This is a genomic window from Microbispora cellulosiformans (assembly GCF_008728085.1).
Taxonomy (GTDB): Bacteria; Actinomycetota; Actinomycetes; order Streptosporangiales; family Streptosporangiaceae; genus Microbispora; species Microbispora amethystogenes.
Genome location: NZ_VYTZ01000006.1, coordinates 460,418 through 635,266, shown reverse-complemented (window position 1 = coordinate 635,266; position 174,849 = coordinate 460,418). Strand labels below are relative to the sequence as shown.

The following is a 174,849-nucleotide window of genomic DNA, read 5'->3' as shown; positions in this document are numbered from 1 at the left end:
GGCAACCTCCAACTCCTCACCCACCCCCAACCCTGGCCCGACCACGCACGCCCCCGCCGCGCCGCCGTCTCCGCCTTCGGCGTCAGCGGCACCAACGCCCACGTCATCATCGAACAAGCACCCGACCAGGCCGAGCTCGAGTCACCCCAGGCCCGTCCGTCGCCGGCCGTGGGGTGGGTGGTCTCGGCGCGATCGCCCGAGGCGCTGCGTGCCCAGGCCGCCCGGCTGGCCGATCACCTGGACCGTCACCCCGGCCTGGGCGCGGCCGACGTCGCGCACTCCCTGGCCACCACCCGCGCCCGATTCGACCACCGCGCCGTCATCACCGGCACCGACCGAAACGAACTGCTGCAGCGCACCCGCGCCCTCGCCGACGGCACATCCGCCGGCGGGATCGTGACCGGGATCGCCCGGCCCGCAAAGGTCGCCTTCGTGTTCACCGGGCAAGGCAGCCAGCGCCCCGGCATGGGACGCGATCTGCACGCCGCCCACCCCGCCTTCGCCGCCGCGTTCGACGAGGCCATCGACGCACTGGATGAGCATCTTGCCGGGCACACACCGGTGCCGCTGCGCGAGGTCCTGCTCGGCGACGCCGACCCGGCGCTGCTCGACCAGACCCTCTATACCCAGCCCGCGCTGTTCGCCCTGCAGACCGCCCTCACCCACCTGTTCGGCGGCTGGGGCATCACCCCCCACGCGGTGGCCGGGCACTCCATCGGCGCCATCGCCGCCGCCCACGCCGCCGGCATCCTCACCCTGCCCGACGCCGCCGCCCTGGTCGCCGCACGAGCCCGCCTCATGCACACCGCCCCACCCGGCGGCGCCATGACCGCCATCAACGCCACCGAAGCACAGGTCGCCCCCCACCTCGATGCTTACGCGGGCAGGGTCACCATCGCCGCGACCAACACCCCCACCTCCACCGTCATCAGCGGCGACCACGACGCCGTCACCGCAATCACCGAACACTTCCGCGCGCAAGGCACCAAGGTCCGGGCCCTGACCGTCAGCCACGCCTTCCACTCCCCCCACATGGACCCGATCCTCGACGACTTCCAGAAGGCGATCGACGGCCTCCCCCACACGCCCCCCGCCATCGCCTTCGTCTCCGACCTCACCGGCACCGTCACCGCGCCCGACGGACCCGCCTACTGGGCAGCGCACCTACGCAACCCCGTCCGCTTCGCCGACGCCACCCGGACCCTGCACGACCAGGGCACCACCACCTACCTCGAAATCGGCCCCGACGGCATCCTCACCGGCCTCATCCGCGACACCCTCGACAGCGAAGAGGGCATCATCGCCGTCCCCGCACTCCGCCGGGACCGGCCCGAACCCCACACCGCCCTCACCGCGGCCGCCCACGCCCACACCCACGGCACCCCCGTCGACTGGACCGCAATCAACAGCCCCGCCACCACCGTCGACCTGCCCACCTACGCCTTCCAGCACGAACACCTCTGGCTCACCCCACCACCCCGCCAGACCGACCCCGCGAACCTCGGCCTCACCACCACCGCCCACCCCCTGCTCGGCGCCGCCCTCACCCTCGCCCACGACAACACCACCGTGTACAGCGGCACTCTCTCCCTGGCCACCCACCCCTGGCTCGCCGACCACACCGTCTTCGACACCCCCATCCTCCCGGGGACGGCGTACCTCGATCTCGCCCTCCACGCCGCCGACCACACCGGCCACACCACCATCGACGAACTCGTCCTCCACGCCCCACTCGCCCTGCGATCGGGCCGCAAGGTCCGGGTGCAGGTGATCGTGAACGGCACGGACACCGACGGGAACGCGACGCTCGACGTGTACTCGCGCGACGAGGGAGAGCACGGTGAGTGGACCCGCCACGCAACCGCCGTACTGGTCAGAGACGACACCGAACCCGGCTTCGACCTCACCGCCTGGCCTCCGGCGGACGCCGTCCCGATCGAGGTGGAGAGCGTCTACGACGCCCTGACCCTGGGGGGCCTGCCGTACGGCCCGGCGTTCCGGGGGCTACGCGCCGCCTGGCGGCGCGGCGGCGAACTCTTCGCCGAGGTGACGCTCCCGCAGGAGGCGGCGGACGGCGACGTCACGGGATACGGCGTGCACCCGGCGCTGTTCGACGCGGCCGTGCACCTGCCGGCCTGGGCCGGCCTGGCGGAGGTCCCCGAGGGACACAACCGGCTGCCGTTCGCCTGGAGCGGGGTGCGGCTGCACGCCACCGGTGCCACCGACCTGCGGGTACGCGTCACACTCGGCGACGCCGGATCGCTCTCACTGCAGGCCGCCGACCCCACCGGCGCACCGGTCGCCACGATCGACACCCTCACCGCCCGCCTCGTCTCCAGCGAACAACTCAACACCTCCCCAGCCGCCCCCGACAACGGCCTCTTCCGGGTCGAGTGGTCACCCCTCGAACTCCAGCCATCACCACGCGAAGCCTGGGCCGTCCTCGGCGACCGCGACCTCCACGACACCCTCCGCAAGACCGTCACCACCTCCTACTACGACGACCTGACCGCCCTCACCGACGCCATCGACGCCGCCGAACCCGCCCCCGACGTGATCGTCCTCCCGATCCACCGGGAACAGGCCATCTGGGACGACAACGCCGCCAGCGGCTCAACCAGAAGCAACAGCACCGACTCCGCAGAGCCGGAGCAGGCCACCCACGCCACCGGCAGCAACAGCAGGACGGGCGAGAACCTGGCGGCGGCGGCGCACGCGGTGGCCGAAACCACCCTGGCCGCCCTGCAGACCTTCCTGGCCGACGACCGCCTCAGCGGCACCCGGCTGCTCGTCCTCACCCACAACGCCGTCGCCACGAGCAGCCAGGAATCCATCGACCTTGTCACCGCACCCCTCTGGGGCCTGATCCGCTCCGCCCAGACCGAACACCCCGGCCGCATCCACCTCATCGACCACCACCACGGCCCGGATCACGACACCGCCGGCCTTCTCCCCCAAGCCGCCGCCACCGCCCGCCACCACGACGAACCCCACACCGCCCTCCGCGACGCCACCCTGCTCACCCCCCGCCTGATCGCACACGACACGCAACACAAAGCTGAAGAGGTTCAGCCGCGCGGGTGGGACCCCGACGGGACCGTCCTGATCACCGGCGGCCTCACCGGCATCGGCGCCCTGCTCGCCCGCCACCTCGCCACCACCCACGGCATCGGCCACCTCCACCTCACCGGCCGGCGCGGCCACCACACCCCCGGCGCCGACACCCTCATCCGCGACCTCACCACCGCAGGCGCCCACATCACCGTCACCGCCGCCGACATCACCGACCCCCACGCCGTCGAAGCCCTCATCGCGTCCATCCCCGCGGACCACCCGCTCACCGCCGTCATCCACGCCGCCGGCATCACCCACGACACCCCCCTCCACGCCCTCACCCCCAACCACCACCTGCACCCCGTCCTCGCCCCCAAAATCGACGGCTCCACCTACCTGCACCACCACACCCGCCACCACAACCTCGCCGCCTTCATCCTGTTCTCCTCCATCAGCGGCCTACTCGGCGGAGCCGCCCAAGCCAACTACGCCGCCGCCAACACCTTCCACGACGCCCTCGCCCACCACCGCCACACCCAAGGCCTCCCCGCCACCAGCCTCGCCTGGGGACTGTGGGCCCACACCAGCACCCTCACCGCCGATCTCACCTCGGTGGACCAGGCGCGGATCAGGCGGACCGGGCTCCGGCCGCTGACCGCGGACCAGGCCCTCGCCCTCTTCGACGCCGTCGCGTTCGGAGACACAGGCCTGCCCCTGGTCGTGCCGACCGGTCTCGCATCCACCGCGGAGGCGCCGCCACCCCTCCTGCGGGGAGTCGTCCGGCAGACCCGCCGAGCCGCGCGCGCCGCGTCGTCAGCGGGCTCCACGCCCGCCGCCGGGTTCACCGGGCTGACCCCCGAGCAGCGGAGCGCGGCCCTGCTCGACCTGGTCCGCACCGAAGTCGCCACCGTCCTCAGCCACCCCCACCCCCACACCATCCCCCCCGACCGCCCCCTCATCGAACTCGGCCTCGACTCCCTCACCGCCGTCGAACTCCGCAACCGCCTCACCACCACAACCACCCTCCGACTCCCCGCCACCCTCACCTTCGACCACCCCACCCCCCAGGGCATCGCGGCGTACCTCGACCGTGAACTGCCCGGCTCGGGCGAGAGCCCCTCCGGCACCTCCCGCCGTACGGGAACGGCTCCCGCGGGAGGGCTCGCCGCGCTGCACCGCCGCATGCACGAGACGGGCAAGCACGACGAGGCGGCGGGGCTGCTGGTCGCGGCGTCGCACGTACGCGAGCACTTCGCCGCGCCGGACCGGGAGCGGTACGCGCTGCCCCCGGTCAGGCTCGCGACCGGGCCCGGCCGGGTCTCGGTGGTCTGCTTCCCCGCGCTCAGCGCGATCTCCGGACCGCACGAGTACTCCCGGTTCGGGCAGGCGTTCCGCGACGACCGGAACGTGTACGTCGTGCCGTCGCCGGGGTTCACCGACGGGGAGGACGACCTGCTGCCCGACTCACTGGAGACGCTGATCCAGATGAACGTCGAGGGCCTGCGCCGCTGCGTGGCCGACGACGAGCCGTTCGTCGTCGTCGGCCGCTCCATGGGCGGCGCCGTGGCGCACGCCGTGACCCTCGCGCTGGAGGAGCAGGGCCTGCGGCCGGCCGGGCTGGCGCTGATCGACAGCTACCCGATCGACGCCTCCGCCCAGGAGGGCATGGAGTGGTGGCAGGGCGCCATGATCGGCGGCATGCTCGACCGCATCGACCGCTTCGACATGACGCTGCACGACACCAGGCTGACGACGATGGGCGCCTACAACCGGTTGTTCATCGGCTGGGGGCCGAAGCCCCTGGACACGCCGATCCTGCTGCTCCGGGCCGTGGAGCCGCTGCGCGGCACCACCGTCGACCCGGCCGACCCCGCGCGCTGGCAGGCGTACTGGCCGGTGTCACACGAGACGGCCGACATCCCCGGCGACCACTTCACCACGCTGGAGGAGCACGCGGGCACGACCGCGGAGGCCATCCGCACCTGGATCGGCACACTCCACCTCGAGGAGCCCGCGGGGTGAGCCGTCCTCCGGCCGCCGTGACAGGTCAGATCAAGCGGAGGCGCTCCCGTCCGCGCCGGCGGCCCTTCCCGCGCGGGGCAGGACACGCTGGACGGCTTCGCGGGAGCCGGCGACCCGCAGGCCCTGCTTCTCGGCGTCATCGAGGGGGACGCTGCCGCTGAAGAGGGCGAGGATGCGCGGTGGCGGGCCGGTGATCGTCGCGTCGGCGGCTGGGTCGGCTCCCAGGCGGAGCGAGACCTGGCCGGCGTCGACGTCGATCACCGCCGTCTCGTCCCCGGCGCGGATCTGGATCGAGGACGCGGGCTGGTCGGGTTCGTTGTCGGTGAGGAACATCCGCACGGGCAGGCGGAGCCATTGCCCGCGAAAGGCGTCCTCGGGCCGGTGGTCGCGCATCAGGGGCACGCCCCAGCGGCCGAGCGCGTCGATCACCGACGCCAGATCGGCACCGCGATCGGTGAGCCGGAACAAGGTGGTGGCGACCGGAGGCGGGGCGTCCTCGCGGTTCACGAGGCCGGCGCTCTCCATCTCACGCAGACGGTCCGCGAGCAGGTTGGTGGCGATTCCCGGCAATCCGGAGCGCAGGTCGGTGTAGCGGGACGGACCACGGGCCAGAAGCTCGCGCACGATCAGCAGCGTCCACCGATCGCCGACGACGTCGAGAGCTTTGGCCACGGAGCAGTACTGACCATAGGAACGCACGACCACAACTTACCAGCCGAGATTGAGCGAATCACGCGCTCGCTTGACTTTCTCGTCTATGCGCTTTAGAAGTACGTCTATGCCTAATCTCGACAGGCGGGCGGCAACCGCGGACGCGGTTCCGTCCTCAGGCCCGCCCCCCTTCACCCCGCCTCCGGGCGCCGGTCACCCACGTGCCGTCTTCGCCGTGCTGGCGCTGGCGGTGTTCGTCTCCACGCTCGACGTGTTCATCGTCAACATCGCCGTTCCGGCGATCCAGGCCGACTTCACGAACTCCACCGTGGCCGACGTGTCCTGGGTCCTGAACGCCTACGCGATCGTCTTCGCCGCTCTCCTCGTGCCCGCCGGCAAACTCGGCGACGTCGTCGGCCGGCGCCGGATCTTCACGGCCGGTCTGATCGCGTTCGGCCTTGGTTCGGCCCTGTGCGCGGCCGCACCGTCCCTCGGGTTCCTCATCGCCGCCCGCATCCTGCAGGGAGCCGGAGCCGCCGCGGTCACCCCGGCCTCACTCGGCCTTCTGCTGCCCTCCATCCCGCCGCAACGCCGGGCGGCCGCGATCGGCGCCTGGTCCGCCCTGGGAGCGGTCGGCGCCGCCTCCGGCCCGTCGCTGGGCGGGCTCCTCACCCAGGTCAGCTGGCACTGGATCTTCATCGTCAACGTTCCCCTGACCGCGATCGTGCTCGCCGGCGCATACCGCGTGCTGCCCGAGATCCGCGACCCCGCCCGGCCGCCGCTGCCCGACGGCCTCGGCACCCTCGTCCTGATCGCCGCCGTCTCCCTCGCCAATCTCGGCCTCGTCCAGGGGCACTCGCGGAACTGGGACGGACGGGTGATCGGCTGCTTCGCCGCCGCCGTGGTGCTCGCGGTCGTGTTCGCGGCGCGCTCCCGGCGTCACCGCGCCCCGGTCCTGGAGCTGAGCATCGTGCGCGTACCGGCGTTCGCGCTGTCCAGCCTGTCGGCGGCCCTGTTCTCGGCCGCGTTCTCGGCGATGCTGCTCGCCAACGTGCTCTTCCTCACCGGGACCTGGCACTACTCGATCCTGCGGGCCGGGCTGGCCCTGACTCCCGGACCCGTCGCGGCCGCGGTGTGCGCGCCGTTCGCCGGCAGGCTCGCGCAGCGCGTCGGGCCCGGGCTCGTCGGCGGTGCGGGCGCCCTGTTGTTCGGAACCGGATCGGTGATGTGGGTCGCGTTCATCGGAGCGGAGCCCGCCTACTGGTCCCTGTTCTTCCCCGCCATGCTCATCGGCGGTAGCGGAGTGGGCCTCGCCCTGCCCGCGTTCACGATCGCCGCCACCTCCACCCTCGCGCCACAGACGCTGGCCACCGGAATCGGCGCGCAGACCATGTTCCGTCAGATCGGCTCAGCCCTCGGCGTCGCCGCCTTCGTCGCCGTCTTCGGCACCCCCACCGCGTCCGCCGTGATCGGCGCCCACGACGACGTCCGATGGTTCATGATCGCCACGGCGGCCGGCGCCGCCCTCGCCCTCGCCCTCATCCGCCACCGACGGCCCGGCGCGACCGCCGCGCCGGATTCAGCCGGCCCGCACCCGGCGCGCTGACAACACCACAGGAGAAGTGACATGAACGACGAGATCGCGGCGCTCTCCCAGGTGGCCACGTGGCCGAACGCCGACCGGCGCACCAGGATCGTGCTGGCGAACCAGTTAACGGCCGCCGGGCTCGACACGGAAGGGTACGAGTTCTTCTCGGACCTGTCGTCCCGGACACCGGGCGACGGGCTCCTGCTGGCACTCGCCGGCGCCTTCCAGTCCCGTCTGGACGGCCAGGCCGAGGCGGCGATCGCCAAGCTCGACACCGCCACCTCCCTGGACCTCGGGTTGCCCCACTACTACCGCGGAATCTCCCTGGCCGGCCTGCCCGGATGCGCGGGCCGCGCGGAGACCGTGGTCGCGGACCTGGAGTTCGTCCTCATGGTCAAGGACCAGTTCCCGCCGGGCTTCATGCGGCCCGTCCACGCCGCGCTGTCACGCGCGTACGACCTGCTCGGCCGCACCGAGGAGGCTGCACGGGCACGCGGCCGCGCCGGTCACCCGATCACCGACCACCTGATCACCGACCACTGGGCGAGTCCCGAAGACGGGTTCCGATTCGTCCCCCGGCGCATGGTCGAACACGCACCGGGCGTCCACGTGGCGCAGGGCTACGACTTCGCCGATATCGGCTTCGTCGTCACCGGCACCGGGGTGGTCGCCGTCGACGCCGGGAGCACACCCGAGCACGCGTCCGCGGCCCTCCGCGAATTCCGCAAGATCACCGACCTGCCTCTCACACACGTGATCCTCACACATGCCCACTGGGACCATGTCGGCGGACTCGACGCCTTCACGGCCGGCGGCGCCGAGGTGATCGCCCAAGCGAACTTCCCCCACGAACTCGCGCTCCAGAACTCCGGCCCGCCGCCGCTCGGCTACTACCTCCCGCGCGGGCACGACCGCCGCTCCCAGGTCGAGCCCGATCGGCTCGTGCAGGACGTGGAGAAGCTGACGATCGGCGGCGTGGACTTCACCCTCATCCCGATTCCGGGCGGAGAGACCGAGGACGGGCTGGTCATTCACCTCCCGAGCCTGGAAGTGGCCTTCACCGGCGACATGTGCATGCCCTATCTCGGCGCGCCGACCCTCGCGGAAGGCTCCCCGCAGGGCCTGTTCCGAGCCATGCGGGAGGTCATGGACCTGCGACCGCGCAAGCTCATCCACGGGCATCCCGCGCTGACCGAGAACTACACGATCGAGGCGTTCCCCGGACTGCTGGCGGCACTGCGCGACCTGGAGCGGGTCATCACGGCCGGAATCTCGGACGGTCTGACGCTCGCCGAGATCCTCCGGCTCAACCACCTGCCGGAAAGCCTCAAGGACCATCCCGTCTCGGTCATGCCCTATCTGGTCACCCGCGACAACTTCATCCAGCGCGTGCACCGCCAGCAGACCGGATACTGGCACCGGAGCGGTGAGGGCGTCGAGCGCTTCACGTCCGCCGAACTGTCGGCCGCGCTGGATCTGCTGAGCGGCAGGAGCGCCGCCACCTTCGCCACGGCAGGACTCGAGCTCGCACGGCGCGGTGAGCACCCGCTGGCCCTGCACATCGTCGACCTCGGCCTGGTCAGCCACCCTGGCGCTCCCGAGCTCGTCGGCCTGCGGCAGAGCCTGCTGCAGTCGATGGTCGCGCGGAACCAGCTGCTCAACCCCTTCAAGTTCATGCACTACGCCTCACTCGCCGGCCTCGAACTGGAACCGGCCGACTGATCCCGGCGCCCGGGGCGCCGGGCGTGAAAGTTTCGGCTGCCCAGGCCGGGGCGGACGGCCGGGGACGAGGTCACCGGGGGTGGACGGGCCGGTGCGGCGGGCCGGACGTTGCCTCCGTCCCCGGACCGCGCCTATGGTCCAGGACGCCCGAAGCCGAAGATCGACGCTCCGCCCTCCACGGCCACGCGACGCCGGCGCTTCGCCCGGTTCCGCGCCGCGGCTCCTCACGGGCCCGGCCGGTGGGGCGGCGCCGATCGCGGCCCCGCCCGTCCCGTCCACCGAGGTGAGGCACCCATGAGACGCATGCGCGCGTGGTTCACGGCGCTCGGCACGGCCGTCCTGACGATCGCCGGGCTGGTCATGCCCGCTCCGGTCTTCGCCGCCCCCGCGACGCTTCGCCCCGGCGTCCTGTGGTACGACACGGCGGGCAACCGGCTGCAGGCGCGCGGCGCCGGCCTGTTCAAGGTCGGTTCGACGTACTACATGGTCGGCGAGGACAAGAGCGCGGGCGCGACGTTCACGGCGGTCGCCTGCTACTCCTCGACCGACCTGGCCACCTGGACCCGGCAGGGCAACGCGCTGAGCCGGCAGAGCAGCGGCGACCTCGCCGCCGGGCGCATCGTGGAACGGCCGAAGGTGATCTACAACTCGTCGACCGGCCTGTACGTGATGTGGGTGCACATCGACAACTCCTCCTACAGCGACGCGCGGGCCGGGGTGGCCACCAGCCCGACGCCGTGCGGGCCGTACACCTATCGCGGCTCCTCGCGCCCGCTCGGGTTCGAGAGCCGGGACCTGGGCCTGTTCAAGGACGACGACGGCACGGCGTACCTGCTCACCGAGGACCGTGCCCACGGCCTGCGCATCGACCGGCTGTCCGCCGACTACACCCAGGCGGTGAGCACGATGGCGGTGCTCGCCGACCTGGAGTCGCCGGCGATGGTCAAGGTGAACGGGCGGTACTTCCTGTTCGCCTCGCATCTGACGGGCTGGTCCACCAACGACAACGCGTACGCCACCGCGACCTCCCTGTCCGGGCCGTGGAGCGGCTTCACCACGTTCGCCCCCAACGGCAGCCGCACGTTCGACTCCCAGACCTCCTCCGTCGTGCCGGTGTCGGGGTCGTCGGGCACCACATACGTGTACGTCGGCGACCGGTGGAACCCCAACGACCTCAACAGCTCGACGCCCGTCTGGCTGCCGCTCACGATCAGCGGCTCCACCGCCTCGATGAGCGCGTTCTACGACTCCTGGACCATCGACACGGCCACGGGCACCTGGGCGGCCACGCAGACTCCGCCACAGCAGAGCTTCACGCTGGTCGGCGCCCAGTCGGGGCGCTGCCTCGACGTCGCCGGCGGCGCCGCGAACAACGGCTCCACCATCCAGATCTACGACTGCAACGGCGGCGCGGGCCAGAAGTGGTCCCTGACCTCCTCCGGGGAACTCCGCACGTTCGGCGGGACGAAGTGCCTCGACGTGTTCGACCAGCGGACCACCGCGGGCGCCCCCGTGGGCATCTGGGACTGCAACGGCGGAGCCAACCAGAGGTGGACGGTCAACTCCGCCGGCACGGTCGTCGGCGTCCAGTCGGGCCTGTGCCTGGACGTGAACGGCAATCAGACGGCCAACGGCACCAAGGTGCAGCTGTGGACGTGCAACGGCGGCGCCAACCAGCGGTGGACCCGCACCTGAGCCCCTGCACCTGAGCTCCCTGAGAATTCGCGCCTGAGCCCGGAGCCGGAGACCCGCCCGGGCCGGGACGCGGGCGGGCGCCTCACGGCGGGATCGCCTCGATCGCGGATCTCAGGCGGCGCAGCGCGGGCCCGAGGTCGTCCAGGGGCGGCGTGGCCAGCGCCAGCCGGATCGCGGGCGGACGCCACGCTCCGGTGGCGAACGCGTCGGCGGTCGACACGAGGATCCCCTCCTCCGCGAGCACGGCCGCCACGTGGTCGGGACGCTGGTGCGGCTCCAGGCCGAGCCAGACGATGTACGACCCCGGGTGGGCGACGACGTCCATGCCGCCGAGCGCCGTCCGGGCGATTTCCTGCCGGGCGGCGGCGTCCCGCCGGCGGGCCTCCTCCAACCGGGCGACCGTGCCGTCCGCGATCCAGCCGGTGGCGAGCGCGGTGACGATCCCCGGCGCGCTCCACGCGGCCGAGCGCAGGCTCCTGGTGACGGCCCCGGCGAGATGTCCGGGCACCACGGCGAAGCCGAACCGGAGCCCGGCCGCCACGTTCTTCGACAGGCCGGCGACGTAGCAGGTGCGTTCGGGGGCGAGCGCCCGTAGCGAAGGGGGCGGCGCGGCGTCGAGGAACGCGTACGTGCCGTCCTCGACGATCAGGCAGCCGGCGGCGCGGGCGATCTCGACGACGCGGGCGCGGGCCTCCCGGTCGAGGACCCAGCCGAGCGGGTTGTGCAGGGTCGGCATGGCGTAGATCGCGCGGACGGGCCGCGTGCGGCACAGCCGGTCGAGCGCGGCGAGGTCGGGGCCCGCCGGGGTCACGGGCACGGGCGCGAGGTCGAGGCCGTGCGCCGCGGCGAGGAGCCTGATGCCGGGATAGCTCAGCGCGTCGACGGCCAGCACGTCGCCGGGCCTGGTGAGCGCGCGCAGCACGGCGTCGAGCGCCTGCTGGGTCCCGCCCGTCAGCAGCACGTCGTCCGGCGCGGCGTCGATCCCGCGGCCGAGCAGGTAGGTGGCCACGACCGCGCGGTCGTGGCGGCGTCCGCCCGCGGGGTGCTGGCGGAGCAGTGACTCGACGTCTCCCGACGCGGCGAGGGTCCGCAGGGCCATACGCAGCGCGCCTGCCTGGTCCGGGTCCAGCGGCTGGTTGAACGACAGGTCGGCGACCCGCGGCACCGGCAGGGCGCGCGACGGTTCCGGCCCGTCGTAGCCGGACCGGTGCCGGACGAACGTGCCGCGCCCCGGCTCACCCACGACCAGCCCCATCGCCGCCAGTTCGGCGTAGACCCGGGTGGCCGTGCCCAGCGCGATCCGCCGTTCGCGCGCGAGATCGCGGTGCGCCGGGAGCCGGGCTCCCGGCGGGAGCGCGCCGGAGCGGATCGCCGCCGCGAACTCGTCGGCGATCCCCTTGTAGGACGGTGGTCGCATGCCGGGTGAGCCCTGTATCTGGGACGATTTCTGGATCGTCCCAGGTTACGGTTCCTAGGCTCGGTGCGACCACCTCCCCCGCGTACGGAGCGAACGGAGCCCCGGCCATGACCATCCACGTGGAGCGGAACGACCACCTGGCGACGATCACGATCGACCGGGAGCCCAAGCTCAACGCGCTCGACTATCCGGCCGTCGACGCGCTGCTCGCCGCGCTCGACCGCCTCGACGCCGACGACGCGGTCCGCGCGGTCGTGCTGACCGGCGCCGGCCGCAGGGCGTTCAGCGCGGGCGCGGACATCCCCTCCCTCGCGGCCAGCGTCGCGGGCGGGACCGAGCGCGCCCTGCGTGAGATCGTCCGCCGTGGTCACGCGCTGACCCGGCGGATCGAGGAGTTCCCCAAACCCGTGATCGTCGCGGTCAACGGGCTCGCCTACGGCGCGGGTTGCGAGATCGTCGAGGCCGCCCCGCTCGCGCTCGCCGCCGATCACGCGACGTTCGCCAAGCCGGAGATCACCCTCGGTTTCCCCCCGCCGTTCGGCGGCTCCCAGCGGCTGCCGCGCCACGTGGGCCGCAAGCGCGGCCTGGAGATGATCCTGACCGGCGACCCGATCCCCGCCGCCAGGGCCGCCGAGATCGGCCTGGTCAACGCCGTCGTGCCCGCCGCCGACCTGCTCGGCGCCGCGCGGGACCTGGCCGGCCGGATCACCCGGCACGCGCCGACGGCCGTCGCGGCCTGCCTCCGGTCGGTCACCCGGGGGATCAACCTGCCCATCGACGAGGGACTGGCGGTCGAGGCGGCCTGCTTCGCCGCCACCGTGCCCACCGACGGCGTGCGGGACGGCCTGCGCCGGTTCCTCGACCGCTCCGGCCGCGCCTGACGGCCGGCTCGCCAGCCGCCCAAGCCGGCGGAGGGACGCGGCCGGCGTTCTACCCCCACAGCGCCACCTCTCCGCACCCCCTCGCCGCCCGCCTTTCCCGCGCCTCTCCCCGGACTCCTGCCCGAGTGCCTCAGGCGCTTAGCTGCTGCAGGATGCCCAGGCGGTCGGGGAGCACCTCGTACTCAACGATCCTGCCGTCGCGGAACCGGATCGTGCTGATGCTCTGGCCGCTGAAGCGGCGCCCGCTCGGCGGCGCGCCGAACACCTCGCCGCGCTGCACGCCCTCGATGGTCCAGTAGACGACGACGCGGTCACCTTCGGCGACGGTGTCCGTCACGGTCGCGGTCACCCCCTCGACCGCCGACCGCAGCCAGGTGATGTGCTGGACGAACCCGGCCCGCCCGAGGTTGCCCCCGGCGGGCACCGCGCCGTCCGTCGCCTCGTCGGCGACGATCTCGTCGAGGACGTCGAGCCGTCCCTGCGAGACGACCTCCTCGTAGAAGCGCCTGGCCACCGTACGGTTGATCTCGGTGGCGGTGGTCTCGGTAGTGCTCACCGGCGGTCTCCTTCTCTTGGCGATGCTTCTTGTCGGTGCGTACAGGTCACGGGCGTGCGGGTCACGGGCGTGCGGGTCACGGGCGTACGGGCGGCAGCGGGAGGACGCCGAGGCTCGCGTCGAGACCGCCGTCGACGACCAGGGCGGTCCCGGTGACGTACGACGCGGCGGGCGAGGTCAGGAACCAGACAGCCTCGGCCTGCTCGCGGGGCTCGGCGAACCGCTGGAGCGGAATGCGGCGCTCGATCTCGGCGGCGAGCACGGGGTCGCGGCGGACACCCGCGTTGATCCGCGTCCAGGTCAGCCCGGGGGCGAGGGCGTTGACCCGGATGCCGTCGGGCGCGTGGTCGATGGCCGCGGCGCGGACGAGGTTGATCAGCGCGCCCTTCGACGCGTTGTACGCCCAGTTGCCGGGGTCGGCGCGCAGCCCGGCCACGGACGCGGTCACCACGACCGCCCCGCCCCCGGCGGCGCGCAGCGCGGGCACGGCGGTCCTGATGCCCAGGATCGGCCCGCGGAGGTTGACGGCGAAGATCCGTTCGGCGGCCTCCACCGCTCCCGGGGACTCCCACGGCCGGGTGCCGCCGATGCCGGCGTTGAGCACGACCGCGTCGAGCCGGCCGAACTCGCGGACCGCCAGCTCCACCGCGGCGCGGTTGGACTCCTCCCGCGACACGTCACCGGCGAGCGTCAGCACGCCGTCGAGCGCGGCGAGCTCCTTGAGCGCGTATTCGTCGTGGTCCACGGCGAGCACGGCGACGCCGCGCTCCGCGTACAGCTCGGCGGTCGCCCGGCCGATGCCCGACCCCGCGCCCGTCACGAGGACGGCGCGCGGGCCGGATCCGGGCGAGGAGGCGGCTGACGAGCTGGGTGAGGTCATGGATGGCCCTCCAGGGTGACGGTGACGGATGGGCGTTCTCCCGCCGTGCGTCCCCGGTCGATCCGCGGGACGGCGGCGAGCAGTTCTGCGGTGTAGGCGGCGCGCGGGGCGCGGAAGACGTCGGCGACGGCGCCGGTCTCGACCAGCCTGCCGTCCTTCATCACCGCCACGCGGTCGCAGACCTGGCGGACGACGCCCAGGTCGTGCGAGATGAACAGCAGCGCCACCCCGGCCTCGCGCCGCAGCCGGGCGAGCAGGGCCAGGATCTGCGCCTGCACGGTGACGTCGAGGGCGGACACCGGCTCGTCGCAGACGATCACCTCGGGGCCCGGGGCGAGCGCGCGGGCGATCGCGACCCGCTGGCGCTGGCCGCCGCTCAGCCGGGCGGGCAGGCGGTCGAGCAGGGCCGGGTCGAGCCCGACCTGGCCGAGCAGCGCGGCGGCCCGCTCGCGCCTGCGGCGGCGCGGCATCCTTCCGGGCACCGCCTCGCCGACGACCCGCTCGACCGTGAAGCGCGGGTCGAACGAGCTCAGCGGGTCCTGGTCGACGAGCTGGATCCGGGAGCGCCGCGAGCGCCGGTCACGCTCGCGCAGCCCGCTCCACGGCTCGCCGTCGAGCAGCACGGTCCCCGCGTCGGGGACGATCTCGGCCAGCACGATCCGCGCCGTCGTGCTCTTGCCCGACCCCGACTCGCCGACCAGGCCGAGCGCCTCCCCCGCGCGCAGGTCGAACGACACGTCGCCGACCGCCGTACGCCGTGATCCGTCCGGGGAGCGGTAGCGCTTGGTGATCCCCCGCACCGAGACGACGGCGTGGTCCTTCACCCGGACCGGCGCCACCGGCGTTTCGAAGGCGGCGGCGGACCGCTCCCGCCCGGGGTGGAAGCAACGGACCATGCGGTCCTCCCCGTCCGGCCCGCCCTCCCCGTACGACACCGGGGGCGGCGGCTCGGAGCGGCAGCGGTCGTCGGCGAGCGCGCAGCGCGGGGCGTACGGGCAGCCGGTGGCCGCGGCGGGCCCGGTCCGGACGACCGGCAGCCCACGCGCCATGCCGCCCGAGCCGCCTCGGGCATCCGAGGCATCCGAGGCGTCCGGGCCGTGCGGCGCCTCCGGCGCGTCCGTGGCATCGGGGGCGTCCGGGGCGGGCACGGCGGCGAGCAGGTCGGCGGTGTAGGGGTGGGCGGGAGACGACAGCAGGGCCGCCGCCGGCCCCCGCTCCACGACCTCGCCCGCGAACATGACGGCGACCTGGTCGGCGAGGCGGGCGACGACCGCGAGGTCGTGGCTGATGAGCAGCAGCGCCGTGCCCCGCCGCCGCCGCTCCTCCAGCAGGCCGAGCACCTGCGCCTGCACGGTGACGTCGAGTGCCGTGGTGGGCTCGTCCGCGACCAGCAGGGCGGGCCCGGCGGCGATGGCCGAGGCGATCAGCGCCCGCTGCCGCAGCCCGCCGGACAGCTCGTGCGGATACTGCAGGAACCTCACGTGCGGGTCGGGCACCCCGGCCTCGGTGAGCAGCCGGATCACCTGGTCGTCGAGGTCGTCGCGGCGCGCCAGGCCGTGCACCTCCAGGGCCTCCGCCACCTCCAGGCCGACCCGGCGCAGCGGGTCGAGCGAGGTCAGCGCGTCCTGCAGGACGTAGCCGATGCGGCGGCCGCGCAGCCGCCGCCACTGGCCGCCGCCCAGCGTGCGCAGGTCGCGCCCCTCGAAGGCCAGCGTCCGCGCGCTCACCCGGGCGCCCGCGCCGGCGAGGCCGAGCAGTGCCCGGGCCGTGACGCTCTTGCCCGATCCCGACTCGCCCACCACCGCGAGACACTCCCCCGCACGCAGGGACAGGTCGACGTCCCGTACGGCCCGTACGACGCCGTGCCGGGTGGGGAAGGCGACCGAGAGCCCTGCCACCTCCAGCAGGGGCGCGGAGGGGTGGTCGCCGCTCATCGGGCCTCCCGTCCTTCGTAGCGGGCCTGCAGGGCGCGCCCGGCGACGGTGGCGGCCATCACGGTCAGCGTGATGGCCGCTCCCGGGAACAGGGCGAGGGTCCAGCTCACGTCGAGGTAGTCGCGGGACTGCGCGAGCATCGCGCCCCACTCGGGTGCCGGGGGCTGCGGGCCGAGCCCGAGGAAGCTCAGCGACGCCCCGGCGATGAGCGCGGTGCCGACGTTGACCGTGGCCAGGACCAGCAGGGGCGCGACGACGTTCGGCGCGATGTGCCGCAGCAGGATCCGCGCCGGGGCCAGCCCGAGGCCGACCGCCGCCCGCACGTACGGCGAGCCGCGCACGACGAGCGCCTGCGCGCGTACGACCCGGGCGAACCCCGGCGCGAGGGCGACGGTGATGGCCAGGGCGGCGTTGCGGGTGCCGGGCCCGAGGACGGCCACGACGAGCAGCGCCATCAGGACGGCCGGGAACGACAGCAGCACGTCGGCCAGCCGCATGGCCGCCTCGCCTGCGACGCGGCCGCCCAGCGCGGCGAGCAGCCCCCAGGCGGCGCCCGCGACTCCGGCGAGCAGGGTGGAGCCCACGCCGACGAGGAGCGACGGCCGCGCGCCGAAGACCAGCCGGGCGAGCACGTCGCGGCCGAGCTGGTCGGTGCCGAGCGGGTGCCCCGCCGTCGGCCCGCGCAGCGCGAGCGCCGGGTTCACCTGGTCGGGCGCGTGGGCGAGGAGGCCGGGGAAGGCCGCGGCGAGGCAGACGAGCGCGAAGAACGCGACGGCCAGCGCGACGCCCGGCCGGGGCAGCCCCGCCCTCGGCAGCCTCGCTCTGGGCAGGCCGGCCCGCGCCGGCTCGTACGGCCCGCCGGTCACGGCATCCGGGACCGCGCTCACGCCGCCGCCCCGATCCGCGGGTCGGCGAGCCCGTAGAGCAGGTCGACGGCGATGTTGATCAGAGAGAAGACGAGCGCGGAGAGCACCACCACCCCCGTCACGACCGGGAAGTCCCGGCCGCGCACCGCCGCCACCACGACGTGGCCGAGGCCCTGACGGGCGAAGACCGTCTCCACGACCACGGTCCCGGCGAGCAGTTCCCCGAGCACCCAGCCGGAGAGCGTCAGCACCGGCAGGGCGGCGTGGCGCAGCGCGTGGCGCACGCGGATGCGGTGCTCGGTCGCGCCGCGCGCCCGCGCGGTCAGCGCGAACGGCTGGTCGAGGGCGCGTTCCAGCCCATCCCTGGTGACCTGGGCCAGCATCCCGGCGATGGGCAGCGCGAGCGCGGCGCACGGCAGCACCAGCGCGGCCGGGCCGCCGTCGCCGATCACGGGGAACCAGCCCAGATGGAAGGAGAAGGCGGCCAGCAGCAGGATGCCGATCCAGAAGTTCGGCGTCGAGATCGAGCAGAACTCCACGGCCCGCGACAGCGCCCGCAGGCGCGGCCGGCCGGCGGTGAGCGTGGCGAGTGTCACCGCGAGGCCGAAGCCGAGGACGGCCGCCCCCGCCGCGAGTGCCAGGGTGGCGCCGATCTGCTCGCCGATCACCCGGCTCACCGGCCGGCCGAGCTGGTAGGAGCCGCCGAGGTCGGCACGCAGGAGCCGGCCGAGGAACCGGGCGTACTGCACGACGATCGGCTCGCCCAGGCCGTACTCGTCGCGGATGGCGTCGAGCACCTGAGGTGTGGCGTTGGCCTGGACCCCGCCCGCGATGACGCGGGCGGGGTCGCCGGGCACCAGCCGCATCCCGGCGAAGGCGAACGTGGCGGCGCCCCACAGCACGAACAGGGTCAGCGCCAGCCTGCGGGTCAGCCGGCGGGCGAGCGGCGGCACGGGATCAGGCCCCCAGCCACACGCCGTGGAAGACCGGATAGGTCTGGGCGTCGAAGGTGACGCCGCGCGCCTTGGCGGAGAAGGCGGTGAGCTGCACCGGCGTGTAGAGCGGCAGCACGTACGCCTGCCGGAGCACCTCGTGCTGGACGGCGGCGTAGTCCTTGGTGGCGGTGGCCGGATCGGACGTCTCCGCCGCCTCCTCCACCCACGTGTCGATCCGCGGCGAGTCCACCAGCGCGACGTTGCCGCCGGCCTTGGCGTACGTGTTGCCCGAGGCGAACGCGAAGCGCAGCACGTCGGGCGTGGGCCGGGCGAAGCTGACGTCGACGAGGTCGTATTCGCCGCCGATGAGGTATTTGCTCACGAACGCGCCGGTGTCCACGGCCGGTCGCTCGATCTTGATGCCGGCGAGTTTGGCCTGGGCCTGGATGCCCTCGGCGAGCACGTCGCGCTGCTCCTTGTTGCCCTCCGCCCAGTAGGGCCAGGTGAGGGCGAGGGTCCTGCCGTCCTTGACGCGGTAGCCGTCGGAGCCCTTCTTCCAGCCCGCCTCGTCGAGCAGCCGTTCCGCCGCGGCGAGGTCGTAGGAGGCCAGTTCGCTCTCGGCCGTCGCGTCGTAGGCCGCCGTCGTGCGGCTCAGCGGGTTGCGCGCGACGGGGAACTGGCCGAAGTAGATGTTCTTCACCAGTTCATCGACGTTCACCGCGGCCGACAGGGCGCGCCGCACGCGCACGTCCTTCAGCGGCCCGCGGGTCTGGTTCAGATAGAGGTTGTAGTTCAGGCCCGGCGTCTCCTGCGCGGTGAAGTCGAATCCGCCGAGCGACCGCAGTTTTCCGGCGTCGACCGGCGGGACCCCCGCGATCGCCTGGACCTGCCCGCTGGTGAGCGCGCCGTACCGGGTGGCGTCCTCGGGGACGGACTCGAACACGAGGCCGTCGAGGTAGGCCGCCCCCTGGTGGGACGCGCCGGCGGGCGGCGAGGCGTACGCGGCGTTCCTGCGCAGCGTGACCCGCTTGTCCTTATCCCAGGAGACGTACGAGAAGGGGCCGGTGCCGACCGGGCGGTAGTCCGCCACCGGCCTGGCCAGCGCCGCCGGGCTCTGGATGCCGAGGTACGGCACCGACAGGGCCTGCAGGAACGGGGTGAACGGCCGCTTCAGCGTCACCTCGACGACGTGGTCGTCCACCACCCGCGACTTCTCGTACGGCGCGATCAGCGAGGCGGCGTAGGCCGACTTGGTCGCCGGGTCCACCACGTGGTCGAGCGTCGCCTTCACCGCCTCGGCGGTGAACGGCGTGCCGTCGTGGAAGGTGACGCCGTCCCTGAGGGTGAACGTGTAGGTCCGTCCGTCGCCGGACACGGCCCACTTCGTGGCGAGCCAGGGCCCGAAGGCGGCGGGACCGGTCTGCACGACCAGGGAGTCGAAGACGTTGCGGTCGATCAGGCCGGTCACCGCGGTGGCCGCCACCGCCGGGTCGAGCGACACCTGCGTACCGGCGAGCGCGTAGGTGAGGGTGCCGCCGGCCACCGGGCCGGCCGCACCGGTCCGCCCGGCGGACTGCTCGTCCCGTCCTCCGGTCGTGACGACCAGGACCAGGACGACGGCCGCGGCCGCGACCAGGGCGGCCGCCACGACCGCCGGACGCCTGGACCGCAGACTGCCCCGCCGCCCGGCCGGTTGGTCGTCCACTTGGGTGGCGGTGTCGTCGCTCACTGACATCGGTGACGCCTTTTCTGTCGCGATGGAAAAAGACGAGAGCGGGGCACGCGGGCACGCCGAAATAGCCGGAGCCCGGCGGAGCCGGCGGATCGATTGGCGAATTTCCGTCCCGCGGACCAGGAGAATTCAGGACATCGACGGAATCACACCATGACAAAACGCGACGGTCAACTTATTGCGCCATTGTCGCGGACCCATTCGCGATACCGATCGGAATCAATTCGAATTCCCTATCGCAACCTGCGCGGCGAGCGCGCCGGGGAATTCCGTTACCGAGGAGAAGAATTCACGCAGGGCCGCGCAGGCGCTCGACTCGATCGCCGGATCGAGCCCCCGCCTGCTCAGCAGGCGCAGCCCGACCGGGTCCTGCGCGGGCAGCGGAGTGATCTCCTCCAGGCCCTTCGGCACGCCGAACGCGGTGGGCAGCAGGGCGATGCCGAGCCGGGCGCGGGCCGCGGCCAGCACGCCCTCCAGGTTGACCGCCTCGGTGGTGATCCGCACCGGCCAGCCGAGCCCCTCCAGCACGCTCACGGCCTGCCGCCGCAGGGCGCACGGCTCCTGGAAGGCCACCAGCGGCACCGGCCGGTCCGGCGGCGGGAGATACCAGCCCGGTGCGGCGAGCCAGCGCAGCGGCAGCGTGGCGACCTGCCTGCCGCCGACGTCGGGCACGACGCCGAGGATGAGCGCCATGTCCAGCGTCCCCTTCTGGGTCGCCTCGGCCAGAGGGGTGCTGCGGTCGAGCCGGAAGACGACGTCCCGCGTGGGAAGCGCCGCCATCAGGGCGCCGAGGAGATCGGGCAGCGTCTGGTAGCCCGCGTGCTCGACGGCGCCGACGGTCAGCTCCGCCGACCGCTCGGCTCCCAGCCGGCAGAGGGCCTCGTCGTGGACGGCGAGCAGCCGCCGCGCCTCCACGAGCAGCGTCTCGCCCGCCATGGTGAAGCGGGTGGACCTGCCGGTCTTCTCCACCAGCGGTTGCCCGACGACGCGTTCCAGCGATCGGACGTGCTGGCTCACGGTCGGCTGACTGGTCCGCAGCGCGGACGCGGCCCGGCCGAAGCCACCGCAGTCGGCGATGGCCACGAACGTTCGCAGTTGCACGAGATCGAGCAGTGCTCCCATACCCGCGATAATAACCCCTATTACCTACATGAATAAGGGTTCATCGGGGGTAGGGTTACGCCACCATCGGACGGCGGCCGCGGCGACCTCGGGCGGGACCCGGTGCCCGCCGCGGAACTCCTCGTACGTCACGTCGTATCCGCCGTCCCGAAGCTCGGGGACGAGCCGCCTGCTGCAGCGGTCGATCGGCAGCACCCGATCCGAGGTGCCGTGCGAGACGAAGACGCGGGGCCGCCCGTGCCGGATCATCGGCGCCATGAAGCCGGGAGAGAACGCCAGCACGGCGTGGAACAGATCGCCGTTGGCCAGCCCCAGCGACAGCGCGTAGGAGGCGCCGTCGGAGAACCCGGCGACGGCCACGCCGCCAAGCTCGACGGCCACGCGGGCGAACGCCTCCTCCAGAGTCGCGTCGATCCTCGACACGTCCGCGCCGTACCCGCCGACGATCACGTCCCAGGTGGCCGAGACGGCCTGCGGCGCGAGCAGAGGCACCCCGAAACGGGCGGCCTCGGGGGCCAGCCACTCCAGCGCCTGCTCCGCCGTGCCGCCCGCGCCATGCAGCACCACGGCGAGCGGGGCCGGCCCGGCTCCGAGGCCGGGCGGCACGTGCAGCAGGGCGCGGCCGTCGAGGCGGTGGGTCCCGGGCTCGGGAGGCGACGCCGCCCGCGGCACGGCCACGGGACGGGCGGACAGCCGGCCGTGCCGCACGCCCTCCTCGGGCTCCGCGTGGGGACGGCTCCGCTCCGGCGTGGTCATCGGCCTCACCTCCCGCTCACCGGTGTACCCCCGGTCGCGGTGATCACCTCCACGATCGCCGTGCCACGGGGCCAGGTCGCGCGCGGCGGCCGGCACCCGCGCGAAGCGGACGGACGACCGGCTGGAATAGTACCCACCTGCACGCCCTCACCCGCACCACCACCTGCACGACCACCGCTCCGCCACCTGCACGACCACCGCTCCGCCACCTGCACGACCACCGCGAACGGACGGCCTCACGTGACCGATGCCCGCTTCTGCCTCTTCGATCTCGACGGGACGCTGACCGACCCCGAGACCGGCATCGTCGCCTCGCTGCGGCACGCCCTGTCGGCCGTCGGGTTCCCCGAGGTGGACCACGGACGGCTCCGCGACCTGATCGGTCCTCCCCTCCAGGACGGCCTCTCGATGCTCGGCGTGCCGGAGGAGCGTCTCGACGACGCGGTCCAGGCATACCGGGAGCGCTTCGCCGAGACCGGGATGTACGAGAACGAGGTCATCGCGGGCGTCCCCGCCGTACTGGAGGCCCTCGTCGCCGAGGGCTGGACCCTGGCGGTGGCGACGTCGAAACCGGCCGTCTTCGCGGCGAAGATCATCGCCCACTTCGGCCTGGACGGCTTCTTCGCGTACGTCGCCGGGGCGACGCTCGACGGGTCGCGGCGGCACAAGGCGGACGTCGTCCGCCACGCGCTCGACATCCTCGGCGCCCCTCCGGACGCGGCCGTCATGGTCGGCGACCGCGTGGAGGACGTCGCCGGAGCCGCCGCGTGCGGCGTACGGACCGTCGCCGTGACATGGGGGTTCGGCGACCCGGCGGAGTTCACCGGCCCGGAGGTCATCGCCGTCGTGGAGACGCCCGGGCAGCTTCTCGAAGCGCTGACGCGTACGGCGCCCACCCCTCCGGCGGGCTGAACGCCACCGCCGCGTGCCTCTATCGTGTACGGCGTGACCACACAGGTGATCGTTCTCAACGGCGGATCCAGCGCGGGCAAGTCCGAGATCGCCCGGCACCTGCAGGACGTCCTGCCGCGGCCGTGGCTCACCTTCGGGGTCGACTCGTTGATCGAGGCGATGCCCCGAGCCATGCGGTCGTCGGACTCGGGAGTCGAGTTCGCCCCCGACGGCGGGGTGAGCGTCGGGCCCGACTTCATGGCGCTGCAGACGGCGTGGATGAAGGGGATCGCCACGATGGCCCATGCCGGGGCGGGGGTGATCGTCGACGACGTCTTCCTCGGCGGAGCGGCGACGCAGCAGCGGTGGCGGAGTGTCCTCGACGGCCTGGACGTCCTGTGGGTCGGCGTCCGGTGCGACGCCGCGACCGCCGCCGAGCGCGAGAGGGCCCGGGGAGACCGGGTCCCGGGAATGGCCCTCACGCAGGCGGCGATCGTCCACGAAGGCGTGGTCTACGACCTGGAAGTGGACACCACCCACACCGAGTCCCTGGTCTGCGCGAAGACCATCGCCGCCCGCGTGAGGCAGGCCGGCTGACCCGTCCGGGCGCCGCCGTCCCCTGGGAGGGGCCCTGAGTCAGTGCGGCGGCTCCTCCGGGGCGCCGGTTCGCCGGTTGTGGTGATCCAGCACCGTCGACAGCAGCTCGGTCAGCCGCTGCCGCTCCTCGGGTGACAGCGGAGCCAGCAGCTCGTCCTGGCATTCGGCCAGCCGCTTCTCCAGCCGCCGCAACTGCCGCCTGCCCTCCGGGGTCAGCGTGATGATGTTGCGCCGCCGGTCGGAGGGATCCGGGGCGCGCTCGACCAGGTCGCGATCGGCGAGCTCGTTGAGCGTCGCGACCATGTCGCTGAGGTGGATGCCGCTCCGGCGGCCCAGCGCGGCCTGACTTGCCGGGCCGAGCTCCTCCAGCGTCGCCAGCACGCGGTAGTGGTAGCCGCGGGCGCCGACGGACGAGAACCCCTCGCCCACCAGGCGCTGCGCGTGACCGGCGGCCTGGCCGAGCAGCCAGCTGGGCAGGCCCTCCCATCGGGCGGGCTTCTCCTCCGTCTCCATGCGACGAGTCTAACCGTTTGGCACACTAACGATTACCTGTTATCGTTCGTACGACAAACGTTAGTTCCCCTAACGTTAAGCAGCCTAACGATCCCTGGAGCCGAGACCATGATCGAGCCGTTCCGCATCGACATTCCCCAGGCAGACCTCGACGACCTGGCCGACCGGCTCGCCCGCACCCGGTGGCCCGACGAGATCGCCGGCGCCGGGTGGGACTACGGCTTCCCGCTGGCGCGGCTCAAGGAGCTCGCCGAACACTGGCGGACCGGGTACGACTGGCGCGAGCACGAGGCGGAGCTCAACAAGCTCCCTCACTTCACCACCGAGATCGAGGGCCAGAACATCCACTTCGTCCACGTCCGCTCCGCGAAGCCGGACGCGCCGGCGTTGATCCTCACCCACGGCTGGCCCGGCTCGTTCCTGGAGTTCCTCGACGTCATCGAGCCGCTCTCGCGCGATTTCCATCTGGTGATCCCGTCCATCCCCGGATACGGCTTCTCCGGGCCGACCCACGAGCGCGGCTGGGACGTCGTCCGAGTCGCCCGGGCCTGGGCCGAGCTGATGCGCCGTCTCGGGTACGAGCGCTACGGCGCGCAGGGCGGCGACTTCGGCGCCGGCATCTCCCTGGCGCTCGGCGCGGTGGCGCCCGAGCGGGTCGCCGGGGTGCACGTCAACTACCTGCCGACCCGGCCGGTGCCGGACGCCGGGCTGGAGCTGTCCGAAGCGGACGAGGCCCGGCTCGACAAGATCAGGCGGCTGATGGCGAACCGTCCGCCGTACCAGGCCCTGCAGGCCCTCACCCCCCAGACCATCGGCTACGCGCTGACCGACTCGCCGGTCGGCCAGCTGGTCTGGATCGCCGAGCGCTTCGCGCAGTGGACCGACCCCCGCTCGCCCGTCGGCGACGACCGGATGCTCACCGACGTCTCGCTGTACTGGCTGACCGCCACCGCGGCCTCCTCGGCGCGGCTGCACCACGAGACCGCGCGGGGGATGGGGCCGTGCCCGGTGCCGGTCGGCGTGGCGGTGTTCGCGCACGACATCACGCAGCCCGTACGGCCGCTGGCCGAGCGGCTGTACGACATCAGGCACTGGTCGGAGTTCGAGCGCGGCGGCCACTTCGCCGCGCTGGAGGTGCCGGAGCTCCTCGCCGGGGACATCCGGGAGTTCTTCCTCACCCACATCCGGTAGGGCGATCAGTCGACGTCGACCCAGTCGAGCGTCCGCTGGACGGCCTTGCGCCATCCGGCGTAGCCGCGCTCGCGCCGCTCGTCGCTCCAGGTCGGCTCCCAGCGGCGGTCCTCGTGCCAGTTGCGCCGGAGGTCGCCGGTGGACTTCCAGAAGCCGACGGCGAGCCCGGCGGCGTACGCCGCGCCGAGGGCGGTGGTCTCGGCGACGACCGGCCGGGAGACCGGTACGCCCAGGATGTCGGCCTGGAGCTGCATGCACAGCTCGTTGGCCGTCACCCCGCCGTCCACCCGCAGCACGTCGAGGACGACGCCGGAGTCCTGCTCCATCGCGGTGACGACGTCCCTGGTCTGGTAGCAGATCGCTTCAAGGGTGGCGCGGGCCAGGTGGGCGTTGGTGTTGTAGCGGGACAGGCCGACGATCGCGCCCCGGGCGTCGGAGCGCCAGTACGGCGCGAACAGGCCGGAGAACGCGGGCACGAAGTAGACGCCGCCGTTGTCCTCGACCTGCCGGGCGAGGGCCTCGCTCTGCGCCGCGCCGGAGATGATGCCGAGCTGGTCGCGCAGCCACTGCACGGCGGAGCCGGTGACCGCGATCGACCCCTCCAGGGCGTACACCGGCTTGGCCGAGCCGAACTGGTAGCAGACCGTGGTGAGCAGGCCGTGCCCGGAGCGGACGAGCTCCGTGCCCGTGTTGAGCAGCAGGAAGTTGCCGGTGCCGTAGGTGTTCTTGGCCATGCCGGGCTCGAAGCACACCTGGCCGACGGTGGCGGCCTGCTGGTCGCCGAGGTCGCCGGCGAGCGGCACCTCGCCGCCGAGCGGGCCGCCCGCGCGGGTCACGCCGTACAGGCCGGGGTTGGAGGACGGCCGGATCTCGGGGAGCATCCGCCGGGGCACGCCGAAGAACGACAGCAGCTCGTCGTCCCAGTCGAGCGTCTCCAGGTCCATCAGCATCGTGCGGCTCGCGTTGGTGGGATCGGTCACGTGGACGCCGCCGTCCACGCCGCCGGTCAGGTTCCACAGCAGCCAGGTGTCGGTGGTGCCGAAGACCGCGTCGCCGCGCTCGGCGGCCTCGCGGACGCCCGGGACGTTCTCCAGGATCCACTGGATCTTGCCGCCGGAGAAGTAGGTGGCGGGCGGCAGCCCGGCCTTTCGCCGGATCACCTCGCCCTTGCCCTCCCGTTCCAGCGCCGCGGCGATGCGGTCGGTGCGGGTGTCCTGCCAGACGATGGCGTTGTAGTGGGGGCGGCCGGTGCGCCGGTCCCAGACGACGGTCGTCTCGCGCTGGTTGGTGACACCGAGCGCCGCGAGGTCGGACGCCCGCAGGCCCGCCGTCCGCATGGCCGTCTCGGCGACCGCGCGGGTGCGCTCCCAGATCTCGGTCGGGTTGTGCTCGACCCAGCCCGCCTGCGGCAGGATCTGCTGGTGCTCCAGCTGGTGGCGGGCCACCTCGGTGCCGGAACGATCGAAGATCATGAAGCGGGTGCTGGTCGTCCCCTGGTCGACCGCGCCGACGTAGTCAGCCATGTCAGCGCCGGGCCTCAGGCGGTCGGGCCGATTTCCGGCTCGGCCTCGGGCATCGCCGACTCGTCACCGGTCGGCGGCGGCGTCTCGGCGGCCGGCGTCTCGATGTCGGTCCTGTCGCCGATCAGCTTCTCCAGCCCTCCGTCGTCCGGCTCCGGCGTCAGCGGCTCCGGTGAGGTGCCTCTCGCGTCCCGCGCTCCGGATCTTTCGGCAACCACGTCCGCGTCTCCTCCCACGTGCCCTCTCCGCTGTCCGCGCCGATCGCGCATGACCGCTCACCTGCCCCCGTTGTACGGTCCTCATTCACCTTCTCACAGACCCGTACGGAGCGTGCGTGCGCGACGGTCGCGGGGGCCCGCCCGTGCCGGAGCGTCACCTTTTCGCAAAATTCCCAAATCGAACGGCTCGGGACCGGATGAGGGGCAGCATCGAAGGTAGGGAGTGAAGGACCCCTGGGGGTGAGCGGAATGGAGCAGGGCATCCCCCCTCCTACCCAGAAACACGATCTGCTGGGCGCGCTGGCGAACATGCTGGAAGAAAGCCACCTGACGGCCTTCGAAGGCATTCCGGCGCTCATCGACGCCCACAAACACCTGGCAGGCTTCGCCGGGATCTCCGTCTACCTGTGCGACCTGCAGCAGAACGTGCTGCGCAGGCTCCGGGGGCCGGGCGAGGAGGAGCCCCAGCCGGAGGAGCTGAAGATCGACACCACGCTCGCCGGCCGCGCCCTGCAGGAGGTGCGCACGCTGCGGAGCGAGAACCCGGTCCAGTGGTGGGTCCCGATGCTGGACGGCACCGAGCGCCTGGGCGTCCTGCACATGAAGCCCGACGCCGAGGACGACGATCTCGGCGCCCGGATGCGGCACATGGCCTCCCTCATCGCCCTGATCGTCGTGAGCAAGCGCTCGTTCAGCGACGATCACGCGCGGCTCGTGCGGAGCCGGCCGATGCACGTGGCGGCCGAGATGCAGTGGAACCTGATGCCGCCGCTCACCTTCGCCACGCCGGCGGTGACGATCGGCGCGGTCCTCGAACCGGCGTACGAGATCGGCGGGGACGCGTTCGACTACTCCACCTCCGGCAACGTGGCGCACGTCGCGGTCTTCGACGCGATGGGACACGACGTGTCGGCCGGGCTGACCGCCAACCTGGCCGTCGCGGCCTGCCGCAACAACCGGCGGCAGGGCCTCGGCCTGGCACGGACCAGCGAGGCGATCGAGCGGATCCTGATCGACGAGTTCGGCCGGGGCGACCGCTTCGTCACCGGGATCATCGGCAACCTCGACCTGGACACCGGCCTGTTCAGCTGGGTCAACCGCGGCCACCACGCGCCGGTGCTGATCCGCGGGGGCCGGTGGATCTCCACCCTGAAGTGCCCGCCCGCCCACCCGATGGGCCTCGATCTCGGCCTTCCCGTCACGCTCTGCCGGGAACAACTCGAGCCCGGCGACCGGCTGCTGCTCTACACCGACGGCATCACCGAGATGCGCAGCCCCGACAGCGGCGAGTTCGGCCTGGGCCGGTTCGTCGAGTTCATGATCAAACAGAACGCCGCTGGGCTGCCGGTGCCCGAGACCCTGCGGCGGCTGATCCGCACCGTCATGGACCACCACGACCACCGGCTGCAGGACGACGCCACCGTGCTGCTCGTCGAGTGGCACGGCGCGGCCCACGAGAGGCTCAATCCCTGAGCCACCGCTCCCCCATTGCGGCCGAAACATGACGGCGCGGGAGATCCGAGCTGGCCAGGGGGTGGACTCTCAGGGAATTCCCCGGATCCATGGGTAATCTCGCAGGCCATGACATGGCAGCGGAGGATCAACGGCGCACTCGTCAAGTTCACCGGAGTCCAGCTCACCCGTGCCCGGCCCACCGCGACGCCGTCTTCGGAGGGGCAGGCACCGGCCCCCGCGGCGGAGGAGCTGGTGCGCCCGCCGGCCGACCCGCAGGCGGACCGGCTGCTGGTGGCGCCGGTGTTCGTCATGTCTCCCGTACGGTCGGGCTCCACGCTGCTGCGGTCGATGCTGAACGCCCATCCCGAGCTGCACGCCCCGCACGAGCTGCACGTCAGGAGGCTGACGGTGGGGTTCGGCACGGCGCTCTCCCGCAAGGCCATGGAGGCCCTCGGCCACAACCAGGCCGACCTCGAGCACATGCTGTGGGACCGGGTGCTCCACCGCGAACTGGTCCGCAGCGGCAAGCGGACGATCGTGGACAAGACCCCGGCCAACGCCTTCGCCCACGCCCGGATCGCCGCCTGCTGGCCCGACGCCCGGTACATCTTCCTGCTGCGTCATCCCGCCTCCATCGCGGCCTCCTGGTACGAGGCCGACCCCGTCAAGCGCACCCGCGAGGAGGCCGCGTCCGACGCGCTGCGCTACATGAAGGCGGTGCAGCGGGCCAGGAAGGCGCTCTCCGGCCTGACCGTCCGGTACGAGGACCTCACCGCCGAGCCGGAGAAGACGACCCGCGCGATCTGCGACTTCCTCGGCGTCCCCTGGGAGCCCGGCATGCTCGCGTACGGCGAGCAGGAGGTCGTGCGGAAGGGCCTCGGCGACTGGAGCGACAAGATCCGGTCGGGCCGGGTCCAGCCCGGACGCGACCTGCCGGACCCGGACGAGATACCCGACCTGCTGAAACCCATCTGCCGGAGCTGGGGCTACCTGCCGAAGGAGGAGGGCCGGTGAAGATCCGCTACATGCTGCTGCACGCCTACGGCATGGGCGGCACGATCCGCACCGTGGTCAACCAGGCGAACGCGATGGCCGCGCTCGGCCACGAGGTGGAGATCGTGAGCGTGGTGCGGCGCCGGGACGAGCCGCAGTTCCGGCTCGACCCGTCCGTCACCCTCCGCACGCTGGTGGACCAGCGGGCGGGCGTGCGGACCGACTCCCTCGGCCGCCGCGTCTGGCGGCGACTGCGCGGCAAGATCGTGCCGTTCGGCGAGTACGCCGCCGCCTACTTCACCGAGCGCGTGGAGAAGGCCGCCATCGACTACGTCGCGTCGGTCGAGGACGGCGTCCTCGTCACCACCCGCCCGGCGCTGAACCTCATCTCCGCCCGCCGCGCCAACCCCGGCGTCGTACGGGTGGCGCAGGAGCACATGAACCTCGGCAGCTACCCCGAGACGCTGCGGGCGGAGATCGCGCGCTACTACGGCGCGTTCGACGCGATCGCGGTGCTGACGGACAGCGACCGGCGCGACTACGAGGCGGTGCTGCCCGGCACGAGGATCGTACGGATCCCCAACGCGGTCCACTCGGTGAACCAGACGCCGTCCCGGCAGGAGCACCCGGTGATCGTCGCCGCCGGCCGCCTGGTCAAGCAGAAGGGCTTCGACCTGCTGCTCCCGGCGTTCGCCCAGGTGGCCAGGGAGCATCCGGAGTGGCGGCTGCGGATCTTCGGCACGGGCCCGAAGAAGGCGCAGCTCCGCGCGCTGATCGGCGAGCACGGCCTGTCCGCCCACGTGACGCTGATGGGCCGCACCAACCGCCTCGACGACGAGCTCGCCAGGTCCTCCGTCTACGTGCTGAGCAGCCGGTTCGAGGGACTGCCGATGGTCATGATCGAGGCGATGACCCACGCCCTGCCGATCGTGGCCTTCGACTGCCCCACCGGCCCCCGCGACGTGCTGACCGACGGCGAGGACGGCCTCCTCGTGCCGGCCGAGGACGTGGCCGCCCTCGCCGCGGCCCTCGACCGGCTGGTCGCCGACCGCGACCTGCGCCTGCGCATGGGCTCCGCCGCCGCGGCCACCGCCCGGGCGTACGCCCCGGAGAACGTCATGCCCCTGTGGGACGACCTGTTCACCGAACTCCTCCACACCAGGACGGCCCCCCGCCTCGCCGGGTGACGACCGGAGGAATAGGTCCGGGATCGAGCGGGCGTACTCGGCCACTACTCGTCTGTCGGCGATAACCGGTTGCCCGCGCCGGCCGGGACTGATGGATGATGTATCGCAGCGGCTGGGCCGCGAAGCCGGGTCGGACCCGCGTGCTCGCCATACAGATCAGCCGGGACGGGTTCGAGTGGGCACTCGCCCATTCATCTCCCAGCCACCCCGGCCCCGGCGAGGACCAGAGGGCGTGGGCCACCCGCCTTCGTGAGAGTCCCGTCCGGATCCAGTGGGACCCCGAGCGCGACGCCCGGCTGAACCCGCTGCCGTACCGGTCGATCCAGATCGGCCTGTCCGGGGAGGCCGTGGACCGCTACGTCGACGAGTGGACCGCGTCCATCACCGACATCACCGCCGCCCTCGGCGCGCTCCGTGCCGGTAGGGCCGCGCCGCCCGCCGAGCGGCCCTACCCGCTGCCGTCCGGGCTCGCCGGCGTCATCGGGCCTCGCCGGACGCCGTCCGGGCCGGCCGTCGCTGATCACTCAGGTGGGCGGCCCGGCGTGGCGGCGCCGGTGTCAGGTTAGCCGGCCGACGTGGGCGAGGGCCTGCTTGAGCAGCACGCCCTGGCCGCCGGTCATCTCCTGCTGCACGACCGGGGAGGCCGCCTCCTCGGGCGTGAACCACTCCAGGTCGAGCGCGTCCTGCCGGGGACGGCAGTCGCCGCGCACCGGGACGATGTACGCCAGCGAGACCGCGTGCTGGCGCGGGTCGTGGAACGGCGTGACCCCGGGAGTGGGGAAGTACTCGGCCACCGTGAACGGCGCCGGGGAGACCGGCACGCTCGGCAGCGCCACCGGCCCGAGGTCCTTCTCCAGGTGACGCAGGAGCGCGTCGCGGATGCGCTCGTGGTAGTACACCCGGCCGGAGACCAGCGCCCGGCTCACGGTTCCGTCGGGGCCGATCCGCAGCAGCAGGCCGACACGGGTGACGATGCCCGTGTCGTCCACGCGCACGGGCACGGCGTCCACGTACAGGATCGGCATGCGGCCCCGTACGGACTCGATGTCCTCGGGGGCGAGCCAGCCTGGCGTCGTTTCGGTCATTTCGGTCACGGGACGATCGTACTTGCCCAGGCGAGGGATGGTTCCCCACATCGGCGACCTCATGGCCGCGGGACGCGAACCGATCTTGTCGGTGTGCTCTCCCACGGTGCCGATCATGACGAACCCCTGGGACGCGGTCCGTTCCGGAACAGAAGCCGGCGACGCCCCCGCCGTCGCGGCGGCCGTGCTGGACCTCGACGACGACACGCGCCGCGAGGTGGCGCGGGAGCTGCCCGGATACCTTCCCGCCGCCCGGTAGGCCGCAGCGAGTGAGGAGAGGAGACGAGAGCAGGCGCGCCAGGCTCGGTGGGAGGAGTTGTACGAGCGGGCGGCGCGGACGGGGCGATCGGTCCACGAGTTCGCCGAGGCCTGCACAGTGGACGGACCGAGCGTTCGGAACCGCTGGATCGAGCCCGCACGGGTCGCCGGCGCCGCGGTTCTCCCCGGCGCCGCGGCCGTCGCCACGTGGCTGAACAGACGCGACTTCGACCGCGGCTGGGAGCCCGCGGACACCGACGACGTCCCGCTCATCGCCGCGGTCGTGGCGGCCCGGCCGCCGGAATGGCGCAGAGATCTCGCCGTACGGCTGGCGCGGCGGTTGCGCGGCGCCCGCCCCCGGCCCGACCGGCGGGAGCGAACTCGTCCGTCAAGCGCGCCGATTGCACGGACAGCTTTCCGGCAGCGCCTTTACAAAGTAGATTCGCGGGGCGGGTGCGAGCCGTGGTCCGCTTCGTGCGGGGAGCCGAGCGGGCGGGCGAGAGCGGGGTGGGGTTCGCGCCGCTCCAGCCAGTGGGTGGCCGACAGGGTCGCACGTTCGATCATGTCGGCTGTGGCGCGGAAGTCGACGGGCAGCACCTCGACCGGGCAGAGCGGCGGCAGCACGTGGAGGCGGGTCCGTCGCCTGTTCTGCCTGATCGAGGCGCTGATGCGCTGCTCGCTGAGCAGGTTGTAGCCGTGCAGGGCCATGGCGATCGCCGTCGACGGCGCGGCCGGCAGGTGGCAGGTGAATCCGGGCGCCAGCAGGTACGCCTCGTCGACGCCCGCGTCCACCGCGTAGTCGAGGGTGGTCAGGTCGGCGACGCCGCCGTCCATGAGGACCCGGTCGCCGATCGTCACGGTGGGATACAGGGCCGGGATCGCGGTGCTGGCCAGCAACGCCGACAGCGCGGGCCCCCGCGACAGGACCACCGGCCGGCCCGTCCGGACGTCCGCGGTGAGCACCGACAGCGGCGTCCGCGTCTCCTCCAGGGCGCGGATCGGCAGGATGCGTTCGAGGAACCGCCGCAGGGCGGAGTTGTCGAACAGGTAGTTGCGGCGGCCCAGCACGGCCGCGGCCAGCGTGGCCGGATTGAGCGGGAAGGTGTAGTTGAGCACGCCCAGTGCCTGCAGGGCTCCCCGCAGGGGATGGAAGGGCAGGTTGCCTGCCAGCGTGCGGAGCACGTCGGGCCCGCTCACCGGGTACACGTCGTGGCCGCTCACCGACAGCCACAGCCGGGCCAGTTCCTCCACCCCTTCGGCGTCGGGGCGGGATGCGTAGTAGGCGCCGTTGAGTGCCCCGATCGAGGCGCCCACCACCATGTCGGCGCGGATGCCGTGAGCGGTGAGCGCGCGGAGCATGCCGACCTGCGCGGCTCCCAGGCTGCCGCCGCCCCACAGGATGAACGCCGTCGTCATCGGCCGCTTCCCCACGCTCCCCCGGCCCGGTCTCCCTTCCTACCCGTACGTCCTCGTTTCACCCGCTATAGGCAGAGACCCTGGACCTCCGCGAATCCCTCCACCCGTGTGCTTTTCTCGGAACCCTCACGGCATGAAGTGGAACGGGGTATTTCCCCTTAGGATCGTGTTTATCCTGCCGGAGGCGACAGTCGAAAGGCAGGAATCTCCCCCATGGCCTATGCCGATCAGATCTCTCCCATCCTCCGCGCGACGTTCGAACTTCTGCGGGAGGCCGGACGGCCTCTGCCGCCAGGAGAAGTGCGCGAAGAAGTGGAGGAAAGAGTGCCCATCGGCCCGGAACTCCGCGCTCCGAACGCGCACGGCCAGGCGCGCTGGTGGGCGCAACTGGGATTCCGCACGGGAGAGGCCGCCTCGCTCGGCTGGATGACCAAACGGAACGGCTGGGCGATCACGGAAGCCGGCGTCCGCGCGCTCCAGGAATTCCCCGGCACCGAGTTCTACCGCGAACTGGCGCGCCAGTACCGCGCGAGGAGACTGCCGCCACAGGGCCGCGTTTACCGCGACCCCCGCTGGAATGTCGTTCTGGAAGCCCTGAAACGACTGGAGCCGGGCACCTGGACCACCTATGGCGACCTGGCGGCCCTCGTCGGCATGTCGGCGCAGGCGGTCGGGGGTTTCATGGCCGAGAGCACCGACGCCGACCATGCCCACCGGGTCCTCCAGTCAGGCGGACGGGTCTCCCCGCAATTCCGCTGGTCGGACCCGGAACGGACCGACGACCCGCGCCAGGTGCTCGAAGGGGAGGGCCTGACCTTCGACCAGGCCGGCCGAGCCGACCCCGGCCGGCACGTCACCGCCGAGCGGCTCCGCACGAGGCTCGCCCAGACCGGCGTCGTCCTGCCGGGAACGGAGGCTCCCCCGCCCGGACCTCCGCACGACCCGACTCCGGCCGCGTTCGAGCAGTTCCAGCAGAACCTCGAGTACGCCCGGCAACTGGTCGACGGCGGCCGCAATCTGGAGCGGCTCGCGGTCGGCTCCTTCGACGTCACCGACCTCTACCGCGCCGCCTGGTCCCAGGCCGTGGCGGCCCTCGACCACTGGGTCACGCGGGAGATCGTGGATCGGGCGATGGGCCTCGCGCTGACCCCGGCACTGCCCCGGCCTCGCAAGTTCAACAGCCTGAGCATCCCCGTCGAACTGTTCGAGAAGGTTCACCATCACGACGAGCCTCTCGGGGAGACCTTCCGTGCGCACCTGGAGCGGCATTTCTCCTTCATGACCTTCCAGAACCCAGACAAGATCAAGGAAGGGTTCGCGCACGTCAGCGAGGTGAACCTCTGGGTCAGAGTCGCCGAGGTCCTGACCGCCCAGGACACCAGGAACCCGATCACCGCGGACGGCGTCCGCACCAGGCTCCGGGAGATCGCCTGGCGCCGGAACAACATCGCCCACACCGCCGACCACGACCCGGGCCGGCCCGGGCAGAAGACCCCGATCACCGCGGACGAGGCGGAGGCGACCATCGAATGGCTCGAGACGATGGCCATCGCCATCCAGCTGGCCCTCGGCGACTCCCTTCCGGAAGCGAGCCCCGATGCGATCCGGACCACCCCCTCGGCCGCCGAAGCAGGACAAGCTGATCGTTCTCGGGGAAAACGCACCTGGGACGAGCCCAGCTTCCTCCAGGCCGTCGAGCAGTACTGCCCCGCCGACGTACGCGACACACTGCTGGCCGTCTACCGTCACGCCGAGAGCCACCCGTCCTTCCACGAGTACTACTTCGGCGAAGGCGAGTATCCCTCGGTCACCGCCTGGTTCAATCTCGGCTCCGACAAGGCCTCCGTGTGGAGCGTCTACACCAGCCCGGCCAAGTCCGTCCTGGCCGTCAACTTCGGTTCCGTACGCAATCACGGCGCATCACGGGAGCGCATGGCGCGGCTCGCCGAAAGGCTGGCCATTCTTCCGGGGGCGGCCCGTCTTCGCGACCAACTCGAATCCGCCGACTATGGAAAGTACCCGTCGTTGCAGCCGAGCGCCCTCGCGCGCCCGGAGGCGCGGGAGATCGTCATCGCGGCCCTGAACGAGTTCCTGGCCGGCGGAATCCTCCTCTGACGCCGCCGGCTGACGAGCCCGGCTTCTCGCCACCCCATGGCAAGCTGTTCGCACGCCCAGCCACAGACGTGACCAGGGGAGCGGCCTTGCAGCGACATCAGGGCTCGGTGCCCGCCCTGCCCCCGCCGTACACCATCCGCCGGGCCGGCCCTGACGACGCCGGTACCGTCCTGGCCCTGCTCAACGCCTCCGCCGCCTGGATACACGAGCGTGATCAGGGCGACGGCTGGCCCAAAGCCGGGTTCGGCCTGGACCGCGTCACCCCCGGCATCACCAGTGGCGCGATCCGGCTGGTCGAACACTCCGGCCGCTGGCCGCAGGCCACCTTGGCCGTCGACCAGTGCCCCGACCCCGAGTTCGGCGCGGCCGGCCTCGACCCCGTCGAGGACAAAGCCCTGATCCTGCACAGGCTCGCCATCGTACGCCCCCACCCGCACCAGCCGCCCGGCTGGGACGTCCCCACGCCGCCACCGGGCACGCTGGGCCGGATGCTGATCGAGTGGACCGTCCGCCAGGCCCGCCGCCAGGGCTTCCCGTGGGTGTGGCTCAACGTCGCCCGCGAGGCGATCCCGCTGCAGGCGTACTACGCCCGGTGCGGGTTCGAGCACATCGCGACCGTCGCACTGCCCGGCCGCCGGTCCGGCTCACTGTGGCGCCGCCCCACCACAGCACACTGACCCGCGCGGAAGTGCCGGGACCCGGACGCCACCGTCCCAGCCGGATGGATGACGGCCAGGGTGGAATCAGCGGACGGGGAGGCCGGTGACGGCGCGGCCGATGATGAGGCGCTGGATCTCGCTGGTGCCCTCGAAGATGGTGTAGATCTTGGCGTCGCGGTGGAAGCGCTCGACCGGGTGCTCGCGGGTGTAGCCGGCCCCGCCGAGGATCTGGATCGCCTGCTCGGTCACCCAGACGGCGGTCTCGCTCGCGACCAGCTTGCTCATCGACCCCTCGGCCTGCTCGAACGGCCTGCCCTGGCGGGCCATCCAGGCGGCCCGCCAGGTCATCAGGCGGGCGACGTCCACCCGGGTGGCCATGTCGGCGAGCAGGAACGCGATGGCCTGGTTCTCGCCGATCCTCCGGCCGAACTGCTCGCGCTCCCGCGCGTAGTCGCGGGCGTACTCGAAGGCGGCGCGGGCGATGCCCACGGCCATGGCGGCGACCGTGGGACGGGTGGTCTCGAACGTGCGCATCGCGGCCTGCCCGCCGGCCCGCGCTCCGGCGCGCACCCGGGCCAGCCGCTCGTCCAGCTTCTCCTTGCCGCCGAGCAGGCACCGGCCGGGCACCCGTACGTCCTCCAGGACCACCTCGGCCGTGTGTGAGGCGCGGATGCCGTGCTTCCTGAACTTCTGGCCCTGCGACAGGCCCGGCGTGCCGGGCGGGACCACGAAGGACGCCTGTCCCCGGGTGCCCAGCGACGGGTCGACCGTGGCCACGATGATGTGGACGGCGGCGATGCCGCCGTTGGTCGCCCAGGTCTTCACGCCGTTCAGGACCCACTCGTCCGTTGCCTCGTCGTAGACGGCCCGCGTCCTGATCGCGCCGACGTCGCTGCCCGCGTCCGGCTCGGAGGAGCAGAACGCGCCGAGCCTGACGTCGTCGGGGGTGCCGAACATCTCGGGCAGCCACTCCCCCATCTGCTCGGGGGTGCCGTTGGAGGCGAGGGCCGCTGCGGCCAGGCCGGTGCCGACGATGGACAGGCCGATCCCGGCGTCACCCCAGAACAGCTCCTCGAACGCCACCGGCAGGCCGAGCCCCGACTCCTCGAACCACTGCTGGGCGAAGAAGTCCAGCGAGTACAGCCCGATCTTGGCGGCCTCCTGGATCACCGGCCAGGGCGTCTCCTCACGCTCGTCCCATTCCGCCCCGGCGGGCCGTATGACGTCCCGGGCGAACTCGTGGACCCAGTCGCGCACCTCGCGGACGTCGCCGCTCAACTCCGGGCAGAAGGTCATCGGGGCCTCTCCTCTCCACAGTGTTACCAACGGTAACACCACCGAGGGAGCGTCGCTCAGCGCAGGCGCGACGCGTACTGCGGGACCGTCGCCATCGGCGGACGCTCGGCCACCGCGACGTCCCGCGTGACCGCGCGGTGCCCGGCGTGGCCGCGCTCGAACTGCACCAGCCGAGACGACGGCTCGCGTAGCGGAATGATCCGATCCTGGCGCTCCAGCCGGGCCCACGCGGTGTGCATGATCTGCCCGGCCATCCCGCCGAGCGCCTCTGTGGACTGGTGCGAGTGGATCCGGCGGCCCAGGTCGACCTGGGCGAGCGCGTCGAGCCCCACCTGGTCGAGCAGGTCGATGAGGAGGCCCAGCTCCACGCCGTACCCGGTGACGAACGGCACCCGCTCCAGGACCGCGCGGCGGCCGGCGTACTCGCCCGCGAGCGGCTGCACGAACCCCGCGAGCAGCGGCCAGTGCAGGTTGAGCAGCGGCCGGGCGACCAGCTCGGTGACCCTGCCTCCCGCGTTCGGCTCCGCCGCCCCGAGCAGCGGCCGGTCGTAGCACGCCTTGACGTACGCGACCGAGGGGTCGGCCAGCAGCGGCCCGAGCAGGCCGGTCACGAACGAGGTCCGGAACTCACGCAGATCGGCGTCGACGAACACCACCAGGTCGCCGGTGGTCACGGCGAGGGACTTCCACAGCACCTCGCCCTTCCCGTCGAAGCGCGGGTCGTGCAGTTCGGGGAGGATCTCGTCCTGCGCGAAGACCTTCGCGCCGGCGCGTAACGCCCGCACCGCCGTCCCGTCCGCCGACCGGGAGTCGATCACCACCAGCTCGTCCACCAGCGGGACGGCCTCCACCAGGTCACGGCGGACCGCGGCGACGATCTCCCCGACCGTCTCCGCCTCGTTCCTGGCGGGCAGCACCACCGAGATCCTGCTGTCCCCCTTGGCGGACAGCAGGGCGCGGACCGGCCAGTCCGCCGCCGACGAGGTACGCCGGGCCAGCCAGGCCTCCACCTCAGGCAGCACGCGCCCTCCCTCACCACCGCATCCGACAAGGCTCACCTTATGCCGCGGCCGGACGACGCGATCAGGACGAGCCCCCCTCCCAGCGCCAGCACCGCCGCCACGCCGCACATGAGGGCGGCGAAGCCGTACGGCGCGGCGGCCGAGGCGGCGACCGGGCCGAGGCTCGCCCCGGTGAACAGGAAGAACGTGAACAGGGAGACGGCGGTGGCCCGAGCAGGACCGGCGAGCAGACCCACGGTCTCGATCACGGCGGGGGCGGTGACGCCGATCGCGAAGGCGAAGGCGGCCAGCAGCACCGCCAGCCCCGCGACGCCGGGGGCGGTCACCCCGACCACGAATGCGATCACGGCGGCGGCGCCGAGCATCACCGCCGCCCGGCGCGCCGGGGAGAACCGGGTGAGGTACGGCGTCACGAACGGGATCACGGCGATCGCCGGGAGCGCGGTGGCCCGCAGCGCCAGCAGCGCGGAGGGGTCGCCGGCGATGCCCGCCGGGCCTTCCAGCTGCAACGCGGTGTAGAGGGCGACGAACGCGCCGAGCACCGTCAGCGTGGCGGCGTACATCAGCACCAGGCGCGGGTCGCGCAGCAGGATCGGCACGGCGGCGTAAGGATTGCCTCCGGCCCCGCGGGAGGCGTCGGGCAGCATCACCCGCCGCAGCACCACGGTCATGACGGCGAACGCGGCGCCGCCGAGCAGGAAGACCGGCCGCCATCCGAGCAGGTCGGCGAGGGCCTTGCCGGCGAGCTGGGCCACCACGGCCGAGGCGAACAGCGCGCTGACCACGGAGGTCATCGTCACGGCCCGGCGTCGGGGCTCGACGCGCTCGGCGATGTACGCGAACGCGGTGGGGGCGAAGACGGCGGTGGTGACGCCCTCGATCACCCGCAGGGCGAGCGCCGCCCCCGGCCCGGGGCTCAGCGCGACCGATGCCGTGGTCACCGCCGTGGCCGCCATGCCCCAGGTCATCACGCGGCGCCTGCCGTACAGGTCGGACAGCGGGCCGAACAGCAGGAAACCGCCCGCGTAGCCGAGGCCGAACGCGCTGACGAGCCAGGTCAGGACGGCGGCGGGGGCGCCCCACTCGGCCGACATCCGGCCCAGCAGGGGGATCACGACGTAAAGGTGCCCGGTGGCGAGGAGCCCGGCCGGTACGAACGCCGCCACAGTGCGGCGCGGCGGCGCGTAGGTCGCGTCGGCGGCAGCGGGTGGGCGGAGGGCGGACGTCGATGTGCTCATGGCCGGGAAGGTAGCCAACCAACCGGTTGGATGTCAACCAACCAGTTGGTGGCCGGATCGGTATGCTGGGCGCGTCAGCTCCCTAGAAGCGTCACCTCCCGAACCGTCAGTCCCCGCTCGCTCGTGAACACGGAGGAAGGCCGATGCCGCCCCGCAAAGACGTCAAGGACCCCACCGCCGCCACCAAGGCCGCCCTGCTGGAGGCCGCGCGCGCGGAGTTCGCGGCGTACGGCGTGGCCGGCGCCCGGGTGGACCGCATCGCCGATCGGGCGGGGGTCAACAAGGAGCGGATCTACGGTCACTTCGGCAGCAAGGAGAAGCTGTTCGACACCGTCGTCGCGGCGGCGCTGGACGAGGCGACCGAGGCCGTCGCGATGCCCGGCGACGACCCCGCCGACTACGTGAGCAGGCTGTTCGACTACTACGCCGCCCACCCCGACGTCGTACGGCTGATGATGTGGGAGGCGCTGCACTACCGGAGTGAGGACGCCCTGCTCCCCGGCCAGGAGCGCCGGGTGGACAAGTGCCACTCGAAGACCGTCTCACTGGCCGCGGGGCTCGGCCGGGAGCCCGACGCGGCGATGGCCCGCACCCTGTTCACGCTCATCGGCATGGCCATGTGGCCGAGCGCCATGCCACAGCTCGCGCGGATCACGGCCGGTGAGGACGCGACGACCTCCGAGGGCCGCGAGGCGCTGCGCGGGCACCTGATGGAGTTCGTCCGCGCCGCCGTCCGGGACTGACCCCGGCGGGTCGGCATCGAGGGCTCTCGCTACCGCTCCCGCGGGGCCTGCCTGCCGATGATCTCCAGCAGCGCCGCGTGCGTCTCCCGGTCGGCCGCCACGACGAGCCCGCCTGCCCCGGTGTGCGGCGGCTGACCGTGCAAACCGGTCACCACACACCCGGCGGCCCGGCACAACGCGATCCCCGCGGCGAAGTGCACGCTGTCGCGCAGGTGGCCGTCGGTGACGTACGCGGCCCTCCGGCCGGCCGCGACCCACGCCACCGCCAGCGTGGTGGAGACGACCCGCGGGCGGAATCGATCGGCGAACCCGGCGTCGGCGAGCAGCCGGACCGCCCGGAAGCCCGGCGCGTTCGGGAACGGCGGATCGAGGTTGACGTCCACCAGCCGGGTGCCGGACGAGGGCGCTAGCCGCTGGTCCACGCCGTCGCGGCGGGCGTAGGCGTCGACGCCGTCCGTCCAGAACACCTCGCCGGCGAACGGGTCCGCCGAAGCCGCCGCCGTCACCTCGGAGCCCACGCGCAGGGCGACGTTCACCGCGACCAGCATGCTCCGGGCGGCGTAGTTCAGCGTGCCGCAGAGGGGATCGACCAGCCAGACGCGCTCCGCGCCGTGCGGGCCCGTGCGTCCGCTCTCCTCGCCGATCACGGCGTCGTACGGCCGGGCGCCGCGCAGGACGTCGAGGATCGCCTTCTCCGCCTCGACGTCCGCCGCCGTCGCGAAGTCGTCCCCGCCCTTGTCGAAACGCGTCAGCGACGTCCCGTACATGGCGCGCACGACGGTCGCTCCCGCCCGCGCCGCTGTGAGGGCCAGCTCTCCGTCCGTGGTCATCTGTGTGGCGTACGGGCTCAGGTCTGGGTGGCGTGGCGTTCGAGGAAGGCGTACACGTCGGCCTCGTCGACGCCGGGGAACGACCCCGGCGGCAGGGCGGCCAGCACGTGGGAGTTGGCGCGAGCCGAGGGCCAGGCGTACCCCTCCCAGCGCTGCGCCAGCTCGGCGGGCGGGCGGCGGCAGCACTCGCCGGCCGGGCAGTTCGACCTGGTCCGGTGGGTGGTCTCCCGGCCGCGGAACCAGCGCGACTCCCGGTACGGCACGCCGAGCGTGATGGCGAAGTCCTTCTCCTGCGACGGGTCGACGTGGGCGACGCAGAAGTACGTGCCGGTGGGCGAGTCGGAGTACTGGTAGTACAGCGAGAACCGGTCGGGCGAGTGGAACACCTGGCGGCCCGACCACTGCTGGCACAGCCGCTGGCCCTCGATCGCCCCCTGCTCGTCGGCGGGAAAGACGATGCCGTCGTTCTCGTACGCCTTGTAGATGATCCCTCCGGCGTCGTTGCGCACGAAGTGGCAGACGAGGTCGAGATGGCGGGTGGCGAGGTTGGTGAACCGGTGGGCGGCCATCTCGTAGGACACCGCGAAGACGTCGCGCAGGTCCTCGACCGACAGGGCGCGGTCCTGCCTGGCCTCGCGCAGGTACGGCACGGCCGCCGTCTCGGGGACGAGGACGGCGGCGGCGAAGTAGTTGGCCTCCACCCGCTGGCGCAGGAAGTCGGCGAAGTCGCGCGGCCGGTGGTGCTGGAGCGCGATGTGCCCGAGCGTCTGCAGCAGCACGGTCCGGGGCGTGTGCATGCCGAGCTGCTGGCGTTTGACGTAGATGCGACGGTTGCGCAGGTCGGTGACCGAACGGGCCGACCTCGGCAGGTCGGGCGCGGAGTGCACGGTGAACCCGAAGTGGGACACCAACGCCTGCACGGTGCTCTCCGACAACGCGCCGGTGCGGTAGCCCACGGCCGTCAGCGCGTCGGCGGCGGCCTTCTCGATCTCCTCGAAGTAGTTGCCCAGCTCCCGCTGCATGCGCCGTAGTTCGGCGTTGGCCGCCCGCGCCTCCTCCGGCGTCGCCGTGCCCTTCGCCTCCCTGGCCCGCAGCTCCTCGTACAGGCCGAGGATGTGCTCCAGCACGTCGTTGGGCACCCGCGCGGAGACCTTGAGCCGGCTCAGTCCGAGGCTCGCGTACAGCGGGTCGCGCTGGGCCTCCTCCAGGGCGATCTCCAGCTGTGCCCGCCGGTTCGGCGCCTGCCTGCGCAGCAGTTCCTCCACCGGTACGCCGAGCGCGGCGGCGAGCGACTTCAGCAGGGACAGCTTCGGCTCGCGCCTGCCGTTCTCCAGCAGGGACAACTGGCTGGGCGCGCGGCCGACGCGGTCGCCGAGCTCGGAGAGCGTCAGGCCGCGCTGCTTGCGCAGGTGCCTGAGCCGCTGGCCGAAGGCCAGCAGATCGAGCTCCTGCGTCAAAGACAGCGGTTCTTCGCCCAGGACGGAGGTCATGCTCAGATCCTACGCGAAAAATCCGCGATTTTTCCATGGCTGGGCGATCTTGAGTGGGCGGATTGGTCTAGTCCATACGGAAAACTTGACGCTTCTTCGCATAGAAATACTCATCAGTTTCATCATAGAGAGAAAAATTCTCGCTCTTTCCGCACGAGCCGCCTTGCCTGGTCTCTTGATATCGACACAAACTCGGAAGCAAGCCCCAGGTGACGACGAAGTACGCAACAAGGGAGTGAACGGGATGTCCGATCGGCTCACCGCAGCCGCCCAGCGGCTACAGCACGAATGGGACACCGACCCGCGATGGCGGGACGTCCGGCGGACCTACTCCGCCGAGGACGTCGTCCGCCTGCGCGGCTCGGTGCGGGAGGAGCACACGCTGGCCCGGCTCGGCGCGGAGCGCCTGTGGCGCCTGCTCCACAGCGAGGAGTACGTCCACGCGCTCGGCGCGCTGACCGGCAACCAGGCGGTCCAGCAGGTGAGGGCGGGTCTCAAGGCCGTCTACCTGTCGGGCTGGCAGGTGGCGGCCGACGCGAACCTGAGCGGTCACACCTACCCCGACCAGAGCCTCTACCCGGCCAACTCGGTCCCCGCCGTGGTCCGCCGGATCAACAACGCGCTGCTGCGGGCCGACCAGATCTCCTGGGCGGAGGGCGAGGAGAACGCACCGCACTGGCTCGCGCCCATCGTGGCCGACGCCGAGGCCGGGTTCGGCGGCGTGCTCAACGCGTTCGAGCTGATGAAGGCCATGATCGAGGCGGGCGCCGCGGGCGTGCACTGGGAGGACCAGCTCGCCTCCGAGAAGAAGTGCGGCCACCTCGGCGGGAAGGTGCTCGTCCCGACCGGCCAGCATGTCAAGACCCTCAACGCGGCCCGTCTCGCGGCCGACGTGGCGGGCGTCCCCACTCTGGTCATCGCGCGGACCGACGCCCAGGCCGCGACGCTCCTGACCAGCGACGTGGACCCCCGCGACCACGCCTTCACGACCGGCGACCGCACGGCCGAGGGCTACTACCGGGTCCGCAACGGGGTCGACGCCTGCGTCGCCCGCGGCCTCGCCTACGCGCCGTACGCCGACCTGCTGTGGATGGAGACCTCCACCCCGGACCTCGACGTGGCGCGCGAGTTCGCCGAGGCGATCAAGCGGGAGCACCCCGACCAGATGCTGGCCTACAACTGCTCGCCGTCGTTCAACTGGCGCGCGCACCTGGACGACGCGACGATCGCCAAGTTCCAGCGCGAGCTGGGGCACATGGGGTACAAGTTCCAGTTCATCACCCTGGCCGGCTTCCACTCGCTGAACTACTCGATGTTCGACCTCGCCCGCGGCTACGCCGACGAGGGCATGACGGCGTACGTGGGGCTGCAGGAGGCGGAGTTCGCCGCCGAGCGCCGCGGCTACACCGCCACCCGCCACCAGCGGGAGGTCGGCACCGGCTACTTCGACCTGGTCAGCACGGCCATCGCGCCGGACTCCTCCACCACGGCCCTGAAGGGCTCCACGGAGGAGGCGCAGTTCGCCGCGACCCGCTGAGCCGACCCCGGCGGGCGCACCGGGCCGTGACCGGCCCACAGCCGGGGCCCGCCGTGGACTCCGCGCTCACCTCCCGTACGAGCACTCTCGCGAGGGCCCGTACGGGCGGGAGCAGGAGCCGCGGCGGGCCCGACCCCACAGCCTGCCCCCAGCCAAGCCCGCCCCACAGCCGGCGCCCACGACGGCGCTGACGACGGGGCCCGCCCACCCGGCTCAGCGCGGCGCGCGGGCGTACCAGCGGCCGTCCAGGGAGTCGATGCGCAGCCGCCGTCCGAAGCACTCGGACAGACGGGCCTCGGTGAGCACCTCCCCGACCGGACCGGCGGCCAGGATCCGGGCGTCCCGCATCAGCAACGCGTGCGTCGTGGTGGCGGGCACCTCCTCCAGGTGGTGGGTGACCATCACCGTGGTGAGGCCCTGACGGGCCCGCGCCAGGTCCTCCAGCGCCTCGATCAGGTCCTCCCTGGCCGGCAGGTCGAGGCCCGCGAAGGGCTCGTCCAGCAGCAGGATCGCGGGGTCGGCCATCAGCGCCCGGGCGACGCGCACGCGGGCCCGCTCCCCCTGGGAGCACACCCGGAACCTCCGGTCGGCGAGGTCCTTGCAGCCGAGGTCGGCCAGCAGGCGGTGGGCCCGCTCGCGCTCCTCGTCGCCGTACCGGTCCCACAGCGGCGCGCTCGTCCCCGTGTGCCCGGTGAGGACGACGGTGAGCGCCGTCGCGCCCTCCTCCTCCAGCAGCGCCTCGTCCACCAGCCGCTGGCTGGCAGCGACGAGGCCGATGCTGCGCCGCAGCTCCCGCAGGTCGGTGCGGCCGAGCCGCCGCCCGAGCACCGTCGCCGTCCCGGAGGTCGGGTGCCGTACGGCCGCGACCACCGAGAGCATCGTGGTCTTCCCCGCGCCGTTGGGCCCGAGGATCACCCAGTGCTGGCCGTGCTCCACCCGCCAGTCGGCCCCGGCCACCAGGGTCCGGCCGACCACGCGGACGGTCACGTCGTCGAGTTCGAGAGCTGCGTCCATGACCCCAAAGCATGGGGCATGGACGCGCCTGCTCACGACGCCGTCCCAGGAAGTGGACGGCCTCAGGGCCAGGACGGCGCGGGGGTGGCGACGACCCCCGGCGGCTGACCTGCCTGTGGTTGACCTGCCTGTGGTTGACCTGCCTGTGGTTGACCTGCCTGTGGTTGACCTGGCTGTGGTTGACCTGGCTGTGGTTGACCTGCCTGTGGCTGGCTCTCCGACGGCGGGCCCGAACTCGGCTGGGGCGACTCCCCGTCGCCCCACTGCGGCTCGGTGGTGATCTCCGGCGACGGCGGCGGAGAGCTGGGCTGTTCCGGCGGAGAGGGCCGCCCGGGATCACACTCCCCGTGCCGTCCCGGCGCGCAGTGCCCCTCCGGCGGGGGACGCACGCCCCCGCCGTCCGGCGGCGGAGAGGGCACCGCGGTGGCCCGTTGCTCGTCCGGGGTCGCCGCCGCGGGCGGCGGCATCGTGCGCGTGGCCGTCACCGTCGCCCTCGGCTGACGGGCGCTGACGGGCCGCACCGGCGGCCGGGAGGTGCTGAGCACGTCCGGCGACGGCGTGGCGCCGTCCCCGGGGATCACCACCGGCTGCGCGGGCGGCGGATCCGCCGTGCGGTCCATGCGGGCCGCGCCGGTGCCCGCCGCGACCACCGTCACCGCGGCGATCGTGACGGTCGCGAGCGCGGCGAACCCCGCGTGGGACGCCTGCGCCCCCGACCGTGCCTTCTCCTGAGCTCTCGATCGAGCCGCCCGCCGCCGCGCCGCCCTGCCGGGCGGCGGCCCCTCCACCCGCCCCTCCGACCAGCCGTCCTGGGTGCCGACGGCTGCCCCTCCGCGGGTGTCCGCCGGGTAGGCCACGGGCTGCCAGATCTCCTCAAGCACCGCGGCGACCGCCCGCCGCGGATCGGCGGTCGTGTGGACGCCGCCCGCCGCGAGCAGGGAGGCCAGCAGCCGGGCGGCGTCCGGGCGTTCGGCGGGGTCCCGCCGCAGCGCCGCCGCCACGTCGTCCCGCAGCGGCCCCGGCACCGGCGAGATCCGCGGCTCCTCCACCAGGATGCGCCGGGTGAGCGTCTCGGGGTCGCCCGCGCCGAACGGATGCAGCCCGGTCGCCGCGAACGCGACCAGGCACCCCCAGGAGAAGACGTCCGACGCGGGGATCGCGGGACGGCCCCGCAGCCGTTCCGGCGCCACCCACCCCGGGCTGCCCATGATCTGCCCGGCCTGCGTGTGCGACATCGCCACGTCGAGGTCGCGGGCGATGCCGAAGTCGATGACGAACGGCCCGCGCGGGGACAGCAGCACGTTGCCGGGCTTGAGGTCCCGGTGCACCAGCCCCGCCTCGTGGGTCGCCGCCAGCGCGGCGGCCGCGCCGAGGGCCACGCCGTACGCGAGGTCGGGGGTGAGCGGACCGTACGCCGCGACGACCTGGGAGAGCGCGGGGCCGGGGACGTACTCGGTGACGATGTAGGGCCGGTCGCCGTCGAGGCCGTCCTCGACGAAGGCGGCGGTGCAGAACGGCGCCACCCTCCGGGAGAACTCGGCCTCCTCGGCGAATCGGGCCCGCAGCGTCGGGTCCGACAGGTGGACCGGGTGCGGCGTCTTCAGCGCGACGTATCCGCCGCCCGGATGTTCCGCGAGGTAGACCACGCCCATGCCGCCAGCGCCGAGCCGGCCGAGGAGCAGGTAGGCCCCGATGATCACCGGGTCGCCCACGGTCAGCGGGCGCACCCCGGGAGGCATCCCGTTCCGGGGGCCTGTTCCGCCACGTGCCATACGGAAGCTCCCTCTCTCGCGGAAGTGCCGCACAGCCACTGTGGCCGTTTGGAACGGGCCATGCGGTCAACTGACCACAAGCGGCATGAGAGGTAAGACCAATGGCACCCTGGAGTAAGGCGCAAGCAAAGCCCCAGGTCACGGAGGTCCCATTCGTCACAGAAGCGGTCAGTCAGGGCTCCTCGGAGGCCATCGCGGGGACACAGACCGCCACCGGCTCGGGTGTGATCCCGGGCGGCCACAGAACAACGCGCGCAGCCCGTCGCGCACACCAGCCGCACAGGTGACGGTGAGTAGCCGACCCGGCAGTGGATCGCCGATGAGGCCCGGCACGCGGCTGCGCGTATCCCACCGAGCGCGTCTTCGCGGCCAAGCCCCGCCCGGCCGACCAGATTCTCGCCTGGCTGGACGGACCGACATCCTGCCGGGGGACTCATCACATCTCGGCACAGGCGCCCTGTGTCGTACCCCGGTCGTACGCTACATGGCGATGGGTACACGAGGTGTAGAAGGCGCTTACCAGGGCGCGCTCCGGGCGTTCCAGAATCCGATGCTCGCCCTGCTCCACCAGACGCACGCGCCGTTCGTCGTGACGGTGTTGGCGATGGTCTTCACCGCGGAGCGGCCGAGGGTGGCGGTGGCGGACGCGCACGCGGAGATCAACGACGCTCTTGACCAGTTGCGGGCCGCGGGCTACGGCGACGAGGACAACCAGCCGCTGCCCGCCGGGAACGCACGGGACCTGTGCAGGCAGTGGGTGCAGGCCGGCTGGTTGGTGCGGCAGGTGTCCGACGACGACGTCGAGGTGTACCGGCTGTCCGCGTACGGCGTCGGTGCGCTCGAGGTCGCCGGGCGGGTCGGCGGAGTGCGGACCAGGGTGTCGGAGTCCCGGGTCAGGACGCTGCTGGACGCGATCGAGCGGCTCGCGCAGGACGCCGACCCGGACGTGATGGCCCGGATAACGCGACTCCACGAGGAGATCCAGCATCGCCAGAAGGAGCTGACCCGGCTCGAACAGGGTGGCGTCGTCGAGACCGTCGAGGACGAGCAGCTGCTTGAGGCGGCCGAGAACGTGCTGCACCTGGCGCGGGAACTGCCCGCGGACTTCGCCCGTGTCGCGGAGTCGATCAAAGCCATCCAGCGCGACGTCGTCGCGGAGTTGCGGCACGACGTGCGGCCGACCGGTGAGGTGCTTCGCGAGTACCTGGCCCGCGGTCAGCGGATCCTGGACGCGACACCGGAAGGCCGTGCGTTCGCGGGGGCGTTGCGCCTGATCGGCGACCCGGCGCAGATCGACGACCTGTGGAGCCGGCTGCGCACGGTGCTGCGGCACCGGTTCACAGACCTGCTGCCGGAGCAGCAACGGCGAGAGCTCACCGAGATCTCGCGCCGGATCGAGCAGGGTGTCAAGGAGGTGCTGACCGCGCAGCGGCAGGCATCCCATGTGATCACCACACAGGTACGCAACCACGATCCGCTGCGGGATCGGCAGGTGGACGAACTCCTGAGGGACGTGATGTCCGGTCTCCACAAATGGGTTCCCGGTTCACGACGCGGCGAGGCCGTCGAGCCGCTCCGCCGCCTGCCGGTCGCCGACGTCGGGCACCTGCGGCAGCGGATGAGCGACCTGCGGCCACCACAGCCGCCCGCGCCGCTGCGGGAATGGGACGAGGGTGAGGACATGCCGGCCGCGGACACCCGGGCATGGGGCGGCCCACGGTACGCCGAGTTGCGCGCGCACCTGGCGGCGTTCGCGGGCGCCGCGGAGAGCGTGGACGTCGTGGCCGCGTTCCGCGCGGCGGCCGAGGACATCCGGCGTCCGGTCGACCTGCTCGGCCTGCTGGAGATCGCCCATGACGCCGGGATGACCGAGACGGCCGAGGTCGCGGTGGTCGACACGGTCCGGCCCGACCGGACCCGGCGACGGTTCGCTCTTGGCGGTGTGGTGGCGGCGAACCCGGCGAGCGCGGACAGGAGCGGTGGCGATGAGTGAGCCGGACGGCGCCGACGACGGCTGGTCGGCGGACACGCAGGCCGGGTTCATCGAACCGATCTCGATGGAGGACGATCCGGCCGAGTTGTTCGCCGGCGACGCGGGCACCCTGGACGCGGACGTGCGGCGGGTGCTGGTCCAGCTGTTGCGGCGCAAGTTCCTGCTGGCGGAGAAGAACTCCGCGCAGTGGCGCACGCTGCTGGAGAACCAGCAGATCATCGAGTCGCGGATGCACGACCTGTTCGTCCGGCTCGTGGTCGACCACGACCGGGGTGTCGCCTACAAGCAGCAGGTGCGCTCGGTGGAGCTGGACGTGCCGATCCTGCTCAAGGACGACCCCTACACCCGGGCCGAGACCCTGGTGCTGGTGCACCTGCGGACCGTCTTCCAACGGGAACGCGGCACGGGTGAGGCGTCCGCACGGGTGGACATCGAGGAGCTGGAGCAGACCGTGCTGACCTACTTCGATCCGAAGGACCACAATGTGGCCCGCGGCCAGCAGGAGGTCCGCACCGCGGTGCAACGACTGGTCACCGAAGGTCTGCTCACGGAGGATTCCGCGGGCCGGTACCGGATCACCCCGATGGTGGAGGTCGTGCTGAGCACCGCGAAGCTCGCCGAACTGGAGCAGTGGTTGCGCGAACGGAACGAGGCCACGGCGTGAGCATGATCGACACGTTGTTCGGGTTGATCCCGGCGGCGTCGCGGGGTCAGCAGTGGGTGGCGCGCGACCTGCAACTGGTCAACTGGGGCGGCTACGACGGATATCACCACCTGCGGCTCGCACCCGGCGCCACCCTGCTCAGCGGAGGTTCCGGATCCGGCAAGTCGACGCTGATGGACTCCTACATCGCGTTGCTCATGCCGCACACGACTCCCTTCAACGGGGCGTCCAACGGCGGTGTCGTCGGCAGGCCACGGGGGAAGGACCAGCGCAACATCCTCTCCTACGCGCGCGGCAAGCTCGACGAGTCCCGGAGCGACGGCGAGACCAAGTCGAGGGTGCTTCGGGGAGACGGCCGCGACACCTGGTCCGCCATCGCGATGACGTGGGCCGACCGCACCGGCGCCGTCTTCACCGCGCTCCGCGCCTGGTACGTCCCGTCAGCCGCCCGCAGCCTCGACGAAGTCGTCCCGGTGCGCGCCACCTGTGACGACTCGTACGATCTGCGCACGCTGGAAGGCCCGGCGAACAAGAAACTCGCCCGTGCCGAGGTCGAGGCGACCGGCTTGAAATGGTGCGAGACCGACCGTGATTTCACCGCGCGTCTCCACACCGCGCTCGGCATCGGCGCCGCGGGCGACGGGCACAAGGCGGTCGCGCTGCTGGGCCGGATCCAGGCCGGTCAGCAGATCACCACCGTCGACGCCCTGTACAAGACGATGGTCCTTGAGGAGCCGTCCACGCTGGCCACGGCGGACGCGGTGGTACAGCAGTTCGACGAGCTGTCCGGCACCCGGACCAGGATGATCACCGCACGCCAGCAGGTGAAGGCGCTGACCCCGATCCGCGAGCACCGGCGCACCATCGACGAGGCACTGGACCGGTCGCGCCTGATCGACGAGGTCGGATCGTTCACCGACACGTCGTCCCCTGCCGCGTTGTGGCGTCATGAACGCCGGCTCGACCTGCTGCGCGCCGCCGAGAAGGACCTGGCCAATCGGCGCCGCCGGGCCGAGGAGGAACTGTCGGAGACCACCGCCCTGGTCAAAACGACCGAAATACAGCGTGATGGGGTGGCTGACACGCTTCGTGCGTCCGGTGGTGACCGTCTGGACACCGCGCTCCGTGAGATCCGCGGCGTGGAGCAGCGGCTGGCCGATGTCGAACGCTCGCGGGAGCGGCTGGACCGGGCCCTCGCCACGATCGGCGCCGGCGTGTCGAACGGCGATGACTTCGCCGCACTGGTCGAGACGGCGCATCGGTCGTTGGCCGACGCCGACGCCAGGAGGGCCGTCCAGAACGAGTTCGCCGAGGCGATGGCGGAGAAGAAGGAAGCCGACCGCGAGCTGGCCGGGTTGCTCGCCGAGCACAAGGCGGTCAAGAACCGGCGGGGCAACATCCCGACCGAGCTGCATGAGGCGCGCGCGGCGCTGGCCGAGGCGGCCGGGCTCAGCCCGGACGACGTGCCGTTCGTCGGCGAGCTGATCGAGGTGCGGACGGAGTTCGAGCCGTGGCGCGAGGCGTTCAACCTGGCGCTCGGCGGGTTCGCCACGCGGATGCTGATCGACATCGGCCGGCTGAACTCGTTCCGCGAGGCGATCAACGCGGTGCCGGCCGCACGGCGTATCCATTTCGAAGGGGTGCGTACCGGCCTGCGCGACGAGGTGGGACTGGACGACAGAACGCTCCCCGGCCGGCTCGACTACCGGCCGTCGCCGTTCACCTCCTGGCTCAAGAGCGAGTTGGCCCGTCGGTTCGACTTCGTCTGCGTCGAGACACCCCGGCTGCTGGGGCAGCACCCCAAGGCACTCACGATCACCGGCCAGACGTCGGAAAGGGGTCGGGGCGCGCACGGCGGCCACGGCCGCGCCAACCTGCTCGGTTTCACCAACAGCAGGTTGCTTGCCGACCTTGAGAACCGGATGAGCCTTGCGCGGGAACGCCGTGACGATGCTGTCGCCTGGGTGGCGAAGGCGGAGGAGGGCCTCAACTCGGTCGAAACCAGACGCATGACCTACCAGACCCTGACCGAGTTGTCCTGGGACCAGGTGGACGTCGACTCCGTCACGGCGGAACGTGACCGCTGGAACCGTGTCGTCGAGGAGGTCCGCGCAGGCAACCCGAGGATCGACCAGTTGCAGGGCCAGCTGGACGAGCTCAAGGAGCGGGTCAGGGAACTGACCGAACGCGTCGGCCGGCAGAAGGACAACGTGAGGACACTCGGTGGGTCCTGGCAGGAGACCGTCGACGAGGTGGACCGCGCACAGCAGGCACTCGACACGGCCGCGGAGACAGGCGCCGATGTCAGTCAGGAGCATCGGGCCTACCTGGAGGCGCTGTTCGGCAGCGACCCGGACGGCACCGCCCCGGCGGGGGTGCTCGCGGCGTTCGACGCGGCGGTGAAACGGGCCACCGAGCGGCTCCGCGCCGACCGGCAGGCCGCGGCGGAGACGATCGGCAGGTCGAAGAAGGCGCTGCTCGACACGTTCTCGACGTTCGTCGAGCGCTGGCCGAACCCGAACCTCGGCATCGACGCGGACAACTCGTACCGCGACTTCGATCGCCTGCTCACCGACCTGGAGACCAGCGGGCTGCACGAACTGGAGATCGAGTGGCGGGACAGTCTGCTCAAACTGTCCGGCAACGACCTGACCGGCCTGGACAGCGAGCTCGCCGCCGCTGTCCGGGAGATCCGCGACCGGATCGACCCGGTCAACCGCATCCTCGCCGAACTGCCGTTCGCCGACGACAGGCACCGGCTGCGCATCGACCCGCAGGAGAGCCACTCCACGGTGCGTGCCCGGTTCCGCAAGGAACTGCGCGAAGTACGCGCCTTCATCGACCAGGCGGCGACGGACGAGGACCGGGAACGCGCCTATCACCGGATGGCCAAGGTGATCGACCGCATCCGACGCGCCGCGCCCGACTTCGCCGACCTCGTCGACGTGCGCAACCATGTTCGGATCAGTGCCGAGAAACGCGATCTCGAGGGTGGACACGTCGCCGTGTACGACCACATCGGCGAGAAGTCCGGCGGCGAATCGCAGGAGCTGGTCGCGTTCATCGTCGGGGCCGCACTGCGGTACCAACTGGGCGACGCGGGCGCCGACCGCCCCCGCTACGCCCCCGTCTTCCTCGACGAGGCGCTCATCAAGGCGGACGCGCACTTCACCGGCCGGGCCATCGGCGCGTGGCGTGGTCTCGGCTTCCAGCTCATCATCGGCGCCCCCAACGACAAGCACAGCGCGATCGAGCCGCATGTGGACGCGGAGTACCTGATTCTCAAGAACTCCCAAGGCCGGTCCTGGGCGAAACCTCTGGTCGGTGTTCCGGACGCATGAGCGTACTCGTCACCCCGAAGGACGCCGTCGTGGCCGTCCGCCGCAAGATCGACCAGAAATGGGCGGAAGCCGTGTGCGCCGGCCTCGGTGTCGGGGACCGGGTCGTGTTCTCCGTTCCGCTCCGCCCCGGCGTGTCGACGGGCAAGGCCGTCGAGCGGCTCGGGCACGCCGCCTGGCACGAGTGGCACATGCAGTGGCGCGAGTTCGCCGGCCGGCTCCCCACCGGTGTGGAACTCGTCCGCAAGGCGGTCACCATCCGAGGAGTCGCCGGCGACTTCCCCGCCACGCTCATCGCGGACCTGGACGGCGCCGTCTCGCTCATGGCCGGCACCCGTACCGGTGCCGAACCTCTGGCCGTGGACATCGACCGTGCCCGTGCGCTCGCGTCGGCGCTGCGGTCCGCCGGAGCGATCCTCACCCCGGCCACGCTCCGGGCCGTCTGCCGTCTTCCGGCCGTCGACATGGAGGTTCTGGTCAGCGCCGTGACCTGGCTACGCCGGCACCCCGACGCCGGCACGTGGACCCTGCGGCAACTCCCGGTCCCCGGCATGCACACCAAATGGCTCGACACCCACGGCGCACTACTGCGCGACGTCGCCGGACGCGATGTACGAGGGGAAGTCCGGCCCCGGCTGACCGTCATGCACCTGACCTACGTCGACCCTGACCACACTGCGTCCGGCCGCCGCAGGCACGACGCCTGGACCACCGGTGACGTGCACGACATCGCCTACCGCCCACGCGTGGTCCTCGTGGTCGAGAACCGCGACTCCCGCCTCTGGTTCCCGCCGGTCAAGGACACGATCGTGGTCGAGGGCGGCGGCAAGGCCGCAGCTTCCCTGCTCGCGAACGTGCCGTGGATCCGCGCGGCGGACCATGTCGTCTACTGGGGCGACATCGACGCGGACGGCTACGCGATCCTCGACCGGTTCCGCGCCACACTGGCCGAGCCCACCCCCGACGGCGCGCCGCCGAGGCCCGTCACCTCCATCCTCATGGACGCCACCGACCTGCACCACTACTCCGAACACGGCGTCAACCACGACAAGGCAGGCCGCCCCATCAAGCCGTCACCGGCGAACCTCCCGCACCTCACCGAAGCCGAGAGCATCGCGTACAACACCATCGCAACCGCAGGCTCCACCCCGTTCCGCCGGATCGAACAGGAAGCCATCCCTCTCACCCACGCCGCCAACCGACTGCTACAGATCCTGGAAAGCCAGGAACCGGCCATCGAGCAGTTCGACTAGCGCGGCCCGGGTGGCAGTCAGTTCGGGCAGGCGTCGTGGCAGCCGCCGAAGCGCCGCATGTCCGGGCGGGTGAAGCGGGTCTCCCGGGTCCCCCGCGTCGCCTCGGTCATCGCCTGCTTCCAGATCAGGCCGGGAACCGACGTACCGTCCACCTGCCGATAGCGGTGGCCGCCCATGGTGACGTCGACCAGGGGGTACCGGGTAGCGCCGCGAGGGTCGCCGAGGCTGACGGCCAAGGCCAGGTCGGGGGTGTAACCGGCGTACCAGGCGGAGCGGTGCATGTCGCCCTCGCCGGGCATGCCCGCCGCCTCGCGGCCGATGCCCTTGAGCGTGCTCTTCACCAGGACATCCGACAGCACTTCGGTGACCGCGTCGGCGACCGCCGCGTCCAGGACCTGCCGGCACCGCGGCGGGAAGGAGCGCGTGGTGCCCGAGCCGTCACGGATCTCCGTGATCACCATCGGCTCGCAGAAGCGGCCACGAGCGGCGAGGCTTGCGTAGGAGTTGGCCACCGAGACGGGATCGGCCTCGGTGGTACCCAGCGTGAACGGCTCTATCTCCCGGAGCGGTTTTCCGTCGGATCAGCACCTGCGTGGCGAGCTGTGGATCGTCGCGATCGACGTACGCGTCGACGGCCTGCTGGGCCGCCCGCTGGAGCCGCTGGTCGATCGTCGTACGAATCGTCAGGCCGTCGCGGGTGAGCAGCCGCGGATCCTCGGCGAGAAGCCGCTCGCTGACGTACCGGCAGAGGTAGGGGTGCGCGCTGCCCACGCAGTCGCCGGCGAACTCCTCGATGACGGCGCCCTCGGCATCGAGCAGCACGCTCTTCGGGGTCGGCACGCTCTTCGGGGTCACGGGTGAGGCCGCCGCCGTGACGCTGGAACCTGAGGCGACGGGCTCCCGGCCACTGTCCTCCGAGCTTCGTAACAACAGGAGGACCGCGGCGAACGCGCCCACCGCGGCGACGCACAGGAAAACCAGGAATGCCTTCATCGTTGCCCTTCGGCGCGCCTCACCCGATGTACTGATCATCGGGGGAGGGGCACGGCTCGGACAACCGGGAATGACTACGACGGCCTTCCGGACGTCAACGGCACGCGTACCTGTACGACCACTGGGGCCCCTGATCCCTGGCCCGTCAGGCGGCCTCGGCGGCGGTGGTGGCGCGGTGGTCGCGGACGGCGCCGAGGAAGCGGGAGACGTGCTCGAAGAACAGGCGGCCTTCGGGGAGGACGTCGGCGAGGAGGGGGAAGATGTGCGGCATGCGGGTCCACTCCTCGTAGGTCACCTGCACGCCGTTCTCCCTGGCGCTGAGGGCGACGCGGCGGGCCTCGTCGCGCAGGACCTCGGTGGAGCCAGTGACGATCATCAGCGGGGGGATGCCGGTGTAGTCGCCGTACACGGGGGACACGAGGGGGTCGTGGCAGTCGAGGCCGTCGGTCCAGCGGCGGGCCAGCCAGTCGACGCGGCTCGCGGGGAGCATGGGGTCGGACCATACGTTGACGCGGCGGCGGCTCTCGCTGAGGTCGGTCCAGGGGGAGACGCACACACCGGCGGCGGGCAGGGGCATGTCCCGGTCGCGCAGGGCCAGCAGAGTCGCGAGGGTGAGGTGGCCCCCGGCGGAGTCTCCGGCCAGCAGGATGTCCTTGGCGGCGTACCCGAGGTCGAGCAGGGACTCGTACGCCTCGAGCGCGTCGGCCAGCGACTCGGCGAGGGAGTGGACGGGCCCCTGGCGGTAGTCGAGGGAGAAGACCGGGCTGCCCGCGGCGGCCGACAGCCGCCAGGTGATCGGGCGGTGGGTGGCCGGGGAGCAGACGAAGTAGGCTCCGCCGTGGAAGTAGAGCACCACCTTCCGCTCGTCCAGGTACGGCCCGCCGTGCACCCACTCTCCGGTGCACGAGCCGAAGCCGTCCGGGGTGACGGACACATGGCCGGGCAGAATGCCGGGAACGCGCTCACCCAGGCACATCAGCCGGCTGGCCACCGCCATCCCCGGGTTGTTGCGGACCAGCAGGGCCGAGATCGGTTTCATGGTGCCACGGAGGACGCCGTTGATCGCGGCCGCCTGCCAACTGACCGGATATTCCGGACGAACATCAACATTAAGCTCATGTGTCATGCAAGCCCCCTAAAAGGGATATTCCCAGTTAGGTAATCTGTTCTACCGGTCGGTAAGTTTCATCCTCCTTACGACGATGTTACGACACGGTAACACCCGCAGGTCATGGGTTTCCCATGTAAAGATCACAAAAGGCTCCGCTGCCCCACGCTCAGGCCCTCAATCGCCGGGCTTCACGCGTGCCGGGTAAAGCCTTCCCAAAATCACGGCCCGGCCCAGGGGGTGATCCGTCAAGGAACTCCCCCGCGATCAGTAGCCGAGGGTCTCCTCGTACTCCTCCTCGTCGTCCCGTTCGGGGCGGGACCAGCGGGACGGCATGAGCACCGGGAGGAACAACGCGATGCCGAGCAGGGCGTACACGCCGGTCGAGAGAAGGGTGAGCGCGCCCCGGCCGGCCTGCAGCAGCTCCGCGTGCACGGAGGGCCCGGTGGGCACCAGGCTCGCGGCGCGTGAGACGTCGAGGAGATAGACCACGGTCCACGCCAGCAGCGCCATCGACGGGACGAACGTCGACAGCGGCGACACCCGGGTGACCAGCACGAGCCCGAGCAGCAGGCCCACGACGACCATCACGCCCAGGGCGATCAGCATCCGGGTGTCCCTCACCGGGTCCACGTTCTGCACGGCCCCTCGCACCGCCTCCTGAGACGCCCATCCACCACCGACGAGAAGAGCCGCCGCGACGACAACGCCCAGGAGCAGCCCGAAGAAGTGCCGCATGAACACCACCTTGGGTGAGAGGTCCGCGGCAACACTAGCGACAAAGACCGGTGAAGGTCACCACTTGTGATCCACTTACTCCGCCGATCCACCGATCCGCCGGACTCGTGCTCGTCCCGTCGCCGTGACTCCGGTCAGGCGGTGACGTCCTTGCTCGTGAAGCGCGCCCAGGCGATCGAGCCGAACACCAGGACGTAGGCGGCGAACGCCAGCAGCCCCTGGCCCATCCGGTCGACGTCGACCGGCGCCCGCAGAGCGCCGTCGAAGGCGGTCCACCACGTGGTGAGCAGGTACGGCCGTACGGCCGCGAGCTGCGGGATCGCGCTCAGGACCTGGCTGACCACCACCAGGACGACGCTCGCAGCGACCGCGCCGATCGGCGCCTCGGTGAGGGTGGAGACCGCGAGCGCGACGGCGCCGAGTGCCGCCATCCCGGCGGCGGCGTACAGGACGACGATCCCGATGCGCAGCAGGGCGGCGGACGCCGGGACCGTCGTACCCGACAGCAGCGTCACCGGCCCGGCCGGGAACAACGCCAGCCCCACCGCCAGCGCCGACAGCGCCACCACCGCGCACGCCGCGAGGCAGAAGAGCACCACGTTGGCGTACTTGAGCGCGAGCAGCCTGGCCCGGCCTACTGGGGCGACGAGCAGGTAACGCAGCGTGCCCTGCGCGGCCTCGCCCGCCACGGCGTCACCCGCCACGACCGCCACCGTGAGCGGCAGCACGATCGGCGTCATGACGGCGAACGCGGCGAACGTCAGCATCAGCCCGTTGCCCGCGATCTCGCCGATGATCGAGCCTCCCGTGTCGCCCGACGCGAGGCGTACCGCCACGCCGACCAGCACCGGCACGACCGCGAGCACACCGAGCATCGCGAGGTTGCGCGGCCGGCGGAACGTCAGCCCGGCCTCGGAGGCCAGCAGCCGCGCCACCTGCCGCACGGACGACGGTGGCGGCGCGGCCCCCGATTCCGGCGCGCCGCCCAACTCATCGCCCTGCCCGCCGTCCAACGCCGTCCCCGGCCCATCGTCCAACGCTGTTCCGGGCCTGGTGCCCGGCCCATCGTCCAACGCCGTTCCGGGCTTGGCGCCCGGCGCGCCGTCCAACGCCGTTCCCGGCCTGGTGCCCGGCGCGCCGTCCGGCGTACGGGACGTGGCCTCGCCGGGCGGCGTCCGCTCCTCCGCCGGCCGGGCCTCCGGCGCGGCCGCGCCCGTCTCATGCCTCGACATCGAACCCCTCCCCCGTCAGCCCGACGAAGATTTCCTCCAGCGTGGGACGGACCACCCCGAACCCCCGCACCGCCACGCCCTCTCCGACCAGCAGCGCGCAGATCCGCTCGGGCGGCTGCTCCCCGGCGTGCGCCGTGACCTCGCCGTCCCCGGGTCGAACGCCGTCCAGCCCGGCGCGCGACAGCGCGGCCGCCGCCGCGGCGACGTCCGGGGTCTCCACGCGCAGGCGCGGGGCCGCGCCCGCCTCGCGCAGGGCGGCGACCGGGCCCTGCGCGACGAGCCTCCCGGCCCGCATGACTCCCACGTGGCCGCACATCTGCTCGACCTCCCCCAGCAGGTGGGAGGAGACGAAGACCGTCGTGCCGTCCCCCGCGATCTCCTTGATCAGCGCGCGGACCTCGCGGGTGCCCTGCGGGTCGAGACCGTTGGTCGGCTCGTCGAGCACCAGCAGCTCCCGCGGCCCGAGCAACGCGGCGGCGATGGCCAGGCGCTGGCGCATCCCGAGGGAGTAGGCGCGGTAGCGCTTGCCGGCCGCCGCCGTCAGCCCGACCCGGTCCAGCGCGGCGCCGATCCTGGCCCGCGCCGTACGGGGGTCCGCGCCGGGGTCGGCCGCGTCGAAGCGGCGCAGGTTCGCCTCTCCGGACAGGTACGGGTAGAAGGCCGGGCCCTCGACCAGCGCGCCGACCCTCGGCAGGGTACGGGCCAGGCCGCCGGGCATGGGTGCCCCGAGCAACGACCAGGAGCCGGAGGTCGGGGTCACCAGGCCGAGCAGCATGCGGATCGTCGTCGTCTTGCCCGAGCCGTTGGGACCGAGGAAACCGTAGACCGATCCGCGTGGCACGGCGAGGCCGACGCCGTCGACGGCGAGCTGACCGCCCCGGAAGCGTTTGGTGAGGCCGGTGGTGACGACGGCGTGCGCGCCGCCCTCCGGAGAGGGCGGGGGCGCCGCCGCGTCCTGCCGCGGCGCCCCCGCGCGCGTGCCCACCGTCACCGGGCCGCCCGGTAGAGGGCCTCCGGCGTCACCGCGCCGGCCAGGAGGCGGCCGTCGTCGGTGAGCAGGATCGACACGACTTTGGTGCGCAGCAGCCGGCCGCTGCCCCACTCCCCGCTCACCGGCGTCGCCGCGGAGCGGACGCCGCCGAGCAGCGCCGCCACGTCGGGCCCGTCGCCCTTCCGCTCGTTCTGCTTCCCCTCGTCCTGCTTCCCCTCGGCGGCGGCGGGCAGAGGCGCGACGAGCACCCTGTCCCAGCCCGAGCCGACGACGCGCGTCCCGTCGTGGGCGCCGTCAGGTGCGCCCGGGGCCGTCTCGGGACGGCGGTCCGCACCGGGGACGTCCACCCCCTGCTCGACCTTCGCCCCCGGCGGCGGGGTGAAGGCGAAGTTCTCCGGGGCGGGGCTGGTGAAGGACAGCGTCTCGAAGCCGACCTCGAACGCCGGCTCGGCGGCCCCCTTGGCGTACACCTGGACGCGCAGCGGCATCAGCCTCTCACCGTCGAGGGCCACCCGGACGTCCCTGATCAGCGAATCGGACGACTTCGGGGTCAGCACCAGCTGGTAGGCCCCCCGCCCGGCGACCGTGACGTCGTCGCCGACGCTGATCGCGGTGTCGGTCCCGGCCGCCTTGAGCACCTCCCGCGCGGCCTGCTCCGGCGTCGCCGGCATCGAGGCGGGGCCGGACGGCAACGGGAAGGGGGTGGCCGTCCCGCCGGGGGCCGCCGGGGCGGTGAGGCGGGTCGCCTTGTTGGCGGCGCTGTCCCAGAACCACACCTTGTCGCCGTCGGCGATGAGGTCGGTCTCGCTCATCTCCCCCGGCAGCATGAGGCGGAACCGATTCTCCCCCGCGTACCAGATCTTGAGCTGGTGCGACCCGGACAACAGGGACACCGGCGTGGCCCCGGACGGCCCCGGCCCGGACAGGCCGGGCAGCGTGGGCAGGCCGAGCGACGCGGTCTCGACGATCGTGCCGGACATCTGCGGCATCGGGCCGTGCTGCCAGGTGCGCGCCACGTCGGCCAGCAACTGCTCCGCCGTCTTGTCGGGCAGGGACGGCTCGCCGCCCACCGCCGCGATCACCGGACCGGCCCCCACGGCCGCGGCCACCACGGCCACCGCCGCCACCGGAATGCCCCACCTCACGACGCGGACTCTCTTCGCCATCTCACATCTCCCACTATGGGCGGAAAACCTGACAACCCGAGACTGCCTGAGGGCCCCTGAGCCGACGCTGAGACCGGCTGAGAGCCTTCTCAGGGGCCGTCCGACCCCAGAGGGCAAAAGGGTCCACTATGGGGCAATGCGGGTTCTGGTGGTGGAGGACGAGCGGCGGATGGCGGTGGCGCTGCGTCGCGGGCTGCAGGCGGAGGGATTCGCCGTCGACCTGGCGCACGACGGGAACGAGGGCCTGCACCTCGCCCGCGCCGGCGACTACGACGTGGTGGTGCTCGACATCATGCTGCCCGGCATGTCCGGCTACAACGTGTGCAAGCAGCTGCGCGCCGAGGAGAACTGGGTGCCGATCCTCATGCTGTCGGCCAAGGACGGCGAGTACGACATGGCCGACGGGCTCGACCTCGGCGCCGACGACTATCTCACCAAGCCGTTCTCCTACGTGGTGCTGGTCGCCCGGATCCGGGCGCTGCTGCGCCGCGGCGGGGGGCGCAGGCCCGCGGTGCTGCGCGCGGGCGACCTGTCACTCGACCCGGCGGTCCGGCTGGTCACCCGGGGCGACACCCCGGTCGAGCTGACGCCCCGGGAGTTCGCCCTGCTGGAATACCTGATGCGGCGGCCGGGCGAGGTGGTGTCGAAGCCGGAGATCCTGGAGCACGTGTGGGACACCTACGACACCGATCCGAACGTGGTCGAGGTGTACGTCGGCTATCTCCGCCGGAAGATCGACGCGCCCTTCGGCCGCACCGCCCTCCAGACGGTGCGCGGGGCCGGATACCGGCTCTCCGGCGACGGCGGCTGACCGTGCCCGATCCATCCGCGCACCCGCACCCGCTCGCACCCGGCCCGTTCGCCGCGGCGACGCCGGTCGCCGCCGCCCAGCCGGGGGAACGGGAGCCCGCGCGACCCGGGGAATCCGAGCTGGCGCGACCCGGGGAACCCCGGCGGACGGGCGGGCCGGTCGCGTGGTGGCGGCGGCGGAGCCTGCGGTTCCGGCTCACCGCCACCGCGACCGCCGTGCTGGCGCTCGCCCTCGCCGTGTCGGCGTACGTGTTCGTCATGGTGCTCGGCGAGTCCCTGATCCGGAACATCGACGACCAGGTCTACCAGCGGGGCCGCGAGATCGTCGCGCTGTCCGACGCCGGCCGGCTGCCCGACCCGGTGACCTCGGTGAACAACACGATCGTCCAGGTGCTCGGCCCGGACGGGCGGATCGTCGACGCCACCTCGGACACCGACCGCCTGGTCCCGCTGCTGCCGGCGCGGGCGCGGGAGTCGGCCGTGCGCACCGGCGCCCCCCAGTTCGTGAACGGCCGGCCCTACGCGCTGCCGGGACCGCTGCGGGTGCGGGTGCTCAGCGCGGACCACGGCGTCACGGTGATCGTGGCGCGGTCGTTCACCGAGGTGGAGAGCAGTCTGGTGACCACCGGGCACGTGCTGCTGGCCGGGATGCCGCTCCTGCTCGCGCTGCTCGCGGCGGCCTCGTGGCTGGTCATCGGGCGCACGCTACGGCCGATCACGTCGCTGCGGCGGGGCGCCGCCGCGGTGGGCGGCACGGCGCGCTCGCGGCGGCTGCCGGTGCCCGAGGCGCGTGACGAGGTGCACGCGCTCGCCACGACCCTCAACGACATGCTCGGCCGGCTGGAGGAGGCGGAAGCCCGTCAGCGGGCGCTGGTCTCCGACGCCGCGCACGAGCTGCGCAGCCCGCTCGCGAGCATCCGGCTGCAGCTGGAGGTGGCGCTCAGCCATCCGGAGGGGCAGGACTGGAACGAGACGGCGGAGGGCGTGCTGGAGGAGACCCTCCGGCTGTCCCGGCTCGCCGAGGACCTGCTCGCCCTGGCCCGGCTCGACGAGGGCCGGCTGAGCCGGCGGGAGCCCGTCGACCTCGGCGACCTGGCCCGCCGCACCGCCGAGCGGTACGACCTCGGCCTCGACCTGGGCTCCGGCGATGGCTCCGGCGATGGCTCGGACCTCGCGCCCGGCCCGCCGCCCGTGGTGCTCGGCGACGCGCTGGACCTGCGTCGGGTGCTCACCAACCTGGTCGACAACGCGCTGCGCCACGCGGCCTCGGCGGTCCGGATCGGCGTACGGACCGGAGGAGCCGCGGGAGCGGGCGTCGCCGAACTGACCGTCACCGACGACGGGCCGGGCATCCCGCCCGAGGACCGGGAGCGGGTGTTCGACCGGTTCACCCGGCTCGACGACGCGCGCAGCCGCGACGACGGCGGCGCGGGGCTCGGTCTCGCGATCGTGCGCACCACGGTCGAGGCCCACGGCGGTACGGTCCACCTGGAGGACGCCTCCCCCGGACTGCGTGCCGTCGTGCGGCTCCCCCTGGCACGTTGAGACCCGCCCGTGTTGCCCGCCCGATAGGAGACCGATGCTTCCCGACCACGGCAGGCCCGCCGCCGAACTGCTCGCCGAACTGACCGCGCTCAGGGCCGCCGACCTGCCGGTCCGCGGCGGCAAGGTGACGGCCTACGTCTACGACACCGGCCTGCCGGAGGTGCACGAGGCGGCGCACCTGGCGTACGCGGAGATGCTCGAGGTCAACATGCTCGACCCGACGGCCTTCCCCAGCATGGTCACGCTGGAGCGGCGGGTGGTCGGGGCGGTCGCCGAGATGCTCGGACGGCCCGGCGCGCCCGGGATCTTCACCAGCGGCGGCACCGAGTCGATCATGCTGGCGGTGAAGGCGGCCCGCGACGCCCGCCCCGGCGCCACCCGGGTCGTGCTGCCCGTGACGGCCCACCCCGCGTTCCACAAGGCCGCGCACTACCTCGGCATGGAGGTCGTGCCGGTGCCGGTGGACCCGATCACCTACCGCGCCTCCGTGCCGGCGTTCGAGGACGCGCTGGACGAGCGCACGGCGCTGGCCGTGGTCTCGGCGCCGTCCTATCCCCAGGGCGTGGTCGATCCCGTCGGCGAGATCGCCGCGCTGGCCGCCTCGCGCGGCGTGCTGTGCCACGTGGACGCCTGCGTCGGCGGATGGCTGCTGCCGTGGCTGCGCGAGGCGGGGGCCGAGATCCCGCCCTTCGACCTGGCCGTGCCCGGCGTCACCTCGATCTCCTGCGACCTGCACAAGTTCGGGTACGCGCCGAAGGGGGCGTCGGTGCTGCTCTTCCGCGACGCGGAGCTGCGCCGCCGGGCCTACTTCGCCTCGGCGGCCTGGCCCGGATACACGATCGTCAACGCGACCGTGCAGAGCTCACGCTCCGCCGGGCCGCTCGGCGGGGCCTGGGCCACCCTGGAGGCCCTCGGCCGGGAGGGCTACCGGGAGCTGGGCCGCCGGACGCTGGAGGCGACCCGGCGGCTGGCGGAGGGCGTGCGGAAGATCCCCGGCCTGCGGGTGCTGGGCGAGCCGGAGGCCGCGCTGGTCGCGATCGCCGGGTCGCCGGAGGTGGACGTGTTCGTGCTCGCCGACGAGGCGCGCACGCGCGGCTGGTTCCTCCAGCCGCAGCTGTCGTACGCCGGCATCCCGGCCAACATCCACATCACGGTCACCGGCGTGACGCTGGCGGGGGTCGACGCGATGCTGGACGTGATCGAGGAGGCGGCCGCGGCGGCGCGGCGGCGCGGGCCCGCCGAGGTGCCCGAGGGCCTGCCCGAGCTCATCGCGTCCCTCGATCTCGACGCGCTGGACGACGCGACGTTCGCCGAGCTGGCCGCGTCGGCGGGGATCACCCTAGGCCTGCCGGACGGGACCGGCCCCGCGGCACAGCCCGGAGCGGCACCCGGGAAAGCGCCGGAGAAGGCGCCCGAGATGGCGGTCGTGAACGCGATTCTCGACGCGTTGCCGGCGGCGACCCGTGAGGCGATCCTGCTCCGCTTCCTGTCCGTGACCTACTCCCCGCCCGTGTGAGCCGATCGGCTCAGGACGGAGGCGCTCAGGACGGGGCGGCTCAGGAGCGGGCGGCGGCGAGGCGGCGGACCACGGCGAGAGCCGTACGCGCGCTCGCCGCGTCGTGGACGCGGAAGACCCGCGCGCCCTGCAGCGCGGACACCGCGAGCGTGGCCAGCGTGCCGGCGTGCCGTTCCCCGACCGGGAGACCGCCCAGCGCCTCGCCCACGAAGTCCTTGTTGGAGACGGCGACGAGCACCGGCCAGCCCGTGGCGGTCATCTCGCCGAGCCGCCTGCCGACCTCCAGCGAGTGCCAGGTGTTCTTGCCGAAGTCGTGCGCGGGGTCGATGAGGATCGCGTCGCGGCGGACCCCCGCCGCGACCGCCCGCTCCGCGAGCGCCGTCGTGTAGGCGATCACGTCGGCCACCACGTCGCCGTACGCGATGCGGTGCGGCCGGGTGCGCGGCTCCACCCGCCCGGCGTGCGCGCACACCAGGCCGACGCCGTACGCCGCCGCGACCTCCGCGAGGCCGGGGTCCACGCCGCCCCAGGTGTCGTTGAGCAGGTCCGCGCCCGCCTCCGCGACGACCTTGGCGACCTCCGACCGCCAGGTGTCGACGCTGATGATCACTTCGGGGTGCCGCTCGCGTACCGCCGCGACGACGTCGGCCACCCGGCGGATCTCCTCGGCCGGGTCGACGTCCGTGCCGGGACCCGCCTTGACGCCGCCGATGTCCACGATGTCCGCCCCGTCCGCGATGAGGCGGGAGGCGGCGTCCACGGCGGCGGAGAAGGCGTAGGTCGATCCCCTGTCGTAGAACGAGTCGGGGGTCCTGTTGACCACGGCCATCACCGCGAAGTCGCCGGGACCGAAGGCACGGCCGCGCAGGCGCAGTACGGATGGCGGGCCGGGCACCACGGCGGGTTTCGGCGAGTTCGGCATCGCCGTCACCCTACTAAACCGGCCCTCCGGCTTCCGCGCCGACGGCGGGCCGGCGCCGGGCCCCACCTTCTCTGTTCGGGAAAGGTGGAACGATCCAAACAAAGGAGAAGGCGCGGTCACGCCGCCGAGCCGCCCTCCGCGAGGGCGAGGAAGTCCTGCGCCATCGCGGGCAGCCGCCGCCGCGCGTGCACCACAGCGATGATCTTACGCAACGACGGGTCGAGCGAGCGGACCACCAGCCCGGCCCTGGCCGCCTGCTCGGCCATGCCCCGGTACCACAGCAACGAGGCCCGGCCCTCACGTACGGCGCGGAGCCAGCCGCGACGCTCGTCGGACTCGACGGCCGGGATCGGGCGCACCCCGTGGGTGGCGAAGATCTGGTCGAACTCCCTGCGGCGCGGGCTGCCAGGGGCGGGCAGCACCAGCCGCATGCCGTTCAACCGCGTCACCGGGAGGGGATCGGGCAGGTCGAGGCCGGGCGGGGAGATCAGCACGATCTCCTGGCGTTCCAGGGGATGGCTCACCAGGTCGGTGGGCACCGGGAGATCGGTCAGGCCGAGGTCGGCGCGCTGTTCGCGGACCGCGCTGACCACCGCCTCCCGGCCCTCGCACCGCACGATCTGCACCCTTATCCCAGGGTGCTCGGCGGCGTACGCGGGCAGCAGGCGCCCGGCGAGGCCGGGCTCCAGGCTCGGAGTGGACGCGATCCGTAACTCGGCCCCGGAGGAGTGGCCCTGGGTCGCGAGCGCCTCGATCTCGGCCACCGCGTCGAGGGCCTCACGAGCCAGCTTCACGACCCGGCGGCCCTGGGCCGTCACGACGACCCCGCGGCCGGAGCGCGCGAAAAGCGTCATTCCGAGTTCACGTTCCAGGTCGCGAATCGCGCGCGACAGAGCGGGCTGCGCGATATAGAGCGAGCGGGCGGCATCGGTCATGGTGCGGTGCTCCGCAGTGGCGACCACGTAACGGAGCTGCTGCAGATTCATGCCAAAAACGCTAGGGCAGACGAGCCCGGCGATTCCGGAACATCGCAGAGATCACGTCGGCCGATTACGGATTGTGCCCGGTATCTGCTACATCCGTGATGGATGAGAAACGAGTATCCTTCTGCCCCAAATCCACGAAGGGGGCAAAGTCGTGGCGCAGCAGTACCCTCCCCAGCAGCCGCCCGGGGGGTCTTCTCCCTATTCAGGGCCACCTTCGGGCCCACCTTTCGGGTCACAACCGGAGGAATCAGCTGGTTGGACGCCCGGACCGGAATCCGGGGCACAAATCGGCGGGGCCTATCCTCCCGGGGGTTGGACCGGGCCAACCGGAACGGGCGATTGGGACGGTCCGCAGCACCCCGGCATTCCCCATCCGGAAGGCGGACAGCGCGACGGCATTCCCCATCCGCAGAGCGGACCGCATCAGGGGGTCGCCTATCCACCCGGCGCCTATCCCCCGCCCGGCCCGTACGGCGGCCACCCACAGGCCGGCGGCCCGCCCCGGGGCGTCGCCTATCCCGCGGCCTCGCAGCCCCCGGCCCCCGGCACATTTCCTCCGAACGGCTCTTTCCCGGCGCCTCCGCAGAACCCGGCCGCGCACGCTTACGGCCAGGGCCCGGCCGCGCATGCCTATGGCCAGGATCGGCAGGACCCGGCCGCGTATGCCTATGGCCAGGATCGGCAGGGGCCGGGAGCGTACGCCTACGGTCAGGGTGAGCAGCCCTACGGGAACCCACCCCGAACGCCGTCCTATCCACAGCCCTCGACAGCGCCACCGCCACCGCCACAGGGCGCGGGCCACCATTTCGAGGGCCCGCCACAGGGATTCCAGCCAGAGGGATTACCGCCCCAGGGACAGCCCTCCTATCCGGCGCCCCAGGACTACCCCGCTCCCCAGGGCACGCCGTTCCAGGGATCACCGCAAGCAGCGGCGTTCCCGGCGGCACCGCCGCAGCAGCGGCCGTTCCAGGCCACGCCGCCCCAACAGGCACCCTTCCAGGGGGCCCCACCGCCCCAAGGAGCACCGTTCCCGGCGGCTCCGCCCCAGCAGGCACCCTTCCAAGCGGCGCCGCCGCAAGGAGCGCCAGCCCAGGGGCCACCGCCACCCCAGCAGGCCTCTTTCCAGACGGCACCGCCTCAAGGAGCACAAGGAGCGCCTTTCCAGGGGGCGCCTTTCCAGGGGGCTCCGCAGCACGCGCCCTTCCCGGCGGCTCCGCCTCAGCAGGCGCCGCCGCCTCCGCCGGGACCGCGGTGGGCGCCACAGCCTCCGCCGCCCCCGCGCGGGCCCGCCGCTCCCTACCCGCCGCCCGCGTGGCGTCCGCCCCGGCGCAGGTCGTCCGGCGGAGCGGTGATCGTCGCGCTGATGGGCATGCTCGCGCTCGTGTTCGTGCTGGTCGTGGTCATGAGCGCGATGGCGCGGGTCGCGCGCACCGAGGACCCGGTCTCTCCGGTCGCGCTGCCGACCTACAGCCTTCCCCCGCTCCCGTCGCGGGAGCCCCGCGAGGACGACACCGCGGCGCCGTCCAGGCCCTCCTCGAAGCCGACGTCCCAGGCGACGAGGCGTCCGACGACGCCGACGCTGAACCGTACGGCCAAGAGCAACAGCCTCTACCGCGCCGGTTCGCCGACCAGGACGAACTGCCCGGCCGGGAATGCCAGTATCTACAACCACGCCCAGTTCAAGGCCCTGATCCTGAAGACGGGAAGGTGCATGGGCGACGCCTGGGCGCCGGCGCTCACCCGGGCGGGGATCCCCTGGACTCCCCCGCATTACATGATCGCCGCCCGGAAGGGCAGGGGCGCCTGCGGCGACTACCCCTCGCCGGGCAGCAACGTGCCCTACTACTGCCCCAGCAACAGCACCATCTACGCGTCCACCTCGGCGATGGCCCGGGAGTACGGCCCGCTCGGCTCCTGGAACGGGATCATCATCAGCATGATGGCCCACGAGTACGGACATCACCTCCAGAACGTGTCGGGCATCTCCGACTCCTGGTGGCAGCAGACGATCAACTCGAGCTCCCGCAGCGGCAAGATGGCGCTCAGCCGGCGGCACGAACTGCAGGCCACCTGCTTCGGCGGCATGTTCATGCGGTCGGTCGCCGCCAGCTATCCCATCGACGGCACCCGGCGGAACACGCTCCTGTGGGCCTACAGCCACCTGGGCGACCCGCCGGGAGGGCCGCGGGACCACGGGAACACACGCAGCAACGCCGCCTGGTTCCGCCAGGGCTACACCCGGCCGATGGCCTACCAGTGCAACACCTGGGTAGTCGGCTCCTCGTCCGTCTCCTGACGGACGGCCCCGACTCCTCTCCCCAGGTTTACGTCTACCTTGTCCGGATATGGTGATTAGAATCCCTAGCCAAGCCACGGAGGAAAGAGCGGTGAGCCATGCGCGGCGGGGGTCCCGCTGACGCGGCCGGGGGTTCCCGGAAGCGTCGGCGCGAAAGTCAGCGTGGCGGGAGCGGGGAGCGCGACGAAAACCCCGGCCCGCCTCGATCACGCGGCGGAACCCCCGGTTCGCCGCGACCCCACGAGGACTCCCCCGGGGCCTCACGCGGAGGCTCTCCCGGCTCCCCCCGCCCGCGCGAACACTCGTCGCGCGAAGAGTCTCCCAGCTCCTCACGCGCGAGCGAAGGCCCTCCCCGCTCCTCGCGCGAAGGCTCCTCGCCGCTGAGTGAGGGCTCGCCCGGCTCCTCGCCGGCCCGCGACGAGGCCCCTCGCGGTTCCTCCCCGGACGACACCCACGGGGATCGTCACGACGACACCATCCCGAGACGCCGGAACGACGCTTTCCGCGCACCCCAGCCAGACCCCCGGGCAGCCGAGCCGGAATCCCAGGACGAGACGGTCCCAGGGCCCCGGAAGGACGCCCCGGGAAGCCCCCAAGCCCTCCCAACTCCCCAAGGCTCCGGAACTCACCAAGGCCCCGGGGCCCCTGGAGCCCCCAAAGCCCCCGGAGCTTTTGGCGCCCCCGGCGGTTCCCACCCGGCTCCGCGACCGAGGCCGCGGGGTCGTGGGCCGCGCTACGGGCCGCCGCTGACCCCTGTCTCCCTCATCGGCTGGACCGCGCTGTCGGCCTTGGTACCCGGCGCGGCCCACCTGCGGGCGGGCCACCGCCGGACCGGGATCGCCCTGCTCGTGACGTTCGGCGCCGCCCTGGTCGCGCTGGTGGTCGTGGGCCTGCGGCTGATGGGGAACGCGGGCGCGGTGGTGCGCCCCAGCACGCTCACGGCCATCATGGTGGGCGCGGCCGTCTGCGCGCTCGCCTGGTTCGCGCTGGTGGTCCTGTCCTTCGTGGCGCTCCGCCCACAGCGGCTGTCGCAGACCGGGCAGGTGGTGGCGGGGATCGTCGCCGGCGTGCTGTGCGTGTCGGTGATGGCGCCGTTCGCGGTCACCGCGGGCTACATCAGGACCGCGAGCCAGACCCTCGACGCGGTGATGGCCCCGGTCGAGGGCACGACCCCCTCCCCCATCCGGGCCGAGGACCCCTGGGACGGCCGCAAGCGCGTCAACTTCCTGCTGGTCGGCGGGGACGCGGCGGGCAACCGCGTCGGGGTGCGCACCGACTCGATGACCGTGGCGAGCGTGAACATCGCGACCGGCAACACCGTCCTGTTCAGCCTGCCGCGCAACCTGCAGTACGTCCGCTTCCCCGCCACCAGTCCCCTGCACAAGGTGTTCCCCAACGGCTTCAACGACGAAGGCCAGGGCCTGCTCAACTCGGTCTGGTACTACGCCGACAACAACCCGCAGGTCATGGGGGGCAAGAACAAGGGCTCGCAGGCGCTGAAGGACGCCATCGGCTACACGCTCGGCCTGCACATCGACTACTACGCCATGGTCGACATGTTCGGCTTCGCGGCCATGATCGACGCCCTGGGCGGCCTCGACATCCGGGTCGAGCGGGACATCAAGTGGGGCGGCCACTTCGGCACGGCCGGCACCATCAAGGCCGGCTACCGGAGGCTGAGCGGCGAGGAGGTGCTCTGGTACGGCCGTTCCCGGGTCGACAGCGACGACTTCTCCCGGATGTCCCGCCAGCGGTGCGTCATCGGCGCGCTCGCCCAGCAGGCGACCCCGTCCAAGGTCCTCGCGAACTTCACCAGGATCGCCACGGCGGCCCGCCACATGTTCCGCACCGACATCCCCCGCGACCTGCTGGAGCACCTCGTGCCGCTCGGCATGAAGGTGCGCAGCGCCAAGATCACGAGTCTCCAGTTCGTGCCGCCGCTCATCTACACCGGCAACCCGGACTGGGACAAGATCAGGGAACTCACGAAGAAGGCGATCCGCGAGTCCATGGCCGACCAGGCGCCCATCGCGGCGACGGCCTCCCCCATGGGCACGGCCGGCACGGCCTCCGCGTCCGCCTCGGGTTCGCCCGGCGCATCCTCCTCCTCCACCCCCTCGTCCACCCCGTCGCCGTCCCGTACGCCGCTCCTGGCCGACGCGGGCGGCAGGAAGACCCCCACCCCCAACGACAAGGCCGCCAAGAGCCTGGCGGAGCTGTGCGGCTTCTGACCGCGCGCCGCTGAGGATTTCCCGCGAAGCCGTGGACGGCGCCGCTGGCATGCAGCAGGGTTGTCACGTAACGTATCCACCCCGTCACACGAAGTGGACCCGTCGTGCGCGTACTCATCCAGTTGCGTCCGTCCCCCGATCTGGTCGCCGCCGTCGCCGACCCGTCGGTCCCGTCCTCGGCCTCCGACGTGGCCGACGATCTGCCCGGGATCGTCATCGACCACGCGTACGCCCCGGTGGCCGTGCCCCGTCCGATGCCCGCGGTCCCCGGCGGCGACCCGCTCTCGCTCAACCAGCCGCTGGTCTTCTCCATGGCGCCGCAGGACGCGTCCGTCGTGGTGCGCGGGGAGATCGCCGACGACGAGCTGACCAGCAGGATCGCGCTGCTGCCGGCGACCCGCCGCGACGTGGTCGCCGTGTACGCCGACCCGGCCATCGAGACCACGCTCACCTGCGCCGGCGACCCTCCCGTGGGCGACTGGCACGACGTCGAGCGGCTGCTGCGCCTGCCCGATCTCGCGGCCGAGGGCCTGGACGGCTCCGGCGTCCCCCTCGCGGTCATCGACACGGGCATCAACGCGGCGTACGTCTCGGCGGCCCGCGGCCGGGAGGTCACCGTCGACCACGAGCGCAGCTGGAACCCCAAGAGCGTGTCAGGGACACCGGGGGCTTTCTCCGTCGACCACGGCTCGATGTGCGCCTTCGACGCGCTCATCGCCGCGCCGAACGCGTCCCTGGTGGACGTGCCCGTGCTGCTGTCGCGGCGGCAGGGCGGGTCGACGCTCGACGGCCTGCTGTCCGACGCGATCGCCGCGTACGCGCACCTGCGCGAGGTCCTCGACGCCCAGCCGGCCGAGTCCCGGGCGCTCGTCGTGACGAACAGCTGGGGGTCGTTCTCGCCGCGCTGGGACTTCCCGCCCGGCCACCCCGGCAACTATTCCGACAATCCCGCCCATCCGTTCAACCTGATCGTGGGCAGCCTGGCCGAGGCGGGGGCGGACATCCTGTTCGCCGCGGGCAACTGCGGCACGCAGTGCCGCGACAGCAGGTGCGCCTACCCGGACCGGCCCATCGTGGGGGCCAACTCCCACCCGCGCGCCCTGTCGATCGGGGGGATCGACACCGCCGGGTCGCGCGTCGGCTACTCCTCCCAGGGCCCCGGGCGGCTGGCCGCGCGCAAGCCGGACCTCTGCGCCTACACCCACTTCACCGGTTCGGGCGCGCTCGGCGACACCGAGCCCGACTCCGGCACCTCGGCGGCGTGTCCCGTCGCGGCGGGGCTCGTCGCCGCCGTCCGCACCCGATGGCCGTCGACCACGCTCTCGCCGGCCCAGCTCAGGACCCTGCTGCGGCGGACGGCCGACGACCGCAGTGCCGTAGGGTATGACCACGACTACGGGTATGGCGTGGTCGACGCCGCCGGCGTCATCGCCGCGCTGCGCCGCCGGGCGGCCAAGGCCGCCTGAAAGCCACTCGGGCGGCGAAGGTCGCCTGACAGCCGCTCGGGCGGTAAGGCCGCCTGAGAGCCGCCTGACGGCCGGGCCGGGCGGCGTCGTACACGACAGGGGAGGGCGGACCCGTGGCCGATGTGCTCATCACCGTGCGACTGCCCGCACCCGCGACCCTGGAGTCGGCCATGCGCCATCTCGACCTCGCCGAGGACGAGGTCGACACCGCGTACGGCCTTGTGCCGATCGACCCCCGCAGGAACCTGTACGTCCTGCGGGTGACGGAGAGCGCGGGACGGCGGGTGGGCGACACCGGCGCCGGACCGCGCGGCGGGGAGCATCCACGAGCGGACGGCGGGCCGTACTCCGACCCGCCGATCGAGCCGTACGGCCCGCCGCGATGACCGGCGCCGTCTGGATCGTGTCGGGACCGCCGGGGGCGGGCAAGTCGACGGTCTGCGACCTGTTGCTGGCCCGCCTCGACCCCGTCCCGGCGCTGCTCGACAAGGACACGATGTACGGCGGCTTCGTCGAGGCGACCCTCGCCGCGTGCGGCAGGCCGCCGGGCGAGCGCGAGGGGCCGTGGTACGACGAGCACGTCAAGCGGTTCGAATACGACGGCATGACGGCGACCGCCCGGGAGATCCGCTCCCACGGCTGCCCGGTCATGCTGGGCGGCCCGTTCACCTCACAGGTGCACGACGCGACGCGCTGGCACGCGTGGGTGGAGGCCCTGGGCGGCCCGGAGGTGCGCCTCCTCTGGGTCCGCTCCGACGGCCCCACGCTGCGCGAGCGACTGGTGCGCCGGGGCCTCGCCAGGGACGGGCAGAAGCTGGAGCGGTTCGCCGACTACCTGCGCGCGATCAGGGTCGACGAACCGCCCGCCGTGCCGTACGACGAGATCGACAACCGCCTCGGCGCGCCCCCGCTGGAGGACCAGGTCGACCGGCTCCTCGCGAGTACGCAGGCGGCGTCCTCGCGCGCGCTACCCCGACAGTGGTGATCGCTCCGGGACGGCCTGGAACGCCTGGATCATGAGCCGGGCGAAGCGCCGGGAGGCCGCGACCCGGGCGGCCGCCGACGTGGCGTGAATGCCCCGGTGGGCCAGGAGCATGAGGATCAGGTCGTCCAGGACGAAGTCGGAGCGCAGACTGCCGGTGTCCTTGGCGCGGCGGGCGAGTTCGGCGAGCGCGCTCAGCGTGTGCTGACGGCTCGCCGCGAGATCCACCTCGCCGGGATGGGCCGACATGAAGGCGTCGGTGAAGCCCCGGTTGCGCGCGTGCAGGTCGCAGATCCTCTCGATCATCACGCGGAAGCCGCGCCACGGGTCCGGATCGGCACGCCCCTCCTCGACGATGGCGTGGCACACGCTCATCTCGTCTGTGAACGCTTCGACGACCAGCGTCTGCTTCGTCGGAAAACGGCGATACAGGGTGGCGGGGCCGACACCGGCGCGCCGGGCGATCTCCCGCATCGGGACGTCCAGACCTTCGGCGGCGAACAGCTCACGGGCCGCGCCGAGGATGCGCTCACGGTTGTCCAGGGCGTCGGACCGCAGGATGTGAGGCGGAGGGTCGGTCACCGCTCTCACTTTAGCCAACCGGACGGCGGCGTCCGTTACGGTCCGGGAGCACGGACGCCTCGCGCGTCGTCGAGTAGGCCCAGCGTCGGGCCGGTCCCAGAAGGTGGAGATGACAGTGTTGGCAGTCGAGATCCGGGAGTTCGGAAGTCCGGAAGGCCTGGCGCTCATCGACCGGACCGCCCCGGCGCCCGCCGCCGGGCAGGTGCTGATCGCCACGGAGGCGATCGGCGTCGGCGGCGTCGACGCCGTGATCCGGCGCGGCACTCTCGCCGCCTACGGCTTCGCGAAGGGCCACATTCCCGGCAGTGAGGTGGCGGGCACCGTGATCGCCGTGGGCGAAGACGTCGAGAACTCATGGATCGGTCAGCGGGTGTGGGCGTTCACCGGGCTGGGCGGCGGCTACGCCGAGCAGGCGATCGCTCCGGTCGACGAGATCGTCCCCCTCCCCGCCGGCCTGTCCGCCGTCGACGGGGTGGCGCTCGGGAGCTCCGGTGTGGTGGCCCACTTCGGCCTCTCCCATGCCCGCTTCGCGCCCGGCGAGTCGGTGCTGGTGCGTGGCGCGGCCGGCAGCATCGGAATCATGACGGTCCAGCTCGCGGCGCGGGGCGGCGCCGGCGCGGTGGCGGTCACGACCTCGTCGGTCGAGCGCGGCGAGCGCCTGCGCGCGCTCGGCGCGACCCACGTGCTGGACCGCTCAGGCGACGGAGGCGCGTACGCGCCCACCGGCTACGACGTCGTCATCGACGTCGTAGCCGGCCCGGACCTGCCCTCCTTCCTCGACAAGCTCAACCCGAACGGCCGCATGGTCGTCGTCGGCGTCGTCGGAGGGCAGCCGCCGGCGGACTTCGGCACGACGATGATGGCGGCGTTCCGGAAGTCGACGTCCTTCGCCACCTTCAGCGCCGACACCGTGGCCGCGCCCGACCGGCACGCCGTACGGGCCGGGCAGTTCGCCGCCGCGAGCCGCGGCGAGCTGCACACGGTGGTGCACGAGGTGCTGCCGCTGGAACAAGCCGTGTCGGCGCACTACAAGATGGACGCCGGCGAGGTGTTCGGCAGGATCGTCCTCACCCCGTAGTCCTCGCGCCCTAGTCCTCACCCCCGGCGTCCTCGCGCCTCGGGTCAGACGACCTCGTGGCCGTACGCGGCGGCGAAGGGCTCCAGGTCGGGGACGCCGTAGACCGCGCACATCGACGCGAAGACCTCGGCCTTGTCCTCGCCATACCGCCGGACATGGGCCGCGTAGGCGCCGGCGGTGACGAATCTCGGCGGGTCGGTCTTGCTGTGGAACTTGTCGGCGAACATCACGAGCTCTTCCTCGGCCGACCCCGCGAGGTAGTCGCGGGGCGGCAGCGGCAGCCCCTGTCGCAGCACGTCCTCCCGGCTGATCCCCACACCGGTGTGATGGGAGCAGAACCGGCACAGGCTCTCGGGCAGTCCCTCCCCGCGGAGCAGTTCGTGCCCGAGGATCCCGTGGCGGACGTAACCCGCGTGGTCGAGCCGTCCGTCCTCGTCGTAGAGCCGGTAGACGCCGATGTCGTGCAGGAGGCTCCCGGCCCGCACCAGCTCGGCATCGACGTCGAGCCCGGCGCGGTCGGCCAGTCGCAGGGCGATCGCGCAGACGATCTCGCAGTGCGTGTGGACGAGCTCGAACGCCTCCTCCGAGGGCGCGTGTCTCTCGTGCAGCGCACGGATCTCCGCGTCCGTCGGAAGCCGCATGCGCGGATTCTAACCTCGGCGCGCCACCGCTGGAGGCCCGGTCGGGCACGCTTTCTGCCGCTACAGAGCCCATGGAAAGGGTCGGTCGTTTCCATGATTACTTCCCACCCGGATTGGCAATCCACCGGTCGGAATGGGACGGCGAATTCGGCAAGCGGCTCGACCCGATTACTTGGAGCGGCAGGTCGCCGATCCTCTTGGCGGCGAGCAGAGCGTACGAGAGAATGTGTGAGTGTGTTGTAGTGAATGACCGGGCATTCCGGATGAGCGGTCATGTTCACGAGATGACCACATCGTAAATAATCTTGCTGCCTGAGTCGCCGTCTGTCACCGACGTCAGGGGGAGTCCGGGCTGTATGACCCTTTCATCAGGTGGTTCCCGGCCGTCACCGAGCCCGGCATCAGCTCCTGCTCCCCCGCCGGCGTCACCTCAGCCCTCTCCCCGTGCTTCGGCTCCTGTCCCGTCGCCCAGTCCCGAAGCGATACCCACGCAGCCGCCGGCCACGCCCACCTCGTCTGCGCGGGCCGTCGCTCCCGGCCGGCCGGAACCCACGCCACCACCCGAGGGCTGGGTCAACCGCGGAGGGGGCTTCGCCGGGATCGACCCCGCCGCGATGGACGACTTCGAGCGCGGACTCGGCCGGACGCAGGACTCCATCGGTCGCACCGAGCCGAGGATCCGCGGCATGTTGCAACGGCTCGACCTGGACACCTCCCGTCTGGGCGCCCTGCGTGAGGCGCAGGGGTGGATCGAGACCACCCGCCCCGACCTGCGGCTCCGCAGCGAGACGATCCGCGCCGAGCACGGCGAGTGGGCGGCCCCCGCCGTTCTCCCGGCCGGCCTGGCCGCCTTCGACGAGAAGCTGTACGGCGAAGCCGGCCGGGATCCCGATGTGTACGCGGCCGTTGGCAAGCTCGTCGAGGCGGCCAGGAACCGCGAGGTCGACGCGGAGACCGTGGCGGCGCTGGAGAAGCGCACGGGGGATTCGGCCTTCGCCCTGGCGCTGATGACCACACTGGGCGCCACGCGGCTTCGCGATCTCCTGGTGAAAACCGTCGAGCACTCCGATGACGCGACCATGCAGCGGTTGCAGAAGGCCCTCGGCAAGACCCTTGGTACCGCGAGCCCACACCTGGGGCCGGCCTATCGGGACGAGCTCACCGGGACGCTCGACAAGGCCATCGTCGACTGGCGTCCGGCCTACGCCCTAGCGCTGGCACTCAAGCACGGCACCTTCACCTCCGCCTTCCTTGTGGCGGTGGCCAGGCAGATCGACAAGCACGTGGCGGCGATGTCCGGCGAACCCGCCATCAGAAAGACCCTCATGGAGGCCCTCGCCCGTGATCCTGTAGCGGCTCAGGACTTCTTCCTGGGTGATCCCAAGGCGCTGGAACGCTACCTGAGGTGGCCGTACATGCCGGACGGCGGCGCGGCGCTGGGCCGGGCGCTGGAGGCCGCCACCCTCACCTTCCGCGACCATGACGGCTCAACGGAACACCCTTCGCGCGGATACCTCTCCGCCCTGCTGGCCTCCCGGCTCGTCCACCTGGAAGCCGAGCGCATCTCCAAGGGCCTCCCTCCCGCCGTTCCCACCACCACCACCGCCAAAATCCTCGGCGACTACATCCTCGACGTGAACCGCGTCGCCTTCGACACCGGCGACAGCAAAGTGCCCGGCGTCGCGTTCACCGATGACCCGAGCATTCCTGGACCGTTTCGCTGGGGCGCACGCATCGACAGGGAGGAACTCCATGATGTGATGCTGGAAGCATTCAACGACCCTCAGGCATTCGGCGCAGTCGTGGCAGCCCAAACCGCGTTCGCCAAGACGATTCTCGATCACGGTGCCGCCGAGATGGCCCGCAGGGACAGTGACGCGACACTGTTGACAGCCGCCAAATGGATCGGGGCGGGATTCGGGTTGATCACCGACGCGGGAGGGCTGGCCAAGATCGCGGAGGGCAAGAGCCTCGACGAAGCGCAGGAGAGAAACATGGAGATTCTCACCGCCATCGCCAACACCGGTCTCGCGATACCGCAGGCAGGAGCCTGGCCGATCATTTCCGGCATCGCCGGGGCCTGGACGGGCCGAATCGAGGACAGCGCTCAAGGAGACTCTGCGGACCGAGCCACAACCGACGCCAACCAGACGGTGCTGAAAACTCAGGAACTCCTGCGCGATCTCACTGTGCAGGCGATGCTCAAGCATGAGCTTTTCGGCTCCGTCGACCCGCCCGCGCCCCATCATCCCTGGGCTTCACTCAAGGATCTGAAGAAGGGTCAAGATCCTCGCGACAGCCCACGCAACTTCCTCAAGGATGGCCACACCATCATGACAAGGGACGAGATGAGCGACAAAGCACCCCACGGTGATGGCCCCGGAGATCAGCGACTTGATGCGTACAAACGATGGCTTCGCGATGTGAACCTTGTAGGGAAGCGCGGGGACGACCTGCTTGGCCGCGTGAACACCAACTTCACCCAGGCCTTCCTCGAATACAAATGATCAGGTTGAGACGAACCGCCGGAGTAGCAGGACTGGTCTGCGCATTGGCTCTGATCAGCGGCTGCCAGCACGAAGAGGTCAAACCCGACCGAACGCCGATGCCGACGGTCGCCGCCCCACCCTATGCCTGTGACTACATCCCGCTCAAAGCCGTCGAGCTGATGACGGGAGAACGCGATCCGCTGGTGCGCGGGTACATCGACCTCGACCGGCCGGACGCCGGCGATGGAGACTGTGCCGTCTACCAACGAGGCGGCGATCGCGTGAAGGTATTGCAAGTACTCCTGGTGCCGATGGGGACGGAAGATCGTGTGAAGGATCAGCTGGAGAACGGCGCTTCCCCCTTGCCCGCGATCGTGCCCGGAGCCATCGGTTACTACGGGGACAACTCGTCGGCCGAGCAGAATTCGGCTCATGCGATGCTCGTGCGGGGCAATGCGGAAATCCTCATCAAACTGGAGAAGGGCGCCGAGGGGCGCGACAACGCAGCCGATGTGGTGGCGTTGATGAAGCTGATCGCGCCGAAGCTGATCACCTCGACCGGCACGCCCGCCCCAACCCCGTCCGCCGGAAAGGGCTGACTGGCATGGCCGAACTCGTGCCCAATCCGCTGTATGTGGCTCTCCGGGAAACGCTGCGTACCGCGGAGCCGATGCTCACGGAGGTCACGAACGACTTCGAAAGGCAGTACCGCGCCTTCCACTCCGGGCGCGTGTGGACGGGGCCGGTCGCGCAGCGGTTCGAGGAACAGCTGACCCTCCATCACACCCGTGTCCGCGCCTGCGCCGACGCCGTACTGTCCGACCTGCGGCGCGCTCTGGCCAACACCCCGTCCGAGGTCACCACCGAACAGGCCAGGGACATCAGGGCCAGGTACGGCCTCTCCTGAACCAGAAGGATCCGCCGTCATCCATGGATTCGGCGCCGTCCCTCGCCCGGCAGACCCGCGCCGCGACGAGCATCAGGCGTCGGAGCCGCGGCCGGGTCCCGTCAGGAGGGGACGCGGTCGGTGATGGCCTGACGCAGGCCCTGGATCTCGGCGCGGAGGGCGGCCATCTCGGCCAGCACCTCGCCGTCCTCCCGGCGCTCGGCTCTGCGCTCCTCGTGGCTCTCCTCCTCCATCGCGCTGACCACGACCGCGATGAAGAGGTTGAGCACGACGAACGTGCAGATCAGCACGAACACCACGAAGTAGATCCAGGCGGAGGGGTGGGTGTCCATGACCTCGCGGTTGATGTCCGACCAGCCGTCCCCGGTCATGACCTGGAACAGGGTGAACAGCGAGGTCGGCAGGTCGCCGAAGTATTCGGGGGCGGAGGCGCCGTACAGCTTGGTGCCCATCACGGCGGCGACGTACAGCACGAGGCCGAGCAGGACCACGATCGAGGTCATCCCGGGGATCGCGGTGAGCAGCGCGGAGACCACCCGCCGCAGTGACGGCACCACCGAGATCAGCCGCAGCGCCCGCAGCACGCGCAGGGCCCGCAGCACCGACAGCCCGCCCGCGGTGGGGAGGAACGAGATGCCGATGATCAGTGTGTCGAAGACGTTCCAGGGGTCGCGGAGGAAGCGCCACCGGTAGACGTACGCCTTGGCGAGGATCTCCGCGACGAAGACGTAGAGCGCGGCGTGGTCGGCGACGTGCAGGAGCGTGCCGTAGCGGGCGACGGCCACGGCCGAGGTCTCGACGCCCAGCGTGGCCGCGTTGAGCAGGATCACCACGGTGATCACCTGCTGGAACCGCGGCGACTCGACCACACGGCGGACACGTTCACGCACGAAGGACTCCTGGGGGAGGGAAGATCGGCACAGAGCCTAGTGCCACCGGCCGACATCTCCGTTTCCGCGCGGCACGGCTGGGCTGGGACGCTTTCGCGGTGGTCTCCCGGTGCCGGTGCGCGGCGCGCGGGAGTGCGCGATGATCACGTCAACCCCTGCCGGCGCGTGCCAAACCGACGGAGAGGACGGAGACGGATGACCCGTCGCGGAGCCCTGCTGCTGGCGGCCATGCTGCCCCTTGGCGCGTGCGCCGCCCCGGCGACCGACGCGGCCCCTCACGGGCCTGCCCCCGGCCCGGCGCGGACGGCCACGGAACCGGTCAACGGCACCCTGGATCTGTCGCCGCTCCGTCAGAGCGGAATGGACTACGACCCGGTGCCTTCTCCCGAAGCTCTCGCCGCGCGACGACCGATCGTCGCGGCGGGCAGAGTGGACGGCTGGCAGCAGGGCCCGGCACTCGACAGCTACCCCGACGGCCCGCTCGACTATCGCGTGCTCATGCGGGTGCGGATCACCACCGCTCTGAAGGGGGTCAGGTCGGCCGCGTCCATCCGCGACGGCGTCGTCTTCATCGAGTTCGACCAGGGCGCCGTCATCCGCGACGATGCGCTTCCACCCGAGCAGTGGAGGCTGGAGAAGTCCGTGGCGGACTTCGAGAGGGCGATCCCGACAGGAACGCGGGTGCTGGTGTTCCCCCGGGAACGCCCGGCGTACGAGCAGACCGTCCACGCGCCCGGCGATCCGCTTCCGCCGGGCGCGAAGATCATGAGTATTCCTCCTCAGGGGCTCGTCCTCGAAGACCCCGGCCTGGTGCGGCTGGGATCCGAGAGGACTCTCGTCGGCGGGCGGGAGCCGCTACGGGGAGGCAGCACGGCCGCCTGGCTCGAACCGAGGACCATGGACGAGATGATCGAACGACTCAGGCGCGCCGGCTTCTCCGAGTGACGATTCCGGGGAGCGGGCTCCGGACCAGGCCGGCCGAGACATGGTCGTCGGGGGCGAAGCCGCTGACCGGCCTCCCGGAGCGTCACCTCCACCGGGTCGCGGTCCAGACGGTGTCATCCGCGTGGCGCGACGCGCCACACGGTGTCGCCCGCGTCGTCGGCGACCAGCAGGCCCCCGGCCTTGTCGAGGATGACCCCGACAGGGCGGCCGTACGTCATGCTGCCGCCGGGGTCGGGCTTGAAGCCGGTGAGGAAGTCCCGCGGCTTGCCGCTGGGCATGCCGTGGGCGAACGGCACGTAGACGACCTTGTAGCCGACGGGATCACCCCGGTTCCACGACCCGTGCTCGCTGATGAACGCGCCGCCCCGATAGGCCGGGGGAAACGCGGTGCCCGTGGAGAAGGCCAGCCCCAGGGGGGCTGTGTGGGCGCCCAGCGAGTAGTCCGGGCGCAGCGCCCTGGCCACCAGGTCCGGGCGCGCGGGCGTCACCCGGTCGTCGACGTGGTGGCCCCAGTAGCTCCACGGCCAGCCGTAGAAGTCGCCGTCGCGGACCCTCGTCAGGTAGTCGGGGGACACGTCGTCGCCGAGGACGTCGCGTTCGTTGACGACCGCCCAGAGCGTGCCGGTGGCCGGTTCGAGGCCGAGGCCGTTGGGGTTCCTGATCCCCGACGCGTAGACGCGTGCGCCGCCTCCATCGGGATCGACCTGGAGCACGGCGGCGCGGCCGCGCTCGGCCTCCAGACCGTGTTCGCCCGCGTTGCTCCCGGAGCCGACGGTGACGTACAGCGTGGAGCCGTCGGCGGCGGCGAACAGGTTGCGGGTCCAGTGGTTGTTGTAGCCTCCGGCCGGCAGATCGAGGATCTTCCGTCCCGGGGCGGTGATCCGGGTCTCGCCGATCCGGTACGGGAAACGCCACACGCCGTCCGTGTTGGCGACGTAGAACGCGACCTCGGTGCCCGGCCGGGCGTCCGGTCCGACCGAGTACGGCGGCGCCGCCCCCAGCAGGGCCATGCCGAACGGCTGGTTGAGGTTCTCCAGGAACGTGCCGCGGAAATCGGCGACGCCGTCGCCGTCGGTGTCGCGCAGCAAGGTGATCCGGTTCGCGCTCCGTTCCCGTGTCGCGCCGTCGCCCCGGCGCAGCCAGGACAGGACGCTCATCACGACCGACTCGGGGGGCTTCGGAGAGGTGGCGGATTCGGCGACGAGCACGTCACCGCCGGGAAGCCGGTAGAGCCAGCGGGGGTGGTCCAGCCCGCCGGCGAACCGGGTGACGGCGAACCCCTCGGGCGCGGTGGGCGTCACGCCGGCGGGCCAGCCCACGACGTCGGGCGCCTCGACCTTCGGGATCGGGAACGTGTCCGGCGCGTCGAGCCGGGGATCGGCCCCGAGTCGCGCCTCCGTCTGGCGCCGACCGCCCCGGTTGACGGCGGCGAACGTCCCCACCGTCGCGAGGACGGCGAGCAGGACCAGCGCGAGGAGGGCGCGGACCGCGATCCGCGCCAACCGGCGGCGCCTCACCTCCGGGGACATCTCGCACCCCCGGGCGGCGAGGAGGACATCGGCGAGGGCGAACCGCCCGGCGGGCGGCGAAGCGACTCGGCGGGAGATTGCGCGTGTTCCACGGCGTGACCTTTCGACGGCGGTCGCACGACGACTCCCACCGTGGTGGATCAGCGGGGTCCACGGCCTCCGCCCATGGGTGCGTCGTGGTGACCGCGCGGCCCGGCCGCTCTCACCTTCCGGGGCGGCCGGACGGGCCACCTGGCGGAGCCGTACCGGCCGATCGGAGGAGCCGAACCGGGTGTGCCCAGCTCAGATGTGTCCCGCGTCGGCGGTCGGCCGCGCCGGGGCTCAGCGGGGGGCGGCGTCGACGGCCTGGGCGGACAGCACGTGGTCGAGGACCATGAGGGCGCAGCCGGTGATCCCGGCCCCCGGCCCGAGCCGGCCGCGCTCGATGCGCAGGCTGCGGGTGGCGAGCTGGGTGGAGCGCCGATAGACGATCTCGCGTACGCCCGACACCAGCGGCTGGAACATCTCGGCGACGTCGCCGCCGAGGACCACGACGGCGGGGTTGAGCAGATTGACCGCGCCGGAGATGACCTCGCCCAGCCAGCGGCCCGCCTGCCGTACGACGGCCATGGTCTCGGCGTCGCCCGCCCGCACCAGGGCGGTCACGTCGGCGAGGGATGCGACGTCGCGACCCTTGGCGCGTAGGTCGCGCAGGATCGCGGTGCCGCTGGCGACCGAGTCGACGCAGTCGAGGTTGCCGCAGCGGCACAGCACGCCGCCGCCGTCCCGCACCGGGATGTGCCCGATCTCCCCCGCCGCGCCGAGCGCGCCGCGCAGGATGCCCCCGCCGGAGATCACCCCCGCGCCGATCCGGGTGGAGACCTTCACGAACAACAGGTCGTCGAGCTCGGCGGCGTAGACGCTCCGGTGCTCGCCCATCGCGATGACGTTCACGTCGTTGTCCACGAGCACCGGCACGCCGAACCGCTCGGCGATGACGGGCGGGATCACCACGCCGGTCCAGCTCGCCATGACGCGGGCACTTTCGACCCGTCCCGCCGCGAACTCCACGGTGGCGGGGACGCCGAGGCCGATGCCGGCCACGTCGTCACGGCCGTCCAGCAGCTTCTCCCACGTGTCCATGAGCAGGGGGAGCACGACGCCGGGGCCCTCCTCGACGTCGATGTCGATGTCGGTGCGGTGCAGCACCTCCCCCGCGAGGTCGCAGATCGCGATCTGGGTGCGGCGGGCGCCGAGCGAGGCCACCGGGACGACTCCCCCACCGGCGTGGAACCGCAGCCGCATGGGCGGGCGGCCCCCGGTGGACGGCCCCTCGGCGTCCTCCACGATCAGCCCGCGCTGGAGCAGGTCGGAGACGCGGTGCGCGACGGCCGGCCGGGACAGGCCGGTCACGCGGCCGATGTCGGCGCGCGTCACCGCCTCCCCGCTGCGGATGAGCTGGAGGACTTCACCAGGAGTGGCTAAACGTGACATCAAGCAGAAGTGAAGCACACGTGCTCACCGAAGTTCAATGACTTATTCATTCTGAGTTACAAAACTAGGCTTGATAAGTGGCATAACTTCCCGATACTGTCCCTCCTGTGCCAGATCGACGCCTTCGCCCCAACAGCGGGCCAGGGCACGAGATGGACCCGCCGGTGCCAGGGGGCGCCGGCGAAAGCAGGACCCGCCGCAGCGGCCGCGCCCGGCACGAGGAGGACCTTCCGTGACTGACCCCGTGGTTTCCCCCGTGGTCGACCCCGTGGTTTCCGAGGTCACCGACCGTGTCGTCACGCGCAGCCGCGACACCCGCCGGGCCTACCTGGAGCGGGTGCGCCGTGCCGGGGCCGAACTGCGCGAGCGGGGGCCGGCCCGGGGGCGGCTCGCCTGCGCCAACCTGGCCCACGGCTTCGCCGCCGCCCCGGCCGAGGACAAGCTCGACCTGCGGGGCGCGGCCAAGCCCGGCGTCGCCATCGTGACGTCGTACAACGACATGCTGTCGGCGCACCAGCCGTACGAGACCTACCCGCCGGAGCTCAAGCGGGCGGTCCGTGAGGCGGGCGGCGTGGCGCAGGTGGCGGGGGGCGTGCCCGCGATGTGCGACGGCGTGACCCAGGGCCGGGCGGGCATGGAGCTGTCCCTCTACAGCCGCGACCTGATCGCCATGGCGACCGCGATCGCGCTGTCGCACGACATGTTCGACGCGGCCCTGCTGCTCGGGGTCTGCGACAAGATCGTCCCGGGGCTGCTCGTCGGCGCGTTACGCTTCGGCCACCTGCCGGCCGTGTTCGTGCCCGCCGGGCCGATGACCTCCGGCCTGCCCAACAAGGTCAAGGCCCGGGCCCGGCAGGCCTTCGCCGAGGGCAAGATCGGCCGCGGCGAGATGCTCGACGCCGAGGCGGCCTCCTACCATTCCCCCGGCACCTGCACCTTCTACGGCACCGCCAACTCCAACCAGCTCCTGATGGAGGTCATGGGCCTCCACCTGCCGGGCGCGACGTTCGTCAACCCGCACACGGAGCTGCGGCAGGCGCTGACCCGGGCGGCGGCGCGGCGGGCCGTGGAGATCGGCCCGCACGGCGAGGAGTACACCCCGGTCGGCGAGGTCGTGGACGAGAAGGCGATCGTCAACGCGGTCGTCGCGCTGCTCGCCTCGGGCGGCTCCACCAACCACACGATGCACCTGGTCACGATGGCGGCCGCCGCCGGGATCACCCTGACCTGGGATGACATGGCCGCCCTGTCCAAGGTCGTGCCGCTGATCACCCGGATGTACCCCAATGGCCAGGCGGACGTGAACCACTTCCACGCCGCGGGCGGCATGGCGGTGTTCATCGGCGACCTGCTGGACGCCGGGCTCCTCCACGCCGACGTGCTGACCGTGGCCGGGCGCGGCCTCGGCCACTACCGTACGGCTCCCACCCTGAAGGAGGGCGCGCTGGTGTGGGAGGAGCGGACCGAGCCCAGCTCCGACCCCGACGTCCTGCGGCCGGTCGCCGAGCCGTTCTCCTCCGACGGGGGCATCCACATGCTGTCGGGCAACCTGGGCCGCGCGGTGAGCAAGGTCTCCGCCGTCAAGCCCGAGCACCTGGTCATCGAGGCCCCGGCCCTGGTGTTCGACGACCAGCTCGACCTGCTCGCCGCGTTCGACCGGGGTGAGCTGAACGGGCGGGACTTCGTCGCGGTCGTCCGCTACCAGGGCCCCCGCGCCAACGGCATGCCGGAGCTGCACAAGCTCACGCCGCCGCTGGCCGTGCTGCTCGACCGCGGCCAGAAGGTCGCGATCGTGACCGACGGCCGCATGTCCGGCGCCTCGGGGAAGGTCCCCGCGGCGATCCACCTCTCTCCCGAGGCCGCCGACGGCGGGCCGATCGCGCTGCTGCGCGACGGCGACGTGGTGCGCCTCGACTCCACCGCCGGGACGCTCACCGTGCTCGCCGACCTCACCGGACGCGTGCCCGAGGGGGCGCCCCTGACCGACGAGCAGTGGACCGGCACCGGCCGCGAGCTGTTCGCCTCCTTCCGCCGTACGGTCGGCCCCGCCGAGCGTGGGGCGAGCGTCTTCGGGGGCACCGCGTGAGCCTGCCCTGGCTGGTCGCCGACGTGGGCGGCACCAACGCCCGGTTCGGTTTGGTGACCCGGCGTGGAGGGCAGCCGGAGGCGGTAACCGTACTCGACGTTTCCCAGCATCTCGGCCTTGCCGATGCCGTAGCCGCCTATCTCGCAGAACATGCGGGCGGAGTTCGGCCGGGGGCCGCGTGCCTGGCGATCGCCGGTCCGGTCGACAGGGACCGGTACCGGCTGACGAACGCGGGATGGTCGGGTTCCGTGACCGACCTGGGCATCCCGCGTACGGTGCTCCTCAACGACTTCGAGGCCCTCGCGATCTCGCTGCCGCACCTCGCGGGCGGCGACCTCGTGTCGCTCGGCGGCCCCCCGCCGCCGCCCGGCCTGACGAAGGCCGTGCTGGGCCCCGGCACCGGGCTCGGGGTGGCCGGGCTCGTCCCCGTACGGGAGGGCTGGCTGCCCGTGGCCGGCGAGGGCGGGCACGTGGCGGTCCCGGTCGTGACGGACCTGGAGATGGAGATCGTCCGGGCCCTGCGCGCCGACGGCCTGCCGTACGTGGACGCCGAGCACCTGCTGTCGGGCACCGGGCTGCCGCGCCTGCACCGCGGTCTCGCGCTGGTACGCGGGGTCGCGCCGGGCGCCCGGTCGCGGACGGCTCCCCAAGAGACCGCCCAAGAGACCGCCGGGGAGACGGCCCGGACGGCGGATACCCTGACGACGGGAGCCCGGACGACGGCGTCCGGGCTGACGGCGGCATCGAGTTCGACGGCGGCATCCGGGCTGACGGCGGCGCAGATCACCTCGTCGGACGACCCGTTGTGCGTCGAGACCGTGGAGGTCTTCCTCGCGCTGCTCGGCGGGTTCGCCGGTGGCGTGGCCCTCACGTTCGGCGCGCGGGGCGGGGTCTACCTGGGCGGCGGCGTGCTGCCCCGGCTGGCCGCGCGTGTCCCGGGCAGCGCGTTCCGGGCCCGGTTCGAGACGACCGCGCCGGCTCTGACGGACTACGCCGCCGCGATCCCGACCTCCCTGATCGTCGCCGAGCAGCCGGCGCTGACGGGTGCGGCCGCCTGGCTCGCCCAACGATTCCCCGAAGTGGAGCTGTGATGAGCAACCTTCTCGACCTCGCGCCGGTCGTCCCGGTGGTCGTCCTCGACGACGCGGAAAGCGCCGTCCCCCTCGCCCGGGCGCTGGTGGCGGGCGGCCTGCCGGTGATCGAGGTGACGCTGCGCACCCCGGCCGCCCTCGACGCGATCCGGCGGATCGCCGCCGAGGTGCCGGAGGCCGTGATCGGTGCGGGCACCGTGCGGTCGCCGGAGGACGTGGAGTCCGCGGTCGCGGCGGGCTCCCGGTTCCTCGTCTCCCCCGGCACGACCCCCGGGTTGCTCGCGGCCATGCTCGCCTCGGGCGTGCCGTTCCTGCCGGGCGTGGCCACGGCCACCGAGGCGATGACGCTGGCCGAGCGCGGCGTACGCGAGCTGAAGTTCTTCCCGGCGGAGCCGGCCGGCGGCGTCTCCTATCTCAAGGCGCTGAGCGGCCCACTGCCCGACGTGCGGTTCTGCCCCACCGGCGGGATCACCCCCGCGAGCGCGCTGTCCTATCTGGCCCTGTCCAACGTGGGGTGCGTGGGCGGAAGCTGGCTGACACCGCGTAGCCTGGTGTCCGCAGGCGACTTCGCGAGGATCGAGAAGCTCGCCGCCGAGGCCGCGGCGCTGCGTCCCTGAGCCCCTCCGTCCCCACCGGATCCCGACCGGCCCTCCGGCCGCGCAGGGACTCCGACCGGGCCGCGGGGCCGGGACCTCGCCGCGCCCGCACAAGCTCGCCGGCCGAGCCACCCTCCCTCGGTGACGCCGGTGGCCATGCTCGTGGACCGTGACCCGGCCACACGTTCATGGACTCCGGGCCCGTGCGCCGCTGACCCGCGGCGTGCGGGCCCTCTCCATAGCGGTGGGCGTCAGCGACGCCTGTCCGGCAGGGTCGAGAGGGGCCCGGTCGCAGACGTGATCGTACTGAGATCCCTTTTCGGCGGACGCTTTCTGATCGGCGGCTGCTCCGGCGACATGGCCCCGCGACCGGGTCGTGGTCATCGCGAGGCCGGTGTCACCGTGCCAGAGGTCAGCGCCGCCTGCACGATGCGGATCGCCTCGCCCGTGTCGATGCCGACGCTGGCGACCACGGCCGCATAATCGGCGGCGGCCCGGCGGGCCCGCTCCAGGCCGTCCTCGCCGGCGGCCGACACGAACGAACCCGCCCGCCCGCGCGTTTCGATCAGCCCCGCCTCCTCCAGCTCCCGGTACGCCCGGCCGACCGTGTTCACGGCCAGGCCAAGGTTGGCCGCGAGCTGGCGGATGGTCGGAAGGCGGGTGCCCACAGCCAGCGTGCGATCCTGAATCTGCCGGGCGAGCTGGGTTCGCAGCTGCTCGAACGGCGGCACCGGCGAGGCCGCGTCGATGACGATCATCGGACGCTCATCACCCGCCGGGCCACCGTCGCGCTCGACGGCGTCCTGGCACGGAGCGCGACATACGCGACCAGACCCACGATCACGTTGGCGACCGCGGCGGCGCTCAACCAGCCGGGCGCGGTGCCGAACAGCAGCACCATGGGCAGCGACCACTGCACGCTTGGCGTGGTGAGGTCGCGGGCATCCTCGACGCGCATGATGACGTCGGCGGTCAGCGAGTCCTCGTCCTCCGCCACGACCGGGCGCCGCAGCAGGTGGCGCAGTTGCACGGCGGTGATGACCGTCACGCCGAGCAGGCCGATCAGCGTGACGACGGCCAACTGCCGCACGGTGGGGTCGGGAACGGCGAGGGCGCTCCCGGCCAGTGCCGTCGCGCCGGCGAACGTGGCGACCGCGAAGACGGCGTACGGCAGGCCGAGCACGGCCCGCCAGCTGGGCTGGATCGGATGGGCGGCCCTGCGGGACAGCGTCGCGCCCGCCCGCTGGTCGACGCGTCGCACCCACCAGTCGAGCAGCGATTGTGCGAGCAGCAGCCCGGCCACCAGCGCGGTCAGGGCCAGCAGCGGCAGCGGGCGAGGCGGCTCGCGGCCGTCGAAGGCGGGAACGGCGGCGAGCGCGCTCGCCACGATCAGCAAGGCCAGAATTGTCGCGGTGGCGAGGCGGGCACGTCCCCGGACCGCCAGCCTGCTGGCCAGCAGCGGGGTCGGGCGGGCACCGGACAGGCCGTGCCGGGCCAGCCATGCGTCCGCCGGCCGCAGGTCCGTCGCACGCGCCGACGGGCCGGTGTCCGATAACGGCTCATGGGCCATGACTCCTCCTTTGTCGCAAGGTTTGTAGCAACATCATGAGACATTGCTTGAGACAAAGTCAACGCTCCGCGACTCTCGTCGGGACGTTGCCGAATCCGCCGGATCTGGTCGCCGCAGGAACGGTCGCGTGCGGCGAGCGTTCCACGCCGCCTACGAGCGGCGCGTGCTCACCGTGTTCACGAGCGGCCGCGACCGCCATGGCCGTCCTCATCCGGCCGGTGTCCGGGGTCGCTCGACGCCTGTTGTTCACCTTCGAAGGCGCAACCGGGGGCCGGCGATCGCCGTCTTCTTAATGTGGACGGCTATCGCACCCCCTTGGCCCTCGTACTGGCGGCCGGTGTCGGCCTCGCCCCGGTCCCTTCGGCCGCCGCCGATACGACGTCGGGATGGCAGGTGAGCCTGCGCGGCGGGGCCGGCTCATCCGTCGACGACCTCGCCGCCACCGGGCCCGCCGACGCGTGGGCCGTGGGTGCGCGCAGGACCGGGACGCCTGATCCGAGGAACGGCTCCTACTTCACGGCTCCCCTGATCAAACACTGGGACGGGCGCAGATGGACGACGACCGCGAACCCCGCGGGTCCCACGGGGTTCCCGCTCCGTGAGGTCTCGCTGGTCGATGCCTCGTCCCCGGTCAACGTGTGGGCCGCCGGCACGGCCGTCGCCCCGGGGAGGGGCGACATCTCGGCCGCCACCCGGTCGGTGCTCTCGCGCTGGGACGGCAGCCGGTGGCGGCTCATGGGCTCGGGCCGTACTTCGATCACCGACCTGGACGTCCTGGACGCGGGCACCTGGATCCTGGGCCGTGACGACCGAACAGGGAAGGGATTCTTCAAGCGCTTCCACAGCGGCCGCTGGACGAGCCTGCCCTTCCCCGCCTCTCTGGAAGGAGTCAGCGTACGGTCGCCGGGCGACATCTGGGGCTTCGGGCCCTCGTCCGTCAGGCGCTGGAACGGCCTGGCCTGGAGCAGGGTGAGGCTGCCCGAGATAGCCGTGCCCGCCGCCCCCGTCCCGGCGTACGGGCCCGTGAAGCTCCGGATCGACGCGCTGGTCACCTCGGGAACGAAGGACGTCTGGGTCGCCGTGGGGTTTCAGCAGGGCGACTGGTCCCAGCCGGGAGCCGTCCTGCTGCGCTGGGACGGCGCGAAATGGCACCAGGTCCGCCTGCCCGGCGACGTCATCAAGGACCTCGCCCCCGACGGCCGGGGCGGTGTGCTCGCGGCTTCGTACCGGCAGTCGATCACCGCGACGCCTGACGGGCAGGATCCCTATGCCTACACCACCTTGTCCGTCGACGTCATGCACCACACCAGCCGGAAGCTGATCCGCCAGACCGTCACTCCCGCGTCGAGCGGCTTCGAGTGGTCGGACCTCGTCGCCATCCCGGGTACCGGTTCGGCGCTGGCCGCGGGCTTCACCTGGAAACCTCCCCAGGGCCACGTCGTCTTCCGCTACAACGGGTAGGCCTTCCTGGACACTTCGTCGGGCTCCCGTACCGGGGCAAGACGCTTAAGGAGTGTGCGCCTCCGCCGGGGCCTCTAGGCGGTGGGGCGGCCGATCTTCACGGTTCGGCGGACCACCGGGACCGAAACCATCGGCGAATTCAGGCTCGACTCGTGCCCTCTCGGGCGAAGAGCGGTTCCGCCGCTTCCAGTCGCGGCACCGAGATGCCCAACCGTCGTGCTTCGGCCAGGGTGTCCCGGCAGACCTCACGCGGCTCCTCCGCCTCGGGGTCGGAGTGCGCCGCCAAACTCACGCGCGCGAGCGCGACATGAGCAGTCAGCCAGGCGAGCGCGGGGGCCGTCAGCCAGGTGGGCGCACGGAACAGCAGCACACCGCCCCGGTGACGTCGCAGGTCAACGCCGCGCGCCTTGAGGAGCGGCAGAAGCTCGCGGACGGCCAGCAGCCCCTCGCGCAGGTCGCCCGTCGCGCCGACCAGCTTGGACAGGGAACCCGCCCGCAGGCCCTGCGAGAGCAGGCCGGCATCCGACACGAAATGGACCCACAGCCAGCCGCGGAAGTCGGGTCGCTCCCTGAGCCGGAGCCCGGCCTCGCGAAACACCTGGCGCACGGCCCGCTCACGGCCGGTCGGGGGCCGGCCGAGAGTGCCGAAGACGACCGACGGCAGCAGCATCCCACGGAGCACGCCGTCCGCCCCGAAACCGCCACCGGCCTGGGGAAAGCCCCAGGCGATCCGGTCGGCAGGGAGTGCGCCGATCGCGGCCGTCGGCTCGGTCCAGATGTTGCCGAAGACCAGCACCGTGGCCTGGCCGACACGCGGGGACAGGAAGGCCGTCGCCTCCGCGAGGCGGTGGTGCGGCACGCTGAGCACGATCAGGTCGAAATCGTGGTCCGGCTCCAGCGCCTCGCGGTAGCGCACCGGCCACCTCTCGACGATGCGCCGCCCCCACACCCGACGCCGCGTATCGATCAGGTCGAGGTCCACCGCGTCTCCGTACGTCTCCGCGCGACCCGGCCGGACGTAGAACTCGACGTCGTGTCCCGCCTGTTGCAGGACCCAGCCGTAGACGGTGGCGATCACGCCTCGGCCGAACATCAGGATCTTCACGCTGCACCTCGTGGGGTACGATCGATCTGGAGACCATCTCCACTTTGGAAAATATGGAGGTAATCTCCATTTGTCAACGTGAGGGAGCGCATGGCCGCCGACAAGCCGCTGCGGGCCGACGCACGGCGCAACCGCGATGTCCTGATCGCCAAGGCACGAGAGGTCTTCGACGCCGGCGGCTTCTTCGACCTGCGCTTCGATGACTTCGCCCGCCTGGCCGGGGTGGGCACCGGCACGTTGTACCGCCACTTCCCCACCCGGGAGGCGCTGGCCGAGGCGGTCTACCACGGGGAAGTCGCCGCGCTGTGCGACCGCGCCCGCCGGCTGCAGGCCACGCTGCCCGCGGCGGAGGCTCTGGCGGCCTTCCTACGCGGCATGGTCGACCACATAGCCGCCCACGAGGGCCTGGCCCGGACGCTGGCCACGCTCATGGCCGATCGCTCGGGTGCTCTCGCCGAGGGCAGCCTGGCCCTGGAGCAGGCTGTCACCGACCTGGTGGCCGCCGCCGTGCGGGACGGCGCCGTTCGCGACGACGTGGATGCCGGTGCTGTGATGATGGCGCTGCACGGCATCGGTGCGGCCCATGACCGCCCCAACTGGCGGGCTGAGGCCGACGATGTCATCACCCTCGTGCTGGACGGGCTGCGCCGCCCGCTCTGACGCCGTCCGCTATGACGAGGTGCGCGGTGATCCGGCCTCGAGTCGTGGAGAGCCGGCAGACGAGCAGGGTCGTTTACAACAGCTGCGCGACCATCTCGGCGAACTCCTCGGGGGAAGCGATCCGCACACCGAGGGATTCGGCCTTCGCCCGCTTGGACCCCGCGTTGTCGCCCGCGACGACCAGCGAGGTCTTCGCCGAGACGCTGGAGGACGCCCGGCCTCCGGCCTGTTCGATGAGCTCGTTCATCTGGTTGCGGGACAGCGCCGCCAGCTGCCCGCTCATCGCGCCCGTGACCACGACCGTCATCCCGGTCAGCGGCAGCGCACCCGGCTCGTCCTCGCCCGACGCCGGGGTGGTGGTGCCGCCCTCGTCAGCGACGGGCACCTTCGCATCGGGCTCGGCCATATTCACCCCGGCGCGGACGAGCTTGTCGATGAGGTCGGACAGCTCGGCCAGGTCAGCGACGATCACGGGCGCCTTCTCCGGGCCGATACCGTCCACCTTCTGCAGCCCCTCGGCGTCGGCCGCACGGATCGCCTCCATGGTGCCGAAGTGCCGGGCGATGCGGCGGCTCATCGAGCGCCCTGTCCCCCGGACGCCGAGCGCGCAGAACACCCGGCTCAGCGGTCTGGTCCTGGCCCTGTCGATGGCCGCCAGGAGGTTGTCGGTAGACACCTCCCCCATCCGCTCCAGGCCCAGTAGCTGCTCGCGTGTGAGGAAGAACAGGTCGCCGAAGTCGGCGATCAATCCGGCGTCCAGCATCTGCTGGACGCGGTTGTCGGCCAGCCCTTCCACGTCCAGCTGATCGCGGCCGACCGCGTACCGGATCGAGGCGATCGCGCGGCAGTTCCGGCCTCGCACGCATCTCCACCGCTCCTGGGAGGTGTCGATCTCACCACCGCAGGTCGGGCACTCCTCCGGGAACACGATGGGCTGCTCGCCGCCGGTGCGCAGGTGCACCACCGGGGACTCCACCCGCGGGATCACGTCGCCGGCCTTGTAGACGACGACGCTGTCCCCCAGCATCAGCCCACGGCGCGTGATGTCGGAGGGGTTGTGCAGCGTGGCGTACGTCACGACGGAGCCGTCCAGCTCCACCGGCTCCAGAACCGCCCGCGGGGCGATCACCCCCGTCCGGCCGGTGTTCCACTCCACCGTGAGCAGCTTGGTGATCTTCTGTACGGCGGGCAGCTTGTACGCGATCGCCCACCGCGGTGCCCGGGAGCCGAACCCGGCCTGCGCCTGGTCCGCCGCGTCATCCGCCTTGATCACGATGCCGTCGATCCCGAACGGCAGCTCCGGCCGCGCGGCCGCGATCTCCTCGACCCGCTGCTGCGCCTGCTCCACAGTCGTCGCGACGATGCCGGCGACCGCGGTCCCGGCCGTGGTCTGCACACCCTGCCCGGCGACCCAGTCCATCACCTGGCTGTGCGGCGATTCCCGGAGCCGCGTGGCGAGGCCGGAGGTGTCGTCAGGCAGCGGCAGCGCGCCGTACCCGAAGAACGTCAGCTCGCACACGTATGGCCGGTCCTGCGCCCTCAGCGTGCCCGCGGCGGCGCTGCGCGGATTCGCGAACGTGGTCCCGTCATGCGCCTGCCGTTTCGCGCACGCCTCCTCGAACTGCCGGGCGGTCATCATCACCTCGCCGCGCAGCTCCACAGTGACCGGGTCGGCGAGCTGCCCGGGGAGGCCCACGATCGTCCCGATCGCGTGTGAGACGTCCTCGCCCGCGCTCCCGTCGCCGCGGGTGACCAACTGGACGAGGCGGCCGTGACGGTAGCGGGCGGCGACCGCCAGCCCGTCCAGCTTCGGCTCCACGGACCATGCGGTCACCGGGCGGCCGAGCCGGCGCTCCAGCGAGGCGGCCCAGCCGGCCAGCTCCTCGGGCCCGAACACGTTGTCCAAGCTGAGCATGGGCACGGTGTGCGGGACATCACCCACGACTCCGGCGACCTTGCCCGTCGGCGAGGCCCCCAGCACCTGACCGGGGTGGGCCTTCTCATAGGCGGCGATGCCTCGGACCAGCCGGTCGTAGGCGTCATCGTCCAGCGGGGAGGTGCCGTCACCGTAGTAGGCCGCGGCTGCGTCGGCCGCCAGCTGGACCGCCTCGGTGTAGGCGGTCTCATCGGCGATCGCGTCGATCGGGGGCGCTTCAGTCATGCGGCCATCGTGCCCGGAGGGTCCGACAAAGACGTTCGACGCGGCCGACCTGGCCGAGCGCGAGTTCCACCCGCCGGCGCCGACCCGGTCAGGATGGGTGTACGCGGCCTTCGTCATCGACATGTACTCCCGGATGGTCGTCGGTTGGCAGGTCGCCCCCACCTGCAACGAAGCGATCTACCACCGTCACCAGCAGGCCGCACTCACCGCGGTACAGACCACGCATCAGAGTCTCCATAAAACCCGGCGCGGTTCAGTTCTGATAGCAGGCCGGATGCCCGTCCTTCACGCTGCAAACACGCCCCTGGTCGTCGTGGATCCTCTCCCAGGCGCCTGCGCCGAACCAGGTGCTGTTGTTATTCGTGGTCCATGCGGCGTTCTCGACTGTCAGCGCGTCGACGTCCTTGACGCCGATCTGCTTGCTCTTCGTTCCGCTGGGCAGCCAGTACGTCTTGCAGGTGAAGGTTCCCTCTTGGGTCACGCACGTCTCCGAGCCGACCCCGAGCTCCGCGACCTTCACCGTGTACGAACTCGGCAGGTAGTTTTCGACGTAGCCGCAGATGAACCCGAGACTGCATGTCCCCGCGTTCGCTTGCGGTGCTGGCGATAAGAGAACCAAGCCGGCTACCGCTGCCGAGAGTGCTGCACCCTTCGACATCCTCCATGCGATCTTGCTTCGCATCGCCGAACCCTCCCATTTCGCGTCATGACGATTTGCTCGGCCAGTCCAGCAGCCTTGCCGGAATAGTGGTTCAGATGGAGGCCGGCCTACAAGATGACGGGGAAGACGGGATATCCCAGAGGGCTGACCTCGCCGTTTCGCCCACGCATGGGATGGGAGGCCTCTGCCGCTGGGGCACCGCGCCTGACGATCGGGGAACACCGTCTACGCTGGAGTACTAGTTGATCATCTATGACACAGCCGTGGTTTCAGCCTCCGCATCTGAACCTGCCGAGTCCCCTTCGTCTACATCGTCGAGTTCATACGCTGAGGGTCAATCACTTTTCTCGTCTCCACCGAGGACCTCCGACAGCACCCGCGACATCCTCGTCCGGTAATCCTGCAGCGTCGTGTCCACGAAGAACCGCTGGTAGGCCAGCTCAAGCACCCGCCAGATCACCTCATCGTCGCGGCCGGCCGCCGACCACTCCTGCGGAAGGTCCTCAGGCACGAGCGACCCAGCCTGGTAACACCGCCACCCGGGCACATACGGACAGTCACCCCGCCGCTGCCGATGACCTGGAAACAATGGCTTTGGCGAGTGGTAGTGGATTGTCCTACCTATCCACTCGCGGAAGCCGGGACTCGCATCGCGATGGCGAGAAAATGACAGTTGGACCCCACCCAGCGGCCCCGTCAGGAACCAGATACGGTCTCCACCGTTCGGTCGTAAGTCGGTGTCGTCATCCACAGAACGGCTGAATTCGCTCACCGACGTCACCGGCCTCGCCAGGGATCGCTCCATGGACTCACGTCAGCGTGCTTGGAGTGGCTCGCAAGTCGCAGCACCCTGGTACCGCTGCCCTCGCCCATCGCGCGACCACCCTTCTGCGATTCGATGAACTTTGATTTCCGATAATGCATGTTATCGGAAATCAGCTTCGAGGATCTTGAGGTATGCGGACATGCGCGGCGATGTGGCCCCAGACCCGGCCATCGAGGGACGTATCGTCCCGCGCTCATTGGACCTCGCGGTGGTGGAGGAGGTCCTCAGCGACGAAGCAGCCGAACTGCTCCGGCAGGCACGCTCGGAGGACACGCACCGGGCCTACGCCGGAGACTGGGCCAGGTTCTCCGACTGGTGCGCTGCCAACGAAGCCTCCCCGCTGCCGGCCACCACGGCGACGGTCGTCAACTACATCGCCTACCTCACCACTTTGGGCCGGGCCCCGGCCACGGTCGACCGGGCCGTCTCGGCCATCCTGTCCATCCACACCGACACCGGCGCCGAACGGCCGAACACCCGGCCGATCCGGGAGGCCCTGCGCTCTTACCGCAAGCTGCGGGCGAAGTCCGGCTTCCGGCCGCGGCGCTCGCTGCCCATCACCATCGAGATCCTGCGGGCGATGATCGAGGCCCAGCCGGAAGACGGTCCCACGGGACAGCGCAACCGGGCCATCCTGACCGTCGGGTACGCGGCGATGACCCGCCGGATCGAGCTGCACAACCTGAACATCGAGGACCTGACCTTCCTGCGGGAAGGCCTGGAGCTCTTCATCCCGATGTCGAAGACCGACCGCGACGCCCGCGGCGTCAGCGTGCCGCTGCCGTACGGCTCCCACCCCGGGACCTGCCCGGTACGGGTCGAGTCGGCATGGCTGGAGATCCTCGCCGAACACGGCATCACCAGCGGGCCGGTGTTCCGCGCCATCGACAAGAACGGCCGCATCGCGGGCGCAATCGGCGACGACGGCACGCCCTTGCGTCGAGCCGGACGCGGCGACGGCACCCGCATGACGCCCGAGGCGATCAACCTAGTCGTCAAAAATGCTGCCCGAGCGGCCGACCTCCCACACGCCGACCGCTACTCCGCTCACGGCCTGCGCGCCGGCGGAGCCACGGACGCCGCCGACACCGGCGCAACCATGTCCGGAATCTGCCAGCACGGCCGGTGGTCGGAAAAGTCCCCGGTGGTCATGCAGTACATCCGCCACCGCGACAAGTGGAAGAACAACCCGATGCTGCGTGTGGGTTTATAAGCGGGGCAGCCGGGCTACGTGGGGTGGCAGACGCCGCCAACCCGGTTCACGTTGTTCGGCTCCTGGCAATGACCGGCAGCGGGACCGCGCCCGGGACGCACTATTTACAGTTGGCACGACTGGGCACCAGGAATTCGTATTACATGTGAGGCAAGCTGTCTTGACCCTCCCCGGCAATCCGGGGAAGCAGCTTAGACACTTTCTCCAATCTAACGATTTCGCGAACGACATCAACCATCTCAGTAACACCCCTTCCCCTTATCACAATCAAATCCGGCACACAAAAGAACCTACCATGCAACGACTCCCCAGTCTCGGCATGCCGATCCATAATACGGACAATCTCCTCTCTCGTCACCATGAGCGCACTGTACTCTTCCCCCGTTGGCAGCGTGATTATAGAATCCCCTACCTCCAGTAGTTCCGGATCCACTTCCCCATCCAGAAGGATATCCAGAGCGAAATCGTCTTCTCGCCAGGAGAAATATGGTTCACTGGGCATAAAGCTTCTTCAGCCTCGCAATCACTTTCTTTTCGTTACCCTTGTTAGCCTTGCCAACGATAATAATCCTGTTACCTACCTTGCGAAAGAAGAGTCGCGCCCCATCATCAGCTCGTGCATACATGACATCTGTACCCGCTAGCGCTTTCGTTCCGATACCAGGATTCAGGTTTCCCTGCGAAAGCTGCGAGAATAGGTGGTCCAGGCCCTTTTGATTACTCTTGCCGGCCTCCTTCGCAGCTCGAGTGAGATACGGATCATTTGCGATCGCCGACTGCATCTCAAAGCAAGATGCAGCATTATGGACTAGAACATGTGCGGCGGAGGCCCCCACGTAGTAGGTGTGCAAGGTGTCAGTCGTCAGATTATAGACGCGCTGAGCACTAGAGTGATAGCCGGCGACAGCTGTAACCATCAACTCATCGCCCGCAGAAGAGCGCAGATGCATGCCTACTTGCAGGTCTTTGGCGTTCAGCCAGTGACCCAAGTCGCTGACCCAGAAGGGGTGCAACTCAGTCGAGAGGATGAGGCCAGTCTTGTCTCCGTCGAGGCCGTCGATGTCCACGGTGAGCTGAATGATACTCTTCTCGCCGGAACTGTTGATCAGCCTGATTACCGGCCGGGCTTCAGTCTTCCCTGTGACGGGATTCTGAGCGAGTACCATCTCGCCAATTTTGACTTCCTCGATCGGCTTCTCACTCCCGTCGGCCATCAGCACCACGGTGCCCGGAACAAAGCTACTGGAACACCCTCCGGGCCTCTTGGCGCCCGACCCCTTCTTATTGCCGGATCCGTTCGCACCTCGCGTACCAGGAGGACGAGTTCCCTCCCCATAGAGGGGGACATCCTCTAGATCACGATTGTTTAGAAGTTCGTGGACCGAGGCATTCCAGGCGGCGTCGCCGCAATTAATCTTTCTACAGATATCATAGGCTAGCTGCGCGCCAGCCAGTCGACGCATCTGCTGCGCTTCAGGACCCGTGTCAGCACGGGCAGCCGATCGATAGTCGGCCCCCAGATAACGTTTGGTGTACTCCTTCTGCATCTGATTCCAGAGCCGATTGAATTGCGCTCTTTTCGCAGAGGGTAGAGCGTTCATGACGGACGAGGGAGGGGCTAGACCTCCTCCGCTGCCGCCACCGCCGTCGACAGCGAGTCCAGTCGGATCGGACATACCGATCGGATTGTTGCCGGAGTAGGCGTAAGGGTTTGCCCATTGCGGCTTACGCAAATCGAGCTGAGGATCGGTGGAGATAAATTTCGCGATCGCAGAGTCGTAGTAGCGAGCGGACAGGTAGCTCAGTTTGGTTGAGTCGTCTTCGATCTTGCCCAAGAAGCCATGGTCGGTGAAGGGCAGGTCGTCGGCACCGCGGCGCTGCCCGAAGGGGAGGTAGCGTTCGCGGTACACCTTGCCGGTAGTGTCATCGACAGCGAGCTGAGTGGAACCGTGCAGACCGGACATCAACCAGGTGGCACCTTCGCCCCCGGTGCGCATGGCGATTGTGCTGCCGTCCGGGGCGGTGTAGTAGCGCTTCCCAGCGATGGTATCGCCGTCTACCTCGATCTCCATGGAGCCGAGGTACAAGGTCACCTTGCCATTGGGATTGCGGCGAATCAGGCGCTCTCCATCGGCGTCATACACCATAGTGGTGTCCTGACCGTCGATCCTGGCCTTCTCCAACTGGCCGAGTTCATTCCAGGTGAAGTTGCCGGCTTTGCCGCCGACGGTGCGCGAGGTGAGCTGACCCGCCTCGTCGTAGACGTAGCTGTCCGTGCCGCCCTGCCCGGTGATGGAATTGACGGCGTTCGGGCGCACCGCCGAACCTCCCGGCGGGGGGTAGCCGTAGGTGAGTGTCTTCCCGCTATTGGTGAGACTGGTGATATTGCCTATGCTGTCGTAGGTATAGGACTGGGCGTAGGGGTCTATACCTAAGCTGTCGGCGGATGCAGTGCCGGAACCACAGTTGGCCGCGGTCGTGGTCCAGGCTTGGGACAGACGGTGCAGCCCATCATAGGCGAAGCATTCGGACTGTCCGGCGCTATCACCGCTGGAGGAGGCAGCGTCGAGAATTTTGATGATCTCGCCTGAGACGTCGTAGGTGTACCTGTCGTCTTGCCTGATTACTGGGTTAGCGGTTTCAGTCTGGGTAGTAGTGCGGGTCCAGTCGAGCCAGCCGGTCGCTGGGTTCCACTCCAGCTCTCGCTTCAAGCTTCCGTTGGCTCCGTAGCTCCTCTTCTTAAGCCGCCCTATCGAGTCATAGGTTGTGGAGCCAACGTATGTGAACCCGCCGCCCAGGTCAGACGACAGGCCCAGGGGAAGGTCCAAGTCGGTGTAGGTCGAGGTTACGGTCTCCGCAGGGAGACCTCCAGCGGCTGGCATCGTTTGGGCTTTTACCTGCCCACTAACAGTGTAGGTTGTGGAGAAATTGTAACTCCCCGCCAGTAAATTCTCGGATGAGGGGATGGTTATGGTTGATCCGGTTGGCCGGCCCATTGGGTCATATGCGGTTACTGCGTCGACGTACGCGTTGCCATTGACGAAGCGGGTCGCAGAGGTTAGTTCGCCCTTGGCAAGGGTGTCATACACCCATTCGGCCAGCTTCGTGCCACTCCCGACATTACCGAACCAGACGGCGGTCTTACGCCCGAGGTCGTCATAGGAGTACGAGATCTTCTCACCTTTGCCGTTCGTCGACCACTTGGTCTGGCCAGCTGCGTCGTAGGCCTCCTGGGATTCACCAGCATCGGGATCATGCGTGGCGGTGCGGCGGCCCAGCAAGTCATAAGTGAAAGTGCGGACGTTGCCGTTGGCATCAGTCTGCTTGGTCATCCGGCCGCCGCGGTCGTACTCATAAGTGGTGTCGTAGTGCTGGGCCGCTTGGACAGTGATGGTCTGCCAGGTGGTCCAGTCGGAGGTGGCGGCGCCGCGGGTCGCGCGGGCGCGCCAGCGGATTTTCCATCCGTTGCTCAGTTTCCCGGTGGGGATGGTGACGGCGGCGTCGTTGCCGGAGGTCACCCCGGTGACGGTGGTGGTCCAGATCTGGCCGGTGCCGTGGGCGGTGTCGGTGGGGTCGTGTTCGACCTGGAACTCCGCCCCTAGTTGTCCGCCGTTGGTGCTGTTGACGTTGGCGATCAGGGCGGGGGTCAGCGTGTTGGTTGTGCCGTTGGTGGCGGGCTGGGTGCGGGGGTTGTCGATGGTGGGGATCTGGGTGCTGTCGATGACGCTCAGTTGCTGCCAGCTGGACCAGGCCGACGTGCCGGCGGCGGTGACGGCTCTGGCGCGCCAGCGCACGAGCCAGCCGTCGGCGAGTTTGCTGTCGGGGACGGCGGCGGTGGCCTGGGTGCCGGAGGTGACGTCGTCGATCGCGGTTGTCCAGATCTGGCCGGTCCCGTGCTGGGTGTCGGCGGGGTCGTGTTCGAGTTCGAACTCCGCCCGCACTTTGCCGCCGGTGGGGTCGGTGACCTGGGCGAGCAGCTGCGGGGTCAGCGAGCTGGTGACCGTGGTGCCGCCCGTCACGCTGGAGGGGGTGACCTGCAGAGTGCCCAGCACCGGGTCGGGCTGGTCCACCGTGACGGTCTGCCAGTCCGACCAGGCCGAGGCGGTGGCTCCGGCCAGGGCGCGGGCGCGCCAGCGCACCACCCAGCCCTCGCTCAGCTTCCCGTCGGGGACGGTGACGGTGGCCTGGGTGCCGGCCGGGACGTCGTCGATCGCCGTCGCCCAGATCTGACCGGTGCCGTGATCGGTGTCGGCGGGGTCGTGTTCGAGTTCGAACTCCGCCCGCAGGGTGCCCCCGGCGGGGTTGGTGACCTGGGCGCGTAGCTGCGGGGCGAGCGAGGTGGTGACCGTGGTGCCGCCTGTCACGCTGGAGGGGGTGACCTGCAGCGCCGTCACCGCCGGGTCGGGCGCCACGTTCCCGACGTCGACGGTTGCGGACTGCCAGCCGGACCAGGCGGAGGTGACCTGAGTGGTGGCGTTGACCGCGCGGACCCGCCAGCGGATCCCCCAGCCGCTGGTCAGCTTTCCGCCGGGGACCGTGACCGTAGCCTGAGTACCGGAAGCGACGTTGTCGACTCCGGTGGTCCAGATCTGGCCGGTGCCATGGGCGGTGTCGGCGGGGTCGTGTTCGAGTTCGAACTCCGCCCGCAGCGGTGCGCCGTAGGCGTCGGTCACCGTGGCCAGCAGTTGCGGGGTGAGCGAGGTGACCGTGGTCGTCTGGCCGGAGGTCTGGGAGGGGGTGATCTGCAGCTGGGAGACTCCCGCAGCCGGAAGCTTCACGGTAAGCGGCTGCCAGGAGCTCCAGGCGGAGGCGTTGGACCCGGCGGCGACCGCGCGGGCGCGCCAGCGGACCTGCCAGCCGTCGGTGAGTTTCCCGCCGGGCACGGTGACCGTAGCCTGGGTGCCGGAGGCGACGTTGTCGACTCCGGTGGTCCAGATCTGACCGGCCCCGTGGGCGGTGTCGGCGGGGTCGTGCTCGACCTCGAACTCCACCCGGGACGCTCCGCCGTCGGATGTGGTGACCCGGGCGGCCAGCCCCGGCGTGAGGGTCGAGGTGACCTTCGTTCCGGACAGGTCCTGCGACGGGGTCGCCTGCATCTGGTCCACCACCGGGTCAGGCACCGCGACTACTGCGGTCTGCCAGCCGGACCAGGCCGAGGAGGTGGAGGTGCCGGTGTTGGTGGCGCGGGCGCGCCAGCGCAAGTGCCAGCCATCGGTGAGCTTGCCGGCGGGTACGGCGGCCGGGGCGTCACTGCCGGAGGAGACACCCGATGAGCTGCCGGTCCAGATCTGGCCGGTGCCTTCGGCCGGGTAAGCGGGATCGTGCTCCACCTCGTAGTCGGCCCGCAAGGTGCCGCCTGCGGGGTCGGACACGGTCGCGTGCAGTGCCGGAGTCAGGGAAGACACGGCCGTACCGGTCAGCGGGCTGATCGACAGGCTACCGGCCGCGGGTGCGGAGGCGATGGTGTAGGTGACCGACAGCTGCGGCGGGTGGGTCCCGCTGCCCGTGGCCTCGGCGGAGTCGAACTGCAGCACGGCCCAGTCGTTGGTCTCGTCGTACTCGCGTACCTGCAGCCCGTAGTTGGGGGTGCCGGAGGCCCACGCCTGGACGATCGAGGTGATCGGCCAGGTCAACGTCTCCGCGGCGCCGTCATGGATCGACGACGCCGACAGGGTCGCCTGTCCGGTCGTGGTAACGGACGGCTGGGCCGCCCAGGTGAGGGTGGTCGGGTTCCACGACGCGGTGACGCGCGAGACCTTCGGGCCGCCGCTCATGCCGACGATGTCGTCGTAGGTCTTGTACAGCTTCAGCGAGGCACTGCTGATCTGCGCGCCGGTCAGGGAGGAGGTGTCGAACTTCAGATAGGAGCGGGAAGCGAAACCGCCGAAGAAGGGAGGAGACGCCTCCACGTACAGGCTCGGGTCGGCGCTGTTGGAGCCGCCTCCGGTCGTGGTCCAGGTGTCGGCCGCGGCCGACAGGCTGACAGTCGGATCAACGACTACTGGGAAGACCGTCTTCGGGTCCGCCAAGAACTTGCCATCCGGTGTCAGTGTCAGCACTTGGTCGGTGCCGCTACCGGTCAAGCGGGTGGTGACGGCGCCGATCCGGCTGCCGGCCGCGACCGCTTTCGCGGAGGCGGCGTTGCGCTCACCAGCGGGAGCAGGGGGATGCGTGGCATGCATGACGGGCTCAGCGACCGGCGTGACCAGCGTGCCCGCCTGGTCGGTGAGCTGCAGGCGGCCCTCACCGTCCTGCGTCAGATGCCAGCCAGCGGTTTTGACGCCGATGGTGAAGTTCAGCGGCCCGGACGGTCGTTCACGGAGCTCGATGTCGTGGCGTACGCCGCCTGGGAGGACGGTTACGAGCAGGTCCGCGCCTTCACCGGCGGCGTCGGCGTACCGTGCCACGTTTCCCTTGACTGTGGGGCGGGGCAACGGGGTGGGCCAGCTCAACGCGATCGAGTTGCCCGCGTCGTCGGCCATCGTGGCGAACGGCCCGGTGCCGCCGTTCGATACCTGCACCTTGGGACCGGCCTGCGGGACCAGGACGTTGTTCTTCTCCACCAGGCTGGTGTCGATCGCGGTCCATGTGCCGGACCGCTTGATCCTGGTCGGCTGGGTGCTGATCGTGGTGGTGAATGAGCCGTCCGGGTTGGCCAGGGTCGAGCTCACCGGCGAGGTCAGCGCCGCTACCTCGACCGGCTTGCCCGAGCGCTTGGCCTTCGCCCGGGCACTCCCGCGTACCGCGTCTGCCTCCGACGCCGATAACACGTCTGAGGATTCGTCTGTCTTGGGCTGCGGTGATGGGTCCGTCGTTGGTTGGGTCGAAGCAGCGCCTGCGGACGACCCTGCTGTGGCGGCCGGCGAGGCCGGCCCCGCCGCGGCTGCCTGCTGTCCGCCTGCTCCGGTCAGCCACTCCTCGATCTTGATGGCTTGCTTGGCAGTGTCGGTGTAGTAGACCGTCTTGCCGCCTACCGGTGGTGTGATCTCGTACTTGTCCGCTCCCAGGTAGTTGGTGATTGTACGACGCAGCTCCCCTGAACCTGACATATCGACCTGGGCGACCGTACGCTCCAGTGCGTCGTAGACGGGGGCCGACCACTGCGGCAGCGACGTCAGGGCAGGATTGAGCAGGCCCGATCCCGGCTGAGCGGAGTTGTAAGCAGGCGCGCTGCTTGCTGCGGTGAGTCCTCGGGCATCATAAGTGGTGACCTGCACAATGCGGCCTCCCGCAGGCGAGGCCGATTGAGCCTCCCGAAGACGACCGAACCCGTCGTCGTAGGAGTAAGTGGTCACCCACTTCGCAGAAGTATTGGAGCCTGACTGAAGCCGGGACGTGGCCGTGACAGGTGGACCAGTAACTGCGCCGGTTCCATTCATCGGAATCGTATAGGCGACTTTTGCCGCCGGCGTTCCCCCTGATTTGGGAGCCATAGGCGTCCACAGCAGCAGGGCACGGCCGAGCGCATCGTAGTCGATGTTCATGTCGTTGCCGTTGGCATCACGCGATCCGACGATCTCTCCGTTGTACGGAGAGGACCAAGTGGTGGCCGTATGCCCAAGAGGATTCGTTACAGCAACTCCCCCGGAGGGCCAGCCCACCGCCGGGGTGTAGGTCGTGGTGGTCGACTTACCCAGCGGGTCAGTCGACGTCAGTGGTCGGCCATAATCATCAAAGGTGGTTTTAGTGACTGAGTATTCTGACGCTGTGGAGTAGGCGCGGGTTTCGGTGGCGTTCCCACGGGTTGGGGTGTTCGATGTCGGGCCGGTCGCGCCGTCGTAGAAGGTGACTGTGCGGCTGAGCAGGTCGCCGGCCGAGCAGTCGTCGCCAGCGTGTTTTTCCTCCGACCCCTTATAGTCGATCAGCCACTTGCTGGTGTTGCGGGCGTAGGTGGTGACGGTGCAGGTGTTGTCCGTGGCGGTACCAGGCTCGCCGTAGTCGTTGACCTTGACCGGGAGTCCGTCGGCGTTGTACTCGGTCTTGGTCTCGGTGTACCGCCAGCCGGAGGTGGCCTTCTCCCGTGCCACCTCTCGGGTCTGGTTGACCTGGTGGGGGTCATAGACGCTCGGACCGCCGCCGGTCACCACATTGGTGTATTCGTAGCGGACGGAGGACTCTTCGTCGAAGGCGTTGGGGACCGGCGTAGTTTTCGGGCAGGGGCCCAGATCGGTCCACCAGCTGGAGTTGAAGCCGCTGTTGGCTCTGTTGGAGACGTAGGCCTCCCAGTGATGGTTCTGGTACGACACGCGGTCCCCGGCGTCATACGTGACACCGGACCGCCAGGTTGGATACGTACACGCGAAGACAGGGGTGGACATGCCGGTCAGGCGCAGGGTCTGCTCCTGCAGGGGCCGGCCCGAGAAGACCCGCAGGTCGTCGTGGGCGGTGCCGTCGAAGTCGCTGACCTGGGTGTGCTTGGCGGTTCCGTCGGCGAGCGTGTCGTCATACAGCCCCCGGTAGAAGGAGCTCGCTGTCACGCTCACCTGGGACAGGTCCCCGCCGAGGGTGCCCTTGAAGACGCGGACGGTCTGGTAGCCCCGCCATTCGGTCCAGTTGCCCGGCCACTCGTAGCAGGTCTGCAGCCAGGGGTAGTACTCCTCCAGCAGGTAGGAGTCGCCTGTGCACTGCCTCGGTGTGGTGATGAGCTCCACTGGTCTGGCCCAGGCGGGGCTGCCGACGTACTGGTATTGAGTGACCTGGTCCGGGGAGCCCGCCACCAGGTCCCGCTCCACGGTCTTCATGACGAGCCACTTGTTGTAAATGGCGCCGTTCTGGTAGATCGACGATTCCCCGAGGGTGTAGTTGTACAGCTCCCAGCCGTAGCAGTCCTGGTCGCTGACGTCCCACCCGGTCATCCCCTGGTCGTCACATGGATTGGCCTGGCCGTAGGTGATCTCGGTGACTCCGCCGAGGCCGGTGGTGAGTGCCGAGATACGCGGCATGCGGAACGGCGCCTGGTCCTCGCTGTATTCGATCGAGTCGGCGCGGTTGTCCAGCAGGGTGGCTGTGAAGTCGATGGGCGGTGCCGGGATGTCCGGCCCGTTTCCGGCCATGCCGATTTGCTGGATGTGGTCCAGCCACAGCACCGGTTTGCCGAAGCAGCCGAAGGGAGAGTCGTCGGGGCAGTCGGTGTCGATCCAGTCGTAGGTCAGCTTGAGCTGGGTCACGTCCTCCCATTGGGAGGAGGTCGCGTTCCACGCCGAGGCGGTGATCGAATCCAGCCGCTTGCTGGTGAAGAAGGTCGGCGTGCCGTTGCTGCCGCAGTTTCCGCTACTCAGGCAGAGCAGATCGGTGGGCGTGTCGTCCTCCCAGTCGGTGACCCCGTCCGGCGGGGTCCCCCGGTCGACGGCGGCGAAGGCGATCCGGCCGGTGGGGGAGGAACCGGGCACGTTCAGGTTGTGGCCGTAGGCGACCTGCGTCAGGTACCCGCCGCGGTCGTAGCTCACCGTGTACTCCGGCACCCAGGAGCACACTGTCCCGCCGGCCCGGCAGTAGGTGTTGGTCTCCCGCGCGTAGGTATAGTCGATCACATTGCCGTTGGGATCGACCTCCTGGTCCAGCTGCCATCGCCATGCCGCCGGACAGAAGGCCGACGCCTCAGGGTAGGAGCTGCCCGACGCCACGAACGCCGAATGACACGGCTCGCCTGAGTCGTCGCCCAGAACGGGAACCTGCCAGGAGGAATCCCGGTGGAAGCCGAAACGGTAGACCGTGCCACTCTGCGTGGTGACCTTCCAGTACGGCTGGCCGCTCTCACCACCCGAGGTGACGTAGTCAATCTTCCAGCCGAAGTCCTCCTCCGTCTTGTACGCCCCCGACGACGACTCCTTCACGATCTTTGAAGAGCGGCCCTCCACCGACAGCGTCAGCGCCGACCCCGCCGGATCCGAATCGGGAGACTCCCAGCACAGATGTCCCTCCAGCCGTTCCCCTGGCAGAGCACACTGCTGGAACTGCCGCTCGATGAACCCCGCGCTCAGATCCCAGCCCACTCCGACGAGAGGCGCCTGGTTGTTGGTGTAGGAGGTCAGCGAGTCCACCGACGACGACGAGTACTGCAGGGCCAGGTCCGGAGCAGAGCCACCCGGTGGCGGCACCGCCGGGACCGGATAGCTGTAGGAGAACTCACCTCCGGAAACCCCTACCTGCCAGGTCCCCGACGGTTTCAGGTCGGTGGCCGCGAACGACCCGGTCGCATCCGACCCCGTCGAGCTCGCCGACGTGGCCAAGGTGTAGACGAAGGCACCGGAGGAAGCGGAGGCCTCTGCCGCCGGCGCGGCATCCATGATCGCCGTCAGCTTGCCGTGGGCCACGTCGTTGACCACCGGCAGCGTCCGCGTCGTCGCCTTCGCTCGATCCTGGCACTGCTGCGATGGAGCCGCGTCCAGCATGCAGGCCGGCACCTTGCGCACTGTCAGCCGCGAGGCGAACCCACCCGCGTACGCGTTACCGAAAGACGAGTAATCCACGGTGACCCTCGCCGGGGCCGCCGTAGTGCCGGCGTCGCCCCGTGCGAGCCGCACCGCGACCCCGACCCCACCCAGCCGCCGAGCGACCGTGTTGTCGAACGTCTGCACGGCCACCGAAGACGGTGAGGACGGCAAAGGCGCAGGGGTGGCCTTCCCGGTCGGCCTGGCAGCAGGACTGGGCTGGCTGGGCTTGGCCTGAGCGGAGGAGCCAGCCGGGGGTGCGGCCTTCGGCGAGGCCTGAGCGGAGGGCGTCTCGACCGCTGCCACCGACACCGGCAAGCCGGCGACCGCGACAGCGGCCGCCCCCTTGGAAAGATCCGCTTTCCCGGAGCCCGCCTTCGGCCAGCGGGGTGCGATACGCTTGACCGGCGTCTGCGCGTCCTCCACCCCCTCCGGGGCAGCCTTCGGCGCAATCGGGTGTCCGTCCACGCTCCGCTCGCCACCGGAAGAGGGCGCCTCTGCGGCAGTCGCCTTCTGCGTCAGCCCATCCGGCACACCGATCCCGGCGACGAATACGCCAAGGACAGCCACAGCTCCAACAGAAGACCGCCAGAAGTGATCGCGCATCCTGCCGGGCAGCAGTTTCCGGGCACGCGAAATCGATACGCCGAATCCCTCCGCACGCAAAGCGAAGCGCGCGACACGACACGGCCACTCGCCCCTATAAAGCTGACATAAACAGATCAAATGTGATCATGCGTGCCCGATCACCACAGGTCAAGACCGATTCCGCATCTAGATGATCACATGCCGTTATCTAGACAATATCCGCCAACCCGCCAATAACAGGCCCCACCAGGCACGTTCCAATGCGCTCTACGGAAAACAACCCAGAGATCCTGCGATTTACGTCACATGCTCCGCTTGCTCTTGACTTGAGGAGCGCGGGCGATACAAAAGGCCTCAAAATCGAAAATTTGTGAATATCGAGTTTAGCTCAGATCAAAAACCGATTAAGGGCCCAGGCAGGAAACCTCGCGCGGACGGGTGGCCCGGACGTCAAGGCGGCCAGGATCTCCCACCGCCGCCACAGGCAGGCCATCCACAGCCAGCCGTTAGCAGAGGGCTTGGGATCCGGCCCATCGCCGCGCGGAGGTAGGAGTGACTCGGTCAAGGTGCGCCCAGTAGTCGCACCAGCGGCTCCGATCGCTACCTATGCCCGTTTGCTATCAGCTCACCAAGATGATCTTCATCCGGGGCGGCGAGTGTTGGCGAGCTTGCGGTACAAAGCAGCGGTCTCAGGATGGGGGTCGCCGTCGGCGCTGACTTCGGCGACGGCCTTGAGGCAGGCTTTCCATGCTTCGTGGACGCGGCTGATGTTCCCGGCTTCGTATTCGGCGCGCATCAGGGCGCGCCAGAGCTGTTCGGCGTAGGGGTCGGAGGCGAGTCCAGTCCGTGCGGCGCGGGCGGAGCGGTCGGGGCGGCCGGCGTCGAGTTCGAGTTCGGCGAGCAGGTCGCCGGCGTCGACGATCTCGGCGCGGATGTTTTCGAAGCGGGGTTTCCAGCCACCAGTGGTAGCAGCCGTCCAGCACCGGTCCCCGTACGAGGGCGAGCGCGTCCCACAGGTCCTCGGTGCGGTTGCGTTTGGCACCGCGGTCGGCGAGTTCCTGGAAGCGGGTCCAGTCCAGGGTGATGGCGTGGGTGCGGTAGACGTAGGCGGAGTCGCAGTGGATGCGGGTCTGCCCGTCGGGGGCCTTGCCGAGTTTGCCGCGGGTGCGGGTGATGAGCTGGCGGAGCTGGTCGGAGGGTTTGGGAGTATCGGGGTCGGGGCCCATCATCGCGGCGAGCTGGACGTTGCGTAGCCCTGTCGGCCCGGCCAGGGTCAGGGCGAGTACGAGTTCGGCCATCTTTGGCTGGAGGTCGGCGGCGGTGCCGGTGATCTCCAAGGGGCCGAGGATGGAGACCTGCACGGTGTCGAGGGCCTTCTGACGCCGGGTTTCCGGCTCGGCGTCTTCCTCCGCTCGCTGTCTGGGTTCGTCCCGGGCTTCCTCGTGCTGGCCGTTGCCCGGTTCCGCTGGTGCTGGCGCGCTGCCGGCCAGTGGCAGCAGGTTCTCACCGGCATACGTGTCGTACGGCGGGTCACGGACGGCGACGTCACCGGTGTCGGCGGCAGCATGGAACAGGTCGCCGAGCCGTTGGTAGGTCTGGATGGGCATCAGGTGCGGCCGCACTGCGAGGCCGGGCGGGGTGACGTTCAGCAGCGGGCCTTGATCGTCTTCCGAGAGGGCGAACCGTGCGGATGTTCCTGCCGCATCCCCGGGTACGAGGGCAGCCAGGCCGCCGGGTAGAGCGGTGACGGTGTCGGCCAGCCGGGCCAGCTGCTCGGGTGACGGGGTGTGCCTGCTGATCAGGACGGTGAGGGTCCAGTCGCCGTCGGGGTCGTGCAGGCGCCGGTCGGCGACGTCGCTGGGGCCGTCGGTGGTGGCCAGCCGTCCGCGCAGGTCGCGGGCGCGGTCGGCGAGCAGGCCGAGTGCTTCGGTCAGGTCGGTGCAGGCGCGTACGCGGGGTCCGGCCGCGTGCAGTTCGGGGAAGCCCACGGCGAGTACGTCGAACCAGGGTCCTTCGCCGGTGAGGAGTTCGGTGGCCGCGGTGACGAGGAAGCGGTCGACCAGGTCGGCGGGGCCTGATGCGGTGGCGGCTTGCAGGCGTTCGAGGTTCACCAGGAGCGCGGGTCCGTCGTCGAGGTGCCCGGTGGTGAGCAAAGCGGGCAGCACCTCCCGCGGATTGTCCACGCCGTGAGCCGCGCCCTGGAGATCGGTGCGCCAGGTCGCTTTGGTGCGGCCCTGGGTGAAGGGGGCCGGTGGTGTGCCGGCGGGCTGGGCGAGCAGCAGTTCGACGGTGCCGTCGCTGACGCGGGCGCCGAGCACGGGCGGCAGGTCGCGGCCGACGGCGGCGATGACGTCGCCGAGCTGGGCGAGGGCTTGGCGGGCGAGGGTGCGGGCGTCGGGCGCGGCCAGGCGGTGCAGTTCTTGCTCGGTACGCAGGGTGGCGGGGTCGGCGGGCAGGGGGATGCGGTGGCCGCGGCGGCGGGCTTGGCGTTGGGCGTGGCGGAGTCGGGCGAGGGTGATCAGGGAGCCGACGGCCACTCCCCCGGCGAACGCTGCCACGGGCGCGCCGGGTCCGTTGTCCTGCGTGGTTCCGGCGTCGGTCAGCAGGATCGTGGTCGGTTCCGGAGCCGATGCACGCGCCTGGCTGCGCGGCTCGGCGAGTGCGGGTGGAGCAGCGTCTGGTGCGGCTGCCGGTCGCTCCGCCGCCGCGGCGTCTGGTGAGGCTGGCGGGGGTGCGGAGGGGGCGCCGTCGTGCGGGCGAGAGAACTCTGGGGCGTCGCTCGGGTGGCCGGCGTGGCGATCCGAAATGGGTGCTTGTGACTGGTCGAGGTCGGTCGTGGCGGCGGGCATGCGCAGCACCCAGCCGGGGCGGATCACATCGGGGTGGGTGAAGTGCGCCCCGTCGGTCATGACGCGGCCGATATTGAGGCCGGCGATTTCGGTGTAGCGGTCGCCGTCGCCGAGGTGGCGTTCGGCGATGGTCCGCAGGCAGTCGCCGCGGCGCACCTGGTAGGCAGCGTGGGTGAGCCGTACCAGCCGGGATGGGACGTGGCCGGTCGCGGTGGGGGCGCCCCCGGCGAGAGGTGCGCGGCGGCCGGGCTCGTGGCGGTCAGCGGCGGGACTGTACTGGTGAGCCGGGTGGCCTCGCGGGTGGTGTCCGCCGCGGCGGCCGGGGTGGTGTCGGCCAGTGCGGCAGGGGCGGTGGCGACCACGGCGGCGGGCGGGACCGCGGCCACGAACGCGGCCGGTGACCCGGCGGCGAGCGCGATCGAGGAGATGAGCTGGGCGGCAAGCCATTGGGCGGCGCCGAGGCCGGGCAGGTGCGGGGCGGCGTGGCCGCCGATGCGAGAGGTGAGTTCGACGAGGGTGCTCACCACGAAGCCGGCCCACGCCGCCCAGCTGAGGGCCTTGACCACGGTGAGGAAGAGGGTGCCGTCGTCGCGGTGGGTCAGCGTGTGGGCGAGTTCGCCCAGGTCGGGCAGGTGGGCGGGCAGGGGGGATCCGGCCAGCGCATACAGCGCCAGGGGAACGCCGGCGATGAGCGCGGTGAGGACGGCGGCGGCCAGCAGCGCGCGCAGCCCGTCCAGGAGGCGGAACCTCGTCATCGCAGTTCTCCTTCCACGCCGGGGACGAGGCGGGCGGTGGCCGTCCCGGTCACGGTGATGTCGTCGATGCCGATCAGGGCCAGGAACAGGGTGGATTTGGCGACCCGTACGCGGACCTGGATGGACTGGGCGCCGGCCGGTGTGGCGCTGCCGGTGTGGCCGGTGGCGGTGAGGTAGGCGCGGGCGGCGCGCAGGGCGGCGGCCTGGTCGACGATGTAGCGGCCGCCGGTGTAGGCGGCACGCCGGTCGACCTGCCCGGCGCCGGCCCGGGCCGCTTCCTCGGCCACGTTGTAGGCCTCCCGCCCGGCGCGGAGCTTGGCGGTGCCGTCCCACAGGAAGGCGGCGAGCAGCAGCATCAGCGGGAAGACCACCGCGGCGGTGAACAGAGTGACCGACCCTCGCTCGCGTGCCCGGGTCATGCCACCGCCGCCAGCGCAATGAGGCCGTCGGGAACCGTCTGGTCAGCGTCAGCGCTGGTGGGCGAGAGCAGGGTCGCCGGGCCGGCGCCGGCACCCACGCCGAAACCCGGCGCGCCGCAGCCGACCACCGTCTCCGCCTCATCGCAACGGACGCCTGCCGCGTCGATCGTGTCAGGCATCCTGGGGTCCTGACGCGCTGGTTTCGGGCCTATTGGGATGAGGAGGACACCTGGTTCTACGTCGAGGTCGGCGACGACGGCTGGGTGGTCCGGCAGGTCGAACTGCGCGGCCCGGACGGCACGCCCGTCACCGCGGCGTCGTGGCCCGAATGGCAGGAGGCCGAGCTCGCAGGGCGTATGCGGCAGTATGAGGCGACCTTTGGGGCGACTGCCGAAATCCCTCTGCGGGAGTGGGACGGCTACGAGCCGCAGCCTCTTACCTGGGCCGAGTTCGAGAGCGCCTGGCTTCGGGCCCGCGCCTTTCTCGGAGGCGGTGGCCGGCCTGCCAGCGGCCAGCTCCGCCCTCGTTCCGGTGCGCGGCCCTGATGCCTCACCCATGGCCGGCTCCGCCCCGGCGCTCCGGCGCACCGTCGACGAGGTTCCGGAGGTCGTGAGCCCGAGGGTTCGTCCCCGGTAGGGGTCGATGGGCGAGACGAAGGACGCGCGCATCGTTGTGTGGCCGGGCAGTCCGGGCAGCAGGTCGCCGAGCCGGAGCGTGCAGGTCACGCGGGCGGTGACCTGCACGGAGGCGCCGACCTGGCGGGAGAAGCCGGAGGTGTCCAGCGCGATGGACGGGCCGCAGCGCAGGTGCTCGTCGCGGAGCGTGGCGGTCGCGCTGGTGGTGGCGGCGTGCCGGGCCTGGGCGGGGTCGCGGGCGATGGAGGCCTGCCGGGCGGCGTCGCGGGCGGCTGATTCGACCGCGGCGTAGGCGGTGGCGATGCGCCCGGTCAAAACGGCCAGGGAGATGAGCGCGAGCAGCGCGGGGGCGAGGACCACCAGTTCCAGCGTGGCACTCCCCCGTTCGCCGTCGGGCCGTGTATGTCGCGGTCTCATGGGCGGCTCGCGGGGACGAAGCGTTCGACCGGTGCGCGGGCCGCCTCGGCTACGGTGAAGTCGCCTGTGGGCAGGAACGACGGCACCCGGCCGGTGACGACGACTTCGACGGTGGCGGCGTCGCCGCCGGTCCGGGCGGGGGGGTGGGTGAGGAGGGCGCCGCCGACGCGGGTGGCGAAGCGCACCGCGGCGGCTGCTCCGGCGGAGCGGGCCGCGCCGTGGGCGCGGGCCGCCCGCACGCCTTCTTGGGCGGCCGCCTGGGCGGTGGAGCGCGCCTGGTAGACGAACACGGCTTGGAGCAGCAGCGGGAACAGGACGGCCGCCTCCAGGGTGGCCGCGCCGCGCTCCCGGATGGCCATGAGGCGGCCGCCGGCAAGCCCGCGCCGCAGTGATCCAGGCCGCCTCCCGGCGCGGCGCCGGCGTACGGAACATCCTGACCAACCTGGCGGCCATGGTCGCGGCCAACACGGCCACCCCGGCGGGAGGTCGAGGCCGAACACGCCGCCACCGCGCCGCCGTCCGCTGCATCATGGTTCGGCAACGCCGCCGGGCAGGCAAGGACGGCGGCGAGACCTCGCCGGCTGCCGTGGCGGGGTGGCGCGGAGTGGCGGCGGGTCTCACATATGTGCGTAGCGGTGCGTCCTCAGGTGCTGAGCAGCGCGTCCAGGCGGATCGGGTCCTCGTGGGTGCCCGGCACCGTGCACGCGTGCGCCCCCGCCACGGCGCCCAGTCGTACGCACTCCTCCAGCGGCCGGCCGTCCAGGCGGCCGTACAGGAAGCCCGAGACGAACGCGTCGCCGGCGCCGTTGGTGTCGGCGACCGGCGCGGGCAGGGGTACGGCCGGGAAGTGCCGCAGACCGCCCGGGGCCAGCACGTGGCAGCCCGCCGCGCCGTCGGTGCAGACGACCAGCGACGCGCGGCCCCGCTCCGCGATCGACCGCATGACCGTCTCGCGCCGCTCGCCCAGCCTGGCGGCGGACAGGAAGACGATGTCGGAGGAGAGAGCGAAGTCGCGGTGGTGCTCTGCCTCACCGTCCCAGTCGTGCAGGTCGGTCGAGGTCGTCGTTTCCGCGGGGACGTCGGCGTACACGTGCCGGGAGAAGTCCGTGATCGACACGTGGACGTGCCGGGCCGTGCGGAGAGCGGGCAGGTACAGGTCCCGCGGCAGCCGCTCGCCAGGCGTCGCCCGGGGGTCGAACAGCGAGGTGCGCCGCCCGTCGGGGCCGACGAGCAGCACGCTGCGCCGGGTGCCCGCCGCCGTGACCGCGTAGGCGAGGTCCACGCCCCGGGCGGCGAGGTGGTCGCGGATCAGCGCGCCCTGCGGGTCGTCGCCGATCAGGTCGACGAGCGTCACCCGCAGGCCGAGCGCGCGGCAGCCGAGCGCCACCCCGGCGCCGGTGTTGCCGATCCGGTCCACGACGGGCGGCACGGTGTAGGTGTCGGCGTACGGCAGGGGCAGCTCGGGCACGTAGACGGTGGTGTCGACGCCGGCGCCGCCGACGACGAGGACGTCGAGGACGTCGAGCGGGCGGCCGGCGACGACGCCGTCGTCGTCGTCGTCATCAGGTGTCACATCGGCTCCGGACGGTCGCGGCGCGGGATCAGGGCGGTACGACGCTGCCACATCCCCGAAGCCGACGGAAGGGCTGCAACACCCGACACCGAAAATCTGTGTTCGCCGCAGTAGACATTTGTGCCTGCCGAGGCTACTGTTTCTCGCATCGTAAGGAACGGTTCGACCGGGCAGCGGAAGTACCAGCATCACGACGAACTGCCCGGAGCACGATGAAGCCGGAAGTCGATGGCAGAAGGTCGGGTGTGACGGGCCAGCGCAGTGGTGATGCGCCCTGATCGTCGACGCGCTGCCGCAGGTGAAGCCGGACACCGGTCCGGAAGAAGAGATGAAAGGAGTGCTGACGCCATCGAAGGATCGCCCGTTGCCGGCTGAGTCTCGCCGCTCGGGTACCGCAGTTCCACGGAAAGAAGGTGGTCTGAGGTCACGCATCCGCGATCCCCGCGTCACCGCCGGTCAGTACGGCGGACGCGGAAAACAGTAAGCCGGCCGGATACGGCCGGTAGATGGTGTTGAACTCTCCGGGCCCCGGCACGACAGGTGCCGGGGCCCCTGTACGCGCGCGATGGAAGGAATCTATGGATCAACCTCACACGGCTGCCGAGGGTGACACGCTCGCTCACGGCAGGATCGCGGACACGGCCGGGTCCGGGGCTGGACCAAGGGCCGAAGACCGTTTCGAGGATCGGTTCGACGACGAGGACTACCCCGCCTACAGCATGGGCGCGGCCGCGGAGATGCTCGGTGTCAGCCCCGCGTTCCTGCGGGCCCTGGGCGCCGCGAAACTGATCGAGCCGAAACGCTCCAGCGGCGGCCATCGCCGCTACTCCCGCTATCAGCTTCGGCTGGCCGCGCGCGCCCGGGAACTCGTCGATCAGGGCACTCCCGTGGACGCCGCCTGCCGGATCATCATCTTGGAAGACCAGCTCGCCGAGGCGCTGCGCGTCAACGACGCGCGCGACCGCCCCGCCGGAGAAGCCGCGCGGCCGTGATCGGCGATCCGTGCCGCCCGATTACCGGGCCGCGGTGATGCGGCGGCCGGAAACGAACCAGGGCTCGCACCCGTGAAGGTGCGAGCCCTGATGCGTGACGCTACCTTGTCAGGCGGCGACGATGTTCTCGGCCTGCGGGCCCTTCTGGCCCTGGGTGACGTCGAAGGCCACCTTCTGGCCCTCGCGCAGCTCGCGGTAACCGCCCTGGGAGACGATGTTGGAGTAGTGCGCGAAGACGTCGGCGCCGCCGCCGTCCTGCTCGATGAAGCCGAAGCCCTTTTCCGCGTTGAACCACTTCACGGTGCCGGAAGCCATATTGATCTCCTCTTGGTAGGTGGAGCCGAAATCCGCAATGTCACGAACTCCGCGTTGCCGCGATAGGCCCACACCGGAGAAGACCGGCAAACAAAAATGCACCTGACGCTACATACTGTCAGGTGCACACAAGTTCATCATGGGTACCACAACTGCAACTGCCATCAACTTAGCACACGTGCGGCGCGATACGCATACCGCGCCGCCGTCGGCCTGGACAGGTCGCCTTCCGCGCGGCGCCCCGCACCCCCTTGCCTTCGGAAAGACTCCCGGGGAGGCGGGGCGTCAGCGGTTGACGAGAGGGCCGGAGCTGGTGGAGCCGCGGACGACGAGCTCGGGCTGGTAGACCAGCTCGACGTGCTTGGCGGGGGTGCCGCCGATCTCCTCCAGGAGCGTCTGCACCGCGGCCGCCGCCATGGCGCCGATCGGCTTGCGCACGGTCGTCAGCGGCGGGTCGGTGAACGCCATCAGCGGCGAGTCGTCGAACCCGACGACCGACACGTCCCCCGGCACCGACAGCCCGCGCTCGCGGGCGGCGCGGATCGCGCCGAGGGCCATCAGGTCGCTGGCGCAGAAGATGCCTGTGCAGCCCCGCTCGATCAGCGCGCCCGCCGCGGCCTGCCCGCCCTCGACCGAGAACAGCGAGTGCTGCACGAGGTCCTCGACGTCGGTCACGCCGAGGAGCTGGGCCATGGCCTGGGCGAAGCCCTCGATCTTGCGGATGACCGGCACGAAGCGCCGCTGCCCCAGCGCCAGCCCGATCCGCTCGTGCCCGAGGTCCACCAGGTGCTGTACGGCGAGCCGGGCGGCGAGCCGGTCGTCCGGCGAGATGAACGGCGCCGGGATGGCGTCGCTGTACCCGTCGACCAGCACGATCGGCAGCCCGCGGTCGGTGAGCCGGGTGTAGCGGTCCATTCGGGCGTTCGTGTCGGCGTGCAGTCCGGAGACGAAGACGATGCCGGACACGCCCCGGTCGAGGAGCATCTCGGTGAACTCGTCCTCGGGCGCGCCGCCTGGCTCCTGGGTGCACAGGATCGGCGTGTAGCCGTGCTGGATCAGCGACTTCTCCATCGCCTGGGCGAAGGCCGGGAAGATCGGGTTGCCGAGCTCGGGGATCACCAGGCCGACCAGGCCGTTGCTGCGCTGGCGCAGCCGCTGGGGCCGCTCGTAGCCCATCAGATCCAGGGCGGTGAGCACGGCCTGGCGGGTGGCCGGGGCGACCCCCGCCTTGCCGTTGAGCACGCGGCTCACCGTCGCCTCGCTGACTCCGGCCTGAGCAGCGATGTCCGCGAGGCGCGTGTTGTGCATGACCATCATTTTAGGCATTGTCCCTGGTCCACCAGGTGGCGGAGTCGGGGGCCAGCCGGATCGTGCCGCCGGAGGTCTCCGGCCCGCCGCTGGCCAGCAGCAGCCCGCCGTACGCCACGGCGTGGTCCTGCGGGATCTCCACCCACTCGGGTGTCATGTTCAGGACGCAGGCGAAGGTGTCGCCGCGCCGGAACGCGAGGGTGCCGGGCGGGCTGTCGAGCCAGGTCAGCGTGCCGTCGCCCAGCTCCGGGCGCTCCCGCCGGAGGGCGAGGGCGGCCCGGTAGAGGCTGAGCATCGACGCGCCGTCCCTCACCTGGGCCTCCACCGACAGGTCGCGCCAGCCGGCCGGCACCGGGAGCCAGCTCTCCCTGATGCCCGGCGGGCTGAACCCGTACGGCGGCTCGCCCGCGTCGGTCCACGGCAGCGGCACCCGGCAGCCGTCCCGGCCGCTGTCGGGGTCGCGCAGCCGCTGGGGGTCCTGGAGGTACCGCTCCGGCAGGTCGAGGACCTCGGGGAGCCCCAGTTCCTCCCCCTGGTAGACGTAGGCGGAGCCGGGCAGCGCGAGCATGAGCAGCGCCGCCGCCCGCGCCCGGCGCAGGCCGCGCTCGCCGCCGCCGTACCGGGTGACGTGCCGCTTGACGTCGTGGTTGGACAGCACCCAGGTCGCCGGCGCGCCCACCAGCGCCGACGTGCGCACCGACTCGTCGATGACCTCGCGGAAGCGCGCGGCGTCCCAGGGGGTCTTGAGGAAGTGGAAGTTGAACGCCTGGTGCAGTTCGTCCGGGCGGACGTAGTTGGCCAGCCGTTCGGGCGAGGGCGCCCAGGCCTCCGCCACGCCGATCCGCTCTCCCTCGTACGAGTCGAGGATGCGCCGCCAGGCCCGGTGGATCTCGTGCACGCCGTCCTGGTCGAAGAACGGCACGACCTGGGCGCCGATCATCTCGGCCTGCCCGGCGGCGCCCACGTCGGGCAGGCCGGGGGCCTTGACCATCCCGTGCGCCACGTCGATCCGGAAGCCGTCGACCCCCAGGTCGAGCCAGAAGCGCAGCACGTCGGCGAACTCCTCGTGCACCTCCGGGTGCTCCCAGTTGAGGTCGGGCTGCTCGGGGGCGAACAGGTGGAGGTACCACTGCCCGTCTCCGACGCGGGTCCAGGCGGGCCCTCCGAAGATCGACTCCCAGTCGTTGGGTGGCAGTTCGCCGGCGACGCCCTTGCCCTCGCGGAAGATGTAGCGCGCCCGCTCGGGGCTGCCCGGCGCGGCCCGCAGCGCCGCCTCGAACCAGGGGTGCCGGTCGGAGGTGTGGTTGGGCACCACGTCCACGATGATCCGCAGGCCCAGCCCGTGGGCGTCGTCGATCAGCGCCCGCGCGTCGGCGAGCGACCCGAAGATCGGGTCGACGTCCCGGTAGTCGGCGACGTCGTAGCCGAAGTCGGCCATCGGCGAGGGATAGAACGGCGTGAGCCAGATCGCGTCCACGCCGAGGTCGGACAGGTACGCCAGGCGGCTGCGCACGCCGAGCAGGTCGCCGACGCCGTCGCCGTTGCCGTCCGCGAAGCTGCGGACGTACACCTGGTAGATCACCGCGTCGCGCCACCACCGGGTGGTGACCGCCGGCGGCGGAACGGCGAGTTCGGTCATGGGGATCCCCCGATTCTCATGGTGGGTCACGCCTTCGTCGCTCCGGCCGTGAGGCCGGTGACGAGGTGACGCTGGACGAGCAGGAAGACGGCGGCCGCCGGGATCGCGATCAGCACCGACGCGGCGGTGAGCAGGCCCCACTCCGCCTTGTGCTGGCCGACGAACTGGCTCAGCCCGACCGCGAGCGTGTACTTGTCGTCGCCCGTCATGAACGCGGTCGCGTACGCGACCTCCGCCCACGCGGTGAGGAACGAGTAGAACGCGGCCACCGCCAGGCCGGGCTTGGCCAGCGGCAGGATCAGCCGCCAGAACGTGCCGAAGGGGGTCAGGCCGTCCACCCGGCCCGCCTCGTCGATCGACACGGGGACCGTGTCGAAGTAGCCCTTCATCATCCACGCGCAGAACGGCACGGTGGAGGTGAGGTACGCGACGACCAGCGACGGGAACTGGTTGATCAGCCCGAGCCCGGCCATCAGGTTGTAGATCGGCACGATGAGGATCGCCACCGGGAACATCTGCGTGATGAGCAGCATCCACATCACCGAGCGGAACCCGGGGAAGCGGAAGCGGCTGACCGCGTACCCGGTGGTGGCCGACAGCAGCACGCCGAGCACGGCCGTGATGAGCGACACGATCACGGAGTTGGCGGCCCAGGTCAGGAACCTGGTCTCCCCCAGGACCTGGGCGTAGTTGGCGAGGGTGGGGTGGTCGACCGGCGCGACCGAGGCGGTCTCGATGACGGTCCTCGGCTTGAGCGAGGTCAGCACCAGCCACGCGACCGGGAACACCGACACGATGCTCGCGGCGATCAGCGTGAGGTGCAGGGCGGCCGACCTGACCGGGGTGCGCCGTTCGCGGCTCCATGTCCCGGCCGGAGCGGGAGCGGGTGCCGGAGGGGTCCCGGTGGTGGGTGCGGGGGCGGCGGGGCTCACCATGCCTCCCCCTGCCGCCGCAGCGCGCGCTTGTAGACGGTGGCGAGGACGACGAGCAGCGCGAGGATCACCAGGCCCCAGGCGGCGGAGCCGGAATAGTTCCTGATGCCCTCGAACGCCTGGCGGTAGGCGTACGTCACGAGGATCTCCGTGGAGCCGCCCGGTCCTCCCTTGGTCAGCAGGAAGATGACCGGGAACTGGTTGAACGTCCAGATCGTGCCGAGCAGCACGACCGTGCTCGACACCGGGCGCAGGCTCGGCAGCGTGATGTGCCGGAACCGCTGCCAGGGGCTCGCGCCGTCGACCTCGGCCGCCTCGTACAGCTCGCGCGGGATGGACTGCAGGCCACCGAGCAGCGCGAGCATCATGAACGGCACGCCGAGCCAGACGTTGCAGGCGATCACCGAGACCTTGGCCCAGAACGGGTCGTCGAGCCAGGCGACGCCGGCGAACCCGGCGGCCCGCAGCATGGCGTTGATCACCCCGAACTCGCCGTTCAGCAGGTAGCGCCAGATGAACGCGGACACGAAGGCCGGCACCGCCCAGGGCAGCACGAGCAGCATCCGGTAGAGCGACCTCAGCCGCAGCGGGCGGTTGAGCAGCAGCGCCAGGCCGAGGCCGATGCCCACGTGCAGGGCGACGCACACGACCGTCCACACGATCGTCCAGCCGAGCCGGCCGAGGAACTCGGCCGAGGTGAGGATGGCGGTGTAGTTCCGCAGGCCCACGAACTCGTAGGTGGACGGGATGACGTTCATCCCGATCGTGCGGCCCATGGTGGCCTCGGTCGCGTCGGTCAGCGACAGGTACACGCCGCGGGCGAGGGGATAGCCGACCAGCACCAGCGTCACGATGACGACCGGCGCCGTCATCGCCCAGGCGTACCAGTGACGCGACAGGAGGCGCCGCGCCCCGTTGCGGGGCGCGGCCCTTCTCGTCGCGACGACGTCAGCCGTCATCGCCTACAGGCTCCAGCCCTTGAGGATGCCCTGGTACGCGGTGGCGACGTCCTTGAGCATGGGCTCGGTGGTCGTCTGGCCGCCCGCGAGCTTCTGGTAGCCCTCGACCAGCGGCTGGAACAGCGAGGCGGCCTCGGGGATCCAGGGGCGCTCGACGGCCGACTCCATCGGCTTCTGCCACTGGGCGATCTTCGGGTTGGCCGTCGCGTCGGAGGCGCTGTAGGCGGGCTGGCGGGTCGGCAGCAGGCCGAGCTTGCCGGCGATCTTCGCCTGGCTCTCCGCGCTGTCCATGAACTGGACGAACAGGTAGGACGCATCGAGGTTCTTCGAACCGGCGTAGACGGTGTAGTCGTGGCCGCCCAGCGGCGCGCCCGCCTTCGCCGAGCCGGCCGGAACCGGGGCGACGCCGAAGTTGTCCGGGTTGTCCTTGAACACCTTTCCACCGAGGTTGTCGGCGTTCGACCACGGACCGTTGAAGATCATCGCGACCTTGCCGTCCTTGAACGCGGTCTCCGCGTTCGTGTAGCTGTCCTGCAGCGCGGGCTTGACGGCGGCGCCGGACGTGATCAGGTCCTCGACGACCTTCACTCCCGCCACGCTCTGCGGGGACGAGATCGTGATCTTCTTGTTCTGGACGTCGACGAAGTCGCCGCCCTCGCCGTAGATGAACGGAAGCAGGAAGTAGGCGTCCACGTTCAGGGCGAGCCCGCCCGCTCCGGTCTTCGACTTGACGTCGAGCGCCGCCTTCTTGAGGTCGGCCATCGTGGCCGGAGGCTCGTCGTAACCCGCCTTCTTCAGCAGTTCCTTGTTGTACAGCAGGCCGAGGGTGTCGGTCACCTGCGGCACGCCGTACGTCTTGCCGTTGTACTTGCCGCTCGCGGCCGGGACCGGCAGGAACTCGTCGGGCTTGTCGACCGCGGGGGTGCCGTCGAGCGGCGCGAGGTAGCCGAGGGAGGCGAACTCCGCGACCCAGCCGACGTCGGTGCGCAGCACGTCGGGGGCGCCCGACCCCGACTGCGCGGCGGTCTTGAACTTGTCCCGCGCGTCCGCGAACGGCACGTTGACGTACTCGACCTTGATCTTCGGGTACTTGGCCTCGAAGTCCTTGATGAGTTCCTGGAAGACCGGACCCTCGGTCGTGGCGTCCGAGGTGTCCCACCAGGTGACCGTGCCGGACACCTCGGCGGGAGCGGCGCTCCCGCCCGGCGCCGATCCCGCGTCGCCCGAGTCGTTGCCACAGGCGGTGACCGCCAAAGCCAGCGCCGCGGCGACCACCGCGGACGTGAGGACTCGCCTCATCTGTGTCGCACTCCTTGCTCAGGGGATTTGACCGGAAGGTAACAGGGGGCCCCAGGGGATGAAAGGCCTTACAGAAAGTTTCAGCAATTTCGTTACCTTTGACCCCTCCCGGAGCGCGTCAGGGAGGTCACGGCATAACCCTGACACGCGGCTTTAGCAAGGGGAAAGTTTGGAGTAACGGCAAGTTGCAGGCAGATGCCGGATCTTTCACGACACGTATGGACATGAGTGCCCGCGACGCGATGTACTACCTCATCATTTACATCGGCGGCTGGGGATCCGGGCTCTCCTGCCCGGGAGGAACGAGCTTGGAATGAGCACCGTCGTCCTCGACAACGTGACGAAGATCTACCCGGGGGGGTACCTCGCGGTCGACCGCATGAACCTTCGTGCGGACGAAGGCGAGCTTCTCGTCCTGCTCGGCCCGTCGGGCTGCGGGAAGTCCACGCTGCTGCGCATGATCGCGGGACTGGAGGAGATCACCTCCGGCGACCTGTGGCTGGGCGGGCAGCTCGCGAACCACCTCGCTCCCCGGGACCGGGACGTCGCGATGGTGTTCCAGAACGGCGCCCTCTATCCGCACCGGACCGTGCGCGGCAACCTGTCGTTCCCGCTGGAGATCGCCAAGGCCGACCCCACCGCGGCCAAGCAGCGGGTCGTCGAGCTGTCGCGGGCGCTGCACATCGACGAGACGCTGGACCGGCGTCCGGGCACGCTGTCCGGCGGCCAGCGCCAGCGCGTCGCCATGGGCCGCGCGATCGTGCGCCAGCCCTCGCTCTTCCTCATGGACGAGCCGCTCTCCAACCTCGACGCCGGCATGCGCACGGAGTTGCGCATGGAGATCTCGTCACTGGTCCGCGCGCTCGGGGTCACCACGATCTACGTGACGCACGACCAGGTCGAGGCCCTGACCCTGGCCGACCGCATCGCGATCATGAACAGAGGCGTGCTGCAGGACCTCGGCACCCCCGCGCAGGTCTACAACGACCCGGCGACCGCCTTCACCGCCGCGTTCCTCAACTCCCAGCAGCTCAACCTGCTCGCGGCGACCGTGCGCACCCCGCAGAACAAGTTCATCATGCTCGACTTCGGCCCTCACCAGATCACCATGCCGTGGACCGATCCACGCGCGTACGCCGTCTCCCAGCACACCGGCATGCAGATCATCGTGGGCATCCGGCCGGACGGGCTCGTCCCGGTGCCGGAGAAGACCGAGGGCCCCACCTTCTTCGGCCGGGTCAGGACGCTGGAGTACCACGGTCACGAGTGGCTCGCCTACCTGGAGGCCGGGATCCCCGCCGTCACCGCGCCGGAGCCGCCGGACCGCCGCCAGATGAACGGCACCAACGGCGGCGGCAAGGCGCGGTCGATAGTGCGCCGCCTGCTGAACGGCTCGCAGGCGCCGGAGGAGGAGGAACCGCCGCCGATCTCGACGTCGTCGGGCACGCACCGGCGCGCCGACCTGATCGTCCGGCTGGGCAACCGGCCGGTGTGGCGCGCGGGCGAGCACGGCCGGGTCGCCGTCGACGTCTCCCGCCTCATGCTCTTCACCATGGACGGCAACCGCATCGACCCGCCGCGCCGCTGACGCCGCGGCACCGCCGTCACACCGCCGGCCGCCGGGCCCGGCGCGAGATCCGTAGCGCGCGCCCACACCGTACGGCTCACACCGTACGGCTGACGCCCCCGGCCAGCACCGAGACGATCCCCGCCAGCCGGACGATCTTGTCGACCTCGGCCCGGTGGAACGCCGGGCCCTGGGAGCGGGCCACCACCAGGTGGACGCCGTCCATCGGCACGCTCACCAGGTGCAGGCCGCCCTCGTCGAACGCCGTGGCGCGCAGCGGGGTCAGCTCGGCCGCGGGCACCGACTCTGGCGCCTGCCAGCTCCCGTGGACGATCGCGCCGCCGGCCGAGTCGACGGCCACCGCCCACTCCGCGCTCACCAGGTCGGCCACCGCGTCCACGAGGGTGACGTACGCGCGGTCGGGGTCGCCGGCCACGTGGCCGAGAAGGTCGTAGTCGAGGCTCGCGCCGGGCACCTCCCGGGTCGGCCACACGCCCTCCACCCGCGTGCCGGGCACCACCCCGATGCGGTCGCGCAGTTCGGCGGGCTCGAACACGCCCGACCAGGAGACGGTGAAGTCGTCCACGGCCCGGCCCGCCTGCCGTTCGAGCACGGTGACCTGCAGGATGTCGGCGCCCATGACCCCGAACGCCCGCGCCACCTGGCCGAGCACCCCCGGCCGGTCGGGGAGCGAGACCCTCAGTCGCAGCAGCATCCCCACCACCTCCTCCTCGATCCGCGCGGGCCGACGCGACACCAACAGTGTCGGACACAGGTTTCACGGCTGTTACGGGGGCGGGTCACGGGACGACTGGAATGTTTCTGGAAATTTCAGCAAATGCTTGCACCATCGTTGGCAGGACAGTAGCTTCCGCGTCATGGTGACCCCCCAGCACCGGCGCGCGCCCGTCGCGGCCCTGACGGCCGCGGCACTGGCCTCGACCCTGGCCGCCGCCCCTCCCGCCACCGCCTCAGCCACCACCCCCACCGCTCCCATCGCCGCTCCCGCCGTACCGCCGGACGCCGAACTCGCCCGGGACGCGCTCCGGGTGGACCTGTCCCGGGAGCGGCTCTACTTCGTGATGACCGACCGGTTCGCCAACGGTGACGCCTCCAACGACCGCGGCGGGCTGGCCGGCGACCGGCTGACGACCGGGTTCGATCCCGCGGACAAGGGCTTCTACCAGGGCGGCGACCTCGCCGGGCTGATCTCCCGGCTCGACTACGTCAAGGGACTCGGCAGCACCGCCATCTGGCTCACGCCGTCGTTCAGGAACCGCCCGGTGCAGGGCGCCGGGGCCGACGCCAGCGCCGGCTACCACGGCTACTGGATCACCGACTTCACCAGGATCGACCCGCACCTCGGCACCAACGCGCAGATGAAGAGCCTCGTCAAGGAGGCGCACAAGCGCGGCATGAAGGTGTTCTTCGACATCATCACCAACCACACCGCCGACCTCGTGGACTACGCGGAGAAGACGCACGGCTATCGCGGCAAGGCGGCCTATCCCTACGTGGACGCCTCCGGCCGGGTCTTCGACGACCGCGACTACGCCCTGCGCGACGACTTCCCGAAGGTCACCGCGAAGTCCTTCCCGTATACGCCGGTGGTGCGGGAGAAGTCGAAGGTGCCGTCCTGGCTGAACGACCCGACGATGTACCACAACCGGGGCGACTCGACCTTCTCCGGCGAGAGCTCCGAATACGGCGACTTCTCCGGCCTCGACGACCTGTGGACCGAGCGTCCCGAGGTCGTCAGGGGGATGACGGACATCTACCGGACGTGGGTGAAGGAGACCGGAATCGACGGTTTCCGCATCGACACCGCCAAGCAGGTCAACCTGGAGTTCTGGCAGCGCTTCGCGCCCGCGCTGCACACGTACGCCGCGAGGCTCGGCAACGACAGGTTCTTCATGTTCGGGGAGGTCTACACCTCCGATCCCGCCGTGGAGAGCCGCTACTCCACCACGGGCACGCTCGACGCCACGCTCGACTTCGGCTTCCAGGAGGCGGCCCGCTCGTACGCGACAGGCGGCGACGCCGCGGGCCTGAGCCGGCTGTACGCCGCCGACGACTACTTCACCGACGCCGACGGCAACGCCGCGTCGCTGCCGACGTTCCTCGGCAACCACGACATGGGCCGCATCGGCTACTTCCTCAAGCAGGCCGACCCCCAGGCCGGGGACGCCGCCCTGCTCGCCCGCGACCGCCTCGCCCACCAGCTCATGTATCTCACCCGCGGCCAGCCGGTGGTCTACTACGGCGACGAGCAGGGCTTCACCGGCGACGGCGGCGACAAGGACGCCCGGCAGACCATGTTCGCCTCGAAGACCGCCGACTACCTTGACGACGACCTCATCGGTACCACCGCCACCCACTCCGCGGACAACTACGTCACCACCCACCCGCTCTACGCCTCGATCGCCGAGCTGGCCCGGCTCCGCGACCGTTATCCCGCGCTGGCGGACGGCGCGCAGGTCGAACGGCTGGCCGACGGCAACGTCTACGCGTTCTCCCGGCTCGGCGCCGGGGAGCGGGTCGAGTTCGTGGTGGCGCTCAACAGCGGCACGACCGCCAGAGCCGTCCAGATCCCCACGTACTCCGCCGGGACCTCCTTCACCCAGGTGTACGGGGGCACGCAGGCGCTCACCAGCGCGGCGGACGGGAGGCTCGCCGTGACCGTGCCGCCGCTGTCGGCCGTCGTCTACCGCGCGGGCAAGGCCCTCGCCGCCCCGGCGGCGGCTCCGCGGATCTCCGTCACGCTGCCGGGGACGACGCTGCGCGGAACGGCCGGCGACGGCCGCGTGCCGATCTCCGCGGAGGTGCCCGGCGACGGCTTCGCCCAGGTCACGTTCGCCGTGAAGGCCGGGGACGCGCCGTGGCGGGTGCTCGGCACCGACGACGCCCCCACTGGCCGCGTCTACCGGGTCTTCCACGACCTGACCGGCGTGCCGGAGGGCACCCCTCTCACGTACCGGGCCGTGGTCAAGGACGCGGCGGGCAGGTACGCGGGCGCCACGGCGACCGCGACGGCCGGGCCCGAACCCGCCGAGGAGGAGCCGGGCGCGGTGAAGCGCGACCACCTGGTGGTCCACTACCGGCGCGACGGCGGCGACTACGACGGCTGGGGCCTGCACGCCTGGGGCGACATCGACCAGACGGTCGAGTGGGGCTCGCCGGTCGCCTTCGAGGGCGAGGACGCCTTCGGCCGCTTCGCCTGGCTCAAGCTCAAACCGGGCGCCACCGAGGTCGGCCTGATCACGCACCGGGGCGACACCAAGGACCAGGGCGACCGGACGGCCGACCCCAGGCGGACGGGCGAGGTGTGGCTCACTGAGGGGAAGCCCGGGGTGTACACCTCCCGGGCCGCCGCCCAGGGCTACGCCACGATCCACTACCGCCGCCCCGACGGCGCGTACGACGGCTGGGGCCTGCACCTGTGGGGCGACGGGCTCGCGGACGGCGCGGGCACCGAGTGGGCCACGCCGCGCCCGCCGGACGGGACGGACGCCTCCGGGGCCTTCTGGCGGGTGCCGCTGAAGAACGCGGACGCGCCGCTGAACTACATCGTGCACAAGGGCGACACGAAGGACCCCGGGCCGGACCAGTCGTTCGTCCCCGCCCGGCAGCCCGAGGCGTACGTCAACGCGGGCGAGAACGCGGTCCACGCGAGCGCGGCGGCGGCCCGGCACGTCGCGGTGCTGCACTATCACCGGGCCGACGGCGACTACGACGGCTGGGGCCTGCACTTCTGGGGCGACGCGGCCGGGTCGGTCGAGTGGGGCGACCCGCTGAAACCGGCGGGGAAGGACCTCTTCGGGGTGTACTTCGAGGTGCCGCTCAAGGACGGCGCGAGGTCGATCGGGTGGATCGCCCACAAGGGCGACGTCAAGGACCAGCAGGCCGACCAGTCGCTCGATCTCGCCGTCACCGGCAACGAGGCGTGGAAACTGTCAGGTGTGGACGGATACCTGCTGCCGCAGCCGCCGGCCTCCGGGGCGGACGCCGACCTGTCGAAGGCCACGGCCCAGTGGATCGACCGCGACACCGTGGCCTGGAAGGGCGAGGTCGCGGCGGCGAACCACTACGCGCTGGCCTACTCCCCCACGGGCGACATCGCGTACGAGAAGGGCGATCTCACCGGGGACGTCCATCTCGTCCGGCTGGCTCCCGGCACGCTGACGGACGCGCAGAAGGCCGCCTGGCCGCACCTGGCCGCGTACGGCGCGCTGAAGGTGGACCCGCGCGACACCGGTCTCGTGCGCGACGCGCTGCGCGGCCAGGTGGTGGCGGTCGAGCGCGGGCCTTCGGGCGCGCTGCTGACCGCCACCGGCGTGCAGATCCCCGGCGTGCTCGACGATCTCTACGCCGGGGCCGCCAGGACCCCTCTGGGGCCGACCGGCGGCGGCGCGCTGTCGGTGTGGGCGCCGACGGCGCGGAAGGTCGAGCTGGCCCTCTACGACGGCCCGTCGGCCGCCCGCCGCACCGTTCACCCGATGCGCAGGGACGACGCGACCGGCGTGTGGTCGGTCACCGGCCCGTCGTCCTGGCGGGGCAGGTACTACACCTATCTCGTCACCGTCTACGCCCCGGCCGCCGGGAAGATCGTGACCAACGAGGTGACCGACCCCTACAGCCTGTCGGTGTCGGCCGGGTCCGGGCGCAGCCAGATCGTGGACCTGGACGACCGGGCGCTGCGGCCGGACGGCTGGGCGGTGCTGCGCAAGCCCCCGGCGGTGCGGCAGGACCGGGCGTCGATCTACGAACTGCACGTGCGCGACTTCTCCGCCTCCGACGCCACCGTGCCGGCCGCCGAACGCGGCACGTACAAGGCGTTCACCGAGACGGGCAGCGCGGGGATGACCGAGCTGCGGAGCCTGGCGAAGGACGGGCTGACCCACGTGCACCTGCTGCCGGTCTTCGACTTCGCGACCGTGCCCGACCTCGTGGCGGACCGCGCCGAGCCGGGCTGCGACCTCGCCGCGCTGCCGCCCGACTCCGACCGCCAGCAGGCGTGCGTCATGGAGACGGCCGCGAAGGACTCCTTCAACTGGGGGTACGACCCCCTGCACTACACCGTGCCGGAGGGGTCGTACGCGACCCACCCGGACCGCCGGATCAGGGAGTTCCGCGAGATGGTCGCGGGGCTGAACGGCGCGGGGCTGCGGGTGGTCATGGACGTGGTCTACAACCACACGCACGCCGCCGGCCAGGACCCGGGCAGCGTGCTCGACCGCGTCGTCCCCGGCTACTACCAGCGGCTCATGGACGACGGCACGGTGGCCACCTCCACCTGCTGCGCGAACACCGCGCCGGAGCACGCGATGATGGGCCGCCTCGTGGTCGACTCCATCGTCACCTGGGCGAAGCAGTACAAGGTCGACGGGTTCCGGTTCGACCTGATGGGTCATCACCCCAAGGCGAACATCCTCGCCGTACGGAAGGCACTCGACGCGCTCACGCCGGGCCGGGACGGCGTGGACGGCAGGTCGATCATCCTGTACGGCGAGGGCTGGGACTTCGGCGAGGTCGCCGGTGGCGCCCGGTTCGAGCAGGCCACGCAGGCCGCCATGGCCGGGACCGGGATCGGCACGTTCAACGACCGGCTGCGCGACGCGGTGCGCGGCGGCACGCCGTTCGACGCCGACCCGGGCGACCAGGGCTTCGGCTCCGGCCTCGCGGACCGGCCCGGCGACCGGCTCGCCCACTACGAGGACCTGACCAGGCTGGGGCTCGCGGGCAACCTCCGCGACTTCACGTTCACCGGGTCGGCGGGCACGCCGGTGAAGGGCTCACAGATCGACTACAACGGAAGCCCCGCGGGGTACGCCGCCACGCCGGGCGACGCGGTGACGTACGTGGACGCGCACGACAACGAGACGCTGTTCGACGCGCTGGCCTACAAGCTGCCGAAGGACACCCCGATGGCCGACCGGGTCAGGATGCAGACGCTGTCGCTCGCGACCGCCCTGCTCGGCCAGGGCACGGCGTTCGTCCACGCAGGCAGCGAACGGCTGCGGTCCAAGTCGCTCGACCGCAATTCCTACGACTCGGGCGACTGGTTCAACCGGCTGCTGTGGGACTGCCGCCAGGGCAACGGCTTCGGGGCCGGCCTGCCCCCCGCGAAGGACAACGAGGTGCACTGGCCGTACGCGCGGCCGCTGCTGGCCGATCCCGCGCTGCGGCCGGACTGCGCGGCGATCGGGGCGGCCCGGGCCGGGTTCGGCGAACTGCTGCGGATCAGGTACTCCTCCCCCGCGTTCTCGCTGGGCTCGGCGGCGGAGATCGCCCGGCGGGTGACGTTCCCGCCTTCGGGGACGCCCGGAGTGATCGTCATGCGGATCGACGCCGCCGGCGCCGACCCCGCGGTGAAGGCGCTCTACGTGGTGTTCAACGCCACCGGGAAGGCCGCCGCTCCGGTCGTACCCGGCGTCAAGGGCGCCCAGGTCGCGCTGCACCCGGTGCAGGCGGCGTCGGCCGACCCGGTGGTGCGCCAGGCGGCGGCCGACCCCGCGAGCGGCGTCCTGCGCGTGCCCGCCCGCACGGTCGCGGTCTTCACCGACTCCACGGGCGGTGGGACGCCGTGACGCGTTCCCGGGCCTGAGGGCCGGAGCCGCATGGCCGGGCGCGAACCCGCGCGCCCGGCCAGGCGGCATAAATCCGACTTTGAATAGTTTTGGCGTTCTATTGCCGTCGTTGCGAGTTTTTCGCCTAATGACCATGAGTAGCCTCGGGTGATGCTCGTTCCCAAGCACCCCCGCTCGCTCCGGGCCCGGCTGACGCTGATCGCCGCCGGGCTCGCGGCGTGCCTGCTGATCCCCATCGCGGTCGTGCTCAACGTGCTCGTACGGCACGCGGTCGCCGAAGGGATCTGGAACGAGAGCCTCGACGCCGCGAGCCGCGTCGCGGCCTCGATCCGCGACGGCACCCTGACCGATCCCGTGCCGACCGGCGGCAACGGCATCGACCTGGTGGAGGTGGTCAGCTCCGACGGCCGCGTGATCGCGGCCAGCGCGGCGGCCAAGGGCGTCCACCGGCTGAGCCCGTTACACCCCGCCGCCGACGGCGACGTGACCCAGACGACCTCCTGCGCCCCCCACGGCCGCGACTGCATCTACGTGACGGTCGTGCGCGTCCTCCCCGGCCCCGGCTCCGACTTCGTCTACGCGGGCCGCGCCGCCCCGGCGATCCTCACCAGCCCCCTGGCCCTGCCCTTACTGGTCCTGCTGGCCCTGCTGCTCGCCGCGCTCTCGGGATGGGCCGCCTGGAAGTCGGCCGGCCGCGTGCTGCGCCCCGTCGAGGCCATCCGCTCGGAGCTCGCGGGGATCGGCGAGAAGAACCCCGGCTCGCGGGTGCCCGAGCCACCCGGCGACGACGAGATCGCCGTCCTCGCCAGGACCGCCAACGACACGCTGGCCCGGCTCGACACCTCGATCCAGCGGCAGCGGCAGTTCGCCGCCGACGCCTCGCACGAACTGCTCACCCCCATCGCCGGGATCCGCGCCCAGCTGGAGAGCGCGCGGCTGCATCCCGAGGACACCCCCGAGGCGGTCCTCGCGGCGCTGCGCGACACCGAGCGCCTGGAGGCGATCGTCTCCGACCTGCTCCTGCTCACCCGCATCCCCACGGTCCCCGAGACCGCGAGGGAGGATGTCGACCTGTCGCATCTGGTCGTCGCCGAGGTCGACCGGCGGCCGGGGCGGTTGCCGACCCAGCTGCACGAGACGCCGGGGGTGGTGATCAGGGGCATGCGGCGGCACCTCGCCCGGGTGGTGGCCAACCTGCTCGACAACGCCGAGCGGCACGCGCTGACCGTGGTGTCCGTACGGATCGAGCGGGCGGAGGACGAGGCGGTCCTCTGCGTGCGCAACGACGGCGGGTGCATCCCGGAGGCGGACCACGAAAGGATCTTCGAGCGGTTCTACCGGACCGACGCGGCACGCAGCCGCAGCCGGGGCGGCACCGGGCTCGGCCTCGCCATCGCCCGCGAGGTGGTGGAGGCCCACGGCGGGTCCATCCGGGTGGAGAACGTCGAGGACGGCGTGCGGTTCGTGCTGCGGCTGCCGCTGGCGCCCGTTCACCCGGACGTGCCGGACCCCGGCGGGCGGGACGCGCCGCCCGGCACCGCGGACACGCGGCACGGCACCGCGGACACGCGTCACCGTACGGCGGACGCGCGGCCCGGCACCGAGGACACCCAAAGTTAAGACCGGCGCCCCTGCGCGTTCAGCCGCGCAACCCCCAACGGGACAACCTGCTGGCTAGTTTTCTCGGCACCCCGCCCCCCAGAACCTCCGGGGTTCCCGATGTCGCAGGTGAAGGAGTCACTCGTGCGAGTGCTGGCAGTCGTCCCCGCCAGAGGTGGTTCGGTGGGAGTCCCGCTGAAGAATCTGGAGAAGGTGGGCGGCATTCCGCTCGTGGCCCGCGCGGTCGACGCCTGCCTGCGCGCCGAGCTCGTGGACGAGGTGGTCGTCAGCACCGACCACGACCTGATCGCCCGGGCGGCCGAGGCCGCCGGGGCGCGGGTGGTGCGGCGGCCCGCCGACCTCAGCGGCCCGACCGCCTCCAGCGAGTCGGCCGTGCTGCACGCCCTGTCCGAGACGCCGGGTGATGACCCGGAGATCGTCGTCCTCGTCCAGTGCACCAGCGCGTTCATCGACCCCCGCGACCTCGACGCGGCCGTGGCCAGGGTGCTCGGCGGCGAGGCCGACTCGGTCTTCTCCGGCGTCGAGACCTACGAGTTCGTCTGGACCGGCGCCGGTCACGGGGTGAACCACGACCCGTCCGTGCGCCCGCGCCGCCAGGACCGCGAGCCCCACTTCCGGGAGACCGGCGCGTTCTACGTCATGCGTACGGCGGGCCTGCGCGAGCGCGGCCACCGGTTCTTCGGCACCGTCGCGGTCCAGCCCGTGCCCGCCCGGCACGCGGTCGAGATCGACGTGCCGGAGGACCTGGAGATCGCCCGGGCGCTCGCGCCGTTCGTGGACGAGCCGCTGCCCATCGACGTGGACGCGGTCGTCACCGACTTCGACGGCGTGCACACCGACGACCGCGCGTTCGTCGACTCCGAGGGCCGCGAGATGGTCGCCGTCAGCCGCTCCGACGGCATGGGGATCGCGCTGCTGCGCCGGGCCGGGGTGAGGACGCTCGTGCTGTCCACCGAGCGCAACCCGGTCGTCGCCGCCCGCGCCGCCAAGCTCGGCGTGCCCGTGGTGCAGGGCCTCGGCGCCAAGGACGCCGCGCTGCGCGCCTGGCTGGCCGCCGAGGGCCTGGACCCCGAGCGGGTCGCCTACGTCGGCAACGACGTCAACGACCTGTCCTGCATGGCGATGGTCGGCTGGCCGGTCGCGGTGCCCGACGCCCACCCCCGGGTGCGCGCCGCCGCCCGCGTCGTGCTGTCGGCCCCCGGCGGGGCGGGAGCGGTGCGCGAACTGTCCGACCGGGTGCTCGCCGCCCGCCCGGCCGTCTCTCCCGAAACCGCCCCCGAGGCCGCACCCGCCCCCGTCTTCCCGGCGTACGGCGCGGCCCCGCTCGCGGAGCCCCGGCCGGTGCGGATCGGCAGGTCTCTGGTCGGGCCCGGGCAGCCGGTCTACGTGATCGGCGAGATCGGCATCAACCACAACGGCGACGTGGAGATCGCGCGCAGGCTGATCGACGTGGCCGCCGACGCCGGCTGCCAGGCGGTCAAGTTCCAGAAGCGGACGCCGGAGATCTGCGTGCCGCTGGAGCAGCGCGACCAGATCCGGCAGACGCCGTGGGGCGAGATGACCTACATGGAGTACAAGCTCCGCACCGAGTTCGGCGCCGACGAGTACGCCCACATCGCCAAGTACTGCGAGGAGCGCGGCGTCGACTGGTTCGCCTCCCCCTGGGACGTGCCGTCGGTGGAGTTCCTGGAGAAGATGGACGTCGTCGCGCACAAGGTGGCCTCGGCCTCGGTGACCGACCACGAACTGCTCCGGGCGCTGGCGGCGACCCGCAAGCCGGTCATCCTGTCCACCGGCATGTCGACGCTCGAGGAGATCGACGCGGCGGTGGAGATCCTCGGCACCGAGCGCCTGGTGATGATGCACGCCACGTCCACCTATCCGCTGCCTCCGGAGGAGGCCAACCTCCGCATGATCACCACGCTGCGGCAGCGGTACGGCGTGCCGGTCGGCTACTCGGGGCACGAGCGCGGGCTGCAGATCTCGCTGGCGGCCGTGACGCTGGGCGCGGTCACCGTCGAGCGGCACATCACCCTCGACCGCACGATGTGGGGCTCCGACCACGCCGCCTCGCTGGAGCCGAGCGGCCTGGAGCACCTCGTCCGCGACATCAGGATCATCGAGGAGTCCCTCGGGGACGGCGTCAAGCGGGTCTACCCCGGTGAGGAGGCCCCGCGGGCCCGCCTGCGCCGGGTCACGGCGTGATCACCCTTTCCGTGATCGTGCCCGTCAGGGACGGCGAGGCGTACCTCGGGGACGCCCTCGCCTCCCTGGCGCGCAACCGGACACGTGCGTTCGAGACCGAGGTCGTCGTCGTCGACGACGGCTCGGCCGACGCGACGGCGGACGTCGCCGAGGACTTCCGGCGCGACCTGCCGGGGCTCGCGCTCGTCCGCAACGCGGCGCCGCTGGGGCTCGCCGACGCCCGCAACACCGGGCTCAAGCTGGCCTCCGGCCGGTACGTCACCTTCCTCGACGCCGACGACTGGCTCGCGCCGGGCTACCTGCCCCGGCTGGTCGCGGCGATCGACGGGCTGGGCTGCGACTTCGTCCGGGTGGACCACGTGCAGGCCGAGGGCCGCAAGCGGGAGACGCACCGGGCGCCGCAGCCGCGCCGCGGGGTCGTGCTCGACCCGCGCGAGGGCATCCTGCCGGCCGGGCTCAAGACCATGGTCGACTACCCCTACGCCTGGGCCGGGATCTACCGGCGTGAGCTGGGCGACCTGCTGACGTTCCCCTCGGGCCTGCACACCGCCGAGGACCGCCCGTGGATCTGGCGGCTGCACCGCCTCGCCCGGTCGTACGCCGTGGTGTCCCTCGCCGGGCTGTTCTACCGGCGGGGGCTCCCGGCCTCGCTCACCCAGATCGGCGACGAGCGGCAACTGCACTTCTTCGACGCCTACGACATCGTGCTGGACGAGACCGAGCCGCGCTACCTGCCCAAGGCGGCCCGCAACCTGTGCGCGCTGCTCGCCCACCACGCCGAGCTGACCGAACGGTTCACCCCGGCCGTACGGGCCCGGTTCGACGAGCGGGCGCGGGCGGCGCTCGCCCGGCTGCCAGGCGAGACGCTGACCGACGCGGTCGGCGGACTGGAGCCCGAGCGGGCCGCCCTGCTCGGCCCCTACCTTCCCGGAGGCCCGCGTGCCTGACCCGACGCTGTTCTACGCCTCCACGCTGTTCGGCGCGATGACGCTCGCAGCGGCGATCGACGAGGGACGGTTCGGCGGCGGGCCCCGGGTCCTGCTGGTGTCCAACAACGCGGCGATCCCGGAGGTGACCCCGGCGCTGGACGAGGCGCCGGGGTTCGCCGCGCTGCGCGGGACGTTCGACCGCGTGCTGTCCTGGAACGAGACCATCGCGCCGCTGCACCCGTCGGACTGGAAGCCCCGGTCGATCGAGACGCCGATGCTCGGCCGCCTGCTGCGCGACCTGCTGGGCGAACCCGGCGAGCTGGTCCTGGAGTCGATCGCGGTGCCGCCGTCGCGGACGCTCGCGGGTCTGGTGAAGGACTGCCCGATCACCGTCTACTCCGACGGGCTGATGAGCTACGGGCCCACCCGCGACCCGCTGCCGCAGGAGATCGCCGGCCGGATCGGCCGGCTGCTCCACCTCGACCTCGTCCCGGGCCTCGCGCCCCTGCTCCTGGCCGAGTACGGCGTGCCGGCCGAGGCGCTCACGGACGCGTCGTTCACGGAGGTCGTGGGCCGGGTGACGGAGGCGGCCGAGGCGGCACCCCGGGCGGAGGCGATGATCCTCGGGCAGTACCTGTCCTCGCTGGGCCTGCTCACCGCCGCCGAGGAGGCCGGGCTGCACGAGCGGATGCTGCGCGGCCTGGCGGCGCGCGGCCACCGCACGGTGTTGTTCAAGCCGCACCCCGCCGCCGGGCGGCGGCACGCCCGCGAGCTGCGGCCGGTCGCCGCGGAGCTGGGCGTCGAACTCCTGGTGGCGCCCGAGACGACGCCCGCCGAGGCGTGCTTCGCCGCGCACCGCCCCGACCTGGTCGCGGGGTGCTTCTCCACCGCGCTGGTGACCGCGCGGCGGCTGTTCGGCCTGCCCGTCGCGTCGGCCGGAACCGATCTCGTGCTCGAACGGCTCACGCCGTACGAGAACAGCAACCGGATCCCGGTGACGATCGCGGACGCGGCGCTGCCCCGGCTGGAGGCCGACGGCACGGTCGCCGAGCCGCCCGCCCTGGACCTGCCCGCCCTGGACCTGTCTGCCCTGGTCGGGGCGGTCGGCTACTGCATGCAGAGCGCCGCCCATCCCGGGTTGCGCGAGACCGCGGCGGCCTATGTGCGCGACCACGGCCCCGCGCGCTATTTCAAGAAGCGCAGGCTGGAGGCGCTGGGCCTGATCGAGCCCCCGCCTCCCCCGCCCGCGCAGCCGGCCTCACGCCTGCGCCGCCTGCTCACCCGCTGAGCGCCGGCGGGTCGGCGTCGGCGGATCGTGGGGGGTGCGGATGAGGAGGATCGCCTGCGCCTCGTCGCCGCCGAGGGCCGCGTAGACGTGGGGGGCGTCCGCCGCCCAGGAGAGGTGCTCCCCGGCGGCGGCGGTCAGCGGCGCGGCGGCCGGGCCCGTCCTGATCGTCCCCCGGATGACCGAGAGGTGCTCGGTGACCCCGGGCGGATGCGCGGGCGAGGTCTGCTCGACCCCGGGGAGGATCCGCAGGCGGAACATCTCGTAGGTCGCGCCCGGCTCCCGGAACACCTCCAGCAGGGTGGAGACGACGGCCGCGCCCCGCACCGGTGAGGCGGCGCCGGCGGGAGCGCCGGGGTCCAGCGTGAGCGCGCTCATCGGGACCGACAACGCGGCCGCGATCGCGTACATCGTCTCCAGCGTGGGGTTGCGGGTGCCGTGCTCCAGCCCGGACACGGTGGCCTTGCCGACGCCGGCCCTGCGGGCGAGCTCCGACAGCGACAGCCCGCGTGCCTCCCGCAGCCCGCGCAGCCGCCGTCCGATGGCCGGATCGAACCGGCTTGTCCCGTCTGCACCCACCTGGTTATGGTGTCACCTGAAATCGTTCCGTAAACGGAACGGTCGGATCGCGGGGAGGGACGGGTGCGGAATCTGCAGCCGGTGCTCGCCGGACTGGTCAGCGCCGTCGTCGGGTACGCAAGCTCGTTCTCCGTGGTCCTCGCCGGCCTCCAGGCGGTCGGTGCCGACTCGCGGCAGGCGGCCTCCGGCCTGCTCGCGCTCTGCACCGGCATCGCCGTCTCCGCCGCCGTCCTGTCCGTGCGGTATCGCATGCCCGTCGCGATCGCGTGGTCCACTCCGGGCGCCGCGCTGCTCGTCTCGGCCGGTCAGGTGACCGGCGGCTACCCGGCGGCGATCGGGGCCTTCGCCGTGTGCGGGGTCCTGACCGTGCTCGCCGGGCTCGTCCCGTGGCTGGCCCGCGGCGTCGCCGCGATCCCCGGCCCCATCGCGGCGGCCATGCTCGCCGGGGTCCTGGTCCCGCTGTGCACCGCCCCGCTCCGTGCGATGGCCGACGTCCCGCTGCTGGCCGGGCCGGTCATCCTGACCTGGGCGGTGCTGATGCGGTACGCCCGGCAGTGGGCGGTCGCCGGGGCGCTGGTCGCGGCCGTGGCCGGCCTCGCGATCAGCGGCGCCGCGTTCCCCGCCGCGTCCCTGCGCCCCGACCCGGTGTTCACGATGCCCGCCGTGACCCTGCCGGCCCTCGTCGGCATCGCGCTGCCGCTGTTCCTGGTGACCATGGCGGGACAGAACGTGCCCGGGGCGGCCGTCCTCTCCACCTATGGCTACTCGGTGCCGCTGCGCGGCGCACTGGTGACGACGGGGCTCGTCAGCACGGCCGCCGCGCCGTTCGGCGGGCACGCCGTCAACCTCGCCGCCATCACCGCCGCCATGACCGCCGGGCCCGACGCCCATCCCGACCCGGCCCGCCGCTGGGTCGCCACCCTGGCCCTCGGCGCCGGGCAGCTCACGCTGGGGCTGGGCGCCGCCTTCGCCACCGCGCTCGTCGTGGCCTCGCCCCCGGTGCTGGTCACCGCCGTGGCCGGGCTCGCGCTCCTCCCGGCCCTCGCCACCTCGCTCGCCACCGCCTTCACCGGGACGGAGCGGCGGGAGGCGGCCGCGGTCACCTTCGTCGTCACCGCCTCGGCGACCTCCATCGCGGGCGTCGGGTCGGCCTTCTGGGGACTGATCGCCGGATCGCTCGCGCTCCTGCTCACCCGGCGCCGTACGGCACCGCCGTCAGCCGGGCAGCCGCCGGCATCGGCCGAGCCGATGCCACACGCGGAAAGCGAGCCGGCACGCTCCGCATAGGTGGCGGACGTCCCGGCGGTCGAGAATCACCGGCCTGGAGTGTGGAGCCGGGCCCACCGGCGCCGGGCCCGCCCACGCGCCGTACGAGGTGGTCAACGGCTTCAGGCAGGAGCCATCGGGGCGAAGCCGAGGCCGGCGAGCACTGCCTCGCCGCGCTCGGCATGGTCGCCGCCGGCGAGCACCATGGTCCGCGCGGACTGGTAGCGGCAGCCGGCGGCGTCGAACGCGTCCGCCGTGGCCAGCAGCGCCTCCTGCTCGCCGTCGAACAGGGCTCCGGCTCGCTCCACGATGGCGCCGGCGACCGGGTTGCCGGCCACGATGGTCCGGGCCTCGTCCAGACGGTCGCGGGCGTCGGGGCTCCCGGCGAGCACGGCGGCCTCGGTGCGGAGCGCGACGTACCAGTGGTGCCAGATCCAGGTGACCCACTTCCACACCTGCCCGGCCTCGGGGCCCATCCGTTCCAGCGCCTCCGGCGCCTGCCCGCGGTGCAGCAGGAGCAACGCGTCGAAGACTGCCCCGTAGCCGTAGGCGCCCTCCGGCGGGGTGCCGAGCTGCCCCAGGATCTCCTGCCATTCGCGCCGGGCCCTCTGGTCGTCGCGCATGCCGTGGATCATCGCCACACCGGCCACCGCCGGGCGGAGGATCGACCGGGCGGGGCTGCCCGCCCGCCGCCACCCGTCGAGGAACCGGACGCTGCCGGCGAGCACCTCGTCGACGTTGCCCGCCAGCGCGTCGACCATCAGCAGCCGGCACGTGGCGCGGTGACCGACCTCCGCGAGCGACGGGTGGTCGGCCAGCCGGCGTGCCCATCGGCGGGCGCCCGGCACATCCCCCGCACCGAGGCCGGCCTCGGTGACCATGGCGAGCGCGTCGATCAGCTCGTGAGTGCCGGACGGCGAGATCGGCAGGGACGACAGGAGCGTGATCCGGCGCCGTGCCGTGCCGGCGGCGCCGAACGCGTCACCGGCCCAGCTCAGAGCGCCGGTCAGCGCGTCGAGCGCCGCCGACTCGGCGAGCGGGTCGCCGGTCCGGCGGGCGAGCTCGACCGCGCGCTCGGCGCGCGCGATCGTCTCCGGCACCTCGTTCTCGGACGGGCCCTGGGCGGCGCCGAACGCGTCGGTGAGCACCCCCGCCTCGGCCAGCGCCACCGCCGCCCGCGCGGCCGGATCGTCGCCGGCGCGCTCCCGCGCCTCACCGACCAGCGTGAGCGCCTCCTCCCGGGACGGGAGCCGCACGAACGTGGTCGAGAACCTGAACGCGACGGTGGCGGCGGTCGCCAGGTCGGCGGCGGCGCCGGCGCCGTCCCCCGACCTGCGGGCGGCATCGGCGGCCGCGCGGCGCAGGCGGTACATGTCATCACCGATCGTCCGGCAGCCGGCCACGGCCGCGGCCTGCCGGAGCATCGACGCGCTGTCGGCGGGGTCGCCGGCGAGTTCGGCCGCCTGCTCGTAGCGCCGCTGGGACTCACCGGTCAGGTGACGGGTGAAGGTCAGCTCCGCCAGATGCCGGGCGAGCTCGTACGCGTCCGCGCGCCGCTCCGGCCGGTCGGCCGCCCACGCCAGGGCCGCGCGGAGGTCGTCGGCCACCAGGTCGAACCGGGCCCGCCAGTCCGCTCGTACGACCGTCAGGCCGGCGGCCTGGGTCAGGCACCAGCGCAGGTGCCGGGACCGGGCGTCGGCCAGCTCACCGGCCTCGGCGAGGCGCTCCGTCCCGTACTGCCGGATGGTCTCCAGCGCCCGGTACGCGGTCCCGCCCGGGGACGCGGTCACCACCAGCAGACTCTGTTCGGCGAGCCGGGCCAGGCCGTCGGCGACGATGCCTTCGTCGGCCGTGCCCGCCTCGGCCGTGCCTCCCTCGAACCGGGCCACCTCCGCGGCCGCCGCGGCGGTGAACGGCGCCATGAACACCGACATCTGGCGAAGCAGCGCCCGGTCGGCCGGCTCCAGGAGGGCGTGGCTCCAGTCCAGTGCCGCCCGCACCGAGCGGTGCCGTTCGTCGGCGCGGGAGCCGCCGGTGAGCATCCGCAGCGGGTGGGACAGGGCGGCGGTGATGCCGTCGAGCCCGAGCGTGGGATACCGGGCGGCGGCCAGCTCGATCGCCAGCGCCATTCCGTCCAGCCGCGCGCAGATAGCGGCGATCTGGTCGCGCAGCGGAGGATCCAGCGGCCAGCCGACCGCCGCCGCCCGCTCCATGAACAACGCCACCGCGTCCGACTCGCCGTCGACGGCCAGCGACAGCGGCGGAACCGGATAAATCCGCTCGAACGGCACCATCAGCCGGGCCCGGCTGGTCGCCAGCACGGTCACCCGAGGGCACGTCGCCAGCAGCCGTTCGAGAAACAGCGCCACCCCCTCCGTCACGTGCTCGCAGTTGTCCAGCACCAGCAGCACATGACGGTCGGCCAGGGCGGCGACCACGGAATCGGTCATGTCACGGCCGGGCTGCTCACCGAGACCGACCGCCCCGGCGACCGCGGTAGCGATCAGGCCCGAATCGGTGACCGGGACGAGGTCGACGAACCACACCCCGTCGGAGTACTCGCCGGCGGCTTCCGCCACCACCGCCAGCGCGAGCCGGGTCTTGCCCACTCCGCCGGGGCCGACGGCGGTCACCTGCCGGTGCGCCTTGATCATCTCGGTCAGCTCGGCCCGCTCGCTCACCCGGCCGACGAACGAGGTCAGCGGGGCCGGCAGGACCGGCGCCGGATGCGAAGGAGCGGCACCGGCCGCCTCGGGCGCACGCCGGGCGAGCGCCCGCCGATCCGGCGCGCGCAGCTTGCGGAGCAGCGAGGAGACGTGACTCTCCACGGTCCGCACCGAGAGGCACAGCCGTGCCGCGATCTCGGCGTTGCTGAGATGGGCGCCGACCAGTTCGAGCACCTCGGCTTCCCGAGGTGAGATCTCCGCTCCTGTACCCATTGGGCTCATTTTGGCGTATCCGCTCCGCGTCCCCATCCGCGACGGCCACCGTCCGCGCTCCGTGCCGCCCATGTGGCCTCGATCCGTGGCCGCTTCCGTAGCCGGTTCCGTGGTCAGCACGGATGTGGCCCCGCCAGGCCGGGAGGAAGGCTGTGACCACGCACCCAGCGGGTCGATGTGACCCACCACCACAGGAGTGACCATGACCGACGTCTCCCCCAACGTGATCAGGACCGTGCTGCACCCCGTGTCCGACCTGGCCAGGGCCAAGGCGGTGTACGCGGCCGTGCTCGGCATCCCGCCGCAGGCCGAGTCGCCGTACTACGTCGGCTTCGACGTGGAGGGCCAGCACATCGGACTGGTGCCGGACGGCGGACCGCAGGGCATGACCTCGCCGGTGGCCTACTGGCACGTACCGGACATCGAGGCGAAGCTGGCCGAGGTGATCGCCGCTGGGGCCATCGTGAAGGAGGCCGCGCACGAAGTGGGGGGCGGCCGCCTGGTGGCCACCGTCACCGACCCCGACGGCAACGTCCTCGGGCTCCTGCAGGACCGGTGAGCCGCCGGCCTCCCCCTGCCGATCCGCAGCCCGGCCACCACGCCGAACTTACCTCTCTGAAAGGACCCGCCATGACCTCCTTCACGTCCGTCACCCTCGAAGTTCCCGACCCCACGGCCGCCGGCGCCTTCTACGACGCCTTCGGTCTGGGCCCGTACGTGAACGTACGCGCCTCGGACGCGCCGGCGACCGGCTTCCGCGGGTTCGCGCTGTCGCTCGTGGCGTCGCAGCCGGGCGACGTCGACGCCCTCATCGGCGCCGCCCTCGACGCCGGCGCCACGACACTGAAGCCCGCCGCGAAGGGGTTCTGGGGCTATGGCGGCGTCGTACGCGCCCCGGACGGGACGATCTGCAAGATCGCGACCTCGAACAAGAAGGACACCGGCCCCGCCGCCCGGCGCGTCGACCAGGTCGCGCTTCTGCTGGGGGTGGCGGACGTCAAGGCCAGCAAGCGCTTCTACGTCGACCGCGGTCTGGCCGTGGCCAAGAGTTTCGGCGGCAGATACGTCGAGTTCGACACCCCGGCGTCGGCCGTCACGCTGGCGCTCTACCCGCGCCGCGCCCTCGCCAAGGACACCGGCGTCTCCCAGGAGGGCACGGGATCACACCGGATCGTGATCGGCGGTGACGCCGGGCCCTTCACCGACCCGGACGGGTTCGTCTGGGAGGCGGCATCCGCCTGAGACAGAGGCAGGCCGACACCGCTCTTCTGAACGGCGGGAGAGCGGCAGGCTTCCGGCCCGCAGCCGCCAGATGTCGTGTCACCTGCGGCTATTTCTAGGCGTTATATGGCTGGTCGGCGTTTCAGCCGTGTTAGGCCGGGAGTCATTCTCACTGTCAAACATCCCCAGTGGACGTTCGCCTCGACGCCACCTCTGGGGAAATCATGGATCCCGCCCTCAGCCGCCGCGCCTTCCTCCTCGCCTCCGGAGCGACCGCCTCAGGCGTCGCGCTGGAGATCGCTCTCCCCGCCGCCCCGGCCGCCTCCTCGATCGTGACGCCCTCGGCCACGACGCCGATGACGACGGTCCGCACCGTCGCCCGGCCGCACGGCACCGGCGCGTACCGCAGGCTGGCCGACGGCCCCGGCTGGCGGCGGGTGACCCGCACCGACCTGGCCGACGCCGGGAAGGACAGGGCCGAACGCCGTACGGTGCTGGCCTGCTTCGTCCAGTTCACCGACCTGCACATCACCGACGCGCAGAACCCCCAGCGCTACGAGTTCCTGCGCGCCGGAGACCTGGGCTCCTGGCGCCCGCACGAGGCACTGACCGCCGTCGGCGCCGTCTCGCTGATCGAGCAGATCAACACCCTGCGGTACGGCCCGGCCACCCGCGCGCCGATCGGTTTCGTCATGACCACCGGCGACAACACCGACAACAACTCCCGGATCGAGATGGAGTGGTTCCTCACCGCCATGACCGGCGGCCGCTTCACCCCGAACACCGGCGACCCCGGCGCGTACGAGGGCGTGCAGGACTCCGGCCTGGGCCTCTACTGGCAGCCCGACTCCGGCCTGCGCGACGTCGACAAGCGGGCCGGATTCCCGCACCTGGAGGGCTTCCTGAAGGCGGCCGTCCGCGAGGTGAGCAGCCCCGGCCTGGCCGTGCCGTGGTATTCCACCATCGGCAACCACGACCAGCTCTTCGGCGGCGCCTACTCCGGGGCCGGCGGCTTCTTCGCCGACCTGGCGACCGGCTCGCGCAAACTCTTCGACCTGCCCGCGTCCGAGGCCGGCGCCGTCTACCGGGCGCTGCGCCGGGGCGACCCCACGGGCGCCCGCTTCCGCGCCGCCTGGAAGCGCTACCGGGGCAGGACCCGCACGGTCACCGCCGACGAGCGCCGCGCCCCCCTGAGCCCGCACGCCTACATCGCCGCCCACCTCGACCCGGCGTACACCGGCTCGGGACCCGTCGGCCACGGCTACACCCGGGACAACCTCGACAGCGGCCGGCTGGACTACTCCTTCCGGATCGCCGACGGGGTCGTCGGCATCAGCCTGGACACCACCGACCGCGGCGGCGACTACCGCGGATCGGTCGGCACCCGGCAGCTCGCCTGGCTGGAGCGGACCCTGAAGACCCATGCCGACGACACCGCGCTGATCTTCAGCCACCACCCGAGCTGGGCCATGACCAACCTCACCCCCAACCCGGCCCGGCCCGGCGAGAAGCGCCACAGCGGGCAGGAGCTGCTCGCGGTGCTGAGGAAGCACCGCAACGTGGCCGCGTGGATCAACGGGCACTCCCACCTCAACAGGATCGTCCCCCATGGCGGCCTCTGGGAGATCTCCACCGCCTCCCACGTCGACTACCCCCAGCTGGCGAGGGTCGTCGAGCTGGCCGACAACCACGACGGGACGCTGTCGCTGTTCACCACGCTGGTGGAGTCGGCCGCGCCGCACCGCACCGACTTCACCGACCTGTCCCAGAGCGGTCTGGCCGCGCTCTACCGCGAGCTCTCGTTCAACTCCCCCGGCATCCGGAGCGGCCTCGCGGGTCTGCCCGGCGACCGCAACACCGAGCTCCTGCTGAAGAAGCACTGAGGCGGGGCCGGCTGGCGGGGACCGGCAGGCGACGGCGCGGAACGCACACCCCGCGGGGCCTTCCTCATGGCAAGTGTTGTCGTAGACGGCCGGTTGCCGGAGCGTAATCTTGTCAGTGACAAGATGGGTCGGGCGGCGTGACGCCTTGGACCCCGGACGACTCCCCCGACCGGCCAGTTCCCGCTACGCGACAAGGACGACCATGTCAGAATCACCCGTCGCCGCCCCGTTCACCGCACCGTACTTCCAGAATCCCTATCCCACGTACGAATGGCTCAGGGACCACCATCCCGTCCACCCGGTGACCGTTCCGGGAACGGACGTGCGGGTATGGCTGATCAGCCGTCACGACGACGTGCGCGCGGCCTTCACGGACGAGCGGATCAGCAACGACGCCAGGTGGGCGACCGAGCGGTTCCGTAAGGCCGGACTGGTCCTGGGCGCCGGCGGGGACATCGACCGCTCGATGTCCACCGTGGATCCGCCCGAGCACACCCGCTACCGGAAGCTCGCGGCGAGCACCTTCACCGCGGCCCGCGTCCAGCGCTGGGAGCACATCGTGCAGGAGATCGTGGACGACCTGCTCGACGACCTGCTCGACGACCTGTCCGGCGATCCTCGGCCGGAGGCCGCGGTCGACCTTCTGGACCGCTTCGCGACACCGATGGCCGTATCGGTCATCTGCGAGGTGATGGGCATACCGTCCGCTGACCGCAAGAGTCTGCGCGAATGGGGCGACGTCATCTTCACCGCCGATCCGGCGCGCCGGGGCGAGGCGGTGGACGCGGCCGCGGCGCTGGCCGGCTACATGCGGGAGCTGATCGCCGCCAAGAGGAAGAGGCTGTCCCCCGACCTGATGTCCGCGCTGATCCTCGCTCACGACGGCGAAGGACTGACCGAGACAGAGCTTGTGGCGTCGTGCGCCGGCCTCGTCATCGCGGGTTACGAGACCACCATCGGCCTGACCGGGACGGCCGTGCTCACGCTCCTCGACAATCCCGGGGCGATGCGGGAACTGCGCGACGACCCGTCCCTGGCGGGCGCCATGGTGGATGAGGTCCTGCGTTACGACGGCGCCGCCACCACCTCGCTGTGGCGCTTCGCGAAGGAGGACATCGAGATCAGAGGGACGACGATTCCCGCCCACGACGCGATGTTCCTTCTCATCGGATCCGCGAACAGGGATCCTCGACGGTTCGCCGATCCCGACACCTTCGATCTGCACCGGGCCGACAAGCAGAGCCTCGCGTTCGGCCACGGGATTCACCGGTGCGTCGGCGCGGCCCTGGGACGCCTCGAACTCAGGGTGAGCGTCGCCGCCGTGCTGGAGCGGTTCTCCGGCATCGAGCTCGCGGTGGACAGGAGCGAGATCCGGTACAAGCCCCTGGTGGGAATACGCGGGCCCATGTCGCTCCCCCTGATTCTCCGGCCTTGAGCCGCCCGCCGTACGAGCTCTCGCTTCGTACGCGGCGATTTCACCTGCTCCGGGCCGTCCATAAGGCGGCGCCCGGAGTCGTGGCCCCCGAACGGCCTGTTCCCGTGGGCATGGGGCTTTAGCGAACCACAAGAAATTCGCAAGACATGGCGTGACCGTCACGATGCCCGTGTCTCCCCGGGCACGCACGGCTCACCCTCCGCGCGACGCCGCGCCCGGCGATCTCGCCATGTGCCCTCGCGAGCGTGCTCAGCCCGGGCCGGCCGCGCCGCGTCCGAACGCGCGACCTCCTCCCCCGGCGCCCGCTGCCGCGACCGTGCCGCCCGGCCGGCTCTCCGCGGCCCCCCGAGACCTGCCCGCGGTCCGAGGGCCGCCGCGGGGAGTACGCGCGTCCCCGGAGGCCGCGGCACCGCGCAGTCGCGCACAATCAGCTCCTAATTCAGCTCCAAGTCGGATTCAGGAGACTCTCATCCGTCAAGTCCGTCAACCGGGCGAGGAGGGTTACGGAAGTAGCGAGGGCGATTTCCTCCTGTCACAGATTCATGACATTTGTTGCAAAAGCCCTATAAGGGATATTTCATGCATCAAGAGGATCCCGAAGCAGTCGTATCTACTGGCCGACAAGGTGGGGGCATGGATTTCCGCGTCCTGGGACCCTTCGAAGTACGTGACGACAGCGGGGCCCTCGTCGGCCTCGGCGGCCCACGACAACGAGCCGTCCTGGCCCGGCTGGTGCTGGCCGCGGGAGCGGTCGTCTCCACGGACACCCTGATCGACGATCTCTATCAGGGGACGCCGCCCACGACCGCCCTGGCATCGCTCCACGTCTACGTGTCGAACCTGCGCCGGGCGATAGAGCCGGGGCGGGCGCCACGCACACCCCCGCGGCTTCTCGTCGCACGACGGCCGGGCTACCTGCTGGACACCTCCGGCATCGACGCGCTGCGGCTGGCCGCGCTCGTCGCCGACGCCGAACACCGCCCGCCCGAGCAGGCCCTGCCCCGGTTGGACGAGGCTCTCGCGCTCTGGCGCGGCACGCCGTACGGCGAGTTCTCCGGCGAGCTCTGGGCGGTCACCGAAGTGAACCGCCTGCGCGAGTTGCACCTGGTGGCGATGGAACGCCGCGCCGAGGCACAGCTGGACCTCGGCCGTCCGCAGGCGGTGATCAACGATCTGGAGGCCCAGACCAGCAGGCATCCGCTGCGGGAACGTCTGTGGTGGCTGCTCGCCCTCGCTCTCTACCGCTCCGGCCGGCAGGCCGACGCCCTCGGCACGCTGCGCAGGGCCAGAGGGCTCATCGTCGCCCAGCTCGGTCTCGACCCCGGCCCCGAGCTGCAGACCCTCGAAGACGACATCCTCCGGCAGGCCCAGTCGCTGGCGCACGCGCCGAACCCCGCCTCACCGAACCCCGCCTCACCGAGCCATGTCTCGCCGGCTCCCGCCGCGCCGCCCGTCGTCCTCGCCAAGACCCCGCCGCCGCCGAGGATCGGCCGGGACCGGCAACTCGCGGGGATGGAGGGCCTCCTCCACCGCGGCGACGTGAACACCATCGTGGTGAGCGGCGAGCCCGGCATAGGAAAGACGTGGCTCCTGGAGGCGTTCCGCGAGCGCTGCTCCGAGCTCGGCCGTGTCGCGCTCTGGGGCGGCTGCCAGGAGATCGAGGGAGCCCTGCCGCTCTGGCCCTGGATCCAGGTGCTCAGGTCTCTCTCGCAGGTCCATCCGCCTCTGGACCGGCAGGCGCTCACCGGCCTGCTCGACGAGGAGGCGCCCGCGGGCTCCACCGTGGGCGCGAAGATGCATCGGCACCGCGCCATCGCCGACTGGCTCGTCGCCACCGCGCGGATCCAGCCTCTCGTGATCATCTTCGACGACCTCCACTGGGCCGATCTCGCCACGCTCGAACTGCTCGGCGACGTGATGGCGCTCATCAGGGACTCGCGCGAGTATGTGCCCCTCACGATGGTCGTGGCGTTCCGGGACAGCGGTGACCTCTCCGCGGTCGAGCGCGTCGTGAGCCGGCTCGCCCGTCACGACCTGCTCCGTCTCCGCCTGGCCGGGCTCGACGCCGCAGCCGTACAGGCGCTGGCCGCCGCGACGGGCTCCCGGCTCGACGACGAGACCGCGCGCCGGCTGACCCTGCGTACCGGCGGCAACCCGTTCTTCATCCGTGAGACGCTGCGGATGCTCGCGCACGGCCACCCGCTGGACGGGCTGCCCGACGCGGTCGCCAGCCTGATCCGCCAGCGGCTGGCGGAGGTCGGCCCGCAGGTGACCGACGTGCTGAGGGTCGCCGCGGTCATCGGCAGGGAGTTCGATCCCGACGTCGTCGCCCAGATCTGCCGGACGGGCTCCTACGACCTGCTCGATCACGCGGTCAGGGCCGGGCTGATCCTGGCCACGGCCAACCGGATGGCCTTCACCCACGACCTGGTCAGGGAGACCCTCATCCGCGGGATCCCTCCGTTGCGCAAGGCGACCATCCACCGCGAGGCGATGAACGCGCTCGCCACGCGTCCGGCGGTGGACCTCGCCGTCATCGCCCATCACGCGATCGAGGCGGGTCCCGCCGCGTACGCCGAGGCGGTGCACTGGGCGCGGGCGATGGCCGAGCAGGCGACGCTCCGCCTCGCCTACGAGGAGGCCGCCATGTGGTGGTCCCACGCGGTCAAGGCCCACGGCGCGTCCGCCGGTGATCCGGCCGACCACGTGGAGCTTCTGCTCCGGCAGGCAAAGGCGCTGCTCGAAGCGGGAGACGCCCTCGGCGCCAGGAAGGTGCGCGCCCAGGCGATACGCACCGCCGACCGGGCCGGCGACCGTGCCACCGACGGGGGCGGCCCCCTGCTGGTCGCTCGCGCGCTGACCGCGCTGGACGCCCCGTCGATCTGGAACCTGCGTAATCCGTACCAGGAGGTGGAGCTTCAGCTGGTGCACCGGTTCGAGCTCGCGCTCAGGACGATGCCGGAAAGCGACAGTCCCGAGCGGGCCCGCCTGCTCGGCGGGCTCGCCCAGGAGCTGTACGACGGCACCGACGACACGCGCTGCGACCTCTACTCCGCGGAGGCCGTCGAGATGGCACGGCGGCTCGACGATCCGCAACTGCTGATGCGGATACTGAACGCGCGCTACCTGTCGCTCCCGAGCAGCATCTACGTGGAGCAGTCCCTGGACATCGCCGAGGAGATCGGCGCGCTCGCGCGGCGCACGCAGACGCCCGAGTTCGAGCTCCTCTCGGAGATGATGCTCACCTACCGCCGCATGGAGTTGTTCGACCTGACGGGAGCGGACCAGGCGGCCGCCCGATGCGACGAGATCCTCAACCGGATGCCCCTGCCGTGGCCGCGCTTCCAGCACACGGTGTGGCGCGCGGGGCGTCTCGCCGTCGCCGGGCGGTTCGACGACGCCGAGGCCATGTACGCGGCCGCGGAGAGGCAGGCCGAGCACATCGGCATGTGGTACGCCGGATCGATCGTGGCCTTGGGCCGCGTCCTCCTCCACTACCAGCGCGGGACGATAGCCGACGCGGAGCCCCTCATCGACGTGATCGCCGACGTCCACCCCAGCGCGGAGCAACTGCTGCGGGTGCTCATGCTGTGCGCGCAGGACAGGCTGGAGGAGGCGCAGAAGCTCGCGGCCGGAGGATGGGTGCCGCCGCCACTCGACTGGGCCTGGCTCACCCTGACCTGCCTCCAGGCGGCGGCGCAGGCGGCGGTCGGGGACGTCGAGGCGTGTGAGGCCACCTACACCGTCCTCGTGCCCTACGGCGGGCGGGTGTCGGTGGGGGCCTCCATCGCCTTCCTCGGGCCGGTTGACTGGTTCCTGGCGTTGCTCGCGTCGACCGTGGGCGACCCGGCCTCCGCCACGCGCCATCTGCTGCGGCTCGGACGGCTGGCGGGCCGAGCCGGCCTGACCATGTGGCGCAACCGCGTGATGGCGGTCGCCGGTCTGGCGATCTCACCCGTGCGGTGGGACGCGACGGTCGTGAGAGCCGGCTGACGCCCGGGTCACCGGCGTTCCGGCCGCCGCCGCGGATCGTCTCACCGCGCCTTGCCGCCGGCCTCCAGATCGGCTCGCGCGAGGTCCCAGCACTCCGTCAGGAACTCGGCGGAACAGGCCAGCGCGGTCTTCCCCACCGCGGTCATCCGGCCGAGCGCGCCCGGGTGCCCGGTCAGGCCGAAGCCGAGACGGCGCCGCCGCAGACCCAGCTGGTCGCCCTGCCGGCCGATCAGAGCGGCCAGGAAACCACAGCAGCCCGAATCACGCCCGAAGACCCGCCGGCAGTTCTCCAGGAGGGCGGGACCGGCCGTCACCAGCACCCGGGCGACCTCGTAGTCGACGGCGGCCCCGCAGTAGGGGGCCGGACCGCGGACGACGTTCTCACGGAGCCGCACGTAGAACTCGGCGGCGGCCGGCGGGGGCGTCGCCAGGAGGGCTTCCACGTCAGGCCGCTCGCCGTACCGCCCCTGCCACCAGTCCGCAGCGGCGTGGACCGACTCCAGCAGCATCGCCACGGTGTCCGCGCCGGGCGCGTCCGTGTCCGGCGCCTCCTCCGGCCGCCCCGTCTCCGCCGGGCGGTCTCCCGGGCTCTCGTCCAGGAGCCGCCATCCCTCGTGCCGGCTCAGGTAGACGCCGTGCGCACCGGCCCGCAGGAACCATCGGGCGAACAGATCGCTCTCGCAGTCAGGCGCCAGCAATCGGGCCAGAACCCGGTCTCCGGTCACGAGGCGGCGCTCCGGCTCCAGCGCCGCCTCGTAACGGTCCAGGGCCTCCTCCATCGGTCACCCCCTCGGCGTCCCGAAGCGGGTGATTCGGCGGCACAGTGCTCCCGGCCCGAGGACTCGGCCGCGCACCTGCGGATCTCCGGGTCGGCCTCTCTCCTGATCACCTCCGGAGCGGGGTCCGTGATGACCCACTCGGGCACCGGCGTTCCGTGCCAGGCGTGGAGCGCGTGTCCGTCGGGCCAGGACAGCGCGGGCCCGGTCGCGCTGTGGAGGCGCTCCTGCTCGTCCCGGCACAGGACCGCGGGCCGTTCGGACAGGACGACGCCGTCCGCCGACGGGATCCACCAGCCGACGTGACGGGCGACGGCGGCGAACGCCTCGAGCCGCTCGTCCCGCATCCGCGTGACGCGGAGCGCGCACGTGTAGAGCGCCATCCAGTACGCGTCCCGCCAGACGTCCTGGACCCCGCCCAGATGACCGCACGACAACGAGGGGAACCGGGCGTCGAGCCGGCTCAGGACAGGGCCGCGCAATCGCACCCCGAAGCGGTGCCACAGCGGTTCCCTGAGCCGGGACGCGATCTGGGTGCGGAGCTCGTCCCACGCCCGCGTCCCGAGTTCGTCCCGGAGGCGGCGGGCCAGCCGGTCCTCCAACCCGCTCCACGGACTGCTCCGGTGCCGGCGACGCAGCTCCCGGCGCAGTTCCGCCACGAGCCCGGGTGACGACGACTCGTCCGGGAGACGATACGGGCCCGGGGCCGGGGTGCCGCCGACGCAGGCCCGCAGGCAGGCGACCGGAGAGCCGGCCCACACGATCCGGCCCGGCGGCTCCGACCGCATCACCGCGTACGCCTCGCGGACCGCCCGCTCCGCCGCGCTCCGGTCGGCCGGGTCCGTCGACAGGCCGATCTCCGTCCACGTCGCGCGGACATCGGCGATCAGTGCCTCGTGTTCCTCGGTGAGGACGCCATCGGATCTCCGCGGTGGCTGAGCATTCATCCGGTCTCCAGCGGGAGCGACATCGGGTTTCGCGTTCCGGTACGTCCACGGGAACGCGGCCGGTTCCCGCACCCAGGCTCGCCCGGCGCCCTAGTCGGCCACTTGGACACGCTCCCCCAGGCCCTTAAAGGATCTAAAGCCGCCTGATCGCGGATCCGTCCCGCGGGCCGGCGGGCGGCGGCACGGCCGGCCCGGAATCGAGGGACATCGCTCTCACAGCGGGCCTTCCGTAATATCGACCGGGTGAGCGACCCGGCCGGCAAACAGCCCTATCATCACGGCGATCTGCGGCGCGCTCTGATCGACGCCACCCTGGAGGCGATCGCCGAGGACGGGCTGGACGGGTTGAGCCTTCGTGAGCTGGCCCGGCGGGCGAACGTGTCCCACGCCGCTCCCGCCCACCACTTCCGGAGCAGGGCCGGGCTGCTCACCGCGATCGCGGCCGAGGGCTACCACCTGCTGGCGGAGGAGCTGGAGCGGGCGCGCGGCGAGGACGTCACCGAGCGGGCGGTCGCCTACCTGCGGTTCGCCACCACCCGTCCCGCGCATTTCGCGGTGATGCGCGCCCCCGAGCTGTGCCTCACCCGGGATCCCGAGTATCTGACCGCTCGCGAACGAGTCGCGGAGCAGCTGCTCCACCCGCCCGACGGGACGATCGCGCTGGCCGCCTGGGCGCTGGCTCACGGCCTCGCCAACCTGCTGCTGGAGGGGAACGTGCAGCCGGACCCGGGAAGCGACGTCGAGTCCCTGGCTCGCGCCCTGCTGCGCCACCTCGCCTGAATCCGGCGGTCCCCCGGCCCGGCTCCGTCAGGCGCACGCGATCTTTGCATTGACAAGATTGAATCCCGCAGTGGATCCTGTCGATGCGTGTCCACCGGCCGGCGCGGCAGCCCGGCCCAGGCATCCCGCCCACACGAAATCAACCGGCCTTCGATCGCCGCTCCCGTACGCCGCCGGCGTCCGGATCCCCCCGTCACCCGCCCCCGTCACCCGTTCACACGGCCCACGGGCCGGCGCGTGGAGGGCTACGCGGCCGATCGGCCCTCTCGTTCACGGCATGCGACTCCGTCCTCAGGAGGCAAGGCACATGCGCAGCTCAGTGACGTCCCAGACCACCGTGGCCGACTTCTTTCTCGAACAGCTCGACGCGATGGGGGTGGACGCCGTCTTCGGCATCCCCGGCGGAAACATCTCGGCGTTCATCGGCGCCCTGCGCCGGCACCCCCGGATCAGGTTCGTCATCGCCTCCCACGAGGGAGGTGCGGCATTCATGGCCGACGGGTACGCGCGGGCGACCGGCAAGCTGGGGGTGTGCCTGGTCACCGCCGGGCCCGGGGCCCTGAACGCCCTGACGGGCGTCGCCTCCGCGCACCGCGACCAGGTGCCGTTGCTCGTCGTCGGCGGTCAGGTCCGCACCGGCGACTTCGGCAGGCGGCCCATCCAGGACAGCAGCGACCTCGGCGTCAACCTGACCGCGATGTACTCCCACGTCACCGGTTATTCCACGACTTTGGCCGAGCCGCGGACGTTCCCGCGCATCCTCGCTCAGGCGATCAACGTCGCCACCGGCCCGCGCCCCTGCGCCGCGTACGTCTCGGTGCCCGCCGACCTCGCCCGGATGCCGGCCGGGGACGAGAAGGCGGCCGTACCGGCGTGGCGGCCCGCGCTCGATCTCCCGTACGGGCACGCCCGCCACGTGCTGCAGGCCCTGGCCCGGGCGAGGCGTGCCATGATCTTCCTTGGCGGCGGCGCCAGGGAGGCGCTGTCCGCGGGGCAGGCGGAGTTCCACGAACTGGTTCGCACGCTACGGGTCCCGGTCGCGACCAGCCTGCGCGGGAAGGGACTGTTCCCCGAGAGTGACGAGCTGTCCCTCGGAGTGCTCGGCATGGCGGGTTCCGAACGCGCCAGGGCCTACGCGGCGGCCGGAGTCGACACGCTGGTGGTGATCGGCAGCAGCCTCGGCGAATGGGCGACCCGCGGCTATGACCGGAGCTTCACGACCGCCTCGACCTATTTCCACGTGGACCTGGATCCCTCCGTGTTCGGCCAGCTTCTCCGGGGCGGTGAGCACATCCAGGCGGACGCCGCGACGTTTCTGCGCGCGTTGTGCCGCGAACTGCCCGCACTCGCCGACGTGCCGCAGGCGGCCCCCCTGCCACCGGGACTGCCGGCGCCCCCACCGGCCTCCGGGGAGGCGCGGATGTCGCCCGTGACGGTCATGCTGGCCCTGAACGAGACGCTGGGCGGCGAGGACGACCTCTACGTCGACATGGGGAACTGCACCGCCTGGGCCACCCACCATCTCGTGATCGACCCGCCCGCCCGCATCTTCTATCCGTGCGGCCTGTCCTCGATGGGCTGGTCGTGCGGCGCGGTCGTCGGCGGGAAGATCGGCGATCCCGCCCGGACGGCCATCGCCCTGCTGGGCGACGGATCCTTCCTGATGAACGGCAGCGAGGTGCGAACCGCCGCGAAGAACCGGGCGGGAGCCGTCTACGTCGTCCTCGACGACGGCTACCTCGGCATGGTCAACCACGGGGAGCACGCGCAGAGCGGCGGCGTCGTCCCGCTCGACGACGACTACTACTTTCTCGGCGAGGTCGACCTCGCGCGGTTCGCCGAGTCGCTCGGCGCCGACGTTCATCCGGCGTCCGATCCGGACGGCCTGCGGGAGGCCCTGCGAGCGGCCAGGACGGGGGCGGCCGAGCGGTCGCGGCCCCAGGTGGTCATCGCGAGGATCGACCACCGGATGAGCCCGCCCTACGGCGAGCGGTTCACCTCGGTCGCGGGGGACGGCTCATGACGGGCGGAACCCACGCGGAGATCGGCATCGCGGGGGTGGGATCGGCGCTGCCGGCGGCGGTCGCGCCGACGCGCCCGGCGCTCGCCCCCTCCGCCGAGAGCCCGCTGTTCACGGGCGGCCGTACCCGCACGGTCCTCGCGCCGGGCGAGACCGCCGAGGATCTGGCGGTGGGCGCCTGCCGCCGTGCGCTGGAAGAGGCCGACGTGTCCGCCGCACAGGTCGATCTCCTCTCCGGGTACGTCACCGTCCCCGAGTTCCTGAGCCCCAACGGGCTGTTCCGCGTCCATCGCGACCTGGGCCTGGGACGCCACACCACGGTCGTGCCGGTGAACTCCGAGTTCGGCACCTTCGTCATGGCGCTCGCACTCGCCTGGGAGTCGATGCGGGCGGGACGGTTCGCCACCGCGCTCGTCGCCGTGGCGGCCGGCTGGAGCCGTCACGTCGACCCCCGCAACGCCCACGCCGGGCTGATCGGCGACGGCGCGGGCGCGGCGGTGCTGCGCCGTGCCCCGCGCCTGGTCATCATCGACTGGATCTGCGACACCGACAGCGCCGAGTACGGCGCGATGACGATGGCGTGTGCCGACGGGACGGGTCGCCCCACCTACCGGATCGAGCCGGACTCCGGGGTGGCCGCGTTCCGGTCGACCGGGATGGACGGCCCGCCCGACCTCGTGCACAGGCTGCTCGACCGCAACGGCGTCCCTCCGGGGAAGGTGACGGTGATCGGCCACCAGGCGTCGGACCTCCTGCTCGACCACTGGAGGCGCCGGTTGCACCCCGCCCGGGTCTTCGACACGCTGAACCGCTACGGCAACCTCGTCATCGCCTCCGCCGCCGTCACTCTCGACGCCTACGCCGGCCTCATCGACACGCCGTACCTGGTCCTGTTCGGCCTGGGCATCGGCTCGTACCAGATCGCGATGCTGATCAGGATGTGATCGGGCGACCTGCCCACCGGATCTCGAAATCAGACGGCCGCGTTTAGTTTCCTTTAGTGGATCGACCGCGACGAAGGCATCTTGACACTGTCAGGTATGGTCGGATTATGATTGCGCCCGTCGACCCGACGATGTTTTTCCGGGCATCGAGAGGCGAGCCGTCGCGGGGTTGACAGCGGCCATTCATCACTCTTTCCTCCACCGCCTTCTCTACGTTTCCATTCGCCTGCCACCGCGCCCGGAAACAATTCACGGGCGGAATCGGCCACAGGGAGTTGACAGCCATCATGCAGGACAACATCTGGACCGATTTCGCCAGAAGTTACGACCAGATGATTCCCGAGCTGAACTGCTACCAGCAGATGCTGAGAAAGATCCTGCGCGACACCGAGGGCCGCCGGACCGTCATCGACGCCGGCTGCGGAACCGGACTCGTCAGCCAGGCCCTGATCGACCGCGGTCACGAGGTCGTCGGTTTCGACAACAACGCCGCCATGCTGCGCCTGGCCCATGACAAGAAGGCGGCCGCGCCGGGCGAGGCCCGCGACCGGTGGACGGTCATGGACGGGCACGTGGAGCGGTTTCCGTCCGCGGTCGCCCGGGACGCGGACGCGGTCGTGCTCAACAACGTCCTCTTCTACGTCCGGGACGCGGAGTCGGCGCTCCGCGAGGTGTTCTCCCATCTCAGGCCGGGCGGCGTCGTGATCGCGACCGGCCCGAAACGCCGCCCGGACCTGCAGAAGGTCCTCCGGCACTCCATCGAGGAGTGGCAGACGGAAGGCCGTTACACCGAAGCACTTCAGGCCGCGGTGGCCCACCACACGACCTGCGCCCGGAAACTGACCACCGATCCCGGCGAGATGGTGACGTTCTTCCAGGTGGACGAACTGGTCGGCACATTGCGACGGCTGGGTTACTCACGCCCCCTGGTGGCGGACGGCGACGACTACTACGGCGAGAACTACTACGTCTGCATGCAGAAATGAGGTTTCGAGTGGAACCCTTCACCGGGAACCCGAGATTCCAGCGCAACCTGGGAATTCTGGACGAGGAATCGATGAAGCGGGTCGCGGACACGCATGTCCTGGTCGCCGGGGTGGGCGGCGCGGGCGGTCAGTGCGCGGCGGACCTGGCCCGCCTCGGCTTCGGCTGGGTGACGCTGGCGGACTTCGACGTCTACGAGATTCACAACGCCAACCGCCAGATCGGCAGTTTCGACAGCACTCTCGGCCGCCTGAAAATCGACGTCGTCGGAGACATGTGCCAGGACATCAACCCGGAGTTGCGAATCCGTAAGGTCGCGGAGGGAGTGACGGAGGACAACGTCGACTCCCTGCTCTCCGGATTCGACGGCAAGCCCGTGGACTACGTCGTGGAGGCGATCGACATCGTCGGCGCCCGGGCCAAGGAGCGACTTCACCAGGCGTGCCGGAAGCGGGACGTGGTCATCATGACCGCTCTGATGCTGGGATTCGGAGCGGCGCTGCACGTCTTCCAGCCGGACGCGCCTCTCTACGAGGACCTGTACGTGCTTCCGGACGGGCGCATCGACCTACCGAAGATCATTCCAGGGCTCGGCGGCTACGTCGTGCAGGAGTACTGGGATGCCTGTTTCGCCGGACGCGGGCACGCTCCCACCTGCGTGGTCGGAGCCACCACCGCGGCCGGGATGACGGTCAGCGAGATCATGCGCGCCGTCCTCCTGGGGCGGGACCAGATGGTCTCCTACCCGGAGTACCTGTATGTGGACTTCTTCGAGCACCGTTACGTCCGGGGCTCGGTCGCCTCCGCGTGAACGCGATGAACACGTCTTTCACGCTCACGCGAACCGAGAAGGACGGCCCGGCCGTGCTCTGGGGCGGAACGTGCCCGTCGGGCAGCCTCAAATACCTGACCTACGAGTCGTACCTCGACGCGGTTCCGGAAGGCGTCCGGGGGCTCGTCGAGATCTCCGGGGCGTCGACGGCGCTCGCCCTGGACCTGATCGGGCGAAGGGCGGGGCTGCCCACGGTCGCCGTCACGGACGCCGCCGGCCGTGACCACCTGACGAGGCACGGCTTCCGCGGCGAGATACGGACGATCACGAGCATCGAGGAAGGCCGCGAGGTGTGCCTGCGGCACGAGCGGGCGGGCTGGTGCTGGCCGAGGCAGTTCACCGACGACGCCCTGGTGGGACGCGTGGAGCTGTGGGCGGCGCGCCTGCTGCGGCTGGTCCGCGCGGACTGGCCCCAAGTCCGCCACCTGGTCTGCGGATTCGGCACCGGCGCCACCGTCGCGGGACTGCACCGTGTCTTCGCCCCCGCCGGGTACGCCGTCACCGGCGTGCAGACGAGGGAAGGCGATCACGTTCCCGGCTGGAGGAACTACACCCTCCAGAACCTGGGAGACCAGGACCTCTTCCACCGCTACCGGAAGGAGGTTCCCCTGGCCACCGCGTGCGGCGGCGAGAGCGCGCTGGGGTCGCTCCTGACGTACGCGCACGCTCACGCGGCTCCGGAACAGGTGCTGGTCATCTCCCATGACGGCCGTCCCCGGCCCCGGCATTGAGACCTGTGGAGGCTCCACCATGCTCGGCGAGATCCTTGAGACAGGCCGCGGGTCGACGACCACCGCGGTGCTGGACGACGTCCTACGGAGTTCCCAGGACTGGTTCGCCCGGCGGCGGCTGACGCTGAGATACGACGAGGACGTCTCCGGTTGGGCCGGTCACATGCGGACAGCGGATCGGACCGAGGGCACGAATCCCACGTTCGACCCGGAGCACAGTCCCGTCTCCGCGGCCAACAGCTACTGGCTGGACGTGCGGGACCGCGACGGACGAACCGTGGCCTGCATCGCGGTCCGCGTGATCCACACCGCCGACTTCGCCCGGCACATCAGCTCGATGAGGTTGTGGTACGACCCGGTGCCCGCGGAACTGGAAGGGCGGCTGGATCTGGTCCTGCCTCCGGAGACCCCGGTCATCTCCGGCGCGGTGGCACACTACGGCGGCCACTGGGTCCACCCGGACTGGCGGAGGAACGGGTTGCCCGGCGTCCTGCTCCCCCTGGCCAAGATCCTCACGGCGGAGCTGTTCGGAAGCGACTGGGACACGGGAATCGTGCTCCTGGACAGTGCCCGGAAGCGAAGCCTTCTCGCCGCGTACGGCTTCGCGCGGACGGAGATCTGCTATTCCGGCTTCTTTCCTCCCCGGAATCGCGACGAGACCTTCTTCCTGGTGTACAGCACCCGGGAGGAGACCTTGCGCGCCCTGCCCACGGCGATCTCCGGGTTCCGCGAGGAGGCGCGGGCGGGCGTCAGGCGGCCGGCCGGGTGACGGGAGACGGGGACCGCGAGGCGGCGGGCGGGATCCGGAGGATCCGATCGGGAGGGAACGGCGTCCCCGGGCCGTTTCCGGGGTTCGTCCCCGTGCCGTCGTGGTTGCTCGTCGTCGCCGCGCCCGAGGCAATCACCGGGATTACCCTCACACCGCCGACCTGCGCGTACGCGGCCCTCCTCGACGTGGGCGCGGGAAACCTTCACCGCCACGGCAGGCTCGGCTCTCCGGCCGGTTCCCGGACATGCGCCGCGTGCCCCGCTGGGAGAGAGCGGCGACTCGGCTCGTCGCCCGGGCGTCATCGCGCGGGGGCCGGTCCCTGTCAGCCGAGCTCCTCGGCCAGCGCGACGACGATGCCCTCGGGGCCGCGGATGTAGCAGAGCCGGTAGGCGTCCTCGTACTGCGCCACCTCGCCGACGGGCTCGGCGCCGTGGGTGCGCAGACGGGCGATGACGTCGTCGATGTCGTCGACGGCGAACATGACGCGGCGATAGCCCAGCGTGTTCGCCGGGGCGTCCTCCGGCACACCGCCGATCGCCGTGGGCATGTGATACTTTGCCAGCTCGATCCGCCCGTGGCCGTCCGGGGTCCGCATCATCGCGATGTCGACTCGCTGGTCGTCGAGCCCGACGAGACGGGCCGCCCAGCGCCCCTCGATCAGCGCCTTGCCCTCCAGCTCCATGCCGAGTTCCGTGAAGAACGCGACCGCGGCGTCGAGGTCGTCGACGACGATGCCGACGTTGTCCATCCGCTTGATCGTCATGGTGGTCCTCCTCTGTCGCGCGGCCTGTTCGTGGCCGCCGGTGTTCCCTGGGACGGAGCGGGCGCGGCGTTCTCGACATCCTCCGCGATCCCCCAGGCCGCGTTCCCCAGGCCTCAGCCCGGGTGACCCGTCCGTCGCGGGCCGCGGGCCGTGCGGGTGAGGAAGGCGGCCAGCGTGCGGTCGTAGCGCTCGCGGTCGGTGCTCCAGATCTCCGAATGGCCGGCGCCGGGGAACTCCTCGTACTGGATCGGCCAGTTCATCGCGCCCGACGCCCTGGCCAGCTCACGCGCCGTCTCCACCGGGTGCTCCTGGTCGGCGTCGCCCATGAGCAGCAACGTGGGCGGCTTCACCCGCGGCGGGTGGCCGAGCAGGTCGATCGTGGCGATGTCGAAGCCGCCGCGCCAGTCGATGACCTTCTCCGTGATCGGCACAACGAACGACGGCAGGTGCATCCGGGCGGCGGCGAACTCGCCGGTCCGCCGGCTGCTGATCTCGGGGTTCTCCAGCACGACGGCCGAGACGAGGTCCGCCAGAGAAGATCGGGTGAGAAACCGGCCGACGATCGCGCCGCCCATCGAGGCGCCGTAGAGAACGATGTGCCGGGCGCCCATGGACCGCGCCTTGCCTGTCGCGGCCTCCAGGTCACGCCACTCCGACTCGCCCTGGTGCAGGAACCCGTCCGGGGACGCGGGCGCGCCGAGGTCGTTGCGGTAGGTGATGTCGAGCACCGGCATGCCGGCCCGGTGCATGGTGGCGATGGCGTGCAGGCTGGAGTTGCGGTGGGCGTTGGCGCCGTGCACGGTGATCGCCCAGGTGTCGCCACGCGCGGGCATGTACCACGCGGGCGCGTCGCCCAGCTCGGTCGGCACCATGACCTCCGTGAAGTCGAGGCCGAGCGCCGTCTTCGGGTCGCCGCTGTAGGTCATGTACATCGACGCGCGGATCCCGGTCGGCGGGGTCTGACCACTGACGCGCACGCGCTCCACCCGGCCGGCCGATCTCCTGACGATGTCGCCGACCATGGCGGAGCCGCTGCTCCAGTTGAGCGACCACGTGCCGGGGCGGGTGGTGGCGGCGGACGCGGTGACGGTGACGGTCCCTTCCGTCACGCCCAGGACGACCTCGGGATAGGCGATCGTCTCCGGATGGTTCGGCACCAGGGCGATGTCACTGACATACCAGGCACCCGCTCCCATCCCTCCGGCCAGTAGGACCGCCAGCGCGGAGGCGGCCACGAGCAGCTTTCGCTTCATGCCCTCATGCTGGCCGTACGGCACGGGCCGGCGGATCGCCCGTGGGAGCGGGATCCCGCCTCACTCCTGAGAGCGGGGCGTGACCAGTCCCGACTCGTACGCGAGCACCACCGCCTGCACCCGGTCGCGCAGGCCCAGCTTGGCCAGCACGCTGCTGACGTGCGTCTTCACCGTGTGCTCCGTGACGAACAGCTCGGCGGCGATCTCCGCGTTGGACAGGCCCCGAGCGACCTGGCACAGCGTCTCCCGTTCCCTGGCGGTGAGCGCGGCCAGCCTGCCGTCGCCGGCCCGGCGTGCGGTGGCTGAGGGTGCGGTGGCGGGGCGTGAGCGGCGCACGACGTCGCTGATCAGCCTCCTGGTCACCGTCGGCGCGAGCAGCGACTCGCCCGCCGAGACGATCCTGACCGCCTCCACCAGCTCGGCCCGACGCATGTCCTTGAGCAGGAAGCCGCTCGCACCGGCGCGCAGCGCGTCGTAGACGTACTCGTCGAGGTCGAACGTGGTCAGCACCAGCACCTTCGCGGCGGTCTCCCGGCAGATCCCGGCGGTCGCCGCGATGCCGTCGACCCTCGGCATCCGCACGTCCATCAGCACCACGTGCGGCTGGAGTTCGCGGGCCGCACTGACCGCCTCGGCGCCGTCGGCGGCCTCACCCACCACCTCGATGTCGGGCTGCTCCGCCAGCATCATGGCCAGACCGTCGCGTACGAGGGTGTGGTCGTCGGCGATGAGCACCCGGATGCTGTTCCGCGTCCGCACGCCTCAGTTTACGAGGCCGGCGGGCGCGCGGGAGTGCCCGCGTCCGTGAGAGCGCCGGCGAGCGGCAGGCTGGCGGCGACGCGGAAGCCCGTCCCCTCTGAGCCGGTGACGAGCCGGCCGCCGGCCACCGCCACCCGTTCGCGCATGCCGATCAGCCCGTGCCCGCCCGGCCCACGCCCGGCGCTCGCGCCGCGCCCGTCGTCGTGGACCTCCAGGTCGAGGGCGTCGTCCCGCCACGTGACGCGGACCCGCACCCGGGTCGCCTCGGCGTGCCTGACGGTGTTCGACAGTGCCTCCTGGACGATCCTGTACGCGGTGACGGCGAGGTCGGAGTGGCAGGGGCGGGGCTCGCCGCGCTCCTCGAAGGTGGCGTCGAGCCCGGCCTGCCGCACCCCCTCGACCAGGGAGGAGACGGATTCGATGCCGGGCTGCGGGTGGCGCTCGGCCTCCTCCGGCCTGAGCGCGAGGAGCACCCTGCGGAGCTGGGACAGGCCGTCCCTGGTGGTCGCCGATATCGTCTCGAAGATCCGCTCGGCCCTGGCCGGGTCCGTGCGCAGCGCCACGGGCCCGGCCTCCGCCTGCAGGACCACCAGGCTCATCGCATGGGCGACGATGTCGTGCATCTCCCGTGCGATCCGCTCCCGTTCGCGTACGGCGGCGACCTCCCGCTCCTCGGCGAGCCGCCGCGCGCGCTCTTCGAGGACGGCGATGCGGTCCCTGCGCGCTCGCGCGCCGGCGCCCAGCGCGTACGCGACGACGAACGCCGCCGCCGTGGGCCCGTAGCTGAGCGGCTGGTGATGCTGCAGGATCGCTGCGGAAGCGAACCCCACGATGGTGCCGAGCACTCCGATCAGCATCCGCGGGGGCGGGGACAGCGAGGCGAGGCCGTAGGTCGCGATCAGCGACGCGCCGGGGATCCCGCCCATCGAGCCGGTGAGGAAGAGGGCTCCGGTGCCGATCCCTGTCACGGTGCTCACGAGCAGGGGGAACCGCCGCCGCCACAGGAGCGGCAGCGTGTTCACCGCGGCCAGGACGGCCACCCACCACTCCAGGCGACGGCTGAGCACGGCCATGATCATGATGCTCAGGAAGCACCCGATCGCGAGCGCCGCGTCGACCACCGAGGGAGGAACACGACGCATTCCGTCAGTATCCCCGGCGCCCGGCGGCCACGGCCTCACTCCTGAGAGTGAATCCGGGTGGGCGAGGTGTCGCCGGGATCACGGCGGCGCCCCTGGCCGCCACGGGGTTCGTCCTGCGTGCGGGTCATCCGGGCGCCTTGCGGCTGAGGTGCTCCCAGGCGCGGTGCTCCGCCACCCGGTCCTCCAGGCCCTGTTGAACGATGTCGTACGACGCGGCGCCGACGATGAGACGCCGGGGCGGCTCCGGCAGGCCGGCCAGCTCCATGATCACGGGAGCGGCGGTCTCCGGGGCGGGGCCGGCCTCGTCGCCCCACATCTCGATCAGCCTGTCGCGCAGCTCCTGATAGTGCGGGCCGGGCTCGGTCAGCGTGGTGCCCGTGGTGAACAGCCCCGTGTCGTAGCCGCCCATCTGCACGATGGTGACCTTGACGCCGAACTGCCCGGCCTCTCCCGCCACGGCCTCGGAGACCGAGTCGAGCGCCGACTTGGCGGCCGCGTACAGGCCGACCATCGGGAAACCGCCGCCGGTGCCCATCGTCGTGACCTGCAGGATGCGGCCGGACCCCTGAGCGCGCAGATGCGGCAGCACGGCCTGGGTCACCCAGATCGCGCCGAAGAGGTTGACGTCGAAGTGCGCTCTGATCTGCTCCTCCGTCGCCTCCTCGACCATGCCCAGGAGCATGACGCCGGCGTTGTTGACCACGACGTCGAGCCTGCCGAAGGCCGCGACCGCCCGCTCCACGCCCTCGAACACGGCCACCCGGTCGGTGACGTCGAGCGGCAGCGGCACCAGGTCTCCGGGATGTTCGCGGACGAGGTCGGCGAGCGGCTCGACGTCGCGCGCGGCCCCGACCACCCGGTCACCCGCTCGCAGCGCCGCCTCGGCGAACGCCCGGCCCAGTCCTCGTGACGCGCCCGTGATGAACCACACCCGGGTCATGAGCTCCACCTCCTCTTTCTCGGATGCACCCCCAGGAGGCAAGACGGTACGTCTCGCCTCGCAGCTAGTCAAGACGGAACGTCTCGTCTCAGAGTGATACAGTCCGGGCATGGCCAAGCAGCCCGACCCCGCCCGCCGCAGCCAGCGCTCCCGGCAGGCCATCCTCACCGCGGCCCGCGAGCTGGTCTCGGAGGTGGGATACGCCAAGCTGACCATCGAGGCCATCGCGGCCCGGGCGGGCGTGGGCAAGCAGACCATCTACCGCTGGTGGCCCTCCAAGGGCGCGGTGATCCTGGACGCCTTCCTGGCGCTCAGCGAAAGCGGGCCGGAGCAGGACATCACGCTGCCCGACACCGGCGACCTGGAGGCCGACCTCAAGGCGGTGATGCGGGCGACGGTGGCCGAGTTCGCGGATCCGGCCTTCGAGAAGCCGATCCGCGCGCTGAACACCGAGATCACCAACGACCCCACCCTGGCCGCCCTGTACCTCGAGAAGCTGGCCGGCCCGGTGGACGAGGCCAAGAAGGCCCGGCTCCGCAGCGCGCAGCGAGCCGGGCAGCTCGCCGCCGACGCCGACCTCGATCTGGCGCTCGAACTGCTGTACGCCCCCCTCTACCAGCGCTGGCTGCTGCGCTCCGGCCCGCTCACCGCGCAGTACGCCGACGCCCTCGTCGACGCCTTCCTCAAAGCCATGCGGCCGACAGGACCGAGCTGAACGTGCCAGTGCTCCTAGGCTGGTCTCACACGCGATGGACAGGGGGCCGATGTGGCCGGAACGACGCCGACGGGGACGACGCTGGCCGAGGTGATGACCGAGCTGGCCGAGCTCGACGACCCGAAGGCGCGCGAGGCGAACGAGAGACGCGGTGACGACCACGGCGTGAACCTCGGCAGGCTGCGCGCGCTCGCGAAGCGGCTGAAGACGCAGCAGGAACTCGCGTGCCGGCTTTGGGAGACAGGCGACACCGCGGCGAGGCTGCTGGCGATCCTGATCTGCCGTCCGAAGGCGTTCGAGCGCGACCGGTTGGACGCCATGCTGCGCGAGGCGCGCGCACCCAAGGTGCACGACTGGCTCGTGACCTACGTGGTGAAGAAGAACCCGCACGCCGAAGAGCTGCGCCTGGCCTGGTCCGCCGATCCGGATCCCGTGGTCGCGAGCGCCGGCTGGGCGCTGACCACCGAACGCGTGGCGAAGAAGCCCGAGGGCCTCGACCTCGCCGGACTGCTCGACGTCATCAAGGCGGAGATGAAGGACGCCCCGGATCGCCTGCAGTGGGCGATGAACCACTGTCTGGCGCAGATCGGGATCGAGCACGCCGAGCACCGCGCCCGTGCGATCGACATCGGCGAGCGCCTGGAGGTGCTCAAGGACTACCCCACTCCCCCAGGCTGCACATCCCCGTACGCACCCGTCTGGATCACCGAACTCGTACGCCGGCAGCACGGCGAGTAGGCGGCTCCGCGCTCATGCCCGTGCCGCCCTTCTCGGCGGACGCGCGTCAAGGGGCGCTGTTCCCGGCGCGGGGTATCGCGGTGGTCAGAAGGCGCTTGTCCGGTTTGCCGTTCGGCGCCGTCGGCACCTCGTCGAGGACGGTGATGGTCGCCGGCACGCATGCGTCGCCGAGCCGCTCGCCGACCAGCGTCCGCAGCGAGCCGAGGTCGGGGATCCGGTCCGCCGCCGGCACCACGAACGCGTGCACCGCCTCGCCGGTGTCCTCGTCGGGGGCGCCGACCACGTACGCCTCCGCGACGTCGGGGGAAGTCGCCAGGGCCCGCTCGATCGGACCGGCGTAGTAGAGGTTCGCGTTGACGATGATGACGTCCCGTGTCCGCCCGGCCAGGTACAGTCGTCCGTCCTCGTCGAAGTGGCCCAGGTCCCGAGTGCGCACCCACCCGTCGACGAACACCTCCGCGGTCTCCGCCGGGTCGGCCCAGTATCCGACGGCCTGCGCGGGGGTACGGACGTACAGCTCGCCGTCGACGCCGGGCGGGACGGGCCGGCCGTCCGCGTCCCGGATCTCGACGTCGACGACGTCGGGCGGGAACCCGACCGACGGGGGGACGTCCTGCGGCGTGGCCATGGAGATCGTGCCGGTCTCGGTCTGCCCGTAGCCCTGGAACACGACCGGGCCCAGCACGTCGAGTGCTTCGCGGAGCCGGGACGCCTCCATCGGCGACCCCGACACCATGAGCGCCCGGAGGCTGCTCAGGTCGGCCGGGGCGGCGCGCTGGGCGGCGACGAGCTTGTACAGGCGGGGCACGGTGATGACGCTGGCGGTCGCCCGATGCCTGGTGATCGCGTCGGGGAACGCCGGCCGGTCGGCGACGACCATGGTCCCGCCCGCGGCGAGCGTGAGCACGCCGTACTCCATCATCACCTGGCTGCCCAGCGACCCGAAGACGAGGTAGCGCCGCAGCCGGGAGGCCAGTTCGCGGATCGCGGGCGGCCACGCCGCCGGGCGGGCCGTCCACGCCGCGTCCATGGCGGCGTAGGTCTGTGCGCAGGCCTTGGGCGTGCCGGTGCTGCCGCTGGTGTAGACGAGCCGGGCGACGTCCTCCGGCCGCCCGGACAGGCGCAGCGGGCCGTCCACGCCGGGTGTGGACAGCAGCTCGGCGACGGTCAGCGTGCGCCGCGCGTGCTCCGGCCCGGTGGCCGCGTCGGTCACGACCGCGGTGATGTCCTGGTGGAGCACGTGGCGTAACTGGCCGTCGGGCAGTCCGGGCCGCACCCCGACGGCCCGGGCTCCCACGACGTAGGCGGCGATCGTCGCGGCGAACGCCTCCGGGGTGACGCCGAGCATCATGGCGAGACCGTCCCCGGGCCCGACGGCCGCGGCGCGCAGCCCGGCCGCGATCCGCCGGACGAGGCCGAGCATCTGCGCGCCGGTGACGGCACGGGCGCCGTGCTCGAAGACGGGCCGGTCCCCGGCCGCGGCCAGCAGGTCCAGAACGGCCCGCGGGTACGGCTCAGCCGACGTCGGCAAGGCACTCCTTGACGAAGACCGCCAGAGGCTGCTGGTGCACCTCCGGCAGGTTCCAGTGGTTCTCCAGGTTCTCCGCGAGGTGGTGGACGCCGGCCGGCACGCCGTCCCGGTAGTGCCGCACCACCGGGTGCAGGTAGCTCGCGTCGTGGGCGTTGACAGCGTCGTTCTCGACGACCCTCGGGATCGAGATGTCGAACGGGTCGACGGCGTCGTGGCCCTCGCCGTACTCCAGGGTGACGACGAACGTGTGCCGGGCGCGGCCGAGGCCGCCTTCGGCCACGTACGCCACCGGGACCTCCTCCTGGTACCGCGCGGTGGCTCCGTTCCCGGTGCCGGTCACGGTGACGACGTCGCCGAGCACGCCGAACTGCTGCCACAGCGCCGACGAGCGGTTGACCCGGGCGATGATCGCGTCACCGATCGCCTCGGGGGTGGGCTCGACCTGCTCGGCCGGCCAGGTCCCGCCGTGATAACGGGTGGTCAGGATCCGGTAGAGCGCGCGCGCCCCGTACCGGAAGCCGTGGATGAACCCGCTGGTGGCCTTCTTGAAGTCGCGTTGCTGGGTGAGCGTGCCGGCGAAGTACAGATCGGGCACGTTGACGGACTCGTACGCCGGCGTCTGCTCGGGGAAACGGTCGTTGATGACCAGCGTGGGCCGGCAGCCGTCGTCGAACACCGAGGCGTCGAACCGGAAGCCGGTGCACACGACCACCCGGTCGTAGAACAGCTCGCGCAGCGCCTCCACCGTGCGGGCATAGCGGAACATCACCCGGTAGCCGCCGTCGGCGCGGCGTTCGATGCTCTCCACCGTGCCGTCGAGGACCGTGTTCTGGGACTTCAGCTGGTAGCTGTCGAGGAAGTTGTTGTTCACCGCGCGCAGGTGCCCGACGAAGTGCGACTGCCAGGCCATCCTGACCGAGTGCGGCCCGGCGACGTGGATGACCGCGGCCTGGTCCATGAGCGCGTCGGCGGTCTCGAACGCCGAGTTGCCCTTGCCGATCACCAGCACCCGCTGGTCGACGAAGGACGGCGGGTCGGTCTCGAACGTGTCGTAGCGTTCGGCGTGCTCGATGCCCGGGATCGGCGGGACGTAGAGCTGCGAGACCCCGGTGGCCACGACCAGCCGCCGCCCCCGCCAGGTGCGTCCGCCGCGGTCGGTGGCGATGAACCCGTCGTCGTCCCGGCCGATCCGGACGACGTCGACGTCGTAGTGCGCCTTGACGCCGGTCGCCGCCGCGTAGTCGGACAGGTAGCGCACGAGATCGTCGGCCTGCGGGAAGTACTTCTCGCTGTAGCGGGTGAACAGCAGCTCGGGATCGTCGCTCAGCAGCGAGTTCCAGTCCATCCGCAGCCGCAGCTCCGGATCGTCGTACCCCGTGTGCACCTTGTTGATCGAGATCAGCTGGCGGTGCCGCGGGTACCGGGTGAAGAAGGTGCCCGGGCCGGCTCCGCGCTCCAGGACGACATAGTCGTGACCGCCGTGTTCGAGCAGTGCGGCGAGCTGCAGCCCGGCCGGTCCGGCCCCGATGATCAGGTAGTCATGCGCCATGAGCCGGAAGCTACGGACGAATTCTCATAGGATTCTGAGAATCGGCTGCCTACGGTCCCGGCATGTCCGCCGTCGAAGGCACCATCAACCTCAGCGCTCCGCTGCGCTCAGCCGACCTGCGCCGCGCCGCGACACCGGTGTCCGTCGTGGTCGACTCGGCCGTCCGTGACCGAGTCGAGCGCGGCCGTGGCTTCCTCCGCGACGTACGGGAGGAGGAGCGCCCGGTCTACGGCGCGACCACCGGGTTCGGCGCCCTGGTCGGCTTCGCCGGCCGGGAGGAGGAGGCGGACCAGTGTGACAACACCCTGGCCCACCTCGGTGCCGGGCAGGGGCCGGATCTGGCCCATGACCTGAGCCGGGCCGCGCTCCTCGTGCGTGCGTGGTCGCTCGCCCAGGGGGCGTCCGGGGTTTCGGCGCACGTGGTCGACGGGCTCGCCGCGATGTTCACGACGACGTTCGTCCCGGCGATCCCCCGCTACGGCTCGGTCGGCGCGAGCGGCGACCTGATCCCGCTCGCCTATGCCGCCCAGGCGCTGCGCGGCCGGGGACAGGCGTATCTCGACGGCTCGCGGATGCCCGCGGCCGAGGCGCTGCGCCACGCCGGGCTGACCCCGTTGACGCTCGACGGCCGGGACGCGCTCGCGCTCGTCAACGGCACCTCCCTCACCACGGCCGCGACCGCCCTGGCCCTGGACAGCGTCCGGTCCTCGCACCGCGCGCTGCAGGCGCTCACCTGCCTGCTGGTCGATCTGCTCGGCTGCGACCCGGGCTTCCTCAATCCGCGCCTGCTCGACGCGTACGGCCATCCCGGCGCGACCGACGTCGCCGACGGCATGCGCAAGACCCTCGCCGGGATCGTCCCGGCCGGCACACGCGCGCTGCAGGAGCCGTACAGCATCCGCTGCTCCCCGCAACTGCTGGGCGCCGCCGAGGACGCCCTGCGCTACGTCGACGGTGTCGTCGCGGCCGACCTGTCCAGCGTCAGCGACAACCCGTTGTTCTTCCCCGACGACGACCTGGTCGTGCACGGCGGCAACTTCTTCGGGCAGCCGGCCGCGTTCGCCGCCGACGTCCTGGCGATGGTCACCGCCCAGCTCGGCAACCTCGCCGAACGGCAGCTCGACCTCCTCGTCGACCCGGCCCGCAACGGCGGCCTGCCCCCCATGCTCGCCGCCGGACCCGGCCGCCAGCACGGGATGCAGGGGGTGCAGCTCGCCACGACCGCGTTCGTCGCCGAGATCCGCCGCGCCGCCGTGCCGGCCGGCATGCAGAGCCTGCCGACCAACCTGCACAACCAGGACGTGGTGCCGTTCGGCACCCAGGCCGCCCTGCGCGCGTACGACATGGCCGACCTGCTGCGGCTGCTCTGCGGGTCGCTGGCGGTGGGGCTGCGGCAGGCGGCGCACGTCGGCGCCCGCCGCCCCACGGCCTCGGGCTGCGCGGCGCTCCTCGACACGCTGGCCGAGGCGATCCCCGCGATCGATCCCGACCGCCCGCTGGACGCCGACGTCCGCAAGGCCGCCGACCTGCTCACCGCGACACCCCCTCTCTGAGAACCATCGTCGGTTCCGCTGACTGGCGCTCACGGAGCACAGAACTCGGCGGCCAGGAGCCGGTTGACGGCCTGGTCGGTGGCGGCGTCGTCGCGGGGGTGCATGGCGTTGGCCACGACAGTGAGATCGCGGCGGTCGCTGTAGAAGCTGTAGGTGGCGTAGCCGGGGATGTGGCCCTTGTGCCCCCAGACCTCGGCGCCGCACGGGAGGGTGAGGCTCATCAGGCCGAGGCCGTAGGCCAGTCCGGGACCGGGGACGGTCCGCTTCATCTGCGCCAGCAGGGAGGCGGGGATGATCTTTCCGCGGGTGAGGAGGAAGTAGAAGCGGTTGAGGTCGGCGGCCGTGGAGATCATGCCGCCGGCGGCCCAGGCGTGGGAGGAGTCCGAGCGGGTGATGTCCTCCAGGCCGCCCTTCTCGTCGGTGGTGAAGCCGTTCAGGTGGGTGCCGGGGATGGTGCGTTCGGTGGTGGGCAGGAACGTGTTGCCCAGGCGGTACGGGAGGAGAATCCGGTCGTACAGGGCACGGGACAGGTTCTGGCCCGTGACCTTCTCGGCGAGCAGGCCGAGGGCGATGTAGCCGGTGTTGGAATACGCCCACCGGCCGCCGGGGGCGGAGACGGGCGGCAGACTTCGTCAAGGGTGACCCACCCCGGGCGCGCCCACCTCGGCGAGGGAGAGCGACCGGCGCTCCCGCCTGCCACGACAGAGGTTGGCGGCCAACCAGTCGTGGCGAGGGCAGCACGTCGCCTTGCACCCTCACCTTGATCACATGTAGTTACTTGTCAACCACAGAGAGTAAGGATGACAAGTTGAACCGCATACCGTGTCAGCGGCGCGGCCTCGCCGGCCGTGCCAGGGCCGTGGCGACGGCGACCCTCGCCGGGGCCTTCATGATCCCCCTGCTCGCGGCGACCACCGCGGCGTCCCAGGCACAGGCCGTCCCCGGCCCCGCCATGAGCAGGCCCGGCCACCAGGCCGCAGCCGCGCCCTGCGTGCGGCAGGGGCAGGCCAACTACCCGGTCGAGTACTACTGGAAGAACGCGTTCGGCATGCGGCTGGGCAGCGGCTCGATCTCGGTCGTCACCTCGCCCTCGCTCTGGGGTGGTCAGATCGCACCGGGCAGCACCTTCACCCTCACCCTGACGCACCGTACGGCGCAGTGGCCGCTGCTGGTCCGGACCTACACCACGATGTGGGACGTGTCCTCCCTGCTCGCCAACGCCCAGGTGGTGGGGTCGGTGAGCAACGGGACTCTGAGCGGCAACACCCTGAGCGTCACGTCGCCGGGCACCAAGACCGACCCGGCTCCGACAGTCATCACCTTCCGGGTCAGGCCGGGCACCGCCGGGCGGAGCATGACCATCCGCCCGAGCGGGATCAGCAGCGTCATCGCCGCTCCCGGTCAGCTCGGCAACAACGCCTCCGCCCCGCCCATCAACATCGTCAACGGGCAGTCGATCTCGCCCACCAACGCGGCCGACGACACCGCCGCCACCACGGAGAACACCGCCGTCACCGTGCCGGTGCTGGCCAACGACACCGCGACGGCGCCGACGATCAGCCAGGTGACCCAGCCCGCCAACGGCACGGTGCGGATCTCCGGTGACAAGCTGGTCTACACACCCGGCAAGGACCGCGCCGGCACCGACACCTTCACCTACACCATCGAGACCGCCTGCGGCAGCAGCACCGCCACCGTCACCGTCGCCGTCACCTGCACCCGCAAGCCCGTCGATCTGGTCAACGGCAGCTTCGAGGCGCCTGTCGTGAACCGGTACGACTGGAACATCCCCGACGCCTCCACCAACCCCGGCGTCGGCTGGCGGACGACCGCCTCCGACCGCAAGCTGGAGTTCTGGAACAGCTCCAGCGGCGTCCCGGCCGCGGACGGCCAGCAGTTCGCCGAGCTCAACGCCAACGAGCCCTCCACGCTCTACCAGGACGTCCCCACGGTTCCCGGGACGGTGATGACCTGGTCGCTGTATCACCGGGGCCGGGCGGGAACCGATGTGATGCGGGTCCTCATCGGCGCACCGGGCGCCACCACCGCGCAGACGCCGGACGGGGCCGCCTCCCCCGACATCTCGGACGGCAACACCGCCTGGGGACGTTACACCGGCACGTACGTCGTGCCCGCCGGGCAGACCGTGACCCGCTTCGCCTTCGAGTCGGTGTCGGCCGCCGGTGGGAACCCGGCGGTCGGCAACTTCCTCGACGGCGTCGTCTTCCAGACGCCGCCCTGCCTGCCGATGACCGCCAATGCGGCGTCCGGCAAGGCGGCCACAGCGCGTCAGTCCTGACGTGCCGGACCACCCGCACGCGTCGATCCAGGCAGCGGGAGCGGTGGTCCGATCACCATGAGTCACGCTTCCGGCCGAGGTAGGGGAACCGGCCGCGAGCGGAAGGGGGCGGTGCGCGTGCGCACCGCCCCCTTCCCTTCATGCCGAGGATCCCTTCCGCGGGGCCCTGCTCGCCGGCCGTCTAGAACGATCCATGTGCGAGTTCCGCCGAAGGCTGTAACCATCACCGGAGCCATCGTCAGGCGACGGGAAGGTGGATGACGTGAGCGAGCCCGCGATCCGGCCGAACGAGACGACGGTGCCGTTGATGCCGTGCGCGTCGGTCGAGGAGACCTTGGCGTTCTACGAGGCGCTGGGGTTCGAGGCGACCTACAAACAGAGCAAGCCCTATGTCTATCTGGCGTTGCGGTGGAGCGGGATCCATCTCCACTTCGGCCCGGCGCCCAAAGACCTGGATCCGGTCCGGGAGGAGTCGGGAGGCTGCCTGGTCCTGGTCGACGCCGTGGCGCCGTACCACGCGGCGTTCGTCGCGGCGATGCGCCGGGTCCACGGGAAGGTGCTGAGCTCCGGCCTTCCGCGTATCACCCGCTACCGGCCCGGCGCGTCCCGGTTCACCCTGATCGACCCGTCCGGAAACTCGATCATATTCATCCGGCGCGACGAGCAGGCCGAGGTGGAGTACGGCGGCTCGAAGAAGCTGACGGGCCTCGCCAGGGCGCTCGACAACGCCCGGATCCTGCGCGAGTTCAAGAACGACGACCTCCAGGCCTTCCGTGCGCTCAAGTCCGCGGTGCGCAGGCACGGCGCGGACGCCCCGGCGGCCGAGCGGGCCATCGCCCTGTGCCACCTCGTCGACCTGGCCACGATTCTCGGTGAGCCCGCCGATCCCTGGCTCTCCGATCTGTGCGGTCTGGAGCTGACCACTGACGACAGGCGGCGCGTCGAGTCGGAACTCGCCCATCTCGACGGCCTGCGGGAGTGGCTCCCCTGAAAGCAGGAGCGCCTCATGCAACACCCCCACAGCGAATTAGATTTACTAATGCCTGAATTCAGGACATTTTAATTGTCCTTATAGATTGCGTGCCGGACGCTACCGGCATGACACCGACCGGTTTGTATGTCCCACTGATCACGCCCTTCGACGCCGAGGGCGCCGTCGCCCTGACAGCGCTGGAGGCCCTGGCGCACGACGTGCTGGACGCCGGCGCGACGGGCGTCGTCGCGCTGGGCACCACGGCGGAGCCTGCCTCGCTGACGGACGGCGAGCGACGTGCCGTCGTCGACGTGGTCGCCGGGGTGTGCCGGGATCGCTCGGCGGAGCTTCTGGTCGGCGCGAACACGGCCGAGGCGCTGACGGCGCTGCGCCGCCGTCCCGAGGTGACCGCGGCCCTCACGCTCGTGCCGCCGTTCGTACGGCCCGGCGAGGCCGGGGTGGTCGCGCACTTCGCCGCGCTCGCCGCGGCGAGTCCGGTCCCGCTGGTCGTCTACCACGTGCCGTACCGGACGGGCCAGCACCTGTCCGCCGACGCCCTCCGGCGGCTGGCCGGGCTGCCCGGCGTGGCCGGGGTGAAGTACGCCGCCGGAGGGATCGACGCGGAGACCGTCGAGCTTCTGGCGGACCCTCCGGCGGGCTTCGCGGTGCTGGGTGGCGACGACGTCGTCATCTCCCCCCTGCTGGCGCTCGGCGCGCACGGCGGGATCCTCGCCTCGGCGCATCTCTGCACCGCGCGGTTCGCCGAACTGATCACCTTGTGGTGGTCGGGCGACGCCGCCGGGGCCCGGGCGCTCGGCCACCGCCTGGCGGCCCTGTCGGCGGCCCTGTTCGCCGAGCCCAACCCCGCCGTCGTCAAGGCCGTCCTGCACGCGCGGGGCCGCATCCCGGCCCCCGGCGTACGGCTGCCGCTGCTGCCGGCCGGCCCCGAGGCGCTGAGACGGGCGCTCCGGGCGGCGGACGCCGTCGTCTAGAGAGCCTTGAGGTAGCGGCGCATGCGGCGCTTGGCGCGGTAGCCGTACCGGAGGACCTTGGGCGGCACCTCCAGGCGCAGCCGGGCTCGGCGGCGGGCGGCGGCGTGCTCGGGGCCGTCCAGGAGCGAGCGGGCCGGCTCCAGCGTGCCCGCGCGGGCCGCGGCGACCAGCGCCGCCACCCGGCCGGACCAGTCGGTGGCCGAGGCGTCGTGGAAGTAGTTGGCCCGGCACCACTCCGCGTCGGGGGTGCGGAAGTCGGCCTTCGCCAGGTCGTCGAGCGTGCCGAGGCAGCCGCTGCCCTCGAACACCAGGTTGATCATCTCGGCGCTCACTCCGAAGTCCGACAGCACGAGCAGCGGCACGTGCCCGGCGATCGCCTCCAGCGCGGCCGTCGAGCTGACCGTGACGAACCCGGCGGCGCGCGACAGGTGCTCGTGCATCGGCCCGGCGGCGAAGCGCACCAGGTCGCGGTCGACCCGGCCCTCGTCCGCCAGCGCGTTCCACAGCCGCTCGTAGTGGTGGCGTTCGTTGTGCGTCTGCCGCTCGTCGTCGCGGGCCCGCAGCTTGACCACCACGTCGAGGTCCGGCCGGGCCCGCGCGAGCGCGGCCAGGGCGAGCAGGACGTCCTCGCGCTCCTCGCGGCGGCGGGGCACCTTCGCCTGCGTGGCGAACACCACCCGGTCGCGGACACCCCCGCCGGTCCCCGTGCCGGTCTCCATGCTGCTCCCTGTGCTGGTCCCCGCGCTCGTCCCCGTGCCGAGGCCCGCGCCGAGGTCCAGGTAGGGCAGCCGGGCGAGCGCCACCGCCCCTCCCCCGCCCAGCTCACGGCCGATGGCCGAGAACTCGGCGACCTCCCGGCCGCTGTGCACCACGAACAGGTCGCAGCCGCTGCGGAACAGCCAGGCCTTCTCCGTCGCGGGCACGGAGATGCCGGGCAGCCCCGACACCAGCACGGGGCGGGGCCGCAGCCCGGCCAGCGTCTCCGCCGCCAGCGCGTCCACCACGGGCCCGGTGCAGGCCAGCAGCACGACATCCGGCCGGAACCGCTCGGCGGTCCGCCGCAACTGCCGCGCCGGCAGCACCGCGGGCAGTTCCCGCCCCGCGGCGCCGGCCCGGGTGCCGCTCACCGCGGCCGCGATCTGCGCCGCCGAGGGCGTGATGGGGGTACGGACGACGACCAGGTCCGTGGTCCAGT

The 174,849-nt window shown here is 71.6% G+C and carries 137 protein-coding genes (1 of these 137 running past the window's edge); 68 read left to right on the top strand and 69 right to left on the bottom strand.

Annotated elements, in window-relative coordinates; translation table 11 throughout:
- Positions 1 to 5,076, top strand: a 5,076-nt coding sequence (locus F5972_RS19785) for a type I polyketide synthase (protein ID WP_150935009.1), incomplete at its 5' end; no start/stop codon positions are given.
- 30 nt (positions 5,077 to 5,106) lie between these two features.
- Here the strand turns inward: F5972_RS19785 and F5972_RS19780 are convergent.
- Positions 5,107 to 5,775 (bottom strand): winged helix-turn-helix transcriptional regulator, encoded by a 669-nt coding sequence (locus F5972_RS19780; RefSeq protein ID WP_150935008.1) that lies wholly within the window; start codon positions 5,773 to 5,775, stop codon positions 5,107 to 5,109.
- Positions 5,776 to 5,854: 79 nt separating this feature from the next.
- On the opposite strand from F5972_RS19780, the gene F5972_RS19775 reads away from it, so the two are divergent.
- The 3 genes from F5972_RS19775 (at position 5,855) to F5972_RS19765 (ending at position 10,732) form a co-directional block, all read left to right on the top strand.
- On the top strand, positions 5,855 to 7,333 hold the full coding sequence (locus tag F5972_RS19775) for an MFS transporter (RefSeq protein WP_191910218.1): 1,479 nt from the start codon (positions 5,855 to 5,857) through the stop codon (positions 7,331 to 7,333).
- Between the two features lie 21 nt (positions 7,334 to 7,354).
- Positions 7,355 to 9,037, top strand: coding sequence for an MBL fold metallo-hydrolase (locus tag F5972_RS19770; protein ID WP_150935006.1), 1,683 nt, complete (start codon positions 7,355 to 7,357; stop codon positions 9,035 to 9,037).
- A 294-nt stretch (positions 9,038 to 9,331) separates the two neighbouring features.
- Positions 9,332 to 10,732: a lectin gene (locus tag F5972_RS19765; protein ID WP_150935005.1), complete on the top strand. Its 1,401-nt coding sequence runs from the start codon at positions 9,332 to 9,334 to the stop codon at positions 10,730 to 10,732.
- Positions 10,733 to 10,814: 82 nt separating this feature from the next.
- On the opposite strand, the gene F5972_RS19760 is transcribed toward F5972_RS19765, so the two are convergent.
- A complete protein-coding gene (locus F5972_RS19760) occupies positions 10,815 to 12,149 on the bottom strand; it encodes an aminotransferase-like domain-containing protein (protein WP_150935004.1) in 1,335 nt (444 codons plus the stop codon).
- 107 nt (positions 12,150 to 12,256) lie between these two features.
- On the opposite strand from F5972_RS19760, the gene F5972_RS19755 reads away from it, so the two are divergent.
- Positions 12,257 to 13,030, top strand: coding sequence for an enoyl-CoA hydratase-related protein (locus F5972_RS19755; RefSeq protein ID WP_150935003.1), 774 nt, complete (start codon positions 12,257 to 12,259; stop codon positions 13,028 to 13,030).
- A gap of 130 nt (positions 13,031 to 13,160) precedes the next feature.
- Here F5972_RS19755 and F5972_RS19750 read toward each other — a convergent pair whose 3' ends face one another.
- From F5972_RS19750 to F5972_RS19715, 8 genes are all read right to left on the bottom strand, one after another.
- On the bottom strand, positions 13,161 to 13,586 hold the full coding sequence (locus F5972_RS19750) for an ester cyclase (protein ID WP_150935002.1): 426 nt from the start codon (positions 13,584 to 13,586) through the stop codon (positions 13,161 to 13,163).
- A 76-nt stretch (positions 13,587 to 13,662) separates the two neighbouring features.
- The gene (locus F5972_RS19745) at positions 13,663 to 14,466 is read right to left on the bottom strand and encodes an SDR family NAD(P)-dependent oxidoreductase (protein WP_150935001.1); all 804 of its coding nucleotides are present in this window, start codon (positions 14,464 to 14,466) and stop codon (positions 13,663 to 13,665) included.
- The gene (locus tag F5972_RS19740; RefSeq protein ID WP_150935000.1) at positions 14,463 to 16,400 is read right to left on the bottom strand and encodes a dipeptide ABC transporter ATP-binding protein; all 1,938 of its coding nucleotides are present in this window, start codon (positions 16,398 to 16,400) and stop codon (positions 14,463 to 14,465) included. Before F5972_RS19740 ends, F5972_RS19745 begins: the two co-directional genes overlap by 4 nt.
- Entirely contained in the window at positions 16,397 to 17,287 is an 891-nt protein-coding gene (locus tag F5972_RS19735) for an ABC transporter permease (protein WP_225311657.1), read from the bottom strand. Before F5972_RS19735 ends, F5972_RS19740 begins: the two co-directional genes overlap by 4 nt.
- Complete coding sequence (locus F5972_RS19730; RefSeq protein ID WP_225311656.1) at positions 17,284 to 18,219, bottom strand: ABC transporter permease; 936 nt, start codon at positions 18,217 to 18,219, stop codon at positions 17,284 to 17,286. Before F5972_RS19730 ends, F5972_RS19735 begins: the two co-directional genes overlap by 4 nt.
- A 4-nt stretch (positions 18,220 to 18,223) precedes the next feature.
- On the bottom strand, positions 18,224 to 19,936 hold the full coding sequence (locus tag F5972_RS19725) for an ABC transporter substrate-binding protein (protein WP_150934999.1): 1,713 nt from the start codon (positions 19,934 to 19,936) through the stop codon (positions 18,224 to 18,226).
- Between the two features lie 216 nt (positions 19,937 to 20,152).
- Entirely contained in the window at positions 20,153 to 21,055 is a 903-nt protein-coding gene (locus F5972_RS19720; protein WP_150934998.1) for a LysR family transcriptional regulator, read from the bottom strand.
- A gap of 24 nt (positions 21,056 to 21,079) precedes the next feature.
- Positions 21,080 to 21,811, bottom strand: coding sequence for an alpha/beta hydrolase (locus F5972_RS19715; protein WP_150934997.1), 732 nt, complete (start codon positions 21,809 to 21,811; stop codon positions 21,080 to 21,082).
- A 240-nt stretch (positions 21,812 to 22,051) separates the two neighbouring features.
- Here F5972_RS19715 and F5972_RS19710 point away from each other — a divergent pair, with 240 nt between their 5' ends.
- Both F5972_RS19710 and cpt read left to right on the top strand, forming a co-directional pair.
- Positions 22,052 to 22,723 carry an HAD hydrolase-like protein gene (locus F5972_RS19710; RefSeq protein ID WP_150934996.1) on the top strand — a complete coding sequence of 224 codons (672 nt, stop codon included), beginning with the start codon at positions 22,052 to 22,054 and terminating at the stop codon, positions 22,721 to 22,723.
- A 33-nt stretch (positions 22,724 to 22,756) separates the two neighbouring features.
- Positions 22,757 to 23,299, top strand: coding sequence for a chloramphenicol phosphotransferase CPT (gene cpt / locus F5972_RS19705; protein WP_225311655.1), 543 nt, complete (start codon positions 22,757 to 22,759; stop codon positions 23,297 to 23,299).
- Positions 23,300 to 23,338: 39 nt separating this feature from the next.
- Here cpt and F5972_RS19700 read toward each other — a convergent pair whose 3' ends face one another.
- The gene (locus tag F5972_RS19700) at positions 23,339 to 23,812 is read right to left on the bottom strand and encodes a MarR family winged helix-turn-helix transcriptional regulator (protein WP_150934995.1); all 474 of its coding nucleotides are present in this window, start codon (positions 23,810 to 23,812) and stop codon (positions 23,339 to 23,341) included.
- Positions 23,813 to 23,920: 108 nt separating this feature from the next.
- Here F5972_RS19700 and F5972_RS19695 point away from each other — a divergent pair, with 108 nt between their 5' ends.
- Positions 23,921 to 25,003, top strand: a complete 1,083-nt coding sequence (locus tag F5972_RS19695) for an epoxide hydrolase family protein (protein ID WP_150934994.1) — start codon at positions 23,921 to 23,923, stop codon at positions 25,001 to 25,003.
- Positions 25,004 to 25,008: 5 nt separating this feature from the next.
- Here the strand turns inward: F5972_RS19695 and glpK are convergent, their stop codons facing one another.
- Positions 25,009 to 26,526, bottom strand: a complete 1,518-nt coding sequence (gene glpK / locus F5972_RS19690) for a glycerol kinase GlpK (RefSeq protein WP_150934993.1) — start codon at positions 26,524 to 26,526, stop codon at positions 25,009 to 25,011.
- Between the two features lie 14 nt (positions 26,527 to 26,540).
- A complete protein-coding gene (locus tag F5972_RS19685) occupies positions 26,541 to 26,741 on the bottom strand; it encodes a hypothetical protein (protein WP_150934992.1) in 201 nt (66 codons plus the stop codon).
- Between the two features lie 249 nt (positions 26,742 to 26,990).
- Between F5972_RS19685 and F5972_RS19680 the strand changes: the two genes are divergently transcribed.
- The 4 genes from F5972_RS19680 to F5972_RS19665 all read left to right on the top strand — a co-directional run bounded on the left by F5972_RS19680 (position 26,991) and on the right by F5972_RS19665 (position 30,942).
- On the top strand, positions 26,991 to 28,214 hold the full coding sequence (locus F5972_RS19680) for a PP2C family protein-serine/threonine phosphatase (RefSeq protein WP_191910225.1): 1,224 nt from the start codon (positions 26,991 to 26,993) through the stop codon (positions 28,212 to 28,214).
- 108 nt (positions 28,215 to 28,322) lie between these two features.
- Positions 28,323 to 29,210: a sulfotransferase family protein gene (locus tag F5972_RS19675; protein WP_150934991.1), complete on the top strand. Its 888-nt coding sequence runs from the start codon at positions 28,323 to 28,325 to the stop codon at positions 29,208 to 29,210.
- Positions 29,207 to 30,376: a glycosyltransferase family 4 protein gene (locus tag F5972_RS19670; RefSeq protein ID WP_150934990.1), complete on the top strand. Its 1,170-nt coding sequence runs from the start codon at positions 29,207 to 29,209 to the stop codon at positions 30,374 to 30,376. The genes F5972_RS19675 and F5972_RS19670 overlap by 4 nt, the downstream gene beginning before the upstream one ends.
- Positions 30,377 to 30,471: 95 nt before the next feature.
- Complete coding sequence (locus F5972_RS19665; protein WP_150934989.1) at positions 30,472 to 30,942, top strand: DUF4291 family protein; 471 nt, start codon at positions 30,472 to 30,474, stop codon at positions 30,940 to 30,942.
- On the opposite strand, the gene F5972_RS19660 is transcribed toward F5972_RS19665, so the two are convergent.
- Positions 30,934 to 31,470, bottom strand: a complete 537-nt coding sequence (locus tag F5972_RS19660) for an NUDIX hydrolase family protein (RefSeq protein ID WP_263641841.1) — start codon at positions 31,468 to 31,470, stop codon at positions 30,934 to 30,936. The two genes, F5972_RS19665 and F5972_RS19660, sit on opposite strands and share 9 nt — an antisense overlap.
- Before the next feature lie 106 nt (positions 31,471 to 31,576).
- Here F5972_RS19660 and F5972_RS37350 point away from each other — a divergent pair, with 106 nt between their 5' ends.
- Positions 31,577 to 31,720 (top strand): hypothetical protein, encoded by a 144-nt coding sequence (locus F5972_RS37350; RefSeq protein ID WP_191910217.1) that lies wholly within the window; start codon positions 31,577 to 31,579, stop codon positions 31,718 to 31,720.
- A 428-nt stretch (positions 31,721 to 32,148) separates the two neighbouring features.
- On the opposite strand, the gene F5972_RS19655 is transcribed toward F5972_RS37350, so the two are convergent.
- Complete coding sequence (locus tag F5972_RS19655; protein ID WP_150934988.1) at positions 32,149 to 33,135, bottom strand: patatin-like phospholipase family protein; 987 nt, start codon at positions 33,133 to 33,135, stop codon at positions 32,149 to 32,151.
- Between the two features lie 324 nt (positions 33,136 to 33,459).
- Here F5972_RS19655 and F5972_RS38225 point away from each other — a divergent pair, with 324 nt between their 5' ends.
- Positions 33,460 to 35,250: an MGMT family protein gene (locus F5972_RS38225; RefSeq protein ID WP_225311654.1), complete on the top strand. Its 1,791-nt coding sequence runs from the start codon at positions 33,460 to 33,462 to the stop codon at positions 35,248 to 35,250.
- 86 nt (positions 35,251 to 35,336) lie between these two features.
- On the top strand, positions 35,337 to 35,927 hold the full coding sequence (locus F5972_RS19645) for a GNAT family N-acetyltransferase (protein ID WP_150934987.1): 591 nt from the start codon (positions 35,337 to 35,339) through the stop codon (positions 35,925 to 35,927).
- Between the two features lie 66 nt (positions 35,928 to 35,993).
- On the opposite strand, the gene F5972_RS19640 is transcribed toward F5972_RS19645, so the two are convergent.
- Genes F5972_RS19640 through F5972_RS19630 form a run of 3 tightly spaced genes read right to left on the bottom strand, consistent with a single transcriptional unit; the run spans position 35,994 to position 39,465 of the window.
- A complete protein-coding gene (locus F5972_RS19640) occupies positions 35,994 to 37,205 on the bottom strand; it encodes an acyl-CoA dehydrogenase family protein (RefSeq protein ID WP_150934986.1) in 1,212 nt (403 codons plus the stop codon).
- 56 nt (positions 37,206 to 37,261) lie between these two features.
- On the bottom strand, positions 37,262 to 38,227 hold the full coding sequence (locus F5972_RS19635; protein WP_150934985.1) for a glucosyl-3-phosphoglycerate synthase: 966 nt from the start codon (positions 38,225 to 38,227) through the stop codon (positions 37,262 to 37,264).
- 32 nt (positions 38,228 to 38,259) lie between these two features.
- On the bottom strand, positions 38,260 to 39,465 hold the full coding sequence (locus F5972_RS19630; protein ID WP_150934984.1) for an MFS transporter: 1,206 nt from the start codon (positions 39,463 to 39,465) through the stop codon (positions 38,260 to 38,262).
- A gap of 143 nt (positions 39,466 to 39,608) precedes the next feature.
- Here F5972_RS19630 and F5972_RS19625 point away from each other — a divergent pair, with 143 nt between their 5' ends.
- Positions 39,609 to 40,208: a TetR/AcrR family transcriptional regulator gene (locus F5972_RS19625; RefSeq protein ID WP_150934983.1), complete on the top strand. Its 600-nt coding sequence runs from the start codon at positions 39,609 to 39,611 to the stop codon at positions 40,206 to 40,208.
- A 29-nt stretch (positions 40,209 to 40,237) separates the two neighbouring features.
- On the opposite strand, the gene F5972_RS19620 is transcribed toward F5972_RS19625, so the two are convergent.
- Positions 40,238 to 41,038 (bottom strand): inositol monophosphatase family protein, encoded by an 801-nt coding sequence (locus F5972_RS19620; RefSeq protein WP_150934982.1) that lies wholly within the window; start codon positions 41,036 to 41,038, stop codon positions 40,238 to 40,240.
- 17 nt (positions 41,039 to 41,055) lie between these two features.
- Positions 41,056 to 42,528 (bottom strand): helix-turn-helix transcriptional regulator, encoded by a 1,473-nt coding sequence (locus tag F5972_RS19615; protein ID WP_225311653.1) that lies wholly within the window; start codon positions 42,526 to 42,528, stop codon positions 41,056 to 41,058.
- A gap of 244 nt (positions 42,529 to 42,772) precedes the next feature.
- Between F5972_RS19615 and aceA the strand changes: the two genes are divergently transcribed.
- Entirely contained in the window at positions 42,773 to 44,065 is a 1,293-nt protein-coding gene (aceA, locus tag F5972_RS19610; protein ID WP_150934981.1) for an isocitrate lyase, read from the top strand.
- Between the two features lie 213 nt (positions 44,066 to 44,278).
- Here the strand turns inward: aceA and F5972_RS19605 are convergent, their stop codons facing one another.
- A complete protein-coding gene (locus F5972_RS19605; RefSeq protein ID WP_150934980.1) occupies positions 44,279 to 45,079 on the bottom strand; it encodes an ABC transporter ATP-binding protein in 801 nt (266 codons plus the stop codon).
- A 62-nt stretch (positions 45,080 to 45,141) separates the two neighbouring features.
- Positions 45,142 to 46,851: a serine/threonine-protein kinase gene (locus tag F5972_RS19600; RefSeq protein ID WP_150934979.1), complete on the bottom strand. Its 1,710-nt coding sequence runs from the start codon at positions 46,849 to 46,851 to the stop codon at positions 45,142 to 45,144.
- Positions 46,852 to 47,341: 490 nt separating this feature from the next.
- Between F5972_RS19600 and F5972_RS19595 the strand changes: the two genes are divergently transcribed.
- From F5972_RS19595 to F5972_RS19580, 4 genes are read left to right on the top strand one after another with little or no spacing between them, the layout of a single operon-like run.
- Entirely contained in the window at positions 47,342 to 48,844 is a 1,503-nt protein-coding gene (locus F5972_RS19595) for a DUF3375 domain-containing protein (RefSeq protein WP_191910216.1), read from the top strand.
- On the top strand, positions 48,837 to 49,508 hold the full coding sequence (locus F5972_RS19590) for a DUF4194 domain-containing protein (RefSeq protein ID WP_150934977.1): 672 nt from the start codon (positions 48,837 to 48,839) through the stop codon (positions 49,506 to 49,508). Before F5972_RS19595 ends, F5972_RS19590 begins: the two co-directional genes overlap by 8 nt.
- A 2-nt stretch (positions 49,509 to 49,510) precedes the next feature.
- Positions 49,511 to 52,849, top strand: a complete 3,339-nt coding sequence (locus F5972_RS19585; RefSeq protein ID WP_225311668.1) for an ATP-binding protein — start codon at positions 49,511 to 49,513, stop codon at positions 52,847 to 52,849.
- Positions 52,846 to 54,099, top strand: a complete 1,254-nt coding sequence (locus tag F5972_RS19580) for a DUF3322 and DUF2220 domain-containing protein (protein ID WP_150934975.1) — start codon at positions 52,846 to 52,848, stop codon at positions 54,097 to 54,099. Before F5972_RS19585 ends, F5972_RS19580 begins: the two co-directional genes overlap by 4 nt.
- A gap of 17 nt (positions 54,100 to 54,116) precedes the next feature.
- Here F5972_RS19580 and F5972_RS19575 read toward each other — a convergent pair whose 3' ends face one another.
- The 7 genes from F5972_RS19575 to F5972_RS37345 all read right to left on the bottom strand — a co-directional run bounded on the left by F5972_RS19575 (position 54,117) and on the right by F5972_RS37345 (position 60,327).
- The gene (locus F5972_RS19575) at positions 54,117 to 54,560 is read right to left on the bottom strand and encodes a hypothetical protein (RefSeq protein ID WP_150934974.1); all 444 of its coding nucleotides are present in this window, start codon (positions 54,558 to 54,560) and stop codon (positions 54,117 to 54,119) included.
- Positions 54,538 to 55,092: a hypothetical protein gene (locus F5972_RS19570; protein ID WP_150934973.1), complete on the bottom strand. Its 555-nt coding sequence runs from the start codon at positions 55,090 to 55,092 to the stop codon at positions 54,538 to 54,540. Before F5972_RS19570 ends, F5972_RS19575 begins: the two co-directional genes overlap by 23 nt.
- A gap of 145 nt (positions 55,093 to 55,237) precedes the next feature.
- A complete protein-coding gene (locus F5972_RS19565; RefSeq protein WP_225311652.1) occupies positions 55,238 to 56,131 on the bottom strand; it encodes an alpha/beta hydrolase in 894 nt (297 codons plus the stop codon).
- Positions 56,132 to 56,467: 336 nt separating this feature from the next.
- Positions 56,468 to 56,938, bottom strand: a complete 471-nt coding sequence (locus tag F5972_RS19560) for a hypothetical protein (RefSeq protein ID WP_150934971.1) — start codon at positions 56,936 to 56,938, stop codon at positions 56,468 to 56,470.
- 134 nt (positions 56,939 to 57,072) lie between these two features.
- Entirely contained in the window at positions 57,073 to 58,170 is a 1,098-nt protein-coding gene (locus F5972_RS19555) for an ABC transporter permease subunit (RefSeq protein WP_150934970.1), read from the bottom strand.
- The gene (locus F5972_RS19550) at positions 58,157 to 59,161 is read right to left on the bottom strand and encodes an ABC transporter ATP-binding protein (RefSeq protein ID WP_191910215.1); all 1,005 of its coding nucleotides are present in this window, start codon (positions 59,159 to 59,161) and stop codon (positions 58,157 to 58,159) included. The genes F5972_RS19555 and F5972_RS19550 overlap by 14 nt, the downstream gene beginning before the upstream one ends.
- Positions 59,158 to 60,327, bottom strand: coding sequence for a LolA family protein (locus tag F5972_RS37345; RefSeq protein WP_191910214.1), 1,170 nt, complete (start codon positions 60,325 to 60,327; stop codon positions 59,158 to 59,160). The genes F5972_RS19550 and F5972_RS37345 overlap by 4 nt, the downstream gene beginning before the upstream one ends.
- Positions 60,328 to 60,463: 136 nt before the next feature.
- Here F5972_RS37345 and F5972_RS19540 point away from each other — a divergent pair, with 136 nt between their 5' ends.
- The 3 genes from F5972_RS19540 to F5972_RS19530 are packed head-to-tail and all read left to right on the top strand — an operon-like array spanning position 60,464 to position 64,198.
- A complete protein-coding gene (locus F5972_RS19540; protein WP_150934969.1) occupies positions 60,464 to 61,138 on the top strand; it encodes a response regulator transcription factor in 675 nt (224 codons plus the stop codon).
- Positions 61,139 to 61,140: 2 nt separating this feature from the next.
- The gene (locus F5972_RS19535) at positions 61,141 to 62,682 is read left to right on the top strand and encodes a sensor histidine kinase (RefSeq protein WP_225311651.1); all 1,542 of its coding nucleotides are present in this window, start codon (positions 61,141 to 61,143) and stop codon (positions 62,680 to 62,682) included.
- A 34-nt stretch (positions 62,683 to 62,716) separates the two neighbouring features.
- Positions 62,717 to 64,198, top strand: coding sequence for a pyridoxal phosphate-dependent decarboxylase family protein (locus F5972_RS19530; protein ID WP_150934968.1), 1,482 nt, complete (start codon positions 62,717 to 62,719; stop codon positions 64,196 to 64,198).
- Between the two features lie 40 nt (positions 64,199 to 64,238).
- Here the strand turns inward: F5972_RS19530 and folP are convergent, their stop codons facing one another.
- Together folP and F5972_RS19520 are read right to left on the bottom strand one after the other, a co-directional pair.
- On the bottom strand, positions 64,239 to 65,120 hold the full coding sequence (gene folP / locus F5972_RS19525; RefSeq protein ID WP_150934967.1) for a dihydropteroate synthase: 882 nt from the start codon (positions 65,118 to 65,120) through the stop codon (positions 64,239 to 64,241).
- 116 nt (positions 65,121 to 65,236) lie between these two features.
- Positions 65,237 to 66,106: a LysR family transcriptional regulator gene (locus F5972_RS19520; RefSeq protein ID WP_150934966.1), complete on the bottom strand. Its 870-nt coding sequence runs from the start codon at positions 66,104 to 66,106 to the stop codon at positions 65,237 to 65,239.
- A gap of 1,348 nt (positions 66,107 to 67,454) precedes the next feature.
- Here F5972_RS19520 and F5972_RS19515 point away from each other — a divergent pair.
- The 5 genes from F5972_RS19515 to F5972_RS19495 all read left to right on the top strand — a co-directional run bounded on the left by F5972_RS19515 (position 67,455) and on the right by F5972_RS19495 (position 73,084).
- A complete protein-coding gene (locus F5972_RS19515; RefSeq protein WP_225311650.1) occupies positions 67,455 to 68,402 on the top strand; it encodes a neutral zinc metallopeptidase in 948 nt (315 codons plus the stop codon).
- A 788-nt stretch (positions 68,403 to 69,190) separates the two neighbouring features.
- A complete protein-coding gene (locus F5972_RS19510) occupies positions 69,191 to 70,633 on the top strand; it encodes an LCP family protein (RefSeq protein ID WP_225311649.1) in 1,443 nt (480 codons plus the stop codon).
- Between the two features lie 104 nt (positions 70,634 to 70,737).
- The gene (locus F5972_RS19505; RefSeq protein WP_150934964.1) at positions 70,738 to 72,099 is read left to right on the top strand and encodes a S8 family peptidase; all 1,362 of its coding nucleotides are present in this window, start codon (positions 70,738 to 70,740) and stop codon (positions 72,097 to 72,099) included.
- Between the two features lie 113 nt (positions 72,100 to 72,212).
- A complete protein-coding gene (locus tag F5972_RS19500; RefSeq protein WP_225311648.1) occupies positions 72,213 to 72,485 on the top strand; it encodes a hypothetical protein in 273 nt (90 codons plus the stop codon).
- On the top strand, positions 72,482 to 73,084 hold the full coding sequence (locus F5972_RS19495; RefSeq protein WP_150934963.1) for an AAA family ATPase: 603 nt from the start codon (positions 72,482 to 72,484) through the stop codon (positions 73,082 to 73,084). Before F5972_RS19500 ends, F5972_RS19495 begins: the two co-directional genes overlap by 4 nt.
- Here the strand turns inward: F5972_RS19495 and F5972_RS19490 are convergent.
- Complete coding sequence (locus F5972_RS19490; RefSeq protein WP_225311647.1) at positions 73,067 to 73,663, bottom strand: TetR/AcrR family transcriptional regulator; 597 nt, start codon at positions 73,661 to 73,663, stop codon at positions 73,067 to 73,069. The two genes, F5972_RS19495 and F5972_RS19490, sit on opposite strands and share 18 nt — an antisense overlap.
- Before the next feature lie 109 nt (positions 73,664 to 73,772).
- Here F5972_RS19490 and F5972_RS19485 point away from each other — a divergent pair, with 109 nt between their 5' ends.
- Positions 73,773 to 74,741, top strand: coding sequence for a zinc-binding dehydrogenase (locus F5972_RS19485; protein WP_225311646.1), 969 nt, complete (start codon positions 73,773 to 73,775; stop codon positions 74,739 to 74,741).
- Between the two features lie 44 nt (positions 74,742 to 74,785).
- Here the strand turns inward: F5972_RS19485 and F5972_RS19480 are convergent, their stop codons facing one another.
- Entirely contained in the window at positions 74,786 to 75,382 is a 597-nt protein-coding gene (locus tag F5972_RS19480; RefSeq protein WP_150934961.1) for an HD domain-containing protein, read from the bottom strand.
- Between the two features lie 614 nt (positions 75,383 to 75,996).
- Here F5972_RS19480 and F5972_RS19475 point away from each other — a divergent pair.
- The 3 genes from F5972_RS19475 to F5972_RS19465 are packed head-to-tail and all read left to right on the top strand — an operon-like array spanning position 75,997 to position 78,778.
- Entirely contained in the window at positions 75,997 to 77,889 is a 1,893-nt protein-coding gene (locus tag F5972_RS19475) for a hypothetical protein (RefSeq protein ID WP_150934960.1), read from the top strand.
- 44 nt (positions 77,890 to 77,933) lie between these two features.
- On the top strand, positions 77,934 to 78,470 hold the full coding sequence (locus F5972_RS19470) for a hypothetical protein (RefSeq protein WP_150934959.1): 537 nt from the start codon (positions 77,934 to 77,936) through the stop codon (positions 78,468 to 78,470).
- 5 nt (positions 78,471 to 78,475) lie between these two features.
- Positions 78,476 to 78,778, top strand: coding sequence for a hypothetical protein (locus F5972_RS19465; RefSeq protein ID WP_150934958.1), 303 nt, complete (start codon positions 78,476 to 78,478; stop codon positions 78,776 to 78,778).
- Between the two features lie 101 nt (positions 78,779 to 78,879).
- Here F5972_RS19465 and F5972_RS19460 read toward each other — a convergent pair whose 3' ends face one another.
- Positions 78,880 to 79,668, bottom strand: coding sequence for an ion transporter (locus F5972_RS19460; RefSeq protein ID WP_150934957.1), 789 nt, complete (start codon positions 79,666 to 79,668; stop codon positions 78,880 to 78,882).
- A gap of 195 nt (positions 79,669 to 79,863) precedes the next feature.
- Here F5972_RS19460 and F5972_RS19455 point away from each other — a divergent pair, with 195 nt between their 5' ends.
- Positions 79,864 to 80,613: a hypothetical protein gene (locus F5972_RS19455; protein ID WP_150934956.1), complete on the top strand. Its 750-nt coding sequence runs from the start codon at positions 79,864 to 79,866 to the stop codon at positions 80,611 to 80,613.
- A gap of 113 nt (positions 80,614 to 80,726) precedes the next feature.
- Here the strand turns inward: F5972_RS19455 and F5972_RS19450 are convergent, their stop codons facing one another.
- Entirely contained in the window at positions 80,727 to 82,142 is a 1,416-nt protein-coding gene (locus F5972_RS19450; RefSeq protein ID WP_150934955.1) for a PQQ-dependent sugar dehydrogenase, read from the bottom strand.
- A gap of 321 nt (positions 82,143 to 82,463) precedes the next feature.
- The gene (locus tag F5972_RS19445) at positions 82,464 to 83,615 is read right to left on the bottom strand and encodes an ROK family transcriptional regulator (protein ID WP_150934954.1); all 1,152 of its coding nucleotides are present in this window, start codon (positions 83,613 to 83,615) and stop codon (positions 82,464 to 82,466) included.
- Positions 83,616 to 83,847: 232 nt separating this feature from the next.
- On the opposite strand from F5972_RS19445, the gene edd reads away from it, so the two are divergent.
- From edd to eda, 3 genes are read left to right on the top strand one after another with little or no spacing between them, the layout of a single operon-like run.
- Entirely contained in the window at positions 83,848 to 85,701 is a 1,854-nt protein-coding gene (gene edd, locus F5972_RS19440; RefSeq protein WP_225311645.1) for a phosphogluconate dehydratase, read from the top strand.
- Positions 85,698 to 86,792, top strand: coding sequence for a glucokinase (locus F5972_RS19435; protein ID WP_150934953.1), 1,095 nt, complete (start codon positions 85,698 to 85,700; stop codon positions 86,790 to 86,792). The genes edd and F5972_RS19435 overlap by 4 nt, the downstream gene beginning before the upstream one ends.
- A complete protein-coding gene (gene eda / locus F5972_RS19430; protein WP_111697242.1) occupies positions 86,792 to 87,409 on the top strand; it encodes a bifunctional 4-hydroxy-2-oxoglutarate aldolase/2-dehydro-3-deoxy-phosphogluconate aldolase in 618 nt (205 codons plus the stop codon). The genes F5972_RS19435 and eda overlap by 1 nt, the downstream gene beginning before the upstream one ends.
- A 359-nt stretch (positions 87,410 to 87,768) precedes the next feature.
- Here the strand turns inward: eda and F5972_RS19425 are convergent, their stop codons facing one another.
- Together F5972_RS19425 and F5972_RS19420 are read right to left on the bottom strand one after the other, a co-directional pair.
- Positions 87,769 to 88,146 (bottom strand): GntR family transcriptional regulator, encoded by a 378-nt coding sequence (locus F5972_RS19425; RefSeq protein ID WP_150934952.1) that lies wholly within the window; start codon positions 88,144 to 88,146, stop codon positions 87,769 to 87,771.
- Entirely contained in the window at positions 88,143 to 88,958 is an 816-nt protein-coding gene (locus F5972_RS19420; RefSeq protein ID WP_150934951.1) for a hypothetical protein, read from the bottom strand. Before F5972_RS19420 ends, F5972_RS19425 begins: the two co-directional genes overlap by 4 nt.
- 315 nt (positions 88,959 to 89,273) lie before the next feature.
- On the opposite strand from F5972_RS19420, the gene F5972_RS19415 reads away from it, so the two are divergent.
- Positions 89,274 to 90,419: a hypothetical protein gene (locus F5972_RS19415; protein WP_150934950.1), complete on the top strand. Its 1,146-nt coding sequence runs from the start codon at positions 89,274 to 89,276 to the stop codon at positions 90,417 to 90,419.
- A gap of 139 nt (positions 90,420 to 90,558) precedes the next feature.
- On the opposite strand, the gene F5972_RS19410 is transcribed toward F5972_RS19415, so the two are convergent.
- Complete coding sequence (locus F5972_RS19410; RefSeq protein ID WP_150934949.1) at positions 90,559 to 91,524, bottom strand: ketopantoate reductase family protein; 966 nt, start codon at positions 91,522 to 91,524, stop codon at positions 90,559 to 90,561.
- Between the two features lie 78 nt (positions 91,525 to 91,602).
- Here F5972_RS19410 and F5972_RS19405 point away from each other — a divergent pair, with 78 nt between their 5' ends.
- Positions 91,603 to 92,184: a TetR/AcrR family transcriptional regulator gene (locus F5972_RS19405; RefSeq protein WP_225311644.1), complete on the top strand. Its 582-nt coding sequence runs from the start codon at positions 91,603 to 91,605 to the stop codon at positions 92,182 to 92,184.
- 73 nt (positions 92,185 to 92,257) lie between these two features.
- On the opposite strand, the gene ligA is transcribed toward F5972_RS19405, so the two are convergent.
- The 3 genes from ligA to F5972_RS37340 all read right to left on the bottom strand — a co-directional run bounded on the left by ligA (position 92,258) and on the right by F5972_RS37340 (position 95,517).
- Complete coding sequence (gene ligA, locus F5972_RS19400; protein WP_150934948.1) at positions 92,258 to 94,345, bottom strand: NAD-dependent DNA ligase LigA; 2,088 nt, start codon at positions 94,343 to 94,345, stop codon at positions 92,258 to 92,260.
- 253 nt (positions 94,346 to 94,598) lie between these two features.
- A complete protein-coding gene (locus tag F5972_RS19395; protein WP_150934947.1) occupies positions 94,599 to 95,027 on the bottom strand; it encodes a hypothetical protein in 429 nt (142 codons plus the stop codon).
- A 313-nt stretch (positions 95,028 to 95,340) separates the two neighbouring features.
- The gene (locus tag F5972_RS37340; protein WP_191910213.1) at positions 95,341 to 95,517 is read right to left on the bottom strand and encodes a hypothetical protein; all 177 of its coding nucleotides are present in this window, start codon (positions 95,515 to 95,517) and stop codon (positions 95,341 to 95,343) included.
- 454 nt (positions 95,518 to 95,971) lie between these two features.
- Between F5972_RS37340 and F5972_RS19390 the strand changes: the two genes are divergently transcribed.
- The gene (locus F5972_RS19390; RefSeq protein ID WP_150934946.1) at positions 95,972 to 97,045 is read left to right on the top strand and encodes a tyrosine-type recombinase/integrase; all 1,074 of its coding nucleotides are present in this window, start codon (positions 95,972 to 95,974) and stop codon (positions 97,043 to 97,045) included.
- 491 nt (positions 97,046 to 97,536) lie between these two features.
- Here F5972_RS19390 and F5972_RS38880 read toward each other — a convergent pair whose 3' ends face one another.
- Together F5972_RS38880 and F5972_RS39410 are read right to left on the bottom strand one after the other, a co-directional pair.
- Positions 97,537 to 108,045: a DNRLRE domain-containing protein gene (locus tag F5972_RS38880; RefSeq protein ID WP_191910212.1), complete on the bottom strand. Its 10,509-nt coding sequence runs from the start codon at positions 108,043 to 108,045 to the stop codon at positions 97,537 to 97,539.
- 658 nt (positions 108,046 to 108,703) lie between these two features.
- Positions 108,704 to 109,105, bottom strand: a complete 402-nt coding sequence (locus F5972_RS39410; protein WP_191910211.1) for a bacterial transcriptional activator domain-containing protein — start codon at positions 109,103 to 109,105, stop codon at positions 108,704 to 108,706.
- A 745-nt stretch (positions 109,106 to 109,850) separates the two neighbouring features.
- On the opposite strand from F5972_RS39410, the gene F5972_RS39405 reads away from it, so the two are divergent.
- Together F5972_RS39405 and F5972_RS39400 are read left to right on the top strand one after the other, a co-directional pair.
- Positions 109,851 to 110,141, top strand: coding sequence for a hypothetical protein (locus F5972_RS39405; protein WP_191910210.1), 291 nt, complete (start codon positions 109,851 to 109,853; stop codon positions 110,139 to 110,141).
- A gap of 12 nt (positions 110,142 to 110,153) precedes the next feature.
- Entirely contained in the window at positions 110,154 to 110,783 is a 630-nt protein-coding gene (locus tag F5972_RS39400) for a hypothetical protein (protein ID WP_191910209.1), read from the top strand.
- Positions 110,784 to 110,968: 185 nt separating this feature from the next.
- Here F5972_RS39400 and F5972_RS19375 read toward each other — a convergent pair whose 3' ends face one another.
- The 5 genes from F5972_RS19375 to F5972_RS19350 all read right to left on the bottom strand — a co-directional run bounded on the left by F5972_RS19375 (position 110,969) and on the right by F5972_RS19350 (position 114,711).
- Positions 110,969 to 111,667: a hypothetical protein gene (locus F5972_RS19375; RefSeq protein WP_150934944.1), complete on the bottom strand. Its 699-nt coding sequence runs from the start codon at positions 111,665 to 111,667 to the stop codon at positions 110,969 to 110,971.
- Positions 111,664 to 112,086 (bottom strand): pilus assembly protein TadG-related protein, encoded by a 423-nt coding sequence (locus F5972_RS19370; RefSeq protein ID WP_150934943.1) that lies wholly within the window; start codon positions 112,084 to 112,086, stop codon positions 111,664 to 111,666. The genes F5972_RS19375 and F5972_RS19370 overlap by 4 nt, the downstream gene beginning before the upstream one ends.
- The gene (locus tag F5972_RS38210; protein WP_225311643.1) at positions 112,083 to 113,138 is read right to left on the bottom strand and encodes a TadE family protein; all 1,056 of its coding nucleotides are present in this window, start codon (positions 113,136 to 113,138) and stop codon (positions 112,083 to 112,085) included. The genes F5972_RS19370 and F5972_RS38210 overlap by 4 nt, the downstream gene beginning before the upstream one ends.
- The gene (locus F5972_RS19355; protein WP_150934942.1) at positions 113,135 to 113,497 is read right to left on the bottom strand and encodes a pilus assembly protein; all 363 of its coding nucleotides are present in this window, start codon (positions 113,495 to 113,497) and stop codon (positions 113,135 to 113,137) included. The genes F5972_RS38210 and F5972_RS19355 overlap by 4 nt, the downstream gene beginning before the upstream one ends.
- 284 nt (positions 113,498 to 113,781) lie before the next feature.
- Positions 113,782 to 114,711 carry a carbohydrate kinase family protein gene (locus F5972_RS19350; protein ID WP_225311642.1) on the bottom strand — a complete coding sequence of 310 codons (930 nt, stop codon included), beginning with the start codon at positions 114,709 to 114,711 and terminating at the stop codon, positions 113,782 to 113,784.
- A 578-nt stretch (positions 114,712 to 115,289) separates the two neighbouring features.
- On the opposite strand from F5972_RS19350, the gene F5972_RS19345 reads away from it, so the two are divergent.
- Positions 115,290 to 115,703, top strand: coding sequence for a helix-turn-helix domain-containing protein (locus tag F5972_RS19345; protein ID WP_225311641.1), 414 nt, complete (start codon positions 115,290 to 115,292; stop codon positions 115,701 to 115,703).
- A 108-nt stretch (positions 115,704 to 115,811) separates the two neighbouring features.
- On the opposite strand, the gene F5972_RS19340 is transcribed toward F5972_RS19345, so the two are convergent.
- From F5972_RS19340 to F5972_RS19315, 6 genes are all read right to left on the bottom strand, one after another.
- Positions 115,812 to 116,018: a cold-shock protein gene (locus tag F5972_RS19340; RefSeq protein ID WP_061253952.1), complete on the bottom strand. Its 207-nt coding sequence runs from the start codon at positions 116,016 to 116,018 to the stop codon at positions 115,812 to 115,814.
- Between the two features lie 285 nt (positions 116,019 to 116,303).
- Entirely contained in the window at positions 116,304 to 117,326 is a 1,023-nt protein-coding gene (locus F5972_RS19335) for a LacI family DNA-binding transcriptional regulator (RefSeq protein ID WP_150934941.1), read from the bottom strand.
- Positions 117,327 to 117,336: 10 nt separating this feature from the next.
- The gene (locus F5972_RS19330) at positions 117,337 to 118,965 is read right to left on the bottom strand and encodes a glycoside hydrolase family 13 protein (protein WP_150934940.1); all 1,629 of its coding nucleotides are present in this window, start codon (positions 118,963 to 118,965) and stop codon (positions 117,337 to 117,339) included.
- A 26-nt stretch (positions 118,966 to 118,991) separates the two neighbouring features.
- Complete coding sequence (locus F5972_RS19325) at positions 118,992 to 119,900, bottom strand: sugar ABC transporter permease (protein ID WP_150934939.1); 909 nt, start codon at positions 119,898 to 119,900, stop codon at positions 118,992 to 118,994.
- Positions 119,894 to 120,856 carry a carbohydrate ABC transporter permease gene (locus F5972_RS19320; RefSeq protein WP_150934938.1) on the bottom strand — a complete coding sequence of 321 codons (963 nt, stop codon included), beginning with the start codon at positions 120,854 to 120,856 and terminating at the stop codon, positions 119,894 to 119,896. Before F5972_RS19320 ends, F5972_RS19325 begins: the two co-directional genes overlap by 7 nt.
- A gap of 3 nt (positions 120,857 to 120,859) precedes the next feature.
- On the bottom strand, positions 120,860 to 122,155 hold the full coding sequence (locus F5972_RS19315) for an extracellular solute-binding protein (protein WP_150934937.1): 1,296 nt from the start codon (positions 122,153 to 122,155) through the stop codon (positions 120,860 to 120,862).
- Between the two features lie 313 nt (positions 122,156 to 122,468).
- Between F5972_RS19315 and F5972_RS19310 the strand changes: the two genes are divergently transcribed.
- Complete coding sequence (locus F5972_RS19310; protein ID WP_150934936.1) at positions 122,469 to 123,743, top strand: ABC transporter ATP-binding protein; 1,275 nt, start codon at positions 122,469 to 122,471, stop codon at positions 123,741 to 123,743.
- Between the two features lie 76 nt (positions 123,744 to 123,819).
- On the opposite strand, the gene F5972_RS19305 is transcribed toward F5972_RS19310, so the two are convergent.
- Positions 123,820 to 124,437: an ACT domain-containing protein gene (locus F5972_RS19305; protein ID WP_150934935.1), complete on the bottom strand. Its 618-nt coding sequence runs from the start codon at positions 124,435 to 124,437 to the stop codon at positions 123,820 to 123,822.
- Between the two features lie 163 nt (positions 124,438 to 124,600).
- Between F5972_RS19305 and pulA the strand changes: the two genes are divergently transcribed.
- From pulA to F5972_RS19280, 5 genes are all read left to right on the top strand, one after another.
- The gene (gene pulA, locus F5972_RS19300) at positions 124,601 to 130,309 is read left to right on the top strand and encodes a pullulanase-type alpha-1,6-glucosidase (RefSeq protein WP_225311640.1); all 5,709 of its coding nucleotides are present in this window, start codon (positions 124,601 to 124,603) and stop codon (positions 130,307 to 130,309) included.
- A gap of 150 nt (positions 130,310 to 130,459) precedes the next feature.
- Entirely contained in the window at positions 130,460 to 131,929 is a 1,470-nt protein-coding gene (locus F5972_RS19295) for a sensor histidine kinase (protein WP_150934934.1), read from the top strand.
- 123 nt (positions 131,930 to 132,052) lie between these two features.
- Positions 132,053 to 134,134 (top strand): N-acetylneuraminate synthase family protein, encoded by a 2,082-nt coding sequence (locus tag F5972_RS19290; protein WP_225311639.1) that lies wholly within the window; start codon positions 132,053 to 132,055, stop codon positions 134,132 to 134,134.
- On the top strand, positions 134,131 to 135,081 hold the full coding sequence (locus tag F5972_RS19285; protein ID WP_150934932.1) for a glycosyltransferase family 2 protein: 951 nt from the start codon (positions 134,131 to 134,133) through the stop codon (positions 135,079 to 135,081). The genes F5972_RS19290 and F5972_RS19285 overlap by 4 nt, the downstream gene beginning before the upstream one ends.
- On the top strand, positions 135,074 to 136,351 hold the full coding sequence (locus F5972_RS19280) for an alpha-2,8-polysialyltransferase family protein (RefSeq protein WP_225311638.1): 1,278 nt from the start codon (positions 135,074 to 135,076) through the stop codon (positions 136,349 to 136,351). Before F5972_RS19285 ends, F5972_RS19280 begins: the two co-directional genes overlap by 8 nt.
- On the opposite strand, the gene F5972_RS19275 is transcribed toward F5972_RS19280, so the two are convergent.
- Positions 136,322 to 136,927 (bottom strand): XRE family transcriptional regulator, encoded by a 606-nt coding sequence (locus F5972_RS19275; protein ID WP_150934931.1) that lies wholly within the window; start codon positions 136,925 to 136,927, stop codon positions 136,322 to 136,324. The genes F5972_RS19280 and F5972_RS19275 overlap by 30 nt on opposite strands.
- A 63-nt stretch (positions 136,928 to 136,990) precedes the next feature.
- Here F5972_RS19275 and F5972_RS19270 point away from each other — a divergent pair, with 63 nt between their 5' ends.
- The gene (locus tag F5972_RS19270; RefSeq protein ID WP_225311637.1) at positions 136,991 to 138,214 is read left to right on the top strand and encodes a benzoate/H(+) symporter BenE family transporter; all 1,224 of its coding nucleotides are present in this window, start codon (positions 136,991 to 136,993) and stop codon (positions 138,212 to 138,214) included.
- Between the two features lie 101 nt (positions 138,215 to 138,315).
- On the opposite strand, the gene F5972_RS19265 is transcribed toward F5972_RS19270, so the two are convergent.
- A complete protein-coding gene (locus F5972_RS19265; protein WP_150934930.1) occupies positions 138,316 to 141,132 on the bottom strand; it encodes an ATP-binding protein in 2,817 nt (938 codons plus the stop codon).
- A gap of 202 nt (positions 141,133 to 141,334) precedes the next feature.
- On the opposite strand from F5972_RS19265, the gene F5972_RS19260 reads away from it, so the two are divergent.
- The 5 genes from F5972_RS19260 to F5972_RS19240 all read left to right on the top strand — a co-directional run bounded on the left by F5972_RS19260 (position 141,335) and on the right by F5972_RS19240 (position 149,664).
- On the top strand, positions 141,335 to 141,691 hold the full coding sequence (locus F5972_RS19260; RefSeq protein WP_150934929.1) for a VOC family protein: 357 nt from the start codon (positions 141,335 to 141,337) through the stop codon (positions 141,689 to 141,691).
- 71 nt (positions 141,692 to 141,762) lie between these two features.
- Positions 141,763 to 142,374: a VOC family protein gene (locus tag F5972_RS19255; RefSeq protein ID WP_150934928.1), complete on the top strand. Its 612-nt coding sequence runs from the start codon at positions 141,763 to 141,765 to the stop codon at positions 142,372 to 142,374.
- A 203-nt stretch (positions 142,375 to 142,577) separates the two neighbouring features.
- Positions 142,578 to 144,236, top strand: coding sequence for a TIGR03767 family metallophosphoesterase (locus tag F5972_RS19250; protein WP_150934927.1), 1,659 nt, complete (start codon positions 142,578 to 142,580; stop codon positions 144,234 to 144,236).
- 202 nt (positions 144,237 to 144,438) lie between these two features.
- Positions 144,439 to 145,671, top strand: coding sequence for a cytochrome P450 family protein (locus F5972_RS19245; protein ID WP_150934926.1), 1,233 nt, complete (start codon positions 144,439 to 144,441; stop codon positions 145,669 to 145,671).
- A 633-nt stretch (positions 145,672 to 146,304) separates the two neighbouring features.
- A complete protein-coding gene (locus F5972_RS19240) occupies positions 146,305 to 149,664 on the top strand; it encodes an AfsR/SARP family transcriptional regulator (protein WP_191910208.1) in 3,360 nt (1,119 codons plus the stop codon).
- 41 nt (positions 149,665 to 149,705) lie between these two features.
- On the opposite strand, the gene F5972_RS19235 is transcribed toward F5972_RS19240, so the two are convergent.
- Both F5972_RS19235 and F5972_RS19230 read right to left on the bottom strand, forming a co-directional pair.
- Positions 149,706 to 150,443, bottom strand: a complete 738-nt coding sequence (locus F5972_RS19235) for a hypothetical protein (RefSeq protein WP_150934924.1) — start codon at positions 150,441 to 150,443, stop codon at positions 149,706 to 149,708.
- Positions 150,386 to 151,387 carry a DUF6745 domain-containing protein gene (locus tag F5972_RS19230; protein WP_150934923.1) on the bottom strand — a complete coding sequence of 334 codons (1,002 nt, stop codon included), beginning with the start codon at positions 151,385 to 151,387 and terminating at the stop codon, positions 150,386 to 150,388. Before F5972_RS19230 ends, F5972_RS19235 begins: the two co-directional genes overlap by 58 nt.
- A 243-nt stretch (positions 151,388 to 151,630) precedes the next feature.
- Between F5972_RS19230 and F5972_RS19225 the strand changes: the two genes are divergently transcribed.
- From F5972_RS19225 to F5972_RS19195, 7 genes are all read left to right on the top strand, one after another.
- Positions 151,631 to 152,167: a TetR/AcrR family transcriptional regulator gene (locus F5972_RS19225; protein WP_150934922.1), complete on the top strand. Its 537-nt coding sequence runs from the start codon at positions 151,631 to 151,633 to the stop codon at positions 152,165 to 152,167.
- A gap of 307 nt (positions 152,168 to 152,474) precedes the next feature.
- Positions 152,475 to 154,190, top strand: coding sequence for a thiamine pyrophosphate-binding protein (locus F5972_RS19220; protein ID WP_191910207.1), 1,716 nt, complete (start codon positions 152,475 to 152,477; stop codon positions 154,188 to 154,190).
- Positions 154,187 to 155,131, top strand: a complete 945-nt coding sequence (locus F5972_RS19215; RefSeq protein WP_150934920.1) for a 3-oxoacyl-ACP synthase III family protein — start codon at positions 154,187 to 154,189, stop codon at positions 155,129 to 155,131. The genes F5972_RS19220 and F5972_RS19215 overlap by 4 nt, the downstream gene beginning before the upstream one ends.
- A gap of 287 nt (positions 155,132 to 155,418) precedes the next feature.
- The gene (locus F5972_RS19210; protein ID WP_150934919.1) at positions 155,419 to 156,117 is read left to right on the top strand and encodes a class I SAM-dependent methyltransferase; all 699 of its coding nucleotides are present in this window, start codon (positions 155,419 to 155,421) and stop codon (positions 156,115 to 156,117) included.
- Complete coding sequence (locus tag F5972_RS19205; RefSeq protein WP_150934918.1) at positions 156,114 to 156,926, top strand: ThiF family adenylyltransferase; 813 nt, start codon at positions 156,114 to 156,116, stop codon at positions 156,924 to 156,926. The genes F5972_RS19210 and F5972_RS19205 overlap by 4 nt, the downstream gene beginning before the upstream one ends.
- Before the next feature lie 5 nt (positions 156,927 to 156,931).
- Positions 156,932 to 157,678 (top strand): pyridoxal-phosphate dependent enzyme, encoded by a 747-nt coding sequence (locus F5972_RS19200; RefSeq protein WP_150934917.1) that lies wholly within the window; start codon positions 156,932 to 156,934, stop codon positions 157,676 to 157,678.
- 19 nt (positions 157,679 to 157,697) lie between these two features.
- Entirely contained in the window at positions 157,698 to 158,447 is a 750-nt protein-coding gene (locus F5972_RS19195) for a hypothetical protein (RefSeq protein WP_150934916.1), read from the top strand.
- A gap of 322 nt (positions 158,448 to 158,769) precedes the next feature.
- On the opposite strand, the gene F5972_RS19190 is transcribed toward F5972_RS19195, so the two are convergent.
- The 5 genes from F5972_RS19190 to F5972_RS19170 all read right to left on the bottom strand — a co-directional run bounded on the left by F5972_RS19190 (position 158,770) and on the right by F5972_RS19170 (position 163,304).
- Positions 158,770 to 159,195, bottom strand: a complete 426-nt coding sequence (locus F5972_RS19190; RefSeq protein WP_225311666.1) for a VOC family protein — start codon at positions 159,193 to 159,195, stop codon at positions 158,770 to 158,772.
- Between the two features lie 128 nt (positions 159,196 to 159,323).
- Positions 159,324 to 160,463: an alpha/beta hydrolase family protein gene (locus F5972_RS19185; protein ID WP_150934914.1), complete on the bottom strand. Its 1,140-nt coding sequence runs from the start codon at positions 160,461 to 160,463 to the stop codon at positions 159,324 to 159,326.
- 60 nt (positions 160,464 to 160,523) lie between these two features.
- Positions 160,524 to 161,222 carry a response regulator gene (locus tag F5972_RS19180; RefSeq protein WP_225311636.1) on the bottom strand — a complete coding sequence of 233 codons (699 nt, stop codon included), beginning with the start codon at positions 161,220 to 161,222 and terminating at the stop codon, positions 160,524 to 160,526.
- A gap of 8 nt (positions 161,223 to 161,230) precedes the next feature.
- On the bottom strand, positions 161,231 to 162,364 hold the full coding sequence (locus F5972_RS19175) for a sensor histidine kinase (protein WP_150934913.1): 1,134 nt from the start codon (positions 162,362 to 162,364) through the stop codon (positions 161,231 to 161,233).
- 124 nt (positions 162,365 to 162,488) lie between these two features.
- The gene (locus F5972_RS19170) at positions 162,489 to 163,304 is read right to left on the bottom strand and encodes an SDR family NAD(P)-dependent oxidoreductase (protein WP_150934912.1); all 816 of its coding nucleotides are present in this window, start codon (positions 163,302 to 163,304) and stop codon (positions 162,489 to 162,491) included.
- Positions 163,305 to 163,413: 109 nt separating this feature from the next.
- Between F5972_RS19170 and F5972_RS19165 the strand changes: the two genes are divergently transcribed.
- Both F5972_RS19165 and F5972_RS19160 read left to right on the top strand, forming a co-directional pair.
- On the top strand, positions 163,414 to 164,019 hold the full coding sequence (locus F5972_RS19165) for a TetR/AcrR family transcriptional regulator (protein WP_150934911.1): 606 nt from the start codon (positions 163,414 to 163,416) through the stop codon (positions 164,017 to 164,019).
- Positions 164,020 to 164,112: 93 nt separating this feature from the next.
- Entirely contained in the window at positions 164,113 to 164,757 is a 645-nt protein-coding gene (locus F5972_RS19160) for a DNA alkylation repair protein (RefSeq protein ID WP_225311665.1), read from the top strand.
- 46 nt (positions 164,758 to 164,803) lie between these two features.
- Here the strand turns inward: F5972_RS19160 and F5972_RS19155 are convergent, their stop codons facing one another.
- Entirely contained in the window at positions 164,804 to 166,288 is a 1,485-nt protein-coding gene (locus tag F5972_RS19155) for a class I adenylate-forming enzyme family protein (RefSeq protein WP_225311635.1), read from the bottom strand.
- On the bottom strand, positions 166,272 to 167,837 hold the full coding sequence (locus F5972_RS19150; protein WP_150934909.1) for an NAD(P)-binding domain-containing protein: 1,566 nt from the start codon (positions 167,835 to 167,837) through the stop codon (positions 166,272 to 166,274). Before F5972_RS19150 ends, F5972_RS19155 begins: the two co-directional genes overlap by 17 nt.
- Before the next feature lie 62 nt (positions 167,838 to 167,899).
- Here F5972_RS19150 and F5972_RS19145 point away from each other — a divergent pair, with 62 nt between their 5' ends.
- Positions 167,900 to 169,390, top strand: a complete 1,491-nt coding sequence (locus F5972_RS19145; protein WP_150934908.1) for an aromatic amino acid ammonia-lyase — start codon at positions 167,900 to 167,902, stop codon at positions 169,388 to 169,390.
- A 29-nt stretch (positions 169,391 to 169,419) separates the two neighbouring features.
- Here the strand turns inward: F5972_RS19145 and F5972_RS19140 are convergent, their stop codons facing one another.
- Positions 169,420 to 170,016, bottom strand: a complete 597-nt coding sequence (locus tag F5972_RS19140; protein ID WP_150934907.1) for a serine hydrolase domain-containing protein — start codon at positions 170,014 to 170,016, stop codon at positions 169,420 to 169,422.
- A 182-nt stretch (positions 170,017 to 170,198) separates the two neighbouring features.
- Here F5972_RS19140 and F5972_RS37325 point away from each other — a divergent pair, with 182 nt between their 5' ends.
- The 3 genes from F5972_RS37325 (at position 170,199) to F5972_RS19125 (ending at position 173,654) form a co-directional block, all read left to right on the top strand.
- Positions 170,199 to 171,689: an Ig-like domain-containing protein gene (locus F5972_RS37325; RefSeq protein ID WP_191910206.1), complete on the top strand. Its 1,491-nt coding sequence runs from the start codon at positions 170,199 to 170,201 to the stop codon at positions 171,687 to 171,689.
- A 307-nt stretch (positions 171,690 to 171,996) separates the two neighbouring features.
- Positions 171,997 to 172,680, top strand: coding sequence for a VOC family protein (locus F5972_RS19130; RefSeq protein WP_404803065.1), 684 nt, complete (start codon positions 171,997 to 171,999; stop codon positions 172,678 to 172,680).
- A gap of 107 nt (positions 172,681 to 172,787) precedes the next feature.
- Positions 172,788 to 173,654 carry a dihydrodipicolinate synthase family protein gene (locus tag F5972_RS19125; RefSeq protein ID WP_150934905.1) on the top strand — a complete coding sequence of 289 codons (867 nt, stop codon included), beginning with the start codon at positions 172,788 to 172,790 and terminating at the stop codon, positions 173,652 to 173,654.
- Here F5972_RS19125 and F5972_RS19120 read toward each other — a convergent pair.
- On the bottom strand, positions 173,651 to 174,849 hold the 3' portion of the coding sequence (locus F5972_RS19120) for a DUF6716 putative glycosyltransferase (protein WP_150934904.1). 79 nt of this gene lie beyond the right edge of the window; the window shows 1,199 of its 1,278 coding nt (coding positions 80-1,278); its start codon lies off the right edge, out of view; its stop codon occupies positions 173,651 to 173,653. The genes F5972_RS19125 and F5972_RS19120 overlap by 4 nt on opposite strands.

Coding starts and splice junctions, on each gene's coding strand:
- F5972_RS19775 (WP_191910218.1), top strand. CDS start 5,855: ATGCCTAATCTCGACAGGCGGGCGGCAACCGCGGACGCGGTTCCGTCC.
- F5972_RS19770 (WP_150935006.1), top strand. CDS start 7,355: ATGAACGACGAGATCGCGGCGCTCTCCCAGGTGGCCACGTGGCCGAAC.
- F5972_RS19765 (WP_150935005.1), top strand. CDS start 9,332: ATGAGACGCATGCGCGCGTGGTTCACGGCGCTCGGCACGGCCGTCCTG.
- F5972_RS19760 (WP_150935004.1), bottom strand. CDS start 12,149: ATGCGACCACCGTCCTACAAGGGGATCGCCGACGAGTTCGCGGCGGCG.
- F5972_RS19755 (WP_150935003.1), top strand. CDS start 12,257: ATGACCATCCACGTGGAGCGGAACGACCACCTGGCGACGATCACGATC.
- F5972_RS19745 (WP_150935001.1), bottom strand. CDS start 14,466: ATGACCTCACCCAGCTCGTCAGCCGCCTCCTCGCCCGGATCCGGCCCG.
- F5972_RS19740 (WP_150935000.1), bottom strand. CDS start 16,400: ATGAGCGGCGACCACCCCTCCGCGCCCCTGCTGGAGGTGGCAGGGCTC.
- F5972_RS19725 (WP_150934999.1), bottom strand. CDS start 19,936: ATGTCAGTGAGCGACGACACCGCCACCCAAGTGGACGACCAACCGGCC.
- F5972_RS19720 (WP_150934998.1), bottom strand. CDS start 21,055: ATGGGAGCACTGCTCGATCTCGTGCAACTGCGAACGTTCGTGGCCATC.
- F5972_RS19715 (WP_150934997.1), bottom strand. CDS start 21,811: ATGACCACGCCGGAGCGGAGCCGTCCCCACGCGGAGCCCGAGGAGGGC.
- F5972_RS19700 (WP_150934995.1), bottom strand. CDS start 23,812: ATGGAGACGGAGGAGAAGCCCGCCCGATGGGAGGGCCTGCCCAGCTGG.
- F5972_RS19695 (WP_150934994.1), top strand. CDS start 23,921: ATGATCGAGCCGTTCCGCATCGACATTCCCCAGGCAGACCTCGACGAC.
- glpK (WP_150934993.1), bottom strand. CDS start 26,526: ATGGCTGACTACGTCGGCGCGGTCGACCAGGGGACGACCAGCACCCGC.
- F5972_RS19680 (WP_191910225.1), top strand. CDS start 26,991: ATGGAGCAGGGCATCCCCCCTCCTACCCAGAAACACGATCTGCTGGGC.
- F5972_RS19675 (WP_150934991.1), top strand. CDS start 28,323: ATGACATGGCAGCGGAGGATCAACGGCGCACTCGTCAAGTTCACCGGA.
- F5972_RS19665 (WP_150934989.1), top strand. CDS start 30,472: ATGATGTATCGCAGCGGCTGGGCCGCGAAGCCGGGTCGGACCCGCGTG.
- F5972_RS37350 (WP_191910217.1), top strand. CDS start 31,577: ATGACGAACCCCTGGGACGCGGTCCGTTCCGGAACAGAAGCCGGCGAC.
- F5972_RS19655 (WP_150934988.1), bottom strand. CDS start 33,135: ATGACGACGGCGTTCATCCTGTGGGGCGGCGGCAGCCTGGGAGCCGCG.
- F5972_RS19640 (WP_150934986.1), bottom strand. CDS start 37,205: ATGACCTTCTGCCCGGAGTTGAGCGGCGACGTCCGCGAGGTGCGCGAC.
- F5972_RS19630 (WP_150934984.1), bottom strand. CDS start 39,465: ATGAGCACATCGACGTCCGCCCTCCGCCCACCCGCTGCCGCCGACGCG.
- F5972_RS19625 (WP_150934983.1), top strand. CDS start 39,609: ATGCCGCCCCGCAAAGACGTCAAGGACCCCACCGCCGCCACCAAGGCC.
- F5972_RS19620 (WP_150934982.1), bottom strand. CDS start 41,038: ATGACCACGGACGGAGAGCTGGCCCTCACAGCGGCGCGGGCGGGAGCG.
- F5972_RS19615 (WP_225311653.1), bottom strand. CDS start 42,528: ATGACCTCCGTCCTGGGCGAAGAACCGCTGTCTTTGACGCAGGAGCTC.
- aceA (WP_150934981.1), top strand. CDS start 42,773: ATGTCCGATCGGCTCACCGCAGCCGCCCAGCGGCTACAGCACGAATGG.
- F5972_RS19605 (WP_150934980.1), bottom strand. CDS start 45,079: ATGGACGCAGCTCTCGAACTCGACGACGTGACCGTCCGCGTGGTCGGC.
- F5972_RS19600 (WP_150934979.1), bottom strand. CDS start 46,851: ATGGCACGTGGCGGAACAGGCCCCCGGAACGGGATGCCTCCCGGGGTG.
- F5972_RS19595 (WP_191910216.1), top strand. CDS start 47,342: ATGGGTACACGAGGTGTAGAAGGCGCTTACCAGGGCGCGCTCCGGGCG.
- F5972_RS19590 (WP_150934977.1), top strand. CDS start 48,837: ATGAGTGAGCCGGACGGCGCCGACGACGGCTGGTCGGCGGACACGCAG.
- F5972_RS19585 (WP_225311668.1), top strand. CDS start 49,511: ATGATCGACACGTTGTTCGGGTTGATCCCGGCGGCGTCGCGGGGTCAG.
- F5972_RS19580 (WP_150934975.1), top strand. CDS start 52,846: ATGAGCGTACTCGTCACCCCGAAGGACGCCGTCGTGGCCGTCCGCCGC.
- F5972_RS19575 (WP_150934974.1), bottom strand. CDS start 54,560: ATGGTGATCACGGAGATCCGTGACGGCTCGGGCACCACGCGCTCCTTC.
- F5972_RS19570 (WP_150934973.1), bottom strand. CDS start 55,092: ATGAAGGCATTCCTGGTTTTCCTGTGCGTCGCCGCGGTGGGCGCGTTC.
- F5972_RS19565 (WP_225311652.1), bottom strand. CDS start 56,131: ATGAAACCGATCTCGGCCCTGCTGGTCCGCAACAACCCGGGGATGGCG.
- F5972_RS19560 (WP_150934971.1), bottom strand. CDS start 56,938: ATGCGGCACTTCTTCGGGCTGCTCCTGGGCGTTGTCGTCGCGGCGGCT.
- F5972_RS19555 (WP_150934970.1), bottom strand. CDS start 58,170: ATGTCGAGGCATGAGACGGGCGCGGCCGCGCCGGAGGCCCGGCCGGCG.
- F5972_RS37345 (WP_191910214.1), bottom strand. CDS start 60,327: ATGGCGAAGAGAGTCCGCGTCGTGAGGTGGGGCATTCCGGTGGCGGCG.
- F5972_RS19540 (WP_150934969.1), top strand. CDS start 60,464: ATGCGGGTTCTGGTGGTGGAGGACGAGCGGCGGATGGCGGTGGCGCTG.
- F5972_RS19530 (WP_150934968.1), top strand. CDS start 62,717: ATGCTTCCCGACCACGGCAGGCCCGCCGCCGAACTGCTCGCCGAACTG.
- folP (WP_150934967.1), bottom strand. CDS start 65,120: ATGCCGAACTCGCCGAAACCCGCCGTGGTGCCCGGCCCGCCATCCGTA.
- F5972_RS19520 (WP_150934966.1), bottom strand. CDS start 66,106: ATGAATCTGCAGCAGCTCCGTTACGTGGTCGCCACTGCGGAGCACCGC.
- F5972_RS19495 (WP_150934963.1), top strand. CDS start 72,482: ATGACCGGCGCCGTCTGGATCGTGTCGGGACCGCCGGGGGCGGGCAAG.
- F5972_RS19485 (WP_225311646.1), top strand. CDS start 73,773: ATGACAGTGTTGGCAGTCGAGATCCGGGAGTTCGGAAGTCCGGAAGGC.
- F5972_RS19480 (WP_150934961.1), bottom strand. CDS start 75,382: ATGCGGCTTCCGACGGACGCGGAGATCCGTGCGCTGCACGAGAGACAC.
- F5972_RS19475 (WP_150934960.1), top strand. CDS start 75,997: ATGGACGACTTCGAGCGCGGACTCGGCCGGACGCAGGACTCCATCGGT.
- F5972_RS19465 (WP_150934958.1), top strand. CDS start 78,476: ATGGCCGAACTCGTGCCCAATCCGCTGTATGTGGCTCTCCGGGAAACG.
- F5972_RS19455 (WP_150934956.1), top strand. CDS start 79,864: ATGACCCGTCGCGGAGCCCTGCTGCTGGCGGCCATGCTGCCCCTTGGC.
- F5972_RS19450 (WP_150934955.1), bottom strand. CDS start 82,142: ATGTCCCCGGAGGTGAGGCGCCGCCGGTTGGCGCGGATCGCGGTCCGC.
- F5972_RS19445 (WP_150934954.1), bottom strand. CDS start 83,615: ATGTCACGTTTAGCCACTCCTGGTGAAGTCCTCCAGCTCATCCGCAGC.
- eda (WP_111697242.1), top strand. CDS start 86,792: ATGAGCAACCTTCTCGACCTCGCGCCGGTCGTCCCGGTGGTCGTCCTC.
- F5972_RS19425 (WP_150934952.1), bottom strand. CDS start 88,146: ATGATCGTCATCGACGCGGCCTCGCCGGTGCCGCCGTTCGAGCAGCTG.
- F5972_RS19420 (WP_150934951.1), bottom strand. CDS start 88,958: ATGGCCCATGAGCCGTTATCGGACACCGGCCCGTCGGCGCGTGCGACG.
- ligA (WP_150934948.1), bottom strand. CDS start 94,345: ATGACTGAAGCGCCCCCGATCGACGCGATCGCCGATGAGACCGCCTAC.
- F5972_RS19395 (WP_150934947.1), bottom strand. CDS start 95,027: ATGCGAAGCAAGATCGCATGGAGGATGTCGAAGGGTGCAGCACTCTCG.
- F5972_RS19390 (WP_150934946.1), top strand. CDS start 95,972: ATGCGCGGCGATGTGGCCCCAGACCCGGCCATCGAGGGACGTATCGTC.
- F5972_RS19375 (WP_150934944.1), bottom strand. CDS start 111,667: ATGACGAGGTTCCGCCTCCTGGACGGGCTGCGCGCGCTGCTGGCCGCC.
- F5972_RS19370 (WP_150934943.1), bottom strand. CDS start 112,086: ATGACCCGGGCACGCGAGCGAGGGTCGGTCACTCTGTTCACCGCCGCG.
- F5972_RS38210 (WP_225311643.1), bottom strand. CDS start 113,138: ATGAGACCGCGACATACACGGCCCGACGGCGAACGGGGGAGTGCCACG.
- F5972_RS19355 (WP_150934942.1), bottom strand. CDS start 113,497: ATGGCCATCCGGGAGCGCGGCGCGGCCACCCTGGAGGCGGCCGTCCTG.
- F5972_RS19345 (WP_225311641.1), top strand. CDS start 115,290: ATGGATCAACCTCACACGGCTGCCGAGGGTGACACGCTCGCTCACGGC.
- F5972_RS19340 (WP_061253952.1), bottom strand. CDS start 116,018: ATGGCTTCCGGCACCGTGAAGTGGTTCAACGCGGAAAAGGGCTTCGGC.
- F5972_RS19335 (WP_150934941.1), bottom strand. CDS start 117,326: ATGCACAACACGCGCCTCGCGGACATCGCTGCTCAGGCCGGAGTCAGC.
- F5972_RS19330 (WP_150934940.1), bottom strand. CDS start 118,965: ATGACCGAACTCGCCGTTCCGCCGCCGGCGGTCACCACCCGGTGGTGG.
- F5972_RS19325 (WP_150934939.1), bottom strand. CDS start 119,900: ATGGTGAGCCCCGCCGCCCCCGCACCCACCACCGGGACCCCTCCGGCA.
- F5972_RS19320 (WP_150934938.1), bottom strand. CDS start 120,856: ATGACGGCTGACGTCGTCGCGACGAGAAGGGCCGCGCCCCGCAACGGG.
- F5972_RS19315 (WP_150934937.1), bottom strand. CDS start 122,155: ATGAGGCGAGTCCTCACGTCCGCGGTGGTCGCCGCGGCGCTGGCTTTG.
- F5972_RS19310 (WP_150934936.1), top strand. CDS start 122,469: ATGAGCACCGTCGTCCTCGACAACGTGACGAAGATCTACCCGGGGGGG.
- F5972_RS19305 (WP_150934935.1), bottom strand. CDS start 124,437: ATGCTGCTGCGACTGAGGGTCTCGCTCCCCGACCGGCCGGGGGTGCTC.
- pulA (WP_225311640.1), top strand. CDS start 124,601: ATGGTGACCCCCCAGCACCGGCGCGCGCCCGTCGCGGCCCTGACGGCC.
- F5972_RS19295 (WP_150934934.1), top strand. CDS start 130,460: ATGCTCGTTCCCAAGCACCCCCGCTCGCTCCGGGCCCGGCTGACGCTG.
- F5972_RS19265 (WP_150934930.1), bottom strand. CDS start 141,132: ATGGGTACAGGAGCGGAGATCTCACCTCGGGAAGCCGAGGTGCTCGAA.
- F5972_RS19260 (WP_150934929.1), top strand. CDS start 141,335: ATGACCGACGTCTCCCCCAACGTGATCAGGACCGTGCTGCACCCCGTG.
- F5972_RS19255 (WP_150934928.1), top strand. CDS start 141,763: ATGACCTCCTTCACGTCCGTCACCCTCGAAGTTCCCGACCCCACGGCC.
- F5972_RS19250 (WP_150934927.1), top strand. CDS start 142,578: ATGGATCCCGCCCTCAGCCGCCGCGCCTTCCTCCTCGCCTCCGGAGCG.
- F5972_RS19245 (WP_150934926.1), top strand. CDS start 144,439: ATGTCAGAATCACCCGTCGCCGCCCCGTTCACCGCACCGTACTTCCAG.
- F5972_RS19240 (WP_191910208.1), top strand. CDS start 146,305: ATGGATTTCCGCGTCCTGGGACCCTTCGAAGTACGTGACGACAGCGGG.
- F5972_RS19235 (WP_150934924.1), bottom strand. CDS start 150,443: ATGGAGGAGGCCCTGGACCGTTACGAGGCGGCGCTGGAGCCGGAGCGC.
- F5972_RS19230 (WP_150934923.1), bottom strand. CDS start 151,387: ATGAATGCTCAGCCACCGCGGAGATCCGATGGCGTCCTCACCGAGGAA.
- F5972_RS19220 (WP_191910207.1), top strand. CDS start 152,475: ATGCGCAGCTCAGTGACGTCCCAGACCACCGTGGCCGACTTCTTTCTC.
- F5972_RS19215 (WP_150934920.1), top strand. CDS start 154,187: ATGACGGGCGGAACCCACGCGGAGATCGGCATCGCGGGGGTGGGATCG.
- F5972_RS19210 (WP_150934919.1), top strand. CDS start 155,419: ATGCAGGACAACATCTGGACCGATTTCGCCAGAAGTTACGACCAGATG.
- F5972_RS19205 (WP_150934918.1), top strand. CDS start 156,114: ATGAGGTTTCGAGTGGAACCCTTCACCGGGAACCCGAGATTCCAGCGC.
- F5972_RS19200 (WP_150934917.1), top strand. CDS start 156,932: ATGAACACGTCTTTCACGCTCACGCGAACCGAGAAGGACGGCCCGGCC.
- F5972_RS19195 (WP_150934916.1), top strand. CDS start 157,698: ATGCTCGGCGAGATCCTTGAGACAGGCCGCGGGTCGACGACCACCGCG.
- F5972_RS19190 (WP_225311666.1), bottom strand. CDS start 159,195: ATGGACAACGTCGGCATCGTCGTCGACGACCTCGACGCCGCGGTCGCG.
- F5972_RS19185 (WP_150934914.1), bottom strand. CDS start 160,463: ATGAAGCGAAAGCTGCTCGTGGCCGCCTCCGCGCTGGCGGTCCTACTG.
- F5972_RS19175 (WP_150934913.1), bottom strand. CDS start 162,364: ATGCGTCGTGTTCCTCCCTCGGTGGTCGACGCGGCGCTCGCGATCGGG.
- F5972_RS19170 (WP_150934912.1), bottom strand. CDS start 163,304: ATGACCCGGGTGTGGTTCATCACGGGCGCGTCACGAGGACTGGGCCGG.
- F5972_RS19165 (WP_150934911.1), top strand. CDS start 163,414: ATGGCCAAGCAGCCCGACCCCGCCCGCCGCAGCCAGCGCTCCCGGCAG.
- F5972_RS19160 (WP_225311665.1), top strand. CDS start 164,113: ATGACCGAGCTGGCCGAGCTCGACGACCCGAAGGCGCGCGAGGCGAAC.
- F5972_RS19150 (WP_150934909.1), bottom strand. CDS start 167,837: ATGGCGCATGACTACCTGATCATCGGGGCCGGACCGGCCGGGCTGCAG.
- F5972_RS19145 (WP_150934908.1), top strand. CDS start 167,900: ATGTCCGCCGTCGAAGGCACCATCAACCTCAGCGCTCCGCTGCGCTCA.
- F5972_RS19130 (WP_404803065.1), top strand. CDS start 171,997: ATGCCGTGCGCGTCGGTCGAGGAGACCTTGGCGTTCTACGAGGCGCTG.
- F5972_RS19125 (WP_150934905.1), top strand. CDS start 172,788: ATGACACCGACCGGTTTGTATGTCCCACTGATCACGCCCTTCGACGCC.